The organism is Arcobacter arenosus (assembly GCF_005771535.1).
Classification (GTDB): Bacteria; Campylobacterota; Campylobacteria; order Campylobacterales; family Arcobacteraceae; genus Halarcobacter; species Halarcobacter arenosus.
Window position 1 is genome coordinate 111884 of the sequence record NZ_VANU01000005.1, and the last position, 230686, is coordinate 342569.

Genomic DNA, 230686 nt, shown 5'->3' on the forward strand with positions numbered 1-230686 from the left:
ATGCTCTCATTAAGATTTACCTTTTGATTGTTGTTTTTTTGGGCAATTCTAAAAATTCTTATACTTCATAGAAGAAAAAATTTGGTGATTTATTTTTTTAGAAAAAATTGAAGTACTAGCTAGCTAATTCAAAAATTTTTCTAAAAAAAGAGATATCAAATAATTCTTCCCTATGGGCTTTATATACTTTTTTCTATGCATCGTCACTACTTTACGTATTACTGCAGTAGTACTAAAAGTATTTCCTTGCATAGAAAAAAGTATTTTAAAGCTATGAACATAATAATTTTTAGAAGTGCCCTTAGTTTTCGCGGATTATACTTAAAGTTTATTTAATAAAGGCTTTTGTAAGTTTTCCAAAAAGGGGAGATTGAAAGTCAATCTCCGAATGTTTTATCTTCTTCCTAGGTAAAGACCAACTTGTTGTAAAGGTTTCCCTTTCATCTCACCACAAGTTTTATTTTCAGTAATATAGGCTTTAGCTTGGGCTACAGAATCAAATTTTACATCAATTTTTTTACACATTTTATTGTAAATTTTTTCACCCATTTTTGCAGCTTTTGCTTGTCTTTTTAAAATCATTGCTTTTTCTTTTTCCATCCCTTTAGCAACTAACTCATAAACTTCATCATATTTTTTTATCTCACCACCATTTGCTTTTTGAAAAGCTATAGCATCTGCTTCATTTGCAAATCCATACTTACTAGTCATACTCATAGTTCCAGGTTTAGAACTACCTACAACATAAGTAGCATCTTTTGCCTCTATAAATTTTAAAGTTTTATTATCAACAACTTTTTCATCACTTAATTTTGCACCATTTAATTCTTTATCTTCAACCATACAATGGATTGAACAATATTGTTTAGTGTGTCCTTCATGTTTTGCGGCGTGATTTGTTTTATAAAACAGTGGTAATGTCATTCCACATACTGGACAGTAATTTTTTGTTTTACCCTCTTGGACAATTGTTGCTTTATCCATAGGTACTGCTTGATACATCATTTTTTTTGGCTTTTTATCCATATTACCTTCAGCAAATGCAAGTGTAAAAGATACAATAGCTAAAAGTGACAATTTGAAAATTTTATTCATCCTCTTCTCCTGAAATATATATTTAAAGAATCTTACTCTTTAGGTGTTAAATTACTGTTAATTAACTGTAATTTAACTATTAACTGTTATTATTCATAAATTTTTTAAAAAAGGATTTACTTTGTTAAAATATCTATTAATTTTAATGCTTTTTTTTGGAAATTATTTAAATGCAGAAACATTCTCTAAAGAAGCTAGCAATGAGCCAATTTTAGTTCAAAAAGGTGAAGAAAAACACTGGTGTCCCGTTTGTGGAATGAATATAAAAAAATTTTACAAAACATCTCATACTTCAACATTAGAAAATGGAACTCCTAGACAATATTGTTCTATTAGATGTTTAGCAAAAGATAAAGAAGAGTATGGGATAGATGAGAACAACATCAAAGTAATTGATGCAAAACATGAAAAACTAATAGATGCAAAAAAAGCTTTTTATGTAATTGGTAGTAAGGTTAAAGGTACAATGAGTATGACTAGTAAACTTGCCTTTGAAAAAGAGCTTGATGCTAAAGAGTTTATAAAACAATATGGTGGAAAAATTGCAAGTTTTGCTGAAGCATTGAAAGAAGCTCAAAATTCACTAAAAGAAGATGATAAAAATACAAAAAATAAAAAAATAAAAAAGATTTATCCAATGGGTAAAAAAATATTTGAAAAACTATGTAATCAAGATATTGACCCAACAGATTATATAGAGATAAATGAACTTAAAGCAGATATAAAAAATAATAAACTTTGCAAAAGATTAGATGAAAAAAAACTACAAGCAGTCTCTTTATACTTATGGGATGTTAAAAGATTTGGGGATTTAGATTCAATCAAAAATAAAGTAGAAGTTGAAGAGAGAGAAAAATGTCCTGTATGTGGTATGTTTGTTGCAAAATATCCAAGATGGGCTGCACAAATATTTTATAAACATGGCGATCACGAACATAAATTTTCATTTGATGGGGTAAAAGATATGATGAAATTTTACTTTAATCCAAAGAAATGGGGAGAATATCCTGTTTCTAAAGATATGATTAGTAAAATTTTAGTTACAGATTATTACTCTCAAGAAGCTATTGATGGAATTAAAGCATTTTATGTAATTGGTTCTGATGTTTATGGTCCAATGGGAAATGAATTAATTCCTTTTATTAGCGAAAATGATGCAAAAATATTTAAAAATGATCATGATGGAACAAAAATCGTTAGCTTTGATAAAATTATTGAAAATGAAGTTTATAAATTAGATGAATAAAAAAAGTAAGTATTTTATTGGTATCACAATTTTTTTAATTAGTTCAGTACTAATTTTGATTGTCTATCTAAATATGAATGAATCAATAGACAAAAAAGAGTTAAATGAAAAAAAAGCTTTTCTAAAAGTTACTGCCTTGCCAGATTTAGCTATATCAACAGAGGCAATGTATATTAGACATAGAACATTAAGTGATACATTTTCTTTATTAAAAGAGAGCCCAGAATTAAGGGAATACTTCCCATCTACATATACATATTCTCATTCACATATTTTAAATAATACCCCCTCAAAGGTTTTAAATGAAAAGTAAAATAAATCTATATTTGATAGAGTTTGCAATAAATTCTTTACTTAGACAAAAATTTAAAAATATATTTATTTTAATGGTTCTTATTTTTTTAACTTCACTTTTAGCCTCAATATTTTTTATTTCAAATTCAATAAAACATGAACTAAACTCAACACTAAGAACCCTTCCTCAAATAACTATTCAAAAATTAAAAGCAGGAAGACATTATGATATGAATTTAAGTGATGTGGATGAAATTTTAAATATTGCAGGAGTTAGTGATGCAATCCCTAGAGTATGGGGATACTATTATTTTGCAAACATGGGTACAAACTTTTCAATAATTGGTATAGATGAATTTGAAAATCAATATAAACAAACTTTAGTTAAAGCAACTAAAACAAATGATTTTACAAAAGCTTTAGATGAAAACTCTATGATAGTTGGAGAAGGAGTTAAAAAAGCCTTAGAGGAGAACTATTATAAAGAATATTTTAACTTTATCAAACCAGATGGGACTTTCAAAAAAGTAAATATTGGAGGTGTTTTTAAAGCTTCTACAAACTTAGAATCAAATGATACAATTTTACTTCCAAAACAAATTGCATTAGAGATTTTTGGAATGGAAGAGGATAAGATTACTGATATTGTTGTAAAGGTTGCAAACCCTGAAGAGATACCAACAGTTGCCTCAAAAATCCAGATAATATTTCCTGATGCAAGGGTTATTACAAATAAAGATTTAGAGATATCATATCAAAACATCTTTGATTATAAAAGTGGAATATTTTTAGCATTATTTGTTGTTTCAATATTTACATTTTTTATTATTGTTTATGACAAAGCAAGTGGAATGAGTTCAGAAGAGAAAAGAGAGATTGGTGTTTTAAAAGCTTTAGGTTGGAAAATTGAAGATGTCTTAAAAGAGAAGTTTTATGAGAGTTTTATTATCTCTTTTTTAGGATATATAATTGGTATTTTAACAGCTTTAAGTTTCGTATATATTTTTAACGCACCATTACTAAATAACATATTCACTGGATATTCTGAATTAAAAACAGATTTTGAGTTGCCTTTTATAATTGATTATAATACTTTATTTTTAATATTTTTCCTGACTGTACCTATTTATATAGCTTCAACAATAATACCTTCATGGAGAAGTGCAACAATTGAGACAGACAAGGTTTTAAGATGATAGAAATAAAAAATCTGAAAAAAGTTTTTGAACTAAATAAAAACAATAAAATAATTGCAGTAAACAATGTAAATTTAAAAATAGATGATGGGGAACTACTTGTTTTAAAAGGGGCAAGTGGAAGTGGTAAAAGTACAATTCTTTCTTGTTTAGCTGGACTTTCAAAACCTACAACGGGTGAAGTTATTATTGATAATGATAGAATCTCTAAACTTCCTGATAACTTTGCCTCACTTTTTAGAAGGGAAAAAATTGGTTTTATATTCCAAAAATATAATTTAATACCAACATTAAGTGTAAAAGAGAATATATTAGTTCCCCTAATTCCTGAAAATCTACCCTCAAAGAAAACAAAAGAGATTTTAGAAAAGGTTATGAAGAAGTTTAAGATTGAGCACAAAAAAGATGAACTTGTAAAAAACCTTTCAGGGGGAGAACAACAAAGAGTAGCAATTGCAAGAAGTCAAGTAAATAGTCCAAAATATATTATTGCAGATGAACCAACTGCAAACTTAGATAAAGAGTTGTCACTTCATTTTATAGAGATTATAAAAGAATTAAAAAATGATGGTAAAACAATTATTATTGCTACCCATGACCCACTTTTTTTTGAGCTTGATTTTGTTGATAGAGTTATTGAGATATCAAATGGGGAAATTTTAAACAAGGACTTAGCATAATGCTTTTATCACCTGAAGTTTTAACAATCCTTATTATAAACATAATATTTTTAGTATTTGGTACCATTGCTTTTTTTCTATCAACTAAAATTTTTTTAGGATGGAATATCAACTCAACTTCTAAAAAACAATATACTTTAGAAAAACAAAACTATTTAACTGCAACAATAATCAAATATATACTTTTTACAAAAATAGTTCTTTTTTTATTTTTCGTTTTTACTCTTGATAAAATATCAAATGTTTTAACTGGAGCCATGTGTGCAGCAGGTGTTGTTGATGCTACTAGTTATGGTATTTATCTACTTTTATTTAAATTAATAAATATCTATTTATTTGGCTTTTGGTTAATAATTCACAAAAGTGATATTGAAACAAAAGATATGAAATTTACAAGATTAAAGTTTGGTTTTTATCTTTTTATCTATTTAGTATTTTTAGTTGAAACAATTATTGAAATAACAATGTTTTCTTCAATTGAAGTTGATAAATTAGTTTCTTGTTGTGGAACTTTATATTCAAATTCAACAGGCTCATATCTATCTTCTTTATATGCCTTTGATAATAGTATGATTCTAGGAGTTTTCTATTCAATTTTTACACTACTTATAATATCATACTTTCTAAAAAATGATTTTTTATATGTGATTTTAAATCTTTTATTTTTAATTATCTCATTGTTAAGTTTGATTATGTTTTTTGGAACCTATATTTATGAATTGCCAACTCACCATTGTCCTTTTTGTATGCTTCAAAAAGAGTACAATTACATAGGTTATATTATTTATATCTTTTTATTTTTAGGAACTTTTTATGGCTTTATCCCTGCTCTTAAAAATATAGTTTTAGATATAAAAGAGAAACAAAACTATTATTATAAGATTTCTATTGTATCTTCTACTATTTATGTGATAATTGTAAGTTTATATCCAATAGTATTTTATATAAAAAATGGTGTTTGGCTATAGTTATATAAAAAATTATTTTTTAAATAAAAAAAGATAATTGTATGATTTTTATATAGCTGTATGCATATTCTTTTGTTATATTAGTGATAAAATTATTGTCATTATAAAACAAAGGACTAAGTAATGAATAACTTAGACTTAATTTGGATTCTATTAAGTGCTTTTTTGGTTTTCTTAATGCAATTTGGTTTTTCTTTAGTTGAAACTGGAAGTGTAAGATCAAAAAACACAATTAATGTTGCTATGAAAAACCTAATAGACACAGTTTTTGGGATAATCTTTTTTTGGTTTATTGGTTTTGGATTAATGTTTGGGACTGATTCTTTAGGACTATTTGGAACTGACAGTTTTATAATAGATGGTAAAGACCTAGAACAAAATGCAATATTTTTCTTCCAAGCAATGTTTGCAGCCACCGCAGTTACAATTGTATCAGGAGCAGTTGCAGAAAGAATAAAATTTAATGGCTATATTGTAGTTGCTATAATTGTTTCTGCACTTATTTACCCTATTTTTGGACATTGGGCATGGAATGAAAATGGCTGGTTAAATAAGCTTGGTTTTATAGATTTTGCTGGGTCTACAGTTGTTCACTCAATTGGGGCTTGGATTGGACTTATTGGAACTATAGTTTTAGGGCCAAGACTTGGTAAATTTAAAAATGGAAAAGTGAAATATTTTGCTCCTAGTAATCATAATTTTATAGTTTTTGGTGTATTTATACTTTTTTTCTCTTGGTTTGGATTTAATGCAGGAAGCCTATTAAAATTTGACTACGAAGTTACTTCAATTCTTCTAAACACTCTAATAGCTGCTGTTTTTGGTGGCTTTGGTGCTTGGATTATAACTTTCTTTCACAAAGCAAAAGTTGATGTAGAAATATTTAGTTATGGAATCTTAGCAGGTCTTGTGGGGATTACGGCAGGTTGTTATGAGTTAACAGTTGCACAAAGTGCTATTGTAGGATTTATATCTTCATTTATAATGCACTATTCAAATGAAATCCTAACAAGATATTTTAAAATTGATGATCCCTTAAGTGTGGTTAGTATACATGGTTTTGCAGGTGCTTGGGGTACTATTGCAGTTGGAATTTTCGCAAATCTTCCTGATGGAATGACTAGAATAGAATTAATTTTAGTACAAACTGTAGGAGTATTTAGTGCCTTTTTATTTGCCATCATTACAGGTTTTATTTTATTTATTATCCTTTATAAACTTAATTTACTTAGAGTTAGAAAGAAACATGAAGTTATAGGATTAAATACAAGTGAACATAATGCTAAACTTCCTTGGGTAGAGACAATTGAAAGTATTGTTACAATTATGAAAACTGGTAATATGGGCAAAAAAGTTCATGAAGAAAGGGGTACAGAAGTTGGCTTAGTAGCTAGGTTTTTTAATATTTTACTAAATATGTTAAAAGAGAAAAACACCCAATTAAAAAATAGTAATAAATCATTACACAAAAAAGCTTATTTTGATGCCTTAACTTCAATAATGAATAGAAGAGGATTCTTAGAAAATATCAAAGAAAAAACTCTTTTCTCAAAATATTCTTTAGCAATAATTGATATTGACAAATTTAAATCGATAAATGATACCTATGGACATGATGTAGGAGATGAAGTTTTAAAAGAGTTGGCAAAGGTTGTCTCTAACAATATTAGAGACAAAGATTTATTTGCTAGATGGGGAGGTGAAGAGTTTGTAATATTAATGAATACAAATGATTTACAAATAGCCCAAAATGTTGCAGATAAAATTAGAAAGTCAATAGAAAAAGCAGTTTTTCCAACTGTAAAAAATATTACAGCTTCATTTGGTGTTAGTAATTTTAAAAATAAAAATGAATCTTTTGATGATGTATTAAAAAAAGCAGATAAAGCTTTATATGATGCAAAAAAGCTTGGTAGAAATAGAGTTTGTAGTTATTAAAACTAGAGGAATACCTCTAGTTTTATTATAAATCTTGTTCGATTACTTGTCTAAATTTATTAAAATAGATATCTTTTGCAGCATCTAATTCAAAATATACATCATTGATAGAAATTTTTCCTCCACCAATCATACCAAGTTTTGTACAAGTGATTTTTCTATTTGCACATAATCTTTCGAAGCTTTCACAGTTTTCAGGGTCAACTTCAACTAAAGCTCTTGATAATGTTTCAGAAAAAATATCTTTTTCATCTTCTAAATCTATTTTAGCATCAACACCCCTGTTTCCTACAACAGCCATTTTTGCTAATGCAATTGCAAGTCCACCAACATTTACGTCTTTTGCAGACTCTAATAAATCTTGTTTATTGGCTTCAATAACTGTATTCCAAAGATTTAATTCTTTTGAGAAATCTACCTCAGGGTGAGTTCCAGCTACTTTACCATAGAATTTTTTCATATATAAAGAAGCACCAAATTCTGATTTAGTATCACCTAATAAATATACAAAATTCCCATCTTCCTTAAATGCTGATGGAAGAACTTTGTTTGCATCTTCATTTACACCAACCATTGCAATTGCAGGAGTTGGGAAAACACCAACACCATTTGTTTCATTGTATAAAGATACATTTCCACCAATAACTGGTGTATTTAACTCTTTACAAGCTGATTTAATACCTTCACAAGCTTGAGCAAATTGCCACATAACTTCTGGGTTTTGTGGGTTTCCAAAGTTAAGACAATCAGTAATTGCTTTAGGAACTGCACCTGTCATAGCTACATTTCTTCCTGATTCCATTACAGCTGCTGCAGCTCCTAGTTCAGGGTTAATATAACATTGTCTAGTATTACAATCAGCACTCATTGCTAAAGCTTTTCCAGTTTCTTTAATTCTAATAACAGAACCGTCTAATTTTCCAGGTCCCTTAACAGTGTTTGTTTGTACCATAGAATCATATTGATTATAAACCCATGATTTATCAACAACTTCCATATCACTAATTAATGCTTCAAATGCTTCTTGGTTTGAGATATCTTTGTCTAAAGTAATATCTTCAATACCTTCTAAGTACTCTGGTTTTGCAACAGGTCTATCTAAAATCGGAGCTTCTTCTGAAACTGGTTGAACAGGGATATCTGCACACTTTTCTCCATGCCAGAATAGTTCCATATTTCCAGTATCAGTTACTTCACCAATTACAGCTACATCTAATTCCCATTTTTCAAAGATATCAATAATAGCTTGTTCACAACCTTTTTTAGCACAAATTAGCATTCTTTCTTGAGATTCACTTAACATGAAATCATAAGGAGTCATCCCCTCTTCTCTTGCTGGAACCTTATCTAAATGCATAATCATACCAGACCCAGATCTTCCTGCCATCTCAAAAGAAGATGAAGTAAGTCCTGCAGCACCCATATCTTGGATACCAATAATTAAATCCTCTTTAAATAGCTCTAAACAAGCTTCTAAAAGTAGTTTTTCAGTAAATGGATCTCCAACTTGAACTGTTGGTCTTTTTGATTCAGAATCTTCATCAAATGAAGCAGATGACATTACAGCTCCACCAAGTCCATCACGTCCAGTTTTAGAACCTACATACATAACTGGGTTTCCAATACCTTCAGCTTTTCCGTAGAAAATCTCATCAGCTTTTGCAATACCTAAGTTAAAAGCATTTACAAGGTTATTTCCAGCATAACACTCTTCAAAGTTTGTTTGTCCACCAATAGTTGGAACACCCATGCAGTTACCATATCCACCAATACCTGCAACAACACCTCTTAAAAGGAATCTGTGTTTTTGTGCAGTTTCACTATCACCTTCAATACCTGCAAATTGGATTAAATTCATAGAAGCAACTGGTCTTGCACCCATTGTAAATACGTCTCTCATAATACCACCAACACCAGTTGCAGCACCTTGATATGGTTCTATAAATGAAGGGTGGTTGTGTGATTCCATTTTAAATACTGCTGCATATCCATCACCAATATCAATAACACCAGCATTTTCACCTGGCCCTTGAATAACCCATGGAGCCTTTGTTGGAAATCCATTTAAATATTTTTTACTAGATTTATAAGAACAGTGTTCAGACCACATTGCAGAAAAAATTCCAATTTCTACATAATTTGGTTCTCTTCCTAAAATCTCTTTAATGTTATCTAATTCTTCAAGTGTCAAAGAGTGAGCAAGTGCTAACTCTTCTAAAGTCATCTCTTTATTTTGCATTTTTCGCCTTAAAATTATGGTTGTGATTGTTTCTAAAGTTCGTGATTATATCCAAAGGGTACTTAGCTTTTGATTACCCCTCAGCTAAGATTTTTATTTTATTGTCTTTTAGTTCTATATAAAGTTCTTTTCTTCCATTAAATGTATAATATTTAGTTTTGTAATCTTCATCCATTAGGACTTTGAACATCTGTTTATTTAAAGAGTTTGGATAAGGAACAATATTAATATTTTTAAACTCTATTTTTTTATCTTCTTTTTTTGAGAAGATTCTTTCTTTATAGTCTTTAAATTGTTTAATGTCCATTCCATCATGTCTTTTAAAGTTTTCTGAGTAAAAATTTAAATACCCTTCTAAATCAGATTCCCTCCAAGCTTCTCTCCATTTGTAAATAGAAGCTAAAATTAAACTCATTTGCTCCTTTGAAACTTTTTTTAAATTTTCATCAGAAATTAACAAAATTGATTTAGTATAGTCAAAACTTTCATCAAGTTCTTCAAGCCTAGGATTATCTAAAGCGATACATCCTTTTGTAAACTCTTCCCTTTCTTCATTTAATGGCATTCCATGAATCCAAATACCATGACCATTTTTATTTTGCGTTTTATCAAAGGTATTAGGGTAATTAGTTACTAAAGCTAAAGGTCCATAAAATTGATCAACTGAAGTTAATTTTTTAGTTAATTCATATGCTCCTGTTGGAGTTCTCAAGTCCCCTTCGGATTGTTTGTCCCCCTCTTTTTCTCCAACAATTACGCTATCTCTTAAAATTAAATCATAATTGTTTTTACCAATTTTATATAAAGCAATCTCTTTAGCATCTTTTTGGGTAAAAAGAAGATATTTTTTTGATTCATAATATCCAAAATCTACATTTTTATCTTTTAAATAGTTATTCCAATACTCTTTTTTTGTTAGTTGTTTTTCAAGTTCTATTTTTACAGCTTCTAAACCTTTACTTCTATAAATGTCAACTAAATCTGCAATCATAATATTTGAAATTATGGTTAAAATTAGTACTATTTTCTTCAATTGAAAGCTCCCAAAATTCTTTATATATTCTTTAGTTGCGCAATTGTATAATATCGCTTCTAATTTTTTTATAAAAGAAGGTACATGAAAAAAACGATAATCTTATTTCTATTTATTATTACATCTATATTTGCGAACACTGTTAAAGAGGAAAAATGGCCAAAAGGAGAAACATTTTTAACCTTTTTAGATAAATATCAAATCCCTCAAAAACTCTATTTTGATTTAGAAAAAGAGGATAAAGAGCTTTGTTCAGAGATTACTGCTGATAATTATTATTATACAATTGAAAATAGTGATGGAACTTTAAATCAAGTTTTAATTCCAGTTTCAGAAGAGATTCAATTACATTTATCAAAACAAGATGATGGAACTTATAAATTTCAAACTTTACCAATAAGTTATAGGGAGTTTACAGAAACTATTGCAATGGAAATTACAAGCTCAGTTTCACAACAACTTCAAGAAGCAACTGCAAGTGCAGCTTTAGCAGCCCATTTAAAATCAATTTTTTCTGGAGTTAGCTTTAGAAGGATGCAAAAAGGTGATATTGTAGCAATTGAGTATACGCAAAAAGAACTACTTGGAAAACCATTTGGACAGCCTCTTATAAAAGCTGCAATGGTTGAGATAAATGGAAAAAAACATTACAGATTTTTAAATGATAAAAATGACAAATATTATGATGAAAAAGGTAAGGCTTTTACAAAATTTTATTTTTTTAAATATCCCCTTTCATATTCAAGAATTTCAAGTCACTTTACAAAAAAAAGATACCACCCAGTTTTAAAAAGATATAGAGCCCACTTAGGGACAGATTTTGCGGCACCAAGGGGAAGAAAAATCTATGCGGCTGGTGATGGAAGAATTGAATTTAAAGGTAGAAAAGGTGGTTATGGAAATACCATAATTATCAGACACCCAAATGGGTACAAAACTTTATATGCACACCAACATAAATTTAGAGCAGGTCTTAGAACTGGTCAAAGGGTTAAAAAAGGTGATTTAATTGGATATGTAGGAAGTACAGGATTAAGTTCTGGTCCACATTTACACCTAGGAGTATATAAAAATGGAAGGGCAATTAATCCTTTAAAAATCATAAGAAAACCTGAAACAGTTAAACTTTCAGGGGCAAAAAGAAAACAATTTATAGCCTTAGCAAAGGAAAAAATTAAAGATTTTGACAATGTTATTAATAATATTGATAACTATAAAGGAACAAGATTAGATAGAATGGTTTCATCAAGCCAACTAAATCCAAAGGAAATCTAATGGAAATTAAAGAGCATATCATAACCAATCCTGAAAAACTTTTAGAAAATCTAAATGAACTTCACCCAAGTGATATTGCTCACTCATTAAAAAAGATTGAAAAAGAATCATCTGAAGATTTTTTCTTTATATTAAAACAAATACCCGAAGATATTTTAGGGGAAGTAATTCTTGAACTTCCTGATTACCTAAGGGAAGATTCATATGATGAACTTTCAAGTGAAAAGCTTACAGAAATAGTTTATGAACTTGAATCAGATGACGCAACTGACATTATCCAAGAACTTGAAGAACACAATGAAGAAAAAGCTAAAGAGGTATTTAACGGCCTAGAGGAAGAAGACAAGCAACAAATTGAATGGTTAAGTAGATATGAAGAAGATGAAGCTGGTTCATATATGCAAACGGAGTTATTTTCAGCAAACTTAAATGAAACCATTAAAGAATCACTTGATAGACTAACCCTTGGAAAAGAAGAAGAGGAACTAATAAATATTCATCAAGTTTATATTGTAGATAATCATAAAAAACTTATAGCTTCTATTTTACTTGAAGATTTAATTCTTATTGATTTTAAAAAAACTTATCAAGAAGTTTTAGACTCACATGATGAAAATAGGTTTAAGGCAAATATAGTTCATGATAAAGAACATATTGATGATGTTGCAAAAAAGTTTGAAAAATATGACTTAAATGCTGTTGCTGTTGTTGGGTTTCAAGATATGTTAATGGGAAGAATTACTTCCGATGATATTTTAGATGTTATTGAAGAAAATGCAACTGAACAAATGTACCAATTAGCTGGGGTTGATGATGACTTTGAGCATGATGACAACCTTTATGTAACAGCTAAAAAAAGAGGGTATTGGCTTTTTCTAAACCTTGGAACTGCAATATTAGCATCCCTTGTAATTGGAATATTTGAAGAGACTTTACAAGCATATGTTGCCTTAGCTATTTTAATGCCCATTGTTGCTTCTATGGGAGGAAATGCAGGGACTCAAACACTTGCGGTTATGGTAAGACAATTAGCCTTAGGTGACATTGACTTTGATAATAGTAAAGATGCAATAAAAAAAGAGGTATTTATCTCACTTGTAAATGGTTTTGTTTTTGCAGTAATTATTGGAGGTATTGCTTGGTTTTGGTTTAATACAGCAATGCTTGGTGTTGTAATTGCAATATCCATGATAATAAACCTTTTTAGTGCAGGTTTTTTTGGAGCGTCAATACCACTTATTTTAAAAAAATTTGATATTGACCCAGCAATAGGAAGTACAGTTTTACTTACAACTGTGACTGATATAGTTGGTTTTTTTAGTTTTTTAATGCTTGCAAAGATTATTTTACTTTAAATATCTCGCAAGATATTAAAGAGAAATTCTCTCTTTAATATCTAAACCAAATCCATTTATACCAACAAATTCACCCTTGGTTTTTGTTGTTATTAAATTTATCTCTTTTATTCCCAATAAATTTAAAATCTGTGCACCAATTCCATATTCTCTTATCTCTTTCATTTTTTTTGAACTATTTGAAAGAAATACTAATACACCATTGTTTTCTTGAAGATATTTTATACTTTTTATCAAATCTTCGTATTTCTCAGTTGAAGATAAAAGTTCAATATCTTTCATAATATTATGAAATTTTACATTTGTATTTGGTTTTAATGTTCCAAAAGAATAAACATAGTGTTCTGCCTTTTTATGGTCTAAAAAAGTATATTTGTTTGCATTTTGTCCTAAAAAAGTCTCCATTGAATTATTTGTAATTTTAACCAAAGACTCATTCATCATTCTATATTCAACAATATCAGAAATATAAACTATATTTAAATCATGCTCTTGGCAAAAAAGATCTAAATCAGGTCGTCTTGCCATAGTTCCATCTTCTTTCATTATTTCACAAATAACAGAAGAACTTTGCATACCAGCAAGATGACAAAGGTCTGTTGAACCTTCTGTATGTCCTGTTCTAACTAATACCCCACCCTCTTTTGCAATAAGTGGAAAAATATGTCCAGGTCTAACTAAATCATCTTTTTTAGAGTATTGATTAGAAAGAATCTTAATAGTCATATCTCTTTCACTTGCAGAGATTCCTGTGGCTGCATCTTTTGCATCAACAGAAACGGTAAAAGCTGTTTCATAAGAGGAGTCATTGTTTTTAACCATTGGAGCCAAATCTAATCTATGTGCTGTTTCTTTAGACAAAGCAACACAAATCAAACCTTTTGCATGGCTTGCCATGAAGTTAACTTTCTCAGGAGTTGAAAGGTTAGCTGCATATACTAAATCTCCTTCATTTTCTCTATCTTCATCATCGACCATTACTACCATTTTACCTTTTTTTATGTCTTCAATTGCTTGTAACACTCTATTGATTGCTTCGATTGATTTATTTTCATTAATTGTTGCATTCATTTTATATCCTTTAAATCATATGCCCCATAAGTTCTTTTTTTGTTTTTAAATAATCTTCATTAAACTTATTTGAAGCCATTATTATTGGCCATCTTTTTACTATTTCAATACCTGATAAAGATTCTATTTTTTTAGGGTTATTTGTTAATAAATGTATTTTTTTTATATCAAAATAATCTAAAATGTAGTTTACAATCTCATAATTTCTTTCATCTTCTTGAAATCCCAATTGATGATTTGCTTCAATTGTGTCTAAACCTTTATCTTGTAGTGCATAAGCATTTACTTTATTAAAAAGGCCAATATTTCTACCCTCTTGTCTTAAATAAATTACCATACCACCTGAATCTGCAATATTAACTAATGCATATTCTAATTGTTCCCCACAATCACATTTTAGTGAACCTAAGGAATCCCCTGTTAAACATTCACTATGAATTCTAATTAAAGGAATATCACCTATTGGTTCTTTAAAGATTACTAAATGTTCTTTTATTCCTTCTTGGAAAGATTGTATTTTAAACTCTCCAAACTTTGTAGGTAATTTTGCTACATTTGATATATGTATTCTCATAACCTGTCCTTTGTCCTACTTTTTAAAAAAGCTTCAAAAAACTCTTTTAAAAAGTAGGCTCTACATAATTGTAGAACCTCTTTTTATTTAGAATTTGTATGTTAAATATAATTTAGCAATATTCATAGTGTCATCATTTCCAGTTGCATTACTATCATCTAACTCAACATGAGCTAGTTGTAATCTTGCAGATAAGTCTTTTGTGATTTTATATCTTAAATCTGCTTGGATTTCAGATGCTCCATCCATATCTACTCCAGATACTACTTGACCTTTATCAGTCTGAGAATATCTTGAATATGCAAATAGAGTAAATACGCCAGGAATCAACTTAGGAATAACCATAGCTGAAATAGAGCTTTGACCTGCATAAATATTATCTGTAAACATTTGTCCACCATTATATTTGAAAAAATGTGGTGTATGACCTAATGCTCCTAAGAAAGAGTTATCATCAGAAACTTTTGTATAAGCTAATTTAAATGCTGTATCAAATACTTTACCACCAATTTTTACACCATATAGTGTTGTTTCACCTTTTCCACCTCGTGCATTTTCATCATTTGCTGTAGCCCCAATGTATACAGCACCATCATAATCTGTACCTGCATAATATGCTCCTATTGATAAAGGAATATCAACTGGTAATTTGTAATCACCTTGAACAAAATATGTAGAATATGAATCATTTGTTGCCCTTGGAGCATTTTTTGGATTTCCTATATCATCCCTAACTGCTAAATATTGTCCCTCTAATGTTAGATTTGGGATAGAGGTATTTTTTACATATAAAGATAGAGTTGGATCATCAAAATTAGTTTTTCTTGTTTCATCTGTAGCACTATATCTTTCAATCCATTTTTTAATTCCATAAAATCTTATTTCAGTATTACTAAGATCTTTTGAAACTACAGATAAAGCTTCAAATGTATCTTTCATAGGGTTTGCATTTGAAACTGCAATTAAAGGAGTAACAATACCTTGTCTACCAACTTTAAATTCAGTTTGTGCAATATTATATTGTAAGTTTGCAATATATAACATAGAACCATCTTGAGTAATTCTTCCATCATTTTCTGTAGCAAATGCATTTGCTCCACTTGAAACTGCCCCACTATCATTTTCTATATCAAAACTATGTCCATGTTGGAAACCAACATTTACTTTAAATCCATAATAAGCTCCAGTTGAATAGTTTAATTGTAAAGCTACCGCTGAAGAGTTAGCATTTCTAAATGGTCCAACTAATGTAGAATCTACATTTGAAGCCATTTCTGTAAAAAGTCTAACTTCCCCTGAGACCTTACCATTAGTTAGAGCTTCTGCTAATGAATCACTAGCCATTACTTGCGAGTTTAATGCAAGTATAGCCATTAAAGACAACGTTCTTAATTTCATTTTTTATCCTTATGTAATTAAAAACTTAGTTATTTAAAAAGTTATTATATTATGCGAATATTTCAAACACTAAGTTTAACGAAAAAGGTATTTTCTAGTATTTTACTAGTTGATAACCTTCACCTTTTTTTGTTTGTATTAAATCTATTGGAAGTTTATGTCTTAACTCCCTAATAATTGACCTAATTCTTTCATGGGGAACAATCTCATTTTGATAAACATAATAAATTATTTCATCAAAAGTGACAAGACAAGGAGATTTTATAAAAAGGATTTTTAACATCATTGCTTCTTTTCTACCTAAGTGAATCCTTTCATCATTGTGAACAAATATTGCTTTTTTAAAGTCATAAAAAGTATCATGATTTATAAAAAAAACATCATCGTTCCACAAATTACATAATTTATAGATTCTAAAAACTATCTCTTCAGGACAAAAGTCTTTTACTATTACATCATTATAAGAAAGGTAATAAATCACTTTGAACATGCGTGGTCGAATATCTTTTTCACAAATGAGAAGTATTGGAGCATCATTACCATTTTCTCTAATAAATCTCATTGTGTTAATATTTAGTGGCTCTTTTAAGTTCAAAACAAATATTGAACACTCTTCTAAAAAAGCCACATCATCATAAACTTCTATCTCTTCATGTATAATCTTTGCTTCAAGGGTAACTCTTGTAGCATCTATACATTCAACAATCTCTTTAGCAAGTTTTTTGTCTGGTTCAAGAAGAAGCATTTTCATATCTATTTCCTATCTAGTTTCTCATCTAGTAATTTTTCAAGCTCTTTTCTTTCTTTTTCTAATTTACCTTCATAATATTCATACTCAGGTTTATAGTAGTTAAGAGCACTTCTTAGTCCTGTATGACCGATTTCAACATGACATGATGCACAACTAATCTCTTTATTTGTTCCAAGTAAGCTATCATAGTGTTTGTGTAGTTTCTGTGCCATTTTACTATATTTTTCATTTGAATTATATGTTGTATGACAGCTTATACATCCTTCATCATAAACAAAATGAGCTCTTTTTTCTCTATTTTTTTGCCAATCAATTTTTTCTGGTTCACCAAAGAAATGAATAGCACCTTCTATCACACCATTTCTAGCTTTTGTATAAATATAAGCAGCCAAAGAATCGTGTGGCAAGTGACACTCTACACATTTAACTTTTATACCAGTATGACCTGCTCCACCATGTACATCATTTTGATAGGCAGCAACCATAGGATCCATCTCATGACACACTGAACAAAACTTATCATCACTTGTCATATGCAAACCTTGATATGTAGCAAGGGCAATAAGTAAACCAACAAATACACCAATAAAACCAAATAAAACTATATTCTTTTTCATGGTGTATCCTTCATCCAAAGTTTAATGTCATGTTCATGACACTCAATACACATATTTCTAGATGGTTCATGTTCCATATGACACTCATCACAAAATAAAACAGGTCCATCATGAATTGAATTATGGGGATTAACATGAAGTTTATCCATAAACTCTAACCTTTTTGCCAAAAACTCTTTTGTTTTATGACATGACAGACAACCATCATCTCCTGGAGCAGAGAACTGTTTAGGATCATCTCCTTGCCCCTCATGACAAAATACACATTCAAATGATAATTCGGCATGATGAGATTTGACAGGGAACTCTTTTTTTACTTCCTCTGAGACAACAACTTTCTTCTCAGGAGGTGCTTGATTTGCACCTCCATATAATAATATTGCACTTAAAGATAAAAGAGTTCCAATAACTAAAACATCTTTAATTCTTTTTTTCATGACTAAATATTTTCTCCAGCTATCATACCAAATGTTAAGCAGTCAGTAACTGCAACTGTTCCAAGTCTACTTGCACCATGAGTACCACCAGTAACCTCACCAGCAGCATATAATCCTGGGATTGGTTCGTGTGTTTCAGATGAAATAACTTGTGCTTTTGTATTAATTTTTAATCCACCCATTGTATGGTGAGGTTTTGGCATAAGTCTAACTGCATAATAAGGACCTTTATCTTCAACCCCTTGACCATTAAATGCTTTAACCGGTTTACCAAACTCATCAACACCTTTTTTAACACCAGCGTTGTATTTTTTAATACTTTCTTTTAATGGTTTTAATGGTATTCCATAAGCTTTTGCTAACTCTTCAATAGTTTCATATTTTTTCATAACATTAGATTGAAGTGCTTTATCTAATAATGGAATTAATTGTTCAGAGAATGTATTATATGTACCAATTGCAACAGGATAAGCATCAGCTTTTTCATGTAAAATCACATATTCAGCATCAGCTCTAGTTTTTCTATCAGCTAATTCGTTCATAAATCTTTTACCATTTCTAACATCAACAGCCATACCATATTTAAATAAACCTTGTTGAGTCATAAGTGGAGCAATACCAAATCCTCTTTCATCAGGGCTTGCCCATGGTCCTTGTTGAATCCATCCAATATGAATTGGCATTGCACCAATTTTAAATGCTTCTAATAAAGCTCCTGCAGTCGCACCTTTATGGTTTGTTGCATCTTGATCAACACCTAATCTTGGGTCTTGAAGTTTTCTATAATATTTATCAGCAGCAAATCCACCAGTAGCTAGAATAACACCTTTTTTTGCACCATATGCAACAGGTTTACCAGTTTTATTCTCTTTATCATCACTTAATAATTTGTCATCAAATCTATATCCAAATCTTGCTGTAATACCTACAACTCTTCCATTATCATCTAAAACAAATTGATCAAACTTAGTTCTTCTTACAATTTTACAACCAGGAAGTTCTTGAACAAATTTAGTCATTGGTTTAATTACACCTGATCCACTCATATTTTCAGTAACAATAGTTCTTGCAACTGAGTGTCCACCAAACCAAGCAGGTTTAACATCTTGCCATTTAGCACCACACTCAACTGAGAAGTTAAATGCATCAAAAGCTCTATTTGCAATTGTTTCTAGTAATTCAACATGGTTAATACCAAGACCAGCTTTTAAACAATCTTTGATAAATAACTCATTTGAATCTTTAATACCATGCTTTTTTTGTAAATGGTTATTTGGTACAGCCATACCACCACCATTAATAACAGAGTTTCCACCAATTCTACCCATTTTTTCAAGGATTAATACAGATAACCCTCTTTGTGCAGCTTTTGCAGCAGCAGCTAATCCAGCAAAACCTGTACCAATAACGATTACATCATACTCTTCATCAAATTTTACATCTTTAGCTTTTGGTGTTTCAGATGCCATTGCATTAATTCCACCAAACATTGCTAAACCAGCAGCACCTAACGCACCCATTCTTAGGGCTTCTCTTCTTGAAATGTTTTCTGTTTTCATTTCTCTCTCCTTCAAATTTAATCTAAAAAACTAGTTGTTTTTTTTAAACTTAATGAAATTTTAACAATGAATCGTGAGAATTTTTGTGAGAAATGAATGATTATTCATTTGTTTAATTACTTTTTTGTAAGATTTTTTTGCTAGCTTTTTTTAGTAAGTTTTTTTTATTTAGAATCTCTATAAATTAAGATTATTTTGTTGAATAACCCAAAAAGTTTTCAACAAAATAAACTTTACATTTAATAGAGTAGTTTTTATAAAGTTTTATTTCTATATCTTTTATAAATTCAATTTTTTCAAATTCAGTATCTTTAAATTGGGGTTTATCTATTCTTGTAATATAAAGAAATTTTCCTTTTAATGGTTTATTATCAATATTATTAAACATATGATAGTGATTTGTAACTACACCTTCTGAGTTATAAATTAAAGAATCAAAAGGGTGAGGTTTCATATAGAATATCATCTCTGACATAATCTTTCTATCTTCAAATATTAATCTATAGTTATACTTTTTTCTTATATTGTCTAAGTTTTCTGCAACTTTTTCCCACCCACTAATTCTATTGTATGGATCATTTTTCTTTGTTAGTTCGACTCCAAAGGTATTCATAATTGGGTGATAGAAATATAAAACTAAAGCTAGCAATATATTTAAAGATAGAGAGATTTTTACAAGTTTAATTTTTCCATTTTTTATTAAATATGCAATTACTAATATAGTCCCCGCAACATAAACTGGTGCACTCCAATTTGCAAAAGCCCGTGAAAGTAGACTAAGAATTGTAATAAATAGAAAGTATGGTATTACAAAAAGGTATAAAAACTTTAATGATTTATCTGAAAATATAGTTTTAAATTTGAACAATAAAAACAACATAACAGGAAATAAAATTAAACCAAAAACACCAAATTGTGAACCTAAGAATTCAAGCATTTTATCAAAATGGAAAAGCTCTTTTTCAACCTGTGAGATCTCTTTTGTGTGAGCAAAACTTATAAAATTATGGGTAAATTGCCAATAAAGATTTGGTATAAAAATAATAAATGCAACTATAATTGAAATATAAAAATCTTTATTTTTAAAAACCTGTCTATAGTTTTTATCTAAAATTAAAACTAGTATTGCTGAAATGAGGAAAAATACCATATTGTATTTACTTAACATTCCACAACCAGCAAAAAAACCAGCTATTATCCAATATTTTCGTTGTTCCTCTTCTATTGCTTTTAAGAAAAAATAGATTGATAAAGACCAAAATAAAAGTAAGACAACATCTGTTGATATTATAATTGATGACATTGATATAGCTGGAAGAGTAAGAAAAGACAAGGCACTAAAAAAGGCTATTTTATTATCATTAAAGAGTTTTATTGCAATTAAATATATTATAGAAGAAGTTAAAGGATATACAAAAATCGAGCCTATTTTTGTAGCTATTTCCCCATCACCAAAAATTGAAGTTGTAAGCATTATAAGCCATGCTATCATTGGAGGTTTTGAAAAATATCCTAGTTCAAAACTTTGAGCCCAACCCCAATAATAAACCTCGTCGATATATAAACCATAGTCTTTCATTATAAAATATAAAACACCTAGTCTAAAAAGTTGAATAAAAATAGCTATTATTAAAAAGTTTTTTAAAGAATAAAAATTTGTGGTATTTGTCATTGTTTCGCTTTAATGTAAAATGGCGATATTTTATCGATTTTTTACTATAATTGCCATAAATTTTACCCAAAGGCCTTTAATGAAACTCTCAGTTGTAATACCTGTAATGGATGAAGAAGACAATATTAAACCACTTATCGAACAAGTTGATGTTGCTTTAAAAGATATTGAATATGAATTAATTTTAGTTGATGATGGTTCTTCAGATAGAACAATAGAATTTATTGAAAAATATGCATTAAAAAATACTAAACTTTTAGAATTTAATAGAAACTATGGACAAACAACTGCAATGGCTGCTGGTATTGATGAAGCAAAAGGTGAACTTATAGTGACTTTAGATGGTGACCTACAAAATGACCCATCAGATATTCCAATGATGATTGAGTTACTTGAAAATGGTGGGTATGATGTAGTTGCAGGGATTAGAGCAAAAAGAAAAGATGGAATGTTTTTAAGAAAAATTCCAAGTAAAATTGCAAACTGGTTAATTAGAAAATGGACAGGAGTTTATCTAAGTGATTATGGGTGTACATTAAAAGTATTTAAAAATGATGTAGCAAAAAACCTTGGACTTTATGGAGAACTTCATAGATTTATCCCAGTTTTAGCAAAACTTTATGGTGCAAAAATGACTGAGATTGATGTTAAACATCATGCAAGAATCCATGGGGAATCTAAATATGGAATAGGAAGAACATTTAAAGTATTTAGTGACCTTTTATTAATGGTATTTTTCCAAAAATATAATACAAAACCTATGCATCTATTTGGAACATTAGGTGGTATCTCTTTTGCTGTTGGTATGATTATAAATTTCTATTTATTTATAATCAAACTTTTTGGGGAAGATATTGGTACAAGACCGTTATTTACAGTTGGTGTTACTTTATCTTTGATTGGTGTACAATTAATCACAACAGGTTTCCTTGCAGAGATTTTAATGAGAACATATTATGAGTCACAAAGTAAAAAACCATATGTAATCAAACGAAGATTTGAAAAAGAAGACTAACATAAAAAAAACAATTAAACTACTAATTCAGATTTTATTTACAGCTATAGCTATAACTATAGTTGTAAATAAACTTGACTTATCCCAAATAAAAAATACCCTAAGTTCCACAAACTTATTTTACTTATTTCTAGCATTTTTGATGTTTAATATTTCAAAAATTATTAGCTCTATAAGATTAAATAGATTTTTTGATGATATTAATTTAAAACTTTCACAAAGCTACAATCTAAAGCTTTATTATCTTGGGATGTTTTATAATCTATTTTTACCTGGAGGAATTGGGGGAGATGGATATAAAATCTATATTTTAAAAAAATATTTTAATCAAAAAATTCTAACAATGACAAAAGTTATGTTACTTGATAGAATTTCTGGACTAATTGCCTTACTTTTTTTAACAGGAGTTTTAGGTTTATTTAGTTCTTTTACAAACTATACTTATATTTCATATCTAACAATAGCAGGAGTAATTTTAATTTACCCTATTACAATATTACTTTATAAATACAAATTTAGTGAGTTTTTAAAAAGTTTTCAAATAACAAACTTCCAAGCTTTGTTAGTGCAACTTTTTCAAGTTTTTTGTGCTTATTTTATTGTTTTATCATTTGGAGGGAGTACTGATATCTTTGATTTATTAGTAATCTTTTTAATCTCATCAATAGTTGCTGTTTTACCTTTAACTGTTGGTGGAATTGGAGCTAGGGAATTAACTTTTATATATCTTCTACAATTTCTAGGGAAAGAGCCAACAATAGGTGTTGCCCTTTCTGTTATATTCTTTTTAATTACTGCCTTATCTTCTTTTATTGGAGTTTCATTTATAAACTACAAGTGGTCAGAAAAGCAGTAATATTTTATTTATGTAAAGATTGAGCAACTATTGAAAGAAACTCATCTTTTGTTTTTTTCTCTTTTTTAAATAAACCTCTAAGTGCTGAAGTTACTGTTGTTGAACAAATCTTTTCAACCCCACGCATTTCCATACACATATGTCTAGCATCTATCATAACTGCTACACCTTTTGGTTTTAAAGCATCATTTAAAGCATCACAAATTTGTTCAGTCATTTGTTCTTGAATCTGTAATCTTCTTGCAAAAACATCAACAACTCTTGGTATTTTACTAAGTCCTACAACTTTACCATTTGGGATATAAGCTATGTGTGCTTTACCTATTATTGGTAACATATGGTGTTCACACATTGAATAAAACTCAATATCTTTTATAACAACCATCTCATCATTTGAACTTGTAAATAATGCTGAATTTATAATTTCAACTGGATCTTGATTATATCCCCCACACATAAACTCATATGCTTTTCTAACACGACTTGGTGTTTTTTCAAGACCTTCTCTGTTTACATCTTCCCCAATATACTCTAAAATATTTTTAACTGAATTTTCAAACTCTAACTCTTTACTCATTTATATTCCTCTTAAGACTTTAACATATCACTCATACTCCACAATGGGACAAAAATAGCTAAGATAATCCAAACAATAAGCGCCATTATGATTATGAAAAATAGAGGTTCTATTAAAGTAGAAAAAAACTTTAATTTATCTTCAAATCGTCTTTTATAAATAATTTTAATCTCACTAACAACAATATCAAGAGAACTACTAGCCTCTGCACTATTTATTAGATTTAAAATAACATCATCAAAAAGATTTGAAGACTCAAATGCAATCTTTACGCTTTTTCCACTTTTTAGCAAATTTTCTATTTTGGTAATCTTATCAAAAAGATGTTGATTATTGATTAAAGTCTTTGCTTTTATAAAAGCATCAAGAAACTCATACTTACTTTTTAACAAAATATCTAACACAACAAAAAAGGTATATAGATTTTTGTATTTATATAAAGAACTTATAATATTAAGGTTTTCAACTATTATCTTATCTATAAAAACTCTTAATCTTTTCTCTTTTTTATAAAAAAGAAAAATTAATATAACAAAAGCAATTAAAATAAAAACAATCAAAAACAAATAGTTTTCAAAAATATCTTTAACATATAATAATGATTTTGTTGCAAATGGTAATTGCCCTTTTGCATTATTAAAAATAGATTCGAAATTTGGAACCACAAATTTAAAAATACCAATTAAAGCAAAGAAAAAGGTTACCAATAAAATTAAAGGATAAGTCATAGCTTTTTTAAAATCTTTTTTTATTTGTATATTTTCACTTATAATATCACTTAAAAAAGAGAGGTTTTCTATTGTATTACCACTATCTTGGATTATTTTAAACATCGATTTTATGAGTGGGTTTATTTTAAATCTATCTATACTTGCATAAATATCTGAAGAGTTGGAAAAGGAATTTTTTAAACTTTTTAAAAAATCACTAATATGTTGTTTCTTTTCATTTTTTATTAAAATATCAAAGGCATCATCAAGTAAAATCTTTGAGTTTAACATCATACTTAATTCATAAAGTGAATTTCTAATTTGATTATCGGTAATCTTCTCTTCAAATTTAAATTCAAAACTAGACTTTTTTATCTCAATTATATTTGAGGGCAACTTTTCAAAATCGAGATTATTAGTTTCTATAGTTTTTGATTTTAATTTACCATTTTCTTGATAAACAATTTTATACTTTTTCAACTACTTTATAAACCTCAGATATTGTAGTTATACCATCTTTAACTTTTTGTTTTCCATCATCTAGTAAAGATTTAAATGAAATTTTTGATAAATATTCATCAATATTTTCATTTTTTATAATATAAGGTGAAAGATTTTTATCATTTTTTAAAACTTCTCCTAAAGAGCTTCTCCCTAAAAATCCAGTAAAATTACACTTTTGGCAACCTTTTTTTAAACAATTTTGACAAATATTTAAAACCAGTCTTTGGGAAATTACATATTTAAGAGTATTTGCTAAAAGATACCTATCAGCTTTTAAATCAATCAATCTATTAATTGTTTCAAAAGAGTTGTTTGCATGAATTGAAGCTAATACTAAATGGCCAGTTAAAGAAGCTTGCAATGCAATGTTTAATGAGATTTCATCTCTAATCTCCCCTATTAAAATAATATCAGGGTCTTGCCTTAAAATATTCCTTAAGACTGTATCATAACCTAATTCAATCTCATCATTAACCTCAATTTGTTGTATCGATTCTAACTTATATTCAACAGGGTCTTCTATTGTGATAACCTTCTTTTTTGAAGAGGAAAGTTTTTTTAACAATGAATATAAGGTTGTACTTTTACCACTTCCTGTAGGCCCTGTTATTAAAACTAATCCTTGTCTTAGATTCTCAATTTCATTAAATGCATTAAGAATATCACTGGAAAACCCCAGTTTTTCTATATCTTTTTCAACTGTATTATTATCTAAAATCCTAATTACTATTGATTCTCCGCTAATAATCGGCATTGTAGAAACTCTGAAATCATATTTTGCATCTTTAACTTCAAAGGAGAACCTTCCATCCATAGGAGTTCTAAAATTTGTAATATCTAATTTGGAAACCATTTTGATATATGAACTTAAAACCTTTGAAAAAGATTTACAAAAAGAGTAAAAAACTTTTAATGTACCATCAATTCTAAACCTAATCTCTAGGGAGTTTTCTTTACTTTCAATATGTATATCACTAGTTCTGTTTAAAATAGATTTTTCCAAAAGAATTTGAAAAAAAGAATTTATATAATTTAAATCATTTTCAGAACTTTTCTTTGATTTTTCTGATAAATCAAATAGTTTTATTCTCGTATCTATATCATTTAGAAAAAAAAGAATCTCTTGTTTGTTTATTAACTTTTTTCTAAATATGTGTGATACTGTCAATAAATCTATGTTTGATTCATTGCAATAATAACAATAAAAATAGATTCCATCTTTTTTTATGGGAATAATTAAACTATCTATTAATAGTTTTTTATCAAATGATTTTAGGTATTCATAATCAATATTTTCAAAACTCATATTAATTTTTCTCTTGTAAATTTAAACTTATTTTTTTGAATTTATTCTCCATAAGAACATTTGTTTTATTTATTTTTTTAATCTCAAACCTTTCTATTTTGTCATTTAAACTAAACCATTTGTTGTTTATAAAAGCTTTTTGACCAATAATTGCTTTTAGGTTATAAACTTGTTTTTTCTTCTCTTTAAATTTTTCTAGTTCTTTGATTAAATCTATTTCTTCTTTTTTATAAAATTTTTTAAAATCGATTGATACTTTTAAATTTTCATCACTCATTTGGAAACTTTTTATTTTAGAAAAACTATTATATTTTTCTAAATAGATTAATAAACTTAATCTTTTTTTCAAATCACTATTTGCAATAAAATCTAAACTAGAATCCCCTTTTGTAATCTTATTTAGATATATCTCATTTTTAAAAGCAAAGTTTTCAATATCTTTTAGCACATCTATTAATTTAACCTTCATTTGTATTTTTTCAATATTTACAAGAGAAGGAGTTCTATCTATTGGCCTTTTAATCTCTAAAAAATATAAATAGATTAAACAAAGTATTGTAAAAGGAAATAAGTAAATCACAACCTTAACTCTTAAAGGTAAAAGCTCAAAACTATTTTCTATGTATTTTAAATGTTGCATTGGCTAAATAAACCTTTTTTTGAGAATCATAAGTTATATCATCCACTTTAACCTTTTCTAAATTTTTAAAGAGAGTATAAAGGTCTTGTTTCTTTGATGATTCAAGTTCTAAAAGAAGTTTTGAATTAACAAAATTTACTTTTAAAACCTTTACAAAATATTTATTACTTAATAGAAAAATATTAATAAGCTCCTCACTTATAAAATAAAATTGTGAATTCAGTTCGATTTGTTTTGTATTTGCTTTTATCCTCTCTAAAATATTTTGATTAACATTTTTTGAAAAATCAAATAGATAAAAACCTAAACAAAGGCTAAAAAGATAAATAAGAAAAAACTTTAGAAAATGAGATTTTTTAATTTTTATAAACTGATGTTTATTTTTCTTTGTGAATTTAACTTTAGTATTTATTTGAAGATTTTCGATTTTTAATATTTTTTCCAAAAAATCTTTTACTTCATCCTTTGTATTTGATTTATCAATTTTTTGACAAAAATATAATTGACTATTTTTAAAAACTAAGGCTAAATTTTCGTAAAAAAAGAGATTAATATTTTCATTGGAATCTAAAAAAAAATATTTTGGTATTTGTGATTTGAAATGAATTACTTGATATATATTTAAAGGTTTTATATACGAGCTGTATAAAAAACTACTCTTATCATAATTTAAAGAGGAATTCTTTATATGATTTCTAATATATTTATCTAAAAAATTTGAGTTTATCTCTTCATCTGATTTTATTTCAATTAGTTCAATAATAATACCTTATTTCTTTTTAATAAGGTATTTTATTATTTATTACTTTGTATTTTAATTAAGTAAATATATTTTTTTATTATTTTAAAAAGTTACGTCGTATCCTAATTCTTTAAGACCTTTTTTATCTTTTGTCCAACCTTTTTTAATAGAAACAAACAGTTCTAAATAACATTTTCTACCTGTTAGTCTTTCTATTTTTTGTCTTGCATCTTTACCAATTCTTTTGATTGCACTTCCACCCTTTCCTACAATCATACCTTTTTGAGTTCCTTTTTGAACTATAATTGTTGCATTAACTACATCAATATCTTTTTTCTCTTGAACTCTATTTATTTTTACATCTGTTTCATATGGTATTTCATCAGAAATATTCTCAAAAATCGATTCTCTAATAAACTCTTTAAAAATATCTCTCATATGTTCAGTTGTTAAAATTTCAGGGTCATATAAATAAGGATGCTCAGGAAGATATTTTACAACAACATCTAAAATATCATCGTGAGTAGTTTGTTTTTTTATTGATACAGGGATAATAGCTTCGTATTTGTCTGAATGTTTTTCATACTCTTTTATTTTTTCTAAAACTTCATTATTCCCAACATTATCAATTTTTGTTAAAAGTAAAATATGTTTTGTATTTTTTTTATTTCTCTCTAAAAAATTTTCATAATGGGTTAATTTATCAGTTACAGGAGCTAAAAATAAAATCAAATCACAATCACCAATTGCTTTTAAAGCCTCATCAAGCATAAATTGATTTAATAGCTTTTCTGTTTCGTGTAAACCAGGAGTATCCACAAAAATGATTTGATCATCTTTATGCATCACGATTATATTAGATCTTTTTCTAGTAGCATTTGCTTTATGTGAAACTAAAGCAATTTTTTCACCAACTAACCAATTTAATAGTGAACTTTTACCTGCATTAGGTCGACCTACAACTGAAACATAACCACACTTACTCATACGATTCCTTCAAACATTTTAATTAAGTGATTATATCTAAAATTTTCTGCTTATCTTCTTCTGTATGAAAGAGATTCTAGTAAATGTCTTTTTTGTATATTTGTACACTCTTCCAAATCTGCTATTGTACGGCTAACTTTTAATATTTTATTTATACTTCTAAAAGATAAATTCAAATTTATCCTTGCTTTTTCTAAAACTTCCTTTGTTTCAGAATCTAAAATACAATATTTTGTAATCTCATCATCACTTAGTTTCCCATTTAAATTTTTCTGCCCTCTTAACATTTGCATTTTAAAAGCATTTAATACTTGTCTTCTTATCTCTTGGGAAGTTATTGTAGATTTTGAGTCTACACTTGTATCATTCATAATTACATACAAGTCAATTCTGTCTAAAAAAGGTTCACTTAAACGATTTTTGTATCTTTTAATTTCAAGTTCATTACATCTACAATTATTTGAAACAGAAAGTAAATTTCCACATGGACATGGGTTCATTGCTGCTACAAATAAAAATTTCGTTTCATATAAAACCTTCGAATTTGCACGACTTACCAATAAAGAATAATCTTCTAAAGGCTCCCTTAATGCTTCAATTATAGAGGAACTAAAATGGGGTAACTCATCAAAAAATAAAATTCCAGAATTTGCCAAACTTATCTCTCCTATGTTTGTTCCTCCTACAATAGAAGCTTTTGTTGAAGTATTATGAGGACTTCTTATTGTCCTAATTGGTTTAAAATCTGGTTCTTTTAATTGTAAAGCTTGTAATTTTGCTATTTCTAAAATCTCATCAATACTCATAGGTGTCATTATAAAAGGTAATCTTTTTACAAGCATCGATTTTCCAACACCAGGACTTCCTTCTAAAATTATGTTATGATTTCCAGATGCTGCAATAAGGGCAGCTTTTTTTGCATTTTCTTGACCTCTAATATCTTTAAAATCCAACTTATAATCATTTGTGAAATAAAAATCTTTACCATTTACATTTATTTTTTCATATTCAAATTTTTCTTTTTTATATAGATATTTATCTTTTTCTTTTCCTTTAAAAAAATCAATTGCTTCCAATAGGTTTCTAACACTATATATTTTTATATTTGGAATTTTAGATATTTTTTTAGCACTTTTTTCACAAACTAATACATTTTTTATTTTCCCTTGTTTTACTAAAGATAATATTATGGGAAAAATTGAATAGCTATCTTTAATATCACCATTTAATGACAATTCTCCAAAAATGTGATACTCATCAAAATTAACTTTATCTTCGTATAATGAAACTAATAATGCAATGGGTAAATCAAAATGACTACCCGCTTTTTTAATCTCACTAGGTGCTAAATTTATGGTGATTTTCTTAGGTGGAAATTTATACTCATTTGTTAATAATGATGATTTTACTCTATCCTTGGATTCTTGTATACTATTTGTTGCTAATCCTACAATTGTAAAACTAGGTAATCCTTTTGTAAATGTTGCTTCAACACTTACTTCTTTTGCTTCGATTTCATTTAATGTTGCTGATTTTATAATTTTCATTTGTCTCTTCTAAATAATTCATTTAATTATAGCTATTTGTAGATTTAATTTAAATAATAAATAATGGTATTAAATTATTTAAATAGCAAAATATAAAATATTATAATAAATATCTTTTTTTAATACAATTGCATCCATAAATTTTGTTATAATCGAAAAAGATTCAAAAAAAGATAATATTATGTTAAAAAATGATGCTTTAGCTAAAACAAAACTTGTTTATTTCATTGTTTTTTTATCCCTAGCCTTTTGGGCTGTATTTGCTTTTTTTACAATGCATCAACTAATTAGTTCCCAAGAGATTTATGCAAAGATAATCAATATTAGTGGGAAACAAAGAATGTTATCTCAAAAAACTACACTGATGGCAAAAAGAACTTTTGAAACAAATAATCAAGATTTTTTAAACCATACCTTAGAATTAATCAAAGGAATGAAAGAGGATCATGATTTTATAATTAATAATTTAACTTCTCAAAAGATGATAAAAATATATTTTGATAAACCCTATTTACTTGATAAAAAAGTTAAAGAGTATTTTTTTATATTTGATAGTTTCTTAAAAGAAAGGACTAAATCGAATCTTCAAAAAGTTGAAGAATATTCTTATCAATTATTACCAGAACTAAATACTGCTGTTTATAAATTTGAAGAGGAGAGTAATCAAAAAACAATTGAACTAAAAAAAAGGCAATTAATAATACTTTTTGGAACATTATTAACCCTATTTTTAGAAGCTTTTTTAATTGTAATTCCTTCAATAAGAATAAATGAACAAAAGGAAAAAGAGTTACAAGAGATAAACAATAACTTAGAAAATAGAGTAAAAGATGTAATAAAGAACTTAAGAGAAAAAGACAAAATAATAAATGAACAATCAAAAATGATTTTTATGAGAGAGATTTTAAATAATATTTCACACCAATGGAGACAACCCTTATCTATAATTACCACTGCAGTTACTGGCATAAAACTAAAAAAAGAGTATAAACAACTAGAGGAAAAAGATTTAGATGATTATTTAAATGTAGTATTAGAAAATAGTTCCTATTTATCAAAAACAATTGACAATTTTAGAAGTTTCTTTGAAAATAAAGATGAGATGACAACATATAAATTTTCATCTTTAATAGACAAAATAGAAGAACTTTTAAAAGAGGAGTTGGAAGAAAATAAAATCAGCTTTGTTTTAGATATCCAAGAGCTAAATTATTATGGTAATGAAACAAGATTACTAAACTCTATACTTCATATTTTAAACAATGCAATTGATGTTTTAAAAAACAAAGAAGATCAAAGAATTATTTTTATAAGTATATATAAAAATGAAAATTTTCATATAAAAATTAAAGATAATGGTGGTGGAATACAAGAAGAGATTATAGATAGGATATTTGAACCATATTTTACTACTAAACACAAATCCTTAGGAAAAGGTATGGATTTATATATTGTAAAAGAATCCATAGAAAAAATCTTAAAAGGTTATATAAAAGTCACAAATGAACACTATACTTATAAAGGGAAAGATCAAGTAGGTGCTTTATTTGAAATAATTTTACCTTCAAATCAATAAAAATATAATATCTCTTAAAGGAGTTGATATGCAAACAGAAATTAACACTCAAGATGAAAAATCAAAAAACTATCTAAAAGATTGTTTTATGCAAAAATGTAGAAATGAATATGACGATTATTTAAAAGATGAAGAATCAGCATTGGATAGATATGCAAAACTTTCAATACAATATCTTCAGTTTATATCATTGGGAATATTTTCTACAGCAGTTTTATTACAATCACCTTTAAACTTTAATTTTATAGCAGCATTTTTAGCTTTATCTGTTTTAGTTTTTTTTATCTCAGTTACATTGATTTTAAGATACTCTCTTAAAAATAGCAAGGATATAAAACTAAAAAATGATATTTATGATGCATGGACAAAAACAGTTTTATATGCAATTTTAATAAACCTATTATTGATTTTTGTAGAAAATGGCTTAAATCAAATTTTAGTTGTTTTATTTTTTGCAACAATTGCAATAATCTTTATTCAAAAAAGTAAAAAAACAATTCAAGAAATATAATACTATCACTATATATAAAACTTTTGATATAACAAAATTTGAATATAGTTAAAGTAAATTTTGATAATATTCAACAAAAAAATAAGGTAATGTATGATAGAACTTATTATTCTTTCTGTTGCATTAAGTATGGATGCTTTTGCGGTAGCTCTTGGATTAGGAGCTAAACAAATAACTATAAATAAATCATTAGCTTTAAAAGTTGGATTATTATTTGGTTTTTTTCAGGGATTTATGCCTCTTATAGGTTATTTTGCAGGTATAGGACTTTCTAGTTTTATTGAAGTTATTGACCACTGGGTAGCTTTTATACTACTTGCACTTATTGGTGGTAAAATGGTATATGAGAGTTTTGGGGAACCTGTGGAAGAGGAAATTGCAATCATTACAAATAAAGTTCTTCTATTATTAGCAATAGCTACAAGTATTGATGCAATGGCAGCTGGTTTTACATTAACATTAATGTCAACTACTATAATTACTTCAGTTTTAATTATTGGATTAACTACATTTATTTTTAGTTATGGTGGGGTTATAATTGGTTCAAAAGGTGGAGCATTTTTAGAGAGCAAAGCTGAATTATTGGGTGGTATTGTATTAATAGGTATCGGTTTAAAAATACTAATTCAACATACATTGTTAAGTTGATTTTGTACTATTAAACCTTTTTTATCTAGCTTGGGCTTATTTACCCTTTAACTTCTTTTTCCATTCTTTTTCAAATTTTTTTCTTTTGATTATAGAAAGGTTTTCAATAAAAAGATGTCCAGCTAGATGCTCCATCTCATGTTGCCAAGCAACAGCTAAAAAGTCTTCACACTCCATAGTTTGCTTTTGTCCATCTCTATTATAGTATTCAACTATTATATGTTGTGCTCTTTTAACCTCTTCATTAAATCCAGGTACACTAAGACACCCCTCTACAAAAATTTGAACACCATCTTTGTGAGTAATTACAGGATTAATTGCTTCAATTAAATCCTCTTTATCTTGAATATCTTCCTCATTTGGAAGATTAATGATTAATACATTTAAAGGGATACCAACTTGAATTGCAGCAAGTCCTACACCATTTTGATCAATCATTGTTTCATACATGTCATCTAAAAGAGTGTGAAGTTCTTCATCGAACTTCTCCACATCTTTAGACTTTGTTCTTAATAATTTATTTGGATATGTTAATACTTCTCTAATCATTTCAAACTTTACTTATGGCTTGTGATAACCTCATCAATTAAACCATATTTACAAGCTTCATCAGCACTCATAAAATTATCTCTATCAGTATCTTTTTCAATAACTTCTAAAGGTTGTCCTGTTTGTGCTGCTAAGATTTCATTTAATGTATCTTTCATTCTTTGAATCTCTTTAGCTTGAATTTGGATATCTGTAGCTTGTCCTTGAGCTCCACCTAATGGTTGGTGAATCATTACTCTAGAGTGAGGTAAAGAGTATCTTTTACCTTTAACTCCAGAAGATAATAAAAATGCACCCATAGATGCAGCTTGCCCAATACAAATTGTACAAACATCAGGTTTAATATAATTCATCGTATCATAAATTGACATACCACTTGTAATTACTCCACCTGGAGAGTTGATATATAGATAGATATCTTTATCTGGGTCTTCAGCTTCTAAAAATAAAAGCTGAGCAACAATAGATGAAGCAACTTGGTCATTTACCTCACCACTTAACATAATAATTCTATCTTTTAGAAGTCTAGAATAAATATCATAACTTCTTTCACCTCTTCCACTTTTTTCAACTACGTATGGTATATAACTCATTTTCTTTCCTATTTATTAGTTTCCTAATTTTTCGTCTAATAATTTTGTAATTACTTTATCTTCAATCATAGACATTTTAATAGCAGGTAAATATCCAGCTTCTTGGTATTGTTTTAATACATCTTGTGGATTTTGACCCATTTGCATTGCCTCATAGTAAATTACTTGAGTAACTTCTTGATCATTTACCTCTACACCTTCAGCTTTTGCTAATGCATCAACAATGAAAGTTGCTTTTACAGATTTTTCAGCATCTTCTTTTAATTCATCTCTGATTGTTTCTACTTTTGATGCATCTTCTTGTAATTCTTTAATCTCATCTTCTGACATAGATCTAACTTTGTTATTAAGTGCAAAGTTAATCTCTTGGTCAACTACAGTTGCAGGTAATGAGAAATTTAATTCATTTACTAAAGTATCAAGGTAAGCTGGTTTTAACTCATTTCTATAATAAGTACCTTTTTGCTCAGCTACCATTTGCTCTTTAATTTTTTCTTTTAAAGCATCTACATTTGCTTCACCGTCATATCCTGGTAAAAATTTAGCAGCAAACTCATCATTAATTTCTGCAGGTACTTTTTCTTGAATTTCATGTAAAGTTACTTTAAATACAGCTTCTTTTCCAGCTAAATCTTTTGATTGGTATTCAGCAGGGAAAGTAACAGTAACATCTTTTTGCTCTTCATATTTCATACCAACGATTTGTTCTTCAAATCCAGGGATAAATGAACCTGAACCAATCTCTAATGGATATTGTTCACCTTTTCCACCTGCAAATGCAACACCATCAACAAATCCTTCGAAATCGATTACTGCGAAGTCACCTTCTCTAACCATTCTTTTTCTTTTGATTTTTTCTAATGGAGCAGATTGAGCAGCTAACTCGTTTAATCTTTCCTCAACATCTTTATCTTCAATCTCTTTTAATTCAACTGCAGGAACTAAAGATTTATAATCACCTAAATCAACATTTGGCTTACAAGCAACTTTAATTTCAATCTCAATTGAACCATCTTCTTTTTTGTCAAATTTAGCAAATTGTGGCTCACCTACTAAATCTTCATTAGCGATTTCTAACTCTTTTAAAGCGTCACCTAAGATTGCTCTAACTGCTTCACCTTCAGCATCTTCTCTTAATTTGTCAGCATATCTTTGTTTTACAACAGATACAGGAACTTTACCTTTTCTAAATCCTTGGATATCCATTGTTTTTGCAGCTTGCTTAGCTACTTTATCAATATTTTGCTCTACAGTTTCTGTAGAAATTGTTGAAGTAATAACAGCATTCGCGTCATCAACTCTTTTTGCGTTAAATTCCATTAACTTTACTCCGATATTTTTAGTTTAGCCGTGATTTTATCTTAATTTTAATAAAATAGCCATTAGATAAATTTAGACCAAATAAAAAGAGTAAAATACTTTGCAATTTCTATACCATAATGTGTTATTTTTAATGTTAATTCCGATTTTTTTATTGATGTTTTTGATTATTACAAATAAAGACAGTTTTCAAAAATATTTTTCCAAAGATATACTAGAGAAACTTTCAGTTTCAAATAGATACATGGGAAAAACAACCAGAAATATTTTGATGTTTATATCTTTAATTTTAATGATAATTGCACTTTCTCGTCCAGTTATGAATGAAAAAGAACAAAGTTTTGAACAAGAAGTAGCTTCAATTGTAATTGCAATTGATGTTTCTAAATCAATGCTTGCAAATGATATCTATCCAAATAGATTAACAATGGCAAAACAAAAACTTCTTAATATAATAGAGGAATCAAAACAAAACGCTCTTGCAGTTATTTTATTTGCTAAATCATCTTTTATACTTTCCCCGGTAACACAAGATTTTAATTCATTAAAAATATTAGTTGAAAATTTAAATACTGGAATGAATTTTGACAATGGCTCAAATATTTTTTCTACTTTAGAAGCAACAAATAAACTTTTAAAAGATTATGAAAATAAAAATCTACTACTTCTAACAGATGGAGGAAATGCTACTTCTTATGAAAAAGAGATTGAGTATGCAAAAGAGAATAAAATAAATGTGTATACAATTGCAATAGCTACAAACAAAGCCTCTGCAATAAAACTTGATGATGGAAAGTTTTTAACAAAAGAAGATGGTTCAATTGTAACAGTTGCCTTAAATGAAAACATAAAAAAATTAAGTTTAAATACAAATGGAGGATATATAAATTACTCAATAAATAATAGTGATTTAAAACAAATTCTTGATGATATTGAACAAAAATCAGTAAAAAAACAAATTGAAAGTAAAAAATTTAAAACCTATACTGAACTGTTTTATTATCCTTTAGCTTTGGCTATTTTTATACTTTTTATTGCTTTTTCATCATTGCCAAAATTTCTTTCAAAAAAAGTTACCATGAGTATAATAGTGCTATCTTTATTTTTTATTTCAACAAATGATTTAAGGGCATTTGAATTTGATTTTGAGACTATAAAAAAAGCAAATAAAGCATATGAAAACAACAACTTTGAGAAAGCATCAAAAAACTTTGATAAGGTTTTAAATACACCTGAGGCTAGATATAATTATGCAAACTCTTTATACAAAGAAAAAAAATATAAAGAGGCTTTAATGCAGTATAAAAACGTAACTACTTCAAATAAAAATTTAGAGTATAAAAAGCTGCATAATATGGGAAATTCATATGTTAAATTAAATGATTTAGAAAATGCTAAAAAGATGTATGAAAATGCTTTAAAAATACAAGCAGATAAAGAGACTAGAGAAAACCTAGAAAAAGTACAAGATATTTTAGACAAAATTAAAAAACAAAAAAATAAAGATAACCAAAACCAAAAAGAGAAGAAAAAAAATCAAGATAAGAAAGAACAAAACAAAGAAAATCAAGATAAAAAAAAGAATCAAGAAGATAATAAAGAAAATCAAAAAGAAGATAAAAATCAAGAAGAAAACTCTCAAAAAAATGAAAGTTCACAACAACAAAAACAAAATATGTCACAATCTCAAAAACCAAAAGAACTTTCAGATTTAGAAGAAAAAAAGTGGTTAGAAAAATTAGAAAATAAAAAGTCGCCAGTATTATTGAAAAAGGTTAAAACCAAGAATGAAGATACATCTTCAAATCCTTGGTAATTTTATATTAATAGTTTTGTGATTTTCTCATTTGCATTAATTCTTTTTGAACAGAAATATTAATATTTTCATTTGGTTCAAAATCTAATTTATAGTTTCTTCCATCATAATCAACAGAATTAAGAATAATTTTCATTGCTTCTAATCTTGCTTTATGTTTGTCATCACTTCTTACAACATACCAAGGTGCTGATCTTGAAGAAGTACGTCTTAACATCTCATATTTCTTTTCAGAAAACTCATGCCATAAATCTTGAGCTTGCATATCAACTTCTGAAAATTTCCATTGTCTTAAGGGGTCATTTATTCTTCTATCAAATCTTCTTTTTTGTTCCTCTTTTGAAACAGAGAAATAAAGTTTAATTAAAATCATACCTTGTCTAACTAAATCTTGCTCAAAATTTACAACATCTTCCATAAAGATTTCATGTTCTTCTTTTGTACAAAATCCAAAAATTGGTTCAACCATAGCTCTGTTGTACCAAGATCTATCAAATAGAACCATCTCTCCACCTGTTGGGAAATGTTCAATATATCTTTGGAAAAACCATTGGTTTTTTTGAGTATCAGTTGGTTTACCTAAGGCAACAACTCTATAGTGTTTGTTATTCATATATCTTGTAATTCGTCTAATTGCACCACCTTTTCCTGATGCATCTCTACCTTCAAAAAGAATAATCATTCTTTTGTTTTGAGATTCTAAAAAGTTTTGTAATTTAATTAGCTCAATTTGGTATGCTTTTAACTCTTCTAAATCATAAATTTTTTGAATACCATCATGTAAAACTTGAGGATCAACATCTTGGAAATTTCCTAAAATCCCTTTTAATCTCTTATTTTCTTCAATTAACTCTTCAACTTTAGTATCTGAAACGTTTTTTGTTGGTTTTACAATCTCTTTAGTCTCTTTTATTGTATTTTCGTTTATAACTGAGTCTTTAAATTTTTGCATTAAATTTAATGCAGATTTTTTTGTAAGATTATCTTTTTTTGTATAACCTAATACTTTTACGTATCTTTTTTTATCATATTGAAATCTTGCAATATATTTTTTTCCAAAAGCTGGATGTGTAGCTTTTGAGATGTACAGTCCACTATAATTTGTTTTTTCAAAATCACTTAAATTCATTTTCTCTTAGGCCTTTGCAAATTTATTTTCATCTTCCATAATTTCTAATTCTTCTGAACCTGAAATTACTATTTTCTTGTCAACTTTCAAATGCTTACTATTAACTTTACTTGGATAATCTACACTAGATAAAATATGTTTAATACAATTTATTCTTGCTTTCTTTTTATTGTCGCTTTTTACTACTACCCATGGAGCATGGTCTGTATTTGATGCCATCAACATAGAAAATTTTGCAATAGTGTATTTATCCCAAAGTTTTTGAGATTCTTTATCAACGGGGCTTAGTTTGTATTGCTTTAAGGGATCAGTTTCTCTTTTTGCAAATCTTCTTGCTTGTTCCTCTTTTGATACTGATATATAAAATTTCAATAAAATAATTCCAGATTTAACAAGCATTTTTTCAAACTCTGGAACTTCCCTTAGAAACTCATGGTGCTCTTCTGATGTACAAAATCCCATAACTGGTTCAACCCCAGCTCTGTTGTACCAAGACCTGTCAAATAAAACTATCTCACCTGCACTTGGCAAATGTTTTGTATATCGTTGAAAATACCATTGTGTTTTTTCAATATCACTTGGTTTTTCTAAAGCAACAACTCTTGCACCCCTAGGATTTAAATGCTCAGTGATTCTTTTTATAGTTCCACCTTTACCTGCAGCATCCCTTCCCTCAAAAAGCATAAGAACCTTAAGACCTTTTTCTTTTACATAGTTTTGAAATTTTAAAAGTTCAATTTGAAGTGAAGTTAACTCTTTTTCATATTCAAGAGTTTCTTTTTTTACCCAAATTTGAACTTTATTTCCCTTTTCGTTAAACTGTTCTCTTTCCCGCTTACTATCTTTGTTGTGTTTGATATTTTTATGGGTATCTATCTCGTCTTCGTCTTTAAATTCTTCATTTATAATCTGTCTTTCCTGTCCCATAGTCATACCATCTCCCTTTATGAAAGTCTACATTTGTACTCATTATATCCAAAATTATTTACAATTTGATAACTTCCTTTAATATTTTTTATCACTATTGATGGTAACTTAATCCCATTGAATGTAGTAGTCTTAACCATAGTATAGTGAATCATATCTTCTAAAATTATTTTATCCCCTACTTTTAAGGGTTCATCAAAGGAATAATCCCCAATAATATCCCCTGCTAAGCAAGTATTTCCACCAAGTCGATATGTGTATTTTTTTTCATTTGGAAGAGCACTATTTCTAATATCAGCTCTATAAGGCATAGCTAATGTATCAGGCATATGTGCTTCTGCAGAGGTATCCAAAATAGCTATATCCATTCCATTATTGATAATATCTAAAACAGTAGCCATTAAGTATCCAGTTTGCCAACCAACTGCTTCACCTGGTTCCATATATACTTCAAGGTGAGGATATCTACTTTTGAAATCTTTTAATAAACTAATTAAACCCTCAACATCATAGTCGGCTCTTGTAATATGGTGTCCTCCACCAAAATTTACCCATTTCATTTGAGGTAAAAACTCACCAAACTTTTCTTCGAAGTTTTTTAAAGCCCCTTGTAAGGCATCAACATTTTGTTCACATAAAGCATGAAAATGTAAACCATCAATATCTTCTAAATTATCCTCTTGGAAATTTACTCTTGTAATACCAAGTCTTGAATTTAAACCACAAGGATTATATAAATCAACCTCAACAGAAGAATACTCTGGATTTACCCTTAATCCCATAGAGGTTTTACCCCTTGCTTTATCTTTATATCTATTTAATTGATTGAATGAATTAAAAACAAGATGATTTGAGATTTGAATGATTTCATCAATCTCTTCATCTTTAAAAGCTGGAGAATAGGTGTGCACCTCTTTATTAAACTCTTCTTTAGCCAAAATAGCTTCATGCAGTCCTGAGGCACAACACCCCTGCAAAAACTCTTTACATAAATCAAAAGTTGACCAAAGAGCAAAACCTTTTAAAGCTAAAAGAATCTTTACCCCTGTTTCATCTTGAACTTTTTTTAAAAGCTCAAGATTCTTTTTAAGTAATTTTTCTTCACAAACAAACGCTGGACTTGGTAGTTCTTCTATACTATTTACTATATTATTCATCTTCATTATAAGGTTCAAAATCCTCTTTACCTACTCCACAATCTGGGCACTCCCAATCATCTGGAATATCTTCAAATGCAGTTCCTGGTGCAATACCACTCTCTTCATCACCAATCTCAGGGTCATAAATATAATCACAAACTGTACAAATGTATTTCATAGATTATCCTTTTTTTTATAATTTTGTATTTATTAATAGAATAAAAAGCTTTATGAGATTCTAGGCTTGAAAAGTAAAAAACTAGGAGCTTACTAATAGTAAGTGACTAGTTTTTTATCTTTTTGTAAACGAAGAAACTCAACAAGATTTTTATTCTAGTTCTAAGATTTTCCAAGGTAATCCTTGAGTCATAAGCTCATCCATAAAAGGTTTTGCATCAAACTCTTCTATGTTGAATACACCTTTCCCATCCCAAATACCTTTATAAAGCATTTTTGTACCAATCATTGCAGGAACTCCTGTAGTGTATGAAACTGCTTGCGCTCCTGTTTCTTTATAACACTCTTGGTGGTCACAAACATTGTAAATATAAACTTTTTTCTTTTTACCATCTTTTAACCCTTCGATGATACAACCAATATTTGTTTTACCTACTGTTCTAGGTCCTAAACTTGCAGGATCTGGTAATAATGTAGTTAAAAATTCAATAGGAATGATTTCAACTCCTTTGTGCATCACTGGCTCAATCCCTAACATACCTACATTTTGTAAGCAATTCATGTGTTGAATATAAGAATCACCAAAAGTCATAAAAAATCTAATTCTTTTTAAACCTTTTATATTTTTAGATAATGACTCTAACTCTTCATGGTAAAGTAAATATGATGGTTTAACACCAACTTCTGGATAATCATGGTCAACTCTAATCTCTAAAGGTTTAGTTTCAATCCACTTACCATCTTCCCAATATCTACCATTTGCAGATACTTCTCTTAAGTTAATTTCAGGATTAAAATTTGTAGCAAATGGATAACCATGATCACCTGCATTACAATCCATAATATCAATATAGTTAATCTCATCAAATAAGTTTTGTTGAGCGTATGCACAGAAAACTCCAGTTACACCTGGGTCAAAACCTGAACCTAATAATGCTTTGATTCCAGCTTCTTTAAACTGCTCATCTCTTGCCCATTGTTCTTTGTATTCAAATTTTGCTTCATCTGGATGCTCATAATTTGCAGTATCAACATAATCAACCTTACATTTTGTACACGCATCCATGATAGTTAAATCTTGATAAGGTAAAGCAACATTTAAAACAACTTTTGGATTTAACTCTTTTATTAATTCTACTAATTGCTCTACATTGTCTGCATCAACTTGTGCAGTTTGAATCTCAACACCTAGTCTTGATTTTATATCCATAGCAATTGAGTCACATCTTTTAATCGTTCTTGAAGCTAATGTGATTTTTTCAAATGTATCTATATTCATTGCACATTTAGTTGTAGCAACTCTACTAACCCCACCAGCACCTATTATTAAAATTCCTTTTTTTTCCATAAAAAACTCCGTTTAAAATATCTGATATTATATAATTAATTTCGTAAAAAGCTGTTAATGTATTCATCTAAATTACAATCAAAAAAGAATTTAAATAATTTAATTGAAAATCATTGATTCTTCTGATATAATTCGCTTCTCACTTTTTTGTGGGGGTGACATGGTATCGATTAGAGCAGTGAGGATTAGTTGCATGTCGGCCTGAGCATGCCGTTAAGCGGCTCATTTTTTTTAGACGCAAACAATACAGATTACGCTCCAGCTTACGCAAAAGCTGCGTAAGTTTAACAACTTATAGGACTCCCCCTTATCGGGTTGAGACCTCGGAGGTTCACTCAGTAGATTCTATCTATACTGATTATAGTGGATTCACCCAGATAGATTACCTTAAAGAGATTGATCGAATCTTTTTGGGACATTCTAGATCTTAGCTTTTTGCTTGCTTTGCGAGTTGTGCTGGTGAGAAGTGAAGCTTTACAACTCTTCTAAGCATGTAGACGCTGATAGTAGCTGTTTTAAGACTCCGGTTCAATCCCGGACACCTCCACCATCACACAATACAATCAAAACTAAAAAACTCTAACAAGGCACCATAAAATAGAACTTAATCTAAGTATCTTTGTCTAACTCAATCTAATCAAAATTTATTAAATATAAAACTTTTAGGGGTTTATTTAGGGGTATTATGCTATAATTTAAAAGATTATTTAATTTTATACCCCTAAAAAGGATAAGTTATGGCAAGAAAAACAATACCTTTGACAAATACTGAAATTAAAGCAGCTAAAGCAAAAGAAAAAGACTATAAACTTTTTGATGGAGAAGGACTTTTTTTACTTATTGCAAAAACTGGTGGCAAAAGATGGAGACTAAAATATAGATTTAATAACAAAGAAAAAGTTATTGCCTTAGGTACTTATCCCACTATTTCATTAAAAGAAGCAAGAACTAAAAAAGATGAATATAAAAATATGATTGCAAATAACATTGATCCATCTGAAAAAAGAAAACAATCTAAAGAAGAAAATAAAATACAAGAAATTCAAAAATTAAATACATTTTATAAAATCAGCCAAGAATGGTTAGAAAGTTATAAATATGAAGTAACAGAAAGATATCTAAATAAATTAGAAAGGTCACTTGAATTATATGTTTATTCATTTATAAAAGATAGACCTATAGAACAAATTAAAAGATTAGAAATTATTGATATATTAAAAGATTTAAAAAATAGAGAACTTCTTGAAACTGCAAAAAGAGTATATATGTTACTAAATAAAATATTTATGTATGCAGTTACAATGGAATATGCTCCACATAATATAATAGCTGACATAGACCAAAACACAATTATTGGGAGAGTTGAGAAAAAGCACTACCCTACTTTTATAAAAGAAAAAGATATTAAAGGTTTACTTCTTGCTATTGATGATTATTCAGGAGACTATACTACTAAAATGGCTTTAAAAATTCTTCCTTATATATTTGTTAGAAGTTATAATATAAGACACATGGAATGGATAGAAATAGATTTTAATAAAAAAGAATGGACTATTCCAGCTAATAAAATGAAAACAAAAACTGAATTTATACTACCTTTACCAAATCAAGTTATTACATTACTAGAAGAAATTAAACAGTTTTCAGGTGATGAGCAATATGTATTTCCTAGTTTTAGACACAATGATAGACCTATGAGCGATAATACTTTAGTATCAGCTCTTAGAAGAATGGGCTATACAAAAGACGAATTTGTACCTCATAGTTTTAGAAGTATGTTCTCAACAATTGCTTATGAAAATGCAAACCATGAAGCCGGACATAAATTTACAAGTGAAGTTATAGAAGCCCTACTCGCACACAAAGAAAAAAATAAAATCAAAGATGCATATAATAGAGCTTCATATAAAGAAGGAATGAGAGAGTTAATTCAATGGTATGCTAATTGGCTAAATAATTTAAAAAAAGATTCAAAAAAGGAGAATTAAAATACATTAGTCAAAACATTATGATCTTATTAGATTAAATGTGTTTTTTAACTTTCAAATTAATGTATTTTAAGTACAATACAACATGAAAAATGAGGCATTAAATATTTCAATAAATAAAAAAGAAGAAAAAGCTTTAGAAATGTTAAGCTATTACTACCAAAATGACCCTAGACCCTTCTGTGTCGCTTATAGTGGTGGGAAAGATAGTAGTGTTATAGTGTATCTAACTATTAAAATGCTTCAAAATTTAATTACTAAAAATATAGATCTAAAAAAGCAAGTTTTGATTATAAATTCAAACACTCTTGCTGAACTTCCTCCAGTTTTAAAACACTTAAATGAGTCTCTTAAAACTATTCAAGAATATTCAGATCAATATGATCTACCTATAAAGGTAAAAGAGGTAACTCCTGAATTAAAAAATACTTTAAATGTACAACTTTTGGGAGTAGGTATGCCTCCACCGTCTAATCAATTAAGATGGTGTACAGATAAGCTTAAAGTATTTCCTATAGATAAAGAAATCACCTCTAATTTTCCTGATGGCAAATTTATCTCTGTAATTGGTACTAGAAGAGATGAAAGTTTTTCAAGAGATGCAAGAATTGAAAGGAAGACGCTAAAAGGTACGAATCTAAAACTAAATGATAGATATAAAAATGCAAGTAATTTAATGCCTATAGAGGATTGGTCAACTAAAGATGTATGGGAATATCTATTTAAACAAACAAACGAACTTTTAAATGTAGATTTTCTTTGGAAAATATATAGTGACGCTAGTGGAAAAGATACAAAAGAATGTACTTTTGTAGGTGCAGGTGGTAAACATATAGAGGAAGGTAAAATAGGATGTGGTGTTTCTAGATTTGGCTGTTGGCAATGTTATATGGTAAGAGACAATGACAAAAGTTTAGATGGTCTTATGCAAAGTGGTTATGAAAATATAGATCTATATAAAGAGTATAGAGATTGGTTTTGGAATCTTACTCAGCAAGGATGGGAAAAAACAAGAGATCCATATAGTCATAGACACCAAGGACAAGAGCTTTATAATAAAGGTGGTGAGGATAATCCTAAATATGGAATGACAATGCCAAAAGGATTAAATTTAAAGTTAAGAAAAGCTTCATTTTCAAGACTTTTAGTACTTCAAACTAAATTAAATGAAGAAATTATTACAAAAGAAGAAATAATCGAGATACAAAAAAGATGGCTTTTTGAAGGGGATTTAGAACTTACTGCATTTAAAATTGCTTCAAAAAATAAAATAATATTAAATGCTTTTTCTTTAAATAAAGATCTACGTAATAAAATTAATTTAGCAAAAGAATTTTATAAAGAAAAACTAAACAAAAAAGATATAAAAAAACATTTTGATATAAATACATTAAAAAGATTTTCAATCCAATATATGTTAGATCAAGAAAAAGTAAAAAGAAAATTCTTTCCATCAAAAAAAGAAATTATACATATAAAAAAAGAATGGAAAAGAGAAAAAAAGCTGACAAAAAATCAATATTTCAAAAATCTATTCATGCTTATTGCTGAATAGATTCATTTTCTTTGGGATATAAATTATCAATATTAATCTTTTTATTAATAAAAAGTTCTGTTGCAATTTTAGTTAAAACTTCTGTTCTTTTATTTATAACTTCTTTTCCCCAAGTTGAATTATTATAGTTGGTTAATTCTTTTTGATATAAATTATTAGAAAGATCAATATCTTTATTGTTTTTATTTAAAAGATTATTTATAAAGACATTATCAATTATTGAAATTTCATATAGTCTTTTTTCAAAATCTTTTGTTGAAATAGACTTGTTAAAGTCATACATAGCAAGATTTCCAATTAAATTTGCATATTTTGGCAAGATATCATTATCGATTTCTTCAAATTTATAATTCATTTCTTCATAATCAATAGGCATAATTCTTTCAATAGTATAGTCATTATTAAACATTTCATAATTAGAATGTATATTAATCATTTGAAAAAGAATTTTTGAAAAATGCTCTTTTCTATATCTGTCATTATTAAGTAATTGATTACTGAATATATCTTTTTCGGCAAGAATTAATGAATCTATTTCTTCTTTAAATTCGTTAAAAACTAAATCGAAGTTATGCTCTTTTTTATGAATTTTCTTACATATGGAAGTTACGATTTTCTTTATAGGTTTAATTTTTTCTGTTAATAAGAATACATACCCAAATCTAAAAATGTAATTTAATATTTCTCTATAATTATCAAAAAACATTTCTTTATTTTTATTATAAAATGATAAAAGTGGAATATATCCTAATTTAAAGTCTATCTGATTTAAGGTTTTTTCACAATAATCAGATTCTTTTAACTGTTTAAATATTTCTATTGATTCAATCATTTTATTAAGAGTTTCAAGTTCAATATTTGAATTTTCTTCAAAATACTTTCTGTATGCTTTAAATATATCCCCAGTTGATGTACTTGAATAATCATAACCAATACTAATTAGATAATATTCTAGAAATAATTTAGGAGAGATTTTAGGAGTTACTTCTTCAATTGTTTTTATAAAATAATTCCATTTTTCTTTTAATTGGTCATTTTCATCTTGTGTCGTAACTTGAAATAAAAAGTTTTTTAATAAATCATCTGCATTTAATAGTTTTCCACTATCATTAAGTTTTTCAAATACTAAATAACCTGTTTCAAAACTATCAGTTTTTGTAATAACAACTTGGGTATGGTCTAACAACTGAATTGTAAAATGTAATAACTCATCATTTGATAGACTTTTAAACATTCTATGTAGCTTTTGAATATTATTTATAAAAACTCTATTTTCATCATTCATTTTTTTTATTTCATTATATTTTGAATATATTATTCGTTCATTTATTAAGTTTATAACAATATTTTCATAAATGTTTTTAAGTTTATCAGATCTTTCTATTTTAAGTACTTTTGATACTTTAAAATTATCATCAAATCTTTTTGTTATTAAATAATTTGTTAATTCATTTACAAGATTATCAACATAATCTTGTTTCCCATCATATTTTCTTTTTTCATATTTTAAACTTTGAACTATACATGATATCATTAAAGATAAAGTCATTAATCTTTGTTGACCATCAATTATTTCTAGTGACATTGATGTTCTATTCTCTCCTTCCATTGACTCTCTTGAAAGTACAAATCCTCCTAGAAAATATGCTTCATATCCAATATTATCTTCAATTAATGTGTATATATCATCAAATAGTTTTAATATGTTTTTGATTGGCCAATTATAATCACGTTGATATAATGGAATATAAAAAGTTTTAGCTCTATCTTTTGGGTCATATTCATTCGTAAACATAGTTCTTAGAGTTACTAGATTTGCACTAAATAAATCAGTTTTCATAAATTATCCTATTGTATATATTTTCTTGTTCTTCTTCTGTTTCTTCTTTTTCAATTGCTGTAAACAAATTATCCATAAAACTTAAATCTTCTTTGATAGAGTGTTTATTGAGTAAATCATTTATAATTTGACTTTTTTCTTCTGTCATTAAATATTTTAGTTCATAATAGTTTTTAATTAAATCTTTTACATCATCATCTGTTTCTTTTTCTTCTGTAATTTTTATTGTAATATAAATTTGTAAATATATCTTTAATGCAATGGATTTTGAAAAAAAACAATTTTTCCCAAATAGCATTTTAAATTCTAATAAAAATTTATCAACTGAAGTGTTAAATAGTTTAATATTTTCTTTTTCTTGATCATTAAGTTTTTCTTTTATTTTTCTTTTTGCTTTTTTTAATGTTTCTATAATGTATTTTTCTAAATTTACAATATTATCTATTTCTGTGGCAATATTTCTATAGTTCGTAATATTATTACTAATAAAATCTTTATTGATTTCAACTAAAGGTTTACTTTTTTTATTAATAATGCTATCTATATATTTCTGCAACATATCGGCATTTCTATTAAACCAAGTATTTAAATGTTGAATATCAGAATTTATTGATTGCTTTTCTAAAAAATTTACACTTTTTTTATATTGGTTAATAGCATTTGTAAATTCTTTTTTTTGTAGATATATCCCTGATACAACCCAAAGAAAAAGCATTGGTGCAAAAAAACCTGCTAAATAGTCTCCCCAATTATTAAGGTCTAATTCTTTATTTTCATTAAGCCATAAGTTCAATATTACTAAAAACCAAATAAAACTTAGCATTGAAATCACACCTATTAAAGGTACAATATCTGATATCTTTTCTTTTGTTAGTTTTTCAAATGATTTAAAAACTAAGGTCAATACAAAAAGCACAATTAAAAAAAATATGATCCTATTGTCTATATCCATTGAATAACCTTTTTTTAACCTATTTTAATAAAAATTTTATTATAAAATAATAATAATGTTATAATTTATGTCTTAAATTAATATTTTTACGTTATTTTTTGTATTTTATACATTTAATTAAGAGGGGTAGAGGACTTTAAAATGAAAGATACTGTCGTATTAGCAATTATTGAGGCATTAAATATAGCAAATAAAAACCTTACTGTTAAGGAAATAAAAGAATTAATTTTAAAACATAATTTATATATCTTTGGGACAACTGATATAGATCCTGTAATAAGAAAAACTATAGATAGGCATTGTATAAATGGTGCTAAATCATCACAAAAATCAAAAATTGATTATTTTATAAAAAAAGATAAAAATTCTTTTAAATTATTAAAAATTACTACAAAAAAAATTACAAAAAAGACTACAAAAAACTACGGTGATCTAGAATCCGGCGTAGAAGGCAAAAAAAAATGTAGATACACAACCTATTATGAAAGAAAACCTAAGTTAAGAAAAATTGCAATAGAGCTTCATGGAAAAAAATGTATAGTATGTGGTTTTGATTTTGAAAAAAAATATGGAGAGTATGCAAAGGACTTGATACATATTCATCACATAAAACCACTTTTTGAAAATGATGATGAGGATGAAGTATTAATAAATCCAAAAACGGATCTAGTACCAGTATGTCCTAATTGTCATGCAGTAATACATAAAAAGAAAGATAAAACACTTTCTATTGAAGAAATAAAATTAATAATTAAGAAATAATATGCAGAATATATCATAAACTCTAGTTACTTACTTTCTAATTCTTCCATTTTCTTTTTCATATCTTGCATTTCATCATACATTTTTTTAACAACATTTCCTAAGTCTTCAAAACCATCAAGATTTTCTTCTAATTCTTTTTCTTTCATTAGTCCTAGTTCTATAATTTTAATTAGCTCAGGTTTGTTTTTTTCCCAACTATAATAAGTAGGTAATGAGATATTAAATCTTTTTGCTAACTCTTTTTTTTGTTCAGTATTCATGATTTTCCCTAATTTTAAAATATTTAAATTTTTTTAAGTATTTTAAGTAAATTTTAATATAATAAAACATATAATTTTTTAAATAATTTAAATAAATTTAAAATATTTAAATTATAAACTATAGTATTTTAATTTTTTTTAAATAGTCTAAATATATTTTAGTATTTTTAAAGAATATTAGCATATTTTTACTAATTGACAAAGCAGTAAAGTTATTATTAATAATATTTTTGCTTATTTCAAGGGCTTTTTACAACTTATTTTCTTTAAAGTTAATAGAAATTAGCTTTAAAGTGAATACAAATAATACTAAGACATACCCTATCTTAGCTATTTGGTAAAAAGGGATTAACAGTCGTAGTTTAAAAGAGCATAAATCGATTACAAAAAAAGGAAAAATTATGTCAGTAAAAGAAATTAACTTAAAAGAACATGGAAACTTTATCTATGGAACTTTAGATGGTGTGGATTTTGTACCAAGTGGAGTTATTAGAGAAAGTGGTCAAACTTATTCTGCAAGTGTAAAACTAAAGTTTATCATGAAATCTACAGTTACAAAAGATTTAAATGGTGTATCTATCCCAACAGTTAGAGCAAATTCTCAAATAATAAAAATTCAATGTAGAGATGAAGAACTTCCATCTTTAGCCCTTAAATATAATGATTTAGTAGGTAAAGACTTACTTATTAATTATGGTGGTAAAGATGGAGATACTTTTGTAATCCAAGATGAAAAAGATATTTTAAATATAAAGTAATTAATGGGGCAGGAGTCTTACCGTACACTTCGTAAGTCCCCACTAATTGAATTGATAGAGTGCACTAATACTAGTCCCGTGACCTCTACAAATTTAATTAAGGGGATAGGTTATCCCAACACAAAGGAAAAAAAATGTTTGGAATGATTAAAAAAGCATTCTCAGTAGTTACTTCTGCTGTAAAAAAGGTTTCAAATAGTGCAAAAGCTTTTGGTTTAGCACTTGTTGGTCTAGCAATTGCTAATGGTGTTCCTGTTCATGCTGCAGCTTTAGCTGCTCCTGATATGACAGATGCAACTGGCTCTGTTACAAATGTTTTTGGTGCTGTTCTTGGTGTAGCAGTTTTAATCTTCGGATTCAAAAAAGTAAAATCTTTACTTTAATACTTAGAGGGTTTATCCCTCTTTGTATCTCTCTATAAAAGGCTTAATTATGAAAATCTTTTTCTTTCTATTTTTTATATTTAATTCTTTTACTTTTTCTGCTGATTTACTAAATTTTTATTACAATAACGATAACTATAATTTTTGTATTAAAAACTATTCAATAGCTGACAATACTTTAAATTTCACAACTTATAATGATGAAAACCATTCTGTTCCAATGAATAATATTAGTGAATACAGTATTAAAAATGGTTATGTAATTAATTCAAATAATGAATGTATTTTCTCTGATAGTATCACTTCTAATTATAATATCGTAACTAAATCAGAACTAAACATTAAAGACTTATCAGCTCTCGGTTTAGATAATTATGATCTAACTTTTTTACTTGCTTTATCTGGTCTTATGACTTCTTTTTTATTTTTATTTGGTATTTTTAGGTGGATATAATGAAATATTTATTTATTCTTCTTATGTTTACCACTTCCCTTTTTTCAATGCCTATTTATGAAGTTACGGGAAATATAACTTTTGATTACTTCTTCTCTTTAAATACAAATATTGGATTAATTCTATTTGGTTTTACTGCTGTTTTAAGACTTCTAAGGTAATACTATGAAACTTCTTTTAATATTAACTGTATTTACTAATATATTGCTTGCAAATGTTATTACTTGTAAAAATAAAAATACTGCAAGTTCAATTTATTTATTATCTCAATTACAAAATAGTATTTTAACTAATCAAGGTGAATTAGATGGTAATTTAGTTTTTGGTGATATTGACCCTGCAAATTCTCCTATTGCTTATTATGATGATAGTTCTGCTGTTTGTGGTGGAAGTGGAAACTATAATAGAATAGTAGAGGCTTATTGCAATCACAATATAGATGCTTGTTGGAGTATAAGATTAGGTGAAAGTGGTGTAAGTACAATTATTCAAAAAGAGAGTACATATACTAATAATGTTATTCTTGTAAATGGTTTACCTTGTTTACCATATGGTGTAAATAATGTAACTGTTGGTTTTTATGATTATGATAATAATGATATTGGTTTAGCTAATTTTTTATTAACAAATATTGAAGATGAAAATACTATTGCACTTACAGAAAGCGAAGCAAGAAGTCAAAGAGAATACTGCCCAAATTTACTAAAATATATTGACGAATGGGAATTAAAATTAGATTTACAAAATGAGTCATTAAATAAAAGCCTAACTACTATTAATATACTAAATACAAGCTCTATAAATCAAAGATTAGAAGATATTAATATTACTTTACAAAATTTAAATACTACTAATCAAGAAAGTGAAGATTATACTGGTGTTGCTGATTCTTTAGAGGTTAATCCTGATATTAATTCAGAACTTGATAGTTTTACAGATAATATTAAATCATCAATAGAGAATTCATTTGATAACTACTCAAATGTTTTTGGTTTTGGTGGTTATGGCTCTGCTCCTACTCCAATTACTTTTTCAATGTTTGGCAAAACTTATTCAGCATTTGATGTATCAAACTATAGTGAACATTTATCATTAATTAGAACTACTTTTCTATCTTTTGCTTATGTGTGGGGTTTTATTTTAGTTGTTAGGGATTTAGCATGAAAAAAATATATTTAATTTTAATTTTTTTTATAAATGTATATGCTGATACACCACCAAGTTTTAAAGTATTAGATTATTATCATTTTCTATGTAATGGTACAGATATTAGTAGAGCTGAAAATAATTATTTCATGGAAGCTATTCCTGATTCTGATTATTTAGATACATCATCTGAAAATAGTTCTAAATTATATAATAATTTAAAAACAGTTTATATGAAAGGTATTGAATTTAAATGTTCCCCTGAAAAGTATTCTTTTGAATATGATGAACCTGATAATTCTGATTTACTTTATTTTAATGAAAATGGAAATCAAATAGTTTGGTATAAATATAATGTAATTGAAAGTGATATATTATATGAAGATTTAGGGATTCCAACTGGTACACCGCCAAGTTTTAAAGTTTTAGATTATGACCATGAATATTGTGGAGGTTCTTCAACTCATTCATCAAATGATTATTTTATGGAAGCTTATCCTACTACTGAATATTTACCTAATAATTCTACTTATTATGAGACTAAATCGTTTAATAATATGCATCAAGTTTTAAAAAATGGTGAAACTTATTATTGTTCTGAAAATACTTCTAATTTTGAATATCAAAATACTAATGATTCTGATTTGGTTTATTTTAAAGGTAATACAACTAGTTTACATGCTATTGTTTGGTATAAATATAATGTAATAAATGAAGATATAAGAACTAATGATACATCTTGTCAAGACATACCTGATAACAATATTTTTAATGGTTTAAAATATCAAGGGAAAGCAACTGATAATAGTTCATGTCAGTCTATGTATAATGATAATGGCGATGGAAACGGCTATCAGTTTGTTAATACAGACTTATCAGGTGAGTGTTTAGGGTTTTGTTATTATAATCTTCCTGATTCTACAGATACAGAAAATAATACTGACAATGGGGATAATAACAATAGCTCAAATACAGACAATACTGATACAACAAATGATAATATAAGTGATGGTACTGAAACAGAATTAAGTGATTTAATTCCTTATCTTGATGAAGTAGAGGAAAAAAATCAAAATATAAAAGATTCTTTAGACACTTTAAATAATAATCTAAATACTCAATTTAATAGCATAAATTCAAATAATACTAATCTAAATAATACAATGTCAAATTTAAATACAACATTGCAAACATTAAACACAAAATTAGATGAAATAGACAATAGCGAAAATGATGATAGTAACTATGATGGATTAACAGATGATTTTGAGATTAATCCAAGTATAGATGGAGAATTATCAAACTTTCAAGGAGATATTGAAAATAGATTAACAAATACTTTTGATACTTATTCAAATGTATTTGGTTTTGGTGGTTATGGCTCTGCTCCTGCTCCTATAACTTTTAACGCATTTGGTAAGACTTACACTATTTTTGATATTAAATATCTTAATCCATATATAGACCAAATAAGAAATATATTTTTGGTAGCCGCTTATATCTTCGGTCTATTTTTAGTATTTAAAGGAGTATAAAATGCCTGCTATATCTGCTATTATTTCTGCTGTATTATCAGCTCTTGGTTTTATTACTAAAAATCCATTCTTACAAAAAATGGTTATTTTTTCTTTCTTTTTCGCTGTTGTATCTTATACAGTTGATTTCTTTTTAGGTAAAGCTTCAAACACTTTAGTTAATGCTTCACAAATATTAACACTTGCTTCATATCTTGGATTTTTAAATGCTTTAAAAGTTGTATTTAATTTTTTAATTGCAGGTTTTATAGCTAAACAAATTTTAGCATTTGTAAGGTCTTAATTATGGTTACCTTTATAACTGGATTTCCCGGAAGTGGTAAATCATATTATGAGATTGATAAAATATATAATATCATGTCAAAAAATCATGACTTATCAAAAAATATTGAGGTTATATATACAAATATTAATGGTATAAAATTAGATAAGTTTCCTCAGAATGGTATTGAACTAAAAAAATTAAATATAGATGAATTTTACAAATATTTAGAACAATCATTTTCATTATATGATCTTTATAAAAATAGTGATAATGTAGATGAACATTTGATTAAACACTCAAAAGAAAAAGGTTACTTTAACTGCCTTATTGTTTTTGATGAGTGCCACGACTTTTTAAGTAATCAAGATAGAGTTAAAATTTATTGGCTAACTTATCATAGACACTTACATCATGAAATAGATTTGCTTACTCAGAATAAAGGTCTTATTAATTCAAAATATAGAGCTATTCCTGAGATATTTATCGAAGCTCAACCAAGGAGTAAAAAACTATTCTCAAATACTCTTACATATAAACACTATGCTTCTTTTGCAATGAGAAAAAATGATTTATTTAATAAATCCTCTATTAAAACAAGAAAAGAAGTATTTGACTTATATACAAGTGGAAATACTTCTAAACAAAAATCAATAGTTAAAAAGTTTATTCTTATTGTTTTCATTGGCCTTTTAATTGCAGGGGTCTTATTTTATAATCTTCTTTTATCATTTAATTTTTTTGAAAATACAGATAAAAAAGAAGATACTTTAAATATTGAAACTCAAAAATTAGAAAAGATTTCAAATATACCAACAAATCAAAATTTTCAAAGAGTTCAAAATAATACAGATATTAAAAACTTTGATAAATATGTTTTAAAAGTTGTTTTTGATAGTAGAGAGGGATATTTTATCTTTAATAATTACTATTCAGTAATACATTTTAGGAAGTTTTTAAAAGAAACTAATTCAAAAGTATTAAGTAAATACTCTTTGATTGCAAACAAAAAATATAAACTATCGCATTTATATATTTCTACAAATGATGAATCATTAAAAAAATTCTTTGTTTTACCAAAAATTAAAAAAAATCAAAAAAATTTAGATGATATTAAAATCAATTTCTAATATAAGGGGTACGGTATGAAAAAATCAATTCTATTAATTTTATTAATTGTTAGTACTGTTTTTAGTTCAGAGTTTGTGGATATTCCATTAACAGAATATATTAAAATAGTTTCTAAACAAAAAAATATCTCAATTATAATTGATAACAATATTGATAAAAACTATAGTATTTATCTTTCTTCTAAATTAGAAGAATCTATATATTTTGATATTTTAGAGACTATCTTAAAAAAAGAAAATATGATTCTAAAATACTATAAAAATCATTACTATATAACAAAAAGAACTGTTAAAACATCAATTAAAAATAAAGTCTTTAGTTATAGATTTCATTATCTAAATGAAGCTGATATTAAAGGTTTGATGAGTATATATAATTATAAATACAATTATGTAAAATCTTTAAAATCAATTTTTATTGACTGTACGGCTACAGAATTTAATCAACTTGTAAATTTATTTAATGAATATGATTTTATTCCTAACCAAAAGAAATTAAAAATCACAATATTAGATACTAATCTTACAAAATTAAAAGAGTATGGATTTGAGAATAATTTAAATATTGCTTCAAGTGAAAATAGTTCTTTATTCTTTAATTTCCTTGCTTTCCCTTTTTCATCAACAAATATATTACCAGACTTAAAAAGAAGTAATTTTACATCATATATTAAATTCATGAATAGTAAAAATATTACTGATATTCTGTCAAGTCCTACTGTATCAATTTTTGATGGTAAAAAAACTGTTTTTGAAGTAGTAAAAAATATACCATTTAAAACAGGTCAAACAATATCTAATGATAATATTACAAAAACTACAACATCAATTGATTATAAAGATGTAGGTTTAAAGCTTGAAGTATTACCAATAATCAATAAGAATCAAGCCTTTTTAGATCTTAGTTTAACTATAGAAAATATATTAGATAAATCAGATACTCCAGTTACATCAAAAAGGCATTTTAAACAGTATGTATCTTTAAATGTAGGTGAAACGTTCATACTAAATGGAATTAATCAAACAGAAACATACAATGATGATTTTAAGACACCATTTTTAAGTGATATCCCTTATATAGGGTGGCTATTTAAAAATGAGTATGAAGATATAAAAACTTCAAATTTGACTGTTTTATTAGAATTAAAAGATAAAGCGTCGCAGACAAAATAAACCACTTTCTAAGAGTGACGGAGGTCACTCTTAGAAATGGTCTTGATTACTTTTAAAAAAGTTACGTCAGTAAAAGAAAGGATAAAAATGTACGGTATAACAAGACAAGATATTCAAATCATAGATACTAAAATAGAACTTCAAAAGAAGTATCTATTAAGTAGACATTTTGACTTTGGAGACAATACAAAATCTGCTTTAGATTTTACATATAGTGCAAATCTAAATCCAAAGAAATACTTTGCAGAAATGAACAATAGAATCAAATCAATATTTGAATATGCAAAAGATTTAAACTTAAAGCCTGTATTTATTACTCTTACTGCTCCAAGTAAGTATCATAAATTGAATGTTAATGGAGAATTAAAAATAAATCCAAATGAGACTGCAAAGGCTTTAACTCAAATTTTTAATAAATTTACATCATTACAAATATTTAGAAAAATGAAAAAAGATTTAGGACATGGACTAATTTATTTTAGAGTATATGAACCTCATAAGAGTGGTGTTCCTCATTTACATGCTATGTTATTTCTTCCGGCAGGATACATTTTACCAGTTAAGAAAAGATACAAAGAATACTTTACAGACACGAAAAGATGGGGAAATAATAAAAAATCTATTGATTTTAAATACACATGGTATAACTCTGCAGGTGGTGCTGTTGCTTATATTATGAAGTATGTGACAAAGACTTTTAAAAATGAAAATGATGATAGTACGCAGTACGCATCTTATTGGTATATTAAACATAATATTAGAAGATTTCTATGCTCGAGAACTTTAGCTCCAATTACTATTTATAGAAAGATTAGACACTTCTTTAAAAAACATTCAAATGACTATTTAAAAATAACACAACTTATTAGAAATAATGAAATACATAGATTATTTGATGATACTACTTATTCATACATGAAATTTAATTATGAGACTGGAGAAGTAGAGGACATTACTGTATGGCAAAAGAACACAGATTTAATACTTAATTCAAGAATAAAAACAAAAGATACCTTTACATTAAAATATACAAAAAAAGATAAGAAAAAACCACTATTAGCTATAGTCTCTGATTTTGAAAAATATGCATTTAATGAGAGTTTACAAAAGTTTGTTTTAATGCCTGTAGTACCTAGTTTACTTAGTAATTATCAACTTTCACACTACTATAGAATATTAGATGATAAGCCAATTAATGAACTTGATTTAGTTCATTTTGGAGTTGTAAAAAATGAAATGATAAAAAGAGGTATGTTTGGAAATACAGTTAAAAAAGCAACATTTGAAAAAAGACAAGTTTGTGATATATGGACCAAAGAAGAATATACACATACTGCAATAGTAACAGATGGCTATAACTCAATGTCAAACTTTATCGAAGATCTAAATATTTATACAGAGACTAAACCTTTTACCAACCAGAGGGCGGTAGCACACGTTCCTCTACAATTTAGTGTTCCCGATGAAGTAAGCTATGACGTGCCGTTTATATAAAGATTATAAGATGAATAAAAAAATTATTAACAATTTAAAACTTATTTCACATCTTATTGATGAAATAGATTCTTTAAAAGATAAATTAAAGCATAAAAAAATACCAAATAATAATAAATCAACATTAACAATATTAAAAGGATAAGAAATGAGCAAGTTTTTAAGAATAACTAGTGTCATGGATAGGACGGGATTGGCAAAAAGTACAATATGGTTGTGGGTAAAAGAAAATAAATTTCCTAAACCAATTAAATTAAGTCCTAGAATTACTGTTTGGGAGGAAGAAAAAATAGTAGGTTGGATGGAAAGTAAAATATAATATATTATGATATAATTTCGAATGGATAAAAAAGAGTTAATGGAACTAGATTTAGAGATAATAGGAATTAAACATAAGTTAAATAAAATTAAGTACTATAAAAGTAATGATTCCTTTAAAGACAAATATAATAAATTATATAAACTATATAAGACTAAGTTACTCATACAAAAAGAATTTGATCCTTATCGATATCAAATTAATCGTCCCCAACTTGAAAAGAATAGAGAAGAAAGATATAATAATCTTCCCTTAAAAATTAAAAGTATTATTCAAAAATATAACTATGATTATTTAAAAGATAACAGTGGTATTTTTACTCCTAATCCTGATCCTTCGTGTCCTATTGCAAAAGAGGTCACTAATGCTAGAGAAGAAATTGAACAAATGAATATTTACGATTTTTATAGACAAAGAGAATGGAATGAGTAAGGGATTTCCGTTAATTGATGTAATTGAAGATATATCAAAAGAACTTGTTGATGAAGTCATCTAAGATAATATAAAATAGGGGTATATTTAGGGGTACTTATATAATGACCCTCTTTAAAGCCCTTAAACTAGACCTCTTTTATTCCGGACACCACCATGATATTAAATGATAATTTTAAAATTTTATTTTCCAGCTGCTGTTGGATTTTCTTCCATAAATTTATCTATTTTAGCAATAGCATTAACTTCAAGTGAAGCTGTTTTTTCATCAAAATAAGCTTTAAAACCAAATAATCCAGACACCCCAATAATTACTAGAAATAATGCAACATACACCCTATCCATATGCTCTCCTTATTCGAAATTATACTTCAAGAATAAAGTAATGTCAATGCATATTTTTATATTACATATTGAAGCTTTATGAAAATTACTATACAAATAAAAAAATATAAAAAGATTTTCTAGATTTCTATTTTTTATACAACACAATAATATAAAAGTTATATTATATGGTATAATTCTATATTATGAATTTTATATTAAAGGGTATTACATTTTTTATTCTACTTACAAATGTTCTTTTTGCTGTTTCATGGAATACCTGTATAGAAAAATATTCAAAGGCAAAAAAATTTAGTGACAATACTAAATTAATGTATATCTATTTAAAATCAACAAAAAATTGCTTATTAAAATTCAAAGACTCTTTGAAAGAAAACCCAAAAAGTGAATTTACATTAGAAGCGATGGATAATAATATCAAAAAAATCAATGGCTATATAGAAGAATTAATTCCTAATTATATCTATCCAAATTCAAATCTAGAACAAATTCCTAAATATATTTATACTCAACAATCTATCCCTAAATTTAACACTGATTATATATATTTTATAAAATTTGAAAAATGTAATGGTATACATGCAGAAGATAAAATATACACAGCAAAACATTGTAATATAGAAAATTCAATGCATATAAAAAATGACTTAAGTTATATAAAAACTAATACAATCTCTAAACTTGAAACCAATAAGCTAGATTTAAATAAATCTGGTACTTTCAAATACTATTCAATGTCAAAAGAAGGTATGTTTTACAATGTATTAATCAAAGAAAAAGATTGTAAATTTTATGAAGAGAAAGTTGGTATTAGTGCCATAACCCAATCACTAGATTTAGCTGATTTGAATAAAAAAACCGAGATAAGAAGTAATTGTTTAGCAATACCTTCAAATAGTGGAGGAGGAGTATTTCAAGATAATAAACTTGTAGGAATTATTTCAAAAACAGTATTTAAAAATGATATCTTTTTATATAGTGTTATTGAACCAATTCATACAGTTTATAAATAAATTTTAGAGACTATTTTAAAATCTCTAAAATCTCTTTCTATCCTTTTTTATTTTTATTCCATAGTTTTATTGTATCTAATAAACCTTTACTTGAAGAATCAAGTAATTTAGTATCTTTTGAATCATCTTGAATATATGAAACCATTTTTGTAGCAAGCTCTTTTCCAAGTTCTACTCCCCATTGATCAAAAGAACCTACATCCCAAATTGCTCCCTCTACAAAAACTCTATGCTCATAAAGGGCAATAATTTTACCTAAAGTTTTAGGGTCTAATTTTTTATAAATCAATGTAGAAGATGGTCTATTACCTTCAAAAACTTTGTGAGGAGCTAATTCTTCAATCTTTTCTTCACATAGTCCTGAATCTTTTAATATAGTTCTTACTTCATCAATATCTCTTCCATTCATCATAGCCTGACTTTGAGCTAAACAGTTTGCCATAAGTAAGTCATTATGTATATCCATACCATTTTCATGATTGTTTACTGCAAGCATAAATTCACATGGGATGATATCTTTACCTTGATGTAAAAGCTGAAAAAATGAGTGTTGAGAATTTGTTCCTGGTTCTCCCCAAACAATTGGCCCAGATTTTATTTTTAATTCTTCCCCACTTAAAGTTACTCTTTTTCCATTACTCTCCATATCAAGCTGTTGAACATACATTGCAAAAGATCTTAGTCTTTGGTCATAAGGTAAGATTGCCCTTGTATCATAGTCACAAATATTTCTATGCCAAATACCAATTAAGCCTAAAAGCATTGGCATATTTTTTTCTATTGGGGCTGTCTTAAAATGTTCATCCATAATAAATGCACCCTCTAAAAACTCATCAAAACTATCTGCTCCTATTGCTATCATAACACTTAGACCAATAGCAGACCAAATTGAATATCTTCCTCCAACCCAATCCCAAAAGCCAAATACTCTGTCATCACTTATTCCAAACTCTTTTGTTTTTTCTAAGGCTGTTGATAATGCTGCGAAATGTAGATTTGCTTCTTTTTCACCTAAACTTTCTTGAAACCATTTTTTTGCTGATTTTGCATTTGTCATAGTTTCAATAGTAGTAAACGTTTTAGAAGCAACAATAACAAGTGTAGTTGCTGGGTTTAAATCTTTTATAGTATCACTTAAATGTGATGAATCAATATTTGAAACAAAATGTACTTTTGGACCATCACAATATGGAGTTAATGCTTGAGAAACCATTTCTGGACCTAAATGAGAACCACCAATTCCAATATTAATGATATCTGTAAATTCTTCATTTGTTGAAGATAGAATTTTCCCATCTCTTATAGAAGTGGCAAACTCTTTCATATTTTGTAAAACCTCTTTTATATCAGGTATTACATCTTTTCCATCTACAAAAATTTGATTATCAGATTTGTTTCTAAGTGCAGTGTGAAGAACTGCTCTATTTTCAGTGATATTTATTTTTTCACCACTAAACATAGCATCTCTTTTTTCTTCTACTTTACACTCTTTTGCAACTTCAAAAAGTTTTGAGATAGCATCTTTATTTATATTGATTTTTGAATAATCTAAAGTCATATTTTCCAATGAAACAGAAAACTCTTCAAATCGTTTTGGGTTTTCTTTAAATAATCCCTTTAAAGTTATTTTTTCTAATTCATTTTTAATTGATTTTAACTCAGCGAATAAATCCTCTCTTCTCCCCATCATTACACCCTTTTAGTCTATTGAATCCAACGCTTCAATACATAGTTTTGTTATTTTATCAAAATCATTATTAGTTATCGCATCTTTTGGAACAAACCAAGTTCCACCAGCACACATAACATTTTTCAAATTTAAAAATTCATTTAAATTTTCTAATTTTACTCCACCTGTTGGACAAAAATTCATTTTTGAAAATGGACCACTAAAAGCTTTTAGAATATCTACTCCACCTGCAATAGTTGCAGGGAAAAGTTTACAATAAAAAATTCCATTATTTTGGGCTAACATCACTTCACTTGCTGTTGCAACACCTGGGATTAAAGTTATCTCATGTTTTTTTGCTGCATCTATTAACTCTTGTGAAATTCCAGGGGAAAAAGCAAATTTTGCTCCAGCTTTTTTTGAAGCAATGATATCTTCTTCATTACAAACCGTACCTGTTCCTACATTCATAGAAGGCATCTCTTTACTAATAATCTCCACTGCTTTTAATCCAGCAGGAGTTCTTAGGGTAATCTCCATCACATTTACACCACCTGCACTTAAAGCACGTGCAAGAGGAAGGGCATCTTTTTCATCATCTATAGCGATTACTGGAACTATTGGGGAAATACCCATTATATCTTTTGCTTCCATTAGGCTCTCTCCTCCCCAACTAAATCAAAAATTGTAGCACCATTTTCTGCACTACCAACATTTGCTCTAATAGTAGAAAACAATTCCCTACCAAAGCCATGAACATTTGAACTTACATCAGGTAATTCAATCTCTCTATTTTCAAGTTCAACTGAGTCAACAATTAGACTAACTTCACCATTTTCCACATCAAACTTGATTAAATCACCTGTATTAATTTTTGCAATAACACCTCCATCACTAGCTTCTGGTGTTAGATGAATAGCCGAAGGTACTTTTCCCGAAGCCCCTGACATTCTTCCATCTGTTAATATTGCAACTTTAAAACCTCTATCTTGTAAACTTCCAAGTGGAGGCATAAGACCATGAAGTTCAGGCATGCCATTTGATTTTGGACCTTGATAACGTACAACTGCTATAAAATCTTTTTCAAGTTCTCCAGCTTTAAAAGCAATTTGAAGTTCCTCTTGAGAATTAAAAACAATAGCTGGTGCTTCTATTATCATATGCTCATCTTTTAACGCTGAAGTTTTAATAACACTTCTTCCCACATTTCCTTTAAGAAGTTTAATTCCACCCTCACTAAAAAATGGTTTTTGCACAGTTGAGATAATATCTTTATCCCTTGAAACTCTTGCTCCCTCTTCAAAAACAACTTCATTTCCATCCAATCTTGGTTCAACAACAAAATTTTCTAAACCAAAACCAACTACTGTTTCCACATCTTTATGTACAAGTCCTGCATCAATAAGTTGAGAGATAACTACGGACATTCCACCTGCATCTCTAAAATGATTTACATCGGCACTTCCATTTGGATACATCTTACATAAAAGAGGAATAACTTTTGAAAGTTCATCAAAATCATCCCATGTTAAAACAATACCTGCAGCTTTTGCCATAGCTATTAAATGGATTGTATGATTTGAAGAACCTCCCGTTGCCATAAGTCCAATGATGGCATTTACAAAAGATTTTTCATCTATCATTTCACCAATAACTTTACCCTCTTTTTTTAACTCAACTAAAGTCTGAGCGGCTTTTCTAGTAAGGGCATCACGAAGGGGAGTGTTTGTATTTACAAAAGAGGAGTTTGGAAGTTGTAATCCCATCATCTCTAAAAGCATTTGATTTGAATTTGCTGTACCATAAAAAGTACAAGTACCACTACTATGATATGATTTAGATTCAACTTCAAGTAAAGCTTTTTTATCAACTTTTCCTTGGGCAAACTCTTGTCTAACCTTTGCTTTTTGAGAATTTGAAATACCTGAAGGCATTGGTCCTGCTGGAACAAATATTGAAGGCAAATGACCAAATTGTAAAGCCCCAATTAACAATCCTGGAACAATCTTGTCACAAACTCCCAAATAAAAAGCACCATCATAAACATTATGACTCATACCAATAGCTGTTCCCATTGCAATATTATCCCTAGAGAATAAAGACAACTCCATTCCTGGTTGAGATTGAGTAACCCCATCACACATTGCAGGAACTCCACCGGCAACTTGTGCAGTTGCCCCATTTTTTAGAAGTTCTCTTTTTAGAAGTGATGGATAAACTGAATATGGTTCATGGGCTGAAAGCATATCATTGTATGCGGTGATGATTGCCATATTTGGTGCAGTTTCACTAGTCATAACATTTTTCTCTTCACTATTCATAGGTGCTATTGCATGGGCAAAATTGCTACAACCTAAAGTTTTTCTATTAACTGTTTGTTTTTTTGCTTTTTGTACTCTATCTAAGTAGATTTTTCTACTTTTTTTAGAACGATTTATTATATTCTGTGTTACGTTTTTTATTATTTCATTCATGCGTGATAAACCTCTATTAATCTTTCATTGTTTAAAACAGCACTAATTGGAGTTTTAAAAATATCCTTTGAGTTTAAAGCTTCTTCATATACTTTAAGTTTTTCTTCCCCTTCTATATGAAGAATGATATTTTTAGCACTTAAAATTGCACCTAGAGTTAAACTCATTCTATCGTATGGTGCAGTGTCCGGCTTTATAGAAATACATAAATTTTCATTTTTTAAATCATATGCTTCTTTTAATTTTTCATTTTCTGGGAAAAGTGATGCTGTGTGAGAGTCACCTCCCATACCTAAAATAATAACATCAAAAGGGAATACATTATCTTCATAAGTTAAGGAACAATCTTCATCACTTTCATAAGCAGTTTTCCCCTCAATGAACATTCCTACAAATTTTGCCTTTGAAGCAAAGTTTTGCATTAAATTCTCTTTTACAAGTAGTTCATTACTGTCTTTATGTGTTGGTTCTAACCATCTATCATCAACAAGGGAAATTATTACCTTTTCCCAAGGAATATCTATATTTGAAAGTTTTTGAAAAAGTGGTTTTGGTGTAGAGCCACCAGATACTAATAAACTAGCTTTCCCTTTCTCTTCAATCTCATCTTGTAAAAGTTCAACTATATCTGAACTTAATTCCTCTAAAAGTTCCTCTTTATTTTTAAATTTTTTTAAATTAGTCATCGTTCCAACTTCTTCCATCGTGGGCAATCATTTGAACTGCAGCAGTTGGACCATCTGTTCCTGCTGTGTATCTTTTCATAGGAACTAAATTTTGTTCCCAACCTTCTAAAATAGGGTCAGCCCACCTCCATGCAGCTTCAACTTCATCTAATCTCATAAATAGTGTTGCATTTGCTCTAATTACATCTAAAATAAGTCTCTCATAGGCATCTGATTTTCTTTTATGGGTATGGGGAGCATTAAGTTCAAGATTTACTTCTTGTAATTGCATAGTTTCACTAAGACCTGGAATTTTATTCATAAGTCTTAATTCAATTGATTCTTCTGGTTGTAATTTAATCACTAGTTTATTATCAACAAGTGGAGAATGATTGTTTTTTTCAAAGATTGAGTGAGGCATAGTTTTAAACTGTATTACAACCTCTGAATTTCTTTTTTGCATCCTCTTTCCACTTCTAATATAAAAAGGAACTCCATTCCATCTCCAGTTATCTATATCAACTCTTACAGCAGCATAGGTTTCAGTATTACTCTCTTTAATATCGCCATCTAAATATCCTGGAACTGATTCTCCCATTGAAGAACCCGCAGTATATTGAGCCCTTACAGTTTTTGTAGCTATTTCATGGGGAGAGATTGGTCTTAATGTTTTTAAAACTTTAACTTTTTCATCCCTAATATCATTTGCATCAAGGGAACAAGGTGGTTCCATTGCAATTAGACATAATAATTGTAATAAATGGTTTTGAATCATATCTCTCATTGCACCATATTCATCATAATATCCCCATCTTCCTTCAGCTCCAACACTTTCAGCTACTGTAATTTGAACATGGTCAATATGGTTTGAACTCCAAAGATGTACAAATAATCTATTTGAAAACCTAAGAGCCATAATATTTTGAACTGTATCTTTACCTAAATAGTGATCAATTCTGTAGATTTGGTCCTCTTCAAAATATTTTAAAACTGTTTTGTTGATTGCTTGAGATGATTCTAAGTCTCTTCCAAGTGGTTTTTCTAAAACAACCCTTGAGTTTTCTGTAATCAATTTATTATGAGATAAGAACTTACAGATTCCACCAAAATAGTTTGGTGAAGTAGATAAATAGTTTACTCTATCTCTTTCAGGATGTTCATCAAGTATCTCTTTTAATTTATCATAACCTTCATTCGTACAAAAATCAATAGTTACTATATGTAACTTTTTTTTGAATCTATCAAAGTCCTCTTCAGTAAAACTTTTTTTTGGTAAAAACTCTATTAGTTTTTCTTTTACTAATTCAATATGTTGAAAATTGTTCATATCTCTTCTAGAAACAGTAATAATTCTACTATCGCTAGCAAGATACTTATCTTTGCATAAATGAAAAAGGGCCGGCATTAGCTTTCTAAAAGCTAAATCACCATGCCCTCCAAATAAAATAAAATCGCATAAGTTGTCTTTAGTGTTCATTGTATACTTCTTTATATTTTTTCTATATTATACTTTATAAGTGTTACAATTAGATTATTATTTTTTCTGTTTTTTATCCAATTCATAAAAATAATTAGTAGCTTCCACAAATCCTTCTACAGAACCACAGTCAAATCTTCTTCCTTTGAACTTATATGCTAATACCATACCTTTTTTTGCTTGTTCACACAATGAATCTGTTATTTGCAACTCTCCATTTTTCCCTGGTTTCGTATTCTCTATTACTTCAAAAACCTCTGGTGTTAAGATATATCTTCCTATTACTGCTAGATTAGATGGTGCTTTATCTGTATCTGGTTTTTCTACCATATTTGATACCATATATACTCCATCTTCCATTGGTTTTCCTTCTATTACTCCATATTTATGTACATCTTCTTTTGGTACTTCCATACAAGCTACGATACAACATTTATATTTATTATACAAATCTACCATTTGTTTTAAAATACCATCACCTTTTTCATTTACACAAAGGTCATCTGCTAATATTACTGCAAAGGGATTATTATCTCCTACTAATACTTTCCCTTTATATATTGCATCTCCTAAACCTTTCATCTCATTTTGTCTTGTATATGTAAAGGTACATGTCTCTATAATCTTTCTAATATCTTTTAAAAGTGATTCTTTTGAACTTCCTTTTATTTGGTGCTCTAATTCATATGAAATATCAAAGTGATCTGTAATTGCTCTTTTACCTCGTCCTGTAATTGTTGCCATTACATTACATCCTGCTTCCATCGCTTCTTCTACACCATATTGGATTAATGGTTTTGTCAATATTGGCAACATCTCTTTTGGCATCGCTTTTGTTGCTGGCAAAAACCTTGTCCCATATCCTGCCGCTGGAAACAGGCATTTTGTAATCTCATTTGTTTTTTTAGTCATATTTTCTTTCCCTCTTTATTTAAATTTCGCCCTTAAGCCACATCATTTGATAAGGTTCAAGTGTTATCTCACGTCTAGCTTTACAGTCATCACATTCATATTGATTACAATTTGCTGATAAAATATCACACAATGGTGAAGTTATGTTTTCAGGAACTGCGACAGTCACCTCTTCATTTGAGAAGTTATGAATTGCTAATATTCTTTCTTTATTATCCCTAGATATTTGATCAACAACAAATAATCTTTCATCTAAATCTAAAAATTCAAAATCTCCAAAAGGGTTAAATGATTTTTCATTAATTCTTATTGATATTAATCTTTTATAAGAATCAAGCATCCTTTTTGCCAATGAGCCTTGTGTAGAAAGTTCATTTTCAAGCCAATCAAAGTTATATTTTTCTCTATTTATAGTTCTATTACTACCTGAATGTTTTACCCCATCATGGTAATTTCTTGAACCAACTAAAGAATGAAAATATACACCTGGAACACCTGGCATAACTAATACTGTTGCTTGAGCTAAAAGCATCCTTTTAAATCTTATTTGATCATCTTCATTGGGATGTGTTAAAGCATCAATGTATGAACAGTTCAATTCATAAGGTGTTTGAGAGCCATCTGATTCTGCTCTATATGAAACTAACCCTCCATGTTCTTTTACCTTGTCAACCATTGCATAAAGTTCTTCATCAGTCAAAATACCTTTTATAGGTCTCATTCCTATTCCATCATGACTTGCTGTAAAATTAAAGAAACAAACCTTATCACTAGGTAGAGTTAAAGTTTTTGCCCAAGAGGTTAAAGTTTTCGTATTTTCATTTTGAATAGAATGAACTAAAAGTGGAGGTAAGGCAAAATTATAAACCATCTGAGCCTCATCATCACCACTTCCAAAATATGATACATTTTCGTGGTGAGGAACATTTGTTTCTGTAATAATAATCACTTCTGGTGCAACTTCGTGAAGAACTTCTCTAATTAATTGAATTAATTCATGGGTTTGTGGTAAATGAACACATTGGGTTCCAATCTCTTTCCATACAAAGGCAATAGCATCAAGTCTAATTAAAGTAGCACCTTTTTCAATATAATAAAAAAGTGCATCAAGAACATTTCTTAACACTCTATGGTTTTTGTAATTTAAATCTACTTGGTCTTTACTAAATGTTGTCCAAACATGTCTTAATTTTCCATCGTCATCAATAAATTCACTTAATACAGGTGTTGCTCTAGGTCTAACAACTTCGCTTAAATCAATTGAAGGGTCAACCTCAATAAAGAAGTCTTGAAAATATCTATCTCCTGCAAGAAAAGCTTTAAACCAATCTGAAAATTGAGAAATGTGATTAATTACTCCATCAACCATAACTCTATAATCAGCACCCAATTGCTCTATCTCTCTCCAAGATCCCATATGGGGATCAACCTCATTGTAGTTTACAACTGAAAAACCATCATCACTAGAATATGGATAAAAAGGTAAAATATGAACAGAATTAACAAAACCTTTTAAATGGATATCCATAAACTCTTTTAGTGTTTGTAAAGAGGCTTCACTCTCTCTATTTACTTGGTCACCATAGGTAATTAAAATAATATCTTTTTCACTAAGATGGTACTCTTTTGATTTTATTCTTGATTTATATTTAAAAACAAGATCAATAATACTATGAACTGCTTTTTCAGCTATCTCTTCTGGATAAAGTCTATGAATCCTTTTATTTATTATATGATTTGGGTCGGAAATATGTTTCATTACTCATTATCCTTTCTTACATACTCTGAAAACTTGTAAGAGAAATCTGACATTACAGATCTTACAGTAATCCAAGAAGACAATGATGGAATTCCCATAGGGTCTTCATAGAATTCTTCGGCTGCTTCTTTAATGGCAATTTGAAATGCTTCAACAGCTTTAATCTCTTTTTCTCTATTATATTCAAGTCCATTTAATTTACTTAAAGCATTGTATTTTGAAATTTCGAATCTTGATTCTTGGAAAAATGTAGCCAAAAGGGTTTTAAATGAAGCCTCAGAAAATACAATACCCTCTTGGGCTAAAACTCTAAAAAGAGTTTTTGCAATATCATTTGCCATTTTATAAATTCCACCACCATCTTGTGCATTTCCTAACTCTTGATGTTTGTGTTCATAAGTTTCCATTATCTCCGTTTGACATATTCTTTTATTTGAAGTATTTTTATAAACTTCACTTAAAGTTGAAACTTCTAAACCCCAAGTGGGACTAATTGCAATTCCTCTTCCAAGACTTCTAATAAAAGAAAACTCCCCTGATAATGAATACCTAAAACTTTCCATATATTCTAAATATCTGTTTGAACCATAAACCTTTGTAAGCGCATTAATTAATGGTGTATAAAGTAATCTAGTTGCACGTCCATGAAGTTTGTTTGTAACCCTTGAATAATATCCTTTATTAAACTCAAAATCTAAAGCGGGGTGAATAATTGGATAAAAAAGTCTAGCTGGAATCTCCCTACTATAATTTACAATATCACAATCGTGTAAAGCAAAGGCATAGGCATCTTTATCTGCCATTCCATAACCTATCATAGTCCATACATTTCTCCCTTTACCAGGTGTATCAAGGCCTGGAAAACCCTCAGCAGTCAAATCTGCATAAAGTTCTTTAATTCTTGGTCCATCATTCCATAAAACATCAACTTTACAAGGCAAAACAGACATTAACTGTTTTACCTCTTCAAATTGCTCTTTTGTAGCTTTATCAAGACCTAATATAATTTTATATAAATATTTAACATTTTTTAACTCTTCAATAATTTTATGCATTGCTGGAGTTTCAAACTCTGAGTAAAGTGCTGGTAATAATAAAACCATTTTTCTTCTTGAACCAAAATCTTCTAACTCTTTTTCAATATCCTCTATTGGTCTATCACCAAGATTTTGTAAAGTTGTAATCACCCCATTTTGAAAAAAATCTGCCATTATTTCCCCTTTTTCTCTATTATTATAAAATCCATCACATTTGTACCTGTAATTCCTGTTACAAAATCAAAACCAAGTTTTTTAAAAAATGTATTAGAGTCACTATTTTCTAAAAACTCTTTTGGATTTAATTTCATTTCATTCATCTTTTCAATAGTTTTGGAAGTTACAAATGCTCCATTTGCATCTGAGCGTCCATCAATACCATCACTACCTGCACATAAAATTGAAATATCCTCATTAACTATATTTTCAAGTAATAATCTTAAAGCAAGTTCTTGGTTTCTTCCACCATATCCCCCACCTGATTTTACTACTGTTGTTGTTTCCCCACCAAACAACAACACAAAACTAGAGTATTTTTTATCATATTCTTTTATCAATTTAGTTACATACTTTGAGGCTTTTTTTGAAGGGTAGTCTAAAGTAGTAGTAATAATTTCTACTTTTTCATAATCTTTTTTACAAAACTTTTTTGCTTCATTTAATGCTATTTCATTATTCCCAACTAAAATATGTTGGAATTTTCCATTATTCATTGGAGCAGAACCTATAATATTTAAATCATCCCCTATTACATCACTTAAAACCAATACTTTTCCATTAGATTTTATACAATCAGCTAGTTTTCCACCTTTTACTTGGGAAATAGATTTCCTTATAGTATTTAATGCTTTTATATCAATTCCAGATGTTAATAAAGAGGAAGAGGCTTTAATGAAATCTTCTAAGCTTAGTCCTAAAATAGGTTTTTCAATCATAGCTGAAGCTCCACCTGAAAGTAAAAATATAAAATAATCATTCTTTTTTAGTTTCTTTACATTATCAATTAATTTATTTGCAGCATCTTCACTTTTTGTTGTTACATCAGGGTGTGTTGATGTAAAATGTTTTAGATAGTTTAAATTTCCTTTTGAAGTTGAAACAATAAATCCACCCTTAATTTTTTTCCCAATAATATTCTCACACTCTTTTGCCATAGAAAAAGCAGCTTTACCAACTCCAAAAATATAAAGATTATTAAACTTATTTAAGTCAATTTTCTCATTAGAGATTGTTAATATATTTTTTTCTAAAGAGATATTATCTTTAATTATAGATTTTGCTTTTACCTTATTTAAGGCTTTAAAATAAATTTTTTCCAGATTTTTTTTAGACATTTTTTAACACCATTTCATTCCAACCTTTTGAGCCTTCAAACTCTGATTTTTGAATATTTTTAATTTTTGTATCAACATATTTACCTTTATGGTTTTTGATAACTATTGGAATATCAACATTTTCAAACATAACAATATCATTTGGTCCATCACCTAAACCAATTGAATTTATATCATCATTGTAAATTTTTTCAAAAATCTTTTCTGCTTTTTTTACAGCAATTCCTTTATCTTGAAATTCTCCAATTAAATGATAAAATCTACCACCTTTTGTAATTTTAATATTATATGTAAGGGCAAGATTTTTTAAGTTTTTTAATTTTGTTTTATCCTCTATTAAAAAGGGCTCGGTAAAATCTCTTTGTTTTGAAAGTTTTGCGTCATCTTCACTTAAACCTGTATATTTTACTATATCATCAATATTCATATCAGAAAAACCTAGTAAGCCAAACTCACTTTTATATTTATTATAAAAATTCAATACTTGTTTATATTTAAGTCCAAGTTGTAAAATATAGTAACCATGATACTCATCTAAAAATGAAAGGTCAAAATTTTGATAATCTTTAGGGAAGAAAATTGCAGCACCATTCTCAACAATAAAAGGTTCTTTTATGCCAACTTTTTTTTGAAGTAATTCCACTTCAACTCTAGTTTTACTTGTGGTGAATAATAATGGGATTTTTTTTTCATTAATTAAAGAGAGGGAATCCTTTGACGAATCAAAAGAATAATCATCATGATTTAAAAAAGTTCCATCTAAATCTGTAAATATTACTGTTTTCATGTATAAAGTATATCATTTTATAAACATAAGTATATATTTTGACTATATATTTTATATACAATGACATAATTAGCTAAAATTTGTAAAAAAAATATTTATAAAGTTTTAACTTTCTTTTAATAAAATAACATTATCACAAAAGGGAGAAGTATGGATTCACAAATGCAGATGATTATAGTACTTATTATTGTACTAAGTGCATCTTTTTTAACATGGAAGATGATAAAAGATTTTTATAAAGAAAAATTCCACATGGTATTTACACATTTGATTGCTGTAACAACAGCATCTTTTATGTTCTTATCAAGTATGTCTTTATTTGTACCAAGAAATTATCAAAGGGGAACTAGCCCTGAAGTTGAGATAAGTTTTTCTGCAATTGCAATCATTATTGCAATGCTAGTAGTAATATTTTTCTTTTTTAGATATCTACCTAATAGAAATAAATAATTTAGTTTTTCTTTTCCAAAATCGTTAAAGTATCGTCAAAACTTAATGGTTTTGAGAAAAGATAACCTTGTCCAAAATCACAATTTAAAGATTGTAAAAACTCTTCTTGCTCTTTATATTCTATACCCTCAGCAACTACACTAAAACCTAAACTTTTTGATAAGACAACAATTGCTTTTACGATTTGAACATTATTATTATCATTTGGCGTTCCATCAATAAATGATTTATCAACTTTTATAATATCAATTGGGAATTTAGTTAAATAACCCATTGATGAGTAACCTGTACCAAAATCATCAATAGAAAACCTAAAACCTAAATCTCTTAATTCATCCATAGTATTTAAATTACTTTGTGAGTATTCCATAACATATCGTTCAGTAACTTCTAGTTCAATCTCACTTGGCTTTAAATTGTATTTACAAACAATATAAAAAATATCATTAACAAAATTTTTATCTTTGAACTGTACACTTGAAATATTTATAGCTATATATTTTAGATTTTTATTAATCTTTTTGAATTCAACAAAAGCTTCACAAGCTTGTTCAAACACAAATTTTCCAATTTCATAAATCATACCATTATCTTCAGCAATTGGAATAAATTTATCTGGCCTTACATAACCTAACTCTTTACTTTGCCATCGAACTAAAGCTTCAAAAGAAGTTACTTCTTTAGTTTTTATGTTATATTGAGGTTGATAATTTAAATAAAATTCATTATCTAAAATAGCTGATTTTAATGATTGTTCAATTTTAAGTTGTGCATGAACATCCAAAGAAAGTTTCTCATCATAAAACTGATAATTGTTTTTCCCTAGTTTTTTTGCATAATACATAGCAGTATCCGCATTTTTAATAAGTGAAGTTATATCTTTACCATCATTAGGGAAAACTGCAACACCAATACTTGCAGTTGTAGTAAGATTGTTATTTTGTATAATAATAGGTTCTTTAATAATATCTAATATCTTTTCACAAACAAAACCTGCACCTTTTTTATTTCTAGAAGTGTCTAATACTACAATAAACTCATCCCCACCCATTCTAGCTAAGATATCAGTTTCCCTTAAAATAGATTTTATTCTTTTTGCAACAATTTTTAATAATTCATCACCAATTCCATGACCTAAAGTGTCATTGATTATTTTAAACCTATCTAAATCGATAAATAAAACAAAAATTTCAAGTTCATTTCTATTTGCAATATTAATTGTATATTCTAAATCTGATTCTAGTTTTACTCTATTTGGTAAAGAAGTTAAACTATCATGGTAAGCTAAAAACTCAGCTTTTTTCTGGGATTTAATTATCTCTTGTAAACTTGTATGAACGGCTATATACCTTGATACTTCTCCATTATTATTCTTAATTGCAGAGATATTAAGCCAAATAGGAATCATTTCTCCTGATTTTTTCTTATCATAGATTTTTCCTCTCCATGAACCTTTATCTTTTAAATCTTGCCACATCTTTTTATAAAAAATAAAATCATGGAAACCAGATTTAAATAAGCTTGGTTTTTCTCCAATTAATTCACTTTTTGAGTATCCTAAAATTGATTCAAAACCTCGATTTACTGTCAAAATCCTTTTATCTGCACCACATATTAAAATACCCTCTTTAATATTTTCAAAAATTGCAGCTGAAAGTTTTAACTCTTCACTTTGTTCTATATATTCAGTAATATCAAGTTTTATAGCTAAGTAGTTTGTAATTTTATCATCAATTTTAATTGGAACAATAGAAGCTTTTTCATAAAACAAAGTTCCATCTTTTTTCTTATTTACAAATTCACCTTCCCACTTATCACCACTTTCAAGTTTTTTATTTAAGTCATCGTATACCTCTTGAGGTGTTTCACCTGAACCTAAAACCTCAGGTGTTTGACCAAAAACATCACCTTTTTGATACCCTGTTATTCTTTCAAAATTATCATTAACATATAAAATATTTTTCTTTGCATCTGTTAATACAATTGAATTATCACTATTTTCAACAGCATATTTAAATGCTGATAATTCATTTTTGATTTTTTTTGCTTTCATGTGCTGTTTATACATTAAAGACAAAATTATAATAATTGAAATAAAGAAAATAAATGAAATTAAAAACTGATTCTTTAATTTCTCATTATAAATTTTTTCTAAATTTAATTGTGTTTTTTGGATTGTATTTAATAAATCTAAACCATAAATCTCAGTTCTTAGATTTTCTAGAAAATTGAGATTTTCTATAAACTTTTTTGAATGTACTATAAAAAGTTGGTCTTTATGAGTTAAATGGTTTTTATTCTCTTCTTCTAATTTAGTAATTAGATTTGCAATATCTTTTTCATTTTTATCAATTTTTATAAACTCTTGCATTATAAGAAATGTAATTTCTTCAAAAAGCTTTTTCTTTTCCTCTTTTATATCTTTTGGCAAAGCATGATTCAATTCATATATGTAATGTAAAGAGTTTAAAAGTGATGCTTGTCTAGATTTAAACCTTTCTACTAATTCTGTTTTCTTTAAAAAAAGCTTTTTAATTTTTTTAATGCTTAAATTAAAATCTTCTCCAAACTCTTTTTCTACATCATTTTTCAAAATATTTTCTAAAAAACTTTCAAAACTGTTTGTTTGAAAAACTACCTTATCAAAGTTTATAAACGTATCTCTTTTTTCTAAAAAATTATTAATAAAAAGATTGGAAACCACCATTTTATTTAAATTATTTTTATATTTTTCATAATTTGATTTACCATTTTCTAGAAAGAAAAGATAAGAGAATAACCCTATAATAACTAGGCTAAAAAGAAACAGTTGAACAATAAATAAATCTTTAATTTTAACCACAAATAACTACTCAATAATCTTTAATTTACCTGTTAAGGTTTTCAAAAAAGCAGTGATTTTATCAATCTCTTCTTCTTGCATTGGTCTACCAAGTTGAACTAATGCCATAGTTTTTACAGCATCTTTTAAACTATATTCTCTTCCATCATGAAAATATGGAGATGTTAGTTCTATATTTCTTAGTGTAGGAACTTTAAAATAAAATTTATCATTCTCATTTTTTGTAATATTATATCTTCCAAAATTTATACTTTTCACATCTACAATAGCGCCAAATATATTATAGTGATTTCCCCCAATATTGATTCCATGGTGACAAGTTATGCAACCTTTATTTTTAAACAGTTCAAATCCTTCTTTTTCATATTCTGTTATAGAGTTTTCATCTCCAAGTAAATATTTATCAAATCTTGAATTTGGAGTTATTAGTGTTTTCTCAAACTCTGCTAATGCATCTGCAATATTATCTTTTGTTATGCCATCTTTATATACACTAAAAAATTTACTATAATAATCTGAATTTTTTAGTTTATATACCAAATCATTAATATTGTGTGCCATTTCAATGGGGTTTTCTATTGGACCTAAGGCTTGTTCTTTCAAATTTTTTGCCCTACCATCCCAAAATTGTCTAAAATTAAATACTGAGTTTAAAACTGTAGGAGCATTTAATTCACCAACTGCCCCTTTAACACCAACAGAAAATTGAAGTCCATCATCACCACCCTCTTTTAAGTTATGACAAGTAGCACAAGATATTGTTTCATCAATTGAAAGTTTCACATCAAAAAAAAGTTCTTTTCCTAAAAGTGCTTTTTTTCTATCAAAATCAATACTTTGAGGTATAGGTAAAATATTTACTGCAAGTAGATTTTTAAAAATAATAATATTAAATATAAAAATTAAAAAAAGTCTATGCATTTGATTACCCCACTAGCTAGTGACATAATTGTAGCATAGTTTAAAACAAAAAATAATTAAAAATAAATTTATTTTATTGGCAAGATGCACAAATCCCATAAATTTGCATTGAGTGACTTGTGATTCTAAATTTATTTTTTTTAGCTATTCTATCTTGTCTTTTTTCTATTTCATCATCCATAAACTCAACAATTTTACCACAATTTGTACAAATTAAATGATCATGATGGTCTTTTGTATTACTTTCATATTTTTTTCCATCTGCGCCAAAAGCTATTGAAGTGATTAAGTTTACTTCTTCTAAAAAACCTAACGCTCTATATACTGTTGCTATTCCAATATTTGAGTCTGGTCTTTTTGTTTTAATAAGATTATAGATTTCTTCTGCAGTTAAGTGATCATCAGCGTGAAGTAAAACATTTAAAACTATCTCTCTTTGTTCTGTATATTTTAAACCTTTTTGCTTAACTATTTTTTTTAGTTCTTCAATTACTTCTTCACTTTTAACCATAATAATACCTTTAATTAATTCTATAGGAATAATTATTGCAAAATATAAATTAAAAATCAGTATCAAATAATATAAATTTCTAATTTTTAATAATTATTATTAAAATTGAAAGTAAAGTATAAGTTAAGTTAAACTACAATTACATTGATAATAATTATTAAAATGAATAAAGGCTCCCAATGAAGTTAAGTGAACTACAAAAAGGTGAATGTGGTAAAATCATTTCAATTGATACAGATTCTGTCCTAAAATCAAGATTCAGTTCTTTTGGAATTACGAGAAACTCACTTATTTATGTAATTGAACAAACTATTTCAAAAAACACTATAGAAATAAGAATAAATAACACAAAGATTGCATTAAGATTAAGTGAAGCAAAAACAATAGAGGTAGAAAAAGCAGAATGCGAGATATAAAAAATAAAAAAACTATAAAGATTGCCTTAGTTGGACAACCAAATGTTGGTAAATCAATGCTTATTAACTCAATTTCCAATTCAAGACTAAAAGTTGGGAATTTTTCTGGGGTTACAGTAGAAAAAACTCAAATAGAATTTGAATACAAAGATTACAATTTTGAGATTACAGATTTACCGGGTTCTTATTCTTTAACTGAATATACTCTTGAAGAAAGAGTTACAAAAAACTATTTGGAAGAGGGTGTTTATGACATCATTTTAAATGTACTTGATTCAACAAATTTAGAAAGAAATCTTTATCTAACAAATGAACTATTAGCCTTAGATAAGAAAATGGTACTAGCTTTAAATATGACTGATGAAGCAGAAAATGAGGGAATAATAATAGATGAAAAACAATTAAGTAAGATAATTGGTAAACCTTGCGTTAAAACCTCTGCAAAAAATAAATTAGGAATTGATGAACTAATTGATACTTTAATATTAAAATATGAATCACCAAAATTCCAAACAAAATTGATTTTTTCTGATGTTATTGAGGAAGAGATTGATAATATCAAAAGTTTATTATTTGAAAAAAGATTTAGAAGTGATATTCACTACAGAGAAATTGCAATCAAACTATTAAAAGAGGATAAAAAAACATTTTTAAAGTTTCATGATGAACCTATATGGATTGAATTACAACCACTTTTAAGTGAAGCATTTGAGCATATATATTTACATTATGGAACAAAAAATATTGAAGATATATTTGAAGATGAAAAGTTTGCATTTGCAAAAGGTGCAGTAACAGAAACCGTAAAAGAAAAAAATGAGAGTGTTGAAAAAACACTTACAGAAAAAATTGACTCAATTCTAATCCATAAGTTTTTTGGACTACCTATTTTTATATTCTTAATGTGGGGACTTTTTCAATTAACCTTTGAAATAGGCTCTATTCCTATGGATTTAATTGATGCTTTTTTTGCTAGTTTAATTGATAGTACAAAAGAAATTTTAGGGGATAGTCAATTATCTTCAATTATAGCAGATGGAGCAATTGCAGGGGTTGGTGCTGTTATTTTATTCTTACCTAATATTGTTATTTTATTTTTAGGTATAGCCTTACTTGAAACAACTGGATATATGAGTAGGGTTGCATTTTTACTTGATGGTTTCTTTCATAAATTTGGTCTACATGGTAAATCTTTTATCCCATTAGTTACAGGTTTTGGATGTTCGGTTCCTGCTTATATGGCTGCAAGAACTTTAAAAAATGAAAGGGATAGATTACTTACTCTTTTCATTATAGGATTTATGAGTTGTGGTGCAAGACTTCCAATATATGTTCTATTTACAGGAGCATTTTTTGCTGGAAATAACGCAGGAAATATTTTGTTTCTTATATACATTGCAGGTGCAATTTTAGGTTTAATCGCGGCTAAAGTTCTAAAAATTGTTGTATTTAAAAGTGAAGATGAGCCATTTGTAATGGAGATGCCAAAATATAGAATGCCTTCATTCAAACTAATTTGGCATACTGTTTCAAATCAAGCATTAATGTATTTAAAAAAAGCAGGTACCTATATTCTTGCCGCTTCAATTTTAATCTGGTTTGCTTCAAACTATCCTAAATATCCAGAGTATGAAGAACAAATAAATCAAAAAATAGAATTAGCAACATCAGAAGAGGAAAGATACGAATTACAAAACACTCTAACTCAATATAATCTTGAAAATTCATATTTAGGTAAAATTGGTAAATTTACAGAACCACTTTTTGCACCTCTTGGTTTTGATTGGAGAATGACAATTGCACTTGAAACAGGTCTTGCTGCAAAAGAAATTGTGGTATCAACATTAGGAATTTTATATGGTTTAGGTGAAGAATTAGATGAAAATAGTAAGGGATTAATCGAAAAGATTAGAAATAATATTCCAATAGCTTCAGCCTTGGCATTTATTGTTTTTGTAATGATTTATTTACCTTGTTTGGCTGCATCAATGGTATTTGCTAGAGAAGCTGGAGGGTGGAAGTATCTATTTTATCTTTTTGTATTTACCACAACTACTGCATGGATTCTTTCGTTTATAACTTATAGGATAGCTAGTTTCTTTCTAGCTTAAAAAATAGTTTTAAGAGTTTTAAATTTTAAAACTCTTATTCTATTGAAAAAGTTGTAGTAGTTTCTATATCTCCCTCTATAACTTTAAATTGCCAAAGACCTTTTTTTCTACCCTCAACATATCTAAAGTCATAAATTGAACCATGCCCAGCAGGGATTATTATAGGTCTTTCTCTAGATATTTCTCCATCAGGATCAATCCATTGAATAATAATCTCTTTATCTTCTTCTAATCTTTCATGAAGATATTTACAAATAATTGAGTTTTCATCTTGTAAGATAAGACAATCAGCACTATTCATTTGTGTTTCATCTACAAAATTTTCCTCACCTTCGGCAAAAACAAAAGACATACAAAACAACAAACTAAAAAGTAATCTTTTCATTTTATCTCACTTAAAAAATTTAAAAAATTATACCATAAAAGGTATCAAGGTTCATATTTTTTCCAAATAGTTTCTTCTTGTAAAGAGACTCTATTTGTTAAAACTTCAAAGGGCTTATAGTGTTCTTTATATCCCATAGAAAAATGATCTTTTATCCAATAACCTAAATAAATGTATGGAATCTTTAACTCTTTAGCAATTTTTATTTGTGCTAAAATAGAAAACTTCCCAATAGATAAATCTTGGTAATCATGGTCATAAAAACAATATATTGAAGAGATAGATTTTGGTAAAATATCAACTAATGCAACTCCAATCAATTTTTTATCTCGAACATACAAAAACTCTTTTGTAAACTCATCTTTTCCTTGGACATACGATCTATCATATTCAGATGGTTCAATTGGAGTATATGTCCAATTTTTCTTTTTATTCATCTCATTATGATATTTATCATATAACTTTAGATGATCTAAAGTTAAAGATGGTGGTTGAATATAAACTTTAGTATCTAAATTCTTTTTAAATACTCTTTTTTCAGAACGAGAAAACTTGTAATTTTCTACATCTATTCTCATAGATATACATTTTGTACAATTTTTACATTCTGGAACAAAATGCATTTTTCCAAACCTACGCCATCCATGTTCAAGCATATTTTGGTAATCTTCTTGTTGGCATTTATGAATATATCTATATCTTATATCTGAAATTTCATTATCAAAATAAGAACAATCTCTATTCTCTTCTACAAACTCTACATCTCGTTCTAAAATATGCATAATTATTCGTTTATTTTTTCTTTTATAATTTTTGCTGTTTCACATATTTTGTTAATTTTTTCATTATTTGATAAACTTTCATCAATTAAATGTTTAACAAAACTACTTCCAACAATCACACCATCAACACCCTTTGACTTCTCTTTACAAGTTTTTTCATCCACTCCAAAACCAATATAAAGTGGTGTATCTGAGTATTTTTTTACTGTTTCTATAATAGTTGTTAAATCCTCTTTTTGACCACTTCCTGTAATCCCTGCATAAGCAACCATATAAATGAACTTTTGGGCATGTTCTACAACTTTTTTAATTCTATTTTCACTATGAGTTGGAGCTACAAATGTAATATTTGCTTTTTCATACTTTTTAAATAATGGACTTAAAAGTAATGATTCTTCATAAGGAACATCTGGAATAATCATTCCATTAACCCCATATTCTTTTGCTTTTTTTAAAAAGTTTTCCATACCATAATGGAAAAATGGATTCATATAACCCATCCATAACATATCCATATTTGGTGCAATTTTTGAACTAACTTCAAATAAATCTTTTAAAGAAAACCCTGATTCTAAAGCAATATGATTTGCTTTTTCAATAACTGGACCATCGGCAACTGGGTCTGAAAATGGGACTCCAAGTTCTAAAGTATCAACTCCTGCATCTTTCATACTAAGTGCTAAATCAACTGTAAAATTGTTGTCAGGAATTGAAGAAGTAATATATCCTACTAATTTTTTCAAAATCTAAATCCTATAAAATATTTCATTTTGAAGAAGATTTTATCGAAATTAATCTTGATTTGATATGAGTATATGTTTAGAATATATTTTTTAAGTTTTACAAAATAATAACAAGGAGAATTTTGATACAATATTTCTAAATTTAAATAGATTAGGGAAGCTTTATGAGCATTATAAAAAATGATTTTGAAAAAATGAATATTAATAAAATTAAAAATGCTAAAAACAATAAAAATTTAACGATGATTACGGCATATGATGCACTTTTTGCAAGACTTTTTGAAGAGATTGCGGATATGATTTTAGTGGGTGATAGTTTGAATATGAGTTTTGCAGGGGAAGAGGATACTCTTTCAGCAACACTTGAACAAATGATTTATCATACTAATGCTGTATGTAAAGGTGCACCAAAAGCTTTTGTTATTTTAGATATGCCCTTTGGGACATATATCAATAAAGATGAAGCTCTTAGAAATTCAATTAGAGTATACCAAGAAACACGTGCTGCAGCAATTAAAATAGAAGGTGGAGAAGATAGAGCTGATATAATCAAACATCTTACTTCAAATTCAATTGCAGTAATGGGACATATAGGTTTAATGCCTCAATATGTGAGAAGTGAAGGTGGCTATAAAGTAAGAGGAAAATCAAAAGAGGATGAAGAACAACTTATACGTGATGCCATTGCTGTAGAAAAAGCGGGTGCCTTTGCCATTGTGATTGAAGGGGTAAAAAGTGAAGTGGCTAAAAAAATCACTCAAGCAGTTTCTATCCCAACAATTGGAATTGGTGCAGGAAATGTAACTGATGGTCAAGTTTTAGTTTGGTCTGATATGTTAGGTTTCTTTGAAAGTTTTAAACCAAAATTTGTAAGACACTATTTAGATGGGGCAAATTTAGTAAAAGAAGCTGTAAATCAATATAGAAATGATGTTCAAAATAGCTCTTTTCCATCAAAAGAAGAAGAGTACTAATGGAAAGAATTGTTGAAGTAGAACAAATATCTTTTGAAGAGGATAATGCTGAAATAAATCTACGTCCATCATCATGGGATGATTATATTGGACAAGAGAAAATAAAAAAGAATTTAAAAGTATTTATTCAAGCAAGTAAAAAAAGAAATGAAGCTTTAGACCATATTTTATTTTATGGACCTCCGGGTCTTGGTAAAACTACCCTTTCATATTTAATTTCAAGTGAAATGAATTCAAATATAAAAGTAACTGCTGGGCCAATGATTGAAAAAAGTGGAGATTTAGCTGCTATTTTAACAAACCTTGAAGAGGGAGATATTCTATTTATTGATGAGATACATAGATTAAGTCCAGCCGTTGAAGAGATTTTATATCCAGCGATGGAAGATTATAGACTTGATATTATAATTGGAAGTGGACCAGCAGCCCAAACTGTTAAAATAGATCTTCCAAGATTTACTTTAATTGGAGCAACTACAAGAGCTGGTATGTTAAGTAATCCTCTAAGGGAAAGATTTGGTATGCATTTTAGGATGCAGTTTTACAGCCATGAAGAGTTAGCAAAAATTATCCAAAAAGCGGCAATAAAACTTGGGAAATTTTGTGAAGATGATGCCGCATTAGAGATTTCAAAAAGATCTAGAGGAACACCTAGGGTAGCATTAAGACTTTTAAGAAGAGTAAGAGATTTTTCTGAAGTTGAAAATGAAGATAGTATCCATATAAAAAGATGTAAATATGCACTTGATGAATTAGGTGTAAATGATAGTGGATTTGATGAAATGGATTTAAATCTTCTAGAGTTGCTTGTTTCAAATAGAGGAAAACCTATGGGACTTTCAACTATTGCAGCAGCACTTAGTGAAGATGAGGGGACAATTGAAGATGCAATTGAGCCATATCTTTTAGCAAATGGTTTTATAGAAAGAACTGCAAGAGGAAGAGTTGCTTCAGTTAAAACCTATGAACTTTTTAGACTTTCATACCCAGGAAGTGAAAAACTAGATACATATGAAAAGCAAGGTCAACTATTTTGAAACCACAATATTTTTTAGTAGCTTTAACTATTGTTACTTTATTTTTTATGCTTGAGCTTTTTGATCCATTCATAAAACCAATGATAGTTTCTTTATTACTAGCAGTTGCTACTAATTCTATGAATATTTATTTTAAAAGAATAATCCCAAACAACTTTTTAAGTTCAAGCTTAATGACAATATTTCTAACTGCGATATTTTTTGTACCTGTTTTATATTGTATTTTTTCATTTGCAACATTAATTAATAAAATTGACCAAAAAGCCCTATTTGAAATTTTTAAAGTTACTCAAACTTGGGTTGAAAACCTACCTGAAGATTTTAACTTCATAAAAGAACAATTAAATACTATTTTAGAAAAAGTTGATATTCCTCAATTTATTCAAAACCTTTTTTCAATAGGTGCATATTTAGGTAAAAACTCTGCAAAATTTATTATTGATATGATTATGATTTTAATATTTTTCTTTTTCTTTACCTTTTATAGTTCAAATTTAGCAAGATATTTTAAAGAGGCTCTTCCACTTAAAATGGAAGATTCAAATGCCCTATTTTATGAGTCATCAAATGTTATGAGTGTTGTATTATACTCAATTTTAGCAACTGCCATTTTAGAGGGTTTCTTATTTGGCTTTTTTATAGGTTTCTTTGATTATGATGGAATTTTATTAGGGGTTTTATACGGATTTGCTTCTTTAATTCCTGTAGTTGGAGGTCTTGTCATGTGGCTTCCAGTAGCTATTTATGAGGTTTTTGCAGGTAGTACAACAAATGCCTTAGCTATTGTTGCCTATTCTATTATTGTAATCTCAATTATAGCAGATACATTTATAAAACCAGTTATTATAAAATATATAAATCACAACATTGTAAAAACTCCAACAAAAGTAAATGAATTATTGATATTTTTCTCAATTGTTGCAGGTCTTTCAACATTTGGTTTTTGGGGGATGATTATAGGTCCAGCAATGGTAACTTTTTTTATCTCATTATTACAATTACTAAAAAAGTTCAGTGATGATTTTTATAGTTTTGAACAAACCCTTGAAAATAAAGGTTAGGAATAGAAATTAATTCTATTCTTCACCTGACTCAAGTTCACCTTGATAAGTCATAATTCCATAGTCATAATTTAATACAGTCTTATATCCATTACTTAACATAATTCTTTGACAGTATGCACTTCTACTTCCACTATGACAGTATAAAATAATTGGTAAATCTTTTTTATCTTCTATTTGGTCTAATGATTGATAGAAAGATGTTGTAGGAACTAAGAAATCAGTCCCTTTAATTCTTGCACCTACCCATTCCATCCATTCCCTTGTATCAACAAGTAAAAAGTCAACAAAACCTAATTCTCTAGCTTCTAATAAAGCTTCAACTTCAGAAGCGTTAACTTGAGATTTTGTTAATAAAGCCTCACACTCTTCTTTTGAAACACCTTTTGAATGAATAACTTCTTCTTTTAAATCACTCTTGTCTTCTAATGATTTAGCATATTCTGGAGTACAAAAAATTGCACAGTGACAATGTCCTTGAGAAGGAATCTCTTTAGTTAATGCAGGGGTACAGGGACAAAGTCTATTATCTTCTTTTTCTCTTTGTTCAGCAGTTTCACCAACAACCATAAAACATGGGCAATATCTTTTATTATATATAAGTTTATTACGTGTTAATCCCATTTGAATAGATTCATTTACATCCATTTCAGGATTATAAACAAAACCATGTTCTTCACAAACTTTATCAGTAAATTGTTTTGTTAATTCAAGTTGAACTTGAAACTCTTCACTCTCAACATCAATCTTTTTTATCATTAATATGTCCTAATTTCAAATATAAAAAGAAGTATATAAAAGATTAGTTTATATTTAGTTGGTATATAAAATTTAATTAATTTGCTTCTATAAATTCTTTGAATATATCTAAGATATCATCTTTTGATTCTTCAAACTCTTCTGTAGTATTAAAACTTTTTAACTTTTCACTTTTGATATCACTTAGATGTTTTATATTTTTATATCCCATTGACCATTGAGGGAAAAGTCTTTCATCAATATCTTCTTCAAATAAATCAATTATATTAGTATGTCTTTCATCATTAGAGATTTTTTCATAGATACTTAATACATCATCTTTTTCACCTTCTAAACATTGTAAAAAAGTTCTACCCTTAACAATTAATAGACCAGTAACATCTTTTTTTTGATTATTAATTCTAGATTTTTCTAGTATCTCTTCTAATTCTTTATCATCAAGATTTTTCGTTGCAGAGCTAGTATACAAGATTCTATACATTGTGATACTCCATATAGATTTTATTTATATTATTGCAAAAAAGTGTATTAAAATAGTATCAAAAGAAAAATAAAAAGAGGAAAACCTCTTTTTATTATAAAGTAGAAATAAATGTAGCTAAAGCTTTTATATCATCATCAGATAAAGATGCAACTTGGCTTTTCATTACACCTTTCATAGCTCCACCATAAGTATCATTTTTATATCCATTTAAAGCATCAGTTGTTTTAGAAACTTCCCAACCTTTTATTACTTGAGATTTTCCTAAGGCAGGATTTTGTCCATTTGCTCCATGACATGCAGCACATTTCATAAATAAACCTTGTCCCTTTGCAACTAAATCATCTTCACTTACAGTTGCCTCTTCTACTTTTGCTACAACATTATTTACAGTTTGGGTAACTTTTTCTTTAGTTGAAGTAGCAGCTTCTTGAACCTCTTTAGTAAGCTCTTGTGTAGTTGTAGAAACTTTTTCACTTACATTTTTAACCACAGGAGTTGCAGCATCAGCAATCTTTTTTGACTCTTCTGCAATTTTTGAAGCAACATTTGATGTAGATTCTTTAACTTGATCAACTAAGTTTGATTCAGCAGTTTTTTCTTCAACTTTAGGTTCTTGTTTTACAACCTCTTGTTTAACCTCTGCAACAACCTTAGATTCAGCTTTTTTATCTTCACCACATCCAGTTAATAATGCAATTGCAACAATTGAACTTAATAAAATTTTTTTCATTTAACCAACCTTTTTTAAATAATTTAGGATTTTACTTTTTTAAAATTAAAAAAATATTAACAAAATATTATATATTTATTGTGTAACTATTGTGCTACAGCTTCTAAAGGCTTATATGTAAATTTAAATTCCTCTTTAACAAAATCAATTTTAACTTGACCACCTTTTTTAAGTTTCCCAAATAAAATCTCATCAGTAAGAACATTTTTAATTTTTTCTGAGATAACTCTTCCTAATGGTCTAGCTCCCATTGCTTTATCATAACCTAATCTAGCAAGCTCATTTTTAGCCTTAGAAGTAATAGAAATCTTGATTTTTTTATTAACTAATTGTTTTTCTAAGTCTTCTATAAATTTACCTGCTACTTGAGAAACAATATCTGGACTTAATGATGTAAAGCTAACCATTGCATCAAGTCTATTTCTAAACTCTGGAGCAAAGAATTTGTTTACAGCTTTATTTTCATTTAATGAATCATCTTTAGCAAACCCCATAACATTTGCTTCACTTGCACCTAAATTTGATGTCATTATCAAAATAACATTTTGGAAATCTGCTTTATTACCACTATTATCAGTTAATTCTGCATTATCCATTACTTGAAGTAAAATTGACATTAAATCAGGATGTGCTTTTTCAATCTCATCTAAAAGTAAAACACAATGTGGATGTTTTCTAATAGCTTCAGTTAATAATCCACCATTTTCAAATCCAACATATCCTGCAGGAGCTCCAATTAATCTTGAAATTGTGTGAGCTTCCATATATTCACTCATATCAAATCTCTCAAAATGGATTCCTAATTGATTAGATAACTCTTTTGCAACTTCTGTTTTACCAACACCAGTAGGTCCTGTAAAAAGGAAACTTCCAATTGGTTTTTTATCAATATTAAGTCCAGCTTTATTTCTTTTGATAGATTGAACAATAGTACTAATAGCACCATCTTGACCAAATACTCTTTTTTGCATATTTTTCTCAAGATTTTTAAGTAATGATACATCAGATTTAGTTGCAGCTTTTGATGGGATATGTGCCATTCTAGCAACTGTATCTTCAACATCTTTTTGAGTAATCTTTATATTACTTTTATTTATACTTGAATATTGAATTTTTTTACTAGCTCCAACCTCATCAATAACATCTATGGCACTATCAGGTAAAAATCTATCAGTGATATATTTTTTACTAAGTTCAACTGCCATTTCAATTGCTGTTTTGTTATATTTTACACTATGATACTCTTCATATTTTGGTTTTAAACCTTCTAAAATAGCAACTGCATCTTCTAATGATGGCTCATCTATATCAACTTTTGCAAATCTTCTTGATAAAGCTTTATCTTTAGAAAAATCGTTTCTAAACTCAGCAAATGTTGTAGCACCTATACATTTTAATTTTCCATTTGCAAGCATTGGTTTTAAGATATTTGAAGCATCCATTGCACTTCCACTTACACTTCCTGCTCCAACAATTGTATGAATTTCATCAATAAATAAAATTGCATTAGGAATAGCACTTACCTCTTTTAGTAAAGATTTTAATTTTTTCTCAAAATCTCCTCTATATTTAGTCCCTGCAACCATTGAACCCATATCCAAAGAAAATACTTTTGCATTTTCTAAAAACTCTGGTACTCTTTTGTTTGCTATTTCTAATGCTAATCCTTCTGCAATTGCTGTTTTCCCAACACCAGGTTCACCCACTAAAATTGGATTGTTTTTCTTTCTTCTTCCTAAAATTTGGATAACTCTTTGAATCTCATTTACTCTTCCAATAACAGGGTCAATTTCACCTTTATGTGCAAGAGCCACTAATTCAGTTGAGTTTTTATCTAATACTTTATTCTCTTTTTCAAATCCTGGTTTAGAGCCAATTTCACCCTCTTCTAAATCATCTTCTTTATGTGAGATTTCTTCAAGGATATCAACCCTTTCAACTCCTGCCGATTTTAAAATAAAAGTTGCATATGATTTTTCATCTTTTAAAATAGCCACAAACATATCTTCAACACTTGCATTTCTTCTTCCACTTGCTTGTGCACTTGCAACCATATTCTCAATAATTGAAGTTAAAGTAATAGTTTCTATTGGCTCATCTTCAACATTTTCAGGATATATTGGTGTGTTTTCATCAATATGTCTTTTTATATCATTGAATATTTTATTTTGATCAAGTCCTAAATCATTAAATAGATTTTCAATAACCTCATCATGAATCAACATTAAAAAAATATGTTCTATAGTTAAATATTCATGTCTACTTTTTTTTGCATAGCTTACAGCTTGTGCAAATATATTTCTTAATTCTTTACTAATCATAATCTTACTCTTCTTCCATGATAGCTTTTAAAGGAAAACCCTTTTCTCTAGCCAATGTTTTAACCTGAGCTACTTTTGTAGAGGCAATCTCATGGGTATAAATACCACATACTTCTTTGCCATTGTTATGAATATTTAGCATTATTTGAGTAGCTTGGTCAACTGTTTTTCTAAAAATTTTTGTTAATACATCAATAACAAAATCCATAGTCGAATAATCATCATTCAACAATAAAACCTTAAATTTTTTTGGTTCTGCTACTTCTAAATTACTATCTAATTCAATTTCTAATTCGTTTGCCAAAATAATACCTTCTAAATTCATTTATTGTATATATTATAACAAAAAACTCCTAATGAAGGTAAAACAAATTGTTTATTAAATAATTTAAAGATTTTTTTATTTTTTGATATAATCCCCTTTTTAATAGATTGGAGAGATATGATTTTATTTATTAGTGCAACAAATACAGATGTGGGTAAAACCTATGCATGTGAAAAAATTCTAAAACATTATTCAAACAAAGGTTTAAAGGTTGGATATTTTAAACCCTGTGAAACAGGTGTAGTTAATAACACACCTCTTGATGGAACAAAAATGCTTGATTTAGTAAAAAAGCTTAATCCAGATTTTGATTTAGATATCAAAGATGTTGTTCCTTATCAATTTGAACTACCAGCAGCACCCTATGTTGCAAAAAAAGATTCTGATATAAATATAAACTTTTTAAAAAAACAAGTTACTTTTTTAAAATCTATTTGTGATGTATTAGTGATTGAAGGAGCTGGGGGCTTAATGGTTCCAATTAAAAAAGATTTGTTTATAATTGATTTGATTAAAGAATTTAATGCAAAAGCTGTATTAATAAGCCCATCTAAACTTGGTTGTATAAATGACACCCTACTTTCAATTGAAGCTTTAAAAAATAGAAATATCAATTTTGATTGGTATATAAATCTTTATGAAGATAAAGATAGTTTTGATGAAGTAAGTAGACCTTTTTTAGAAGATTATTTTAAAGAATTGAAGTTTTTAGAGGATTTAGATTAATACTAAATCCTCTCTTTTATTTTTGTATAATAGTATGCAAATAGAAAAAATCCAGTACCTATAAAAATTGTAATTAATTCTAAAGAGATTAAATCTGCCATAATACCTATAAAAAACGTTGTTAAAATATTTGAGACCATAAAAATCATATCATTATAGGAAATAACTCTTCCTAAATATTTTTGTTCAACATTTTCCTGAAGCAAAGCATAGGTGTATGACCAAATAGTTGTAGTCATAAATCCTGTTAAAAAAACTGCTATTAATGCATAATAAAAATTAAACTGCAAAATTCCCCAAAGAATAATTGCAACTCCTTGAAAAATAAAAATATATGTTAGGGTATCTTTATTTACTTTATTTGTTATAAAAAATGGACCAATCATAAGAGCAAGGGCTCTTATTGCATTTGTAATTCCTATTGCTAAAGGAACAGCAATGATTGTTCTATATTCATTTTTTGCTAAAAGAGTAACCAATGTGTCAAAGGCAGTTAAACCAACAGATGAATGAAGAATAATCAGATGTAAAACTATTTTATGATTTTTTATATATAAAAACCCATCTTTTATCATTGATGAAATTTTCTCTTTAGTATGAATAATCTCAACTTTAAAATCAATATTCAAAAATATAATTATCGCAGCTAGAAAAAATAAAACATCAATAATAATTGCTATTTTAACACCATATGCATTTACAACTAAACCACTTATTCCCATACCAGCGGCATAAGTAAACGACCATATTATTGAGTGTATCTCATTTGTTTTTTGTAAAGCTTTTCCAGTAACTAATTTTGGAAGTAAAGACATCTCTGTGGAAAAAAACATTGAAGCACTTCCCATTCTAATAAATATTAGAATCATCAAAATCCAAATCTCATCTTTTGAATCAATGGTAAGAAGTAAAGTTGTCATAATAAGTTCAGTGGACAAAAGAACTAACATTAAAGATTTAATTTTAAATCTATCAATTATTGCACCTGAAAGGGGAGCTATTAATACAGCAGGAAGAAGATGCATTGCTGTTACAACTGAAATAGCAAATGCCGATGAACCAAACTCTACAAGCATGGTATAAATTGCTACATTAGAAAACCATGCACCAAAGTATGCAACAAATTGCAAAAGTGTAAGTTTTCTAATAATAGGGTTATTCGCTAATAATTCATAATAATTCAAGTCTTACTAAAGCCTCTTGGTATACTGCAGAGCTTGACAGTTCATCACTTTTGTAGTTAGTTAAGTAGTTTGCTTTTTTATTTCCAGCATATAACACTATACAATTTTCTTTTATATCATCATCAAGTTTAACAATAAAATTTGCCTCTCCAAAAGATGTTGAAGCTTTTACTTCATCACCCTCATCAAAACCACATTTTGAATTTAAATATAAATAATTGTCACTTTCAAATTGTGAATTTAAATTCTCTTTTCTCTTCCCAAAAAGTAAATAAAATTGATTTTCATCTTTATCTTCATATAAATTATCAACTTCTAAATCTTCAAGAAAATTAAAGTTTTCTATATGAAAGTCTCTTTTAGGATTTAAGTTTTTATAGTAATTCACGGCTTCATCTTCAGAGATTAAATCTTCAAAATCAAATTGCTCAAAAAGATATTTTGTAAGTTCATATTCTGAGATTGTATTTGTATTTTTATTTTCTATATTATTTGAAATTGCTTTAAACTCATGACCATAAGAAAGCCTAACATCTTTTTTAGTTTTAAAATTAGACGATGGAATAATAACATCCGCATATTCACATGTATCATTAAAAGTTGTTCCAAAAAATATAACAAAACTATTTTTTAATCCCTCTATAACTCTTTTTGTATTTGGAGCAGAAACTACAGGGTTAGCACCTTGGATAAAAACTAAATCATATTTTGAAAAATCCACTTCTGGTAAATCAACTTTATTTAAAGTTTGCGATTGAAACTTTTTTTCATATCCAAAATTTGAATCACTTAAATACCAAACTCCACCCTTATCTTTATTATGAAGACCTATAAAAGCAGCAAAAGAATCTATTGCCCTAAAAATATTAGCACCTTCGTAATATTTTTGTGGACCAATTCCTAAAAGTATAGAAACTGATTTTCCTTTTATTAATTCAAACATTTTAGAGACATCACTTAATGAAATCCCAGTTGTAGCCTCATAAGAGACAATAGGTCTTTCTTTTGCTAATTCAAAAAAATCTTCTGCACCACTTGAATTATTTTGTATAAACTCTTCATCTTCTAAATCTTCCATATATGCAAATCTAGTAAATAAAAGTGCTAATTCATGGTCAGTTTTTGGATTAATTTGAAAATGAATTTCACTTTTTTTTGCAATTTTCGTTTTAACGGGATCTATAGTAATAAAAGTTTTATCTTTAATTAGATTATACATATGGGGAGAAGTAACAGTTAGATTTCTTCCCCAAACAATAATAATATCTGAATCAATTAAGTTTTCAATTGGTGGATTTATATTAAAACCTCTACCTAAAGAGATACCTTCATCCCCTGCACCATCGCATAAACTTCCTTTTGTAAGTGTTGCACCATATTTTGCAAAAAAAGATTTAGGTGAACTTTGCATAACTCCTAAATTTCCAGCACCTTTATAGTAAAGTACCTTTTTAGGCTCTGTCTCTTCTAACTTCTTTATTAGAAAATCAAGTGATTCATCTAAATTAATTTTTTGTTTATTTATAAAAGCATTTTCTAAAAAATCTTCTTTTAATAAATTTGCAAAATTAACACACAATTTTGATTTTGTAATTGGGTGTTCTTTATTTGCTTTAATATTTTCTCCATCTAAAATAGCTTCACAAGTATCAAAACAGTCAAGTGGACAGGCAATTGTATTTAAATTATTTAAATTCAACTTTTACTAACCTAGAAAAAACTTTTGGATTATCTATAACAATTTCAACTTTATAAGAAGAGATATGTTTTTCATCTGCTACTTTAAATATTTTATTTATTTTTAGAGAACTTTCTTTACCATCAAGATATATTTTTTTAGATTGTATTTTTTCAATCTCATCAATTGGTACAAAAATCTCTAGTTTCCCTTTACTTAAATCTTTTGATTCATAAAGTAAAGTCCCTGGCGTAACGTAAGTTCCCTCTTTAACTGCTATGTTATAAATATAATTGTTTTTTTCAACAAGTTTTTTATTTTTTATACTATCTTTTAAATTTGCAATTTTTATTTCAATATCAGCTTTTGTTACTTGATAATTTATCACTTTGATTTTTTGATTATCTTTTTCATATCCAGATTTAGAAGTAACTTTTAAAAGTCTATTATAGTTTTTTTCTTCAACTTTCATCATCTCTTCAATAGCTTTTAACTTCATTTTTGATTGTTCTAAATCTATTCTATCAACATAAGAATCTATTTCAATTACTTTTGTATTTTTTGCTTTTTTACCCTCAATATTACTGTTAGAAAAAATTACTTTCCCACTAACTGAAGATTTTACTTCAAAACTTTCAATTGGCTCTAATTTTGCATAATATTCACTTGCAAAGGCTGAACCTAACATAACTAATATCACTAATAAATATTTCATATTTACCTCTTATAAATTTAACTGTGTAATTTTTTCTAAAATTTTCTTTTTTAGAACTTTAAATTCTAAATTAGATTTTTCACATTCAAAAATTAGATTATCAAGTTCATTGTCCCTTTTTAAATAAGGAATCAAAATTTTCATTAAATCTAATTTATCTTTGGAAGACTTAATCAACTTGCTTAAAGATGTTTCTTTTATTTTCTTTTTTGATTTTTGAAGTTTAACGTAAATATATAAACAAAATATTAATAAAACAGATAAAGCCCCAAATAAAAAATATTTAATTTTTTCGACTAATGGAAACTCTTTTTCCATAAGTACTTTTTCCTCTTTCTCAATTGGCTTTTGTAAAACTACCTCTTTTTGTTTTTCCCCATTTACTTTTATTTTAAAACTTTTGCTTTTTAAAACTTTTACTTTATTTTCTTCTTTATTAAAAAATTTTAATTCAAAAGGTGGTATTTCAAGTGAAGTATTTGGAACAATTGAAAAAACTTTTGAGTATTTTCCCTCATATTTATTATCTTTAAAATTTGTTTCAACTTCTGCTTTATTATCATAAATTGTTGTATTTGGGATATCAAGTTTAAAATCTTCTATATCATCAAAATTTCCAAAACCAGTAATTTCCAATCTATAATTAATTGATTCACCTAAATTTATCGCATCTTTATCAATGCTTGCATTTAAAACAAAATCTCCAATTAAAGTTACATCACTTGGAAGAGCTTTTACATTGAAGCTTAAGTTGTTTGAATATACTTTTTCTAATTTTGGAGCTGAACTAAAAAATGTAAAATTTGAAGAGCTATTTGTATCAACCATTTGAACATCAACTCTTAAGGGTTTAATATGTAAAACCCCACTTTTTTGAGGGAATAAAAGGAAATCCAACTCTTGAACATTATATCCATTCTCTTCATATCTTTTATTAGAATTATCGATTTTTTTATACCAAAAATTCTCAAAATGAGGTGGTTCAAAACCTAAATTAGTTATTTGTAAACCTCTTTTATATTTAAAAGTTAGTTTGACTATTAATGATTCACCTACATAAAGTTGCTTTTTAGATGGGGTAATTGTTAAGTCAAAATTATCAGATTTTGTTTTTTGAATCTTTCGTTCTGATACTTTTTTCTCTTCTGATTTAATCTCTTTTCCATCTATTTTAAAAACAAAAGGTGGAATTGTGAAGCTTTTATTAGGAACTATTCTAAATCTTTTTAAAATCTTTTCATCATAATTACCATTTATTATTTGTAAAGATCTTGAACTACCTAAATCTTCAACTGTAAAGCCATCTATTTGTTTAATTTTAGGGAAATCAACAGAACTACCTACTGCTTCATACTCAAAAATATAAGATTCACCATTTACAAAAGAATCTGGAGCTTTTAGTATCACGCTAGCTTGTAAAAAAAATGGAAATAATAAAAATGAAAAAAAGAAAAAAAGTTTTTTCATTAGAACTCCAATGTTCCTTCAATAGCAAAATTTGCTCTTGAATCTAATTCTGCGTGGGATAAAACTGCTACTTGTAATCCAAATTTTTCATAGATTTCTGAAATTCTTTTTCTTAATAATGGGTCTACAACCATGGCAACTTTGCTAAATCCTTTTGCTTCAACTTGTCCTAACATCTCTTTTGTTTTTGTTACAAGACTATTTATCTCAGCAATTGATAACATTAATTGAGAAACTCCATGTTGCTCTTGAAGTTTTCCAATAAATTGTTGCTCTATTTCAGGTTTAATTGTAATAATATGTAAAGTATTATCTGTATCTTTAAATCTATCGGTAATAAGTCTATAAAGTTTACTTCTTACATGTTCTAAAAGAATATCAGGAGCCTTTGTAAACTCTGCAATATCTGCAATTGCTTCAACAATAGTTAACATATCAACAATTGGTATTTTTTCATGTAATAAATCTTTACAAACTTTTAATAAAGAACCATAAGAAGTTACTTTCATAGCCTCTTCTACAACAATTGGGAAATCTTTTTTCAAGCCTTCAACAATATCAACAATATCTTGTCTAGTAATAATATCTTCAGCATGTTTTTTTATAATTTCAGAAATATGTGTTGAGATGATTGTTGGAGCATCAACAACAGTAAAACCTTTCATTAAGGCATCTTCTTTTTGTTCCACATCAATCCATGTAGCATCTAAATTAAATACAGGTTCTTTTACCCTTAAACCTTTTAATTTTTCATTTCCTACTCCACCCATTGCTAAAAGTTTATTTATCTCAACTCTACCTTTTGCAATAGGAATTCTTTTTAAATAAAGTTCATATTCATTTGGTGATAAACTAGGATCATCTGCAATTCTTATTTGTGGAATTATAAATCCAAGTTCAGAGGCAATAGTTTTTCTAATTGCCCTAATTTTATCAAGAAGTTCTGAATCACCTTGAACAAGTTGCAATAGTCTAATACCAAGCTTTAATTCTAAAACTTCAAGTTTCATGATATTTTCCATAACTTGTTTTTCATCAGGAACAGCAGCTTTTCTTTTCTTCTCTTTTAAATCATCAATATTTGCACTTGGTTCAATCTTAGATGTTGATTTAGCTGCTGCAGGTTTAATTAATCTTGTAATCGCGTTATCATGATTATTCTCAATCATATAAATTGCATATCCAATAAAAACTAAAAGAAGTCCCATTATCATTAAAATACCAGTTGGAAAACCTGGAACAAAACCAAAAAGAACCATACCAATTCCAACTAAAATTAATGATTTTGAATCTTTTACAAGTTGAGCAACTGATTGATTTGCAAATTTATCTTCATCCATATTAGAACGGGTAATAATAATAGCTGTTGCAGTTGAAAGAATAAGTGCAGGGATTTGTGCTACAAGTCCATCACCAATAGTTAAAATTGCATAAATCTCACCACTTTCACTAACCGTCATATCATGTTGAAAAAGACCAATTAATAGTCCCCCAATTAAGTTTACAAGTGTAATAATAATACCAGCAACAGCATCACCTTTTACAAACTTTGATGACCCATCCATTGCCCCATAAAAGTTTGCTTCAGTTATAAGCTCTTTTCTTCTTTGTTGTGCCTCTTTATCATCAATAAATCCAGCATTTAAATCTGCATCAATTGCCATTTGTTTACCAGGCATAGAATCAAGAGTAAATCTTGCAGTAACTTCGGCAACCCTTGTTGCACCTTTTGTTACAACCATAAAGTTAATAAGTACAAGGATAATAAATACAATAATACCAATTACCATATTTCCACCAACAACAAAATCCCCAAATGCAGATATTATAGAACTTACAGCTTCAGGACCATTATGCCCTTCACTTAAAATCGACCTTGTAGTTGCAATATTTAAAGATAGCCTAAATAGGGCTAAAATAAGTATTATTGTAGGAAAAGTTGTTAAATCAGCTGGTTTTTGAATATATAATGAAATAAGTAAAATAAGTAGCGATAAAGATAAAGAAACTATCAAAAAGAAATCTAGTGCACCCTTTGGTAAAGGAACAATGATAATCATAAGAATTGACACAAAAAGTGCAACTACAAATAAATCTTTTGAAAAAAACCTTCTTAAATTCATCTACTACTTTTTTATTCTATCTAACAAAATTAACTAAAGATAATTCATTCATCTTGTTTATTGTTGAATAAAGTGCAGTGTATGTTAACTCCAATGCTTTTGCTTCAACAGCTACCTTTGATAAATCAGCAGCTCCAACTTCTTGAGATAATATATTATATTGAGTTACTTTTGCAGAAATTCTTTCAAGTGAAATTTCAAAAACTTGATTTCTTCCACCAAGTTTTCCATGGGCAATATTCATACCATCATAAGCTTCACCAATTTCATCTAAACCATTTTGTAAAGCTGCTCTTGCAACATCATCCTCCACGGGATTACCATCAGAATCAAGTTTTTTAAGAGCATTAATTATTGAATCCATTGTATCAAAAATATTTTCTTTTGCTTCAAATTTTGTCCCATCAACATTAGGAACAGTAATTGTAAAATTATCAGTTGAATTGCCAGATATAGTTAAAGTTTCACCACTTGCATCTCCATTTGGCTTATATTCTACTAATTGTATTGTAGAAAAACCACTTATTGTACTTGATGATGTAGTTGTTGCAGGTAAATTTATAGAATAAGGATCAGATTCTGTTCCTGTTCCTGAAATATCACCTGAAGCAATAATATCCCCTTGATCATTAACAAGTTCACCAGAACCATTAATATTCCAAACAGTACCATTATTATCAATTACAGATTGTCCTGAAGTAAAAGTTAATGCTCCACTTGTAACTTCTGCAGAGGTTTCAATTTTCCACTCATCTCCATCTTGATCAACAATTCTTTGATTTTCTGTAAATTCTAGGGTATCACCTTTATAGGCACTACTAGTCGAATAGAAAAAAGCTTCAAAACCATTTGCACCTCTTTCTCTATATTCACCATCTTCAACTGCAACTTTTCTTAAAAGAGCATCACCATTATATGTTACTTTTCCAGTTGTTTCATCCATAGAAAAAGCTTGAACTGAAGAATCAGAACCAGCAAATAAATATTCACCTTCAACCTCTTCATTTGCTAACATATATAGATTTTGTTTCACACCTTCTAAATTTGTTGCTATTGCAAGTCTTGCAGTATCATCGGTTGTTGCATTTAGAGCTTTTATAACTTCTGTTTTTGTGTAAGAAACTAGATTTTTTGCATCAGCAAGTGTTGAATCACTTGAGTTATTTTGGGCAGTTGTTTTTTCAATCTGAAACTTTAAACCCTCATACATTCTGATTTTATCATCAATGTAAACTTCCCTTGAATAGATATTAGCATCATCACTACCATCTTGAAGTTTTTTACCAGTACTCATCTGATAACTAATTCTTTGTTGCTCATTGTTAAGATTATCCAATCTATACATTGTCGTTTGCGTTGACCTTATCATTTGAATACCTCCTTAAACTTGTGTACTATCTCGTTAAAATTATACTGTTCTTTCATACTTTGTGTCAAGAAATCTCTAACTTTATCTTTTCTAGCTAATGCATCATCTAGTTCTGGGTCCATTCCTGGTTTATATGCACCAACCCTAACTAGAACTTCATTCTCTTTTATTAGTGATAATATCCTTTTTAGCTTTAAAAAGTCATTATAATGGTCATCAGTAACAACTTTGTCCATTACCCTTGATGCAGATTTTAGAATATTAATAGGTGGATAAAAACCTTGTTCAGTTAAATCCCTTGTTAATACAATATGCCCATCTAAAATAGACCTACTTTGGTCAGCAATTGGATCATTCATGTCATCACCATCAACTAAAACTGTAAAAAATGCAGTAATTGAACCCTTTGCATTATTTCCTGCACGCTCCATTAATTGAGGTAATAAAGCAAATACAGAAGGTGGATATCCTCTACTTACTGGTGGTTCACCTGTACTTAATCCAATCTCCCTTTGTGCCATTGCAAACCTTGTTACAGAGTCCATCATCAAAAGTACATCATGCCCTTTATCCCTAAAAAATTCTGCAATTGCCATTGCTGTAAAGGCACCATATTTTCTCATTAATGCTGATTCGTCAGAAGTTGCAGCAACAATAATTGTATTTTCCAAATCGTCATTTAGATTATAATGGATAAATTCAGGGATTTCACGTCCCCTTTCACCAATTAATGCTACAACTTTTATCTGTGCTTCACAACCTTTAACAATCATACCCATCAACGTAGACTTACCAACACCAGAACCAGCAAAAATTCCAACTTTTTGACCTTTTCCTGCTGTTAACATTGAATCAATTGGTTTAACTCCAGTTGAGAATCTTTTATCTATAATTCCCCTTTCAAGGGCTGGCATTGAGAGTTTATTAATAGCTGAACTTTCTTCAAGATTTGTAATTTTACCTTTATCATCAATTGGTTCACCTAAGGCATTTACAACACGTCCTAATAAACCATATCCACTTTTTACAGATAAACCCTCTTTTTGTAAATAAACCTTATCATGAATTCTAAAACCATCAATAAAAGAAAAAGGTACAATTGTGAAATCTGATGATTCAATTGATGCTACCATTCCTAAAACAGTATAAAGGTGTGCTTGGGACTCAATTTTTACAATATCTCCAACAGCAACCTCTATTCCAGTTGCTTTTATTGTAGTTGTTGAAATATGTTTAATTCTACCAAAAGGTATTGATAAATCTTTTGTTTCAATACTATTTAACAATGAATCAATATCTATCATTACATCTCATCACACATTTTTTTATAAAGACTATCTTTTGTATTTTCAAGATCCTTACACTTATTAATATATTCATCTTTTTTAATATTATTACCAAACTCTTCATATAATTTTATAATAGAATAATATGTTTGGGCAAGGTCATTTGGTCTTATTCTTCTTGCATTTTCAATTGATTTTAAAAGTAATTCTAAGGCTTTTTCATTGTTATTATTAGTTTGTTCAATTTTTGCTAATTCTAATTCTGTAAAAGGGGAATAAACATAAGCTTTTAAGGCATTTTGTTTATCATAAAGTTTTGTTAAAATCTCTTTTGCTTTTTCTTTCATATCATTTTTTATTAGATACAAATAATAGTTGTAATAAAAATCTATAATCATTGGATTATCTTGATTATTTTCTATAATATCTTCATTTTTTGAGGCAAAATTAAAATATCTATCAAGTGAAACTGAATCATTTTTTTGTTTTAAAAGTAAAAATTTATATAAAAATTCTTTACTTAATACCTCTTTATCATCCACCATTTCAACTTTATTTGAATAATTTTCTGCTTCTTCAAAATCCCCTAATGAAATAGCCATTCTTTCTAAGTATAAATATATATTTGCATCTCTTGTTGAATTAAAAGTATCTTTTATAAGTAGATAAGATTTTTCAGATGGAGCTTCAACCATACACTCAAAAAACTTAAACTTTAACTCTTCATCTTTTATTAATAATTCTAAAGTTTCATTTCTTGATGTTTCTAAAGCATCTTTAAGTAAAAAACATTTACCTGTACGTAAATAGTTTTTTATCATCTCTATATTAACTTCATCAAAAATTGCATTTATAGAATCATAACCAAACCTATTTGCTATTGTATTTGATATTTTGTTATATACTCTTTTTGATTTTAAAATAAGTTCATATTTCTTTTTGGCTTTATCATTAAGTAACTCTTGTAATAAAACTTTTTGCTGCATCGCTTCAGAAGATTGGTATTTTGTTGCTAAAACAGCAGGTTCTATTTTTCCTTCTCTCATAACAATTTCATCGAGATACATTTTTGATTTTTCAAAATAAACCCCATCAGGAAAATCATTTATAATATCTTTATATAATTCTTTTGCCTTTAAAAGATATTTGTCGGTTCTATCATACATACTCATATATGTATCAGCAAGCTTAAATTTGAAATCTTCAATTGAAGAGGGTTTATTTGTTCTTCTTAAAAGCTCTTCTAAAATCTCTACTGCAAACTCTGGCATTCCAACCTTTGTAAGTCTATTTACTTTTTCTAAAGCAAGAAAAGAGTCATCAGCATAATAATCCATATTTTTTTGAAGAACCTTTGAGATTAACTCATAGGCTTCATCCCTTTTTCCATCTAATATATACACATCAAATAGCTCGTCGGCAACAATTGTAGCAACTAAAACATCAGTTGTTTCAGTTAAAATCTTATATAAAATATTAATTGATTTTCCATAATCCCTTTGATGCTTATAGATTTTTGCTAAATATATTTTCCCATAGGCTTTTGTAATTGGATTATTAAAATTGTTTATAATAATATTTGCAAAATAAATTGCATCTTTTGATTTATTTGTATTTAGTTTTAATTCAATTAAAACCATATAAGCTCTTGCTAAATCCTCTTCATAAATTCTAGAATCATTAATTGCTTGTTCTAACTCTTTTGAAGCTTCAAGAATTAATCTTTTTGTTTTCTTTTTTAATGCAAGTTCAGAATACACTACGATAAGTGCAGAATCTAATATTTTTATTGTATTTTGACTTTTAAAAGCCTCAATTTGAGTGTAGGCTTCATCCACCTTACCCTCTTTTGCAAGTTGTCTTGCATGGTTAATAATCTCAAAACCATCTGAGATTGCTCGTTTTCTTCTTTGGGAAATTTGTTCCCCTGAAGAATCAATAAAACCATAATAAAAATCTTTTTTTGCAAATAATAGTGTTGAAAAAAACAAAATAAATATTATTAGTAACTTCAAACTTTACCTTCTTTTTTTATTCTTTAACTCATATACATATGAAAATATCTCAGCCATAGCTTTATAAAATTCACTTGGTATCTCTTGGTCTATCTCTATTTGTGAATAAATAGACCTTGCCAATGAGGGATTTTCAATAATTGGAATATCATTTTCCCTTGCAATATCCTTTATTTTTAAAGCAATAAAATCTATCCCTTTAGCAACAACTTTTGGTGCACTATTTACTTTATTATCATATTTTAATGCAATAGCATAATGTGTAGGGTTTGTTATTACTACATCAGCATCAGGTACATCTGACATCATTCTTTTCATTGCCATTTGCATCTGAATTTTACGGATTCGCCCTTTTACTTGAGGGTCCCCTTCCATATTTTTAAATTCATCTTTTATCTCTTGTTTACTCATTCTAAGAGACTTAAAATAGTAATACCTAGTAAAATAAAAATCTATTATAGCAAAAATAATTATAATTAAAAGTATTGCGGCAAGGAAATAAGCTACCAATTCTACGATTGAATTAATAGTATTCATTAACTCTTTATCCATCATTGCTAAAAATGATTTGTATGTAAACATCAAAACAATAAACATCACTATTACAATAATAGTAAGTTTTAATGTTAACTTTAAAGCCTCTAATGCTTTTTTTAAACCAAAAATATTTTTTAAACCTTTTATTGGATCAAGTTTTTGTAAATCAAATTTTAAAGGAGTTACTAAAAAACCAAATTGTGCCCAGTTTGTTATAAGCGCAAGTAAAATAACTAAAGTAAAAATTGGAAGTAATGTTTGCAAAACGGTAGTAACAGTTGTATAACCAATTGAATAAAATACATTCCCGGTTAAATCTTGACCAATAAAATTGTATGTATATATCATCAATTTTCTAATGGCATCAACTGCTGATTCAGAAAAAAACAATAAATATACTGAACCAAAAAATAAAATCGCGGCCCCAGTAACTTCCATAGATTTAGGAACATTACCCTCTTTTTGGGCATCTTCAATTTTTTTGGACGTGGGCTCTTCGGTCTTTTCTTCTTCTTCGCCAGCCATTATTCAAACTTTGTTATAAGATAATTTGTAAAGCTATCTGTAAATACTTCCATTGCAAGTATTAAAAATACAAATATTAATGCAAATTTTAGCTGAAAAGTGATTACAAATGGTGAAAATGCAGGCATCGATTTTGTTCCATAACCATAATAAATATCCATAATAAAACCAATAAAGAATAAAGGTAAAGCAAAGGCAAAAGCAAAGGCAAACATCCTTTTAATCTCATCAATTGCTATTTGAATACCATCATAAGAGAAAATATCAAAAGCCCCTAAATGAATTATAGAAAAACTTTTTGATAAGATTACAATTGTCATTTCATACATACCTGTTTCAAAAAAAAGCATTAAAGCAACCCAATATAAAAGTCTACTAACTAAACCTTCATTTGAACCAGTTGCGGGGTCAAACATACTTGCCATAGATAAAGCTGTAGAATAACCAACAAAATCCCCAATAATTCTAACAGAAGCAAAAACTACATTTAAAAACATTGCTGCAATTAAACCTAAAGTAATCTCTGTTACAAGGGCACCTAAAAATTCATTTTGGGTAAAAACACCTTGTAAATCAACAATTGGATATAAAAAAATAGTTATATAAAAGGCTATTCCAACTCTAATTGTAGCAGAGATTGAAGTATGCCCAAAAACTGGCATAAAAGCACAAAAAGCTAAAATTCTTGCAAAAAGAAGTAAAAAAGAATAAAGGGTTTGCTCATTGAGTAGTGATATTAACTCTAACATCTACATATAATTTAAATCTTCAGTTGCATCCTTATTTTGAATAATAGATTCAATTACTTCATCTGAAGAGTGGGATTGTGGAGTATTCTCGTTATTTGAATTTTGCTCATTAGAGGATTGATTATTAGAGCTCTCATTTTGCATATTAAAATCAAGACTTATTGTTGTTTGTGGATTATTAAAGTTTCTATTTAAAGCATCCCTTAACATAGATTGATTTTCAACAAAGGCATCATGAGTTGAAGATTGAGATAAACTCATACTAATCGATATAGCATTTTCTCTATCTGTTTTCATTAAAATAGCAATATGTCCCAATTGAGCAGGGAATAGATTTAATCTAAATGCTGTAACAGGAGGCTTATAGTTTTCATACATATTTCTAGCCACATCTGACATCATACTTGACATTTGTTGTTGTGCACCGATAATTCTATTTTGTATAGTCATTGCCAAATTTGGATTTACATTTAAATTAACAGTCTGTGTCTCATTTGTTGAACTTATGCTTGAGTTTGATGATGAAGAATTAGTTATGCTATTTGAGGCAATTTTTTGAGACTCTAAATTTTCCGCTGCTCTTTTAAGTAACTCTTCAACATTTAAATTTTTATTGAAAGCTAATTTATCTAATAAAGAGATTTTACTATCTAAATTTGCTTTATTATTAGATTGAGGTTCTGCTTTTGTTGAACTTTCATCAATTTCAACGGATGCATCTTCTAAATTTAAATTTAAAATATCTGCACCTTTTTTTACATCTTCAATAGAAGTTCCATCTTTTACAGTTTTTACACCCTCAGTTTTATTTGAAAGCATTTGATTATATATTGAATTTTTTTGAGAACTTAAATATATATTTGTTGCAATATCATTATTATTTTTATTTAAAGTTCCTTGTTTAGTAAAATCACTCTCTTGTAAATTTGGATTTTTAGCAGATATTGTTTGAGCTTTTGCATTATCAAACAATCTATCCATTAATGATTTAGATTCTTGTTTTGAACTTTCGACCTTAACATTTTCCTCTTTATTTGAAGATTCATTCAACTTTGCAATATCATCTTTTTTTAGATTTACAGTTTCATCTTTAGTATTTAAAGCTTCTTTTTCTAAATCAGAAAGCTTATTTTGCGTTGTACCTGAACTTGTTTGTGAAGTTGATTGTGAAGCTGTAGTACTTTGTTGTGTTGTATTTTTTTCAACAGAACTATCTGTTTCTTCAGATACTTTATTCACAACTTTTGCATTATTTATTTCAGCTTTAATCTCTTCTTTATTTGAATTATTTACCTTAGTATCTTCTTTTGAAACTACAGTTTCAATATTCTCTTTTTTTGTTAAAGTTATATCTTTTTCAACTTTTTTAGTATCACTTAGAGATTCATCTTCTAATTGTACATTTTTAGTTGTTTTAACTTTATTTTCAGTTTCAAGTTTAGTTTTTGTATCTTTTTCTTCTATTTTAGAATCTGTTTTTTCAAGTTCATCAAAATTTATTTCCACTTGAGTTTGTGTAGTACCAACAGTTTTAGAACTATTTTCTTCTACATTTTTATTATTTGTTTTTATCTCTTTTTTTGCTTCATTTACTAATTTATCTAATAATGAACTTGTTTTTTCTGTTTCAACTTCAGGTGTTGAAGAAGAAAGGTTTTGTTTTCCTACAATTTCGTCTGTTATAGAAGAAGAATTATTTTGTTTTTCTACTACTATTTCATCCTTTAAAGTTGAAGAGGTATTCTGTTTTTCTGTTTTTGGTTCATCTATATTTTCTAACGTTTTTGAACTAATCTCTTCTTTTGCTTTTGTAATTAACTTATCTAATAAAGAAGAATCAGGCTTATTATCTTTTGTAGTTTTATTTTTTGTTTGTTCATCTTTTTCTTCTAAAACTACTTCTTTTGTACTTACTTTTTCATTTTCTTTTGAAGTTTCAATATTTGTTTTATCAGATGTTTTTAATTTTTTTTGTTCTTTTTCAATGGTTTCTTCAAAAGAAGCAGTTTGCTCTTTTGAATCAACTTTTTCTACTATATTTTCTTTTGTTTCTGCAGTATATAAATTTTTTGATTTTGTTTTTTGATTTGCTTCTAAAACCATTCTATCCAACAAAGAATTGTTGCTAGAGATATCTTTAGTCTTAGGTTCTAGATTTTGTTCTTTAGAATCTTTAGGAAGATTATTAACTTCTTTTTTTGAATCTTCTTTTTCAGAACTTTTATTTTGTGATACTTTATTCTCTTGTGTGTTATTTAAATCTTCATCTTTTGTTTGAACTTGTTTGTTTTTATTATTGGTATCAGTTGTAGTTGTTTGTTTTGACAAATCAGTATTTTGTTTAGATTTTTCATCTGATACATTTGTATCTTTTGTTTGAGTTTCTTCTTTTGAACTTGCAAGTAAAGAATCAAAAAGAGATAATCCCTCTTTTTTTTCAGTTCCATTACTTTTTGTCCCAGAAGAACTATTAGTATCAGTTTTTGATAATGATAAAAAATCTATTTCTTTTGTCATCTTTTATGCTTTTAAAATCTCTAATGTTTTAGAATCAATATTCTTATGTGTATTGAAAGTTGCAACATTAGCTTCATATGACCGCATAGCTTCAATTAAATCAACCATCTCAACAACTGGGTTAATATTTGGATATGCAACATAACCCTCTTCATTTGCATCGGGATGAGAAGGTTCGTATTTCATAATTGGATCTGCATCATTTTCTACTATAGATTTTACACCTACACCTCTTAATTCAGCACTTGTATTTTTATTATTTGTTTCTTGTAAGTTGTTATTAAGATTTTTAGTATTATTAACTAAAAGCTCTTCAAATACAACATTTTGTTTTTTATAAGGCCCGCCAGCTTCCGTGTGTGTAGTTTTTGCATTTGCGATATTAGCACTTACAATATTTATTCTTGTTCTTTGCGCACCCATTCCAGAGGAAGCAATATTATATCCATCAAATAAACCCATCTAAAGCCTCCAATTAAACTTGCATTTTACTGATTTCTTTATAGGCATTAATAGCTTTATTTTTCACTTCTAATGCTAATTTTAAAGATAATTCAGCTTCTTCAATTTTTTGAACAGCTTCTTGAAGATTTTTAACATTTCCAGTTGCAATACCTTCCATTGCTTTATAACCTTCAACTTGACTAGTGTTAACCTCTTTCATAGCATCATTTAACATCGATGAAAAAGTTGCACCATCATTTTTTTGCGTAGGATTTGCTTGGGTCTTTGCTAATGAACCAATTGAGTTTGCGATTGAAGAAATATTCATCTAAATCCTTAATTTGTTTTCTTACCAACGTTTTGTGCATCTTGCACACCAAGTTCGGCCATCATTGCATTTATTTTTTCTTCATTATATTTAAAGTTTAGCTCTTCTCTTTTAGCATCTAAGTTAAAAAGTAAAATTATCAAAGAAAGCATCATATTTGAAACTCCTTTAAGGACAATAGTTACACCTATAATACCAAAAATCATCTCTAAAGGTGTGTAAAGGTCAGCATTTACCACAAAGAATATTAAAGTTGCAAAAAAGCCAGTGGCGATGTAAAGTCTAAAAACACCACTATTAATTACACTTTGTGAAAATCTTTCTACTACCATAGATTACCTATGTAAAATAAAAAAATATTTAATGTTGATGCACACACAAACAAGCCTTACTTTAAATCATTTAGTAATGTATCAATCACCTTTTGTAGTTCTTTAGTTATTTGATCATGTTGAAACTCATGAACAAATAGTTTTCTTAATCTTGACGTCGTAGAAATATTAGCTGATGTCGAAACATTACCTATATATTTTACCATAAAATTTGGATTTAACAAATTTTTTTTAGCTAAATTAACTAAAGATTTAGAAATTGTCTCACCAATTTGATAACTTCTTGTATGATTAAAGCATAATAATAAACTTTTTTTATCAATAGAAAGTAATTTCATCAATGCATACACATCAGTTAAAGCAGATGGGTCAGTTGTAGTAAGGGCTAAAATATTATCTGAAACTGATAAAAACTCTTGAACATATTCATTTAAACCAGCACCTGTATCAATTAAAACAATATCATAATTATTATAATCTTTAATATCATGAACAATTCTACTTAAAACAAGTGAATTATTTAAATTAGCATATTGATAACCACTTTTCCCTGCAATTAAAGATAAATTTGAATAAGCTGTATTTGAAACAACCTCACTAATTGAGTTTCTACCTTCAATATAATCAAAAAGGGTTAGCTTAGGCTTTAAATCGAATAAAACTTGTAAATTTGCTAATCCAATATCAGCATCAATAACAACAACTTTAAAACCTCTCTTGGCCAATAAATAGGCAATATTTGCTGTAAAAGTTGATTTTCCAACACCACCTTTTCCAGAAGTAATTGTAATAACTTTTGTTTTACTAATATTATTTTTTGGTTTTGTTAAATTAATTAATTTGCTAGCTTGAGAAGAGATTGAGTTAAACAAATATTATCTCCTTGCGCAAGAATTATTCATAAAACAATCAATTAAAAAAGATGAATCAGAAACAATTAAATCATCTGGTACATTTTGACCAATTGAAAAATATGTTATCGATTTTTTTGTTTTATGTGCAAAAGAGATTAAATTCCCAAAACTTCTAGTTTCATCTAATTTTGTAAAGGTTAAAAAATCAATATTCAATCTTGAATAATTTGTATAAATATCAATTAAGTCACTATGTTTTACATTTGCTGGTAAAACCAAAACCTTTTCAATCGGTAGTTCACTAACTCTATTTTGATACTCATTTACAAGTTCAATTTTATCTACATCATATTGACTAGATCCAGCTGTATCAATAAAAATATAATTACAATCTTTTAATCTTAATAAAGCTTCAACTAACTCTTCAGGCTTCTTTACAACTTCTAAAGGAAGCCTCATAATGTTTGTATATGCCTGTAATTGTTCTATTGCACCAACTCTAAATGAATCTAAAGTTACAATTCCAACTTTATAGTTTTGCCCTAACTTATAAGCATATCTAGCAGCTAATTTTGCAATTGTTGTTGTTTTCCCAACACCTGTTGGTCCAACCATCATTATAATTTTTCTTTGATGTTTTCTTAATGGAATCTCTTGTTTTATAGGTATAATTCTTCTTAAAATTAATTTGAAAAAATCATTTACTTTTTTTGGATTTGCTTTAAGAGCAACAGGTAATTGCTTTATTGTTTTTTTCATAATTGTATATGTCATCTCTTGATCAAACTCATTTTGTTCAAAAAGATTATAGATATCAACAAACTCAGGTGGAATAGTTAAATCATATAGTTGACTTTTAGGATCCCATAAAGATTTCTGAACCTGCATAATGGCGTCTTGCATCTTAAGAATCTCTTCTTTAAAATCATAAACTTTTGCATTAAAACTTGTTTGTCCAGATTGTTTTGGTTTTACAGAAATCTGTTTTGTAGACAGAGAAGATTGTTTGTGTTCATCTTCAATTGCGACAACAACTTCGTACATATCTTTTGTACCATCATTTGCACTTGATATTTTTTTTGTTGATACTACAATTGCATCCTCTCCACACTCATCTTGAGCATTTTTTAATGCAATAGTTGGTGTCTCACCTAAAAAAGAGAGCATATTCATTGTAGTCTTCCATCTTTATAAATTTTTTCAATTTTTCCATCAATTTTTTTTATTTTAATATATTCATCATTTTCATAAACAACCTCACCAGGTCTTTCAACTTCAATAGCTCCAAAATTAAATAAAACTGATTTTTTTGTATATTCTTCAACATCTTTTGAACAAAGAATTGTACCTTTTCTTAAATACCTTTTTGCTAATAATTTATTTGATTTAAAATTAGATATTTCCAAAGGGATGCAGTATTTTTTTACACTTGACACATTTGCTGGTATTAACATTGAAGCATCAATAATCTCATGATAATCTATATCTTTTGTTGTTTTTACTACTTCAATTGCACATAAATTTATAGAAAAAAAAGCGATAACTAAAAGGGTTTTAAGCCTTAACATTAAAAAAGTTACCCCCGTTATTGTCTGTAATTTCATCTACTATATCTTTATACATTTGTTGAATTGGTTGAACAATCATAGCTAGTTTTCTATTTAATTCATAAAGTTTTTTTAATTCTGCTTCTAAATTGTCAACTTGGTCTCTGTAAATATTAATATCAACTCCATTTTGTAATTCGTTGACAATCTCTTGATTCAAACGTTTTTTGTATAATGTAATTTTTTCAATCATTGATTGTTTTTCATCATTTCGGTTTAAAAGTTCAGCGTGTTTTGCTTGTTTTATATCTTCTATATCTTGAAGTATATAATTTTGCATTTTATTTACTAAATCAATCATCTCTTTTACAATAGTTTCAACCATAATTTACTCTTTCACTTTCGTTCTGATAAAAAATTATAAAGCATATCACTTAAACCAACTGTACCCGTAGATTGCCTTGCTACAGCTTCAGTATATAAACCTTTTATAATATCTGAACCACTTCCTTCACCTGCAATTGGAGTAGATTTTAATGAAATATCTAAAAGTTGTTGCATAAAAAAAGCTTCAAAATCATCTGTAACTTTTCGCAAATTTTCATCTTCTAATTTTGAACTATCAATGTTTTTATATTTATCAGTTGGATTAGCTTTAATAGTGTTTATATCAACTAAATTTGAATTTATTTCCATTTTTACTCCACCCTGTCAAAGAAATTTTCTTCGCTAAGAAGTTCTTCTTGATTATCTTGTGAGAAGAATCGCATTTCAACTCTTCTATTATCAGATGCCTTTTCACTTTTAGGATGATAAGAAGCATACGCAGAAACTTTTAAAACAGAAGGGTCAATTCTATTTTTGATAAGCTCTTTTACAACTTCAATTGAACGTAATGCAGAGATATCCCAATTATCTCTTGGTATTTTATCATCTTGATATGGACTAGCCGATGTATGTCCTATAACTTCAATATTATAAGTTTGAGGCATAGTTCTTATCACTCTTGCAATTTTAGCAATAAATCTTTTTGCATTTGTATTTGTTAAAAGATATTCTCCCTCTTCAAAAATTATGGTTGAGGGGATATCTAAAGTAAACTCATTTTTCCCTTTTTCTAATTTTATTTGCTCTGTCTCTTCAACATTACTTTCATTTAATTGTTCAACTAAATCAGAAACTTCTTCGGCAGCTTGTTCCATAGCATTATCAGTAGAATCAACACTGTCATCTTGAGAATTACTATTTTGGGTTGAATATTTTTCAGATTGAGTTTCAACATCAGTTGAAGCATCAATAAAACCCATTGCTTTTCTCATTACATCAAAATACTCTTCTACCTTTTTTTTATCCATAACTGCCATAGATAAAAGTAAAATAAAAAAAGTTAATAGAAGTGACATTAAGTCACCAAATTGAACTAGCCAACCTGGTAAACATTTTGGACACTCTGGACATTTATCTTTTGCCATAAGCTTTTTTTCTACTCTTCAATATCAACAAGAATCGAATTTAGTTGCATTTTAATATTACCAATTGATTCTTCAGCTGCTATCATTGTAGCACCTTTTATAATAACTTCACAAGTGTCAACTTCTTTTTTATGCTTTTGAGCAAGTTTACTCTCAATAATACCTGCAAATAAAGTACCAATTAATGCACCATACATTGTTGTAAGTAAGGCAACGGCCATAGCTGGACCAACGGCAGCTGGATCTGAAAGGTTAGCAAGCATAGCAACTAGACCAACAAGAGTACCAATCATACCCATTGCTCCAGCAGTACCACCAACATTACCAAATAATCCAATCATTGTCTCATGTCTTTTTGACATATATTCTAATTTTGTTTCTAATAAAGGTTGAAGAGTTTCAGCTTTTGTTCCATCAACTAGTAATTGAAAAGCTTCTTTAAAAAAAGGATTTGATTCTTCTAAAACTTTTTGCTCAATATGCATTACACCGTGCTTTTTAATCTCGGTAGCATAAAAGGTGATTTTTTCAACTAATTCAGGTAATGGTTCAAATTTCACTTCATTTAAAGCTACTTTCATTGCAGGAGTAACTCTTTTTAAATCACTAGCTTCAAATTGACCTGCAGTTACAGCTATTGTACCACCAAGAACGATAACAACTGAAGGGATATCAATATAAGGACCAAATCCTACACCACCTAAAATAATCGCAAGGGCAACAAGGGCCCATCCACCACCTAAACCACCAGCTGTACTCTTATCCATATGCTAAAATCCTATTTGGCTTAATCTTGTTGAGCCATTTCCAATATTTTTAACTTTTAAACCAAATTTTCCTTCAACAATTACCGCTTCACCTTCACCAATTTTAACACCATTTACTAATATTTCAAGGGGTTCATTAACCATTTGTTCTAGTTCAATAATCTCACCAATATCCCATCTTAAAATATCTTTTAATAAAAAGTTTTTGGTACCAAGTCTTACGCTAAGCTTTAATTTTATATCAAATAATAGTTGTAAATTCTCAGCAGACTCATCTGATAATAAAGAACTAATCCCTAAAGATGGTGTATGAGAAGAAGAATTTGTATTTTTTACATTATTGTTTGTTGAAGCAATGGTAGCTTCTACTGCAACTTCTTCTTTTCCTGTAATTCCAGATAAATATGGTAATGCTAATTCATCAAAAGCAACATAAATAGGTAGTTTTTCCCCATCTAAAGTTAAATCAAAAAAATAACTGTTTTTTAAATCTTTTAATTCACTACAATCTTTAATAACTGAGCCTAAAACTTCAGATTTTATTGATGAAATATCATTAAAACCTTGGGCATTTACACTAGTACATAAACTACCACAAACGTTAGCTATTATCTCATTTACTGCATCTGTAATCTCATCATCAATATGTTCTTTTAAATCTCCCATACCACCTAACATGAAATATTCAAATTTTGTTGCAGTATTTGTTGGTATAAAAAATTTCCACGTAGATGAAATATCTGCAAAATCAAATTTAATTGATACTTCAATACACTGAGAATCTTCCAAATCCTGAGCATTTGATTCATTTACAGAATCTATAATTACTTTTTTTGAAAGTAATTGCTCAAGGGTATTGGCTAATTCATCTTTTAAAAAACTTGATAAATCTGATGCCAAGAAATAACCTTTTTATTTTTACTAATTGTCTTTTGCTGACTTTTCTAATTCACTTAAGATAAAAGCTTTAACTTTCATCATATCTTCTGTAGGATATTTGTATTCAGCTTCACCTCTGGTTACTTTTACAAAAAAATCTTTTGAATTTTTGTTATAACCAAATCTTACATTATCCAAAATAACTTCATTAGGTTCAGTATCTTGAGGACTTCCTTGAACTTTTTTATACTGATCATCTTGAATCACTTTTTCTTTATCGTCAACTTCTTTTACAGTCTTGATTTTTTCCACATGATTCGTCTTTGCTTGATCTATTTCAGCAATTCTTCCAATTTCCATAATACCCTCCTGTAAAAAGTATAGAGTTGTAGATATTATATCAAAAAAAGATTAAATTAATTTTTTAATTAATAAAAAATAATAAAAATTATATGTAAGATATTATAGAGATTCTAATAATTCATCAAATTTATCAATTTTGAAATCAATTAAATCATCTAAATAAGGTTTATTAAAATATTGTGAGACACTTCCAAGTTTTAATTCTTGAATCAATTGAACACCAGTTAAAAAATCTGCGCTACTATCTTTTAAAATAGCTTTAATTAAAGAGATTTGTAAAGAGGCTTCATTTAATCTATCTGCTTCTAAATATGCAGCAACAATTAAATACATAGTATATTTATCTTCTAATTTATATCTTTTTTGCAAATCTTCAAGAATATTCAATGCTTCTAAAGGCTTTCCTTCATGAAGAAACATTAAAGCCCTTGTTCTTAAATATGAGGGATTTTCATCATTAGTAAGATTTAAATCAGCTTTTTCAAAAAGCCCAATAGCTTTTAATAAATCAATATAGTATCTAGTAACTACAATTGGGGCTTGTAAAAAATTACTATTTATTTTTAAAGGGGTGTAATCTTGTAATCTTGCAAAATAATTATAATCATTTTCACCATCTCTTCTAATTGTTGATTTAATTAAATAAACAAGGGGATCTTTATAATGATCTTTAAATAATGGATGATTAATGTCAATATTATTTTCAGATAATTTTATTAAATAATCTAAAGATTTATAAAAAATTGTATCCCTATAATTTAATGGTGCAAATTGATTTTCAAATTTTTCATTTATAAAAATCTTATATACTTCTTGACCAAAATATCTATACATACCTTCATCACTTCTAATATTTTGTTCAATATACTCTAAATCACTAATTTTTTCATTTATTCTATTTGCACTAATTATTGTCATAACAGCATATAGTTTATTACCTGGATTTAATTTATATGCTTTTGTGAAAAATTTATATGCTTTATGAAAATCATCTATTTGAGCATAACATAAAGCAAGATTATAATATACATAGGAGTTAGAATTATCAGTGATATAATCTTTTAATTTGTTTACCCTTGTAATAGGGTCTTCTTTTAATATGTCTATAAATCTAGAATTATATTTAACCATTCTTTCAAGACTCTCTACATTTTGTCTATTTTTAAATATAAAGCCCTTTGAAATGTCATATAAAATCTCTTCATTATCCGAAAAAATAAATGGCGCAAAATAAAATAAAAAATCAGTTTTTCTATTACTGTCAAATTGAGTTATAAATTTCAAATATTCTTTTGCAGTATATTTATTTTTATTAAAATAAATCTCTAGAGGATAATCCAAGTTTGTTTTAAAATACTCTTTAACTTTTCTAATCTCTTCAATATGCTCTTTTAGTTTTTCAAGTTCATTTGATTTTAAATCTCTATATACCATTAACCATAAAATAATATTTTTTCTTTCAGGATTTAATGTCTCAGCTTTTGCTTTTTCAAGTCTTTGTTCAGCACTTGAATAATCATGAAGTTTCAAATATAGCATTGCAATTTTAAGCTGCATTGGAAACTCCATAGAGTTTAGTATTTTTAAAGCTCTTTCATAATCTTTTAAAATAATATATGTATCTGCTACCATTCTTTTAGAATGCTCAGTTAAATTTTTATACTTACTTGTAACCTCAATAATAGTTTCAAGATATTGCCTATCTTTTTTTATTTGATAAAGATAAAAACATGTTGAGATATAAGAATATGTATTTGTTCTTACAGCATCTTTAAACTCGAAAATATTATTTAAATATAATAATGCATTTTCTATTTGATTTAATTTATAATATGCTATTCCAATATTTAAAAAAGATGGTATTTTCAACAATGAAGAGGTCTCTTTAAATATTTTAATTGCTTCTTTATACTCCCCTTTTTCTAGATGAAGTATCCCTTTATTGAATTCTAATTGTAGTTTAAACTTTTCTTGAGTTTTTTTTAGATTATCGAATTTAAAAAGAATTTCTGGCTGAGACTCAGTTAATTCATCTTTTGAAAATAAATTATTTGAGGAGATTAAAATTACTATAAAAATAAATAAAAATTTATTCAAAACATAAAACCTAAACCATTGTATTAACTTGAGCATAAAGTTCTTCTGTTCTTTTTTCTAAGAGCTCAACTTCATGTCTTAATTCTGTATTTTCAAGTTTTAATTTTTGTAAATCATCCCTTGCAACTTGCAGTGTATCTTGATTATTTTTAAGTGTACCAGCACTTACTTTAACTTGTTTTTCATATCGATCTATTATTGTTTGTAGTTTTTTATTCTCTTCTTCTAAAATATTTTTTTCTTCATTTATTTTTCTATATAAAGACTTATAAACATTTGCACTTGAGAAAAAATATAAAAGTAAAACTCCAATAATAATAATTAGTAAAAAATTATCCAATTTAGTCCTCATAGTAATATAAGAGGAGAACCTCTTATATTAAATTATCTTTTTAAGTTGATTAAAGTATTTAACAACTCATCTGATGTTGTAATAGATTTTGCATTTGCTTCAAATGCCCTTTGAAATACCATTAAGTTTACTAAACTCTCACTTAAATCTGCTGTAGAAAGTTCTAATGTTTGACCTTCAATTTTTGCAGTTTTGTCGTTATTTAAGTTATAAATTGGCTCACCAGATTCATTTGTTTTTCTTAATAGGTTATCCCCTGATGGTTCTAATCCTCTATTATTATTAAATAATGCAACAGAGATTTGACCAATAGCAAATTCAGCTCCATCTTGTTTCATTGTAATAATACCTGAACTATCAACAGCAAATTCACCAAAGGCTGAATCAGAAATTCCTAAAGCATCAAGTTTTAATTGTAAAGAACTTTGTGTTGTTGTTTGGTCAATTGTATTAATTAATTCAATAAACTCAGCCCCAGCACCTTGTCTTCCACTATAATCATTGTTTTTATCCAATGGAGTATAATCAATATAAGTAGTATTTGAACCTACAGTATCTGTATTATCCCCTTTAGTTTTCATTGAACCACTAAACTCAACATCATAATTTTCATTAAGTGTTTCTATAACAAGATTACCATTAATATTTTTAGCAACTACATAATCTGATAGATTAAATGAGCTTGCTGTTTGGTTAGTTCCATCGCTTGATAATTTATAATCATATGCAGTTGTTCCATTTATAGCTGCAACTATATCATCAATCGATGATGCATTATTAATAAAAATATCTAATGGAGTTTCAGGCGTTGTTGAACTTAATCCTGGAACTGGGATGATTTTTTCTAATTCTTTATCATAAATAGTTATTCCATAAGTAAAGTCAATAGAATTGTTTCCATTTAATCCAAGGTCTGATGGAGTATAAACATCTTGTTGTTTACCTGTAATTGCTTTTGCTAATGCATCTCTAGCACTTTGTAAAGCTCCAATTCCAGAACCTTGAACTGCATTTGTACCAGTTTGGTAAGATCCTGCTACAGTATTATTTCCTGATGATTCACCCACTTCACTAATAGTAAAAGTTTCACCTGGAATTAAAGATTCAATCTGAATCATACCTTTTATCATATCTAAATTTCTTGTAGATAAATTAAATGATTCAGTTTCTTGAAGAACATCGTTATTAGTACCTGTTACATCACTTTCATCAACTGTATAAGCTCTTAATCCAGATATTTCAGAAATTGTATTTGCTAAACCTCTATATGTAGCAATTCTACTTGCAGCAATATCAGCATTTATAGTTAATGAACTACTATATGAAGCTTCTGTAATTGAAGTTGGCGAAATACCTAACTCAACTGTTGATGCAGTAGTTGAAAGAGTACCACCATAAGTTGAATTTAATGCAGTATTAGATGAAATTGCATCAGCTAAACCTTGAACTATCTCTGCAACAGTTGCATTTTCATCAGAGATATAAGAAACAGTTTCACCATCAATAGTTAACTCATATTTTGCATTGTTTTCAGCTGTATCAATACTAATTTGGTCATTTGTACCTGCATTATTTGCTAATGACATAGAACCACTATCAGTTGTTGTATCTAAGAAACTTTCTTTAAACTCATCTGTTGCAGTTGTAGCAACATAGTTTTGTGAATATTTATTTCCATTGATATAAACATAAACTTGGTCACCATCTTTTGATATTAATGCATCATTTCCTGATTTAAAGTTTATTTGAGAAACTTGTGCAGTTGAACTTGCACTTCCTCCATCTGGTTCATCTTGTAATTTTGATAACCAAGAAGCATAGTTTGAAACAAGGGCTTCAACATCAGCAATTTTTGCAGATTTACTTTTTGCACCAGCCCCATCAAAAATTACAGTTGAATCTGCTTTTGCTGTAGCAGTATAATCTGTTGCTTTTGCTGTAATTGTTTCTACATAAGTTGAGTGACTTACAACTTTTGATGTTAATAATTTATTATAATCATTTGTAAACATATCAACATTAGGATTTGTACTTACTACATCTTGGCCAGGATCAAGTGCTCTCATAGCCCATCCTTGAACCTCATTTCCAGCTGCATCTTGTAAGGTTCCATTGTCACCCATTCTAAGATTTCCAGCTCTTGTATACATGTTTTCACCAGAAACACTATTTTTAACAGTAAAGAATCCATCTCCACTAAGAGCCATATCATAATCAACTCCAGTTAGTTTCAGATTTCCTTGTACATATAATTTTTCTGCATCAAGTATTTTAGACCCTTTACCAATTCTATCTTGGTACATTTGGTCTGCAAAAGATATCCTAGATGCCTTATAACCTACTGTATTTACATTTGCTATATTGTGTGACTCATTATCTAACGCCGTTTGATGAGACGAAAGTCCTGAGATTCCTGTCCATAATGCTCCGATCATGATTTATCCTTTTAGATAAATTTTCAAACATTTTTACATGTTCAAATATTAATGCTCTTTAATAAATGTTAAAGCACTAATATTTAAACAATTAAGATGAAACTATTTTTTCATCTCAATTGCAGTTCTTAAAAACTCGTCCGATGTAGTTACCGATTTTGAACTAGCTTCAAAAGCTCTTTGATATACCATCAAATCAACTAAACTTTCACTAAAATTTGTATTACTTAATTCTATTGAGCCACCTGTTAATGTATTTAAATTATCAGCATTATAAGGATCTCCAGTATCTTTACCTATGGTATATAAAGTTTCACCTTTTGGTTCTAAAGATTCAGGATTTTGGAATGTAACAGTTTCTAATTTTCCAATTAAAAATTTATTATCTTGATCTTTTGCATAAATAAGTCCATCTTCAATAGATAATACACCAAATACATTTTCAGATATATTCAAATCATCAAGTTTTAATTGAAGTTCACCTATTCCTGCTAAAGTAGGACCAGCATCATTAATTGTATTAGTAACCTCTAAAAACTCTCCCCCTGCTGCAACTATTGCATCCCTTAAAGCATCTCTAACACTATTTACAGCTGCATATCCTGTCCCTGAAACTGGTGAAACGATTTCATTTATACCATACCCATTTGAATTAATTGCAGCACCTGTTATTCTGTTATCTCGACCAGGGATTAAAGAACTAATAGTAAGAAGTCCTGAACTATCAACAGTCGCACTCATACCAGCTACATTTGAAATCTTATCAGCAAATAGATTCATAGTTGTTTGAGCATCTGTTTCAAAGGGTTGTTTTATTGAGTCATTATTAATATAAATTTCAACATATCCACTTGTTAATTCTGTAGAAAAATCAGAAAAACTAACTTGTGTAACTTGTGAAGTTGAAGAAGTACCATCTACAGGATTTGCAGAGTATAAATCTAATTGAACATTATATTCAGCCGACAGTTCTCGAATGTCATTTAATAAGGCACTTGAACTTTTAAACCCTTGACCACTAACTCCTGTATCAACTGCAGTTAATGTATAGTCTGTAGCTTTTGCGTTAATAGTTCTAGAAAAACCAACTCCATTAATTGGTTCTGTTGCAATAAATTTAGTATAATTATTATTGTAAGTTTGAGTGCCATCAGTACTTACAATACTTGAAAAAGTTGTAGGATTTCCATAAATCTTATCACCATATGCAGTTTGCAAAGTCCCATCAGTTCCCATTTTGAAGTTACCAGCTCTAGTATATAAGGTTTCACCTGTTTTTACATCATTTACGATAAAAAAACCTTGACCATCAATCGCTACATCAAGTGTATTATTAGTTACTTTTAAATTTCCTTGTTGAAAATTTTTCTCTACATTTTGGATTTGGACACCATTTCCATATCTTGACTGATACATTAAATCTTCAAAAGATACATCATCTTTTTTATGAGCAATAGTATTTGAGTTCGTAACATTATTAGACTGAGTATTTAGTGCTCTTTCAAAGGTATTTAAACCAGTAACACCATTCCATAATCCACTAATCATATTTAGCCTTTAAAATATTCTAGTAATTGCACTAAAAGGAATTGAAGTTAACTGATCTGAATAAACAGGGATAACCGCCCCTTCCATAGTGTATCCAGAATCTGTAACAATCTCATTATCTTCATCTAATATTACGGGTTTACCATCTTCATTTAAAATTGCTTGACCAGGGTTTTCTAATGCTACTTTATATCCAGTTGTTTTTCCTGTACTATCTAAAATCTCACCATTAATATTGTAAATTATACGATTTCCATCTGGGTCTAAAACTTGATCTTCAACATATAAAATCTGTTGAGCATTAACTGTAACTTCACCATCTAGACTCTCAACAGATCTAACAGTATAAGCTTTATTTACTCCATTTTCCCCAATATTACCATCTTCAATATTCTGACCAATTACATTTGAAGCATTAGCAAGGGCAGATTGAGAAAAAGTACTCACTAAAGCTTCCATAGTCTCAATTGTCTTTAAATTTGTATTAATTGTAGACATTTGCATTTGGGTATCCATCATTCTTTGTGAATCCATTGGAGCAGTTGGGTCTTGAAGTTTTAATTCTGTTAACATTAACTGCAAAAAATCTTCAGTTGTTAACTGATCATTACTAACAGAAGTTGTATATGTACTTCCATCTACACCTGTTGCTGACTGAACTGTAACATTATCTACTGACATATTAACTCCTAACTCATGTTTTCTTCGAAGAAATATCTTACGACATTATCTGAGTCCATTGCCTCTTGAACTCTTACAGCAAGTTTTTCATCAATTACTATGATATCACCTGTCCCAATAATTCTTTTGTTGACATAGATATCTCCACCTGAACCAGCTGATTTGTCAAGGGATAATATATCTCCTGAACTTAACTCCAAGAACTCTTTGATTGTGATATTTGCACTTCCAAGCATCACATCAACAATAATCTCAGTATCAACTAATAAATCATAATCTCTTTCAGTAATTTCCATAGGCACACTTTTTTATATATTGCTAGATTATACCATAAAATTAGATTAATTTTGATTATTTAAATATTTAAATTATAAATTAGGAGATTTTAAACTATGACATCCAAAGATTCAAGCATTGTACTAACCTTTGACTCAATATTCCCATCAAAGTTTCCAAGATCACTTGCAATAACTACACCACCAGCAGTAACATTAGCATCTTCTACTAACTCAATATGATTTTCTAAATTTAATTGATTTTTTAATATTTCATAATCTTTAGGATTTAAATGAATTCTAATTTTAGAAGCATTTTTTATCTTCTCAAAAAGATGTGATATAGTTTGTTTAGCAATATTAGCTGAGTTTTCACCAATTTCTATTGCAATAATTTTTTGTGCAATTGCAATTGAGGTTTTTAAAAGTTTTGTTTCCATTTGGAAAGTTGCTTGTTCAAAAAAGTTTGCATACTGTTTTAAATCTTTTATAGCTTGTACAACTTGAGCATCAATATCTTTTTGAGTTAAACCATTTTGTTGAAGAAGGGTTACTTTTTGATTAAGCTGCTGGATTTGAACACTAAGATTTTGAACCTCTTTTAATGTAGCTTCAGAAGATATTAAAGTTTGAGTATTTACAATCCCTGTATTAGGTGTGATATTCGTTTGTTTATCATCATTTCCATCTTGAACAAAAGTACCTAATTGATAACTTTGTATATCATCATTGGAATTTACAATTTTTGCACTTGAATATACGTTATTTTTATCCATTTTTATTCATCCATATCTCTATCAATTACACCCTCTTCTATCATTTTTTGGGCTACATCTAACATTTTTCTTTGGGCTGCCTCAATATCTTTAATTTTAACTTTTGTTAACATCTCAAACTCTTCTTTGAATCTTTCACTAGCTCTTTGAGACATTGCACCAGTAATTTTTGTCATATCTTCATCAGTTGCATTTTTCATAGCAACGGCTACATCTGCAGTATCAACATTTTGCAGGATTTTCATTATATATTCTGATTCTAAATTTAATAGATCTTCAAATACAAACATATTTTCTTTAATTTTTGTTGCTAACGTTGTATCTACACCATTGATATTTTTAAGAATATCTTGAGCTTTTGGACCTAACCTATTAAGCATATCAGCAACAACCTTAACCCCACCAACATCAACAATAGATGATAATAATGATTCAAGTTTCTTTTCTAAAACTAATGAAATAGTTCTAACAACATCAGGAGAAACATCCTTAATTGTTGCCATCTGCATTGTAACTTTAACCTTTATATCCTCTTCAAGCTGTTGTAAAACTTCAGCTGCTTTTGGAGGTTCTAAGTGAGATAAAATAACAGCAATTGTTTGAGGAGACTCATCTTTAATAAAGTCTGATAACTGCTTAGGATTTATCCCATCTAAATAAGCAAAAGATTGTGCTGCTAACTTCATTCGAGATAATTTAGCTAGTACTTCATCTGCTTCATTTTTTCCTAATGATTTATATAAAATATCTTTTGCATAATCATACCCACCAGAACTAATAAAGGCTTTTGATCTGGTAAATAAATGAAACTCTTCTAAAATTGCCAAAGAGGTTTCTTTATCAATAGAATTAATCATAGTGATATGTGTAGAGATATCCTCTACCATTTGTTTTGGTAAATGTTGGAAAATTTTTACTGTAGACTCTTCCCCAATAAGGACACAAAAGTGTGCTACCTTATCAAGCATTGACATACCTTTTAATAACTCTTTTGCACTATCATCCATCATTTAACCTTATTTAAACTTTCCACTACCCTCAGTTAATAGCAACTCTATCATTCTTGCTATCTCTTCTGGGCTATTATTTATCTCTTTATCCAAAGCTTCGATTAATATTTCATATTTTGCAGCATTTTCTTCATCTAAGCCTTGTAGATTATTTAAAATTTGACTTTTTACTTTTGCTTTTAATCTACCCTGAGCAGTGGAAGCATCAAATTCATCTTCATAATTAGACATAAATTCATCGATAAATTTATCATCAATTGGATTTCCATCTTTATCTATTTTTTGAACTTGTCCATTTTCACCAATAACAACCACTTCATGATTTACTATAAACTTCTTATAAAAAACAAAAAGTAAAATTGCAGCAATAAGATACTGGAAATATTCACTAAAATCTCTTAAAATTGATTTTACCATAGCCAAAGTATCAACTACATCACCATCAGATGCACCACTTTGAACTGTATTTCCATTTACATCAACTTGTTGATTTCCTGTTGTAGTAGTATTTAAAAACTTAAAATCTCTTACTGTGATTTTATCACCTCTATTTTCATCAAAACCAATTGTATCTTGTACTACAGATTCAATTGAAGCTAAAAACTCATCTCTATTTTGAACATCTGCTAGAATTGATGAATCAAAGGTAACAGCAGCAGTAACTCTTTTAACTTGTGAATAATTATTACTTTTTTCTTCAATTAGTTTTTTTGAAATTTCATAATTAGTAATTGTTTTCGCACTCTCATTATTTGATTGAGTAGAAGCATTTCCGTTTGCACCATCTGGGGTTTGTATATTATTTTCTACTCCAGCAGTTCCTCCAGTTTGTCCATTATTACCTGTTGAACTAGCAGTACTTTCTGTTGTTTGTTGACTTCTAATTGTCCCTTCAGGTTCATATATTTCTTCTTGAATATGTCTTTTTTTAAATTCTAAATCTAAAGAAACCCTTGCAACAACTCTTCCCGCACCAACAAAAGGTTCAAGTAAAGCAACTATTTTGTCTTCATAATCCTCTTCAAGCTTTTGTTTATATTTATTTTGCGTAAGGGATTTTTGATTTTCCATATCATCTGAAGACATTTGAAGTAAAGCTCCATCTTGATCAATCAACTGAATATTTTCAACTTTCAAGTTTGATACAGCAGATGAAATAAAATTTTTAATCCCGTCAATTTGTTTTTGTGTTAAAAAGACACCAGGCTTTAATGAAATAACCGCAGAAGCAGTTGGGTCAGTTTTTCTTTCTGTAAATATTGTCTCTTTTGGAATTGCAACTTTTACACTTGCCCTTAAAATACCAGATAAAGATTCTAAAGACCTAGATAATTCACCCTCTAATGCCCTTAAATATTTAACTTTATTTTCAAAGTTTGTTGTTCCTAAAGAAGATTTCTCAAAAATTTCCCAACCTGCATGATTACTTGTAGCAGCTTCACTTGTAACAAGTTTTATTTTTGCAATATTTACAAAATCTTTAGATGTTTTTAATGTTAAATTATCACCACTACCTATAACTGAAAACTGAATACCTGAAGCTTCTAATTCATTTGAAGCTAGCATAACTTGGTTTTTTGTTAAGTTAGTTGCGATGGTATAATTTAATTTTTTATCTTGAGCTTTTATATTTGAATAAACTAACAATCCAATTAAGAGTATGAATAATACTGAAAATCCTCCAATAATTACAGCTCTTTGGGCAGCATTAAGATTGTTAATAAACTTTAAAAGTTGATCCATATATAAATTATCCTAATTAATTTTTTTGTGATGATTCAATTACAGATCTAAACAATCTTGAATCCTTTGTAATAGATGATTGTAATGCATCAAAAATCATTTTATTTTTTGACATCTCACTCATTTGAGTATCTAAATTTACATTATTACCATCTGTTTGTTCTTCTAAACCTTTTACTTGTGTAAGTTTAGCTTGATTTGTGTTAGAAGTTTCATTAAATCCATTCATATGCATTGAATTTGTTTTTGACATTTGTAAATCTTTACCCAAATCAACTTTTTGAAGTTCTTGTTCAAAAACTAAATCTTTTGTTTTATATCCTGGGGTATTTATATTAGCAATATTACTTGAAATTACTTTTTGTCTATCACTTCTAAAACTTAACTGATTAAAGAGTAAATCTGTTACGGTACTAGGTTTCATTATTTAGTGTTACTTCCTATTTTTTCTATTAAACTTCCATTTAACTCATCAATTGTTTTTACAGCTCTTTGAGCTTGATCAAAACGTCTATGGGCATCTATTAATTCTACCATTGTTGATACACTATTCACATTTGATTTTTCAATAGAACCTTGTCTTAATTGTCCATCATTATTCTCAAAAACTTGAATAAATGCTCCATCTTCTTTCTCTTTAAAATTATTGTCTTTAAATTTTTCTAATTCTTTGAAGTCAATTTTTGCAACTGAAATTTGGTTAATAAACCCTTCCTCTTCAACTGCGATAGCTTCATTATCTGCACTTAAGACATATTGTCCATTAGAATCAACAAGTAAACCTTCAGCAGAAATTTTAAATGCTCCATCTCTAGTGTATACTATCTCCCCACTGTCATCTTGAATTCTAAAAAATGTATCTGATTGGCTTAATGAAAAATCTAAAGTATTTCCCGTAGTTACAATTGCACCTTTTTCTGTATTTATAAATTTTGTATCCATTTTTGGTATTGTATTTGTAACTTCGTTTATTTTTGTAGGTGTAATACCTTCTGTTCTAGCTCTTTGTAAATAATAATTAAATGAACCTTCACTTGTACCCTCTTGCTTAAAACCATTTGTTGTACTATTTGCTAAATTATTAGAAATCATATCAATTCTATTGATTTGATTAATCATTGAAGCAGCTAATGGGTAAGTACCTTGATTCATTTATTCTCCTTATTATTTGTTAAATTCTGCGATTAATGCTTCTAAATCATCATCGCCAACTAGATCATCATTTTTATCGCCATGAATATGTTTAGCAATGGCAACCTCTTCTCTATTATTTTCATCTTCAAATAGATTATTTAAGTATGTAGATAATTTTCTAATTACTGACATTACCCTTTCAATTTTTTGTCTATTGATATCATGATATTGCATCAATTCCATTGCTTGAAATATCTCAGTACTACCATCATTTATTTTTTCATTTGCGTCATTGATATATTCCGCCATTTGATTTGCTTGTTCTAAATTTTGTTGAAAAGCATTTATATTTGGAAACTTCTGACTTAAAGAAGACAGCATAGCTATTTGCTTCTCATTAAATCCACTTAAAGCTTGTATATCATTTTGAATTGCATTATTATAATCTAATATATTACTTAATACATCAAAAATCTTTGTTGCTTTCTCTTCTGAATCATTTGCAACAGCACTTAATTGGTTTACAACTTTTGTATCTTCTTCAACAGGAAATGGAAAAACTCCTGAATTTATTTTATAATCTAAATTATCTTCATCTTCTTTTGAAGAAGCTTCAATTTGCGGTTGAACAAAAGGTGTTTCTTCAATTGTAGGTTCATCATTAAGCCCTTCAATTGAATTTAAAATATCATCAAAATTTTCTTCTGTTGCGTGAGTAGTTGCTTCCTCTTTTATATCCTCAACAATTTCGTCATCAGAAATAGTATTATCGCTATTAGCAGCATCCAATTCTTTTAAAATATCATCTATATTTGTTTCTTCTTGACTTATGTTCTCATCTTCATCTTGAGAAGACTCTAAACTAGAAAGTATTTCATCTATACTTTCATCTTTTGCAACATCTGACGAAACTGATTCATTCGAAGCTTCTTGTGTTTCTTCTATTAATTTGTTAATATCATCTTCGGACATACTTTCATGGGATTCAATCTCTTCATTAGTCTGTTCTTCAGATTCACCCTCATTGAAATCTAAGCCATTCATCAAAGATTCTATTTCTTCTTGACTCATACTCATAACAACACCTCGTTAATTGAAATTATTTATTTTTTTAAAACCCCGTCAAGTTTTTCTTTTAAAATTTGTGCATTAAATGGCTTTACAATATAATTATTTACCCCAGCTTTAAGCGCTGTAATAACCTCTCCTTTACCACCTTCAGTAGTAATCATAATAATAGGAGTTTTCTGATGGTTCCCCTCAGATCTAACTTTTTTAACTAAATCAAGTCCATTCATATTTGGCATGTTCCAGTCAGTTAAGATAATATCGTATTGTGTTTCAGTTAACAATTTCCATGCTTTAACACCATCCTCAGCCTCATCAAACTCTTCTTTTGAATAACCAAGTTGCATTACAACATTACCTATAATCCTTCTCATAGTAGAACTATCGTCAACTATTAAAATTCTCATATTTATACCTTTTTTTAAACTATTCTCAAAATCCCATTATTATATATTATTTGTTTTAAATTTACACTTAATATCATTCTTAACAAAATTATCATTTTATCTAATTTTAAAAATTCTTTAAATATAATCTTAGAAATTAGTAAAAAGGGTAAAGCTATGATTAGAGGTTTATACACAGCTGCAACAGGAATGACTGCAAATCAACATAGTATTGATGTAACATCAAACAATATAGCAAATGTTAATACAATGGGATTCAAACAAGATAGAGCAGAATTTCAAGACTTAATGTATGAATCTTTAAACTTCACAGCAGGACAAACTTCAGAAGTTTCTACAAATCCAACAGGGATGGATGTAGGGCTTGGTGTAAGAGTTTCTGGTATTCAAAAAAACTTTTTACAAGGTGATTTAAAATTAACTTCAAACACCCTTGACTTAGCAATTGAAGGGAATGGATTTTTCCAAGTAACTATGCCTGATGGGGAGATTGGTTATACAAGAAATGGTGCATTTAAACTTGATGCAGAAGGGAATATAGTAAATGGAAATGGATATCTTTTAGAACCACAAATAACAATTCCTGAAAACTTAATTAATCTTTCAATTGGAAGTGATGGAACAGTTACAGCGGAAGATCCAACTACAGGTTCAGTTACTAATCTTGGGCAAATTACACTTGCAGATTTTATTAATCCAGCTGGACTAACACCAGCAGGAGAATCTTTATTTAGAGTAAGTGAAGCTTCTGGAGAACCAATTGAAGGAGTTGCAACAGAGGATCAATTTGGTTCAATCAACCAAGGTATGGTTGAATTATCAAATGTAAAACTTGTTAATGAAATGGTTGATTTAATTACTGCACAAAGAGCATATGAAGCAAACTCTAAAGCGATAACCACTGCTGATAGTATGCTTGATACAGTTAATACATTGAAAAGATAATTTCTAAATTAGCTTCATGTCACTAAATTTAGAAGAACTAAAAAAACTCCGCGAAGAGAACTTTAAGAAGCATAAAAACAAAAAAAGAGAATACTATTTAAAAAGTAAAGAAAAAAGTACTGACCCAAAATACAAAAACTATAAAGAGATTGATTACGCCGAAGAACTTAATAATGAAAACTTTGCAAAAAATATCAAATTAATTGCAAAAAAACAAAAAGCTCACATTGATGATAGAAAAGATCAAATTGTTCAAAAAATAGAAGAGTATCGAGAAAAAAAACAAACTTATTATCAAAAGAATCGTGAAAAAAGATTAGAATATGATAAAGAATATAGAGAAAAGAAAAAAGAGCAATTAAAAGAGTATAGAAGAGAATATTACAAAAAAAATAAAGAAAAAATTTTACAAAAACAAAAAGAAAAAAGAAAATCACTAAAAGAAGAAGACAATGGCTGAAAAAACAGATGAAGAGATTATAAAAGAATTATCACTTGAAGCAAGTAATGATATTTCAGATGAAGCGGCTTTAGAAGAACTTACAATAAAAGACGATAATACAGATAATAAAGATAATACATCTAATGAATCTACTAATGAAACAAATGAAAAAGTAGAAAAAACTAATGAAAAGGTAATTGAGAATGAAGATAAAGATGATGATGAACTATCTTCAAAAAAAGAGGATATAGATCCTGATGAAATTCCTGTTCAGAAAAAACAATCTAAACTACAAAAAATACTTATTGGTGTAGTTTCATTTTTAGTTTTAATTATTATACTTGGTACAATTTTATATTTTACTGGTTTTTTTGATCCTGAGCCTGTAAAAAAAGTTGAACAAGTTGTACAAAAAAAGCCAGAACCTCAAATTGTTTTTGATGAAGATGAAATTAATAAAAAGTCTCTTAATAAAAAACTAACGCGATTAACAAAAACAGAAATAATGAACAAAGAAGAATTAGAAGCGGAAGAACAAAGAATAAAAGAAGAAGAGAGAAAGAAAAAAGAAGAAGAACAAAAAGCCATTGAAGAAAAGAAAAAAGAAGAAGAGGCAAAATTAGCTGCACAACTTGCAATAATAGAAGCAGAGAAACAAGCTTTGAAAGAGCAACAAGATAAAATAAAACAAGAACAAGAAAATTTCTTAAAACTTCAAGAGGAAGCTACAAAAGAGTTCGAAAAGAAAAAAAATGAATTATTAAGTAGTTTAGAAAACAATTCAAATAATAGTATGCAAAATACAGGTACTTTAGAAGAAACTCAAAATGAGTCTACTTACACTGAAGATGAAAATAAAGAAGAAAACTTAGCAGAAGAACCAGCTAATAATCAAGACCTTGAAGTAAATAAAGAGATTAACACCTTCTTATCATTTATAAATGTTGCTACTATAAAAGGGGAATTATATAAATCATTTCTTGATAAAGTAACTGCAATTGATAAAAATGTATCTTTGTGTAGAGATAATAAAAATAGAGTAGAAATCTATTTTGGACCATATTATTCAAATAATGAAAGGGAAAAAGTTTTAAATAACTTATTAGAAAAAGGTTTTAAATATTCATATTCTGTAGATTTTACACAAGAAGAATATGAAAAAAGATGTAAATATTAGAAGCTTTTTATGAGTTTTCTAATATTTCAAAAGAGTTTTTAACTTCTATTCTTTTATTATTGATATCAACATCAATAATATAATTCTCAAATTTAAAAGGTATTAGGAAATTTTTAGGAAGATTTTCTTTTATCAATGATTCATCTGTAGTAATTTCCATATAATCATCAAGAGGAAATCTATGCATCTCTTTTACAATACCCAAAAGTTTTCCATTTTCAAAAACTTCACATCCAACAATATCAAACCAAAAAAATTCATTTTCATCTAGTTTACAATTGTTTTTTGTTTCCTCTATTGAAGCATAAAGTTGTTGATTAGTTAATTTTTTAGCATTATCCATATCATCATAATTTTCAAACTTAATTAAGTCCCTTGAAGGAATATATTCTGATACTTTAAGAGTTGTTTTTTTATTAGTAGTAAAAGTTACACCTTTTTTAAATTGCTCAGGGAAGTCAGAGTCAATAAAAAGTCTTAAATGACCTTTTAAGCCAACTGCCTTCCCTAATTTTGCAACATAAATTTTATCAGTCATAACTTATTTATTAAGAGTTCGCAAGAACTTGTATTTTATAAGATACACCATCTTTAGCTTTACAACCATTTGCCATAGTTTTTAAAGCATTAATCATATTCCCATTTTTTCCAATTAGTTTTCCAATATCTGCAGAATCTGCTTTTATTGTAATTTCAGTAAAAGTATCATCAACTTTATTTGTACTAATAGTAATATCATTAGGTTTACTAACAATAAGTTTTGCGTAGTTCTCTATAAAATTTGTAATCATGTTATTATTCTATAATAAAATTACTTTTGAGATGCTAATTTTTTAACTTTTTCAGATGGTTTAGCTCCAACACCTAACCAATAGTTATATCTCTCTTCATCAATTTTTAATACTTTTGGTTCAGATACTGGGTTATAGTATCCAATTGATTCAATCCAACCAGAATCTCTTCTTTTTCTTGAGTCTGTTACAACGATTCTATAAAATGGTTTTTTGTTTCTACCCATTCTTGTTAATCTAATTACTGTCATACTTTCTTTCCTTGTTAATTTATATTTTAGTATTGAATTCTAAACTCTAGCCTTTATAAAAAATAAAAAAGTTTACAACTCAATACTAATTAAGTTTTACCTATCTAGGTAAATTAAGTCCCCCGGGACCACCTTGACCTTGCATTTGATTCAGCATGTTTTGCATACCTTTCATTCCACCTTTGGATGAAAGCTTTTTAGCCATTTTTGAAGCATTTTTAAACTGCTTAAGTATTTTATTGATTTGAACCTCAGAAAGACCACAACCTTTAGCAATTCTTTTCTTTCTACTTGTATTCATTAAGCTTGGAGTTTCTCTTTCTTTAGGAGTCATAGAACCAATTAATGCTTTAATATTTTTAATCTCATCTGAATTTTCTAAATCCATATCTTTTAATTGACTTGACATACCTGAAAGACCTGGAATCATTCCAATTATAGATTTCATTGAACCTAATTTACTCATCATTGATAATTGATCTAAAAAGTCATTAAAGTTAAATTCACCCTTTTTAATCTTTTTAGTTACAGCTTTTGCTTTTTTCTCATCAATTACTGCAGAAGTTTTTTCAGCAAGACCTTCAATATCCCCTGCTCCCATAAGTCTAGAAACAATTCTATCGGGAATAAATACTTCAAGGTCTGGCATCTTTTCACCAATACCAATAAACCTTAATGGAACCCCAACTTGGTGCGCAATTGAAATAGCAACCCCACCTTTAGTATCACCATCATACTTAGATAAAATTACTCCATCGATACCAATTTTTTCTTTAAAGGTTGTTGCTGTTTTAGTCGCATCATGACCTGTTAAAGAATCAGCAACATAGAAAATCTCATCAGGAGATACTGCATTTCTAACATTTTCTAATTGAAGCATTAACTCTTCATCAATAGCAAGTCGACCAGCTGTATCTATTAAAAGAACATCATATAACTCTTTTGTAGCTTTTTCTTTTGCCGCAAGAGCAATTTTTATAGGGTCTTTTTCATTATCATCATAATATATATCAACTTCAACTTGAGCAGCGATTTGTTTTAACTGTTCAACAGCAGCAAGTCTTTGTAAATCGGCAGCTGCAACTAAAACTTTTTTCTTTCTAAGTTTTAAGTAGTTTGCTAATTTACCAGTTGTTGTTGTTTTACCAGAACCTTGAAGTCCTGTCATTAAAATAGTTGTAGGAGGTGTACTTGAAAAAACAAAACCTTGATTTCCTTGAGTTGTTAATACATTACTCAATTCATTTCTTAATGCTTTTAGGAAAGAGTCTTGTCCAATACCTAATCTTTTTGTTTCTAGTTCAATTGCAGTTATTAAATCTTTTGTAGTTTTATGATGAACATCAGCTTTTAAAAGTGATTTTTTTAATTCTGTTATTGCTTTTTTTAACGAGGCAACATCATCTTTATGTCTAATTTTATTTACTGCATTTTTTATCGAACCGGTTATTGAATCAAACAAAATTAACTCCACTATTTTTAAATTTTGTGGATATTACTCTTTTTTTTCTTTAAATAAGTTTAAATGGGCATCAATTTAAGTTTAATTTAATATAAGTGGGTTTTAAAAATCCCTAAAATAGGGATTTTCTTTATTTTAAAAGCTTAAATTTTAGTTAAAGTCATACACTTTAAATTCTCTTGGTTCCCGAGCTTCAAAGTCATAATCAAATATTTTAGTTCTTTTTGAGTGTAAAAGTACTCTATTTATATTAGCAGCTGGCTTACCATAAATAGCATCTCCGATGATTGGAAGTCCTGCATAATTTAGATGAACTCTAATTTGATGAGTTCTACCTGTATCAATTACAACTTTAACCTTTGATTTATTACCCTCAACTAACATTGGATAAACAGTTGATTTTGCAGGTTTACCTTTTTTATCAACTTTAGACTTCGCTTGTCCTCTATCTTTTGTTGTTAAAATTGGTTTATCAATCTCTATCTCTTCAATAACTTTTCCATCTACAATTGCAACATATTCTTTATAAACATTATTTGTCTTAAACTCTTTGATAGCTTTTTTTTGAAACTCTTCATTTTTAGCAAAAAGCATCACACCACTTGTTTCTTTATCAAGTCTATTTAACATAATAAATTCAGGGAATTTACGTGCAACTTCATCACTTGTCATAAAACATGGTTTATCTAAAGCTAATATATCATCATCTTGAAATATCACTTTTACTGGTGCTAATTCTTTTACTGAAAACTTCATATCAGTTGGTACATCAGCTCTAGCAATAACAACTTTTCTTCCCATTGCCCTTACTAAACCCTTATCTATTAACTCTTTTGCTTTTGAATTTGAGATTCCCTCTTGTTTTGCTAATACTTTATATGCTTTGTCGTATTCAGCCATTTATATTCCTTTTAATTCTTCTAGGATAGGTTTTATATCACCTGTTTGTTTTAAAGAAGACTTTTCTAAATTTTCTAAATCTTCTAATGTTTCTTTTAATTTATCATTTTCTATTATTTTATAATTTTCAACACACTCAAATAAAGAATGTTGATTAAAAATATTTTTTCCACTAATTAATTTACAACCAAAATATGCTGGTTCTACTGGATTATGTCCACCTATATTTTCAAAGGCTCCACCAAGAATAACAACATCTGAAATTGAATATATATTATTCAATTCACCTAGGGTATCAACTAATGTAATATCACAATCAAAATTATTGTTTTTACTAAATCTATTATACGATAAATTTTTATTTTTAAGATACTCTTTTATAAGATTATCAACTTTTTCAAATCTTTCTGGGTGCCTAGGAACAATAACTAATTTCCCAAATTCTCTTTTATAAGAGTCTAATATTAACTTCTCTTCATTTTCATGGGTACTACCTGCTGTGATTAAAATATCACTTTGTTTTTTATACTCTTTTGAAACCTTTGGAAGAACTGCCAATTTTATATTTCCTATAACTTCAATATTTTTTGCACCAAGTTCCTCTAAACGTTTTTTATCTATAGTTGTTTGTGCAAAAATCTTATCTATATTTTTAAATATTCTTTTATAAAAAAAAGAAAATCTTTTATAAGATTCATAAGATTTATCAGAAATTCTAGCATTTATTAAAAAAGTTTTTGCCCCTTTCTTTTTTGCAAACAAAAATAGTAAATACCAAAGTTCTGCTTCCATCACAACTAAAGCCTTTTGTTTTCTTATCCAGAAAGGAAGAAAAATCTCAAAGGGTAAATACCTTACATTCTTTGTTAATTTTTTAGCTTCTTGAAAACCAGTATTAGTAATAACTGAAAGGTTTACTGTACCAGTTAGATTTTCAACTAATGGTTTAATTGCTTTGGTTTCACCCATTGAACAAGTATGAAACCAAATCCCTTCTTTTTCAAAAGGGGGATTATTCCTACAAAAAAACTTTGAAGGAATTGCTACTTTATATTTATCTTTTTTTGATTTAAATAATAAAAAAGGGATTGCTAATATATAAACTAATATTAATAATAGATAGTAGATATAAGAAAAGAGGCTCAATATTAAGCCTCTTCAGTTTCTTCTTCTTTGTATAGAATTCTTCCACAGTGAGGACAGTTGATAATCTCTTCTGATTTAATTACCTCAGAATAAGTTTTATCATTAATTTTCATAAAACATCCATAACAAGCTTGATCTTTTACAGGAACTACCGCTGTATCTTTTGCCCATCTTCTAATTTTTTCATAGAAAGTTAAAATCTTTTTATCAAATTTTTCTAATAATTGACCTCTTTCTTGAGATACATTATTTCTTTCTTGGTTAATCTCTTCAATAGCATTATCAACTGAAATTTGAATCTCTTTAATAGATTCTTCCTCTTCTGTTAATTTTCCTTGAAGCTCTTTTAACTCTTCCTCTTTAGCAACTGCAATTTCGTCTAATCTAATAATCTCTTCATTTGCAAATGAAACTTGCTCTTTAGCAATCTCTTCTTCAAGTTGTAAAGCTTTTAACTCTTTTTCATTACTAACTTCATTATTCTTTCTAGAGATATCTTCTAACTTAGTTTTTAATTCTGCTAAGTGAATATTATTTTTTGTTCTTTTTGATTTTACATCATCAATTTGTGCATATGTATCATTTATTTGTGATTTAATTGATTCTGCTACTTCAACAAATGTAGATAATTTTGCTTTTTCATTCTCTATCTTTGGCTCAAACATACTAATAGCAATGTCATATTTTGATAGTTTTACCAAATCTTCTAGATATTTATTCAACCGTTTCTCCTTGTGTACAAAACTTAAATGGATTTTTCGAAGCTGTTATTATAGCTTGTAATTTATTTTTTTTCAAATAACCTTCAATTAGTCCCATCATTAAGGGACTAAAATGTTTTTCACTTTCATAGTGTCTTATATCAATTAATGATATACCTCTTGCTTTTGCTTCCATAGCATCATGATATTTAATATCACCCGTTAAAAAACAATCTGCATCTACTTGATCAATTAAAGACATCCCAGCACCTGTAATAAGTGCAACTTTTTTTACGAAATCAGAACATTTCACATATTTGATATATTCCAATCCTAATCTTTTTGAGATATTATTTGCAAAGTTTGAAAATGAATTATTTACATTTGCATAACAAATATAACCTTCACTATCAATTACCTCTAAACCTAAAATCTCTTGAGCTACATACTTATTTAAATGTGTAACATCAATATTTGTGTGCATTGAAACTAAAGCAATATTTTTCTGAATCAAAATTTTTAGTAACTTTGTACTATATGAATCAAAATTAACTTTTTTTAATGGTGAAAAAATCAAAGGATGGTGAGTAATTACTAAAGAGTTTTCCTCAATAGTTTCTAAAATCTCTTCATCCAAATCAATTGAGATATAAACTTTTTGTATTTCATCTTCTAAACTTCCAACTAGTAATCCTGAGTTATCCCATTTTTCTTGTAATTCAAAGGGTGAAAGTGAATCTAAAAAACTATAAATCTCTTTTAATTTCAAAACTATATTCTTCCAATTCTTTTTAGTCTATCTTGCTCTTGCTCTTTATAAAGTACTGCACAACCTTGAGCTAATTCTCTAACTTTAAGAATATAATTTTGTCTTTCTGTAACTGAAATAGCTTTTCTTGCATCAAGGGTATTAAATGCATGGGAAGCAATCATACATTGATCATATGCTGGAAGAGGTAAACCTTTTTCTAAACATACTTTACACTCGTTAAATGCATCATCAAAGTGTCTAAATAACATCTCAGTATTTGCTACTTCAAAGTTATAAGTAGAGAACTCATATTCACTCTCTTTATGCACATCAGCATAAGTTGTAGTTCCATATTCATTTTTATTCCATACAATATCAAATACTGAATCAACACCTTGTAAATACATAGCTAATCTTTCAGTTCCGTATGTAATTTCAACTGCAACTGGATCACAAGGAAGACCACCAACTTGTTGGAAATAAGTAAACTGAGTTACTTCCATACCATCAAGCCAAACTTCCCATCCAAGTCCCCATGCACCAAGTGTTGGAGATTCCCAGTTATCTTCTACAAATCTAATATCATGTTTTGAAAGATCTAATCCTAAAAATTCTAAAGATTGTAAATATAAATCTTGGATATTGTCTGGACTTGGTTTAATTAAAGTTTGAAATTGATAATAAGCCCCTAATCTATTTGGATTTTCACCATATCTACCATCAGTTGGTCTTCTACTTGGAGCTACATAAGCTGTAGACCAAGGTGTTGAATCTAAACTTCTTAGTAGTGTTGCAGGATGAAAAGTTCCAGCTCCGGCTGGTATATCATAAGGTTGTACAATATTACACCCATGTTGTGCCCAAAATTGTTGTAATTTTAATAGAATTTCTGAAAAAGTAACCATCTATTTAATTCCTAATGCTTTATTTATTTTATTTTTATCAAAACCACAAATCCAAGTATTTTCTATCAAAACAACAGGTGCACCAGAGCAACCATGTTTTTTACAATCATTTAAAGCTTTTTTGTTTGTGGAAAGATCAACTAAATTATATTTGATCTTTTTTGCCTTGAAATAAGCTTTAGCTTCATTGCACCATTTACATTTTGGCAAAGTAAAAAGTGCAACTTGCTTCATTAAAGAATAACTTCAATAGTAGCTGAGTCACTCTCAACTTTTTTTGATTGAACTATTCTGTCCTCTTTTAATTTAACTGCTAATTCTTTATCAGTAATTGATAAGATTTGCATTGCAAAATATGCTGCATTTACTGCACCACTTCTTCCAAGGGCAACAGTACCAACAGGCATTCCAGCAGGCATTTGAACAGTTGAAAGCATAGCATCCATACCATCCATTGCTCCACCTTTCATAGGTACTCCAATAACTGGTTTAGTTGTAGTTGCAGCAACAGCACCTGCTAAGTGAGCAGCCATTCCAGCAGCAGCGATAAATGCAACAGCACCTTTTTCTTCTGCTTCTTTAATATAATTTTTTGTTCTTTCTGGACTTCTGTGAGCTGAAGAGATGATGATTTCATATTTTACATCAAATTTTTCTAAAGTATCAGCACAGTGTTTCATAATTTCATAATCTGATTTACTACCCATTAAGATAGATACAAAGTTCATTGATTTTCCTTAAGTATTGTTAAAATGGGTAATATTATATCAAAAAGTTTCTAACAGTTTTATAATCTTAGAAGATTTAAGTTTATTCCACCCTGTAAACCTATGTAAAATCAAGGAATCATTATCAAATATAAATTTACTAAAATTCTTTGATTCATCCTCTACATAAACAGCTTTACTGTTTGAATATATGTTTGAATTTGCACTTTCCTTTGCCGTTGTAAAAATCACTACAGTTGGAATAAAAAAAGCCTCAGCAATATGGTATGTTGCCGTATCTACAGTAACAACTTTTGACATATTTGCAACAATATATGAAAAATCTAAAAAGTTTTGAGAATTTGAGGATAAATCAACATATCTGTCATCATCAGTTTTTGAATCAATTTTAATTGTAGAAACAATTGTATATTCAGGTAACTTTTCAATTAACTCTCTTAAGATTCTAGATGCAATCTCTTTTGGTATTGATTTATTTAAATTTGCTGAATAGGGATGAAAAAGTAAAGTTTCACCTTTAAGCTTTAATCTATCTATTTTTTCTTTTAATTCATTTTTAGGTTTATATGATGAGATATTAATAGTATTAAACTTTTCATTTTCATCAATTTTTCTATAATCTATTCCTAGTTTATATAAAAATGCATCGATTTTCGATAAATGTTTAAAATAACTTCTATTAGTTACTGAACTAAAATCTACAAAAAAATCATAGGCACAAAAAGATTTTACATCTATTGAAAGGGGATTTACACTATTAATAAAGTTTTGATTAGAAAAAATCATTTTATCCCTAGAATAAAACTTATTTTCTGAAGCATTTAAATAAATATCAAGTTTAACACTTCTAAATTTTTTTCTTAGTTTCTCATAAAAGATTCTTAATGAAGTACACCCACAAATCATTTCAGACATCGATAATCCAACATTTCCCAATATCATAATTGAAATATCTTTTTTTAATGTTCCTTCTAATTGTTTATTTAAATCAACACTATCCTCATTTAGATATATTGATTTTATTTCAGCTTCATTTATATCTGCTTTATTTAAATTTTTATATGAATAATCATATTTTTGAGTTAAAAAATGTTCATTTAAATTTGTAACCCCTAATTCTCTAGGGAATTGACTTAAATATCTGATTTTAGTTTCATCTATAACTCTTGCTTTATATTTAACGCCTACATTTAAAAAAACTTTTTTAATATCTTCAAAATCTTCAAATGTTGTTATATAAACAGTTTCATTAAAAAGATTAGATGGTCCTTTTAGTTTTGAATATTTAACTAAAGTACCATCAGTTGTTTTTATATTAATATTTTCTGTAACTCTAAATATAACCATTATTAATTACTACAAGTGCTTTGTTCTAATATCTCTTCTACATTTTCAATTCTAAGCATAGTTAAATATGGCAATTTTCCAGGAAGTTGGATTTTATTTGTATTTCCACTATGAACTGATTCAAGCTCTTTTCCAGTTTCTGTCAAAATCTTTTTAAATGAGATATAGTATTTACCATCATCTTTTTTATAGATTTTTCCAATTTCATTATCAACTTCTGAAATTACAGAATTTAAAGGAGCAAAAATTTCTGTTTCTTCGTTTGGGTAAGTTTTATACTTACACATAAAATGTTGTTCATCTTCTGTTACTAATCCACTTACTTCAAAACTTCCTTTGCTTAAAGCATATTCATGATTTTGTGTATCATTTTTTTCAAATGGTCTATGGATTAAATAAGCATCAGTAAAACCTCTATTTTTAGTTGTTGCTAACTCCTCTTGATACTTATTAGCATCAAATTTATTTGCATAAAAATCATCAATGGCATTTCTATAAGCATATGCAGTTACTGCTGCATAATAAGGTGATTTTGTTCTACCTTCAATTTTTATAGAATCAACTGCTCCTGATTCTAAAATTTCATCAACATGACTTGCTAAATTCATATCTTTTGCATTAAAAATATAAGTTCCAACTCCTGGCTCTTCTTCTAATCTAAATAAAGTACTATGATCTTCATTTGCGGCATATAAAGTATATTCAAATCTACAATCGTTTGCACAACTTCCTCTATTTGGAACTCTTCCCATTTGAACAGCACTAACTAAGCATCTACCACTATAAGCAAAACACATAGAACCATGAACAAAGATTTCAATCTCCATATCAGGTAGATGTTTTTTTATCTCTTTAACATCTTTTAAACTTATTTCACGTGCAGCAATAATTCTTCTAACACCCATATCATAATAAACTTGCGCATCTAGGTAATTCATTACATTTGCCTGAGTTGACAAATGAATTGGAATTTGTGGAGCTAATTCTCTACAAAGTCTTACAACACCAGGAGCTGCAACAATTAAAGCATCTGGCTTAAGCTCAGCCATTTGTACAATATGTTTTTTTAATAAATCAATTTGAGAGTTAAAAGGGAATCCATTAATTGTAGCGTAAACTTTTTTTCCTAAAGAATGTGCATAATCAATACCCTCTTTAAATGTTTCAAAAGTAAATTCTTTTCCAGATCTAATTCTTAAACTAAAGTGACTAACCCCACCATATACGGCATCAGCACCGTAGTTAAAAGCGATTTTTAATTTTTCAAGATTTCCAGCAGGGGATAATAATTCTATTTTTTTGTTGTTATTCATAATAAGATTTTCCTTATGTGTTTACAAGACACAGTTTGATAATTTCGCAATTATATCAAATTTTTTTATAAAAAAGATTTTGTATTAAGTTAATTAAGATTTATAAGAATAAATAAGGAAAGCTTTTAAAAGCTTTCCCATTCATCGTCATCATTATTGTTAGATGTAATTGTTTTTGAAGTAGTTGTTGAAACTTTTGCAGGAGTTGAAACTGTTGTTTTATTTTCAATCCTTGTTTCCATTTTAACAGGTTTTGGTGATGAAACTTCTGTAGTCCTATTCTCTTTTACCTTAGTACTTTGAATAGAACAGTTTTCAGCTTTAATTTTATCCATAGATCTAAATAACTCTTCAGTTTTTGTTTCTAAATCAGAAGAAACTTTTTCTAATTCTTCATTTGAAGCTTTTTTTGAATTTAATGAAATATATTCACCAACCAAATTATGAACTTGCTCATGATATTCTTTCATTTTATTCCAGTTAGATGTACTACAGAACTCTTTTCTTTGACTTTCTTGCTCTAAAATCCATCTACCAAAATCACACTCTTTTGGAGAAGTTACACTCCATGATTTAAAGGTTCCTACTTGAGCAAAGTTTTTGTTTTTGAAAACAATATGATCATTTTTTAATTTAGACATTGTAAAAACTAAATCTACATCACAAATCTCTTCTTGCTTTCTCTTATCAAAATTTGCTCTTTCAGCAATATCAAGTAGACTAGAAGATAATTCAGAAACTTCAGTTGCAAGATTACTAATTTGTGTTGCTGATGATGCATTTACTTGTGTTGCTTGGTCTAAAGAGTTAATAACATCATTAATTTGAACAATACCAGTCTCTTGCTCTTTAGAAGCAGAATCTACATCTGTAATAAGTTCAATTGTTTCACTAACTTTAGCATTTAATTCAGAATAACCTTTAATCATGTTATCTGCAATAGCTTTACCTTCATTTGCTTTTGTTGTGGCATTTTCAACTAAATCTTTAATCTCTTTTGCTGCTTCTGCACTTCTACTAGCTAGATTTCTAACCTCTTGGGCAACAACGGCAAATCCTTTTCCTGCTTCTCCTGCTGTTGCTGCTTCAACTGCAGCATTTAAAGATAGAATATTTGTTTGGAAAGCTATTTGGTCAATTACTGTAATAGCATCATTAATAGCTTGTACTTGTGTATCAATATCATCCATAGCAGAAGTTGTTCTTGACGCTAGGTTTTGTCCATCACGTGCAGATTTATTTAAATCATTTGCCAAAATAGACATTCTATTTACTTTTTCATTACTTGATTTAATAATTGATGTAATCTCTTCTACAGCCGCTGCTGTTTGCTCTAAAGATGCAGCTTGGTCGTTTGCTGAATCTGATAGCTGACTAGAAGATGATGATAAGACATCAATATCAGCATTTAACTTTTCACCTGTTTTTGTTATCATTGATAAAAATTCTGATACTGTACCACCTAGTTCCCTTGTACTAGCAAATATTGAACCAATAATACCATTAGAACCTTTTTTAGAAGAAGTTAATGATGTATCAAAATTAGAATCACCATATTCAAGTAAAACTTTATTTATATCTTCTAATTTATCATTTGTTGAATCTATCATTGAATTAATTGATTCTCTTAGTTTTTGAATAGTAGGATTATTAGATGTCTTTTCAACTTTATACACATAAAAACCATTTTTTATTTTTCTAATAACATCTTCAACCTCTTCAATAACTAAGGCATCTTGAGCATACCCAGCTTTTAAGTTATCAACATAACCATTAAAGGCATCAACTAAAGATCCAATCTCATCATCACTAGATTTTTTTATTCTTTCACTAGTATCATTACCTGAACCTAAATTTTCAACTGCTCCTTTTAAGTCTTCAATAGGTCTAATGATAATTTTTTTAACTAAAAATGAATAAACTAAATAAATAATAATAATTGCTATGATAGTAAATACAGAGAAATAAATAACAATATCAGCAATCTCTTTATTTGTTTGCTCTTCCATTTTTAAAATGCTTTCTTCAATATCATCTACATAAGCACCTGTTCCAATAATCCAATCCCAAGGTTCAAATTTTTTAACATAAGAATACTTTAATTGTGGTGCATCTTTCCCCGGTTTTTCCCACATATACTCAACTAAACCACCTAAGTTTTCAGTTTTTGATACTTTAACCATTTCATTAAATAAAAACTTTCCTTCTGGATCTTTAACTTTTGATAGATTTTTGCCATTTAATGATGGTTTGATTGGATGCATAATCATCTTTGGTTCTGAATCGTTTATCCAAAAATAACCACTTTTCCCATATCTCATTGCTGAGATAGATTTTAATGCTTCTTTTTTTAGATTTTCAGAAACATCAGAAACATATTCCCCTGTACCTATAACCCAGCCAAAAGGCTCGAAAAGTTTTACAAAAGATACTTTTGGTTGTGGTTTTTCAAATCCTGGTTTTGGCCAAACATAATCAACAAAACCTTCTTTTTGTGCTTTTGCAACTGCTGCAAACTCTTTAAAGATTTGTTTTCCACCCTTGTCTTTATAATTATATAAATTTTTTCCATCAAGTTGTGGTTTAATTGGATGCATAACAATAACTGCATCTAAATCATTAATCCAAAAATAACCATTTTCTCCATATCTAGTACCCTCAACAATACTTCTTAATTTCTCTTTTAACTCATCTGTAGGTAATAAATCTTTGTTTTTTTCATACTCGTGATTTAAAATAGAAAATATAAATTTCGCTTCAGATTTTAAAGTCTCTTGAACTTCAACTTTAACTTTCTCAATAGATGTTCTTTCATAATAAGAATCAACTGTTTTTAAAGCAAGTGAAACATAATTTTCAAGTTCTTTTTCTTTATTTGAATAAGCCTCTTGCTTAAAGTTTTCAATTTTTTCTTTTGATACTTTTTTTAAAGTATAAATTGACTGAGTTGCTATTAATATAGATACAATTACAATTGCACACAAAGATATTATTAACAACTTCCCTTTGATTGATATTTTTGATAACATGAACTTTCCCACTCTCATTATTTTGAACTTATTATAATCCTTAAACATTAAAATGTCAAGTTAGTTTGACCTTTTAAATAATTATTATTTTATTTTATGTTTTTATGTTAAAATAAGAAACTAAAGGATTTTTATGATTAAAAAGCTATTTAAAAAAGCAACAATTGATGATTTATTAAAAGAATTAAAAAGTTCGACTTTTAAAGAAGATAAAGTTAATTCTATGCTAGAACATTTAAATATTAATCATGTAAATCAAAATAATGAAAACTTCTTGCACATAATGATTTTAAACAATAAAATAGAATCAGCAAAATGGCTTGTTAAAAATGGAATTGATATAAACTATCAAGACTCAAAAGGAAATTCACCTTTAATGTTAGCTTGTAAAGATGGTTTTTTAAGTGCCATAGATTTATTGCTCGAAAAAAATGCTAATGTAAATTTAGAAAACTATAGTGGTTATACAGCCATTGACTTTGCTGTATATAATGGACATTTTCCTGCATATAAAAAACTAAAGCCTTTAGTTAAAGATTTAAACAAAAAAAATAAAAAAAATGAATCAATTCTACACTTTGCAGTAAAGTCACAAAATCTACAAATTATCGATGATTTATTAGAAGAGCCAAAATTTATTAATGATGACTCAATATTATTTTATAAAGAATCTTTTGAAAACATTAATATTTTGAACACTCTTTTAGATAGATTTAATAGTTTAAAAAAACTTGATCATAATGGAAGAAATCTACTTTTTTATGTAATTGAAAATGGTTTTGAATGTCACAATATTTTTCTAAAACTTCTTGAAGATGGCTTAGATATAAACTGTATTGATAAAAAAGGGAATAATATACTTTTACACCTAATTGAGTATATTATTTATAAAGAAAATAATCTTGTAATTGATACAAAAGAGGATGTAGAAAAGCATAAAAAAGATATAAAAAATCTAATTGATATAATTCCAATCATTATAGAATCTAATATAGATACAACAATAGTGAATAATGATAATGAAACAGTATTATCTCTTTCTGCAAAAAATCAACACTTAAAACTTTTAAATTTATTATTGGATTGTGAAGTACCAATTGATATAGTTGATAAAAACAACAACACTGCATTAAGTTTGATAATAGAAAAAGGAAATAGTTATCTTGAAACAATTCATCTTTTACTTGATTATGGAATAAATCCTAATATTAGAAATTCAAATAATCATACAGTAATTGAAAAATTAATTGATGCAATTTTAATTGTAAGAGAAGAAAAAAAGGCTAAACCTAGCCAAAGAGTAAAACTTGATTTTAAAAGTGATTATGTATCTATTTTAGAGAGCGTCTTAGTAAATACAGATGTTAAATTAAAACAATACAATTCAAAAGATGAACCATATTTTTTTGAAGCATTAAGATATGGGGCAACAGATATTGTAAAACTTCTAATAAAATACGGTGCAGACATAAATGCCCAAGATAAAGATGGCAATAATATTATTTATAAATATATGTTAGAAAACCAAGAATTTAAAAAAGAGAAAGAGCAAAGAAACTATTACAATAATCTACAAGCAATCATTATAATGGGTGCAAATGTAAATGCAAAAGATTCTTATGGTGGAATAACCTTGCATAAAGCTATTCTAGATTGTGATATCACTGTTATAAAAATGCTTTTACATAGTGGTGTAGATATGAATGCAATTGACAATAGAGGTAGACATATATTACACAATGCCGTTTGGAAAAATGATATTAAAATATTTAAACTTATTTATTCATACAATAAATCATTGTTAAATGAGCCTGATAAGTTTGGTGTTTTACCAATAAATTATGCAGCTTTCTTGGGATATACAGATATGGTTTTAGAGTTTATTGAACTTAGTGCCCATGTAAATAACCCTTACAAAAAAACAAAATATATTTTAAATTTTCTAAAAAAGTTTCATAAAAGTTTAGATACTTTAATATTAAATGCAAGAACAAAAATTCAAAAAGATAAAATAAAAGTTTTAGTAGAAAATATGAAAAAAGAGTTTGAAGTTAATCCTTAAACTCTTTTTTCATCTAAAAGATTTTTAGCAAAAGAAAATGCATCTTTTGTAACGCTTTCTCCACTTATCATCCTAGCAATTTCATTTATTCTTGATTCATCATCAAGTTTTTTTACAGTTGAAACACCATTTTTCTTATCCACTAAAAAATGTTGGTGGGCAGTTGATGTTAACTGAGGTTGATGTGAGATTGCAAATATCTGATAAGAGTTTGATAATTTATTTAATACTGTAGCGATTGCTGAACTTTCTTTTCCACTTAAATTTGCATCAATCTCATCTAAAAATAAAATTCCATTATTTACGATATCAAACTCACTAATAGAAGTAAGAAGTGCTAGTCTAAGTCTGTTGAATTCCCCTGAACTAATTGTCTCAAGGTTTACTCCATTTAACTCAAAAAGAATCTCATCAATTCCATCTTTAGTCAAATTTTTCTCTTCAACTTTTATTTTTGCATTAGAAAGATATAAAAACTTTAAATAATAATTCATTCTTTCTTCTAATACTTTTACTGCTTTTTTTCTATATCTACTAATATCTTTTGATAAAGCTTCAACTTCAATTGTAATTTTTTTATGTTTTTTTTCTAATACTGATTTTTCAAAAGAGATATTTTCGTAAGATTCTAACTCTTTTACTTTATTCTCTTTATATTCTATTGCCTCTTCAATTGAACCAAATCTTTTTTGTAAAGATGAAAGTTTTTCAATTCTATCCAATACAGTTTCAATATCTAATTCTTCTAATTCATATAAAGAGTCATTAAATTTCTCATAAATATTATTTAATTCATTTATAGCTTCATCAAAAAAACTACTATCTTCATCAAGCAAAGATAATGCTTCATTAACCGCTGAAGTGTAATTAAAAATAGCTTGTGATTTTTCAATAGCTTCTTCTATCTTTTCTTTTTTAGATAATTTCTTTTTAATTAAAGCTAATTCCTCATATTCGCCAACTTGAGGATTAATTGAATTGATTTTATCTATTTCAAATTTTGCAAACTCTTTCAAATCTTCGAGTTTTGATTCATCATTTCTAATTTTTTCAAGCTCTTTTTGAATAGTAGAAAGCTCTTTATATTTTTCATCAAACTCTGATTTTATTGAAGCATATTCTTTCTCATATTTTTTACAATAAAAGTCTAAAAAAGCGATTAGTTTTATTGAATCAAAATCTGAGTTATCTTTTAAATGCAGATGTCTAATAAGTGTTTTTGAAAATTGATTTAGATTTTTTTTAGAGATTGTTTGGGCATTCAAAAAATATCTAGTTTTATCTTTTTTTATCTCTTTGATTATAATATCATCATCTTTTTGTATATCATAAACTTCATCTTCAATCCCCATATTACTTAAAGTAATTTCTCCAAGTTTTGCTCTACACTCACCTATTCCAAATAAAGATAAAATTGATTGCATTAAAACAGATTTTCCTGCTCCACTAGGTCCTGTAAAAACAACCAAACCTTTTTCTAATTCTAATTCAACATCCTTAAATGATAAAAAATCATTTAGATAAATTCTATTAATCAATTATTTCCCCATCCTAATTTCTCATTTAAAACTTTAAAGAAATCTCTTTTTGTTCTATGAATAAGTTTAGCTTTTTTATCTGCAATTGTAACTTTAATAATTGCTTCATCTCTTGCTTCTATAATATCTTGCCCATCAATTAAAATAACAGCTCCTTGAGAATCTTTTATTTTAAACTCAATCTCTATTTCTGCTGGCATTACTAGTGGCCTTTGGGTTAAAGAGTGTGAAGCAACAGGTGTTATAATAAAAGCTTCTGTCAAAGGATAAACAATAGGGCCACCAACAGATAGATTATATGCAGTTGAACCTGTTGGTGTTGAGATAATCACTCCATCCCCATGATAAGAGTTAAAAGATTCCCCATTAATTTTTGCATTAACTTTTAACATTGATGAAACTGTTTTTCTAGATATAACTATATCATTAAAAGCTACATAGGTTTTATCACTAATTTTACACTCCACCAACATTCTATTATCAATTCTATAATTGTCATTCATTAAATCATTTAAAAATGAAGGAAGCTCTTCCAATACAATATCAGTTAAAAAACCTAAAGTTCCCATATGAATACCTAAAATTGGTATATCATATTTAAAAGAACTTCTTACAGCAGATAATAAAGTTCCATCACCACCTATAGATAAAAGGATATCTACCTCTTTGCAAATCTCTTCTAAACTTTTACCATGGTCTTCATTTATCATCTTTGCAGAGTTTTCTTCAAGAATAAACTCTATATTATGTACATCAAAACACTTTTTAATTTTAAAAAAATCTTCTTTTATTTCAGGAGAATTAGGTTTTAAAAAAATTCCTGCTTTTTTTATAGATTTTAATCTTTCTGAACTTTTTGTTAATCTCAATTACTTTTCCTATTTAAATTCAATCATTTGAATTTGTTTCATTTCAGTTTCTAAAACTCTTCCATATTTCTCAAGCTTTTTTTGTTGACTTGAAATTTTTGAAACATATGGTTGATTTTCCCTTAAATCTTTACTTAAATTGTTTATAGCTTCATTTGCTTCGTCAAAACTATCATAAACACCTTTAATAACTCTATAATAACTATTTTGGCTCCCTATTGGAAAAGCTAGTACTTCTTCATATAAGTTATTATATTCAAAAAATTTGTCCACTCTAATATCATCTTTTAAAAATGTAATTAAAGTGATTGTATATTTAGAAGTACCTCTATTAAAAAATTCTTTTTTTATTTTACTTTCACTATTTTCTAATTTTGCATATACACTTGAATAATCAAACTCATATTTACTAGTTTCATCTTGTGCATTATTTACCTTACTATTAAATATCATTTTATTTTTATGATAAATTTTATATAGCTTTTGATGATTTTTTATATTACTTACTCTTAAATTTTTTAAACTTGTAACATTTAATTCTTCAATGGTTTTTCTTGCATCATCTTTAGTTTCAAATGCTCCATAAATAACTCTTGCATATTCTTGATTATCCCCATATTTATATGCTAATGCTTCATTTTTTATTTTATTGTTTAAAAAAGCTTGTTCAATTGTAGACTCTTTTAAATTTACTTCCCCAAAATCAATTGTAAAAAAAGAACTTCCATCATTTAAAAAAACTTCACTTAAAATATTAAACTCTCCATCCTCTTCAACATAATAAACATCAACTAGTTTTGATTCTTTTAAAAAGCTATTATCTTTTTTTTCAATTATTGGTTCTGTCTTTTTTTTCTTAATCTTTTTTACACTATTTTTTTCTTTTTCTTTATTTTCTATTTTTCTTTCTTTAACTTCTTCTTTTATTTTATTAACTATCTTAGGTTTTTCTAATTTTTCATTTTTTATAATTTTAATATCATCACTAAGATTAGGTTTACTTGCTAGCTCTTTTTTATTAGAATCATTCATTTTTAATTCAACAATAGAGTTGTCTTCATTTTTAGAAATATTTTTATTATAAAAACTTTGAAATTTTTCCATTTTCATAGAATATGGTTTATTACGTTTCAAATTTTTATTAAACTTTTTTATTGCATCAATTGCTTCTGCTCTTGTTTTATATAAACCATATATGATTCGTGCTTTATCTTTATTTTTCCCATATAAATGAGCTAAAGCTTCATCTTCTACTCCATAGGTTTCAAAAAAGTTTTCTATGCTATTTCTTTTTAATGAAATACTTCCAAGTGCTATTGAATAAAATTGAGAATTTTCATTTAAAAACTCTTCTTTTAATTTTTTTGCTTCTTTTGAATTATTAATAAAAATTGATTTAGAAGACTGCTTATTAACTTCTATTTTTTCTATGTTTTTTTTATTTGGTGTAATAGTTTTTTTAATACTATTTTGATATTCTGTAAAAACCTCTTGATGTCTTTTTAGATTTGCTGAATAAGGTTTATTTTTTATTAATCTAGGGTCTAAATCTTTTATTGCATTTGTTGCTTCAGTACCGGTTTTATAAACCCCTGAAATAACCCTTGCAAACTGTTTATTTTCACCAAATTTATAAGCAAGTGCATTAGTCATATTAAAAGTCTTGAAGTATTCAATTGGATCATATTTATTTAAATCTAAAGTGCAAATACTTATAGTGTAAAATTGCGTATTAGGATTTAAAAATTCATCTTTTAAACTTATATTTTTAGTACTTTTATCTTCTACATATACAATATCATCTTCCATTGCAGCGTTAAGATTTATTAGAGTAAAAAGAAATATGATGAAAATCTTATGTATCAATATGTCCTACTTTTTTATTAGATATAGCCAAGATTTTATCTAAAAATAATTTAAACAAGAATTTAGAAGTTGATTATGATGAAGAAATAAAAAAGGGATATGCAAAATGCACATCCCTCTTGTTCTATTCAGACCTTTCGATGTAATTACGAAAGCTCGTTAATTTTGAAAATGGATTTCAGACATTCTTGGTTCCTAAAGGAACATCAAGAATCTCGTTAAAATCTAAAAGAGTGACGCAGGTTACTCTTTTAAACGATTTTAACCATTTCTCTTTTTGATGATTTCATCAGAAACGTTTTTAGGAACTTCTTGATAAGAATCAAATAACATAGAATAAGTTGCTCTACCTTGAGACATAGATCTTAAGTCAGTAGAGTATCCGAACATTTCAGATAATGGAATTAATGCAGTAACTAATTTAACACCAGCTCTGTCATCCATAGATTGAACTTGTCCTCTTCTTTTGTTACAGTCACCAATTACATCTCCCATATATTCTTCAGGAGTTTCAATTTCAACTTTCATCATTGGCTCTAAGATAACAGCTTGTGCAGCTGCAGATCTACAACCTTGTTTGAATCCCATAGAAGCAGCTAATTTAAACGCCATTTCAGATGAGTCAACGTCGTGGTAAGAACCATCATAAAGTGTAACTTCAATATTAACCATTGGATATCCAGCAAGGATACCACCAGCCATAGCTTCTTCACAACCTTTTTGAACTGCAGGAATATACTCTTTTGGTACAACCCCACCTTTAATATCGTTGTTGAATTTGAAGTTATCTTCAGAATCTGCTGGAAGTGGATTAATTTTTAGGTATACGTGACCATATTGACCTTTACCACCAGATTGTTTAGCATATTTGTACTCTTGATCAACAGGGTTTTTAATAGTTTCTCTATAAGCAACCTGTGGAGCACCAACTTCTGCTTCAACTTTGAATTCTCTTTTCATTCTGTCTACGAGAATTTCAAGGTGTAACTCACCCATTCCTGAGATAATAGTTTGACCAGATTCTTCATCTGTAGCAACTCTAAATGATGGATCTTCTTCAGCAAGTTTACCTAAAGCGATACCCATTTTCTCTTGGTCAGCTTTAGTTTTTGGCTCAACTGCAACAGAGATAACTGGCTCTGGGAATTCCATTCTTTCTAAGATTACTGGATCTTTTTCAGATGCTAAAGTATCACCAGTGATAGTTGATTTAAGACCAACAACTGCACCGATTTCACCAGCATATAACTCACTTACTTCTTCTCTATTGTTAGAGTGCATTTTAAGTAATCTACCGATTCTTTCTTTTTTCATTTTAGTTGAGTTCATTACATATGTACCAGACTGTAATTGTCCTCTATAAACTCTTGTAAATGTTAATTGTCCAACAAATGGGTCAGTCATAATTTTGAACGCTAATGCAGCTACTTCACCATCATCAGAAGAAGGAACAATAACAGCTTCACCATCTTGAGTTTCACCTCTAATGTCAGCAACCTCAGTTGGAGCTGGTAAATACATTGCAACAGCATCTAGTAAAGTTTGAACACCTTTGTTTTTAAATGCAGTACCACAAGTCATTGGAGTAATAGTCATAGCTAAAGTTGCAGCTTTTAATCCAGCAACGATTTCTTCTTCAGATAATTCACCCTCTTCAAAATATTTTTCCATTAATTCTTCAGATGACTCAGCAGCAGCTTCAATCATTTTTTCTCTATATTCTTCAGCTTGATCTTGTAATTCAGCAGGAATATCTTCAACGTGGTAGTTAGAACCCATTGCAGCATCATCATCCCAAACGATAGCTTTCATTTGTACTAAATCAACGATACCTTTAAAGTCTTCTTCAGCACCAATTGGAATTTGAATTGGAACAGGATTAGCTTTTAATCTTTCAGAAACTTGTTTTTCAACCATAAAGAAATCTGCACCAGTTCTGTCCATTTTGTTAACAAAAATCATTCTTGGTACTCTATACTTATTTGCTTGTCTCCAAACAGTTTCAGATTGAGGTTGAACTCCACCAACTGAACAGAATACTGCTACAGCACCATCTAAAACTCTCATAGATCTTTCAACTTCAATTGTGAAGTCAACGTGACCCGGAGTGTCAATGATGTTAATTTGCAGTTGCTCATTAGTTTTTGGGTGAGGCCAGTGACAAGTTGTCGCAGCAGAAGTAATTGTAATACCTCTTTCTTGTTCTTGCTCCATCCAGTCCATTGTAGCAGCACCGTCGTGAACCTCACCAATTTTATGAGATACACCAGTATAGAATAAAATTCTTTCAGTAGTTGTAGTTTTACCAGCATCGATGTGAGCAGCGATACCAATATTTCTAACTCTGTTAAGAGGGGTTTTTCTTGCCATCTTAAATTTTCCTTTTAAATTTTTAAATTTTGCGAGATTATATCTAAAACTAGATAAAAAAAAAGGGTGTTAGACACCCTTCCTTATATGTTTGAAAAATAATTACAGTGTGATTACCATCTATAGTGAGCAAATGCTTTATTTGCTTCAGCCATTCTGTGCATATCTTCTTTCTTCTTAAATGAAGCTCCTCTTTCATTTGCAGCTTCAAATAATTCGTTTGCTAATCTCTCAACCATAGTTCTTTCGTTTCTTTTTCTAGCATTGTCAACAAGCCATCTAAGTGCTAAAGTTTGTCTTCTTACAGCTCTAACTTCAACAGGAACTTGGTAAGTTGCTCCACCAACTCTTCTAGATTTTACTTCTATAAGTGGTTTAACATTTTCAATTGCTTTTTCAAATAAATCGAAACCAGATTCTTCACCTCTAGCATCTAAGTTTGCAATTGCACCATACATAATTTTTTGTGCAGCAGATTTTTTACCATCTAACATTACAGTATTAATAAATTTTGTGATCACTTTACTATTGTAGATAGGATCAGCCATTACTTCTCTAACAGGAGCTTTTCTTCTTCTCATTCTCTTATCCTTCTACTTATTTCTTAGGTCTTTTAGTACCGTATTTAGATCTTGCAACAGTTCTGTTTGCAACACCAGCAGTATCTAAAGCACCTCTTACGATGTGATACTTAACACCAGGTAAATCCTTAACTCTTCCCCCTCTAACTAATACGATAGAGTGTTCTTGAAGGTTATGACCCTCACCACCGATATATGAGATAACCTCAAAACCTGTAGTTAATCTAACTTTTGCAACTTTTCTTAAAGCCGAGTTTGGTTTTTTAGGAGTTGTAGTATATACTCTTGTACATACACCTCTTCTTTGTGGACATTTTTCTAATGCAGGTGACTTAGATTTTTTGATCACCTTTTTTCGCTCTTTTCTAACAAGCTGATTAATAGTAGGCATTCTTTCCCTTTATTTTTTTTATAGAGATCTAGTAAAATTGTTGAATCATTATAGATTCTCTATTTTCGTGGTTTGAGCTTTAAAGCGGCTCATGCTTCTCGTTACGTCCCAATGACGCCATGACATATGACAAGAGTCATAATCAAAACGATACTACCATTCTAGAGAAACGTTGAGTTGTTTTCTAAAAAAGTTTTGGATTATACTTAATATAAACTTAAATATGACTTATATAGAACAATTTAAACTTTTTAATAATATGTACCTAACCATAGTAATCCTCCAACTGATACTATTGAAAATAATACTAGCTGAAAATATCTAAAAGTACTATATGAATTAATTTCTCCATCAACTACTTTTATAGATTGAATCTCAATAAATGGTATAGGTGCTCTTCTATACCAACCTATAACTTCAACCTCTTTATTAATAAATCCATCAGCTTTGAATAAACCAAAAAAGAACTCCCATAAACCTAATGGTTGTCTATAATCAACGTATAATATTCCTGTTTCATCCTTAATAATAAAATCCTCAGAAGCAATATATCCGGGTATTCCTTTTCCTATTATTGTTCCTTTAATTTTACAAGGAATAGGTCGTACTTCTGAAACTTTAATTTTTTTCAACAAAGCAGATATTGACATTTCTGGGAAATAAGAGCTTCTATAACTATATATGTTTTTAATCATAGAACTTATTCCATAAATAGCTAAAGATATAGCTGCATATTTATCATTATATGGTAATTCCATTGCAGTTAAAATTATGTTATAAAAAATAAAAAACATAATAGCAACTATAGGGGGTCAAATAAATTATAAAATCTATTAAGAAATCATCATGATAGGACTCAGGTTTTTTTTCATTAATAATAAAAAATTGTTTTTTATTTTGAGTTTCAGCAATATTTGATAAAGCTATTAAACGATTCGCAATTAATGGATGAGTTGAATTAAGTTCATACCAAGATGACCAAGGGTTCCATAAGTCCCATTTCATAACCTCTTTTAAGTCATCAATATTGTCTTGGTTTTGATGTGAAGAAAAAGATGAAATAGCAAAAGCAGGCACTGCTTTATTATCAAATATATTTAGAGGTGAACTTGAAAGAGTATGCTCTTTTTCAGTTTTTTGGTCAGAAGTTTTTATTAACCCATAACCAATTTTAACCAAAGCATTAGCTAAAGAATGGGGTGATTTCGTAAAACTTGCAGAAAATCTATCAGCATGATACTCTCTTACTCTAGAAAAATATAATACAAACAATTGACTAATATAAAAAAGAATATATGCTACGACCGCAATCAAAGCTAATTGGGCGGTTCCTTTTTTGTTGTCACCATTTGAACTACTTGTTTCTTTATTTTTCATTTGTTCAACAAAATGCTTATAAATTAAATAAGTAATTTTAGGAATAACCATAATTATACTCATTAAAACCATATCCCAATGAATAATATGTCCAAATTCATGTGCTACTACTCCATCTACTTCATCATCATTTAAAAGATTTAAAAGTCCTTGGGAAAGTACAATTCTACCTGAATTTGGTGAATAACCATAAGTAAAAGCTTGAGGAGCTTCATCTTGAATAATATAAAACTTTGGTATTTTGATATTATACTGGTTACTAATATTACTAGAAAGGTTTTGTATATTATCAGGAAGATTATTAAAATCAACTAATTTTCCAGACATAAAAGTTGTTATATTAAAATCATAAAGCATTGGACTAATAAATAAACCCATAAAAGAAAATAAAATTGAAAGACCAATAGAAATATAAAGGTCTACACTAAAAAAAGTTAATATAGATAAAAAGAAAAGTGTAAATAAAGAAAATACGGTTCCCATTGTTACAAATGATGTAAAGATAAGATTAGGAAGTTTTATTAAAGTTGTTTTTTCATTTGTCTCTTTAAATTCTTCTTCAAAATATACTGAAAACTTATTAACTAGTTCACCGTTGTTATTTTCAAAATCTAAAGCCTCTATATTAGATATTTTAGAAAATTTAGAAAACTCACCTCTATCAAACCATAAACCTTCACTTTGTTTACAATAATCAATTTTTATTTTTTCTAAATAATTAATTGTTTCCATAGGTTCTTTTGAAATAGGCGAAAGTTTATTAGTGAATGCACTTTTTTTAATAGATTTTTTTAATTCTTTTTCAACAAATTCTTTATTCTCAACAAAAAATAAAATTTCACCTTTATCTAACCAATTTCCATTACATTTAGGACAAAAATCAATTTCTATTCCACTTGGAGTAATATATTGATTAAGTCTAATGTCATTACAATTTGGACAATACATATAATTTCCTAAAATAAAAATAAAATATATTATAAATTATTTTTATAAAATTTAAAGCATAAAATTAAATAAAATAATAAATTTTTGCAAATCTCTTATATCTTCCAAATATTATTGTCTACTTAAAAAGATTTTTTTTTAAACCAGCTTGTAGTGAGACTAATTTAAATAATCAGTGAAAACTCCTTTTACACCCCAAGAAAAAAGTTCCTCTTTTCTCTTTTCATCATTTACAGTAAATACACAAGTATAAATCCCATGTTTTAATAGTTCTTGAACTAATTCTTCTTCAACAATCTCATCACTACAATGAAAAGCTTCGATATTATATTTTAATAAAAACTCCAACAAATATAAGGTATTTATATTTTCACATAAAAAAGCTTTTTTAATATGTTTATATTTTTTGTTTAATTGAATAATATATTCTGAAACAAAAGATGAGACTATCACACTTTTAGACATCTTACACTCATCTATTATTTTAACAATTTTTTTAACAGCTTTTTTGTGAAAAGGGCTTAATGTTAAATCTTTGATTTCAATATTTACATAAACTTCTTTTTTCTTACAAAAAGTTAACACCTCTTCTAATGTTGAGATTGTTTGTAATTTTAAATTTTTATCAAACCATGAAGAAAAATCCAATTGCTTTAATTCGTCTAAAGTAAACTCATCTATATGGGAATCTTTTTTCAAGGGGAAGATTTTTCCTACATTAGATGTTCTTAAAAGGGTATCATCATGAATTACAACAGCAACTGCATCTTTTGAAAAGGCAACATCTAGTTCTATCATCTTTGTTTTTTTAATTGCTTTTTTAAAAGCAATCATAGTGTTTTCTGGGTAAAGAGAGCTAAAACCTCTATGTGCGATTTGGATATTTTGGTTATTTTCATAGAAACTAAAACTATTCATCTATTTCCCTTTCTTGGAAAATATTAAATTAAAAAATGCGATTATTGAAGTACAAATAATCAATAAAAATGAGATTGAGTTTATTATTGGTGTACTTCCATCTCTAACTTGCAAATACAAATTTATAGGCAATGTTGTATCTGAACCAATTAAAAAAAGTGTAGTGTTAAAATTTTCAAAGCTCATTAAAAATGCTACTGCTGCTGCCCCAATAAGTGCTGGTTTTAAAAAAGGTATTACAATAAAAAAAATAGTTTGAGGCATACTAGCTCCTAGATTTAAAGAAGCTTCTTCTAAGCAAACATCAAATTTTTTTAGTCTTGCACTTACAACTAATAAAACAAAAGTAGTTATAAAAGAAAACTGACCAATTACAACCAACCAAAAACTAGGCCTTAGTATCTCTAAGTCTATTCCAAAATTTATATCTAAATATAAACCTAAATCATTAACTGAAACCAAAAGTGAAATCCCTAAAATTACTCCTGGGATAACTAAAGGAGTTAAGGCTAAAAAATATAAAAACTGTTTAAATTTAAAATCTTTTCTTTCAAATATCAAAGCTGCATATGTTCCAACAATCAAAGAAAAAATAGTTACAAAAAAAGCTGTTTTAAAACTGTTGTAGATACTTTTTAGATTTTCACTATCGTTAAATATCCCTACCCTTTCACTATTATCAGCTATAAACCAATCTAATGTAAACCCATTCCAAGGGAGTGATGGAAAATTTGAATCATTAAAAGCAAAAATACAAGTCACAACTAAAGGGGCAAATAAAAATAGAAAAAATAAAGAAACATAAATACCAAAGGCAAAATTGTAAAATCTAAATTTAGGAAGAGTTCTTATCATCTAAGTGCCTTTGAAAGTGATTGTTTACTAAGTTTTAATGCCACAAAAATGATTAAGGAAGATAAAACTAAAAGTAAAAACCCAAATGCTGATCCTTGATTCCAATTCATACTTGAAATAAATTGATTATAAATTTGTTCAGTAAACCAAAGAGAGTTTTTCCCTCCAATTAAATTTGGAGTTAAATAGTTTCCTAAAGTTAACATAAATACAACAATAAAGCCAGATACAATTCCACTTGAAGCATAGGGGATTATGATTTTAAAAAAGATTATTAGTTTTGAAGCTCCTAAATCATAAGCTGCTTCAATATATGAATCATCCATTCCGTCAAGTGCTGAAATAATTGGAACAATCATAAAAAGCATTGAAGTATAAACTAATCCCATAATCATACTAACATCATTATATAAAAACTCAATTCCTTTTGATGTAAAGCCTAAGTACTGTAAAAAGAAATTTATAACTCCTGTTTCCCTTAATAATATTGTCCAGCCATAAACTCTAACCAACTCACTTACCCAAAAAGGAAGGAGTAATAAAATTGATAAAAACAATGCATATTTTTTATCAACTATTTTTGTAATATAAAAAGCAACAGGAAAAGTAACTACAAAAGTTAAAAATGTTACAAAAATAGCATAAAAAGCGGTTCTTGCAAAAGTATACCAATATATTTCATTTGTAAAAAACTCTTTATAATTTTCAAATGACCAAATCATATCTCCATAATCATCTTCAAATCTAAAAGATAACATAAGTAATTCAAATTGGGGAATTACAATAAGTAAAAAAAGCCAAAGAAAAACTGGTAAGAAAAGGAGATATATTCCTAACTTTAATCTAATCCCATTAAACATTATTTAAAAACCTTACAATCTTCAAGACTAACACCAACAATTAAGCTATCATTTTCTTTTATATTTTTAAATTGTTTATTTTGAGGAAGAGAAATCATTATCTCTTTTTCACTTGCCAAAAGAGCAAGAACTTTAGTATTAGAACCATCAAATAAAATATCTTTTATAACAACTTCAAAACAGTTAATATCGTTCATATTTTCATCTGGATTTATTATAATTGCTTCTGGTCTAATAAATAAAAAACATTCATCTTCCACTTTATCAATAAACGTTACATCAAACTCTATATCTTCACTGATTACTTTATTTTCTGATATTTTTTTGGCTTTTAATTTATTTGTTTCACCCACAAAAGAAGCAACAAAAGCTGTTTTTGGATTTGCATATAGATTTTGAGGAGTATCGATTTGCTCAAAAATTCCACCATTCATAACAGCAACTCTATCACTCATAACAAGTGCTTCAGATTGGTCGTGGGTGATATAAATAAAAGTTGTTCCAAACTCATGTTGAAGTTTTTTTAGCTCAATTTTCATTGACTCCCTAAGCTTTAAATCTAAAGCTCCTAAAGGCTCATCTAAAAGTAAAATAGAAGGTTCTAATATCAAAGACCTTGCAATAGCAACACGTTGTCTTTGACCACCTGATAAAGAGGAAACATCTTTTTTCTCATATCCACTTAAATGAACTTTTTTTAATATCTCTTTAACTTTTTTATCAATCTCAGCTTTTGGAACTTTTCTTCTTTTTAAACCAAATGCAATATTTTCATAAACATTCATCATAGGGAAAAGTGCAAGATTTTGAAAAACTAAATTAACAGGTCGTTTATTAGCAGGAATACCTTTCATTGATTTCTTGTTTATAAAAATCTCACCAGAAGTTTGTTCTATAAAACCAGAAATCATTCGAAGCAAAGTTGTTTTACCACAACCTGAAGGACCTAAAATAGAAAAAAACTCACCTTTCTTTACTTGGAGATTAATCTCTTTTACTGCAAGGTGGTCTGCGAATTGTTTTCGCAGACTCCTAATATCTAAAATATCCATCAGATTATTTTGAAGCTTTAACTTTATCTAAAAGTTTTCCTTCAATAGACTCTAATTTTGCTGGCACTGGTGGATACCAGTTAATATTATCAATATCAGCTTTAGTAAATGATCTTTCAAAATTATCTTTAATCTCTTTATCTAAGAATTTATTTGCACCATTTGAAGCAGTACCATACCCCTCTTTGTTTGTAAAATATGCTGCATTTTCTGCTTCTAACATAAAATTAATCCAAGCATATGCACCTTCTACATTTTCAGCTTTTGCAGGAATTGCAAAAGTATCAATCCAACCTAAAGCTCCACTTTTTGGTGCAACAAAATCTAAATCAGGATTTTCTTTATGTAATTTCCAACCACCATTGTCCCATCCCATAGCTACAACAACTTCACTTGATCTTAATAATTCTAATAATGAATCCCCATTTGACCAATAGTTTTTAACATAAGGTTTAGCTTTGATTAAATCTTTTGCAACACCATCCATTAATGTTTTATACTCTTTTGCATCTGAATATTTTTCAAATGGGTTTTCCCCTTTAGCAAATGCAACTCCAATTAAAGTTGGTCTTTTTAATCTATAAGAGATTTTTCCTGCATACTCTTTATCCAATAAGGCAGAATAATCTTTAGCATTTGGTGCTAGTTTTTTATTAACAATTAGACCTGAAGTTCCATAACAAAAGGGAACTGCAAAGGAATCATCTTTAACTTTTGTGTTCTTTTTTACAGCATCTAACATAGAAGTTACTAAAGCAGAAGTATTTATTTTTGAATAATCTATTGCTTTATAAATTTTGTATTTTTCTTGAACAGATGAAATTCTATCTTGGCTTGGCTGAGCTACATCAAAACCAGCACCTCTAGTTGCTCTTAATTTTGCAATCATCTCTTCATTATTAGAATAAGTAATTTCAACTTTATAACCTGTTTTTTTTTCAAATTTCTCAACAAGTTCATTAGGGGCATAACCCTTCCAAGTTAAAATTTTAAGTGTTTCTGCAGCATATGCACAATTTGATAAAGCCGATAGTGCCAAAGCACAAGATAAAACTAATTGTTTTTTCATTTTCTTTCCTTAAAAAATATTGGAAATTATTTTACCACTTGGCTATTACGAATTAGTTACAATATTTGTTATTTTAAGGAGTTAATTTTGAGGTATAAAATACATAACAGTTTCATATATACCTTCCATGTAATGTCTTAAATAAAGTTTGTAGTTAGGATATATATCTAATACTATTTTAGGAATCATATACCAATCTTGTGCTTTATGATAAATACAAACAGCTAAAATTGGTGTATATTTTTTTATAGTTTCTTTAGCTCCTAATAAAGCATCTTGTTCTGCACCTTCTATATCAAGTTTTATAAAATCAACTTTTTGATTAATCAAATTATCTATGGTATTAATATTTATTGCTTGATAATCATGTTCCCCATGATGTTTTTTTTCTTGTGATTCTTCTTTTTGAACTTTCATCTTTCCTAAACCACAGTTTATAAATTCTATTTTCTCATTTGAAGAAAAATCTCTTTTTGCAATATCTATGTGCAACAAATTTGGTTCTATTGCATAAATCTTTTTAAAATCTGGAAAGTTTTTTATTATATTAGGCAGGGTATCTCCTACATAAGCTCCCCCATCTAAAAAAACAATATTTTCAAGTTTTGGGATTAAGTCCTTATCAAAATATTGTTCATCATGATTATTTGTAAACCCTTCCATAAAATTTAAATCAAAACTTATTTTAAAATTAATTAGTTTTTCAAAAATCTCTTTTGATTTTTTATCCTCTAAAAGATTATAAACCTCTTCATATCTTTTTTTATTATTTTTATAATCTTCTTTAAAATCACAAATAAAAGGTGGTTCTTTTAAATCTAAATTAGAATATTTAAAAAAAGCTAAGTAGTTGATATTTTCAAAGCCTTTTTTATCTAACTCATTTTTTACTTCTAAAGGACTTCCCATAGCAGTTGAAAGGATTAAAGCATCCTTTGAAACCTCATCAATATGTAAAATTGATTTTTTTCTTGAGCTTTGAACCCTTGTAAAATCATCAATAATTCCATCAACTTCTACATATTTTTGAACACATTTAGTAAATTTATTAATGCCTAAGATATATTTTTTTCTTGTAGTTGAGAAAAGAAACTCATTTACTAGTTTCTTATCTTTTTGATTTATATAATCTAAATTAATTAGATTCATTAGATAATTAAGGACTTAAGACTTTTTACTGTATATAGTTTTAAACCATTAGATTTTTCTGCTTTTAATTCATTTGAAAAACCTGCCTTTGAAAATAAAACTACATAATCTGGCGTAATTTCTAGATTTTCACAATAATCTCTTAATATACTTAATTCATTTTTTTTCATTTTTGAATTTGTATATCGACATGAACCAATTATTACTTTACCAGATTCAGTTTGAGCTAAAAGATTTATATCGTTTTTTTCCTCATCCCAATATCTTCCAATATCTTCAATCTCATCATCTTTAAAGGTAACCTTTATAAACTCATGGCAAAGTTGTTCAAACACTAAAGACATAAATTCATTATGATAATTATTGAATTTTTCAAAAGATTCATCAAATTCACCCCTTGAGATACCCCTATAAAGAGGAGACACAAAGGCAAACCAAAATCTTAAAAAGGGTGCAGTAAAAAGTAATTTATCAGCAACATCATTTTCTTCAAAATTTTTAGTTAAAAAATCCATTGAAGTTTCAGTTTGAATAATATTTAATTCTTCAAGTTCATAAATTGTTTCAATACCTTCATCATATTCAACATCTGCTCTTTTAAATGCTGAATTTACTCGTCTATCACCCAAAGCAATTCCAGTTAAAATCTTATGATATGGCGCTTTATTTTTTGTAAGTTTTTGAATATATTCTTGAATATCATAATATTTATCTAAAATATCTCTTTTTATTAAAGTTCGAAGAGGTTTTGTCATATCAACTTTAATATCAAGTCCACCAAATACAGCAAAATAATTTAGTGCTGTTTCCATATCACTTGGTTTATTTGTTTCACAAAATATTTGAAACTGTTCTAATAGGGTTTTTTCATTAAGTATAATTGTAGAGCCTTTTTCTTTTTCTGATTATATCATAAATGTTTTTGGAAAAACATATTTAACTGGTTGGCAAAATTTTGTGAATCTTTTTTAGAAAATGGTGCAGGTCCTTTTGTTACTTCACCACTATCCCTTAACTCTTGCATCAAATTTCTAAAAGCTAAATACTCTTTTATATTGTCTTGTGTATATAACTCACCTCTATGGTCAATTGCATGGGCATTTTTTTCAATGGTTCTATTGGCAAGGGGAATATCAGCAGTTATAACTAAATCACCCTCTTGTAATAACTCAACTATTTTATTATCAGCTTCATCCATACCCTCTTCAACTACCATATAAGTTATTAAAGAGCTATTTTCACCAATTGAGATTTTTTTGTTTGAGATTACAAGGGTATTAATCTTTAATCTATTTATTGCTTTAAAAACAATTGGCTTTAAAAGATTAGGGAAAGCATCCCCATCAACAAATAAAGTCATTATAAAATCTCTTTTATTCGACCCACTTGCCCATCTTTTAATCTTACTTTTATGCCATGTGGGTGTGTTTTAGAATTTGTTAAAATATCTTTCACAAAACCATGGGTTAATTTATTTGTTCTTTGGTCTTGTTTTAAAACTATTTTAACCTCAAGTCCCGCTTCTATATCATCCCTGTCTTTTGGGTCTCTAATCATTATTTTTCTTATAAAAAAGTGCTTTTTTTAATTCATCTAAATGATAAAAGAAAATTGCTTTAAAGATAAATGTAACTTTTGTTTTTTTAGGTTCACTTGTATCTAAAATATCAAAGGTAAACTTTTGATTTGTTTCTTTTGATTCAAAAGTCACACTAATAGGTTTTAGTGTTCTAATCATATTCATAGTTGTTTTATACTCTTTTGGACTAGCGCCATCAAGCATATCACCAGTTTTCTCTTCTCTTCTTATTGCATCATACAAAGCTGTAAGAGTATCTTTATAAATCGATTTACTAAGAACTACTTTTATTTTTGTTGTATGAAAAATACCAGTTTGATTTAAAATTGGGTTTGGTTTTTGCTTTCTTATTTCCTCAACTGCAGTTAATAGAAAGTTATCTCCACCTAAAATACTTGAAAAGTTTTTAAACTCTTCACTTAAACTCTCTTTTTGAGTTGAATCTAATTTGTTAAAATCCATATTTATCCATTATTGTAATATTAAATGCAAAGATACCATTGTTTTGCTAAATTTATATTACAAAACAAATATACATAGACTTTAAGATAAGAGAGCTAGGCTCTCTTTAATCTTTTTTAAATTGTTTGTCACTTAGATTTTCAATAATATTTTTAGCAATATTTGAAGTATCAATTGAGATTTGTTTTGTATGACTTGCAACATTAGCATTCTCTTGAGTTCTTGTATCTAATTTGCTAACGGTATCATTTATTTGTTCTATCCCCTCTCTTTGTTCTTTAGAAGCAGATTCAATTTGTGAAATAAGTTCTGATGTTTTATTGATATTTTCATTTAGAATAATATATCCATTTATCATTTCATCTGCATTTTTCTTACCAATTTCAGTTTTATTAGTTGCATTTTCAACTAAATCTTTAATCTCTTTTGCTGCTTCAGCACTTCTACTAGCTAGATTTCTAACCTCTTGTGCCACAACTGCAAATCCTTTTCCTGCTTCCCCTGCTGTTGCTGCTTCAACTGCAGCATTTAAAGATAGAATATTTGTTTGGAAAGCTATTTGGTCAATTACTGTAATTGCTTCTGCAATAGCATTTGTTTGATCATTGATTTCATTCATCGATTCAACAGTATTTTTTGCTAAACTTTGACCGTTGGCAATTGAATTTTTTAAAATATTAGAATTTTCAGCCATTTGAGATATATTTTGAGTTGTCTCAACTATTGTTGCGGTAATCTCTTCAAGAGAAGCGGAACTCTCTTCTAAAGAAGCTGCTGTTTGATTAGAAGAAGTATTTAAGGTATCAACATTATCTAAAAGGTTTCTTGCATTTTCTTCTAAAACTTGTCCTAATCTATAGTTTTCTTGCAACATTTTATTAATCATTTCACAAAGATTGTTTAATCCTTTAGAGATTTTTCCATCTGCATTTGGAACATTATTTACAAAGTTAAAATTAGAATACTCTTCTAAAGATTTTAAAATATCATTAATATCACTATTTACATTTTCACTAATAGTTTCAATCATCTCATTTAAGATATCTCTTAACTCATTTAATGATTTATTTGTTGTTTTCTTTTCTACTTTAACATTTAAAGTTCCATCTTTTATTTTATTAACTACACTTTTAACATCTTCAATTAACTCTTTATCTTTTTCTATACTAACTTTAACACTATCAATTTCTATATCAATTTTTTTTGCCATATTACCAAACTCATCATTTGTTTTAATATTTAACATAGAAACATTATCTTTCTCACCTTTTAAGTAAGAGAAGAAATCATTTAAACCATTTTCTAAGATTTTAATTGGTGATAAAAGTTTAATTAGCATAAAATAAAGTAATGATAAGATTAAAACCAATAATACTAAATAAAGAAAAATCTCTTTATAAATATCTGCTTTTATATCATGAAAGATTGAATCTTTTTCTATTTGAACAACTAAAGCCCAAGAAGAGAATGGAACCTTACTATAACTTACTAAAGTATCTATATTATTCATATTAACTTCAATAAAATCTTCATTTTTATTAAGTTTTATTTTCTTTGAGATTTCACTAACTTTTTTTAATAGTTTTTTATCTTTGTGAACTAAAAATTTTCCATCTTCAGATAATAAATATGAAATGGTTGGCACTCCCATATCAAGGGTTAAAATCTCTTTTACGATTGTGTCTAAGAAGATGTTTGCTCCAACTACACCCACTAGTTTTCCATCTTTTTTAAATGGAGCAAAAAGTGTAATAACAAGTTTATTTGAACTTGCACTTATAAAAGGGTCTGTAACACCTTTCCCATCAATTTTTTTTGATTTTACATACCAAGGTCTTTTTCTTGCATCATAATTCATCGTTGCAATACTTTTTAAAGAGCCATCAAATTTTATTAAATCTCCACTTTCTTCAATCCCAACATACATACTCGCAAAATCACCTGATTTTTTACCAAGTAAAATTTTATCTACTAAAACTTTGTTTTTATTAGTAAATTCTTCATCTTGAATTAGTGTAGCAACAGACTCAACAATTTGCATTTTTGACTTTAGATAATCATCAATAAACTTTGATGTTTGTTTTGTCATACTTAGTTGATCATATTTCACTAAATTAAACTCTGACTCAAATTTATTTGTAGTATTGTAAAATCCTAATATCAAAAAAGAACAGGCAATACTTGCAAACAATAGCACCAATAACTTTGCTTTAATACTTGAAAAATTCATAACAACCCCTTGTATTTTAATAAATAAAATTTTATATTGACAGTATGACTTAAGAATGACTTAAAGATAATACTATTTTTAAACTAAAAATATTAGTATTCTAGCCAATTAGTATATAGTTTTATTGTTCTAAGGAATTTTTCTATAAAGTATCACTCTTAATTAAATAATAGGTAAATACAATGTTAGGAACAAAAATAATTGGAAATGGAGATATTAAAATCATTTTTTTACATGAACTTATGGGTGATTGTAGAAACTATGAAGCAATATTTCCCTTTTTAGATAAAGAAAATTTTACATATATTTTTACAGATTTAAGGGGTTATGGATTATCAAAAGAGATAAAAGGGGAATATAATTTAGAAGAAGCTTCCAATGATGTTAAAAATTTAATAACAAAATTAAATCTAGATGAAGTTATCCTTGTATCACACTCAATGTCAACAATGATAGCCCAAAGAGTTGCACTAATTGAACAAAAGATTAAAAAACTGATTTTAACAACACCTATTTCAGCTTCAGGGATAAAAGTTCCAGAAATACAAAAGAAAAGTTTGATTAGAAAGATGAGTGAAAATAAAAGAGCAATTGAACAGATTGTTAGAAGTTCAAGTAGAAGATATAATCAAACATGGGCAAAATATAGAATAGATATGGGATATAGTTCATCTTTAGTTGAGGCTAGAACTTCTTATATGAATATGTACCTTAATACAAGTGATAATGAAAATGATATTAATGAAGAGATTGAAGTTAATATAATACTTGGTAAACATGACTCTGCGGTTTTTGCAAAAAAAGAAACAGAAAAAAATTTCTCTAAATACAAGAATGTAAACATAATCGAATGTCAAGAAGCAGGTCATTATCCAATGATAGAATGTCCAGTTTTTTATGCAAGTAAAATTGAAGAGTTATCTAAAAAATGAAAATAAAAGTTGCATCATTTAACCTTTTTCAGTTTTGTGCCCCACCCTACTCATGGTATATAAAAAAAGATAAATTCACCAATGAACAATGGGATAAAAAAACAAATTGGATAAAAGAACAAATAGAAAAAATGGATTGTGATATTATAGGTTTTCAAGAAGTTTTTTCAAAAAATGAGTTAGAAAAACTTTGTAAAGAGTTAGGGTTTAAATATTTTATTACAGTTGATGACGCTAAAAAAGATAAAATAAACTCTAATGTTTACACAAGTACTACTGTTGCACTAGCTTCGAAATATCCAATTTTAAAAATAGAAGAAGTTAAACCCCATATAAAAAGTTTGAAAAAACATTTTTTTAATGAAAAGTTTAATTTCTCAAGAAAACCAATAAAAGCTTTAATAGAAATTGAAAATAAAAAGGAGATTTATATCTATGTAAATCACTTTAAATCAAATAGATTAAATGAATTTGAATATATTTTTGATAAACAAACAAGCCTTGATGAAAAAAAACAAAAAGTTTTTAGTTCATTAAAAAATAAAAATCTATCTGCATTAAAACAAAGACTTTGTGAAACCTCATCTTTATATTATGATTTTTTAAATTGTGATAAACCTATAATTTGTTTGTGTGATTTAAATGATAAAGAGTTTTCCCTTTCAATTGATGCATTAACAAACAGTTCATACCACAATGAAAGAAAAAAGTTTAATTCATATTTATTATATGATGCATATAATTTAGCCTCAAAAAAACAATTAAATCCCCATCCTGAAAAAAAGATTCTAAGAAAAGCAACTAGTTATTATCTATCAAAAGGAAATGTAATTGATTATATTTTTGTATCAAAGGATTTTAATAAAAAAGATAAGAATGCTATAGGAAAAATAAACTCATATGAAGTTTTAGACAATCATCTAAAAGATAACAAAGATGGCAGTTTATTACAAAGTGACCATGCTCAAATTGTTTGTGAAATAGAATTTTTTAATTTATAAGCCCAAACTTTGTAAGCTTTTTCTCCTAAATGAAGACCATCAGTTGTTAAATCCTCTCTTAAAAGACCTTTCTCATTTGAAAAAACACTATTAAAATCAATCATCTCTATATTTTTAATTTCACAATACTCTTTTATCATGTTATTTAAACTATTGACTTTTTTATTAACTGCTGGCATTTGTGTAATCAATATAGACTGGACAATAACTTTTATATCTTTTTGGAGGATTTTTTCCAAAATATTTTTATAGTTTTCAAATATTTTTTCAAGTGGAACAGAAAGGCACAAGTCATTTATTCCTATCATCAAACAAATAAGTTTTGGTTCTAACTCTATTGCTCGATTGACTCTATTTAATACTCCAAGGGTATTATCCCCATCGATTCCAAGATTTATTATGAAATCGTTTTCTAAAAGTTTTTTCCAATCACCTCTTGCTGTAATTGAATCACCTAACATTACAAGTTCAATGTTTTTTTTCATATTAAATCTTTATTTTTTCAAAGCATAGTCTACAGCACTTAAAACATGCAGTTTTGTAGTATCATAAATAGGGATATCAACATAACCTTGTTTTATTAACATTGAGATTTCTGTGCATCCTAAAATTACACCTTCACAATCATAATCTTTTTCTAATCTTTTGATGATTTTTATATATTCATCCCTAGATTTTTTAACACATTTACCTAAACACAACTCTTTGTATATAACTTCATGAATTAAATCTTGTTCATCTTCATTTGGAACTACTACTTCAATTTTATATTTTTCTTCAATTCTATTTTTATAAAAATCTTCTGTCATAGTAAATTTTGTTCCTAAAAGGGCAACTTTTTTGATACCATCTTTTAGTAAAGCTTGTGCTGTACAATCTGCAATATGTAAAATAGGAATATTTATATTTTCTTCAATTTGAGGTGCTACTTTATGCATTGTATTTGTACAAATAATAAGAAAATCAGCCTTTGCATTTTCCACTGCTTTGGCTTCATTTGATAAAATTTCAGCTGTTTCTTCCCAAAGTGAACTGTGTTGGAATTTTTCTATCTCTTCAAAATCAACACTTGAAAGTATTATTTTAGCACTATGTAAACCACCAAGTCTATGTTTAATCTCTTCATTTAAAAGTTTATAATAAGTTGAAGTACTCTCCCAACTCATGCCACCTAGCATACCTATTTTTTTCATATTTTGTTTAACCTTTAAAACTTTATGTAAGTTGTAAAGATTATATTAAATATTAACTTATCTTTTCTAAGCCATTATTTTTTAATTTATAAATTGTTGGTGTTAACTTTTCAATAAAAGTTTTATGGTGAGATACAATTACCATTGATTTTTTTATAGAGTTTAGAATATTAATTATTCTTATTTCTGCATCTTCATCTAAGGCATTTGTAGGCTCATCAAGTAAAATAATTTTTGGTTTTGTAATTAGTATTCCTGCAAGGGCTACAATTTTTTGTTCCCCTCCACTTAAATCATAAATATTTCTATTTTCTAAGTGTAATATTCCTAACTCTTCAAGCATTTTAATTGAGTTTTCATAAGCCTCATCTTTTTTTACACCCTTTGCCCTTAAAGCAAACATAACATCCTCTATAACTGTTGGACATAAAAAATGATCACTTACATCTTGAGGTAGATATCCAATATCACCCCTATAAGCTCTAAAATCTTTTTTTGAGTTCATCTTATCATGGAATAAAAAAATCTCACCCTCTTTTGGAGGGATTAATCCTGCAAGGATTTTTAAAAGTGAACTTTTACCACTTCCATTAGAGCCAACTATTGCAACCTTTTCTTCATGGGAAACATTTAAAGTAACATCTTTAAAAACCTCTTTTGTTGAAGTTTCATAACTTATATTTTTTAAATTTATAGAACAACTCATACAAATACCTTTACATAAAGCATACAAACTAAGAATAATAAAATTACATCATAATAAGAAAGTTTAGAATTATTTATTAAATAAATCCTTCCACCAAAACCCCTTAATTCGAAAGAATCCTGTAAGGCATTTGCTTTAATTATTGATTTTACAAAAATATGCCCAAACAGATTTCCATAGGTTTCATAGGTAAACATAGATGAATTGGCCCTAAACCCCCTTGCCCTTAAAGTCATTTTTATTTTTTTAAGTTCATCATTTAAAGTTTGTATCATTTTAAGTGTAAAATAAACTGAACTTACTACTTTTTTAGGAAATCTTAATTCATTTAAAGCTCTAACAATATCATAACCACTTGATTGTGAAAAAAGTAAAAGATTAAAAAATACAATCATATTTGTTCTAATATAGATATTTATAGCCTCTTCAAAACTATCTTGAATAAGTAAAACGACAAATATCATTAGGATAAATAAGTTAAGAAAAATCAGTTTTTTTATAATACTAAAAAGAGATTTATATTCACAAAAAGTCACAAAAAATATAGGTAGAACATATAATAATTCGACTTGATTAAAACTAATAAAAATTGAGTACAAAAAAGCACATATTAATAGTATTGATGAGTTGAATCTATTCATAATATTTCTATCTTTTTATTTTTTTTAATAAAAAGAAAACTCCTGCAATAACAAATAGAGCAAAAATCATTTTTAAAATTTCATTTTGTTCTGTTTTTTCTCTAAGCATCTTAACTTCAGATTTTAATCTTGCATTTTCTTCTTTAAGTATTTCTAATTCATTAGGTTTTTCATTGGTATTACTAACAATTGGTTCTTCTTTTTTTAAATCATTTAAAATCAATGAAGAAGATGCCCCATGCCCCTCTTGTGTTTTAACTTCAACTATAATAGTTGAAGATAATTTTGAGATTAGATATTCACCCTTTGAATCTGTTTTGCCACTTTCAAGCAGCTTACCATTTTCATCTTTTACTTCTAAATCACAATTTTTACAAAAACTTCCACTTGCAAAATATGCACTAGCAAAAACACTATTACCCTCTTGGTTTAAAAATAGATTTAATTTATGTGCAAATAAAAAATTTATAAATACAAACATCAATAAAATAGTTCTCATAATCCTGCCTCTTTTAAAATATTAGGGACACTCTTTTTTAAATAATTTATTAAAAACAATGTTACTAAACCCTCTATAACCATTGCTGGGATATTTGCTAAAATAATTGTATAAGCTGCAAGTAAATACTCTTGTTTTGCAAAAACTAATATCAGGCATAAAAATATTGTTGCAAGAAATACAGATAAAAAACCAATTACAAAATATTTTATTTTTTCATTCAAAAAATTTAATATTCCACTTTTAGTCAAAAGATATATTAAAAAAGCAGGAAGTGCCATAATAATTAGATTTGCTCCTAATGAGCTTAATCCTCCATATCCTAATAGGGTTGCTTGCAATAAAAGAGCAATTGCAATTGCAAGAAAAACTCCACTTCCAAGAAGAATTCCAATAACACCAATTAAAACCAAATGAATTTGTGTAGGTCCTAATGGAATATGTACAAATGAAGCTATAAAAAATATTGCACTCATTGCAGAGATTAAGGCAATATTTTTATTTTTTAGATTTTTTAGTGATAGAGCAACTAAACCTAAAGAGATTATAGAAGTTGCAATAACTACATCACTTGATAATATTCCATCTGAGATATGCATTTTTTAATAAACCTTTACCCACATAAGTGCACCATTTTCAATTGGATACATTTTACCTTGAAATTCCTTTTCACCCTCTTCAATTAAAGCTGCGAATCCCCACCAACCTTTATGATTCATAACAAATGAAAATACTCCATTATCATCAGTTTTAACAACTTGAGTAATATGTGCATCACTTGGTGCTTTAAGACCAAATTCATTGTAAAGTTCAACTTCTACTTCAACATTAGCTGCTGGTTTTCCATTATGTAAAACTTTACCTTGGAAAAGGTTTCCAGAATAAAGACCAAAAGGTTTTGTCAATGGAATAATCTCATATTTTAGACCAAGTGGTTCATCCCAGCCATCTTCTAAACCAAATGCACTAATTATTAATTTTGGTACATGAATAATATATTTTTCTTCAGCAGGTTCAAAATATGCTTCAGGAACTGCATGAAATTTATAAACACCTGGTTTTTTTACTTTATACTCACTGCTCCATGCTTTGTGCTCAAGCTTTTTAGTCTCTTTTAATGGTAATTTTTCATCACCTAAAAATATACCTTTAGGTTTAACCATAGTCATACCAGTTTGTTCAAAGGGATGAATAAACATTGCATCAAATTTTAAAGTTGATTGCTCTTTTGATTGAATATTATCTGTGTTAGATAAAAAAGTTAAGAAATGTGCATTAGCACAAACAGCTAAAAGTGTTGCTAAAATCAGTTTTTTCATTATTACTCCTAAATAAATTTAGGAAATTATATGATTGAAGCTTTTATATAACAATAAATATTTTGATAACTTATGTATTTTTAGAACCAATATGAATAGTTATTTACTATTTATATATAACGGTTCTAATATTTTCTCCATCTATGTTTCTCATTTCATCATATTTTTTTTGATAAAAAACCTTTTCTTCATAGGGTATTGGAAACCTAATAGATTTATATTCTACTAGTTTACCATCTTTATAAACACCACTTACACTGGCATAAACCCAATAAAAACCTTTATCTTTTCTAAGATTTTTAACATACCCTTGCCATTTTTGTTCAGATTCTAGTTTCGACCACATCTCTTTAAATATTCTTTTTGGCATATCAGGATGTCTTACTAGATTGTGTGGTTTACCAATTAATTCATCAACTTCATATCCACTAATACTTGCAAAAGTCTCATTTGCATATGTAATTTTTCCACTTAAATCAGTTCTTGAAACAATTAGTTCATCTTCAGGAACAATTGTCTCAATTAAAAATTCGCTTTCAGAATATTCTTTCATCTTAAAAACCTTTAATATTAATCAATTTTATCAAACTCTTCTGCAAAGCCTTCAAGGTTTTTTCTTTTTAAATCACCTCTATACATTATCTTATTTGGGTCAATATTTTCATCATTTAACATTTTAGGAACTAAATCTGCATTTTCTAAAACTTCAATATGTTCATCTAATTCATCTTCACTATATGCCATTTGCATATCTGCACTTGCCACATGGGGAATTGCTTCAATAACTCTTAACTTTTCAAGTTCCTCTTTAACTCCACTACCTTCAATAGTAACAATGATTCTACCCTTTTCATCATGTAAATGATAATCACAAGCTTCACACTGTTTTAAACTTTCAACCACCTCATCAAGATATTTTGGTAAAGTTTGTACTACAATACTAGATACATTCATTGTTTTCTCCTTATTTCAATTTAAAATAGTTTATACTTGAATCATCACTACTTACAAAAACTTCATCTTTATTTTTAAATAAAATTTGCGTTAAAGTAGCTTTTTGTCCCTTAAGATTATATAATTTTTCTTTTGTATTAACATCAAATATTAAGACTTCATTTTTTTCATTATAAGCAATACCACCAAGTTTTGCCTTTGGACTTAAACCACAACTATAAAGTAAAAAATCAAACCTCATTGAATAATCTGTAAAATCTTTGTAAACAACGGCTTGTCTATCTTGTCCCGCTGTTAAAATAACACCATTTTTGTAATCTATTTGATAAACTTTATCTAAGTTTTTATTTTTATTTTCACCAAAAATTTGAGCATTCTCAACTTTTATTTTTCTAACAATTCCACTCTCATCAGTTGTAACTAAAACCTTTTTATCTTCACTCAAAGAAAAATCAGAAAATGATGAAGCACTAACTTGTATAAGATAATCTAGTTTTTCTTTTTTTAAATCATATATTCCAATTTGATTACTAAGTAAAGCAAAAACTATTTTATCTTTTGAGATAAAGTTTGCTTTTTGAATAAAATACTTTTTATCTATATCAATCACTTTTTTTAAGTTCTCATTTTCATAAATAAAAATATTTCTATAACCTTTCATACCTTGGGATACTATTAATAGTTTATTATCAATTAAATCTATAGAATATATTTTTGCAGGGATTATATCTCCCATAAAATCTTTAATCTCAGGAATATTTATCTCTTTTATTTTTTCAGCTGTAAAAGTATCAAAAACTTCAACTTTTCCTTCACTAGTACCTGCATATAAATTATTGTTTTTATAAACTATAGATTGTACAGTTCCACTAGCTTTAAATATTTTAGAAGGTTCTAAATCCTCCATTGCAAATAAATTTATAAATAAAGCCCCTATAACAATAAAGATTTTATGCATTCGGATTGAAGCCTGTATCATCTTGTTGTCCGTTGATTTTATTAATCTCTTCTTCGTACTCTTTTTGTAAAACAGCCATTTTATCATTTAAATCTTGATAACTTACAGGACTTAATGTTTTTGATTTTGTCCAAACTACTTCTATATCGTTTGCATAGTCTTCACCCATAATTTCAATATTTTTTTTGTATTCTTCTAAATCATTGCAAGTTACTGTTTTTTCGCCTAAAGTATCAGTTAATTCTATAAACCAATCCCCTGGATTTTTTTCATCTACGTGTGATATAAATTTAACAGCCATCTACTAACTCCTCTTTATTTTTATTGCATTTGTTGGACATACACTTACACAAAAGCCACAACTTGTACATTTTTCTTGATTTATACTTGGTCTAAACATTCCAATAAACTCTATTGCATCGTCCAAACATGGGTCTTTGCAAGAAAAACACATTGTATTATTCCAACTTAAACATTGTAACATCTCTATTTCCAACTCTGCAATAATATACTTTTTTTCATCAAGGCTTAAAACCTCACTTGGGCATACGTTTGCACACTCATCGCAATAAGTGCATCCCCCCTTTGAAAAATCTATTATAGGTGTTTGTTTTTCATCTAAAACAATAATATTCTCTTGACAAATAGTGATACATGGTTTATCAACACATTCTATACACTCTTTGTCAAAAGAATCTAAATCTTTATAATATGGTGGTCTAATTACGGTCTCTTTTTCCTCTTTTCTTGAAGGAAAAAGAGAACCAAAAAGTTCTCTTCTTTCCATAATAATCTATTTCATTAAAGTATCTAAACCTTCAGTAAGGCTTGTACCTTCCCAAGAAGATTTTGAAGCTCCATCTTTTGAAGTATATTCAGCTTGGAAAGTATTTTCAACTAACTGACCTTCACTTTGAGGAGCATGACATTGAGAACAGTTAAATCTTGCACCCGCCAATGTTTGCATTTCAGAAATTGCAATCTCATTTTTCATATTGTCAATAGATTTCTCAAATTTTTTACCATCAAATTTATGAGTTGGTCTAAAATTTGTCATATGTGACTTTGGATATGGTAATGCATTTAATGTCTCCGCAACTCCTGGCGTATGACAACTTACACATTGGTTATTGTCAACTGTAATTGGCAACATACCTTCTGTACTATGAGGAATCATAGGTGGAGCATCTTGAAATGCTCTAACAATTTTTGTACTAGTCCCAGCTACTGCTTGTGAATATTTTGTTTCTTCAGGTGTTACTGTATTTTCACTATATAAATCAACTTTTCTAAGTCCTAGTGATTCTTCACTAACAGTCTGTTGAGCTGCAGCACATCCAGCTACAAATAAAACTGAAGCAGAAACAATACCTAAACCTATTTTAGTAATTAGTCTCATGCTAATTCTCCTTTGCTATTTTTATTTTTTATTAAATCTCGAATTGAAAAATTAAGTGCGTCATCATCACATACTTCTATGCATCTTGCGCAATTTGTACACTCCCCAGAAAGTACTTGTTCAGATTTTTTACCAACCATAGAAAGTACTTGAACCTCAGGACAAACCTCTTTACACTTCATACATAAAGTACACTTTTCCTCTTCGTAGTCAACTCTTATTAGGCTAAATCTACCTATTATTGAGTAAACACCACCAATAGGACAGATATGACCACACCATCCATTCTTTAAAACAAAAAGATCAAAAAGAAAGATAACTACAATTGCAGCCCATCCAAAGCCCATGCCAAAAATTATCCCTCTATGAACCATAGAAACAGGAGAAACAAATTCAAATGCCGTTATTCCAAAGGCAAAAGAGATTACAAGTGAAATTGCAATAACCCAGTACCGCATACTTCTACTTGCAGGTTGTTTCTTTTGAATTTGATTAAATCCAAGTTTTCTTCTTAAGTAATTTGCTAAATCAGTAATCATATTAACTGGACATACCCAAGAACAAAATGCTCGTCCTCCAATAATCCCATAAAATAAAACTGCTATTAATAATCCTAAGAAAATATTATTTGCAATTATTGCCCCGGCAACAAACATTTGTAACACTGCATATGGATCACTCATTGGAATAAAACCAAATATTAAAGAAGAACTTAAGTTCCCCATAAGTATATTCCATCCCCATGCATTTGCACCAAAATACAGTACCATTAAACTAATTTGAACGACTCTTCTTAGAATCAAAAATTTATTCTTAATCATCTAAAAGTCCTTTCATATCATTTAATGTATCAACAGCTTTTCTTTTACTTCGTTCTGTTGTTGTTGTTTCCATTGTTGCATTTTCAAGCCTTTTTTCATCAGCTTTATCCCAGCCTTTGATATAGTGATCTCCCACTTTACCTAAAGCAACTTCCCTTGGTAATACAAAGATTGCTGCTTTTTCAGTTACACAGGCATGTTCACAAAGACCACAACCTGTACATACATCACTATCAACTACTGGTTTTAAAAATGCATGTTTTCCTGTTCTACTATTTTTCTCATATTCTAATTTTATAGCTTCATCCATCAATGGACAGGCTCTATAACAAGCATCACATTGAATTCCCCAAAAAGCGATACAGTTTTTTGTATCAACTACTGCTGTTCCCATTTGAGCTTTATTGATATTAAGTCTATTTTCACTTGAAACTTTTTTAATATCTAAAGCATCCGTTGGACAAACAGGTACACATGGTATATCTGGACACATATAACATGGAATATCTCTTGGCGTAAAAAACGGTGTTCCAAGAGGTAAGTTATCTCCAGGTTTTGCTAATTGAAGAGTGTCAAAAGGACACGCTTCAACGCACATACCACATTTGATACAAGTTTTTAGAAAATCCTCTTCTTTAAGTGCTCCAGGTGGTCTTAGTGTTAGTTGAGAAGCTGTAACCTCATCAACATATGCACTCCAAACAAAACCACCAAGAACAGCAAGACCTGTTGCCCTTGCTATATTTAAAAAGAATCTTCTTCTATCACTAATTGGTTCTTTTTTCATCTTTTTCTCTTTTTGATTTACTTAAAAGTATCTACTATATTACGCTTTGTAAATCTTTACTGCACATTTTTTAAAGTCTGTTTGTTTTGATTGCGGACAAGTAGCATCTAAACAAACTTTATTAATAAATACTTTTTCATCAAACCAAGGAACAAATACTAATCCTCTTGAAGGTCTATTTCTTCCTCTAGTTTCCACTCTTGCTTTAACTTTTCCACGTCTAGATTCAACCCAGCAAAGTCCACCTTGTGAAACTCCATATTTTTTTGCATCTTCTGGATGCATATAACATAATGCTTCTGGAACTGCTCTATATAATTCTGGAACTCTCATTGTCATTGTTCCACTATGCCAGTGTTCTAAAACTCTACCTGTACTCATCCATACTGGATACTCAGCATCTGGTTTTTCTGGTGGATCCATATATGGTCTAGCAAAAATCTTCGCTTTGTTTTTTAAAGATTTTTTAGTTTTATCTTTGATACCTGTTAAATCACCTTGTGCAAGTGCTTTAGCTAAAGTACCATAGAATGCAAACTCTGTATGACCTGTTTCTTTTCCATATTTTTTTGCATATGGATCGTATTTAGTATTAAATCTCCATTGAGTCTCTTTACCATCAACAACTGGCCATTTTAAACCTCTTACTTTGTGATATGTATCAAAGTCAGCTAAATCGTGCGCATGCCCTCTTCCGAAGTTTGCATACTCTTCAAATAGATATTTTTGGATATGGAAACCATAACCTTTCCAAACTTCTCCATCACTTCCTTTAACATTTCTACTATCACCTAATGCATCTGTATCATCAAAACCTACATTGATTGGGTCTTCCATATCTTTTGGATATTTAACTCCACCTTGTTTATATAAAATTTCAAACATTGTAGTGTTTTCGTCATATCCCATTTTTTTAGCTTCTGCTATTACATTTGGAAGTTTTTTACCATTTCTTAGAGTATATTCACCCCATAAATCTTTAACTGTAAATCTTTTTGAAAGTTCTACCCATTGCCATGTATCAGACATTGCATCACCTACAGGTAATACTTGTTGTCTCCAGTGTTGAGTTCTTCTTTCAGCATTTCCATATGCTCCCCATTTTTCATAAATCATTGCTGATGGTAAAATAAGGTCAGAAACTTTTGCAGAAATTCCTGGATATCCATCTGAAGTTACGATAAAGTTATCCATTTGTCTTGCTGCTTTAATCCAGTGAGTTGCACTTGCAGTATCTTGATATGGATTACAAACATTTACCCATGCAAATTTAATAACACCATCTTCAATATCTCTATGGATTTTCATAATATGTTGATTTCCTACTGGATTTAATGTTCCTAATGGAACTTTCCATGCTTTTTCAACGATTTCTCTATGTTTACCATTTGCAACCATCATATCAGCAGGTAATCTGTGACAGAAAGTTCCTACTTCTCTTGCTGTACCACAAGCACTTGGTTGACCAGTTAATGAGAATGCTCCAGAACCTGGTTTTGCTTGTTTATTTAATAAAAAGTGAACATTATATGCTAAAGTATTTACCCAAGTACCTCTTGTGTGTTGGTTCATACCCATAGTCCAGAAAGATACTACTTTTCTAGATTTTTCAATATATAAAGAAGCTAATGTTTGAAGTTTTTGTTTAAACTCTTCTAGTGACTCATCAGGGTTACCTTTAGAGATTTTAGCAACATAATCTAATGTATAAGGCTCTAAGAATTTTTTGTATTCTTCAAAAGAGATTTCCCAGTGTTTTAATCCAGCTGGTTTATTAACCATCTCATCTCCAGCTTTATATCCATAAGGTGCTAGTGCAGGAGCTTCTGTTTCAGAAACTATTTTTTTCATCTCTTTAGAGATTGTTTCCATCTCAGCAGCTGTATATTTACCATCTTTAAGTGATTTTTCACCCTCTCTTCTCATACCATAACCCATATTAACAGGGCTTGCTGCAAAAACAATATGTTTTTTAACAAAATCCCAATCAATTGCTTCAGGGTGGTTATATACAATCTCTCTTGCAATATAGTTCCATAAAGCTAAGTCTGTGTTTGGAGTAAAGATAATCTCCATATCAGCTAAGTCTGAAGTTCTATGTCTATAAGTTGAAATATTTACAACTTTAACGTTTTTTGGATCAGATAATTTTCTATCAGTTACCCTTGACCATAAAATTGGGTGCATCTCAGCCATATTTGATCCCCAAGATACTACAGTGTCAGTTAACTCAATATCATCATAACATCCAGATGGTTCATCAATACCAAATGTTTGATAGAAACCAACAACAGCAGATGCCATACAGTGTCTTGCATTTGGATCAATAGCATTTGATCTAAATCCACCTTTCATCATCTTTTGTGCTGCATAACCTTCCATAACTGTATATTGCCCAGAAGCAAATACCCCTACTCCCTCAGGTCCGCTAGCTTTAAGTGCTTTTTTGATGTGAACTTCCATCTCATCAAATGCTCTTTGCCATGAAACAGGTGCAAATTTACCGTTTTTATCAAACTCACCTTTTTCGTTTACTCTTAATAATGGAGTTTTTAATCTATCTGCTCCATACATAATTTTTGCATTAAAATAACCTTTAATACAGTTAAGACCTCTATTAACTGGTGCTGCTGGATCTCCTTTAACTGCAACGATTCGTCCATTTTTCGTTGCCATCATAATTCCACAACCTGTACCACAAAATCTACATGCTGCTTTGTCCCATCGCCAACCAGCTTCTGCTTGATTTGAAGCTGCTTGTAAATTACTTGGGACTGACATACCAACTGCTGCTGCTGCAGAAGCTGCTGCCGAACTTTTTAGAAAATCTCTTCTTGAAAGTGCCATTTCCTCTCCTTTAATGAAATTGTTTTCAAACAAGTAATTCTAACAATTAAGTAAAGGTTTATTTCTTGACTTGTGTCAAATTTTTTAAAAAGTTTTATTGTTTACAGATACCATAAAATGGGAGATTGAAACTATTATTTTTTTTGAAAGAAAATTGACCTAAGTCAAATTTTTTTAGAAAAAAAGTGACTATAATTTATGTAAAAATAAAACCGATATAATGTTTTCTATCCAATTTCAAATATCGGTTTTTTTTCTTAAGCTTTTTTATCAATACTACAACTAGACAATAACTTATCTAATTCTGCTTTTAAATCTTGTAATTTTTTTGTTGATTTTAATAACTCTTCGGTTGATTCAATTACTATATCTTCACTTCTATCAATTTGACTCATAACTTCAGATTTATTTTCAATTTCACTAATTAAATTATCAAACTCATCGGTTAAACTTTCAAGTTTTTCTGATGCTAGTTTAGATTGTTCTAAAGCATTTTGTGAATAATTTACTGCACTTGAAACTTTTGAGATAAATTGATTAAAGTTATCTGCCATCTCAACAAACTCTTTTTCACCTTCAACTTTTATTGGTGCCATCTCATTAATATTTTTAGTTCCAATCTCTTTAGCTTTTTCAATAAACTCATTTGCATGACTTTGTATTTGTCTTAATTGTATTAAAGAATAAAGTGAGAATATAAATAAAAAGGCAAAAGCAGTGTATTGGAAATTTTTAATAAAATTAGTTTTTTCCTCTATATAATTAGTATAAAGGGTAACAATCTCATCTACTTCAAATAGTAATTCATTATTTGCTTCATTAAAGTAAAGTAATAATGAGTTGATTTTTTGTGTATCATTTTTTAAAATTGCTTCTTTAAACTCTAAAGAATTTTTATAAAAAACATTCCATAAAACTTGAACTTTTTCAATTTGAGATTTGATACTATTAACAGGTGCTTCTGCTATATTAAGAGTTTTATTTCCATCTTTTAATGTTGCTAGTCCAAAGATAAATTGAGAAATTGCCTTATCCATCTCTGTAAAATTTTTTGATTTTGTTTGATTTATTAAATATATGTTTTTAGTAATTCTTTGAGTAAGCATTCTTTGTTTACCTGCAATATTTACAATCAAGGCATCTTTAGTGTTTTTGTAATTAAGATGTATTGTAATAGAGATAACTGTAAATATTGTTATCATCAATAATGCACCTATAACTTTTATTTTATTACTTACACTTTGAGTTTTCATATTCCAACTCCCATATATATTCCTTTTAATTCATCATAATTATTTATTATTATCTTACCCTTATCTATGTCAATGGTTCCATTTCTAGATAATCTTTTTAAAACCCTTGATAAAGTTTCAGGTTGGATATGTAAAAGAAGTGATACTTCTGTTCTTTTTAAATCATTAAACATATCTAAATCATTTATTAACATAAATGCAACCTTTGATGTTGCATCAAAAACCAACTCTCTGTTTATAATACATTGGAGCTGTTGATTTTTATATATTAATTCTTCAACAAATTTCATTACAAGTTCATTTTGATATAAAAAACTCTCTTTGAATTGTTTATAATCAATTGATAAAAGTGTACTCTCTTTTATAAACTCTGCATTTGAGAAACACCTAACTTGATTTTCCTCTAAACTTGAAAGTTCAGATATCATAGTATTAGCATATACATAATATAAAAAAATCTCATTATCATATTTATCAATTTTGTAAACTTTTATTTGACCTTCTAATAGAAACAATAATTTATCCGTAGTATCAGCTTCATAATACAAAATTGAATCTTTTTCATATCTTGAAATATGACTTATCTCTTTTAATACCTTTAATTCCTCTTCACTAATATGTGAAAAGAGATTGATACTTTTTATAGCCTCATCTAATTTCATTTTTCTCCCTGTATTCCCAACATCAGATATTGTATAAAAAAAAACTTTTAATATCATTGATTTATATCAACTTCAGAATAACATTTTAAGGAATCTGTATATATACTTCTTGAATGAAAACAATAAATAGATTACAAAAGCATGAAATTTTTAATGGCTTGGAACAAAATGAATTAGAAAAAATAGCCCAAATCACCATAACAAAAAATTTTGATAAAGACCAGATAATTTTCTATGAAACAGAAGAACCTAAATATTTTTATCTACTAAATAATGGGGTAGCAAAGGTTTATAAAGTTGATTCAAAAGGAAATGAGATAGTTTTGCATAATTTTGCAGCTCCAACTATGATAGCAGAAATGGCATCCATTGAAAACTTTAAATTCCCTGCAAGTTGTGTCGCTATGGATAATTGTGAGTTTCTTCTAATAAAAAAAGAGGAATTTGTTAAACTTTTAAAAGCTAATCCTGACATCTCTTTTCATGTAATTAAATCATTAACAAGAAAAATCAGAGGAATGGAAGGTCTTTTAAATAGAAGTTTAATTTTTGATGCCACAACAAAAGTTGCTCACTATATAATTGAACGTACTGACGATTTTATTATGAAAAAAAATAAAGAAGTGGCAAATGAGTTAAATATGACTCCAGAAACTCTATCAAGAGTTCTTAAAAAACTTAAAGATTTAAATATCTTAGATAAAGATAGAAATATACTAAATAAAGATAAATTAGAAACATTCTTAGACTTTTAATTCATTGATTTATATCAATGAATTTATTTATATTTTCATATATTATTCTTAAAAAAAAGGATGATATATGAATGTAAATGAATTTATGACAAATGACCACAGAGCTTGTGACGAACAATTTGCTAATCTTGAAAATATGATTGACCAAGGAAATTTTGACAATGGTATATCTATGTTTGAAGAGTTTCATGAGCATATGATAAAACACTTCGATATGGAAGAAAAAGTTATGTTCCCAATGTTTAATGAGGCACAAAGTGAAGGTTGTAATCCAACTCAAGTTATGATAATGGAACACAATCAAATGAGAGCTTTATTAAATAAAATGAAAAGTGCTATCCAAGTAAAAGATAAAAACTCTTTTTTAGGTCTTAGTGAAAATCTAATGTTTTTAGTTCAACAACACAATATGAAAGAAGAACAAATAATGTACAACTTAGTTGATAATGCTTTAGATTCACAAGAAGTTATAAACAAAATGAACGAGATTTAAAATGTTAAAAGAGATTTTACTTGATTGTACAATGCTTGAATCACCAGAGCCACTAAATTTGGTTATTCAAAACCTTGGAAATATATCTAAAACAACTTATATAAAAATGATCCATAGAATGCAACCAATGATGTTATTTAATATCTTAGATCAAAATGGTTTTAAATATATAACAATGGAAGAAAACAATCAAGTTGAAATCTATATATTTAAAGAAGAGTTCTATGAGGAGCAAAAAAGATGTATACAGGATTAAGCCTAGACCAAGCTCCACCATTTGAAGCACCTTTAAAATTTTTCTTAACAGCTCCACTTTTTGCAACATTGGCTGGAATAATTGTATTTTTTTTAGATGACTTAAATATGTTTGCAAGGCAAACTATTGGACTAGTACATATCTTAACAATTGGATTTATGATGATGATTATATTTGGAGCATTACTTCAAATGCTTCCAGTAGTTGCAGGAGCAGTTATAAAAAAACCAAAAATAGTAGCAAATACAACTTATAGTTTTCTATTAATAGGGGTTATATCATTTTTTCTTGGTTTTTATTTTTATGAAAAAAGTGCTTTGTTTATTTCATCAATATCATTACTAACAGCATCAGTTGTTTTTTTAGGTATTTGTTTATATGAACTAATGAAAGTAAAACCAAAATCTTTTATTGTTCAAGGTATGATTTTTTCTACTTTTTTTGCACTTTTAGCTATATTTATTGGGATTTATATGGGTATTTCCCATGCAAAAGAAAATATTAGTGCATCATATTTTCTTTTTACAAGTATCCATTATAATTTTGTTTTTGTAGGATTTATCTTTTTATTAATTGCCTCTATTACATTTCAAGTTGTTCCTATGTTTTGGGTAACTAATCCATTTGAAAAAACAAAACAAAAATTTATAATCTATTTTACAGTAGTTATGTTAGTTATATTTTCTATATCTTTATTATTAGGGCTTCAAGATTTATTTTTTTATAAAATTGCTTTATTTTTTATTTGTTCATATTTTGCATATCAAACAATAAAAACTATTATAAGTAGAAAAAGAAAATTAAAAGATTTATCAGTTAACTACTATCTTACAAGTATGTTTTTTCTAATTTTAGGTTCACTATATTTTATAATTTATGATTTTTTTAATCTTAAAATTGAGATTTTAGCAGTCTTATGGGGAATTGGTTTTATTATGTCAATTATGAATGGAATGTTATATAAAATAGTTCCTTTTTTAGCATGGTTTCATCTAAGCTCAAAAGGTTTTTTTGATATACCAACAATTAGAGATATGATTCCACCTAAACAAATTGAGATACAATTCTTTTTACACCTTGGTGCAATTATATTTTTTCTATTATTTTTGATTTTTGAGTACTCAATTTTATTAAAACTTGCAGCAGTTGTTTTTGCTCTATCAAATATATATTTATTTTTTAATCTTTTCAAAGCTGCTAAAGTCTATTTAGATTTTGATACAAGTCAAAGTATACTAAACTAATTTAGTATACAATTGTTTTATCCCAATAAAGGATTTAACATGTACAAATTAGTTTTCATTTTAGCTTTTTTAATTATTGGCTCTTATGCTAATGATAACTTACAAGAAAAGAATCTTCAAAAACAAATTGAAAAAGAAAAGAAATATAAAGAGGAACAAAAATTTTATCAAGGGAAAAACTACGATTTAGATAGTTTTAAAGTTGATGAAAACTCTTTAAAAAATATTCCTGAACAAAAAAACTACAATGAAGACTTTGATATGGATCATACCTATGACTAAAAGTAGAGAATTTAATTCTCTACTTAAACTTAATCAAAAATCTTTATACTAGGGTTAATGTTTTCCCAGCCATCTTTTAATTCTTTTTGTAAAACAAAACTATTTTTAGTAGTTGCTACTTCATCATAATCATAAGGTGTAACTACCATTAATCCACCTTTAATCAAAGAAGTAAAAGTGTTTGTTTTTATTTCTGTACCACTAAATAAAGAGAATTTCATTTTAAAACCACTTATATCATGGAAAGTAGAATTTGTTCTAACAAAGTGTTTATATTTATCGTAAATCAAACAATAAATATATGTTTTAGAACCATCAAAACTAAGTTTTATTTTATTAACTTTTCCGATTTGTACATTTTTATAATAAATTGGCGCTTCTTCATTTATTTTTGTTGGCTCAATTGAAACAACTTTTAAAATCTCTCCACTTTCATTTGCATGAACATCCTCTAATGAATCAAGACCAACAAATCTATTATTTGTAGCTTTGTTAAAGCTTGGTATAACCCCAATATTTACAGGCATTATTGTTGAACCAATATTTTGAATCTCATTTAATGAAATTTTAGGTTTCTTAAGATAAAAAACTGTACCTTTTTTTGCAAATTTATCATAATCTTTAAAAATCTGGATTTTTACCAAAACCTTATTTTTATTTGTTAAAGATATATTTGTAACCTTTCCAACTTCAACACCTTTATAAACAAGTTTAGAAAACTGTGTTTTTAAACCTTCAACATCATCAAAAGTTACATTTAAAGTATTTACAGAGTTAATCATATCATCATAAGAAGCATAAATTTGATACCCTGAGAACTTTTGTTTAGAACTATTATCAAGATTGATAGAACCATTTAAAAGTGAACTTAAATTATCAAGTTCAAAAACAACACCCCCTAAAGAAGCATCAAATTTAATTGGATTTTTTTTGTAAAACCTACTATTTTTATCTATATATTTTTTATATTTATTATAGACAAACATTTTAACTTTTGATTCTTTTTCACCAAAATCAATATTTTTAATATACCCAATCTCTTGATTTTTGTAGTTTATTGTTTGTTTAGCTTTTAACTCAAAACTATTATCAAAATAAACATCAATAACAAAACCTTTAGTTTTTAGTTTTTTTAACTCATCAACCTCTTTATATGTTTCATAAAGTTTAAAAGTTTTTGTTGTTGATTTATAATCCCCTATATTTATAAGGGAGATTCCCCCATTTAAAAATGGTTTTACACCTGAAAAATTAATATTAAAATCAAAGTTTTTTAGCTCAATTAATCTTGAACTTATATCATAAAACATAGTTTTATCATTTACCAAAGATTTATATTTTGATTTAATTAAAACAGATATTTTTACTTTTTTAAAATCATCACTTAATGTATAATCTAAAACTTCCCCAATAGGAATATTTTTATAATAAATCTTACTATCTTTTGTAATTGAATTAAGCCTTTTACTATTTAAAGTTATGATTAAATCATCATCTTCTTTGTTTATTTTTTTATTTTGAATTACAAAAAAATATTTTGCTTTTCCTTTTTTATAATCTACAGATATAAAATTTCCACTTACTACTGTATTTAGATTTTTTACCCCATCAATCCCAACCTCTACACTATTTAAATAAAATTTTGAGTTTTCAGAAAGTAAATATTCGTAATCTTTATAAACAAAAGCTTTTGCAATAACACTATTATTGTTTAAGTGAACCTCTTTTATTTTTCCAACTTCAATCCCTTTATACATGATTGAAGTTCTCTCTCCTATACCATTTGCAGTATCAAACTTCAAGTTTAAAAAGGTTTTTTCTTCAAGTTCTTCTTTATTTTCATATAAAATATAAGACTCATCCTCTTGCATTTTTTTAGCATCTTTTTCTAATGTCAAAACATTTATCCCACCAATTAAAGCAGAATAAAAAGAACTGACTTCTAGTTTCACTCCACCAGGACCAAAGTTAACATTTAAAGCTTTATTCATATAAAACTTTGAACTACTATTTATAAGATGATTGTATCTATCATAAATATAAGCTTTTAAATATACTTGTTCATCTTTAAAAACCTTTGATACAATTTCACCAATTTGAAATTTATTATAAAAAATTGGCGTTTCAATCTCTACAAAATCAGCTCTATTTGATAAGATTGAAACATAATAACCATTTCCATTTGTTTCTAAACTAGGCTTGGTATCAAGCCCCTCAAATTCATATTTAGGCTTTACATTCTCATATTTTTTCAAATCATTATATTTAGGAAGAACTTCAATTTTATTACCACTTAATAAAGTCCCTAAACCAGAAACCTTTGTTAAAGAGATAGTAGGTTTTTTAATCCAAAAACTTGAGCCCTCAATTGCAATAAAATCTGCAACATCACTATTTACAAGGATATTTACTTTAACACTATTTAAATCATTGATATGTATTTTGGTTACTTTTCCTAATTGAAGCCCTTTATATTCTAAAGGAGTAACTCCTTCTTTAAGGCCTTCTGCACTTTTAAAAGTAACAGTAATATTGGTACCTTTTTTAGTATAGCTTTCATAAGCAATCCATCCTAAGATACTTAAAATTATTAGTGGTAAAACCCAAATAAAAGAAAGAGTTTTTTTCTGTTTTTCTTTAGGTTTATAAACTTTTGTTTCTATATTATCTTCAAATTTTTCACTACTCATCCCAAATAATCCTTGTATCAAATCTATTTGCTGCTATCATTGTTAATATTACCACTAAAGCAAAAGATGTTGCAGCAATTCCACCTTTTATATTAAATATCTCATTTATTTGTACAGTTGAAGCTAACAAGGCAACAACATAAATATCAATCATAGACCATTTTCCAATTAATTCTATAAAATGAAACATTTTTAACTTTGTTTTATTTTTAAAAGGGGTTTCAATCCATAAAGAGATAAAAATAAACATCAAACCTAAAAGCTTAGTTAAGGGAATTATTACACTTGCCGTTAAAATTACAATTGCAATAAAATAATCCCCATGATTTAAAAAAGCAATTACCCCTTCAAAAATTGTACTACTCTCATTTAAACCAAATCTTGTAACCTCCATCATAGGATAAAGCATCGCAGGTATAAAAAGTAACAATGCACTTATAACTAAAGCAAGGGAGATTTGTAATGAGTCTTTAACTCTTCTTCTTACTGTGTGATCACAGCTATCACATTTAAATGGTTTATAATCTTCTTTTTTAAAAACCTTATGACAATTTCTACAAGATATTAAAACCATTATTTAAACACACTTTTTACTTCAAATTTTCTGTTTGACATATAAAATAAAAATAGATAAAAAAGCATAATATAAAATCCAATATCAAATCTTGTACTAGAAACCATACCAGCTAACTTTATATATGTAACTATAATACTTATCACAAAAACCTCAACAAATCCCCATGCTTTGAAAAAATGAAATCCATTGTATAAACTTTTATTGGAAAATATTTTTAACTTTTGATTTTCTTGAACAAATGCAAAAATTATAACAAGAGAATTTAATATTGGTGCAATTATAACTGTAAAAAAACCCAACATAGAAACAAAAATAAAACCTTCATCAAAAAGGGTTTGAAAGGTATTAAAAAGGGTTGTTTTTAAAATGTTTCCATTAATAGAAAGACTCATCAAAGGGTATATATTTAGAAGTATTAATAGAAGTAAAGATGATATGGCATAATACAAGGAGTCTTTTGAGTGGGTATTAAATAGTTTTATTTTACTAGAACATCTAGGGCAAATTGCCCTTTTTGTTTTTGCTTTAATAAATAGACCACAGTTTTTACATTCTATAATTTCATTCATAATTTATATTTTTTTATAAATTATATCTTTTTTTTCTTCAATATTAATTTTTTAAACTATACTAACTTTCTATTTCTAAATGATACTAAAATTAATACTAAAATCACTATTATCGTAATAGGTACAAAAGTAGGTATTGGTATTGGGTCACCTGCTGCATATGAATGTAATCCAGATAGATAATAATTAACTCCAAAATATGTCATTACAATAGAAGCATAAGCAACTAAAGATAAGGCAGAAAATAAAAAGTTTGAAGCCAAACCTTTGATATATTGCAGGTGTAAAATCACTGCATAAATTAAAATTGAAACTAAAGTCCAAGTCTCTTTTGGATCCCATCCCCAGTATCTTCCCCAAGATTCATTTGCCCAAATTCCACCAAGAAAATTCCCAATTACAAGTAAAACAATACCTATTATCATAGACATTTCATTTATTCTTCGTGCTTCTTTAATTGACACTTTTAATGATTCTTGTTTTAAATCATCTTTGTTTTTATCTAAAAAGATATAAAACACTAAAGTTAAAAATCCCAATAAAGCACATAAAGCCAAGAATCCATAACTTGCAGTTATTACACTTACATGAATTGTTAACCAATAAGATTTTAACACTGGTGTTAAAGTTGTGATTTGTGGTTCAAGCCATGAAAGATGTGCCACAAAAAGAGTAATACCACTTAAAAGTGAAGTTGTTGCTAAAGCAAGAACTGATTGTTTTGAAAATATAATTCCTGATAAAACAATAGCCCACGCAATATATATCATAGATTCATATCCATTTGACCAAGGTGCGTGTCCTGAAACATACCATCTTAAAGCTAATCCAAAAGTATGAACAAAAAATAAAACTACAAAAAGTGATAAAAAGATTTTTGAAATTTTTTCTAATTTTACCATTGGTTTAAATATTTTATAAAATACTAAAGCCAATAAAACAAGTCCTAAAACTAAATAAGCTGGTGTTAAATTATTGAAAATATTGTATTTATTAAACATCAACTCAGCATCTATTTTAAAACTATTAGGCATAACTTCTTTGCCATATTTATTCTGATAATCTTGAATTTTTTGTAAGGCATAATCAGCTTTTTCCCAACTACCATTATTTTCATTTGCATCTTTTAAAGCAATAAAATAGTTATCCATTAAACTTGCAATAACTTCTGCTTCATTTTTTTGTAAAGCACCAACTCCATCGTTTATTACAGAGATTGCTAATGTTGGGTCTAACCATTTATTGTTTTTATCTTCTATTTTAGGAAATAGTTTTAAAAATGCACCCGTAAAAAGATTATAAATGATATTTAATCTCTCATCTACTTTTATAAGTTCTTTATCAAATTTTGTTCTTTGTGATGGCTTTTTTTGATTTATTAATTCTAAATCATCCTCAAATTTATAAGAACCAAATTGATTATAAACATTATCAAAACTAAAATACTTATCACTTTGTTTTATTCCTAATAGTTTTTTTAACTCATCATTTTTAACTTTAATAATTGGTAGTTTTTGCCATTCTCTTGGATTTATTATCATACTTATAAAAAGTTGATTTGCATTTAATCCATATAAAGACTCTTTTCTAATAACCTTATTCATAATCTCAATAGCCAAAGAGTTTATTGGTTTTATTCTTCCTTGGTAATCTTGAATTAAAACTTTTCCCAATTTATTTGCATGATTAATATCTATATTTTTTATAATCTTTAAATCAGCTGTATTTTCCTGTGCTTTTAAATCTGAACCAAATAAAAATAAAATACTTAGAACTATAGCTGTAGAGATATTTTTAAGTTCATATTTTTTATTTGCAAGTTTTCTAAATCTTCCATTTTTCATAAATAAACTTAAAAATAATCCAGTAAATAGTAAAGCATAACCAATATAAGTTGGAATCACACCTGGGTCTTTATTTACAGAAAGGATTGTTGCACTCTCATTCATAGTGTATGAACTTTGAAAAAATTTATACCCTTTGTAAGATAGAGTATTATTCATTGATATTGTTTGTTCAAAAGTTACATCATCTTTTGTATCATAAACTTTTACATCACTTGAATATGCTGAAGGTGAATTAGAGCCAGGATATCTTTCAAGTTTAAAATCCCCTAAATATATTGAAAAAGGAAGTTCTAAAACCTTTGCTCCCCAAGATAATTTTAATGTTTTTTCTCCATCTAATTTTAAAGTTTTTGTGTAACCTTCATTTGAACCACCTTTTCCAAAAAGTGCTATCTCTTCAATTTTATTAGCAATTTTTAAATCAACAATTACAGCATTTAAAACCTTCTCTTTTTTCACTAACTCTTTTTTTAAACTAACTACCTCAACTTTTCCTGAAGCTGAAAAATCAGGAGTTGCAAATCTTGTTTGAGCTACAGTATAAATCACATCATCTCTTAATGGCAATGCCTCATTTGCTTTAATAGTTCCTCTTTTTGTTCCATCCATATATTCAAATGAAAGACCAATATTAGATTTAATATATACTTTTTTATCTTTTGTAATAAAATAGATTTTTGATTTACTTTCATCTTTTATCTCTTTATTTAAAGAGAAATTTGCAAATTTTGATTCATAAATTTTTTCATTTTGTAAATCAATACTTTTTGCTCCTGCCATACTTGTAATAATCAAATTTACTAATGGTTTTCCATTTTCAACTGTGATAATTTTTTCAGCGGCATTGGGAACAAATCTTTTAAATCTTAGATTGATATCTTCATTTAAATCAAGTTCAAAATCTGTTTGAGATAATTGTGTCATTAAAACTTTTTCATCTTTTTTTAAAAGTTGTTTATTATCTTTATCAAAAAGAGTTGCTTGAATATACTCATCATTTGATAACATTTTATTTTGAATAGTTGATTCAGGAATTGTCATAATTGCTTCAAAACCTACATATCTAGTTAAGGCACTTCCAATAAGTAAAAAAGCAAAAGAGATATGAATAAAAAATATAAAAAACTTTTTGATTTTGTACATTTTAAACCATATGATATTTAATATAGAACCAATAGTTAGAATTACCATAATTAATTCAAACCATGTTTGATTATATACAAATGATCTAGCAGCTAATGTACCATAATCGTTCTCCACAAAAGTTCCAACGGCACAAGCAAATGCGAATAAAAGCATTAATACAGTCATAACTTCCATAGAAAAAAGATTTTTCAATAGTTTTTTCAATAGATTTCCTAAATAAAATTTAAAATTAATATTCTTAATAAATAACACCTAAAATATCAATAGGAGGAGAATGAATAGGTGTTATTTATTAAAAATAGTAGAAGAGAGGGATGAAATCCCCTCTTCTAAAACAGTAAGTTTTGGAAGGATTAATTGTAAGAAGTTTTATCTTCTACACCTTTAGTCGATTCAGGGTTATAAACACCTTTTTTCTCTGCTTCTTTTTTCCACTCAATTAAAAGACCATTTTTGAATTTCTTTTTATCTTCAACTAATTTGTCGAATGGTAATCCAATAATCTCTTGAGCTTTCTCTTTTGAATCAATTGATGGTGCTACATAATCTGCTGCTCCATATTTAGCTAAAATTTTAGCTAATTTGATTCTTGCATTTCCTGCTTTTTCTAACGCAGTACCTAAAACTCTTAAAGTTTCTTCTGGTGCATGGAAGAATGCTGGGTGTGATGCAACTGCATAATCCCATCTCCATTGTGCGTGTCTAATATCTTTTAATACTGGTGCCATCTCTGCTTCAGTTGCTCCAACTTCCCAAGCTTTTCCAGCTTCTAAGTGTGCAGCAGCGATTTGAACCATAGATTTTTTATGTAACTCAGTTTTTCTTTTCTTTTTCTCTGCAATTGTTGCAAGTAAAGATTTTTCAGAAACTCTGTGACAAGTCATACAAGTATTTTCCATATTTTCTAATGGATTTCCTATATTATGATCTGTATATTTAACTCCACCTTCTCTTTTGTAAGGCATATGACAATCTGCACAAGAAACATTGTTTTTACCGTGTGCACCTGTTAAATACATTTCATAACCTGGGTGTTGAGTTTTTAACATTGGAGTTTTAGAAATTTTATGTGTCCAATCTTTGAAATCAATATTATCATAATATCTTTCCATATCATCAACAGTAGTACCTTCAGCCCATGGTAATGTTACAACTGCAGCTTTTCCACCTTTACCATTATCAGTTTTTTTGAAATAGTATTCTACGTGACATTGTGCACATACCATAGTTCTCATCTCTTGGTGAGTTGCATCAGCTAAAGGAGTTAACCCAGCAGCTTTTAGACCATCATCTAGATATTTTCTGTTAACTTGCAGTTCCATAGTTTTAGGGTTATGACAATCCACACAACCAATAGGATTAATAATGTCAGAACCATATTTTGCCCATTTACCAGTAAAGTACTCTAAATCACCTTGCTCATTCATAATTCTTGGAACATCAGGAGATTTACATGTCCAACATGCAGTAGGCATTGGACCAGTTTTTCCATCAACAGGAGCACCTGTTCTTAATGTATTTCTGTTATCTTCGATTGCATAAAAGTGCCCTCTTGGAGCATTATAATCTTTTGCAAATCCATATCCAGCCCATAATACAACTAATTCTGGATACTCTTTTAACATATCATCTATGTCATCACTCTCTTTTGTTTTTTTCCAAGAATCATATTGTCTTGGATAAAACTTTTTAAACTCTTCATTTTTAGTTTGCCATCTCTCAACTTGTGGTACAGAGTTTATTATTTTTTGTTCTTCTTTCTTTTCATTAATAGATGCAATTAATGCTGTTAAACAACCAATTGCTAATAATGAAACAGCAAGTAACACTTTGAACTTCTTCATCTTCCTTCCCCTTCTTATTTCATTCTTTCTTTAACACCAATACTATATGGAGTTGATGTTAAACTACGCACTTTGCCATGAGGTGTAAACTTATGACAATCCCAACACTTTCGATCACTATTTAAACTATACTCATCACCACTATGGTAATTTTTTGCATTAGCTCCCATTTGAGATGTTAAATCTCCATGACATCTAATACAGTTTGCTTGTACTCTATTTGCACCATCTTCACTTATGTCAATATTATTTTCATAAGTGTTCATTGTAAATGCTACCGAGTGATTCCATCCGTCAATTGCTTTTGCTTTATACTTAGCAACAACATCACCCACAGGCAAGTGACAATCAACACAGCTTGCAACATTTTTATGTGAGCTTTTAGACCACGTTGCGTAAGCTGAATTCATCGTGTGACAATTTATACATGCCTTTGGATCACTAGACAGATATGACAACATTTTAGATGCATATACCGTATAACCAAATAAACCAACAGCGATAAGAAAACTTAAAATTGAACCGTAAACAACAATTTTGTTTCTTTCCATTCTTAATCCTTTAAACTGCATTGAAAGTATAAGAATTTTTTAAAAAACTTTCCTTGACCTAAATCAAGAATGAATAATTATTTATACTATAAAAACGTACTTTTAGGTGTAAATTATTTTTTACTTTAAAATATTTAATTTGTAATAATTTTGTTTTAAGCTCTTGGTTTTTAATATAAATACCTTGTTTTAGAGCTTTGTAATAATTAATTATAAGTATAGTTTATATTAATTTTTCTAGCATTATTTATAATTAGATTTTTTATAATTTTTTACAATTTAATCTATAAATAAAATTTTGAGTTAAAACTTCTTTTTCTTAACCTAGGTCAATTTTTATTTGTTTTAATATTGTTATTATTTTGAATAATTATTCATATAAAGGTAAATCATGTATAAGAAATTAACTTTAGGATGTTTATCTATCCTTTTATCAGCAAATTTAGCATTTGCATTAAATGAACCCCATGAGGTAAAAGTTTTAGAAAGTATAAATAGTGGTGCTTATACTTATTTAAAAGTAGAAGAAAAAGGTGAACAATATTGGGCTGCTATTACAAAAACACCAATAAAAGTGGATAGTGTAATAACTATAAAAGAGCAAGTTTGGATGAAAGACTTTAAAAGTAAAACACTAAATAAAACTTTTGATAAAATTTTATTCGCAGAATTTCCTAAAAAAGGTATCTCAGGAGTTGATAATATACATTCTATCCATGGAGATATGATTAAGAAAAAACAAAAACAAACAATGAAACCAAATCCAAAATTTAATGAAAATATTGTTATAGCTAATGGTTCTCCTATAAAAACAAATATCTCAGAGATTTTTTCCAATAAAGATAAATTTAAAAACAAAAATGTAGAGATTCAAGGTAGGGTTTTACAAGTTTCAAATAAAGTTATGGGTAATACATGGGTTAAAATTTATGATGGCAAAGAAGCTGTTATTTTCAGATCACCTAATGAAGATGAAAAAGTTTCAATTGGAAAAAAGGTAAAAGTAGTTGGAACTATAAATACAAATGTAGATTATGGTTTTGGTTATGCCTATGAAGTTATTGGAGTAAATGGTAAATTTGAAGTTTTAAACTAAAAAGTAATAGATATTTCTATTACTTTTTATATATTTCTTATTACTTTATTTCTTCCCGTTCTTTTTGCTGTATAGAGTAACTCATCTGCACTTTGAAGAATCTCATCAATATATTCCTCTTTATTTTCATTTGAACCAATCCCAATAGAGATTGTAAATTTAATCTCAAGTTGATTTATTTTCATAACATTTTCAGCACATTTTTTTCTAATTTTTTCAGCTAAATTAAAAATATACTCTTCATCTTTATCAAAAATAGATAAACAAAACTCTTCCCCACCTATTCTTCCAAAAACTTCTTCTTTATCAATTATTGATAAAATTGTTAAACAAAACTCTTGTAAAACACTATCCCCTGTTAAATGCCCATAATTATCATTTATTTTTTTAAAATGGTCAATATCAATTAACAATACAAAAAAGTTTTTATTTTCCTTATTTGCTTTAGATAAAAGTTCTTTGCTTTTTTCGAAAAATGATCTTCTATTTTTGATATTTGTTAAAGAATCAATTGTTGATAACTTATATAAGGCTTTGTTTTTTTCTTCTATAAGTCTAATACTATTATTAAGATTTTGAGTCCTTTTTTGAACTTCAAGTTCAAGTTGCTCATTGTATCCTAGCAAACTTTTTTGTTTTTTGTAAGATGTTAATACAAATAAAAACAATAAAATAGTGATAATAAAATTATAATAATAAGTTACAGTTAAACCATCATCTAAAACCTCAGTAGAATTTATAGTTTCTAAATTAAATAAAAATCTATTTTCTGAAAAAAACCCAATATTGTTGTATATTTTTTTATTTTGAAAATATGAATATATTTTTATATTTTTTATATATTCATTCTCAATAGTTTCAATATAAGCTTTTTCTGGTTTTACCAAACTTAGTTTTGTTTGCTCAAATATATAAGATATATTTTTTATATAAGCTTCATCAAAATTTTTTAATGTATATATAAAGCCGTTAGAATCACCTTCCTCATCACTTTTTTTTATCTCAAGTTTAATAATAAAAAACAGTTTTTTATCTATAGACTCAATTGAATAGAAATTGTCACTTCCTTTTAATAAATCAATCACCTTTTCCATTAAATCATTTTTATCTAAAACATTTATATTTTTAGTATATTTGTTAAAAATAATATTATTTGACTTATCAGTATAAAAAATCATATCAATATTTAAATCATTTAATGTAGATGTACCCTTTCTGAAGTTTTCATAAATATATGCTCCATTTTTATCATTTATAAAATTGTATGTATCATCCCATTTACTGTAATCATTTATAATTTTTTTTAGATTTGAGATTTCTTTATTAATATTTGATAAAAGTGTATTGATATTCACATTGTTTTTTTTAGTCTCAATATCTTTATAATTAGGAACAATCATCACATAAGATACAATCCATAATATAATTATGAAAAAAATAAATATTAATGAAAAATTTAATTTGTTAATTTTTAAACCATTCATATCCTTACCTTTATAGACTAATTATACTAAGCAATAGTACTAAAATAGTATCATTATGAAATTCTACTAACTTAAATAAAGTCGCTAATTTATTGGATTTTAGTTATGATTATAGATTATAATTTTAAATTTATTGAAAGTAAGTTCCATGAATAAAGCATTTGTAACATTATTTTTTATTTTATTTTTCTTTACAAAATCATTTGCATTAGAAAAAGTAAGCCTTCAATTAAAATGGTTTCACCAATTTCAATTTGCAGGGTATTATGCTGCTAAAGAGAAAGGTTTTTATAAAGATGTAGGCTTAGATGTAGAGATAAAAGAAAGAGATATCAATTTTAATAATATTGAACAAGTTATAAATAATAAATCCCAGTATGGTGTAGCAGATTCAATATTACTATTGTATAGAGCAAAAAATGAACCTGTTATTATTGTGAGTCCTATATTTCAACATTCACCAAGTATTCTATTTACCCTAAAAAGAAGTGGTATAAATTCACCATATAAATTGAATAATAAAGATGTTTTATTTTATGAAAATGATACGGATGGTTTTTCAATTTTAGCAATGTTAAATAAGCTTAATATCAAACCAAATCTAATAAGAAAAAGAGAAAAAAACGATTATACAAAAGTATTAAATAATGAAGTAATAGCTTCTGCAGGATATTTAAGTAATGAACCATTTTATTTAAGGGAAAGAAATATTGAATTTAATATTATTGATCCTAGGAATTATGGTTTTGATCTATATGGAGATATGCTTTTTACAAATGAAAATGAAATGATTAATCATCCAAATAGAGTAAAAAAGTTTAAAGAGGCAACATTAAAAGGTTGGAGGTATGCCTTAGAAAATAAAGAAGAGATTGTAAAATTAATTCATAAGAAATATAATAAAACAAAATCTGTTAAACATCTAAGATATGAAGCTAATGTAATAGACAAATTAATATCTGATGATACTGTGCCGTTAGGTTCAATTGATGAAGGGAGAATTCAATATATTTCTAGTATCTATAAAGAGTTTGGTTTAACAAAAAAAGATTTTGATATAAAAAATTTTATTTTTGAAAACTATAAAAACCCAAAAAATCAATTTACAAATTTATCTAAAAAAGAGAAAGAATCAAAACAAAAAGATACACTTTATAATGAACTTACACAAAAAGAAACAGAATTTTTAAAAAATCATTCAGTAATAAGATTTAAAGTACCATCAAATAACCCACCTTTTTCCTTTCAAGAAAATGGAATTGCTCAAGGTGTAGCAGTGGATTATGTTAAGGAAAGTGCAAAAAACGTAGGACTAAATGTTGAATTTGTAATTAACGATGACCCTATTTTTGAATCTTATAATCATATAAATACTACTAGAAAAAAATATGACTCTGTTTTATATAGTGTTAAAAGTTCTGAAAGAAACGTGAAATTATCATTTGGGATACCCTATTTGTCATACCCACTAATGATTGTAACAAACAGTAATAATCCATTTATCTCTTCATTAAAAGATTTAAAAAATAAAACTATTGTATTGGAAAAAAGATACTTAACCAATAATTGGATTAAAAAAGATTATCCTGATATTAAAATAATAAATGCAGAAGATACATTAGAAGCTTTAAAAATGTTAAATGAAAATAAAGTAGATGCATATGTAGGAAATGGTTTATTAACAAGTCATTTAAGTTCTATGCATAAACTAGAAAATGTTAAAATTGTAGCACCCTCAGGGTATGGAAATGTAAAATATAGTTTTGCTTCGCCTAAAGAATGGCCAGAATTAAGTTCTTTATTAAGTAAAGGTTATTCAAAAATATCTCAACTCGAACACAATAATATCCGACAGAAATGGTTATCTTTAAGAACTATAGAAAAAGTTAACTATACTATTATTTGGAATATTATATTAGTTTCAATTTTTATATTAGCAATATTCTTATGGTGGAATAGAAAACTACATCAGGAAAAAAATAAAACAAAAAAAATTTTAGAAGAGTTAAAAAAATCTCAAAAGAAATTAATAGAACAACATGAATTAATATTAGTACAATCTAAAAATGTTGCAATAGGTGAAATGATAGGAAATATTGCACATCAATGGAGACAACCTTTATCTGTGATATCTACTTGCGCAACAGGTCTTATATTAGAAAAAGAATCTGGTTTATTAAATGACAAAAGACTAATTAAATCATTATATAATATTCATGAACACACAAGACATTTGTCAAAAACAATAGATACTTTTAGAAACTATCTAAATACTACAAAAGAGTATTGTGAAGTTATTTTTCAAGATAGTATAAAAGAATCCTTAAGAATTTTAGATTCTACTTTCAAGAATAATTTTATAACATTAAAAACAAACATAGATGAAATTGAACCAATAAAAATAAAACTTGTTAAAGGGGAGTTTTCTGAAGTATTAATAAATATTTTAAATAATGCAAAAGATGTTTTATTGATTGAAAAAGTAACTTCACCTTGGATAGAGCTATTAGTTAAAAAAGAAAGTGACAAAATTATTGTTACTATTGAAGATAACGCGGGAGGAATAGATCCAAAAATAATTGATAGAATTTTTGAACCATATTTTACGACAAAACATAAATCACAAGGTACAGGATTAGGACTTCATATGAGTTATAAAATTGTTACAGAAAGTTTAAAGGGTTCAATATATGTTAAAAATACAAACAATGGTGCAAAATTTTTCATAGAGATTCCTTATTTAAATAATTAATAATAAAAAAAACTATTTAAATAAGAGGTCGTACTATAACTATTTCTTATTACTAAAATAATACTTTTAAATAATAGACACCATAAAATGGTCTCTAAAGACTATACATTTCATTTCATCCTTAAAAAAATTTTTAAAAAATATTATAAATTTTATGAATAATTGTTCATTTATAATAAACTTATAATCAATTCTCTGTTAATATTTAAAAAAATATTAAATTTTAAATATAGTTTAAAATTATCAGGAGTTACAATGCTTAAGAATTTGAAGCTAAAAAACAAGATGCTACTTATTTGTTGTATTATTGGTATAGTTTTTTCAGGGGTTTTAGTTTACACCTATTACGCAGGTGATGAAGTTTATGATGGCCTAAAAGAGATTGAAGTAAATTCAATTTCAAATAAGAAGAAAATTTTAGAAGGTGATAAAGCTTTAAATGAAGCCTTAGTAGAGATTCAAGAGTTCGAGACTAAGACTCTTGTAATGATGAGAAAAGTAAGAGAGGTTAATACAGCATTTCAAGATTGGAGAATAATTGTTTCAAGAGAAGCAGCCCTTGGAGAAAATTTTTTCAAGCAAGAACAATATATTAAATTAACAAAAAAAATTGAAACAATTTTAAAAGAGGAAAAAGAGAAAAACTACTATAAAGAAAATGATAATTATCAACAATTTATAGAAAACGCCTTTTTTAATAACGAAAAACTAAAAAAAGAGTCACTTAGTGTTTTTAATACATACAAAGATAATGAAGCATGGGAGGATATGCAACCTATAACAATAAACCAACTTGTTGAATTTAATACAAAATGTATCGAAGCTACAACAGAAACTCTTGCATTTGTAAAACTTTTTAGTGAAGAGCTTAATAAAGAAATCGATAAAGTTAAAAATCATATTCAAGATGCCGCTAATTTACAAAAAAAAGTTAGGGTAAACACAGAAGAAAAAATTGTCGAGTTTTCAAATCATTTAACGAATAAATTTTTACAAAACACAAAAATTGTTTTAATACAATTTGTAATAAGTTTATTTATCTCGTGCCTTTTATTATTTATATTGTCAAGAATCATTACTACAAATCTATCTGAACTGCAAAAAGGACTTATTGAATTTTTTGAATATCTACAACAAAAGAAAGAAGACTGTATAAGTCTAAAAGTATCTGGAGAAGATGAGTTTGCACAGATGAATCATATGATAAATGAAAATGTTAAACTTATCAAAGAAGGTAAAATAAAAGATGAAGAAGTTATTGCAGAAGTAAACGAGATTATAAATTATTCAAAAGAGGGAATCATCTGTTATGAAGTTCAAAAAACTGCTAATAATAAAGAGCTTGAGAAATTAAGAGTTGCTATAAATCAATATCTAAATGACTCAGTAGAAAAGTTTTCTGGAGTTGTAGATATTTTATCTGAATTTACAAAAGGTAATTTTGATGCACCTAATGAAATGGCTACTAAAACCTATGGAATTATAGGGATAATCCTAAGACAACTAAATACAGTTGGGTTTAATACTTCTGAGATTCTTGCAACTAATAAAACCAATGGTGAAGAGATAAAAAATAGTAATCAAGAACTAGTGAATAATGCTGAATATTTATCTTCATTAGCAAATCAACAAGCAACAGAATTAGAAGAAACAGCAGCAGCTATTGAAGAAGTAACTGAAGCTATTAAAGCTAACTCAAATTCAAGTTTAGAAATGAAAAATAAAGGTGAGATTTTAAAAAGTGTAAGTATAAAAGGTAAAGAGCTTGCAACTAATACAGTAGCATCTATGCAAGAAATTAATGAAAAAGTTACTTCAATAAGTGAAGTGATTCAAGTGATTGACAATATCGCATTTCAGACAAATATTCTTTCACTAAATGCAGCTGTAGAAGCTGCAACAGCAGGAGAATCTGGTAAAGGATTTGCTGTTGTTGCTCAAGAAGTAAGAAATCTTGCTAATAGAAGTGCTGATGCTGCAAAAGATATTAAAGAATTAGTAGAAAAAGCAACTGCAGAAACAAGCTTAGGTAAGGCTAATGCCGACCAAATGATTGAAGGGTACGGTGAGCTTTCAACAGAAATAGAAGATACAATTGCAATGATTAATGATGTTGCTCATTCAACAGCAGAACAAGGTGAAGCAATGAATCAAATTAATAATGCTGTAAATTCACTTGATAAAAAAACTCAACAAAATGCTCAAGTAGCAAGTCAAGTAAAAAGTAAATCTGCTGAATGTCTAATGATTAGTGATGAGTTTATTAGAGTTGCAGAGAAAACAACATTCAAAAAAGAAGCATTAAATATAAAAACAAATGTAGATTTAACATTTAAAATTAATAATTTAATCTCAGAGCACTTAAGCTACACACAAAAAGTTAATAAAATGGTATGTGGTAGAGAAGAATTTGATGAAGATAAAATTCAAAAATGTAATCTTCATATCTTTATTGGGGAGATGGAAGAAGAGGAAAACAAAATTATTGATACAGATTATTGGGAAGATTTTAAAGCATCACACAATAAAGTTCATGATATTGGTTTTAGATGTACAAAAGCTGAATACAAATCAGTTGAGCAAGCAAAATTATTAAAAGAACTTTCTGTAGCTGTTGGAGATACAATTCAACACCTAAGAAAACTTCAGACAACTCAATTCTAATATCAAGGGGATTACCCCTTGATATCAGTTAGATTATCTTAATTCAAATACACAACATATAAATATTCTATGTACTTTAATAAAAATTATATGATGAAAGGGTGTATTATCTAGGAAGTAATTTTACTGGTACGATTTGGAATTCTTCCATATTCCATACACCATTAGTTACATATGGTTCATTTTCTAACCACTCATTAATTTCATCATCACTTTCGAAATCAACAAAAAGTGTAGAACCAACCATTTTATCTTCTTCTATAAGAGCTCCAGCATCTATAATCTTACCTTCAGCCATAAGTTTTTTTGCTCCTTCTACGTGAGCATCTCTAACTTCAAGTCTTTTTTCTAAAGCACCATCATTGTCATACGCGATTACTAAATATTGCATTGGCAACTCCTATATAATTTATTGAAGAAAGTATAACATACTAAGTTAAAAATAAAAGGATAGATAAGATTTTTTTAAAGAAAATATATAAACTTAGAAATAACTAACTGCAAAAAGAAAGGTAAGAGGATATATTAAAGCATTCATATATCTAAAAATAAAATTCATTTGTATATTTGGCATAATTTCTTGTAAATCAACACCTTGAGCCATTTTAGTTAAAAGATTTAATTTAAAAGCTATATCTAAAAATTTCAAGCCAACTATACTTAACATCAAAAAGCCATTATTTTGTAAAAAAATAACTAAAAAAATAGAATAGATAAAACTCGGATTTAATAAGAAAAAATAGATTATTCCTTTTTGATAAATAGAATAATTGTTATATAAAACTCCATGTAGAGTATCAGATTTTTGCCAATTAGACTCAAAAAGCTCTAAGGCTATAAAGATTAAAAATAAAGATAAAAAATCCATAGTTTAACATTAGGGTTGCCCCTAATGTTTACTCCTCTTCTGGATTTTGAAATTTAACTTTTTTGTTTTTGTAAAGACCTGTTCCTACTGGAATTGTTCTACCAATTACAACATTTTCTTTTAAGTCTTCTAACATATCCATTTTTGCACTAATTGCAGCTTCAGTTAATACTTTAGTAGTTTCCTGGAATGATGCAGCAGAGATAATAGAGTCAGATGTAACAGCTGCTCTTGTAATACCAAGTAATAATGGTTCAGCAATCGCTGGTTTACCACCTAATTTGATAATTTTCTCATTCTCTTGCATAAATCTTTTCTTAGAAACCATATCACCAATGATAAACTTAGTATCTCCACCATTTAGAATAGATACTTGTCTTAACATTTGAGATGTAATTACCTCAATATGTTTATCGGCAATATTAACCCCTTGAGATCTATATACTTGTTGTACTTCAGATACAATAAAGTAATGAAGTGCTTTTTCACCTAAAATTCTTAGGATATCATGAGGTGAAACCATACCATCTGTAATTGCTTCACCAGCGTGAACAAACTCACCCTCATGTACTAAGATTTGTTTAGATTTTTCAACTAAATACTCAGCTTTATTTCCATTTTCATCAGTAACAATAACTCTTTGTTTATTTCTAAGAGGTTTACCAAATGAAACCATACCATCAAATGAAGCTAAAACAGCAATATTTTTTGGTCTTCTTGCTTCAAATAATTCAGATACTCTTGGAAGACCTCCAGTAATATCTTTTGATTTTTGAGTTGCTTTAGGAGTTTTCGCTAAAACATCTGCAATTTCAACATTTTGACCTTCACTTACAAATAATGATGCTTTTGGATCTAAAGAGTATCTTAATAGCTCTTTACTTTCAGTTGCAACAATAATTGTTGGTTTATGTCCTGCTGGAATATACTCATTAACAACTAATTTTGAAGTACCAGTTAATTCATCATATTGCTCAGATACAGTTACACCTGGGATAATATCTTCAAATGCTACCTTACCTTTTTGTTCTGCAATACTTGGGTTTGAATATGGGTCCCATTCAGCAATTACAACTTGCTCATCACTTGATGGTTTAGCAATAATTGAATCTTTTTCAACAAGAGTATTGTCATTAAATTCTACAACAGAACCTCTTGAGATATAATGTCTTAATGCTTCTCTTTCATCATTATCAACGATAACAGCAAAAAGCCCTTTTTCATTTACAACTTCACCAGCATTGATATCTTCTCTTCTTTCTAAATAGTCACCATGAAGTTTATAGTACTTCACAGAACCTTTAGCTCCAGAAACAATAGTAGATGTAATTGGTGCTCCATCTTTAACTTTTAATTCAGATGCAAAAGGGATTCTGTTTGGAACATTCCAACCATCTTTAATCATCTCAACGATAGATTCATTTTCTTCAACTTCAACACCATCACCATGTGGTAAATATAACTTACCTTCAATCTTACCAGATACACCAGCAAGCTCGTTTGGCTTAGCAACATCATTTTTTCTTAGGTAATATTTCTTCTCATCTTTACCATTTGTAATAGTTAAAATTGTTTCTTCGTGAATTGTTTCAACAGTTACATTACCTTTGAATGGTGCATTAATTTTTGGTTCAACTAATAAAATACCTGCATTTCTTCTGTTTGCAACAATATTTTTACCATTTTTATCAACATATGTTTTGATATTATAGTATCTAATGAAACCTTCTTTATCAGCTCTTAACTCTCTTTCTGTTTGAGTAGCACTTGCAGTACCCCCAACGTGGAAAGTTCTAAGTGTAAGCTGTGTTCCTGGCTCACCAATAGATTGTGCCGCAACAACCCCAACTGCTTCACCAGGAGTTGCTTTTCTTTGCTCACCAAGGTTTAGACCATAACATTTAGAACATAAACCATGTTCTTCTTTACATGTTAATGGAGTTCTAATTACTACAGATTTAACCTCTGCATCTTTTACAACTTTTGCATCCTCTTCAGTAATTAATGTACCCTCAGTAAATAAAATCTCATTTGAGATTGGGTCAATAATATCTTCAGCGATTACTCTACCTGTAATTCTTTCTTCTAAGCTTTCAATTAATTCATTACCTGAAGAGATGTCAGAAATTTCAATACCTTCGTGTGTTCCACAATCTTCAACTGTAATTCTAACATTTTGAGAAACGTCGATAAGCTTTCTTGTTAAGTAACCAGCATTCGCTGTTTTTAACGCTGTATCCGCAAGACCTTTTCTAGCACCGTGAGTAGAAATAAAGTACTCAAGTACATTTAGACCTTCTCTAAAGTTAGAAATAATTGGAGTTTCAATAATAGAACCATCTGGCTTAGCCATAAGTCCCCTCATACCAGATAACTGTCTAATCTGAGCAGCAGAACCCCTCGCCCCTGAGTCAGCCATCATATAAATAGAGTTGAATCCATTTTTATCAGTCTTAACTAAATCCATCATCTCTGTTCCAAGAGTATTGTTAACCTCAGTCCAGATATCAATAATTTTATTATATCTTTCTTGCTCAGTTAATAAACCTTGAGAGAATTGTTTTTGAACTTCAATAACCTCTTTTTTAGATGAAGCAATATGTCCAGCTTTTGTTTCAGGAACTCTAATATCATCAATAGATACAGAAATACCAGCATCTGTTGCATATCTAAAACCTAAGTTTTTAAGATCATCTAAGAATCTTGGAGTTACTTCATATCCACCATGTTTGTAAATATAATCAACTAAAGCTCCAATATCTTTTTTCTTTAAAATTTTATTCCATAATTCAACAGGTACAAATTCTGGTAAAATCTCTTTAATAATTAATCTACCAACTGTTGTATGGATAATTTTTCCATCAACTTTTGTTCTAATTTTTGCATGTAAATCAACTTGCTTCATATCTAAAGCAATTTGTGCTTCATTTACATCTGCAAATAATTTATGTTCACCTTTAACACCCTCTTTTTCTAATGATAGATAATAAATACCTAAAATCATATCCTGTGATGGTACAGCAATAGCTCTACCTGAAGCTGGTAAAAGGATGTTCATTGAAGACATCATTAAAATCTTAGCTTCAGCAATAGCTTCTTGTGATAATGGTACGTGTACCGCCATTTGGTCACCATCGAAGTCGGCGTTGAATGCCGCACAAACTAATGGGTGTAATTGAATAGCTTTACCATCAATTAATGTTGGGTGAAACGCTTGAATTGACAATTTGTGAAGAGTTGGTGCTCTGTTCAGTAAAACTGGATATTCATCAACAATTTCATTTAAACATTCCCAAACTTCATTTGTTTGTGATTCAATTAATCTTTTTGCAGATTTTAAAGTTGTTGCGTAACCTTTTTCCTCTAATTTAGCCATTAAGTGTGGTTTAAATAACTCTAATGCCATTTTTTTAGGAATACCACATTGGTCCATTCTTAAAGATGGTCCAACAACAATTACAGATCTACCTGAGAAGTCAACCCTTTTACCAAGTAAGTTTTGTCTAAATCTTCCTTGTTTACCTTTGATAATCTCAGATAATGATTTAAGTGGTCTTTTATTTGCACCCTTAACAGCATTTGCTGTTTTACCATTATCAAATAATGCGTCCACTGCTTCTTGAAGCATTCTTTTTTCATTTCTAATAATGATTTCAGGAGCATCAAGTTCAGTTAATCTTTTAAGTCTGTTATTTCTGTTAATTACTCTTCTATAAAGGTCATTAACATCTGAAACTGCAAACTTACCACCATCTAATGATACAAGTGGTCTTAAATCTGGCGGAAGAACTGGAAGTTGAGTTAACATCATCCACTCTGGTCTATTACCAGAATTAATAAAGTTTTCAACAACTTTTAATCTTTTTACAATAGTTTTTCTTTTTGCTTCAGATTTAGTTCCTGACATCTCATTTTTAAGCATACCAAGAAGTTCAATTAAATCTAAATTTTCTAAAAGATTTCTAATTACATCTCCACCCATGTTTGCTTCAAAACCAGTGTGATCAAATAAATCAGAAATTGTTCTATATTGCTCTTCATTTAAGATATCAAATTTATTAACTTTTTTAGTTTTTTCATTATCGTAAAAAGCTTCACCTGGCTCATTTACAATATATGCTTCGTAATATAATACTCTTTCTAAATCTTTTAGTTTAACACCAAGTAAAGTACCAATTCTTGTTGGTAATGAAGATACCATCCAAATGTGTGCAACTGGTGAAACTAAGTCGATGTGACCCATTCTGTGTCTTCTAACTTTTGACGAAGTTACTTCAACACCACATTTTTCACAAACTACACCTTTGTATCTCATCTTTTTATATTTACCACAAAGACACTCATAATCTTTAACTGGTCCAAAGATTTTTGCACAGAAAAGTCCATCTCTTTCTGGTTTTAAAGTTCTATAGTTAATAGTTTCTGGTTTTTTAACTTCACCAGATGACCAAGATAGAATTTTTTCAGGACTAGCAAGTCTTAATTGAAATGCCGCAAAATCTTGCGGTCTTTCTAATTCTTTTATTTCAATTGGTTCTAATACTCTTTCAGTTTTACTCATTATCTTCTACCTCGTCAAAAATTTCAACATCTAATCCAAGAGCTTTAAGCTCTTTTGTTAATACAAAGAATGTTTCTGGAACACCAGATCTTGGAACATTTTCACCATTTGCAATTGCTCTATATGCTCTTGTTCTACCTTCAACGTCATCTGATTTAGTAGTAAGCATCTCTTTAAGAACATTTGTTGCACCATAAGCTTCAAGTGCCCAAACTTCCATTTCCCCGAATCTTTGTCCACCAAATAGTGCTTTACCACCAACTGGTTGTTGTGTAACAAGTGAGTAAGGACCAGTAGATCTTGCGTGAACTTTTTCATCAACTAAGTGGTGAAGTTTAAGCATATACATATAACCTACGTTTACTCTCTCTTTCATTTTATCACCAGTCTTACCATCGTAAAGTTGTGACTTACCATCTGTATCGATTTTTGCTAATTCAAACAATTTAGCAAACTCTTCTTCTTTAACACCATCAAATACTTGAGTTGCAAATCTAACACCTTTTGCCCAGTCTTGACCATATTTAATTAATTCTTCATCAGATAAAGAATCCATAAATTCCTTAGCTTTCATAAGTTTAGCAACAGAAGCAATTTCTGTCATTTTTTCTCTTAATTCAGCAACAAATTCATCTCTTTTTGCTTCAAAGATATCTTGAATTTGGTTACCTAATTTTTTACCTACAAGTCCTAAGTGAACCTCTAGAATCTGACCAATATTCATCCTTGAAGGTACCCCTAGTGGGTTAAGAATAACATCAACAGTAGTACCATCTTCTAAATATGGCATATCTACTTTAGGAACAATATTAGAAACGATACCTTTGTTACCGTGTCGTCCTGCCATTTTATCCCCAACTTTGATTTTTCTCTTAGTTGCGATATAAACTTTAACTTGTTTAATTACACCACTTGGTAAAATATCATCATGTTCAAGAACTTGAAGTTTCTCTTCATGCTCTTCTCTTAATGTAGATTTTTGTTTAATAAAGTGGTCTTTAATCTCGTTATATTTTTTCTCTACTTCTTTACTAAATGAAGCAACAACTTTTTTCATAGCAAATCTATTTACACCTGCTAAAGCATCAAAAGGAATATTTTCACCTTTCTTATAAGTTGTTCCATCAACTTCAACATCTTTGTCTAATGGTGATTTTGATAATAAATCATTAATTTTTAAGATCTCTTCTCTATCAAGCATTAAAAGCTTATCATGATGTTTTACATCAAGTTCATTTTTCTCTGATTCAATCTCTGCAACTGCTCTTTCGTCTTTTTCGTATCCTTTTTTAGTGAATACTTTAACATCAACAACTACACCTTCCATAGAAGTTGGGCAGTATAATGATTTATTAATCACGTGACCAGCTTTTTCACCAAAGATTGCTCTTAATAATCTTTCTTCTGGAGTAGGTTTAATTTCACCTTTTGGTGTAACTTTACCAACCATAATCATTCCAGGTTTAACGTAAGTACCAACTTTAATAATACCTGAGTTATCTAAATGAGTAATAGATTCTTCTTTTACACCTGGTAAATCTCTAGTAATCTCTTCATTACCATGTTTAAGCTCTCTACACTCTACTTCTTTTTCATAAATATGAACAGATGTAAATGCATCTTCTTCAATTAATCTCTCAGAAAGAACAATAGCATCCTCATAGTTATATCCATTCCAAGGCATAAAGGCAACCATTGCATTAACACCAACAGCTAGCTCTCCATTATCCATAGATGGACCATCAGCAATTACTTGACCTTTTCCAACAATATCACCATCTTTAACAGCAGTTCTTTGACCAAAAGATGTATTGTTGTTTGTTCTAACATTTTTATTTACTTCATAATGGTCAATAAATGCACCATTTTCATCTTCACCAGAAATATAAATGTTTTTAGCATCAGCTTTTTCAACAACACCAGCTCTTCTAGCTTTAATTGCTTCCCATGCATCTCTAGCAACAGTTTTTTCTAAACCAGTTCCTACAACAGGTGCGTTTGGTCTTAATAATGGAACAGCTTGTCTCATCATGTTCGATCCCATAAGCGCTCTGTTGGCATCATCGTGCTCTAAGAATGGAATTAAAGATGCAGCAACACCCATAACCATTTGAGAAGAGATATCAATTAAATTAACTTTGTTTCTTTCAACAAGTAAAATTTCTCCATCTTGTCTTGCTTCAATTAATGATTCAACAATTTTTCCATTGTCATCAACTTTAGTAGAACCTGGAGCAATAATCATACCCTCTTCTTGAGTAGCTGTAAAATATGAAATCTCATCAGTTACAACACCATCAACAACTTTTTTATATGGAGCTTCAATAAACCCTAAGCTATTAACTTTTGAGAATGTTGATAAAGTATTGATAAGACCAATATTTTGCCCCTCTGGAGTTTCAACTGGACAGATTCTTCCATAGTGAGTTGGGTGAACGTCCCTAACTTCAAATCCAGCTCTCTCTTTAACAAGTCCACCTTCACCAAGTGCAGAAAGTCTTCTTTTATGAGTAACTTCTGATAATGGGTTAGTTTGGTCCATAAATTGTGATAATTGACCAGAGGTAAAGAACTCAGTAATTGTCGATGTAATCATTTTAGAGTTAACTAAATCATGTGGCATAATATCTTCTAATGTACCAGATAAAGTAGTCATTTTATCTCTAATTGCTTTTTGCATTTTGATTAAACCAGAGTGTAATTCGTTTGCAAGAAGTTCACCAATTGCTCTAATTCTTCTGTTTCCTAAGTGGTCTCTATCATCGATATGACCATGACCAGCTTTTACTTTTACAAGATATTGAACAGTTTTGATAATATCTTCATAAGTTAATACAGTTACATATTCAGGAACACTTACACCTAACTTGTGGTTCATTTTCATTCTACCAACTTTAGTTAAGTCATATCTTTCTGGATCAAAGAATAATTTTTTAACGAATTCTTTTGCAGCTTCTTTTGTTACAGGTTCCCCTGGTCTCATTACTTTATAGATTCTGATTGCTGATAAGTCATTCTCATCATCAATCCCTTCTGTTTGCTTAAGTAATTTTAAAGACTCAGCATCTGCTTTAAATGCATTGATAATAGAATCATCAACACCTGTTGCTAAGTCATTAGCAATATCAAAATTATCAAAACCTAAGTCAAGTAATTTTTTTAATTTTAATTCATCAAGTGTAGTTAAAGCATCAAATAATACTTCTCCTGATTCTGGATCAAAAATTGTATTAGCTGTAGATCTATCCATTAATAAATCAACTGGATATTCTACTAATTTAAGACCACCCTCTTGTAAAGCTTTTGCTTTTCTTTCAGTAAGTCTTTTTCCAGCAGCAATGATTAAGTTACCTTTATCATCTTTGATATCAAATTCAACTCTTCCTGTAAAATCACTTGGGTTAAATTCAGTTAAGAATTTATTGTTTTTAATTTTAATATTTAAAATTGGGTAAAATAATTTAATAATATCTTCTTTAGAGTAACCTAATGCTCTAAAAAGAATTGTAACAGGAACTTTTCTTCTTTTGTTAATTCTTACATATAATACATCTTTTGCATCATATTCAAAATATAACCAAGAACCTCTATCAGGAATAATTTGACCTGTATATATTAGTTTATTACCAGCAGTGTTTGACTCTTCTTCTTTGAAGATAACACCTGGTGATCTGTGTAATTGATTAACAACAACTCTTTCAACACCATTTACAATAAATGATGTTCTTTCAGTCATTAAAGGAATTTCTCTGATGAATAAAGATTGTTCTTTCATATCTTTAACACCAATTTTTTCACCAGTTTTTTCGTCTAAATCCCATAAAGTAAGTCTAATATTAATTTTTAAAGGGATTGAGTATGTAAGACCTCTAACCATAGATTCTCTTACATCATACTTTGGCTTTCCTACTTCACTTCCGATATACTCTAAAGTGATTCTATTTTGTGCATCATGAATTGGGAAAACAGACTTAAATACCTTTTCGATTCCTGCATCTGTTCTTTCATCTTTTCCAATCATTAGGAAATTTTCGTAAGAATTTTGTTGCAGTTGTAATAAATTTGGAATTTCGATTTGTTGAGGATTTTTTGCAAAATCAACTCTAAGTCTATTACCAGATTTTAAAGAGTTTAACATTGTCGACCTTGTTATAAAATGTGGTTTACTTTTAGCTTTGTATATAAAGCGCAAAAGCATCCTTAAAGGATAGGGTTAAAATTTGTCCTAAATTCTAACCTTAGCCCTCAAAGATGCTAATCTTTATACAAGGCAAAAATGCCTTGTATACGAATAAAATTCTGTAGTAGAAATTATGCTAATTCTACAGTTGCTCCTGCACCTTCTAATGCAGCTTTAGCAGCTTCAGCGTCTTCTTTAGAAACACCTTCTTTTACTTTTGCTCCAGCTTCTTCAGCCATAGCTTTTGCTTCTTTTAATCCAAGACCAGTTAATGCTCTGATCTCTTTAATTACGTTAATTTTCTTAGCTCCAGCATCTTTTAAGATTACATCGAACTCAGTTTTTTCTTCAGCAGCTTCAGCAGCAACTGCAGCTCCACCAGCAACTGCAACAGGTTGTGCAGATACACCAAATTTTTCTTCAAATTCTTTAACTAATTCTGATAATTCTAATACAGATAAACCAGAGATATATTCTAAAACGTCTTCTTTAGAAATTGCCATTTCTTTTCCTTATTATTTTTTTTATTTTTAATTATATATTATATAACGCTTAAGTAATTAAGCAGCCTCTTCTTCTTTTTTAATTCTAAGAGCATCAAGCCCAATTGTAAAGTTTCTAACTGGTCCCATCCATACAGATGCAAGCATTCCAAGAAGCTCTTCTCTAGATGGTAATTTAGCAAATGCCATAACTGTATTAAGATCAGCGATTTCACCTTCGATGATACCTGATTTAATTTCAAATTTATCTTTGTTAGCAGATGCGAATTTATCAGCAACTTTACAAGCAGAGATTTGATCTTCAGACCATAAGAAAATGTTATTACCAGATAACTCAACGTCACCTAATTCAGCGTTTTTAACAGCAACAGTAACTAATGAATTTTTAGCAACTTGTACTTTAACACCATTTTCTTTAGCATCTTTTCTTAAACTTTCAAGTTCTTTGTGTGAAACACCGTTATATCCACATACTACTACAGCTTGTGAACCTTTGAACTCAGCAGATAAGAAATCAATTACTTCAGCTTTTTGTTGTTTAGTCATTCTATATTCTCCTTTCAAAACATCCAACTTCGGCAGGTTTTACAAGAATCAGGAGTAGATTCTAACCCACTATCTTCAGTTTTTAGTGTAGTGCTTTGATTAACACTCAAACATGGGGATAAAATTATCCCCACTATTGAATGCTATAAGTTAACATCTCGTAACAATCTATTTCACTTCGTTCAATATGATTGATACGCTACGCTAACTCACAATAGGCTCGCAAGTAAATCCTAGATTTACAATTGCTTCCCTAATAAAGCTAAAAAAGTAAAACTATTTACTTTTTTTGACGCTTTATTATTTAATATCCATTAATTCTAATACATCAACATTAACAGATGGTGACATTGTTAATGAAATTGCTGCATTAGTAATATATCTACCTTTAGCAGATGCTGGTTTAGCTTTGTTAATAGCTGCAACAAATGCCGCAATGTTTTCTTTTAAAGCTTCTTCTGTGAATGAAACTTTTCCAACAGCTGCTTGCATGTTACCTTTTTTATCAACTCTATATGCAACTTGACCACCTTTAGCATCATTAACTGCTTTAGTTACGTCCATAGTTACAGTACCAGTTTTAGGATTTGGCATTAAACCTTTTGGTCCTAAAATTCTACCTAATTTACCTACTAGTCCCATACAATCTGGAGTTGCGATTAAAACATCAAAGTTAATCTCTCCACCTTGTACAGTTTCAACTAAATCATCATTACCAACAATATCTGCACCAGCAGCTTTAGCTTCATCCATTTTTGCACCTTTAGCAAAAACAGCTACTCTAACAGTCTTACCAGTACCATTTGGAAGTACAACAGCACCTCTAATCATTTGGTCAGCATGTCTTGGGTCAACGTTTAAGTTTAATGCAACTTCAACAGACTCATCAAATTTTGCTGATTTTAATTCTTTTACAGTTTTACAAGCTTCTGCTAGTGAATAATTTTTATCTTCAATTTTTTCAGCTAAAGCTTTATATCTTTTTGAAACTTTTCCCATTTTTATCTCCGCAATTTATTTTTTTGTTTGCTACCGCTTTTTAAAGCCTAGTGGTCAGGCTAGATTTTAACAGATTAGAATTCTGTTTCAATTCCCATTGATCTAGCAGAACCTGCAACAATTTTTGCAGCTTGCTCTTTGTCATCAGTATTTAAATCAGCAATTTTCATATCAACGATTTCCATAATCTGATCTTTAGTTAATTTTCCAACTTTGTTTTTAAGTGCATTGTCAGAACCTTTTTTAACTCCAGAAATTTTTTTAATTAAATCTGTCATTGGTGGTTGTTTTAATACAAATGTAAAACTTTTATCACTGTAATAAGAAATTTCTACAGGAATAGAAAAACCTGCTTTATCTCTTGTTTTTTCGTTAAATGCTTTACAAAATTCCATAATGTTAATCCCTCTTTGACCTAGAGCTGGACCAACTGGTGGTGATGGGTTAGCAGCACCAGCAGGAATTTGAAGTTTAAGTATACCTTCTACTTTTTTAGCCATGCTATTTCCTTTTTTTAATTTTGTTGTTTAATGATTTAGGCATTAGGCAAGAAAACTCTTAGGAAGCGAAGTTTTTTTGCCTAATGCCTAATAAAAGTAGTTTTAAACTACTCTTTCTACTTGTGTATATGTAATCTCTACTGGAGTATTTCTTCCAAAGATTGATACATTTAGTTTTAAAATACCAGATGCCATATCAAAATCTTCTACTACACCGTTGAAGTTTGCAAATGGACCTTCATTGATTCTAACCATTTCACCTTCATCAAATGAAATTTTTGGTTTTGCAGCAGCTCTATTTTGAACTTTGTCTAAAATTGAATCAATATCTTTTTTTGATAATGGAGTAGGTTTTTTAGATTCACCAATAAATCTTCCTACTTTTGGCATAGATTGAATTCTGTGCCATAATGCAGTATCTAAATCAATTTTTGCAAATGCGTATGCAGGATATAAAGGTCTTTCAACAATTGATTTACTACCTTTTTTTACTTCAATTAGATCTTCAGTTGGAACTAATACTTCTGAGATTCTTTCATCAGCCATTTCATCAGCTAATCTTTCTAATGCTCTTTTTACTGCTAATTCACTACCTGAGTGTGTTTGAATCGCATACCATTGATGTGCCATTTATTATCCTTAGTTTATTACAGCTGATAAGCTTAGAGACATGATTGCATCAATTAATGCTAAAAATAATGATATTACTGTTACAACTACAAATACCGAAAGGTATGCAGATCTAATTTGTTCTTTAATAGGGAAAATTACTTTAAAAAGTTCTTCTTTAGCATTTTTATAATATGTTTTAAATTTGTTCACAATCGACTCCAAAAATTTCTAAGCTCATAAATTCTTTTAAAAAAAGTCTTAACTACTTTTAAAAAAATTTAGTGATTTATTTATAGGTTAAATACCTACAACATACAGACAAGGAAACTCAATTTCCAACTAGGACACGAATATTATCTAAATAAAGCTTTAAATAAGCTTAGTTAAGATGTTTTTAATTTAAATTATAATAGATGATTTTTTTGAAAAGTGGCAGGCCAGACAGGACTCGAACCCGTAACCATCGGATTTGGAATCCGGCGCTCTACCATTGGAGCTACTGACCTATTAGTAAGAACCATAAAGGTTAAGTAAAGTCTTACGACTTTAACTTAACTTCTTTATGAGTTGTGTGTTTTTTTAATCTTGGGCTATATTTTTTAATAGCCATTTTTTCTGTATAAGTTTTTGGATTTTTGTAAGTAGTATAGTTAATATCACCACACTCTTCACATTTTAATCCAATTTTAATGCTTACTCCGTTACCCATAAGTAATCCTTATTCAAGTACTTCAGCAACAACTCCAGCACCTACAGTTCTACCACCTTCTCTAATAGCGAACTTAGTTCCCTTTTCTAGAGCAATTGGAGCAACTAATGAAACTGTCATTTCTACGTTATCACCTGGCATAACCATTTCAGTACCTTCTGGTAACTCACAAGAACCAGTAACGTCTGTTGTTCTTACATAGAACTGTGGTCTATATCCTGAGAAGAATGGAGTGTGTCTACCACCTTCCTCTTTAGAAAGGATATAAACTTCCGCTCTAAATTTAGTGTGTGGAGTAATTGAACCTGGCTTAATAAGAACTTGTCCTCTTTGAACTTCTTCTTTTTTAATACCTCTTAAAAGGATACCAGCGTTATCACCAGCTTGACCTTCGTCCATCTCTTTTCTAAACATTTCGATACCAGTAACAGTAGTTTTCATAGTATCTTTGAAACCAACGATTTCAATCTCTTCGTTTAGTTTAATTGTTCCTTTTTCAATTCTACCAGTAACAACAGTACCTCTACCTTGGATAGTAAATACGTCTTCTACAGGCATTAAGAATGCTTGGTCAGCATCTCTTTCTGGAGTAGGAATATAAGCATCAACTTCATCCATAAGTTTATAGATTTTTTCAGACCATTCACCAGCTGTACCACCTTTAGCTTCTTCTAAAGCTTGGAAAGCAGAACCAGCAATAATTGGAGTATCATCACCTGGGAAATCATATTCAGAAAGTAATTCTCTTACTTCCATTTCAACTAACTCTAACATCTCTTCTTTATCTTCATCATCAAGTTGATCTTCTTTATTTAAGAATACAACGATGTATGGTACACCAACTTGTTTAGATAATAGAATGTGCTCTCTAGTTTGAGCCATTGGTCCATCAGTAGAAGCGATAACTAAGATAGCTCCATCCATTTGAGCAGCACCAGTAATCATGTTTTTAACATAATCGGCGTGACCTGGACAGTCTACGTGTGCGTAGTGTCTAGTTTCAGTTTCATACTCAACGTGAGAAGTAGCAATAGTAATCCCTCTTTCTCTTTCTTCTGGAGCGTTATCAATTTGATCATAGTCCATAGTAGCTTGACCATTTTTAAGTCCTAAAACCATAGTAATAGCAGCTGTTAAAGTAGTTTTACCGTGGTCAACGTGACCAATAGTACCAATATTTACGTGCGGTTTCGTTCGCTCGAATTTTTCTTTTGCCATAAAATTCCCCTTAAAAAATTTTGGTTAATAGCCCTCTGAGTAGATAAGCCCGATGGCTTCTCTATTCAGAGGGGATTTATTTTAATTTAATTTGTACAAAAAAGTACTTAACTTTTTTGTGGATGGTATTTTACTTAAAAAATACTAAAAAAAACTTTAATGGGAGATTATTTGTATAAAATAAGGAGTTATAAGTATGCGTTATAACTCAGCTCCCAGTAATCAATAAATCAAATGGAGCGGGAGACGAGACTCGAACTCGCGACAATCTGCTTGGAAGGCAGAGGCTCTAGCCAACTGAGCTACTCCCGCAACATTTAGTGGTGGTGAGAGAAGGATTTGAACCTTCGAAGCCATAGGCGGGAGATTTACAGTCTCCTGGATTTGACCACTCTCCAACCTCACCGTTGAAAAATTATTGTTCTGGTCAAGCGCTGGTCTTAAGACTTACGCACGACAATAAAAAAATGGAGCTGGTGAAGGGAGTCGAACCCCCGACCTGCTGATTACAAATCAGCTGCTCTAGCCAACTGAGCTACACCAGCGTCCAAGATTTAAAAAACTTTTTGCAAAACAAAAAGTGGTGGCGCGGGGCAGAATCGAACTGCCGACACAAGGATTTTCAGTCCTTTGCTCTACCGACTGAGCTACCGAGCCAAGTGATTTAAGTAAGCGTCCTACTTAAATTGGAGTGAAATTATATACAGAACATTATTAATTTAAGCTTAAATTGAAAACAAAATGTTTAAATTCTTTTCCCCTTTGTTTGTAAGAACTAAATTGATCTAATGATGCAGCTGCAGGAGATAGTATTGCAAGTGCCTTTTTATCGTGCTTTTTGTCAATTTCAGACACGGCATTTTTTAGTATTTTACATCTATTAAATTTTAAAGAAAATTTTTCACAAAAAGAATTTATTCGTTCAATATTACTTCCAATAGCAAATATTTCCACATCAAGATCTTTTAAATATTCAAACAAAGGTGATAAATTTGCACCTTTATCATCTCCACCTAATATTAAAAAAATCTTTTTTTCTCTATAAGATGATAGTGCTTTTATAGTTGCATCTACATTTGTAGCTTTAGAATCATCAATCCATAGCCTATTCTCTTTATCAAAAAACTCTTCTACTTTATGTTCATCAATTTCAAATGAATTGATTTTTTCATAGTCAAGTTCATCAAATATGATATTTTTTGCTGCCATTGATAATAATGCATCTAATAAAAAAGGTTCTTTAAATTTTATTTTCTCTTTTTCTATATTAAAATATTCACATAAATCATCACTATCTTTATATGTAATTTTCATCGCACTAGTTGGGTAATCTTTAAATTCTTCAGGAATTATTGCTATTTCCCCTTCAAGCATCATATCTAATGGTTTTAATTTTGCGTTTTTGTATTCTTCAAAACTTCCATGCCAAGATATATGGTCTTCAGAAATTGGTAATAATAAATATAAAGATGGTTTAGCTTTTTTTGTATAGTGAAAAGTAAAAGAAGATGTTTCTAAAATCCATATAGGGACATTTTTATCAAGCTTGGAGATAGGTGTTCCAATATTTCCTCCACAAAGACTTCCTTTATCTTCTAAAAGATGTTGACACATTTGTGTAGTTGTTGTTTTACCATTTGTACCACTTATCCAAATTGAAAAGGGCATCTCATCGGCAAATAAGTCATAATCACTTTGCACATTCTTAGAATTTTTTACCATGTCAGTATATGGAGGTATTCCAGGACTTACAACGGTTATTTCATCTGATTGTTTATTATATGTATCAAAGTCACTATCATCATATAGTACAACATCTTCAAACTCTTCTTTAATTGCTTGGGCAGTTAATCCTTTTCCTAAAACTCTTATCATATTATTACCGTATCTTTAAACTTAATAATGCAACTAAATTTGCCATAAAAGAAATTATCCAAAACCTTACAATGATTTTGTTTTCTTTCCAACCCTTCTCTTCAAAATGGTGATGTATAGGAGCCATTAAAAAGACCCTTTTTTTTCTAAGCTTATAAGAGCCAACTTGTAATATAACTGATACTGTTTCTATTACAAAAATTAAACCTATTAAAACCAATAATATTTCTGATTTTGCAACAATTGCCATAAATCCCATAAATGCTCCAATTGGTAAAGAACCACTATCTCCCATAAATACTTGTGCAGGATGACAGTTATACCAAAGAAATGCTATTAAAGAACCAATTAGGGCAATACCAACAATGGTTAATTCCCCAGATGTTTTTATATTTGGTAATAAAAGATAAGATGAAAAAATTGCATGTCCTGAAACATAAACAATTCCTGACAAGGTAACAAAAGCCATTATAGAAGGAACTGTAGCAAGTCCATCAAGACCATCGGTTAAGTTTACTGCATTTGATGCAGCTACCATTACTAATATCCAAAAGGTTATAGCAAAATAACCCATATCAAATAGTGGAAATTTATAAAATGGTGTATATAAAGTTGTTGTATGATTAAAATAAAACAATATAAACGAAACAGCAAAGGCAAATAAAACTTGATAAACTAACTTAGCCCTTGCACTTAAACCTGCACTATTTTTATTTTTTGCAATTTTTGAATAATCATCTCTAAAACCTATATAAGAAAAGAATAATAGGGTTAATATCCCGGCAATTGCATAAAAGTTATCCAATTTAATTGTTAATAAAGAAGAAATAATAGTTGATACTATAAAAATCACTCCACCCATAGTTGGTGTTCCCATTTTATCTTTGTGAGAATCAGGAGCATATTCATAAATTGGTTGTGAAGCTTTTTTTGACCTAGCCCATCTTACAAATTTTGGTAAAAGATACATTGTTAAAATAAAAGAGATAAAAAAAGCAATACCAGCTCTTACTGATATATATTGAAAGATATTTATATTAAATTGTTCATAAAGCCAATAAAACAAATTTTTTCCTCAAAATAATAGAATAATTAAGATTTAACAAACTTACTTATCTTAAGAATAAAGAATTTATTTTCAAGAAACATAGCAGTAAGTTTTCATAGAAACATAATCTGAAGCTTTCAGCAAATATATCTCTATGTTTTCACAGAAACATAATCTGAAGCTTTCAGCAAATATATCTCTATGTTTTGATATAATCGCGCAGATTATAGTACAATATATATTTTAAAAGGTTTAAACAATGAGCAAAAAAACATTACTTGTGATAACTGATGGTATAGGTTTTAACGAGTCTTCAAACCATAATGCTTTTAAAAATGCAAACACACCAACATATGATTATTTATTTGAAAATGTTCCATATTCTTTAATTCACACATATGGTGAACATGTGGGTTTACCAAATGGACAAATGGGAAATAGTGAAGTTGGACACATGACAATAGGAAGTGGTAGAGTACTTTATCAAGATTTGGTAAAAATTAATATAGCTATTAAAAATGATACTCTAAAAGATAATGAAGTTGTTAAATCAACAATAAAAAACTCTAATAATATTCATTTAATAGGACTTATTAGTGATGGTGGTGTTCATTCTCATATAGATCATATTATAGCTTTAGCAAAAATTTCAAAAGTAATGGGTAAAAAAGTTTTTGTTCATATTATAACTGATGGTAGAGATGTGGCACCTAATTGTGCTACTAAATATGTACAACAAATTATTGATATTTGTGATGAAGATATAAAAATCGCTACTATTTCTGGAAGATATTATTCTATGGATAGGGATAATAGATGGGACAGAGTGGAAAAAGGTTATAATGCAATTGCCTTTGCTACACCTAAAACAAACGATAACATTTTGGATTTAATTGAGAACTCTTATAAAGAGGAAATCTTTGATGAGTTTATAGTTCCAACTGCCTTTGAAGGATATGAAGGTTTAAGTGAAAATGATGGAGTTATTTTCTGTAATTTTAGAAGTGATAGAGCAAGGGAATTATCAACTGCAATTGCAAGTGTAGACTTTGAAGAGTTTAAAACTTTTAAAGGTGATTTAAATGTTGCAACAATGACACAATATGACAAGAATCTTCCTTTACCAATTATTTTTCCAAAAGAAACACCAAAAAATACCCTAGCTGAAGTGATCTCAAATGCAGGTTTATCACAACTTCATACTGCTGAAACAGAAAAATATGCTCATGTTACATTTTTCTTTAATGGAGGAGTTGAAGAACCAGTATTAAATGAGACAAGAGTTTTAATCCCAAGTCCAAAAGTTGCTACTTATGATGAAAAACCTGAAATGAGTGCTCCAGAAGTGGGAGTTGAAGTTCGAAAAGCAATGGATAATGAAACTGATTTTATTGTAGTAAACTTTGCAAATGGTGATATGGTAGGACACACTGGTGTTTATGAAGCTGGAATTAAAGCTGTTGAGGCTGTTGATAAAGAGTTAGGATTAATTATCCAAAAAGCAAAAGAGAAAAACTACAATTTAATTTTAACCAGTGACCATGGAAACTGTGAAATGATGAAAGATGAAAGTGGAAAAACTTTAACTAACCATACCGTTGGAGATGTATTTTGTTTTGTAATGGCAGAAAATGTTAATAAAGTAAATACAGGTAGCTTAAATAATATTGCACCAACTGTTTTAAAACTAATGGATTTAGATATTCCTGCAGAGATGGATGAGGCTTTAGTTTAATTTTATGATTAATGCTGTAGAGATAAAAAGACTAAAAATTACTACTAAAGAGCAAGAGTTAGTAAATATAGATTTTAAGATTGAAGACTCTACAGCTTTAATAGGGCAAAGTGGAAGTGGTAAATCTTTAACACTGAAAACAATATTAAATCTATTACCATCAAATTTAAACCTTGATTTTGATGTAGATTCCACCTTTGAATTAAATAGTTCTAATATTGGATTTATTCCTCAAAATCCATTCACATCTTTATCCCCAATGACAAAAATTAAAAATCAATTCTTTTGTGAAGAAGAAAAAAAGAAAGAACTTTTTAAAATTGTAGGATTAGAAGAAAAGTTTTTAGAAAGATTCCCCTCTCAATTAAGTGGTGGTCAATTACAAAGGGTAGTTATTGCAATTGCATTAAGTAATGACATAAAATTACTTTTATTGGATGAACCAACAACAGCCCTAGATGAGAAATCAAAACAAATAGTTTTAGACTTGATAAAAAAACTTCAAGATGAACTAAATATTTTAATACTTTTTGTTACACATGATATTAACTCTATAAGAGATATTTGTAAAAATATTGTTATTATAAAAGATGGAACAGTAATAGAAAAAGGTAAAACAAATGAAATATTATCTTTACCAAAAACTAACTATACAAAAACATTAATCAACTCAACTTTTGAAAACAAAGAATTTAGGAAATAAGTATGATGAAATATATATTCACCTTTTTATTATTAATTACAATTGGTGTAGCAGCATGGCTACTAAACTTATATAACGAGATTAGATTTGACATTAATCAAGTAGTTAACTATAACCCTAAAAAAACTACTCAAATTTTTGATAATAAAGGGAAACTTATTGCAAATATTTTTGATAAGGAGCATAGACTTTATGTTAAATATGAAGATATACCTGCAAGAGTTATTGAAGCCTTAGTTGCTATTGAAGATACACAATTTTTTGAACATGCAGGGGTAAATCCTGATGCTATCTCAAGAGCTATGATAAAAAATATAAAAGCTGGTGGATATGCTGAAGGAGCTAGTACTTTAACTCAACAATTAATTAAACAAGTTGTTTTAAGTAGAGAAAAAAAGTTAATTAGAAAAATAAAAGAAGCCCTTCTTGCTATTAGACTAGAAACCATTTTAACAAAAGAAGAGATTTTAGAGCGATATTTAAATCAAGTATATTTCGGACATAGTTATTATGGAATTAAAACAGCTTCACAAGGGTATTTTAGAAAAAATCTTTATGAACTAAATATCAAAGAGATTGCTATATTAGTTGGGCTTCCTAAAGCACCAAGTTTTTATGACCCAACAAGGAATTTAAAATTTGCCTTAACAAGAGCAAACCAAGTTGTTAAAAGAATGCATACTTTAGGATGGATTAATAAATCTGAATATGAATATGCTATTAATTATGTTCCAGAAGTTTTTGATGATACACTAACAAAAAATAAAGCACCTTATGTAGTTGATTATGCCTTAAAACTTTTAAAAGATGATATTCCTGATATTAAAACTGGTGGATATAAAGTAAATTTAACTATTGATTTAGATGCGCAAGAGATTGCAAGGGAAGCCTTAACACATGGTTATAATGGAATATTAGAAAGAGATCAAAAACTTCAAAAAAATCCTAGAAACAATGTTGATAAAAATAATCAAGCTGTTGAAGAGGGATATTTTGTTAACTCATTAAATGGTGCAATAATCTCTATAGAAAATGATACAGGAAAGATTTTAGCCTTAGTTGGTGGTGTTGATTATCAAGAATCATCTTTTAACAGGGTTATTCAAAGTAAAAGACAACCTGGATCTGCTGTAAAACCATTTTTATACCAAACAGCTTTAGATGTAGGATATTCTCCTGCTTCACAATTAGTTGATATTGGTAGAACATATGACTATAAAGATAATGAAGGTAATGAGAAAAAATGGCAACCTAAAAATTATGGTGGAAAATTCAAAGGTTTAATTACACTAAGAGAATCATTAGTTAAATCAAGAAACCTTGCAACAATTAACCTTGTAACTGATGTTGGTATCAATGAGATGTACAAAGGATTGGAGTCTTTTGGAATAACTGATATGCCTAGAGATTTATCAATAACATTAGGTTCTTTTTCAATTTCACCACTTTATTTAAGTATGGCATATAGTGTATTTTCAAATGATGGTGTTCAAGTTACACCATATATGATAAACTCAATTGTTGATTTTAAAGATAATATAATAAATTTCGAACCTCAAACAAAATTTGTAAAATCTCCGGAACAAATCTTTCTAATGAAATCAATTCTACAAGATGTTGTAAAAAGAGGAACAGGAAGAAGAGCAGGAGTTGAGGGTATAGAACTTGCAGGTAAAACGGGTACAACTAATGATAATATAGATGCATGGTTTTGTGGATTTTCACCTTCAATTCAAACTATAGTTTGGTATGGAAATGATGATAATACACCAATGAGAAAAAGTGAAGGTGGTGGAACAACTGCAGCTCCAGCTTTTTCTTACTTTTATAATAAATATTTAGAGGTTCATCCTGAAATAAAAAGAGAGTTTTCTAAACCTGAGGGTGTAAAAACTTCAATTATTAATGGTAAAGAAGAATACTATACAAAACAATCTCCACTTCCTGAAATTGAAACACCACAAGTTATAGAAAAAAATATCCAAGGTGAGGTTATAGAGTTTTAATAAATTCTAAAAAATTGGATATAAAAAAAGGCTAGTCTAAATAGACTAGCCTTTTTTATTTCTATTCTTAAATTATTAACAAGAATAAGTTGATTTAAATTCGAATGCAGTTGGTCTAGCTTCGTCTGGCCAAACTTGTGTTTCAAATTTATAGTGTTGATATGTATCAATCATATCTTTAGTAAATACTGGTTGTAGGAATTCATTATCTCTAATTAACGCTTCTAATGAACCTCTTAATGTATGAGGCATTTGAGGGATTTTTCTCTCTCTAATTTCATCTAATTCTAATTCAAATAAATCGTCATCCATTGGACCAACAGGCTCATATTTATTAACAATACCATCAAGACCAGCCATTAACATAGCAGCGAATGCTAAATAAGGACAAGCAGTTGAATCTGGGAATCTCATCTCAATTCTTGTTGCCATTTCACCTGCACCATAAGGAATTCTACAAGATGCAGATCTGTTTTGTGAAGAATAAGTTAAGATTGAAGGAGCTTCAAATCCTGGAATTAATCTTTTGTATGAGTTTGTTGAAGGATTTGTGAATGCTGCAACAGCTCTTGCATGTTTAAATACACCACCAATATAGTGTCTTGCAGTTTCACTTAAATTACCATATTCACCTTCAGAATAGAATGTATTTTTACCATCTTTCCAAACAGATTGGTGTACGTGCATTCCGTTTCCGTTATCTCCAAATAATGGTTTTGGCATAAATGTACAAGATTTACCATTTAAGTGAGCTACCATTTTACATACATATTTATATTTTTGTACGTTATCTGCTGCTTCAACAAGAGTTCCGAATTTAATTCCAATTTCACCTTGTGCTTGAGCAACTTCATGGTGTCCTAAAGTAACTTCTAATCCAACTTGCTCTAATACTTGCATCATTTCTGCTCTTAAGTCTACCATTGAGTCAGTTGGTTGAACTGGGAAATATCCACCTTTAGTTCTAGGTCTGTGACCCATGTTACCACCTTCATAATCAGTAGCATCTGACCAACAACCCTCTTCAGAATCTACTCTATAGTAAGATTCGTTAATATCATCAACAATTTTTACATCATCAAAAATAAAGAATTCATTTTCAGGTCCAAAATATGCAACGTCTCCTAATCCAGACTCAGAAAGATGAGTTAATGCTTTTTTAGCAATTGATCTTGGACATTTTTCATACATTTCACCTTTATAGATATCATAAACATCACAAAATACAATAACAGTAGAATCAGCAGTAAATGGATCTAAGAAAGCAGTTTCAACATCTGGCTTTAAAATCATATCTGATTTGTTAATTGGTTGCCAAGCATCAACAGAAGAACCATCAAATGGCATACCATTTTCTAACATTTTTTCATCAATAGCACTTAGCATATAAGTTAAGTGATGCCACATACCTTTCATATCTGTAAATCTAAGATCTACAAATTTAACTTCGTTTTCCTCACAATATTTGAAAAATTCTTCAGTATTGTTAACAAATTTACCCATGTTTTAAACTCCTATAAAATTATTAGGAATATTGTATCCAAATAAAAGAAAACTAAGATAAATTATCTGTATAAAAAATATACAATGAAATATTTTTTATAATATTTTTTTAACAAATTTGTCTAAAAATTAACTAACTGTATATCTCTATTTTTGAAGATTGCACATTGCTTATAACCTATTTTTTGTGCAAGTGTAGTTACCTCATCATATTTAAAACCAATTTGCTCCACACTATGTGCATCAGAAGAGAAAGTTATTGGTATATCAAGTTCAAATGCTAACTCTAATAAATTTTTTGAAGGATATTGTTCTTTAACTGGTTTTCTAAGGCCTGCGGCATTTATTTCAATAACCATATTTGATTTTTTTATTTCACTCATAGCATCTTTTGCTAGAACTTTTATATCTTTTGTAGGAAGGAAATTAAAAACTTTTATTAAATCTAAATGACCAACAATATCAAATTTACCAGATTTAGCAAGAAGTTTTAATGCATAAAAATATTCTTCCCAAATCTTATTAATATCTCTATTTTTGTATTCAGCAATAAACTCAGGGTTATCAAATCCCCATTTTCCAAGATAGTGAACAGAACCAATCAAATAGTCAACTTTTGAATTAATAACCTCATCTAAAAGATAATCACCCTCAATAAAGTCAACCTCATACCCAAGTAATATATCAATTTGATTTTCATACCTTTTTTTTATCTCTAAAATAGAAGATTCATAAAAATCTTTTTTTTCAATTACTAGTCTATAACCATCTTCAAAGTTTTTCATTGGTGCATGTTCTGAAAAACCATAAAAATCTATTCCTAATTCTATAGCTTTTTGAACATACTCTTCAATAGTCCCTTGAGCATGATTACAAAGTGTAGTATGATTGTGAAGGTCTGCTCTAAATTTTTTCATTAAATGCCTTTAGTTTAATAAGCCTGCGCCACTAATTGCTGTACTTCTATCTTTTGCATAAACTCTTTTTCCATCAATGATGTCATACTTCCATATGGGAGCTTTTGCTTTAAAATCTTCAACAAACTCATCAATCATCTCTAAAGCAACTCTTCTTTTTGGACTACAAACAGCAGCTATATATGAACTTTCATGGTTTAAAACATCCCCACGACTGTGAGCCATTAAAACTATTGCATTTTTTTCATTAGCTTTTTTTTGCCATGAATCAAACCAAGATTTTAATATTGGTTCATAAATATCAAAACTTAGACCATCAATTCCATTTTCATCTCTTACTACACCATTAAAAGTAATTATTGCACCGAAATTAGAATCTTTAAATTCATCAAACCATTGCGAATTTATCTTATTTACATCAAGTGGGCCATCACAAAGAATTAGCTTATCTTCCATTTCATCCACCACATACAGGAGGAAGTAAAGATACTTTATCTCCATCAGTTAGAGGAATATCTTTTGATGAAACCATGGTATCATTAACAGCTACCGCACAAGTTTCTAACCATGTTGAAACTTCACTATCACTTTTTAATATTTCACTTAACTCAGCTAAGTTTTTTATCTCTACTTTCATAGGTTCTTTATTAATTGGTCCTAAAAATTCTACAGTTACCAAATTAACCCCTTATTTACATATTTTGGAGTATTATATCAAATTTAATTTAATCTAAGGATGACACAAGTCAATGATATTTGCTAAAATAGATTTCATAAACCTTTTACCTTTTCATATATATATTAAGAAAAGGATTCAATCAAGCCAAGTAAAATCAATAATTCAGTATAAAAAATCTTACCCCTCATATATAAATAAAAAGTTTAAAACTAGAAAAGTTGATTCTGCATTTATCTCATCAATTGCGTCAAGGGGAGAAAGAAGATTAGACTTAGGAATTATTGCAAGAAAAGATGTTCAATCAGTAATAGTAGTACCGGGAAAGAAAAAAGATGATTACCAAAGTGAAACATCAAATGCCTTAGCAAAGATTTTAAAACTTGAGGGTGAAGTTTTAATTGGAGATAAAGCATTAAAATTTTTTCATGATAATCCAGATGTTGAAATAATAGACATGGCTAAGGCATGGCAAGACAAATATAATCTACCTTTTGTTTTTGCAACGCTTTGTTACTGTAGAAATAAAAAAATACTAGAAAAAATTATTCGTAACTTTAATAAAAAACATATTAAAATTCCGCAATATATTTTAGAGCATTATTCAAAACGTTCAGGTGTTTCAAAAAAACATATTCTAGAATACTTAAAAAGAATAGACTATGATATAGGTATAAAAGAGAAAAGAGCACTAAAGAAGTTTTTATATTTAGCTAAAAAAGAAGGAATTTAATGACATTTTTTGATTCAATTATATTAGGAATTATCGAAGGTATTACTGAATTTTTACCAATTTCATCAACTGGACATTTGATTGTAGCAAGTGAATTTCTAGGAATTGATCAAACCAATGTAAATAAAGCCTACGAAGTAATTATTCAATTTGCTGCTATATTAGCAGTAATATTAAATTACCCATCAAAATTTACTTTTAAACATATAGATCTTTGGACAAAAGTATTAATTGCCTTTTTACCAATTGCTGCCATTGGATTTCTTTTTTCAAAACAAGTAAAAGCTATGTTTTCCCTTGAAATAGTTGCTATTATGTTTATAGTTGGGGGAATAGTATTTTTAATAGTTGAAAAGTTTTATGATGAATCAAAACACACAACAAGTGATGTAGAAGATGTAAGCTACAAACAGTCTTTATATATTGGTCTTGCTCAAATTTTTGCATTAATACCTGGGACATCAAGAGCTGGCTCATCAATAATTGGAGCAATGTTGGTAGGTCTTAATAGAAAAGCAAGTGCTGAATTTAGTTTCTTACTTGCTTTCCCTGTAATGTGTGCAACAACAGGGTATGATTTATTAAAACATCATAATGAATTATTAACAGGTGCAAATTTTTTAAATCTTGCAATTGGATTCATAGTCTCTTTTATAGTTGCATTTTTAGCTATCAAAGTTTTCCTGAAATTTTTAGAAAACTTTACTTTTGTAGCCTTTGGAATATATAGAATAATATTTGGTATTCTTCTTTTAACTTTTGCTTAGTATATAATGAACAATTGACTCAACTCCATTACAATGGATTGAGTCTACTAACCTTTTACTAAGTTTGAAATTATCTTTTTTCAATACTTCCATTAAAAAATCTTCACTCAAATCATTTTCTCTACAAATATAACATAAGTCTTTTTCTTCTAAAAACTTTGCATTAGTATATTGATGATCTTTTGCTGCATATGGATAAGGTACAAATAAAGTTGGCAAAGAGTTTGCACATAATTCCCATAAGGTTGAAGCCCCTGCCCTACTTACTGCAAAATCTGCTTCATTCATTTTTTTTGAAAGTTCTTTTGTAAAAGCAAAAACATCTGCTTGAATTCCTAGTTTTTTATACTCCTCTTGAACTCTTTCAAAATCACTACTTCCTGTTTGATGAATTATCTTTATTCCCATACTATTAAGTTTTGATGCCGTTTTTAAAGCAAAATTATTAATTGCATGTGCACCCTGTGAACCACCTAAAAATATTATAGTTCTAAATTGGTCTCTAATTCTAGCATTATCAAAAAACTCACTTGAAACAGGATAATCTTTTACTACTGAATTAGGGTCAAAAGATGAAAAAACTTCGCTTGCAAACTTTGAAGTTATTTGATTTAATCTTCCCATTACTGAATTTTGTTCATGTATATAAAGTTTACATCCAAATGTAAAAATAGAAGCAAAAGTTGCAGGAGCTGCTGAAAAGCCACCAACTGAAATAACAGTTCCAACATCATATTTATCAAAAATATCGAAACATTTATTCATTGCTTTTAAAATAGCAAAGAGTGATTTTATTTTTCCAAAACCTTTTTTATTGACAACACCCTTTGTATCTAAAAAAAATGCTTTTTTTAATCTTTTATCATTTTCAAACCATTGTTTATCTTGTCCATTTACTGAACCAATAAAAATCGGTTTTATTCCTCTATTTGAATACTCTTCAATTAATGAGTCAGCAACTTTAAGATGCCCTCCAGTTCCACCACCTGTTATAACAACTCTCATTTATTTATCAACCTTTTCCTTCAAATTTACAGACTTACTTATTGATAATACAAGTCCAATTGCAATCGCCATAGAGAGCATTGATGAACCTCCATAACTTAAAAGTGGTACTGCTATACCCTTAATTGGAATCATTCCTGAAATACCATATGAATTTATTAAAAATGCAATTATTATCATTAAAGCAATTCCAATTGTAAATAGATGATAAATCTTATTATCAACTCTTCTACTTATTTTAAAAATCCTTAATACAATTAAAAACATAATTGAAACAATAACGGATAAACCTAATAAACCAACCTCTTCAGTGATCCCAGCTAATACAAAGTCAGTATGTACTTCACTTAAAAACCCAAGTTTTAAATCTCCCAATCCTAAACCTTGTCCAAAAATCCCACCGTTGTGTATTGCATTTAAGGAATGGGAAACTTGATAGGGTTCAGGTAATTCATCAATTCTTAAATAATTACCTGCCCAATCTGGTAAAATAGATAGAATCTTATCTTGAACCATTGCCCACCAAGAATAGATTCTTTGTATCCTATGGGGTGCGGCTACAATTAAACCAATAAATCCAACAACACCAACAACACCTAAAGAAACAAAAACTTTATAACTTCTATTTGCAAAAATTAATAATATAAATAAAATTCCACCCAATAAGGCAACTTGTCCAAAATCTTTTTGTAAAAAAGCAACTATAAATACTACTAATAAAAAAGTAAGAAAATAAGGTGCAAGTAAACGCATCTCTTGTTTTAAACCTATACGTCTTGGAACCTCAATTAATCTTCTATGAAAAGACCAAGATAAAAAATATATAAAACCTATTTTAAAAAACTCAACAGGGGAAAGAGAAAATCCAGGTAATCTAATCCATCTATTTGCACCACCTGAAGCAGTTACTAATGAACTAGGTAGAACTGGCATTATTGACATAAGAATAAAAAATAAAATAAATAATCCCATACCCACTTTATTTACAATTTTATCTGGATTAATTAAAGAAAATCCCCACATTATAAAAATAGATAAGGTACCAACAAAAAATTGTCTTATAAAAAAATGAAATTGATTATATCCATAATATTCTACAGTATAAACTGTAAGAGAATAGGAAAATATTATACTAGTAATTATAAGTGATGATACAAGCAAAAAAAGTACATAATCTGCTTCGTGTAACTTCACTTTATTAATCTTATTTTTAATTTGATTTTTGTTAGAATGCATTTGCTATTATATTACATTATGGATAAATATGTCTTCAAAATTCATCGAAAAAGATAACAAAATCAAAAAAATTATGATTCTATTTTTTTTCATACTTTTTTTACTAATTATATTGCTAATTTCAATTTTTGATACAATGAAAAGCTTCAGGCAATTGCCCTCTTTAGAAACTTCCAAAAAAGAGTTATCTGTAAGAGGTGATATTATAAGTAAAGATAATTTTAAAATCACCACATCAAAAAAAATCTATAAAGCATCTATAGATACTAGGCACCTTGACATAAATAAAAAAGAATTATTTATCAAGTTATTTTCTATATACAGTAATATTCCATATACAAAATTGGAAAAAAAAGTAAATGAATCACTAAAAGATCCAGGTAATCTTGTATTATCTTATAATATAGATTCAAAAACTGCAAAAAACTTAAAAGAGTTGGGATTTAAACTTAGAAGACTTGGGGTATTTATCTCAAGAAAAGTACAAGGTGGAAAAATTTTAAGGGGTTTGAGTGTAATTGAAAGTGGCGAAAAAAGATTATACTCTTATGAAGATACTTTAACTCCTGTTGTTGGATATATTACAAAATTCGAATCTAAAAATGGTAAAACAAAAGTAAAAGGAATTAAAGGTTTAGAAAAAAAATATGATGATTTATTAAATAATTCAAAAGATGGAATATTAAGCGGAAATAGAGATGTTTTATCATATATATCTTTTAATAAAAACTCAACCATCAAACAAAGAGTTGATGGCGCAAATCTTGTATTAAATATCCCTTTAAAACTTCAAAAAAACAATGAAATGATTCTAGACATATATAAAGAAAAACTAAAAGCTCAAGAGATTATAGTTTCAATTATGGATAGTAAAACAGGAGAGATAATCTCCTTAGCATCATCAAATAGATTTAATCCAGAAAGAATATATCAAAAAGATATTCCATCCCTTAATGTAAATGCAATAGAATACCAATATGAACCAGGATCAGTAATAAAACCTATTTCTATTGCACTTGTTCTAGATAAAGGAAGAATCAAAAAAAATGAACTTCTTTTTGCATATAATACAAAAGGAAAAGCAAATAAAGACGGTGAATTTCCAAGAGGTCAATATAAATTAGGAAGATTTACAATTAAAGATGACCACCAATTTAAAAAGCACTATTTAACACTTGATGATATTGTAATTTTTTCTTCAAATATTGGAACATTACAATATGCTCAAAGATTATCAGGTCGTGAATTTTATGAGGGTATGAAAAAATTTGGATTTACTAAAAAAACTGGGATAGATTTGCCATATGAAAAA

At 28.2% G+C, this 230686-nt stretch carries 224 protein-coding genes, 5 tRNA genes and 1 other RNA gene (2 of these 230 cut by a window edge); 59 read left to right on the top strand and 171 right to left on the bottom strand.

Features of this window, described 5'->3' with window-relative positions; genetic code table 11:
- Together purH and FDK22_RS11675 are read right to left on the bottom strand one after the other, a co-directional pair.
- Positions 1-10: the 5' end (the start) of a bifunctional phosphoribosylaminoimidazolecarboxamide formyltransferase/IMP cyclohydrolase gene (purH, locus tag FDK22_RS11670; protein ID WP_138153153.1), read on the bottom strand. Its footprint begins 1523 nt before the window's first position; the window shows 10 of its 1533 coding nt (coding positions 1-10); its start codon is at positions 8-10; its stop codon lies beyond the left edge, outside the window.
- 383 nt (positions 11-393) lie between these two features.
- Entirely contained in the window at positions 394-1095 is a 702-nt protein-coding gene (locus FDK22_RS11675; protein WP_138153154.1) for a nitrous oxide reductase accessory protein NosL, read from the bottom strand.
- A gap of 121 nt (positions 1096-1216) precedes the next feature.
- Here FDK22_RS11675 and FDK22_RS11680 point away from each other — a divergent pair, with 121 nt between their 5' ends.
- The 6 genes from FDK22_RS11680 to amt all read left to right on the top strand — a co-directional run bounded on the left by FDK22_RS11680 (position 1217) and on the right by amt (position 7417).
- Positions 1217-2341 (top strand): nitrous oxide reductase accessory protein NosL, encoded by a 1125-nt coding sequence (locus tag FDK22_RS11680; RefSeq protein ID WP_228711707.1) that lies wholly within the window; start codon positions 1217-1219, stop codon positions 2339-2341.
- Positions 2334-2654 (top strand): hypothetical protein, encoded by a 321-nt coding sequence (locus FDK22_RS11685; RefSeq protein ID WP_138153155.1) that lies wholly within the window; start codon positions 2334-2336, stop codon positions 2652-2654. The genes FDK22_RS11680 and FDK22_RS11685 overlap by 8 nt, the downstream gene beginning before the upstream one ends.
- Complete coding sequence (locus tag FDK22_RS11690; RefSeq protein WP_138153156.1) at positions 2644-3831, top strand: ABC transporter permease; 1188 nt, start codon at positions 2644-2646, stop codon at positions 3829-3831. Before FDK22_RS11685 ends, FDK22_RS11690 begins: the two co-directional genes overlap by 11 nt.
- Entirely contained in the window at positions 3828-4511 is a 684-nt protein-coding gene (locus FDK22_RS11695) for an ABC transporter ATP-binding protein (protein ID WP_138153157.1), read from the top strand. Before FDK22_RS11690 ends, FDK22_RS11695 begins: the two co-directional genes overlap by 4 nt.
- Positions 4511-5479 (top strand): hypothetical protein, encoded by a 969-nt coding sequence (locus FDK22_RS11700; RefSeq protein WP_138153158.1) that lies wholly within the window; start codon positions 4511-4513, stop codon positions 5477-5479. The genes FDK22_RS11695 and FDK22_RS11700 overlap by 1 nt, the downstream gene beginning before the upstream one ends.
- Before the next feature lie 123 nt (positions 5480-5602).
- On the top strand, positions 5603-7417 hold the full coding sequence (gene amt / locus FDK22_RS11705; protein ID WP_138153159.1) for an ammonium transporter: 1815 nt from the start codon (positions 5603-5605) through the stop codon (positions 7415-7417).
- A 25-nt stretch (positions 7418-7442) separates the two neighbouring features.
- Here amt and purL read toward each other — a convergent pair whose 3' ends face one another.
- Positions 7443-9656 carry a phosphoribosylformylglycinamidine synthase subunit PurL gene (purL, locus tag FDK22_RS11710; RefSeq protein ID WP_138153160.1) on the bottom strand — a complete coding sequence of 738 codons (2214 nt, stop codon included), beginning with the start codon at positions 9654-9656 and terminating at the stop codon, positions 7443-7445.
- A gap of 73 nt (positions 9657-9729) precedes the next feature.
- Positions 9730-10689, bottom strand: coding sequence for a L,D-transpeptidase family protein (locus FDK22_RS11715; RefSeq protein ID WP_228711708.1), 960 nt, complete (start codon positions 10687-10689; stop codon positions 9730-9732).
- Positions 10690-10773: 84 nt separating this feature from the next.
- Here FDK22_RS11715 and FDK22_RS11720 point away from each other — a divergent pair, with 84 nt between their 5' ends.
- Both FDK22_RS11720 and mgtE read left to right on the top strand, forming a co-directional pair.
- Positions 10774-11964: a peptidoglycan DD-metalloendopeptidase family protein gene (locus tag FDK22_RS11720; RefSeq protein ID WP_138153161.1), complete on the top strand. Its 1191-nt coding sequence runs from the start codon at positions 10774-10776 to the stop codon at positions 11962-11964.
- Complete coding sequence (gene mgtE / locus FDK22_RS11725; RefSeq protein WP_138153162.1) at positions 11964-13319, top strand: magnesium transporter; 1356 nt, start codon at positions 11964-11966, stop codon at positions 13317-13319. Before FDK22_RS11720 ends, mgtE begins: the two co-directional genes overlap by 1 nt.
- Positions 13320-13334: 15 nt before the next feature.
- Here mgtE and FDK22_RS11730 read toward each other — a convergent pair whose 3' ends face one another.
- The 8 genes from FDK22_RS11730 to FDK22_RS11765 all read right to left on the bottom strand — a co-directional run bounded on the left by FDK22_RS11730 (position 13335) and on the right by FDK22_RS11765 (position 21398).
- Complete coding sequence (locus FDK22_RS11730) at positions 13335-14390, bottom strand: bifunctional 3,4-dihydroxy-2-butanone 4-phosphate synthase/GTP cyclohydrolase II (protein WP_138153163.1); 1056 nt, start codon at positions 14388-14390, stop codon at positions 13335-13337.
- Positions 14391-14400: 10 nt separating this feature from the next.
- Positions 14401-14964, bottom strand: a complete 564-nt coding sequence (ribA, locus tag FDK22_RS11735; RefSeq protein ID WP_138153164.1) for a GTP cyclohydrolase II — start codon at positions 14962-14964, stop codon at positions 14401-14403.
- 87 nt (positions 14965-15051) lie between these two features.
- Entirely contained in the window at positions 15052-16362 is a 1311-nt protein-coding gene (locus FDK22_RS11740) for an OprD family outer membrane porin (protein WP_138153165.1), read from the bottom strand.
- 94 nt (positions 16363-16456) lie between these two features.
- Entirely contained in the window at positions 16457-17113 is a 657-nt protein-coding gene (locus FDK22_RS11745; RefSeq protein ID WP_138153166.1) for a winged helix-turn-helix domain-containing protein, read from the bottom strand.
- Positions 17114-17115: 2 nt separating this feature from the next.
- Positions 17116-17730 (bottom strand): cytochrome c3 family protein, encoded by a 615-nt coding sequence (locus FDK22_RS11750; protein WP_138153167.1) that lies wholly within the window; start codon positions 17728-17730, stop codon positions 17116-17118.
- A complete protein-coding gene (locus tag FDK22_RS11755) occupies positions 17727-18167 on the bottom strand; it encodes a cytochrome c3 family protein (protein ID WP_138153168.1) in 441 nt (146 codons plus the stop codon). The genes FDK22_RS11750 and FDK22_RS11755 overlap by 4 nt, the downstream gene beginning before the upstream one ends.
- Positions 18168-18169: 2 nt before the next feature.
- Positions 18170-19726, bottom strand: a complete 1557-nt coding sequence (locus FDK22_RS11760) for a flavocytochrome c (RefSeq protein ID WP_138153169.1) — start codon at positions 19724-19726, stop codon at positions 18170-18172.
- A 190-nt stretch (positions 19727-19916) separates the two neighbouring features.
- Complete coding sequence (locus FDK22_RS11765) at positions 19917-21398, bottom strand: glycosyltransferase family 39 protein (RefSeq protein ID WP_138153170.1); 1482 nt, start codon at positions 21396-21398, stop codon at positions 19917-19919.
- 79 nt (positions 21399-21477) lie between these two features.
- Here FDK22_RS11765 and FDK22_RS11770 point away from each other — a divergent pair, with 79 nt between their 5' ends.
- Together FDK22_RS11770 and FDK22_RS11775 are read left to right on the top strand one after the other, a co-directional pair.
- Complete coding sequence (locus FDK22_RS11770; protein ID WP_138153171.1) at positions 21478-22413, top strand: glycosyltransferase family 2 protein; 936 nt, start codon at positions 21478-21480, stop codon at positions 22411-22413.
- Positions 22397-23269 (top strand): lysylphosphatidylglycerol synthase transmembrane domain-containing protein, encoded by an 873-nt coding sequence (locus FDK22_RS11775; protein ID WP_138153172.1) that lies wholly within the window; start codon positions 22397-22399, stop codon positions 23267-23269. The genes FDK22_RS11770 and FDK22_RS11775 overlap by 17 nt, the downstream gene beginning before the upstream one ends.
- A 4-nt stretch (positions 23270-23273) precedes the next feature.
- On the opposite strand, the gene folE is transcribed toward FDK22_RS11775, so the two are convergent.
- From folE to FDK22_RS11810, 7 genes are all read right to left on the bottom strand, one after another.
- Positions 23274-23846, bottom strand: coding sequence for a GTP cyclohydrolase I FolE (gene folE, locus FDK22_RS11780; RefSeq protein WP_138153173.1), 573 nt, complete (start codon positions 23844-23846; stop codon positions 23274-23276).
- Between the two features lie 11 nt (positions 23847-23857).
- Positions 23858-25036 (bottom strand): type II secretion system F family protein, encoded by a 1179-nt coding sequence (locus tag FDK22_RS11785; protein WP_138153174.1) that lies wholly within the window; start codon positions 25034-25036, stop codon positions 23858-23860.
- Positions 25023-26366, bottom strand: coding sequence for a GspE/PulE family protein (locus tag FDK22_RS11790; RefSeq protein ID WP_138153175.1), 1344 nt, complete (start codon positions 26364-26366; stop codon positions 25023-25025). Before FDK22_RS11790 ends, FDK22_RS11785 begins: the two co-directional genes overlap by 14 nt.
- A gap of 1 nt (position 26367) precedes the next feature.
- Positions 26368-27006, bottom strand: a complete 639-nt coding sequence (locus FDK22_RS11795; RefSeq protein ID WP_138153176.1) for a hypothetical protein — start codon at positions 27004-27006, stop codon at positions 26368-26370.
- Positions 26978-27451 (bottom strand): hypothetical protein, encoded by a 474-nt coding sequence (locus FDK22_RS11800; RefSeq protein WP_138153177.1) that lies wholly within the window; start codon positions 27449-27451, stop codon positions 26978-26980. The genes FDK22_RS11795 and FDK22_RS11800 overlap by 29 nt, the downstream gene beginning before the upstream one ends.
- A gap of 399 nt (positions 27452-27850) precedes the next feature.
- Entirely contained in the window at positions 27851-28735 is an 885-nt protein-coding gene (gene era, locus FDK22_RS11805) for a GTPase Era (protein WP_138153178.1), read from the bottom strand.
- 50 nt (positions 28736-28785) lie between these two features.
- Complete coding sequence (locus tag FDK22_RS11810) at positions 28786-30282, bottom strand: YifB family Mg chelatase-like AAA ATPase (protein ID WP_138153179.1); 1497 nt, start codon at positions 30280-30282, stop codon at positions 28786-28788.
- Positions 30283-30463: 181 nt separating this feature from the next.
- Here FDK22_RS11810 and FDK22_RS11815 point away from each other — a divergent pair, with 181 nt between their 5' ends.
- The 3 genes from FDK22_RS11815 to FDK22_RS11825 all read left to right on the top strand — a co-directional run bounded on the left by FDK22_RS11815 (position 30464) and on the right by FDK22_RS11825 (position 33017).
- The gene (locus tag FDK22_RS11815; protein WP_138153180.1) at positions 30464-31858 is read left to right on the top strand and encodes a sensor histidine kinase; all 1395 of its coding nucleotides are present in this window, start codon (positions 30464-30466) and stop codon (positions 31856-31858) included.
- A gap of 28 nt (positions 31859-31886) precedes the next feature.
- Positions 31887-32369 (top strand): hypothetical protein, encoded by a 483-nt coding sequence (locus FDK22_RS11820; protein WP_138153181.1) that lies wholly within the window; start codon positions 31887-31889, stop codon positions 32367-32369.
- 93 nt (positions 32370-32462) lie between these two features.
- Positions 32463-33017 carry a manganese efflux pump MntP gene (locus FDK22_RS11825; protein WP_138153182.1) on the top strand — a complete coding sequence of 185 codons (555 nt, stop codon included), beginning with the start codon at positions 32463-32465 and terminating at the stop codon, positions 33015-33017.
- 36 nt (positions 33018-33053) lie between these two features.
- Here FDK22_RS11825 and def read toward each other — a convergent pair whose 3' ends face one another.
- The 3 genes from def to tig are packed head-to-tail and all read right to left on the bottom strand — an operon-like array spanning position 33054 to position 35479.
- Complete coding sequence (gene def / locus FDK22_RS11830) at positions 33054-33566, bottom strand: peptide deformylase (protein ID WP_138153183.1); 513 nt, start codon at positions 33564-33566, stop codon at positions 33054-33056.
- 8 nt (positions 33567-33574) lie between these two features.
- Positions 33575-34159: an ATP-dependent Clp endopeptidase proteolytic subunit ClpP gene (gene clpP, locus FDK22_RS11835; RefSeq protein WP_138153184.1), complete on the bottom strand. Its 585-nt coding sequence runs from the start codon at positions 34157-34159 to the stop codon at positions 33575-33577.
- 15 nt (positions 34160-34174) lie between these two features.
- Positions 34175-35479, bottom strand: a complete 1305-nt coding sequence (tig, locus tag FDK22_RS11840) for a trigger factor (RefSeq protein ID WP_138153185.1) — start codon at positions 35477-35479, stop codon at positions 34175-34177.
- A gap of 133 nt (positions 35480-35612) precedes the next feature.
- On the opposite strand from tig, the gene FDK22_RS11845 reads away from it, so the two are divergent.
- Positions 35613-37295 carry a vWA domain-containing protein gene (locus tag FDK22_RS11845; protein ID WP_138153186.1) on the top strand — a complete coding sequence of 561 codons (1683 nt, stop codon included), beginning with the start codon at positions 35613-35615 and terminating at the stop codon, positions 37293-37295.
- Positions 37296-37302: 7 nt separating this feature from the next.
- Here FDK22_RS11845 and ppk2 (FDK22_RS11850) read toward each other — a convergent pair whose 3' ends face one another.
- From ppk2 (FDK22_RS11850) to FDK22_RS11870, 5 genes are all read right to left on the bottom strand, one after another.
- Positions 37303-38424, bottom strand: a complete 1122-nt coding sequence (ppk2, locus tag FDK22_RS11850) for a polyphosphate kinase 2 (RefSeq protein WP_138153187.1) — start codon at positions 38422-38424, stop codon at positions 37303-37305.
- A gap of 6 nt (positions 38425-38430) precedes the next feature.
- A complete protein-coding gene (ppk2, locus tag FDK22_RS11855; RefSeq protein WP_138153377.1) occupies positions 38431-39351 on the bottom strand; it encodes a polyphosphate kinase 2 in 921 nt (306 codons plus the stop codon).
- Positions 39352-39368: 17 nt separating this feature from the next.
- Positions 39369-40508 carry a carboxynorspermidine decarboxylase gene (gene nspC, locus FDK22_RS11860; RefSeq protein ID WP_138153378.1) on the bottom strand — a complete coding sequence of 380 codons (1140 nt, stop codon included), beginning with the start codon at positions 40506-40508 and terminating at the stop codon, positions 39369-39371.
- Entirely contained in the window at positions 40501-40668 is a 168-nt protein-coding gene (gene rd, locus FDK22_RS11865) for a rubredoxin (RefSeq protein ID WP_138153188.1), read from the bottom strand. The genes nspC and rd overlap by 8 nt, the downstream gene beginning before the upstream one ends.
- A 150-nt stretch (positions 40669-40818) precedes the next feature.
- Positions 40819-42015 (bottom strand): saccharopine dehydrogenase family protein, encoded by a 1197-nt coding sequence (locus tag FDK22_RS11870; protein WP_138153189.1) that lies wholly within the window; start codon positions 42013-42015, stop codon positions 40819-40821.
- 151 nt (positions 42016-42166) lie between these two features.
- Here FDK22_RS11870 and ssrA point away from each other — a divergent pair.
- The 3 genes from ssrA to FDK22_RS11885 all read left to right on the top strand — a co-directional run bounded on the left by ssrA (position 42167) and on the right by FDK22_RS11885 (position 45558).
- Positions 42167-42565, top strand: a transfer-messenger RNA (tmRNA) gene (gene ssrA / locus FDK22_RS11875).
- A gap of 187 nt (positions 42566-42752) precedes the next feature.
- Positions 42753-44003, top strand: coding sequence for a tyrosine-type recombinase/integrase (locus tag FDK22_RS11880; RefSeq protein ID WP_138153190.1), 1251 nt, complete (start codon positions 42753-42755; stop codon positions 44001-44003).
- Between the two features lie 85 nt (positions 44004-44088).
- Positions 44089-45558 (top strand): phosphoadenosine phosphosulfate reductase domain-containing protein, encoded by a 1470-nt coding sequence (locus FDK22_RS11885; protein ID WP_138153191.1) that lies wholly within the window; start codon positions 44089-44091, stop codon positions 45556-45558.
- Here FDK22_RS11885 and FDK22_RS11890 read toward each other — a convergent pair.
- Together FDK22_RS11890 and FDK22_RS11895 are read right to left on the bottom strand one after the other, a co-directional pair.
- Positions 45545-47398, bottom strand: a complete 1854-nt coding sequence (locus FDK22_RS11890) for a DUF262 domain-containing protein (protein ID WP_138153192.1) — start codon at positions 47396-47398, stop codon at positions 45545-45547. The two genes, FDK22_RS11885 and FDK22_RS11890, sit on opposite strands and share 14 nt — an antisense overlap.
- Positions 47388-48350, bottom strand: a complete 963-nt coding sequence (locus FDK22_RS11895; protein WP_138153193.1) for a hypothetical protein — start codon at positions 48348-48350, stop codon at positions 47388-47390. Before FDK22_RS11895 ends, FDK22_RS11890 begins: the two co-directional genes overlap by 11 nt.
- Positions 48351-48491: 141 nt before the next feature.
- On the opposite strand from FDK22_RS11895, the gene FDK22_RS11900 reads away from it, so the two are divergent.
- On the top strand, positions 48492-49112 hold the full coding sequence (locus FDK22_RS11900) for an HNH endonuclease (protein ID WP_138153194.1): 621 nt from the start codon (positions 48492-48494) through the stop codon (positions 49110-49112).
- 26 nt (positions 49113-49138) lie between these two features.
- Here FDK22_RS11900 and FDK22_RS11905 read toward each other — a convergent pair whose 3' ends face one another.
- Positions 49139-49375: a TetR/AcrR family transcriptional regulator gene (locus FDK22_RS11905; protein ID WP_138153195.1), complete on the bottom strand. Its 237-nt coding sequence runs from the start codon at positions 49373-49375 to the stop codon at positions 49139-49141.
- Between the two features lie 401 nt (positions 49376-49776).
- Here FDK22_RS11905 and FDK22_RS11910 point away from each other — a divergent pair, with 401 nt between their 5' ends.
- From FDK22_RS11910 to FDK22_RS11960, 13 genes are all read left to right on the top strand, one after another.
- Positions 49777-50133 carry a hypothetical protein gene (locus FDK22_RS11910; RefSeq protein ID WP_138153196.1) on the top strand — a complete coding sequence of 119 codons (357 nt, stop codon included), beginning with the start codon at positions 49777-49779 and terminating at the stop codon, positions 50131-50133.
- Positions 50134-50267: 134 nt separating this feature from the next.
- The gene (locus FDK22_RS11915; RefSeq protein WP_138153197.1) at positions 50268-50516 is read left to right on the top strand and encodes a hypothetical protein; all 249 of its coding nucleotides are present in this window, start codon (positions 50268-50270) and stop codon (positions 50514-50516) included.
- Positions 50517-50565: 49 nt separating this feature from the next.
- On the top strand, positions 50566-50970 hold the full coding sequence (locus FDK22_RS11920) for a hypothetical protein (protein ID WP_138153198.1): 405 nt from the start codon (positions 50566-50568) through the stop codon (positions 50968-50970).
- The gene (locus FDK22_RS15755) at positions 50970-51131 is read left to right on the top strand and encodes a hypothetical protein (RefSeq protein ID WP_171012984.1); all 162 of its coding nucleotides are present in this window, start codon (positions 50970-50972) and stop codon (positions 51129-51131) included. Before FDK22_RS11920 ends, FDK22_RS15755 begins: the two co-directional genes overlap by 1 nt.
- Positions 51132-51135: 4 nt before the next feature.
- Entirely contained in the window at positions 51136-52134 is a 999-nt protein-coding gene (locus FDK22_RS11925) for a hypothetical protein (protein WP_138153199.1), read from the top strand.
- Complete coding sequence (locus tag FDK22_RS11930) at positions 52131-53651, top strand: hypothetical protein (protein WP_138153200.1); 1521 nt, start codon at positions 52131-52133, stop codon at positions 53649-53651. The genes FDK22_RS11925 and FDK22_RS11930 overlap by 4 nt, the downstream gene beginning before the upstream one ends.
- A gap of 1 nt (position 53652) precedes the next feature.
- Positions 53653-53934: a hypothetical protein gene (locus tag FDK22_RS11935; protein WP_138153201.1), complete on the top strand. Its 282-nt coding sequence runs from the start codon at positions 53653-53655 to the stop codon at positions 53932-53934.
- A gap of 2 nt (positions 53935-53936) precedes the next feature.
- Positions 53937-55043 (top strand): zonular occludens toxin domain-containing protein, encoded by a 1107-nt coding sequence (locus FDK22_RS11940; protein WP_138153202.1) that lies wholly within the window; start codon positions 53937-53939, stop codon positions 55041-55043.
- Positions 55044-55058: 15 nt separating this feature from the next.
- Positions 55059-56216 carry a type II secretion system protein GspD gene (locus FDK22_RS11945; protein ID WP_138153203.1) on the top strand — a complete coding sequence of 386 codons (1158 nt, stop codon included), beginning with the start codon at positions 55059-55061 and terminating at the stop codon, positions 56214-56216.
- Between the two features lie 87 nt (positions 56217-56303).
- Positions 56304-57710 carry a replication endonuclease gene (locus tag FDK22_RS11950; RefSeq protein ID WP_171012985.1) on the top strand — a complete coding sequence of 469 codons (1407 nt, stop codon included), beginning with the start codon at positions 56304-56306 and terminating at the stop codon, positions 57708-57710.
- A gap of 10 nt (positions 57711-57720) precedes the next feature.
- The gene (locus tag FDK22_RS15915) at positions 57721-57855 is read left to right on the top strand and encodes a hypothetical protein (RefSeq protein WP_276309182.1); all 135 of its coding nucleotides are present in this window, start codon (positions 57721-57723) and stop codon (positions 57853-57855) included.
- 3 nt (positions 57856-57858) lie between these two features.
- Positions 57859-58029, top strand: a complete 171-nt coding sequence (locus FDK22_RS11955; protein WP_138153205.1) for a helix-turn-helix transcriptional regulator — start codon at positions 57859-57861, stop codon at positions 58027-58029.
- A 21-nt stretch (positions 58030-58050) separates the two neighbouring features.
- The gene (locus FDK22_RS11960) at positions 58051-58461 is read left to right on the top strand and encodes a hypothetical protein (RefSeq protein WP_138153206.1); all 411 of its coding nucleotides are present in this window, start codon (positions 58051-58053) and stop codon (positions 58459-58461) included.
- 183 nt (positions 58462-58644) lie between these two features.
- Here FDK22_RS11960 and FDK22_RS15760 read toward each other — a convergent pair whose 3' ends face one another.
- Positions 58645-58806, bottom strand: coding sequence for a hypothetical protein (locus FDK22_RS15760; RefSeq protein ID WP_171012986.1), 162 nt, complete (start codon positions 58804-58806; stop codon positions 58645-58647).
- A 185-nt stretch (positions 58807-58991) separates the two neighbouring features.
- On the opposite strand from FDK22_RS15760, the gene FDK22_RS11965 reads away from it, so the two are divergent.
- A complete protein-coding gene (locus tag FDK22_RS11965) occupies positions 58992-59819 on the top strand; it encodes a hypothetical protein (protein WP_138153207.1) in 828 nt (275 codons plus the stop codon).
- A gap of 37 nt (positions 59820-59856) precedes the next feature.
- Here the strand turns inward: FDK22_RS11965 and pgi are convergent, their stop codons facing one another.
- Genes pgi through FDK22_RS12015 form a run of 10 tightly spaced genes read right to left on the bottom strand, consistent with a single transcriptional unit; the run spans position 59857 to position 71933 of the window.
- Complete coding sequence (gene pgi / locus FDK22_RS11970; RefSeq protein ID WP_138153208.1) at positions 59857-61506, bottom strand: glucose-6-phosphate isomerase; 1650 nt, start codon at positions 61504-61506, stop codon at positions 59857-59859.
- Positions 61507-61518: 12 nt separating this feature from the next.
- Positions 61519-62142 (bottom strand): bifunctional 4-hydroxy-2-oxoglutarate aldolase/2-dehydro-3-deoxy-phosphogluconate aldolase, encoded by a 624-nt coding sequence (gene eda, locus FDK22_RS11975; RefSeq protein ID WP_138153209.1) that lies wholly within the window; start codon positions 62140-62142, stop codon positions 61519-61521.
- Positions 62142-63962 carry a phosphogluconate dehydratase gene (edd, locus tag FDK22_RS11980; RefSeq protein ID WP_138153210.1) on the bottom strand — a complete coding sequence of 607 codons (1821 nt, stop codon included), beginning with the start codon at positions 63960-63962 and terminating at the stop codon, positions 62142-62144. The genes eda and edd overlap by 1 nt, the downstream gene beginning before the upstream one ends.
- A complete protein-coding gene (gene pgl, locus FDK22_RS11985; protein ID WP_171012987.1) occupies positions 63959-64648 on the bottom strand; it encodes a 6-phosphogluconolactonase in 690 nt (229 codons plus the stop codon). Before pgl ends, edd begins: the two co-directional genes overlap by 4 nt.
- Positions 64641-66104 (bottom strand): glucose-6-phosphate dehydrogenase, encoded by a 1464-nt coding sequence (gene zwf, locus FDK22_RS11990; RefSeq protein WP_138153212.1) that lies wholly within the window; start codon positions 66102-66104, stop codon positions 64641-64643. The genes pgl and zwf overlap by 8 nt, the downstream gene beginning before the upstream one ends.
- Positions 66105-66161: 57 nt before the next feature.
- Positions 66162-67016: a UTP--glucose-1-phosphate uridylyltransferase GalU gene (galU, locus tag FDK22_RS11995; RefSeq protein WP_138153213.1), complete on the bottom strand. Its 855-nt coding sequence runs from the start codon at positions 67014-67016 to the stop codon at positions 66162-66164.
- A 19-nt stretch (positions 67017-67035) separates the two neighbouring features.
- The gene (locus FDK22_RS12000) at positions 67036-68775 is read right to left on the bottom strand and encodes an alpha-amylase family glycosyl hydrolase (RefSeq protein WP_138153214.1); all 1740 of its coding nucleotides are present in this window, start codon (positions 68773-68775) and stop codon (positions 67036-67038) included.
- A complete protein-coding gene (locus FDK22_RS12005) occupies positions 68775-69986 on the bottom strand; it encodes a glycosyltransferase family protein (RefSeq protein WP_138153215.1) in 1212 nt (403 codons plus the stop codon). The genes FDK22_RS12000 and FDK22_RS12005 overlap by 1 nt, the downstream gene beginning before the upstream one ends.
- A complete protein-coding gene (locus FDK22_RS12010) occupies positions 69986-71146 on the bottom strand; it encodes a glycerate kinase type-2 family protein (protein ID WP_138153216.1) in 1161 nt (386 codons plus the stop codon). The genes FDK22_RS12005 and FDK22_RS12010 overlap by 1 nt, the downstream gene beginning before the upstream one ends.
- On the bottom strand, positions 71139-71933 hold the full coding sequence (locus FDK22_RS12015) for an HAD-IIB family hydrolase (RefSeq protein ID WP_138153217.1): 795 nt from the start codon (positions 71931-71933) through the stop codon (positions 71139-71141). The genes FDK22_RS12010 and FDK22_RS12015 overlap by 8 nt, the downstream gene beginning before the upstream one ends.
- 150 nt (positions 71934-72083) lie before the next feature.
- Between FDK22_RS12015 and FDK22_RS12020 the strand changes: the two genes are divergently transcribed.
- The gene (locus FDK22_RS12020) at positions 72084-72383 is read left to right on the top strand and encodes a hypothetical protein (protein ID WP_138153218.1); all 300 of its coding nucleotides are present in this window, start codon (positions 72084-72086) and stop codon (positions 72381-72383) included.
- Position 72384: 1 nt separating this feature from the next.
- Here FDK22_RS12020 and FDK22_RS12025 read toward each other — a convergent pair whose 3' ends face one another.
- From FDK22_RS12025 to FDK22_RS12035, 3 genes are all read right to left on the bottom strand, one after another.
- The gene (locus FDK22_RS12025) at positions 72385-75225 is read right to left on the bottom strand and encodes an EAL domain-containing protein (protein WP_138153219.1); all 2841 of its coding nucleotides are present in this window, start codon (positions 75223-75225) and stop codon (positions 72385-72387) included.
- A 6-nt stretch (positions 75226-75231) separates the two neighbouring features.
- Entirely contained in the window at positions 75232-76146 is a 915-nt protein-coding gene (locus FDK22_RS12030) for a cytochrome-c peroxidase (protein ID WP_138153220.1), read from the bottom strand.
- A 73-nt stretch (positions 76147-76219) separates the two neighbouring features.
- Positions 76220-76657, bottom strand: a complete 438-nt coding sequence (locus FDK22_RS12035) for a Fur family transcriptional regulator (RefSeq protein WP_138153221.1) — start codon at positions 76655-76657, stop codon at positions 76220-76222.
- A 179-nt stretch (positions 76658-76836) separates the two neighbouring features.
- Here FDK22_RS12035 and FDK22_RS12040 point away from each other — a divergent pair, with 179 nt between their 5' ends.
- Both FDK22_RS12040 and feoB read left to right on the top strand, forming a co-directional pair.
- The gene (locus tag FDK22_RS12040; protein WP_138153222.1) at positions 76837-77073 is read left to right on the top strand and encodes a FeoA family protein; all 237 of its coding nucleotides are present in this window, start codon (positions 76837-76839) and stop codon (positions 77071-77073) included.
- Complete coding sequence (gene feoB / locus FDK22_RS12045; RefSeq protein ID WP_138153223.1) at positions 77061-79184, top strand: ferrous iron transport protein B; 2124 nt, start codon at positions 77061-77063, stop codon at positions 79182-79184. The genes FDK22_RS12040 and feoB overlap by 13 nt, the downstream gene beginning before the upstream one ends.
- Positions 79185-79218: 34 nt before the next feature.
- On the opposite strand, the gene FDK22_RS12050 is transcribed toward feoB, so the two are convergent.
- From FDK22_RS12050 to trpA, 3 genes are read right to left on the bottom strand one after another with little or no spacing between them, the layout of a single operon-like run.
- Complete coding sequence (locus FDK22_RS12050) at positions 79219-79569, bottom strand: hypothetical protein (protein WP_138153224.1); 351 nt, start codon at positions 79567-79569, stop codon at positions 79219-79221.
- A gap of 44 nt (positions 79570-79613) precedes the next feature.
- Positions 79614-80351, bottom strand: coding sequence for an arginyltransferase (locus FDK22_RS12055; protein ID WP_138153225.1), 738 nt, complete (start codon positions 80349-80351; stop codon positions 79614-79616).
- A 2-nt stretch (positions 80352-80353) separates the two neighbouring features.
- On the bottom strand, positions 80354-81094 hold the full coding sequence (trpA, locus tag FDK22_RS12060) for a tryptophan synthase subunit alpha (RefSeq protein ID WP_138153226.1): 741 nt from the start codon (positions 81092-81094) through the stop codon (positions 80354-80356).
- A gap of 164 nt (positions 81095-81258) precedes the next feature.
- Here trpA and panB point away from each other — a divergent pair, with 164 nt between their 5' ends.
- Genes panB through FDK22_RS12075 form a run of 3 tightly spaced genes read left to right on the top strand, consistent with a single transcriptional unit; the run spans position 81259 to position 84166 of the window.
- The gene (gene panB / locus FDK22_RS12065; RefSeq protein WP_138153227.1) at positions 81259-82068 is read left to right on the top strand and encodes a 3-methyl-2-oxobutanoate hydroxymethyltransferase; all 810 of its coding nucleotides are present in this window, start codon (positions 81259-81261) and stop codon (positions 82066-82068) included.
- Entirely contained in the window at positions 82068-83105 is a 1038-nt protein-coding gene (gene ruvB, locus FDK22_RS12070) for a Holliday junction branch migration DNA helicase RuvB (protein ID WP_138153228.1), read from the top strand. Before panB ends, ruvB begins: the two co-directional genes overlap by 1 nt.
- Positions 83102-84166, top strand: a complete 1065-nt coding sequence (locus tag FDK22_RS12075; RefSeq protein ID WP_138153229.1) for an AI-2E family transporter — start codon at positions 83102-83104, stop codon at positions 84164-84166. The genes ruvB and FDK22_RS12075 overlap by 4 nt, the downstream gene beginning before the upstream one ends.
- 15 nt (positions 84167-84181) lie before the next feature.
- On the opposite strand, the gene FDK22_RS12080 is transcribed toward FDK22_RS12075, so the two are convergent.
- The 5 genes from FDK22_RS12080 to clpS all read right to left on the bottom strand — a co-directional run bounded on the left by FDK22_RS12080 (position 84182) and on the right by clpS (position 88764).
- A complete protein-coding gene (locus FDK22_RS12080) occupies positions 84182-84925 on the bottom strand; it encodes a ferredoxin-thioredoxin reductase catalytic domain-containing protein (RefSeq protein ID WP_138153230.1) in 744 nt (247 codons plus the stop codon).
- Between the two features lie 76 nt (positions 84926-85001).
- Positions 85002-85406 carry a BLUF domain-containing protein gene (locus tag FDK22_RS12085; RefSeq protein ID WP_138153231.1) on the bottom strand — a complete coding sequence of 135 codons (405 nt, stop codon included), beginning with the start codon at positions 85404-85406 and terminating at the stop codon, positions 85002-85004.
- A gap of 94 nt (positions 85407-85500) precedes the next feature.
- Complete coding sequence (locus tag FDK22_RS15940) at positions 85501-86139, bottom strand: c-type cytochrome (RefSeq protein ID WP_138153232.1); 639 nt, start codon at positions 86137-86139, stop codon at positions 85501-85503.
- 86 nt (positions 86140-86225) lie between these two features.
- Complete coding sequence (gene clpA, locus FDK22_RS12095) at positions 86226-88460, bottom strand: ATP-dependent Clp protease ATP-binding subunit ClpA (RefSeq protein ID WP_138153233.1); 2235 nt, start codon at positions 88458-88460, stop codon at positions 86226-86228.
- 4 nt (positions 88461-88464) lie between these two features.
- Positions 88465-88764 (bottom strand): ATP-dependent Clp protease adapter ClpS, encoded by a 300-nt coding sequence (gene clpS / locus FDK22_RS12100; protein ID WP_138153234.1) that lies wholly within the window; start codon positions 88762-88764, stop codon positions 88465-88467.
- A gap of 138 nt (positions 88765-88902) precedes the next feature.
- Here clpS and bioD point away from each other — a divergent pair, with 138 nt between their 5' ends.
- Positions 88903-89511: a dethiobiotin synthase gene (bioD, locus tag FDK22_RS12105; RefSeq protein WP_138153235.1), complete on the top strand. Its 609-nt coding sequence runs from the start codon at positions 88903-88905 to the stop codon at positions 89509-89511.
- Positions 89512-89513: 2 nt separating this feature from the next.
- On the opposite strand, the gene FDK22_RS12110 is transcribed toward bioD, so the two are convergent.
- The 36 genes from FDK22_RS12110 to FDK22_RS12290 all read right to left on the bottom strand — a co-directional run bounded on the left by FDK22_RS12110 (position 89514) and on the right by FDK22_RS12290 (position 126188).
- Positions 89514-90695, bottom strand: a complete 1182-nt coding sequence (locus FDK22_RS12110) for an MFS transporter (RefSeq protein WP_138153236.1) — start codon at positions 90693-90695, stop codon at positions 89514-89516.
- The gene (locus FDK22_RS12115) at positions 90682-92394 is read right to left on the bottom strand and encodes a molybdopterin-dependent oxidoreductase (RefSeq protein WP_138153237.1); all 1713 of its coding nucleotides are present in this window, start codon (positions 92392-92394) and stop codon (positions 90682-90684) included. Before FDK22_RS12115 ends, FDK22_RS12110 begins: the two co-directional genes overlap by 14 nt.
- Positions 92381-93088, bottom strand: a complete 708-nt coding sequence (locus FDK22_RS12120; RefSeq protein ID WP_138153238.1) for an efflux RND transporter periplasmic adaptor subunit — start codon at positions 93086-93088, stop codon at positions 92381-92383. Before FDK22_RS12120 ends, FDK22_RS12115 begins: the two co-directional genes overlap by 14 nt.
- A 9-nt stretch (positions 93089-93097) precedes the next feature.
- Positions 93098-94555: a BatD family protein gene (locus tag FDK22_RS12125; RefSeq protein ID WP_138153239.1), complete on the bottom strand. Its 1458-nt coding sequence runs from the start codon at positions 94553-94555 to the stop codon at positions 93098-93100.
- Complete coding sequence (gene flhA / locus FDK22_RS12130) at positions 94555-96678, bottom strand: flagellar biosynthesis protein FlhA (RefSeq protein WP_138153240.1); 2124 nt, start codon at positions 96676-96678, stop codon at positions 94555-94557. Before flhA ends, FDK22_RS12125 begins: the two co-directional genes overlap by 1 nt.
- Positions 96679-96694: 16 nt before the next feature.
- Positions 96695-98047, bottom strand: a complete 1353-nt coding sequence (gene flgL, locus FDK22_RS12135; protein ID WP_138153241.1) for a flagellar hook-associated protein FlgL — start codon at positions 98045-98047, stop codon at positions 96695-96697.
- On the bottom strand, positions 98044-99351 hold the full coding sequence (fliI, locus tag FDK22_RS12140) for a flagellar protein export ATPase FliI (RefSeq protein ID WP_138153242.1): 1308 nt from the start codon (positions 99349-99351) through the stop codon (positions 98044-98046). Before fliI ends, flgL begins: the two co-directional genes overlap by 4 nt.
- On the bottom strand, positions 99351-101348 hold the full coding sequence (locus FDK22_RS12145) for a tetratricopeptide repeat protein (protein ID WP_138153243.1): 1998 nt from the start codon (positions 101346-101348) through the stop codon (positions 99351-99353). Before FDK22_RS12145 ends, fliI begins: the two co-directional genes overlap by 1 nt.
- A gap of 3 nt (positions 101349-101351) precedes the next feature.
- A complete protein-coding gene (gene flhB / locus FDK22_RS12150; protein WP_138153244.1) occupies positions 101352-102410 on the bottom strand; it encodes a flagellar biosynthesis protein FlhB in 1059 nt (352 codons plus the stop codon).
- Positions 102410-103159, bottom strand: a complete 750-nt coding sequence (locus FDK22_RS12155) for a flagellar biosynthetic protein FliR (protein ID WP_138153245.1) — start codon at positions 103157-103159, stop codon at positions 102410-102412. The genes flhB and FDK22_RS12155 overlap by 1 nt, the downstream gene beginning before the upstream one ends.
- Positions 103160-105676, bottom strand: coding sequence for a hypothetical protein (locus FDK22_RS12160; protein WP_138153246.1), 2517 nt, complete (start codon positions 105674-105676; stop codon positions 103160-103162).
- 3 nt (positions 105677-105679) lie between these two features.
- Complete coding sequence (flgC, locus tag FDK22_RS12165; RefSeq protein ID WP_138153247.1) at positions 105680-106138, bottom strand: flagellar basal body rod protein FlgC; 459 nt, start codon at positions 106136-106138, stop codon at positions 105680-105682.
- A 13-nt stretch (positions 106139-106151) separates the two neighbouring features.
- On the bottom strand, positions 106152-106448 hold the full coding sequence (gene fliE, locus FDK22_RS12170) for a flagellar hook-basal body complex protein FliE (RefSeq protein ID WP_138153248.1): 297 nt from the start codon (positions 106446-106448) through the stop codon (positions 106152-106154).
- An 8-nt stretch (positions 106449-106456) separates the two neighbouring features.
- Entirely contained in the window at positions 106457-106780 is a 324-nt protein-coding gene (locus FDK22_RS12175) for a hypothetical protein (protein ID WP_138153249.1), read from the bottom strand.
- A 56-nt stretch (positions 106781-106836) separates the two neighbouring features.
- Positions 106837-107652, bottom strand: a complete 816-nt coding sequence (locus tag FDK22_RS12180) for an AAA family ATPase (protein ID WP_138153250.1) — start codon at positions 107650-107652, stop codon at positions 106837-106839.
- 3 nt (positions 107653-107655) lie between these two features.
- Positions 107656-108807, bottom strand: a complete 1152-nt coding sequence (gene flhF / locus FDK22_RS12185; protein ID WP_138153251.1) for a flagellar biosynthesis GTPase FlhF — start codon at positions 108805-108807, stop codon at positions 107656-107658.
- The gene (locus tag FDK22_RS12190; RefSeq protein WP_212745006.1) at positions 108804-109238 is read right to left on the bottom strand and encodes a hypothetical protein; all 435 of its coding nucleotides are present in this window, start codon (positions 109236-109238) and stop codon (positions 108804-108806) included. The genes flhF and FDK22_RS12190 overlap by 4 nt, the downstream gene beginning before the upstream one ends.
- Positions 109189-109566, bottom strand: a complete 378-nt coding sequence (locus tag FDK22_RS12195) for a hypothetical protein (RefSeq protein ID WP_138153253.1) — start codon at positions 109564-109566, stop codon at positions 109189-109191. Before FDK22_RS12195 ends, FDK22_RS12190 begins: the two co-directional genes overlap by 50 nt.
- A gap of 11 nt (positions 109567-109577) precedes the next feature.
- Positions 109578-109877, bottom strand: coding sequence for a hypothetical protein (locus FDK22_RS12200; protein WP_138153254.1), 300 nt, complete (start codon positions 109875-109877; stop codon positions 109578-109580).
- 2 nt (positions 109878-109879) lie between these two features.
- On the bottom strand, positions 109880-110653 hold the full coding sequence (locus FDK22_RS12205; RefSeq protein WP_138153255.1) for an OmpA/MotB family protein: 774 nt from the start codon (positions 110651-110653) through the stop codon (positions 109880-109882).
- A gap of 11 nt (positions 110654-110664) precedes the next feature.
- Positions 110665-111420: a motility protein A gene (locus FDK22_RS12210; RefSeq protein ID WP_138153256.1), complete on the bottom strand. Its 756-nt coding sequence runs from the start codon at positions 111418-111420 to the stop codon at positions 110665-110667.
- Positions 111421-111423: 3 nt separating this feature from the next.
- A complete protein-coding gene (locus tag FDK22_RS12215; RefSeq protein WP_138153257.1) occupies positions 111424-112320 on the bottom strand; it encodes a FliM/FliN family flagellar motor switch protein in 897 nt (298 codons plus the stop codon).
- A 21-nt stretch (positions 112321-112341) separates the two neighbouring features.
- On the bottom strand, positions 112342-112659 hold the full coding sequence (locus FDK22_RS12220) for a flagellin (protein WP_138153258.1): 318 nt from the start codon (positions 112657-112659) through the stop codon (positions 112342-112344).
- A 102-nt stretch (positions 112660-112761) separates the two neighbouring features.
- On the bottom strand, positions 112762-114759 hold the full coding sequence (locus FDK22_RS12225; protein WP_228711709.1) for a tetratricopeptide repeat protein: 1998 nt from the start codon (positions 114757-114759) through the stop codon (positions 112762-112764).
- A 10-nt stretch (positions 114760-114769) separates the two neighbouring features.
- Positions 114770-115099 (bottom strand): hypothetical protein, encoded by a 330-nt coding sequence (locus FDK22_RS12230; protein ID WP_228711710.1) that lies wholly within the window; start codon positions 115097-115099, stop codon positions 114770-114772.
- Between the two features lie 44 nt (positions 115100-115143).
- On the bottom strand, positions 115144-117546 hold the full coding sequence (locus FDK22_RS15765) for a flagellar hook-basal body complex protein (RefSeq protein ID WP_171012988.1): 2403 nt from the start codon (positions 117544-117546) through the stop codon (positions 115144-115146).
- Between the two features lie 102 nt (positions 117547-117648).
- Positions 117649-119094, bottom strand: coding sequence for a flagellar hook-basal body complex protein (locus FDK22_RS12245; RefSeq protein ID WP_138153261.1), 1446 nt, complete (start codon positions 119092-119094; stop codon positions 117649-117651).
- A gap of 9 nt (positions 119095-119103) precedes the next feature.
- Positions 119104-119775, bottom strand: a complete 672-nt coding sequence (locus tag FDK22_RS12250; protein WP_138153262.1) for a flagellar hook assembly protein FlgD — start codon at positions 119773-119775, stop codon at positions 119104-119106.
- A gap of 8 nt (positions 119776-119783) precedes the next feature.
- Positions 119784-120071, bottom strand: a complete 288-nt coding sequence (locus FDK22_RS12255; protein ID WP_138153263.1) for a FliM/FliN family flagellar motor switch protein — start codon at positions 120069-120071, stop codon at positions 119784-119786.
- An 89-nt stretch (positions 120072-120160) separates the two neighbouring features.
- The gene (locus tag FDK22_RS12260; RefSeq protein WP_138153264.1) at positions 120161-120826 is read right to left on the bottom strand and encodes a FliH/SctL family protein; all 666 of its coding nucleotides are present in this window, start codon (positions 120824-120826) and stop codon (positions 120161-120163) included.
- A gap of 2 nt (positions 120827-120828) precedes the next feature.
- Positions 120829-121833: a flagellar motor switch protein FliG gene (gene fliG / locus FDK22_RS12265; protein WP_228711711.1), complete on the bottom strand. Its 1005-nt coding sequence runs from the start codon at positions 121831-121833 to the stop codon at positions 120829-120831.
- A 9-nt stretch (positions 121834-121842) separates the two neighbouring features.
- Positions 121843-123579 (bottom strand): flagellar basal-body MS-ring/collar protein FliF, encoded by a 1737-nt coding sequence (gene fliF / locus FDK22_RS12270; RefSeq protein ID WP_138153266.1) that lies wholly within the window; start codon positions 123577-123579, stop codon positions 121843-121845.
- 16 nt (positions 123580-123595) lie between these two features.
- Entirely contained in the window at positions 123596-124003 is a 408-nt protein-coding gene (flgB, locus tag FDK22_RS12275) for a flagellar basal body rod protein FlgB (protein WP_138153267.1), read from the bottom strand.
- Positions 124003-124731, bottom strand: a complete 729-nt coding sequence (locus FDK22_RS12280) for a flagellar hook-basal body protein (protein WP_138153268.1) — start codon at positions 124729-124731, stop codon at positions 124003-124005. The genes flgB and FDK22_RS12280 overlap by 1 nt, the downstream gene beginning before the upstream one ends.
- A 12-nt stretch (positions 124732-124743) precedes the next feature.
- Positions 124744-125790, bottom strand: coding sequence for a hypothetical protein (locus FDK22_RS12285; RefSeq protein ID WP_138153269.1), 1047 nt, complete (start codon positions 125788-125790; stop codon positions 124744-124746).
- A gap of 26 nt (positions 125791-125816) precedes the next feature.
- Entirely contained in the window at positions 125817-126188 is a 372-nt protein-coding gene (locus tag FDK22_RS12290) for a response regulator (RefSeq protein WP_138153270.1), read from the bottom strand.
- Between the two features lie 156 nt (positions 126189-126344).
- On the opposite strand from FDK22_RS12290, the gene flgG reads away from it, so the two are divergent.
- The 3 genes from flgG to FDK22_RS12305 are packed head-to-tail and all read left to right on the top strand — an operon-like array spanning position 126345 to position 128752.
- On the top strand, positions 126345-127133 hold the full coding sequence (flgG, locus tag FDK22_RS12295) for a flagellar basal-body rod protein FlgG (protein WP_138153271.1): 789 nt from the start codon (positions 126345-126347) through the stop codon (positions 127131-127133).
- 16 nt (positions 127134-127149) lie between these two features.
- Complete coding sequence (locus FDK22_RS12300) at positions 127150-127593, top strand: hypothetical protein (protein WP_138153272.1); 444 nt, start codon at positions 127150-127152, stop codon at positions 127591-127593.
- The gene (locus FDK22_RS12305; RefSeq protein ID WP_138153273.1) at positions 127586-128752 is read left to right on the top strand and encodes a hypothetical protein; all 1167 of its coding nucleotides are present in this window, start codon (positions 127586-127588) and stop codon (positions 128750-128752) included. Before FDK22_RS12300 ends, FDK22_RS12305 begins: the two co-directional genes overlap by 8 nt.
- Positions 128753-128759: 7 nt before the next feature.
- Here the strand turns inward: FDK22_RS12305 and rimM are convergent, their stop codons facing one another.
- From rimM to FDK22_RS12375, 14 genes are all read right to left on the bottom strand, one after another.
- On the bottom strand, positions 128760-129290 hold the full coding sequence (gene rimM, locus FDK22_RS12310) for a ribosome maturation factor RimM (protein ID WP_138153274.1): 531 nt from the start codon (positions 129288-129290) through the stop codon (positions 128760-128762).
- A gap of 10 nt (positions 129291-129300) precedes the next feature.
- Entirely contained in the window at positions 129301-129543 is a 243-nt protein-coding gene (locus FDK22_RS12315; RefSeq protein WP_138153275.1) for a KH domain-containing protein, read from the bottom strand.
- 20 nt (positions 129544-129563) lie between these two features.
- On the bottom strand, positions 129564-129794 hold the full coding sequence (gene rpsP, locus FDK22_RS12320) for a 30S ribosomal protein S16 (RefSeq protein ID WP_138153276.1): 231 nt from the start codon (positions 129792-129794) through the stop codon (positions 129564-129566).
- Between the two features lie 100 nt (positions 129795-129894).
- Complete coding sequence (gene ffh, locus FDK22_RS12325; RefSeq protein WP_138153277.1) at positions 129895-131256, bottom strand: signal recognition particle protein; 1362 nt, start codon at positions 131254-131256, stop codon at positions 129895-129897.
- 150 nt (positions 131257-131406) lie between these two features.
- Positions 131407-132156 (bottom strand): pseudouridine synthase family protein, encoded by a 750-nt coding sequence (locus FDK22_RS12330; protein WP_138153278.1) that lies wholly within the window; start codon positions 132154-132156, stop codon positions 131407-131409.
- Entirely contained in the window at positions 132157-133305 is a 1149-nt protein-coding gene (waaA, locus tag FDK22_RS12335; protein WP_138153279.1) for a lipid IV(A) 3-deoxy-D-manno-octulosonic acid transferase, read from the bottom strand.
- Positions 133305-134024 (bottom strand): zinc ribbon domain-containing protein, encoded by a 720-nt coding sequence (locus FDK22_RS12340; protein ID WP_138153280.1) that lies wholly within the window; start codon positions 134022-134024, stop codon positions 133305-133307. The genes waaA and FDK22_RS12340 overlap by 1 nt, the downstream gene beginning before the upstream one ends.
- Positions 134017-134772 (bottom strand): Nif3-like dinuclear metal center hexameric protein, encoded by a 756-nt coding sequence (locus tag FDK22_RS12345; RefSeq protein ID WP_138153281.1) that lies wholly within the window; start codon positions 134770-134772, stop codon positions 134017-134019. The genes FDK22_RS12340 and FDK22_RS12345 overlap by 8 nt, the downstream gene beginning before the upstream one ends.
- Positions 134773-134774: 2 nt before the next feature.
- Positions 134775-135659, bottom strand: coding sequence for a glycine--tRNA ligase subunit alpha (glyQ, locus tag FDK22_RS12350; protein WP_138153282.1), 885 nt, complete (start codon positions 135657-135659; stop codon positions 134775-134777).
- Positions 135660-135893, bottom strand: a complete 234-nt coding sequence (locus tag FDK22_RS12355; protein ID WP_138153283.1) for a glutaredoxin family protein — start codon at positions 135891-135893, stop codon at positions 135660-135662. It abuts the gene before it with no gap.
- Positions 135893-136387, bottom strand: a complete 495-nt coding sequence (purE, locus tag FDK22_RS12360; protein WP_138153284.1) for a 5-(carboxyamino)imidazole ribonucleotide mutase — start codon at positions 136385-136387, stop codon at positions 135893-135895. The genes FDK22_RS12355 and purE overlap by 1 nt, the downstream gene beginning before the upstream one ends.
- A 39-nt stretch (positions 136388-136426) precedes the next feature.
- Positions 136427-137734 (bottom strand): glycosyltransferase family 9 protein, encoded by a 1308-nt coding sequence (locus tag FDK22_RS12365; protein ID WP_138153285.1) that lies wholly within the window; start codon positions 137732-137734, stop codon positions 136427-136429.
- Positions 137735-137736: 2 nt separating this feature from the next.
- Positions 137737-139047 (bottom strand): peptidase U32 family protein, encoded by a 1311-nt coding sequence (locus tag FDK22_RS12370; RefSeq protein ID WP_138153286.1) that lies wholly within the window; start codon positions 139045-139047, stop codon positions 137737-137739.
- Positions 139048-139172: 125 nt separating this feature from the next.
- Positions 139173-142076, bottom strand: a complete 2904-nt coding sequence (locus FDK22_RS12375; RefSeq protein ID WP_138153287.1) for a methyl-accepting chemotaxis protein — start codon at positions 142074-142076, stop codon at positions 139173-139175.
- Between the two features lie 133 nt (positions 142077-142209).
- On the opposite strand from FDK22_RS12375, the gene FDK22_RS12380 reads away from it, so the two are divergent.
- The gene (locus FDK22_RS12380; protein WP_138153288.1) at positions 142210-144138 is read left to right on the top strand and encodes an ankyrin repeat domain-containing protein; all 1929 of its coding nucleotides are present in this window, start codon (positions 142210-142212) and stop codon (positions 144136-144138) included.
- Here FDK22_RS12380 and FDK22_RS12385 read toward each other — a convergent pair.
- The 19 genes from FDK22_RS12385 to FDK22_RS12475 form a co-directional block, all read right to left on the bottom strand.
- The gene (locus FDK22_RS12385) at positions 144135-145676 is read right to left on the bottom strand and encodes an AAA family ATPase (RefSeq protein ID WP_138153289.1); all 1542 of its coding nucleotides are present in this window, start codon (positions 145674-145676) and stop codon (positions 144135-144137) included. The two genes, FDK22_RS12380 and FDK22_RS12385, sit on opposite strands and share 4 nt — an antisense overlap.
- Positions 145673-146545 carry an NAD(+)/NADH kinase gene (locus FDK22_RS12390; RefSeq protein ID WP_138153290.1) on the bottom strand — a complete coding sequence of 291 codons (873 nt, stop codon included), beginning with the start codon at positions 146543-146545 and terminating at the stop codon, positions 145673-145675. The genes FDK22_RS12385 and FDK22_RS12390 overlap by 4 nt, the downstream gene beginning before the upstream one ends.
- Positions 146546-146554: 9 nt before the next feature.
- Positions 146555-148411 (bottom strand): ring-infected erythrocyte surface antigen domain-containing protein, encoded by a 1857-nt coding sequence (locus FDK22_RS12395; protein ID WP_138153291.1) that lies wholly within the window; start codon positions 148409-148411, stop codon positions 146555-146557.
- Positions 148412-148672: 261 nt separating this feature from the next.
- Positions 148673-150781, bottom strand: coding sequence for an elongation factor G (gene fusA / locus FDK22_RS12400; RefSeq protein WP_138153292.1), 2109 nt, complete (start codon positions 150779-150781; stop codon positions 148673-148675).
- Positions 150782-150894: 113 nt separating this feature from the next.
- Complete coding sequence (gene rpsG / locus FDK22_RS12405; RefSeq protein WP_138153293.1) at positions 150895-151362, bottom strand: 30S ribosomal protein S7; 468 nt, start codon at positions 151360-151362, stop codon at positions 150895-150897.
- Between the two features lie 16 nt (positions 151363-151378).
- Entirely contained in the window at positions 151379-151753 is a 375-nt protein-coding gene (gene rpsL, locus FDK22_RS12410) for a 30S ribosomal protein S12 (protein WP_138153294.1), read from the bottom strand.
- Between the two features lie 251 nt (positions 151754-152004).
- Positions 152005-152547: a hypothetical protein gene (locus tag FDK22_RS12415; RefSeq protein WP_138153295.1), complete on the bottom strand. Its 543-nt coding sequence runs from the start codon at positions 152545-152547 to the stop codon at positions 152005-152007.
- Entirely contained in the window at positions 152528-154078 is a 1551-nt protein-coding gene (locus FDK22_RS12420) for a M48 family metalloprotease (RefSeq protein WP_138153296.1), read from the bottom strand. Before FDK22_RS12420 ends, FDK22_RS12415 begins: the two co-directional genes overlap by 20 nt.
- A 159-nt stretch (positions 154079-154237) precedes the next feature.
- Positions 154238-154996 carry a glycerophosphodiester phosphodiesterase gene (locus FDK22_RS12425; RefSeq protein WP_138153297.1) on the bottom strand — a complete coding sequence of 253 codons (759 nt, stop codon included), beginning with the start codon at positions 154994-154996 and terminating at the stop codon, positions 154238-154240.
- Positions 154997-155851 (bottom strand): ABC transporter permease, encoded by an 855-nt coding sequence (locus FDK22_RS12430; RefSeq protein ID WP_138153298.1) that lies wholly within the window; start codon positions 155849-155851, stop codon positions 154997-154999. It lies immediately after the preceding gene.
- Positions 155848-156711 (bottom strand): ABC transporter permease, encoded by an 864-nt coding sequence (locus tag FDK22_RS12435; protein WP_171012989.1) that lies wholly within the window; start codon positions 156709-156711, stop codon positions 155848-155850. The genes FDK22_RS12430 and FDK22_RS12435 overlap by 4 nt, the downstream gene beginning before the upstream one ends.
- Positions 156711-157763, bottom strand: a complete 1053-nt coding sequence (locus FDK22_RS12440; protein ID WP_228711712.1) for an ABC transporter ATP-binding protein — start codon at positions 157761-157763, stop codon at positions 156711-156713. Before FDK22_RS12440 ends, FDK22_RS12435 begins: the two co-directional genes overlap by 1 nt.
- Before the next feature lie 4 nt (positions 157764-157767).
- The gene (locus FDK22_RS12445; RefSeq protein WP_138153300.1) at positions 157768-158832 is read right to left on the bottom strand and encodes an extracellular solute-binding protein; all 1065 of its coding nucleotides are present in this window, start codon (positions 158830-158832) and stop codon (positions 157768-157770) included.
- Positions 158833-158913: 81 nt separating this feature from the next.
- Entirely contained in the window at positions 158914-159981 is a 1068-nt protein-coding gene (locus FDK22_RS12450) for an FkbM family methyltransferase (protein ID WP_138153301.1), read from the bottom strand.
- The gene (locus FDK22_RS12455) at positions 159981-160793 is read right to left on the bottom strand and encodes a DUF234 domain-containing protein (RefSeq protein ID WP_138153302.1); all 813 of its coding nucleotides are present in this window, start codon (positions 160791-160793) and stop codon (positions 159981-159983) included. Before FDK22_RS12455 ends, FDK22_RS12450 begins: the two co-directional genes overlap by 1 nt.
- 98 nt (positions 160794-160891) lie before the next feature.
- On the bottom strand, positions 160892-161341 hold the full coding sequence (locus FDK22_RS12460; RefSeq protein WP_171012990.1) for a YaiI/YqxD family protein: 450 nt from the start codon (positions 161339-161341) through the stop codon (positions 160892-160894).
- Positions 161341-161538, bottom strand: a complete 198-nt coding sequence (locus tag FDK22_RS12465) for a YwbE family protein (RefSeq protein ID WP_138153304.1) — start codon at positions 161536-161538, stop codon at positions 161341-161343. Before FDK22_RS12465 ends, FDK22_RS12460 begins: the two co-directional genes overlap by 1 nt.
- A complete protein-coding gene (locus tag FDK22_RS12470; protein ID WP_138153305.1) occupies positions 161531-162022 on the bottom strand; it encodes a hypothetical protein in 492 nt (163 codons plus the stop codon). The genes FDK22_RS12465 and FDK22_RS12470 overlap by 8 nt, the downstream gene beginning before the upstream one ends.
- A 106-nt stretch (positions 162023-162128) precedes the next feature.
- Positions 162129-164252, bottom strand: coding sequence for a methyl-accepting chemotaxis protein (locus FDK22_RS12475; RefSeq protein WP_138153306.1), 2124 nt, complete (start codon positions 164250-164252; stop codon positions 162129-162131).
- 182 nt (positions 164253-164434) lie between these two features.
- Between FDK22_RS12475 and FDK22_RS12480 the strand changes: the two genes are divergently transcribed.
- Both FDK22_RS12480 and FDK22_RS12485 read left to right on the top strand, forming a co-directional pair.
- Positions 164435-165184 (top strand): alpha/beta fold hydrolase, encoded by a 750-nt coding sequence (locus tag FDK22_RS12480; RefSeq protein WP_138153307.1) that lies wholly within the window; start codon positions 164435-164437, stop codon positions 165182-165184.
- Complete coding sequence (locus tag FDK22_RS12485) at positions 165181-166185, top strand: endonuclease/exonuclease/phosphatase family protein (protein ID WP_138153308.1); 1005 nt, start codon at positions 165181-165183, stop codon at positions 166183-166185. Before FDK22_RS12480 ends, FDK22_RS12485 begins: the two co-directional genes overlap by 4 nt.
- On the opposite strand, the gene FDK22_RS12490 is transcribed toward FDK22_RS12485, so the two are convergent.
- The 18 genes from FDK22_RS12490 to FDK22_RS12575 all read right to left on the bottom strand — a co-directional run bounded on the left by FDK22_RS12490 (position 166149) and on the right by FDK22_RS12575 (position 180224).
- Positions 166149-166670: a GDSL-type esterase/lipase family protein gene (locus FDK22_RS12490; RefSeq protein ID WP_138153309.1), complete on the bottom strand. Its 522-nt coding sequence runs from the start codon at positions 166668-166670 to the stop codon at positions 166149-166151. The genes FDK22_RS12485 and FDK22_RS12490 overlap by 37 nt on opposite strands.
- A gap of 9 nt (positions 166671-166679) precedes the next feature.
- Positions 166680-167378 carry an aspartate/glutamate racemase family protein gene (locus tag FDK22_RS12495; protein ID WP_138153310.1) on the bottom strand — a complete coding sequence of 233 codons (699 nt, stop codon included), beginning with the start codon at positions 167376-167378 and terminating at the stop codon, positions 166680-166682.
- A 52-nt stretch (positions 167379-167430) separates the two neighbouring features.
- Positions 167431-168084: an energy-coupling factor ABC transporter ATP-binding protein gene (locus tag FDK22_RS12500; RefSeq protein WP_138153311.1), complete on the bottom strand. Its 654-nt coding sequence runs from the start codon at positions 168082-168084 to the stop codon at positions 167431-167433.
- Complete coding sequence (locus FDK22_RS12505) at positions 168081-168725, bottom strand: energy-coupling factor transporter transmembrane component T family protein (RefSeq protein WP_138153312.1); 645 nt, start codon at positions 168723-168725, stop codon at positions 168081-168083. The genes FDK22_RS12500 and FDK22_RS12505 overlap by 4 nt, the downstream gene beginning before the upstream one ends.
- A 7-nt stretch (positions 168726-168732) precedes the next feature.
- The gene (locus FDK22_RS12510) at positions 168733-169224 is read right to left on the bottom strand and encodes a hypothetical protein (protein ID WP_138153313.1); all 492 of its coding nucleotides are present in this window, start codon (positions 169222-169224) and stop codon (positions 168733-168735) included.
- A complete protein-coding gene (cbiM, locus tag FDK22_RS12515) occupies positions 169221-169823 on the bottom strand; it encodes a cobalt transporter CbiM (RefSeq protein ID WP_138153314.1) in 603 nt (200 codons plus the stop codon). Before cbiM ends, FDK22_RS12510 begins: the two co-directional genes overlap by 4 nt.
- A gap of 3 nt (positions 169824-169826) precedes the next feature.
- Entirely contained in the window at positions 169827-170543 is a 717-nt protein-coding gene (locus tag FDK22_RS12520) for a DUF4198 domain-containing protein (protein ID WP_138153315.1), read from the bottom strand.
- A 106-nt stretch (positions 170544-170649) separates the two neighbouring features.
- A complete protein-coding gene (locus tag FDK22_RS12525) occupies positions 170650-171096 on the bottom strand; it encodes a PAS domain-containing protein (protein WP_138153316.1) in 447 nt (148 codons plus the stop codon).
- 17 nt (positions 171097-171113) lie between these two features.
- Complete coding sequence (locus FDK22_RS12530) at positions 171114-171497, bottom strand: chaperone NapD (RefSeq protein ID WP_138153317.1); 384 nt, start codon at positions 171495-171497, stop codon at positions 171114-171116.
- A 10-nt stretch (positions 171498-171507) separates the two neighbouring features.
- Complete coding sequence (locus FDK22_RS12535; RefSeq protein ID WP_138153318.1) at positions 171508-172455, bottom strand: WD40 repeat domain-containing protein; 948 nt, start codon at positions 172453-172455, stop codon at positions 171508-171510.
- The gene (locus FDK22_RS12540) at positions 172448-172756 is read right to left on the bottom strand and encodes a hypothetical protein (RefSeq protein WP_138153319.1); all 309 of its coding nucleotides are present in this window, start codon (positions 172754-172756) and stop codon (positions 172448-172450) included. The genes FDK22_RS12535 and FDK22_RS12540 overlap by 8 nt, the downstream gene beginning before the upstream one ends.
- Before the next feature lie 3 nt (positions 172757-172759).
- Positions 172760-173242, bottom strand: coding sequence for a ferredoxin-type protein NapF (locus FDK22_RS12545; protein ID WP_138153320.1), 483 nt, complete (start codon positions 173240-173242; stop codon positions 172760-172762).
- 6 nt (positions 173243-173248) lie between these two features.
- Positions 173249-173854, bottom strand: a complete 606-nt coding sequence (locus FDK22_RS12550; RefSeq protein WP_138153321.1) for a nitrate reductase cytochrome c-type subunit — start codon at positions 173852-173854, stop codon at positions 173249-173251.
- Entirely contained in the window at positions 173851-174675 is an 825-nt protein-coding gene (napH, locus tag FDK22_RS12555; protein ID WP_138153322.1) for a quinol dehydrogenase ferredoxin subunit NapH, read from the bottom strand. Before napH ends, FDK22_RS12550 begins: the two co-directional genes overlap by 4 nt.
- The gene (gene napG / locus FDK22_RS12560) at positions 174668-175462 is read right to left on the bottom strand and encodes a ferredoxin-type protein NapG (protein WP_138153323.1); all 795 of its coding nucleotides are present in this window, start codon (positions 175460-175462) and stop codon (positions 174668-174670) included. Before napG ends, napH begins: the two co-directional genes overlap by 8 nt.
- A gap of 39 nt (positions 175463-175501) precedes the next feature.
- Positions 175502-178309, bottom strand: a complete 2808-nt coding sequence (napA, locus tag FDK22_RS12565) for a nitrate reductase catalytic subunit NapA (RefSeq protein WP_138153324.1) — start codon at positions 178307-178309, stop codon at positions 175502-175504.
- 257 nt (positions 178310-178566) lie between these two features.
- Positions 178567-179562: a type IV pili methyl-accepting chemotaxis transducer N-terminal domain-containing protein gene (locus FDK22_RS12570; RefSeq protein ID WP_138153325.1), complete on the bottom strand. Its 996-nt coding sequence runs from the start codon at positions 179560-179562 to the stop codon at positions 178567-178569.
- Positions 179559-180224, bottom strand: a complete 666-nt coding sequence (locus FDK22_RS12575; RefSeq protein ID WP_138153326.1) for a Crp/Fnr family transcriptional regulator — start codon at positions 180222-180224, stop codon at positions 179559-179561. Before FDK22_RS12575 ends, FDK22_RS12570 begins: the two co-directional genes overlap by 4 nt.
- A gap of 113 nt (positions 180225-180337) precedes the next feature.
- Between FDK22_RS12575 and FDK22_RS12580 the strand changes: the two genes are divergently transcribed.
- From FDK22_RS12580 to FDK22_RS12600, 5 genes are all read left to right on the top strand, one after another.
- The gene (locus FDK22_RS12580; protein WP_138153327.1) at positions 180338-180979 is read left to right on the top strand and encodes a Crp/Fnr family transcriptional regulator; all 642 of its coding nucleotides are present in this window, start codon (positions 180338-180340) and stop codon (positions 180977-180979) included.
- 67 nt (positions 180980-181046) lie between these two features.
- Positions 181047-181472, top strand: a complete 426-nt coding sequence (locus FDK22_RS12585; RefSeq protein WP_138153328.1) for a hemerythrin domain-containing protein — start codon at positions 181047-181049, stop codon at positions 181470-181472.
- A 1-nt stretch (position 181473) separates the two neighbouring features.
- Positions 181474-181728 carry a hypothetical protein gene (locus FDK22_RS12590; RefSeq protein ID WP_138153329.1) on the top strand — a complete coding sequence of 85 codons (255 nt, stop codon included), beginning with the start codon at positions 181474-181476 and terminating at the stop codon, positions 181726-181728.
- Positions 181713-182972, top strand: coding sequence for a hypothetical protein (locus tag FDK22_RS12595; protein ID WP_138153330.1), 1260 nt, complete (start codon positions 181713-181715; stop codon positions 182970-182972). The genes FDK22_RS12590 and FDK22_RS12595 overlap by 16 nt, the downstream gene beginning before the upstream one ends.
- Before the next feature lie 39 nt (positions 182973-183011).
- Entirely contained in the window at positions 183012-183254 is a 243-nt protein-coding gene (locus FDK22_RS12600) for a hypothetical protein (RefSeq protein ID WP_138153331.1), read from the top strand.
- A gap of 29 nt (positions 183255-183283) precedes the next feature.
- Here the strand turns inward: FDK22_RS12600 and FDK22_RS12605 are convergent, their stop codons facing one another.
- The 6 genes from FDK22_RS12605 to nrfH all read right to left on the bottom strand — a co-directional run bounded on the left by FDK22_RS12605 (position 183284) and on the right by nrfH (position 192478).
- Positions 183284-185944 (bottom strand): MlaD family protein, encoded by a 2661-nt coding sequence (locus FDK22_RS12605; protein WP_138153332.1) that lies wholly within the window; start codon positions 185942-185944, stop codon positions 183284-183286.
- Complete coding sequence (locus FDK22_RS12610) at positions 185937-186518, bottom strand: paraquat-inducible protein A (RefSeq protein ID WP_138153333.1); 582 nt, start codon at positions 186516-186518, stop codon at positions 185937-185939. Before FDK22_RS12610 ends, FDK22_RS12605 begins: the two co-directional genes overlap by 8 nt.
- On the bottom strand, positions 186518-187090 hold the full coding sequence (locus FDK22_RS12615) for a paraquat-inducible protein A (protein WP_171012991.1): 573 nt from the start codon (positions 187088-187090) through the stop codon (positions 186518-186520). The genes FDK22_RS12610 and FDK22_RS12615 overlap by 1 nt, the downstream gene beginning before the upstream one ends.
- Positions 187091-187146: 56 nt before the next feature.
- Positions 187147-190287, bottom strand: coding sequence for a cytochrome c biogenesis protein (locus FDK22_RS12620; RefSeq protein WP_138153334.1), 3141 nt, complete (start codon positions 190285-190287; stop codon positions 187147-187149).
- Positions 190288-190436: 149 nt separating this feature from the next.
- Positions 190437-191927, bottom strand: coding sequence for an ammonia-forming cytochrome c nitrite reductase (gene nrfA / locus FDK22_RS12625; RefSeq protein WP_138153335.1), 1491 nt, complete (start codon positions 191925-191927; stop codon positions 190437-190439).
- Positions 191928-191941: 14 nt separating this feature from the next.
- Positions 191942-192478, bottom strand: a complete 537-nt coding sequence (nrfH, locus tag FDK22_RS12630; protein ID WP_138153336.1) for a cytochrome c nitrite reductase small subunit — start codon at positions 192476-192478, stop codon at positions 191942-191944.
- 391 nt (positions 192479-192869) lie between these two features.
- Here nrfH and FDK22_RS12635 point away from each other — a divergent pair, with 391 nt between their 5' ends.
- Positions 192870-193574: a GW dipeptide domain-containing protein gene (locus tag FDK22_RS12635; RefSeq protein ID WP_138153337.1), complete on the top strand. Its 705-nt coding sequence runs from the start codon at positions 192870-192872 to the stop codon at positions 193572-193574.
- Between the two features lie 26 nt (positions 193575-193600).
- On the opposite strand, the gene FDK22_RS12640 is transcribed toward FDK22_RS12635, so the two are convergent.
- Positions 193601-195058 (bottom strand): sensor domain-containing diguanylate cyclase, encoded by a 1458-nt coding sequence (locus FDK22_RS12640; RefSeq protein ID WP_138153338.1) that lies wholly within the window; start codon positions 195056-195058, stop codon positions 193601-193603.
- Positions 195059-195206: 148 nt separating this feature from the next.
- On the opposite strand from FDK22_RS12640, the gene FDK22_RS12645 reads away from it, so the two are divergent.
- Together FDK22_RS12645 and FDK22_RS12650 are read left to right on the top strand one after the other, a co-directional pair.
- Positions 195207-197810 (top strand): ABC transporter substrate-binding protein, encoded by a 2604-nt coding sequence (locus FDK22_RS12645; RefSeq protein WP_138153339.1) that lies wholly within the window; start codon positions 195207-195209, stop codon positions 197808-197810.
- Positions 197811-198065: 255 nt separating this feature from the next.
- Positions 198066-200474 (top strand): methyl-accepting chemotaxis protein, encoded by a 2409-nt coding sequence (locus tag FDK22_RS12650; RefSeq protein ID WP_138153340.1) that lies wholly within the window; start codon positions 198066-198068, stop codon positions 200472-200474.
- Between the two features lie 106 nt (positions 200475-200580).
- On the opposite strand, the gene FDK22_RS12655 is transcribed toward FDK22_RS12650, so the two are convergent.
- From FDK22_RS12655 to mraY, 19 genes are all read right to left on the bottom strand, one after another.
- Positions 200581-200865: a YciI family protein gene (locus FDK22_RS12655; RefSeq protein WP_138153341.1), complete on the bottom strand. Its 285-nt coding sequence runs from the start codon at positions 200863-200865 to the stop codon at positions 200581-200583.
- Positions 200866-200958: 93 nt separating this feature from the next.
- The gene (locus FDK22_RS12660) at positions 200959-201342 is read right to left on the bottom strand and encodes a hypothetical protein (RefSeq protein WP_138153342.1); all 384 of its coding nucleotides are present in this window, start codon (positions 201340-201342) and stop codon (positions 200959-200961) included.
- A gap of 28 nt (positions 201343-201370) precedes the next feature.
- Complete coding sequence (rpoC, locus tag FDK22_RS12665) at positions 201371-205903, bottom strand: DNA-directed RNA polymerase subunit beta' (RefSeq protein WP_138153343.1); 4533 nt, start codon at positions 205901-205903, stop codon at positions 201371-201373.
- A complete protein-coding gene (gene rpoB, locus FDK22_RS12670) occupies positions 205896-210041 on the bottom strand; it encodes a DNA-directed RNA polymerase subunit beta (RefSeq protein ID WP_138153344.1) in 4146 nt (1381 codons plus the stop codon). The genes rpoC and rpoB overlap by 8 nt, the downstream gene beginning before the upstream one ends.
- 173 nt (positions 210042-210214) lie before the next feature.
- Positions 210215-210586, bottom strand: a complete 372-nt coding sequence (gene rplL / locus FDK22_RS12675; protein ID WP_138153345.1) for a 50S ribosomal protein L7/L12 — start codon at positions 210584-210586, stop codon at positions 210215-210217.
- Between the two features lie 57 nt (positions 210587-210643).
- On the bottom strand, positions 210644-211132 hold the full coding sequence (gene rplJ, locus FDK22_RS12680; protein ID WP_138153346.1) for a 50S ribosomal protein L10: 489 nt from the start codon (positions 211130-211132) through the stop codon (positions 210644-210646).
- Positions 211133-211432: 300 nt separating this feature from the next.
- Positions 211433-212131, bottom strand: a complete 699-nt coding sequence (rplA, locus tag FDK22_RS12685; RefSeq protein WP_138153347.1) for a 50S ribosomal protein L1 — start codon at positions 212129-212131, stop codon at positions 211433-211435.
- A gap of 74 nt (positions 212132-212205) precedes the next feature.
- Positions 212206-212631: a 50S ribosomal protein L11 gene (gene rplK, locus FDK22_RS12690; RefSeq protein ID WP_138153348.1), complete on the bottom strand. Its 426-nt coding sequence runs from the start codon at positions 212629-212631 to the stop codon at positions 212206-212208.
- Between the two features lie 102 nt (positions 212632-212733).
- Positions 212734-213261 (bottom strand): transcription termination/antitermination protein NusG, encoded by a 528-nt coding sequence (gene nusG, locus FDK22_RS12695; protein ID WP_138153349.1) that lies wholly within the window; start codon positions 213259-213261, stop codon positions 212734-212736.
- Between the two features lie 9 nt (positions 213262-213270).
- Positions 213271-213453, bottom strand: coding sequence for a preprotein translocase subunit SecE (gene secE, locus FDK22_RS12700; RefSeq protein ID WP_138153350.1), 183 nt, complete (start codon positions 213451-213453; stop codon positions 213271-213273).
- Between the two features lie 220 nt (positions 213454-213673).
- A tRNA-Trp gene (locus FDK22_RS12705) sits at positions 213674-213749 on the bottom strand.
- 32 nt (positions 213750-213781) lie between these two features.
- On the bottom strand, positions 213782-213952 hold the full coding sequence (gene rpmG / locus FDK22_RS12710) for a 50S ribosomal protein L33 (protein ID WP_138153351.1): 171 nt from the start codon (positions 213950-213952) through the stop codon (positions 213782-213784).
- Positions 213953-213961: 9 nt separating this feature from the next.
- Positions 213962-215170, bottom strand: a complete 1209-nt coding sequence (gene tuf, locus FDK22_RS12715; protein ID WP_138153352.1) for an elongation factor Tu — start codon at positions 215168-215170, stop codon at positions 213962-213964.
- Positions 215171-215405: 235 nt separating this feature from the next.
- Positions 215406-215482: transfer RNA gene (locus tag FDK22_RS12720), tRNA-Gly, on the bottom strand.
- Positions 215483-215491: 9 nt separating this feature from the next.
- Positions 215492-215576: transfer RNA gene (locus FDK22_RS12725), tRNA-Tyr, on the bottom strand.
- A 62-nt stretch (positions 215577-215638) separates the two neighbouring features.
- Positions 215639-215715, bottom strand: a tRNA-Thr gene (locus FDK22_RS12730).
- Positions 215716-215751: 36 nt separating this feature from the next.
- Positions 215752-215827: transfer RNA gene (locus tag FDK22_RS12735), tRNA-Phe, on the bottom strand.
- A gap of 57 nt (positions 215828-215884) precedes the next feature.
- Entirely contained in the window at positions 215885-217045 is a 1161-nt protein-coding gene (murD, locus tag FDK22_RS12740) for a UDP-N-acetylmuramoyl-L-alanine--D-glutamate ligase (protein WP_138153353.1), read from the bottom strand.
- A 4-nt stretch (positions 217046-217049) separates the two neighbouring features.
- Positions 217050-218111 carry a phospho-N-acetylmuramoyl-pentapeptide-transferase gene (mraY, locus tag FDK22_RS12745; protein ID WP_138153354.1) on the bottom strand — a complete coding sequence of 354 codons (1062 nt, stop codon included), beginning with the start codon at positions 218109-218111 and terminating at the stop codon, positions 217050-217052.
- Between the two features lie 241 nt (positions 218112-218352).
- Between mraY and gpmI the strand changes: the two genes are divergently transcribed.
- Genes gpmI through FDK22_RS12760 form a run of 3 tightly spaced genes read left to right on the top strand, consistent with a single transcriptional unit; the run spans position 218353 to position 222537 of the window.
- Positions 218353-219828, top strand: coding sequence for a 2,3-bisphosphoglycerate-independent phosphoglycerate mutase (gene gpmI, locus FDK22_RS12750; RefSeq protein ID WP_138153355.1), 1476 nt, complete (start codon positions 218353-218355; stop codon positions 219826-219828).
- A gap of 4 nt (positions 219829-219832) precedes the next feature.
- Positions 219833-220531, top strand: a complete 699-nt coding sequence (locus FDK22_RS12755) for an ATP-binding cassette domain-containing protein (RefSeq protein ID WP_138153356.1) — start codon at positions 219833-219835, stop codon at positions 220529-220531.
- 5 nt (positions 220532-220536) lie between these two features.
- The gene (locus tag FDK22_RS12760; protein WP_171012992.1) at positions 220537-222537 is read left to right on the top strand and encodes a penicillin-binding protein 1A; all 2001 of its coding nucleotides are present in this window, start codon (positions 220537-220539) and stop codon (positions 222535-222537) included.
- Positions 222538-222612: 75 nt separating this feature from the next.
- Here the strand turns inward: FDK22_RS12760 and glnA are convergent, their stop codons facing one another.
- The 4 genes from glnA to FDK22_RS12780 form a co-directional block, all read right to left on the bottom strand.
- The gene (glnA, locus tag FDK22_RS12765; RefSeq protein WP_138153358.1) at positions 222613-224040 is read right to left on the bottom strand and encodes a type I glutamate--ammonia ligase; all 1428 of its coding nucleotides are present in this window, start codon (positions 224038-224040) and stop codon (positions 222613-222615) included.
- A 122-nt stretch (positions 224041-224162) separates the two neighbouring features.
- On the bottom strand, positions 224163-224957 hold the full coding sequence (locus FDK22_RS12770) for a histidinol-phosphatase (protein WP_138153359.1): 795 nt from the start codon (positions 224955-224957) through the stop codon (positions 224163-224165).
- 9 nt (positions 224958-224966) lie between these two features.
- Positions 224967-225413 carry a molybdopterin synthase catalytic subunit gene (locus FDK22_RS12775; RefSeq protein WP_138153360.1) on the bottom strand — a complete coding sequence of 149 codons (447 nt, stop codon included), beginning with the start codon at positions 225411-225413 and terminating at the stop codon, positions 224967-224969.
- A 1-nt stretch (position 225414) separates the two neighbouring features.
- Positions 225415-225636: a MoaD/ThiS family protein gene (locus FDK22_RS12780; protein WP_138153361.1), complete on the bottom strand. Its 222-nt coding sequence runs from the start codon at positions 225634-225636 to the stop codon at positions 225415-225417.
- A gap of 70 nt (positions 225637-225706) precedes the next feature.
- Between FDK22_RS12780 and FDK22_RS12785 the strand changes: the two genes are divergently transcribed.
- A complete protein-coding gene (locus FDK22_RS12785; protein ID WP_138153362.1) occupies positions 225707-226366 on the top strand; it encodes an MqnA/MqnD/SBP family protein in 660 nt (219 codons plus the stop codon).
- A complete protein-coding gene (locus FDK22_RS12790) occupies positions 226366-227133 on the top strand; it encodes an undecaprenyl-diphosphate phosphatase (RefSeq protein ID WP_138153363.1) in 768 nt (255 codons plus the stop codon). Before FDK22_RS12785 ends, FDK22_RS12790 begins: the two co-directional genes overlap by 1 nt.
- On the opposite strand, the gene FDK22_RS12795 is transcribed toward FDK22_RS12790, so the two are convergent.
- Together FDK22_RS12795 and FDK22_RS12800 are read right to left on the bottom strand one after the other, a co-directional pair.
- Positions 227119-228138 (bottom strand): UDP-N-acetylglucosamine--N-acetylmuramyl-(pentapeptide) pyrophosphoryl-undecaprenol N-acetylglucosamine transferase, encoded by a 1020-nt coding sequence (locus FDK22_RS12795; protein ID WP_138153364.1) that lies wholly within the window; start codon positions 228136-228138, stop codon positions 227119-227121. The genes FDK22_RS12790 and FDK22_RS12795 overlap by 15 nt on opposite strands.
- The gene (locus FDK22_RS12800) at positions 228139-229374 is read right to left on the bottom strand and encodes an FtsW/RodA/SpoVE family cell cycle protein (protein ID WP_138153365.1); all 1236 of its coding nucleotides are present in this window, start codon (positions 229372-229374) and stop codon (positions 228139-228141) included.
- A gap of 28 nt (positions 229375-229402) precedes the next feature.
- Between FDK22_RS12800 and FDK22_RS12805 the strand changes: the two genes are divergently transcribed.
- Positions 229403-230686, top strand: the 5' portion of a protein-coding gene (locus FDK22_RS12805; protein ID WP_138153366.1) for a peptidoglycan D,D-transpeptidase FtsI family protein. Its footprint extends 588 nt past the window's final position; only the first 1284 of its 1872 coding nucleotides appear in the window; its start codon is at positions 229403-229405; the stop codon falls past the right edge of the window.

Bases quoted from the DNA above. Each gene is read 5' to 3' on its own strand.
- FDK22_RS12435 (WP_171012989.1), bottom strand. From the start codon at position 156,711: ATGTTTAATGGGATTAGATTAAAGTTAGGAATATATCTCCTTTTCTTA.
- nrfA (WP_138153335.1), bottom strand. From the start codon at position 191,927: ATGAAGAAGTTCAAAGTGTTACTTGCTGTTTCATTATTAGCAATTGGT.
- purL (WP_138153160.1), bottom strand. From the start codon at position 9,656: ATGCAAAATAAAGAGATGACTTTAGAAGAGTTAGCACTTGCTCACTCT.
- FDK22_RS12490 (WP_138153309.1), bottom strand. From the start codon at position 166,670: ATGAAAAAAAACATTGAACTTGTAATGTTAGGTGATTCAATTACAGCA.
- fusA (WP_138153292.1), bottom strand. From the start codon at position 150,781: ATGGCAAGAAAAACCCCTCTTAACAGAGTTAGAAATATTGGTATCGCT.
- FDK22_RS12155 (WP_138153245.1), bottom strand. From the start codon at position 103,159: ATGTTAGAGTTAATATCACTACTCAATGAGCAAACCCTTTATTCTTTT.
- folE (WP_138153173.1), bottom strand. From the start codon at position 23,846: ATGAGTAAAGAGTTAGAGTTTGAAAATTCAGTTAAAAATATTTTAGAG.
- FDK22_RS12600 (WP_138153331.1), top strand. From the start codon at position 183,012: ATGTACAAATTAGTTTTCATTTTAGCTTTTTTAATTATTGGCTCTTAT.
- FDK22_RS12055 (WP_138153225.1), bottom strand. From the start codon at position 80,351: ATGCATATTTTAGAACGAGATGTAGAGTTTGTAGAAGAGAATAGAGAT.
- rpsP (WP_138153276.1), bottom strand. From the start codon at position 129,794: ATGACAGTAATTAGATTAACAAGAATGGGTAGAAACAAAAAACCATTT.
- FDK22_RS12495 (WP_138153310.1), bottom strand. From the start codon at position 167,378: ATGAAAAAAATAGGTATGCTAGGTGGCATGAGTTGGGAGAGTACTTCA.
- rpoC (WP_138153343.1), bottom strand. From the start codon at position 205,903: ATGAGTAAAACTGAAAGAGTATTAGAACCAATTGAAATAAAAGAATTA.
- FDK22_RS12450 (WP_138153301.1), bottom strand. From the start codon at position 159,981: ATGAATCTAATTAATTTAGATTATATAAATCAAAAAGATAAGAAACTA.
- FDK22_RS12190 (WP_212745006.1), bottom strand. From the start codon at position 109,238: ATGAAATTACAGACAATAACGGGGGTAACTTTTTTAATGTTAAGGCTT.
- flgL (WP_138153241.1), bottom strand. From the start codon at position 98,047: ATGATAAGGTCAACGCAAACGACAATGTATAGATTGGATAATCTTAAC.
- FDK22_RS12245 (WP_138153261.1), bottom strand. From the start codon at position 119,094: ATGATTAGTGGATTATGGAATGGTGTTACTGGTTTAAATACCTTTGAA.
- FDK22_RS11760 (WP_138153169.1), bottom strand. From the start codon at position 19,726: ATGAAAACAGAAAACATTTCAAGAAGAGAAGCCCTAAGAATGGGTGCG.
- FDK22_RS12415 (WP_138153295.1), bottom strand. From the start codon at position 152,547: ATGTTTTTTATTTTTTATAACATAATTTTAACTGCAATGGAATTACCA.
- FDK22_RS12470 (WP_138153305.1), bottom strand. From the start codon at position 162,022: ATGGATTTTAACAAATTAGATTCAACTCAAAAAGAGAGTTTAAGTGAA.
- rplL (WP_138153345.1), bottom strand. From the start codon at position 210,586: ATGGCAATTTCTAAAGAAGACGTTTTAGAATATATCTCTGGTTTATCT.
- FDK22_RS11910 (WP_138153196.1), top strand. From the start codon at position 49,777: ATGTCAGTAAAAGAAATTAACTTAAAAGAACATGGAAACTTTATCTAT.
- FDK22_RS12550 (WP_138153321.1), bottom strand. From the start codon at position 173,854: ATGAGACTAATTACTAAAATAGGTTTAGGTATTGTTTCTGCTTCAGTT.
- FDK22_RS12785 (WP_138153362.1), top strand. From the start codon at position 225,707: ATGATATTTGCTAAAATAGATTTCATAAACCTTTTACCTTTTCATATA.
- nrfH (WP_138153336.1), bottom strand. From the start codon at position 192,478: ATGGAAAGAAACAAAATTGTTGTTTACGGTTCAATTTTAAGTTTTCTT.
- FDK22_RS11945 (WP_138153203.1), top strand. From the start codon at position 55,059: ATGAAAAAATCAATTCTATTAATTTTATTAATTGTTAGTACTGTTTTT.
- feoB (WP_138153223.1), top strand. From the start codon at position 77,061: ATGCGAGATATAAAAAATAAAAAAACTATAAAGATTGCCTTAGTTGGA.
- rplJ (WP_138153346.1), bottom strand. From the start codon at position 211,132: ATGACTAAACAACAAAAAGCTGAAGTAATTGATTTCTTATCTGCTGAG.
- FDK22_RS12460 (WP_171012990.1), bottom strand. From the start codon at position 161,341: ATGACTTTATTTGTTGATGGGGATGCTTTCCCTAATCTTTTAAAGCCA.
- flhF (WP_138153251.1), bottom strand. From the start codon at position 108,807: ATGAATATGCTCTCTTTTTTAGGTGAGACACCAACTATTGCATTAAAA.
- FDK22_RS11695 (WP_138153157.1), top strand. From the start codon at position 3,828: ATGATAGAAATAAAAAATCTGAAAAAAGTTTTTGAACTAAATAAAAAC.
- FDK22_RS12575 (WP_138153326.1), bottom strand. From the start codon at position 180,224: ATGAAATTAGATGAGGCTATAAAAAGTATCAATCTCTTTTCACATATT.
- rplA (WP_138153347.1), bottom strand. From the start codon at position 212,131: ATGGGAAAAGTTTCAAAAAGATATAAAGCTTTAGCTGAAAAAATTGAA.
- clpA (WP_138153233.1), bottom strand. From the start codon at position 88,460: ATGATTAGTAAAGAATTAAGAAATATATTTGCACAAGCTGTAAGCTAT.
- rplK (WP_138153348.1), bottom strand. From the start codon at position 212,631: ATGGCTAAAAAAGTAGAAGGTATACTTAAACTTCAAATTCCTGCTGGT.
- FDK22_RS12530 (WP_138153317.1), bottom strand. From the start codon at position 171,497: ATGAATGTATCTAGTATTGTAGTACAAACTTTACCAAAATATCTTGAT.
- nusG (WP_138153349.1), bottom strand. From the start codon at position 213,261: ATGGCACATCAATGGTATGCGATTCAAACACACTCAGGTAGTGAATTA.
- FDK22_RS12795 (WP_138153364.1), bottom strand. From the start codon at position 228,138: ATGAGAGTTGTTATAACAGGTGGTGGAACTGGAGGGCATCTTAAAGTT.
- napH (WP_138153322.1), bottom strand. From the start codon at position 174,675: ATGATTAAGAATAAATTTTTGATTCTAAGAAGAGTCGTTCAAATTAGT.
- FDK22_RS15915 (WP_276309182.1), top strand. From the start codon at position 57,721: ATGAATAAAAAAATTATTAACAATTTAAAACTTATTTCACATCTTATT.
- FDK22_RS11900 (WP_138153194.1), top strand. From the start codon at position 48,492: ATGAAAGATACTGTCGTATTAGCAATTATTGAGGCATTAAATATAGCA.
- FDK22_RS12510 (WP_138153313.1), bottom strand. From the start codon at position 169,224: ATGAGAACTATTTTATTGATGTTTGTATTTATAAATTTTTTATTTGCA.
- FDK22_RS12760 (WP_171012992.1), top strand. From the start codon at position 220,537: ATGAAATATATATTCACCTTTTTATTATTAATTACAATTGGTGTAGCA.
- FDK22_RS12645 (WP_138153339.1), top strand. From the start codon at position 195,207: ATGAATAAAGCATTTGTAACATTATTTTTTATTTTATTTTTCTTTACA.
- FDK22_RS11960 (WP_138153206.1), top strand. From the start codon at position 58,051: ATGGATAAAAAAGAGTTAATGGAACTAGATTTAGAGATAATAGGAATT.
- FDK22_RS12380 (WP_138153288.1), top strand. From the start codon at position 142,210: ATGATTAAAAAGCTATTTAAAAAAGCAACAATTGATGATTTATTAAAA.
- FDK22_RS11920 (WP_138153198.1), top strand. From the start codon at position 50,566: ATGAAAATCTTTTTCTTTCTATTTTTTATATTTAATTCTTTTACTTTT.
- FDK22_RS11700 (WP_138153158.1), top strand. From the start codon at position 4,511: ATGCTTTTATCACCTGAAGTTTTAACAATCCTTATTATAAACATAATA.
- pgl (WP_171012987.1), bottom strand. From the start codon at position 64,648: ATGACTAATTTAAAAAAATTTAAAAATAAAGAGGAACTTTTAGAGGAA.
- FDK22_RS12015 (WP_138153217.1), bottom strand. From the start codon at position 71,933: ATGAAAACAGTAATATTTACAGATTTAGATGGAACTTTTTTAAATCAT.
- FDK22_RS12205 (WP_138153255.1), bottom strand. From the start codon at position 110,653: ATGGCAAAAGATAAATGTCCAGAGTGTCCAAAATGTTTACCAGGTTGG.
- edd (WP_138153210.1), bottom strand. From the start codon at position 63,962: ATGAATGAAATAATAAAAAACGTAACACAGAATATAATAAATCGTTCT.
- FDK22_RS15755 (WP_171012984.1), top strand. From the start codon at position 50,970: ATGAAATATTTATTTATTCTTCTTATGTTTACCACTTCCCTTTTTTCA.
- flhA (WP_138153240.1), bottom strand. From the start codon at position 96,678: ATGAATTTAAGAAGGTTTTTTTCAAAAGATTTATTTGTAGTTGCACTT.
- flgB (WP_138153267.1), bottom strand. From the start codon at position 124,003: ATGAAACCTAGTACCGTAACAGATTTACTCTTTAATCAGTTAAGTTTT.
- FDK22_RS12420 (WP_138153296.1), bottom strand. From the start codon at position 154,078: ATGTATTGTCCAAATTGTAATGACATTAGACTTAATCAATATATTACT.
- glnA (WP_138153358.1), bottom strand. From the start codon at position 224,040: ATGGGTAAATTTGTTAACAATACTGAAGAATTTTTCAAATATTGTGAG.
- purE (WP_138153284.1), bottom strand. From the start codon at position 136,387: ATGAACTTTGTATCTATCTTAATGGGTAGTAAATCAGATTATGAAATT.
- FDK22_RS12535 (WP_138153318.1), bottom strand. From the start codon at position 172,455: ATGCATAAAATCTTTATTGTTATAGGGGCTTTATTTATAAATTTATTT.
- FDK22_RS15760 (WP_171012986.1), bottom strand. From the start codon at position 58,806: ATGGATAGGGTGTATGTTGCATTATTTCTAGTAATTATTGGGGTGTCT.
- FDK22_RS12370 (WP_138153286.1), bottom strand. From the start codon at position 139,047: ATGAATAACAACAAAAAAATAGAATTATTATCCCCTGCTGGAAATCTT.
- FDK22_RS11720 (WP_138153161.1), top strand. From the start codon at position 10,774: ATGAAAAAAACGATAATCTTATTTCTATTTATTATTACATCTATATTT.
- amt (WP_138153159.1), top strand. From the start codon at position 5,603: ATGAATAACTTAGACTTAATTTGGATTCTATTAAGTGCTTTTTTGGTT.
- FDK22_RS11745 (WP_138153166.1), bottom strand. From the start codon at position 17,113: ATGAAAATGCTTCTTCTTGAACCAGACAAAAAACTTGCTAAAGAGATT.
- FDK22_RS12030 (WP_138153220.1), bottom strand. From the start codon at position 76,146: ATGCATAGACTTTTTTTAATTTTTATATTTAATATTATTATTTTTAAA.
- FDK22_RS11890 (WP_138153192.1), bottom strand. From the start codon at position 47,398: ATGAAAACTGATTTATTTAGTGCAAATCTAGTAACTCTAAGAACTATG.
- rpsG (WP_138153293.1), bottom strand. From the start codon at position 151,362: ATGAGAAGAAGAAAAGCTCCTGTTAGAGAAGTAATGGCTGATCCTATC.
- flgC (WP_138153247.1), bottom strand. From the start codon at position 106,138: ATGGGTTTATTTGATGGATATAATATTGCTTCCTCTGGAATGGGTGCG.
- FDK22_RS11765 (WP_138153170.1), bottom strand. From the start codon at position 21,398: ATGACAAATACCACAAATTTTTATTCTTTAAAAAACTTTTTAATAATA.
- FDK22_RS12160 (WP_138153246.1), bottom strand. From the start codon at position 105,676: ATGACAAAAGAAATAGATTTTTTATCATTATCAAAAACTGATACTAAT.
- flgG (WP_138153271.1), top strand. From the start codon at position 126,345: ATGATTAGAGGTTTATACACAGCTGCAACAGGAATGACTGCAAATCAA.
- rpoB (WP_138153344.1), bottom strand. From the start codon at position 210,041: ATGTTAAACTCTTTAAAATCTGGTAATAGACTTAGAGTTGATTTTGCA.
- FDK22_RS12580 (WP_138153327.1), top strand. From the start codon at position 180,338: ATGAAAACAATAAATAGATTACAAAAGCATGAAATTTTTAATGGCTTG.
- FDK22_RS11935 (WP_138153201.1), top strand. From the start codon at position 53,653: ATGCCTGCTATATCTGCTATTATTTCTGCTGTATTATCAGCTCTTGGT.
- FDK22_RS12465 (WP_138153304.1), bottom strand. From the start codon at position 161,538: ATGATTAGAGACCCAAAAGACAGGGATGATATAGAAGCGGGACTTGAG.
- FDK22_RS12050 (WP_138153224.1), bottom strand. From the start codon at position 79,569: ATGAAAAGATTACTTTTTAGTTTGTTGTTTTGTATGTCTTTTGTTTTT.
- FDK22_RS12085 (WP_138153231.1), bottom strand. From the start codon at position 85,406: ATGTATAGAATCTTGTATACTAGCTCTGCAACGAAAAATCTTGATGAT.
- FDK22_RS11915 (WP_138153197.1), top strand. From the start codon at position 50,268: ATGTTTGGAATGATTAAAAAAGCATTCTCAGTAGTTACTTCTGCTGTA.
- rimM (WP_138153274.1), bottom strand. From the start codon at position 129,290: ATGACTGATAAAATTTATGTTGCAAAATTAGGGAAGGCAGTTGGCTTA.
- FDK22_RS12800 (WP_138153365.1), bottom strand. From the start codon at position 229,374: ATGCATTCTAACAAAAATCAAATTAAAAATAAGATTAATAAAGTGAAG.
- zwf (WP_138153212.1), bottom strand. From the start codon at position 66,104: ATGAACACTAAAGACAACTTATGCGATTTTATTTTATTTGGAGGGCAT.
- fliE (WP_138153248.1), bottom strand. From the start codon at position 106,448: ATGAATATTTCTTCAATCGCAAACTCAATTGGTTCATTAGCAAAGACC.
- murD (WP_138153353.1), bottom strand. From the start codon at position 217,045: ATGATAAGAGTTTTAGGAAAAGGATTAACTGCCCAAGCAATTAAAGAA.
- FDK22_RS12790 (WP_138153363.1), top strand. From the start codon at position 226,366: ATGACATTTTTTGATTCAATTATATTAGGAATTATCGAAGGTATTACT.
- FDK22_RS12610 (WP_138153333.1), bottom strand. From the start codon at position 186,518: ATGGTTTTAATATCTTGTAGAAATTGTCATAAGGTTTTTAAAAAAGAA.
- FDK22_RS12005 (WP_138153215.1), bottom strand. From the start codon at position 69,986: ATGGCAGATTTTTTTCAAAATGGGGTGATTACAACTTTACAAAATCTT.
- FDK22_RS12315 (WP_138153275.1), bottom strand. From the start codon at position 129,543: ATGATTACAAATTTTATAGAGAACTACGCAAAACTTATTGTTAGTAAA.
- FDK22_RS12290 (WP_138153270.1), bottom strand. From the start codon at position 126,188: ATGAGAATTTTAATAGTTGACGATAGTTCTACTATGAGAAGGATTATA.
- FDK22_RS12425 (WP_138153297.1), bottom strand. From the start codon at position 154,996: ATGAATAGTTTTAGTTTCTATGAAAATAACCAAAATATCCAAATCGCA.
- galU (WP_138153213.1), bottom strand. From the start codon at position 67,016: ATGACTAAAAAAACAAATGAGATTACAAAATGCCTGTTTCCAGCGGCA.
- FDK22_RS12255 (WP_138153263.1), bottom strand. From the start codon at position 120,071: ATGGAAATTACTGAAAGAGATTATGATTTATTAGTTGATACTGAGATT.
- FDK22_RS12485 (WP_138153308.1), top strand. From the start codon at position 165,181: ATGAAAATAAAAGTTGCATCATTTAACCTTTTTCAGTTTTGTGCCCCA.
- FDK22_RS11930 (WP_138153200.1), top strand. From the start codon at position 52,131: ATGAAAAAAATATATTTAATTTTAATTTTTTTTATAAATGTATATGCT.
- mgtE (WP_138153162.1), top strand. From the start codon at position 11,964: ATGGAAATTAAAGAGCATATCATAACCAATCCTGAAAAACTTTTAGAA.
- FDK22_RS12175 (WP_138153249.1), bottom strand. From the start codon at position 106,780: ATGGTAGTAGAAAGATTTTCACAAAGTGTAATTAATAGTGGTGTTTTT.
- tig (WP_138153185.1), bottom strand. From the start codon at position 35,479: ATGGAATTTAACGCAAAAAGAGTTGATGACGCGAATGCTGTTATTACT.
- FDK22_RS11905 (WP_138153195.1), bottom strand. From the start codon at position 49,375: ATGAATACTGAACAAAAAAAAGAGTTAGCAAAAAGATTTAATATCTCA.
- ruvB (WP_138153228.1), top strand. From the start codon at position 82,068: ATGGAAAGAATTGTTGAAGTAGAACAAATATCTTTTGAAGAGGATAAT.
- FDK22_RS15765 (WP_171012988.1), bottom strand. From the start codon at position 117,546: ATGATCGGAGCATTATGGACAGGAATCTCAGGACTTTCGTCTCATCAA.
- panB (WP_138153227.1), top strand. From the start codon at position 81,259: ATGAGCATTATAAAAAATGATTTTGAAAAAATGAATATTAATAAAATT.
- FDK22_RS12605 (WP_138153332.1), bottom strand. From the start codon at position 185,944: ATGAGTAGTGAAAAATTTGAAGATAATATAGAAACAAAAGTTTATAAA.
- bioD (WP_138153235.1), top strand. From the start codon at position 88,903: ATGATTTTATTTATTAGTGCAACAAATACAGATGTGGGTAAAACCTAT.
- FDK22_RS12640 (WP_138153338.1), bottom strand. From the start codon at position 195,058: ATGAATGGTTTAAAAATTAACAAATTAAATTTTTCATTAATATTTATT.
- FDK22_RS12195 (WP_138153253.1), bottom strand. From the start codon at position 109,566: ATGGTTGAAACTATTGTAAAAGAGATGATTGATTTAGTAAATAAAATG.
- FDK22_RS11880 (WP_138153190.1), top strand. From the start codon at position 42,753: ATGGCAAGAAAAACAATACCTTTGACAAATACTGAAATTAAAGCAGCT.
- FDK22_RS11950 (WP_171012985.1), top strand. From the start codon at position 56,304: ATGTACGGTATAACAAGACAAGATATTCAAATCATAGATACTAAAATA.
- glyQ (WP_138153282.1), bottom strand. From the start codon at position 135,659: ATGGTTACTTTTTCAGAAATTCTATTAAAATTACAACAATTTTGGGCA.
- flhB (WP_138153244.1), bottom strand. From the start codon at position 102,410: ATGGCTGGCGAAGAAGAAGAAAAGACCGAAGAGCCCACGTCCAAAAAA.
- FDK22_RS11795 (WP_138153176.1), bottom strand. From the start codon at position 27,006: ATGCAACATTTAAAATACATAGAAAATAGTTTTGAGCTTTTACCTTTA.
- FDK22_RS11925 (WP_138153199.1), top strand. From the start codon at position 51,136: ATGAAACTTCTTTTAATATTAACTGTATTTACTAATATATTGCTTGCA.
- FDK22_RS12365 (WP_138153285.1), bottom strand. From the start codon at position 137,734: ATGGTTATATTTAGAGTTACAGAAAATATTAATATAAAAACAACTGAT.
- FDK22_RS12520 (WP_138153315.1), bottom strand. From the start codon at position 170,543: ATGAAAAAACTGATTTTAGCAACACTTTTAGCTGTTTGTGCTAATGCA.
- fliF (WP_138153266.1), bottom strand. From the start codon at position 123,579: ATGGATCAACTTTTAAAGTTTATTAACAATCTTAATGCTGCCCAAAGA.
- FDK22_RS12080 (WP_138153230.1), bottom strand. From the start codon at position 84,925: ATGATAAAAAAGATTGATGTTGAGAGTGAAGAGTTTCAAGTTCAACTT.
- FDK22_RS11940 (WP_138153202.1), top strand. From the start codon at position 53,937: ATGGTTACCTTTATAACTGGATTTCCCGGAAGTGGTAAATCATATTAT.
- FDK22_RS11820 (WP_138153181.1), top strand. From the start codon at position 31,887: ATGCAAACAGAAATTAACACTCAAGATGAAAAATCAAAAAACTATCTA.
- FDK22_RS12120 (WP_138153238.1), bottom strand. From the start codon at position 93,088: ATGAAATATTTATTAGTGATATTAGTTATGTTAGGTTCAGCCTTTGCA.
- nspC (WP_138153378.1), bottom strand. From the start codon at position 40,508: ATGAATAATATAGTAAATAGTATAGAAGAACTACCAAGTCCAGCGTTT.
- FDK22_RS12035 (WP_138153221.1), bottom strand. From the start codon at position 76,657: ATGGTTAAAAGTGAAGAAGTAATTGAAGAACTAAAAAAAATAGTTAAG.
- FDK22_RS12020 (WP_138153218.1), top strand. From the start codon at position 72,084: ATGGATTCACAAATGCAGATGATTATAGTACTTATTATTGTACTAAGT.
- FDK22_RS11955 (WP_138153205.1), top strand. From the start codon at position 57,859: ATGAGCAAGTTTTTAAGAATAACTAGTGTCATGGATAGGACGGGATTG.
- FDK22_RS12375 (WP_138153287.1), bottom strand. From the start codon at position 142,076: ATGTTATCAAAAATATCAATCAAAGGGAAGTTGTTAATAATATCTTTG.
- FDK22_RS12000 (WP_138153214.1), bottom strand. From the start codon at position 68,775: ATGAAACATATTTCCGACCCAAATCATATAATAAATAAAAGGATTCAT.
- FDK22_RS12755 (WP_138153356.1), top strand. From the start codon at position 219,833: ATGATTAATGCTGTAGAGATAAAAAGACTAAAAATTACTACTAAAGAG.
- FDK22_RS11870 (WP_138153189.1), bottom strand. From the start codon at position 42,015: ATGGAAAAAAAAGGAATTTTAATAATAGGTGCTGGTGGGGTTAGTAGA.
- ppk2 (WP_138153187.1), bottom strand. From the start codon at position 38,424: ATGAATTTAAGTGATTTTGAAAAAACAAATTATAGTGGACTGTACATC.
- FDK22_RS12615 (WP_171012991.1), bottom strand. From the start codon at position 187,090: ATGAATGAAATTATAGAATGTAAAAACTGTGGTCTATTTATTAAAGCA.
- fliG (WP_228711711.1), bottom strand. From the start codon at position 121,833: ATGGATGATAGTGCAAAAGAGTTATTAAAAGGTATGTCAATGCTTGAT.
- tuf (WP_138153352.1), bottom strand. From the start codon at position 215,170: ATGGCAAAAGAAAAATTCGAGCGAACGAAACCGCACGTAAATATTGGT.
- FDK22_RS12280 (WP_138153268.1), bottom strand. From the start codon at position 124,731: ATGAATCAAGGTACTTACCCATTAGCTGCTTCAATGATTAATCAAATC.
- FDK22_RS12500 (WP_138153311.1), bottom strand. From the start codon at position 168,084: ATGAGTTGTTCTATAAATTTAAAAAATATAAGTTATGAAACTTCAACA.
- FDK22_RS12660 (WP_138153342.1), bottom strand. From the start codon at position 201,342: ATGGATTTTTTATCTTTATTTTTAATCTTTATAGCCTTAGAGCTTTTT.
- FDK22_RS12540 (WP_138153319.1), bottom strand. From the start codon at position 172,756: ATGGCTGTTAAATTTATATCACACGTAGATGAAAAAAATCCAGGGGAT.
- FDK22_RS12650 (WP_138153340.1), top strand. From the start codon at position 198,066: ATGCTTAAGAATTTGAAGCTAAAAAACAAGATGCTACTTATTTGTTGT.
- FDK22_RS12475 (WP_138153306.1), bottom strand. From the start codon at position 164,252: ATGAATTTTTCAAGTATTAAAGCAAAGTTATTGGTGCTATTGTTTGCA.
- FDK22_RS12525 (WP_138153316.1), bottom strand. From the start codon at position 171,096: ATGAAAGAATATTCTGAAAGCGAATTTTTAATTGAGACAATTGTTCCT.
- FDK22_RS12590 (WP_138153329.1), top strand. From the start codon at position 181,474: ATGTTAAAAGAGATTTTACTTGATTGTACAATGCTTGAATCACCAGAG.
- FDK22_RS11755 (WP_138153168.1), bottom strand. From the start codon at position 18,167: ATGAAAAAAAGAATTAAAGATGTTTTAGTTATTGGAACTCTTTTATCT.
- FDK22_RS12655 (WP_138153341.1), bottom strand. From the start codon at position 200,865: ATGCAATATTTAGTAATCGCGTATGACAATGATGGTGCTTTAGAAAAA.
- FDK22_RS12010 (WP_138153216.1), bottom strand. From the start codon at position 71,146: ATGTCTAAAAAAAATCTGGAAAAAATTTATTTTAAAGCCTTAAATAAG.
- FDK22_RS11750 (WP_138153167.1), bottom strand. From the start codon at position 17,730: ATGAAAAAGAATATAGTTTTATTTGGTTTTATTGGTGTATTTGTTGGT.
- clpP (WP_138153184.1), bottom strand. From the start codon at position 34,159: ATGAGTTATATACCATACGTAGTTGAAAAAAGTGGAAGAGGTGAAAGA.
- pgi (WP_138153208.1), bottom strand. From the start codon at position 61,506: ATGGGGAGAAGAGAGGATTTATTCGCTGAGTTAAAATCAATTAAAAAT.
- FDK22_RS12305 (WP_138153273.1), top strand. From the start codon at position 127,586: ATGGCTGAAAAAACAGATGAAGAGATTATAAAAGAATTATCACTTGAA.
- FDK22_RS11690 (WP_138153156.1), top strand. From the start codon at position 2,644: ATGAAAAGTAAAATAAATCTATATTTGATAGAGTTTGCAATAAATTCT.
- FDK22_RS12040 (WP_138153222.1), top strand. From the start codon at position 76,837: ATGAAGTTAAGTGAACTACAAAAAGGTGAATGTGGTAAAATCATTTCA.
- FDK22_RS15940 (WP_138153232.1), bottom strand. From the start codon at position 86,139: ATGAAAAAAATTTTATTAAGTTCAATTGTTGCAATTGCATTATTAACT.
- FDK22_RS11770 (WP_138153171.1), top strand. From the start codon at position 21,478: ATGAAACTCTCAGTTGTAATACCTGTAATGGATGAAGAAGACAATATT.
- rpmG (WP_138153351.1), bottom strand. From the start codon at position 213,952: ATGGGTAACGGAGTAAGCATTAAAATTGGATTAAAATGTGAAGAGTGT.
- FDK22_RS12570 (WP_138153325.1), bottom strand. From the start codon at position 179,562: ATGAAAACTCAAAGTGTAAGTAATAAAATAAAAGTTATAGGTGCATTA.
- FDK22_RS12125 (WP_138153239.1), bottom strand. From the start codon at position 94,555: ATGAAAAAACTTTTTTTCTTTTTTTCATTTTTATTATTTCCATTTTTT.
- FDK22_RS12505 (WP_138153312.1), bottom strand. From the start codon at position 168,725: ATGAATAGATTCAACTCATCAATACTATTAATATGTGCTTTTTTGTAC.
- ribA (WP_138153164.1), bottom strand. From the start codon at position 14,964: ATGAGAATACATATATCAAATGTAGCAAAATTACCTACAAAGTTTGGA.
- FDK22_RS11810 (WP_138153179.1), bottom strand. From the start codon at position 30,282: ATGAAAATTATAAAATCAGCAACATTAAATGAAATCGAAGCAAAAGAA.
- FDK22_RS12445 (WP_138153300.1), bottom strand. From the start codon at position 158,832: ATGAAAAAACAATTAGTTTTATCTTGTGCTTTGGCACTATCGGCTTTA.
- FDK22_RS11895 (WP_138153193.1), bottom strand. From the start codon at position 48,350: ATGGATATAGACAATAGGATCATATTTTTTTTAATTGTGCTTTTTGTA.
- gpmI (WP_138153355.1), top strand. From the start codon at position 218,353: ATGAGCAAAAAAACATTACTTGTGATAACTGATGGTATAGGTTTTAAC.
- FDK22_RS11845 (WP_138153186.1), top strand. From the start codon at position 35,613: ATGTTAATTCCGATTTTTTTATTGATGTTTTTGATTATTACAAATAAA.
- cbiM (WP_138153314.1), bottom strand. From the start codon at position 169,823: ATGCATATCTCAGATGGAATATTATCAAGTGATGTAGTTATTGCAACT.
- FDK22_RS11790 (WP_138153175.1), bottom strand. From the start codon at position 26,366: ATGAGTTTTGAAAATATTGATTATGAATACCTAAAATCATTTGATAAA.
- FDK22_RS11740 (WP_138153165.1), bottom strand. From the start codon at position 16,362: ATGAAATTAAGAACGTTGTCTTTAATGGCTATACTTGCATTAAACTCG.
- FDK22_RS12300 (WP_138153272.1), top strand. From the start codon at position 127,150: ATGTCACTAAATTTAGAAGAACTAAAAAAACTCCGCGAAGAGAACTTT.
- FDK22_RS12775 (WP_138153360.1), bottom strand. From the start codon at position 225,413: ATGGAAGATAAGCTAATTCTTTGTGATGGCCCACTTGATGTAAATAAG.
- FDK22_RS12455 (WP_138153302.1), bottom strand. From the start codon at position 160,793: ATGGAAACAGCACTAAATTATTTTGCTGTATTTGGTGGACTTGATATT.
- FDK22_RS11675 (WP_138153154.1), bottom strand. From the start codon at position 1,095: ATGAATAAAATTTTCAAATTGTCACTTTTAGCTATTGTATCTTTTACA.
- FDK22_RS12250 (WP_138153262.1), bottom strand. From the start codon at position 119,775: ATGTCAGTAGATAATGTTACAGTTCAGTCAGCAACAGGTGTAGATGGA.
- eda (WP_138153209.1), bottom strand. From the start codon at position 62,142: ATGGAAGCAAAAGATATAATGGGTATTTCCCCAATAGTTCCAGTAATC.
- fliI (WP_138153242.1), bottom strand. From the start codon at position 99,351: ATGATAGATATTGATTCATTGTTAAATAGTATTGAAACAAAAGATTTA.
- FDK22_RS12260 (WP_138153264.1), bottom strand. From the start codon at position 120,826: ATGGATAAAAATAACGTATATTCAAGTGCAAAAATTGTAAATTCCAAT.
- napA (WP_138153324.1), bottom strand. From the start codon at position 178,309: ATGGCACTTTCAAGAAGAGATTTTCTAAAAAGTTCGGCAGCAGCTTCT.
- FDK22_RS11730 (WP_138153163.1), bottom strand. From the start codon at position 14,390: ATGAATGCAACAATTAATGAAAATAAATCAATCGAAGCAATCAATAGA.
- FDK22_RS12330 (WP_138153278.1), bottom strand. From the start codon at position 132,156: ATGGCTGAATACGACAAAGCATATAAAGTATTAGCAAAACAAGAGGGA.
- napG (WP_138153323.1), bottom strand. From the start codon at position 175,462: ATGAAAAAAGAACCAATTAGTGATAGAAGAAGATTCTTTTTAAATATA.
- FDK22_RS11885 (WP_138153191.1), top strand. From the start codon at position 44,089: ATGAAAAATGAGGCATTAAATATTTCAATAAATAAAAAAGAAGAAAAA.
- FDK22_RS12200 (WP_138153254.1), bottom strand. From the start codon at position 109,877: ATGGAAATAAATTCAAATTTAGTTGATATAAACACTATTAAAGCTAAT.
- era (WP_138153178.1), bottom strand. From the start codon at position 28,735: ATGAGTAAGTGTGGTTATGTTTCAGTTGTAGGTCGACCTAATGCAGGT.
- FDK22_RS12285 (WP_138153269.1), bottom strand. From the start codon at position 125,790: ATGAGTATGAGTCAAGAAGAAATAGAATCTTTGATGAATGGCTTAGAT.
- FDK22_RS12635 (WP_138153337.1), top strand. From the start codon at position 192,870: ATGTATAAGAAATTAACTTTAGGATGTTTATCTATCCTTTTATCAGCA.
- ppk2 (WP_138153377.1), bottom strand. From the start codon at position 39,351: ATGGGACAGGAAAGACAGATTATAAATGAAGAATTTAAAGACGAAGAC.
- FDK22_RS12440 (WP_228711712.1), bottom strand. From the start codon at position 157,763: ATGGATATTTTAGATATTAGGAGTCTGCGAAAACAATTCGCAGACCAC.
- FDK22_RS12770 (WP_138153359.1), bottom strand. From the start codon at position 224,957: ATGAAAAAATTTAGAGCAGACCTTCACAATCATACTACACTTTGTAAT.
- FDK22_RS12210 (WP_138153256.1), bottom strand. From the start codon at position 111,420: ATGGATAAGAGTACAGCTGGTGGTTTAGGTGGTGGATGGGCCCTTGTT.
- FDK22_RS12595 (WP_138153330.1), top strand. From the start codon at position 181,713: ATGTATACAGGATTAAGCCTAGACCAAGCTCCACCATTTGAAGCACCT.
- FDK22_RS12545 (WP_138153320.1), bottom strand. From the start codon at position 173,242: ATGGAAAGAAGAGAACTTTTTGGTTCTCTTTTTCCTTCAAGAAAAGAG.
- FDK22_RS12585 (WP_138153328.1), top strand. From the start codon at position 181,047: ATGAATGTAAATGAATTTATGACAAATGACCACAGAGCTTGTGACGAA.
- FDK22_RS12430 (WP_138153298.1), bottom strand. From the start codon at position 155,851: ATGATAAGAACTCTTCCTAAATTTAGATTTTACAATTTTGCCTTTGGT.
- def (WP_138153183.1), bottom strand. From the start codon at position 33,566: ATGATTAGAGAAGTATTAACATATCCAAATAAATTATTAAGAACAAAG.
- FDK22_RS12220 (WP_138153258.1), bottom strand. From the start codon at position 112,659: ATGGAAATTGGAAGAATTGCTGAAATAGATCAAGCAAAGACGAATCAT.
- FDK22_RS12480 (WP_138153307.1), top strand. From the start codon at position 164,435: ATGTTAGGAACAAAAATAATTGGAAATGGAGATATTAAAATCATTTTT.
- FDK22_RS11965 (WP_138153207.1), top strand. From the start codon at position 58,992: ATGAATTTTATATTAAAGGGTATTACATTTTTTATTCTACTTACAAAT.
- FDK22_RS11815 (WP_138153180.1), top strand. From the start codon at position 30,464: ATGTTAAAAAATGATGCTTTAGCTAAAACAAAACTTGTTTATTTCATT.
- FDK22_RS12355 (WP_138153283.1), bottom strand. From the start codon at position 135,893: ATGAAGCAAGTTGCACTTTTTACTTTGCCAAAATGTAAATGGTGCAAT.
- rd (WP_138153188.1), bottom strand. From the start codon at position 40,668: ATGAAATACATTTGTACAGTTTGTGATTATATTTATGACCCTGAGATT.
- FDK22_RS11685 (WP_138153155.1), top strand. From the start codon at position 2,334: ATGAATAAAAAAAGTAAGTATTTTATTGGTATCACAATTTTTTTAATT.
- FDK22_RS11825 (WP_138153182.1), top strand. From the start codon at position 32,463: ATGATAGAACTTATTATTCTTTCTGTTGCATTAAGTATGGATGCTTTT.
- rpsL (WP_138153294.1), bottom strand. From the start codon at position 151,753: ATGCCTACTATTAATCAGCTTGTTAGAAAAGAGCGAAAAAAGGTGATC.